At 37.5% G+C, this 225,953-nt stretch carries 220 protein-coding genes, 1 rRNA gene, 1 pseudogene, 1 riboswitch and 1 other annotated feature; of the genes and pseudogenes, 52 read left to right on the forward strand and 170 right to left on the reverse strand.

Annotated elements, in window-relative coordinates:
- Positions 1–496: reverse transcriptase domain-containing protein (locus NXS11_RS05735; protein WP_259200055.1), on the reverse strand; the 496-nt coding region annotated here is incomplete at its 3' end.
- Between the two features lie 543 nt (positions 497–1,039).
- Positions 1,040–2,110, reverse strand: a complete 1,071-nt coding sequence (gene gdpS, locus NXS11_RS05740; RefSeq protein WP_259199722.1) for a GGDEF domain-containing protein GdpS — start codon at positions 2,108–2,110, stop codon at positions 1,040–1,042.
- Between the two features lie 334 nt (positions 2,111–2,444).
- Here gdpS and NXS11_RS05745 point away from each other — a divergent pair, with 334 nt between their 5' ends.
- Positions 2,445–3,485, forward strand: a complete 1,041-nt coding sequence (locus NXS11_RS05745; RefSeq protein WP_259199723.1) for a glycosyltransferase family 4 protein — start codon at positions 2,445–2,447, stop codon at positions 3,483–3,485.
- A 59-nt stretch (positions 3,486–3,544) separates the two neighbouring features.
- Here NXS11_RS05745 and NXS11_RS05750 read toward each other — a convergent pair whose 3' ends face one another.
- The 4 genes from NXS11_RS05750 to NXS11_RS05765 all read right to left on the reverse strand — a co-directional run bounded on the left by NXS11_RS05750 (position 3,545) and on the right by NXS11_RS05765 (position 7,767).
- Entirely contained in the window at positions 3,545–4,786 is a 1,242-nt protein-coding gene (locus NXS11_RS05750) for an aminoacyltransferase (RefSeq protein WP_259199724.1), read from the reverse strand.
- 319 nt (positions 4,787–5,105) lie between these two features.
- A complete protein-coding gene (locus NXS11_RS05755; RefSeq protein ID WP_259199725.1) occupies positions 5,106–6,224 on the reverse strand; it encodes a glycerate kinase in 1,119 nt (372 codons plus the stop codon).
- A gap of 117 nt (positions 6,225–6,341) precedes the next feature.
- On the reverse strand, positions 6,342–6,662 hold the full coding sequence (gene ytxJ / locus NXS11_RS05760) for a bacillithiol system redox-active protein YtxJ (protein ID WP_259199726.1): 321 nt from the start codon (positions 6,660–6,662) through the stop codon (positions 6,342–6,344).
- A gap of 229 nt (positions 6,663–6,891) precedes the next feature.
- The gene (locus NXS11_RS05765; protein ID WP_259199727.1) at positions 6,892–7,767 is read right to left on the reverse strand and encodes an EMYY motif lipoprotein; all 876 of its coding nucleotides are present in this window, start codon (positions 7,765–7,767) and stop codon (positions 6,892–6,894) included.
- A 120-nt stretch (positions 7,768–7,887) separates the two neighbouring features.
- Here NXS11_RS05765 and NXS11_RS05770 point away from each other — a divergent pair, with 120 nt between their 5' ends.
- The 3 genes from NXS11_RS05770 to NXS11_RS05780 all read left to right on the forward strand — a co-directional run bounded on the left by NXS11_RS05770 (position 7,888) and on the right by NXS11_RS05780 (position 9,754).
- A complete protein-coding gene (locus tag NXS11_RS05770; RefSeq protein WP_259199729.1) occupies positions 7,888–8,403 on the forward strand; it encodes a GrpB family protein in 516 nt (171 codons plus the stop codon).
- Between the two features lie 92 nt (positions 8,404–8,495).
- A complete protein-coding gene (murB, locus tag NXS11_RS05775) occupies positions 8,496–9,431 on the forward strand; it encodes a UDP-N-acetylmuramate dehydrogenase (RefSeq protein ID WP_373319382.1) in 936 nt (311 codons plus the stop codon).
- Positions 9,432–9,436: 5 nt separating this feature from the next.
- The gene (locus NXS11_RS05780) at positions 9,437–9,754 is read left to right on the forward strand and encodes a CHY zinc finger protein (protein WP_259199731.1); all 318 of its coding nucleotides are present in this window, start codon (positions 9,437–9,439) and stop codon (positions 9,752–9,754) included.
- 269 nt (positions 9,755–10,023) lie between these two features.
- On the opposite strand, the gene nrdF is transcribed toward NXS11_RS05780, so the two are convergent.
- The 3 genes from nrdF to nrdI all read right to left on the reverse strand — a co-directional run bounded on the left by nrdF (position 10,024) and on the right by nrdI (position 13,826).
- Positions 10,024–10,986: a class 1b ribonucleoside-diphosphate reductase subunit beta gene (gene nrdF, locus NXS11_RS05785; protein WP_259200056.1), complete on the reverse strand. Its 963-nt coding sequence runs from the start codon at positions 10,984–10,986 to the stop codon at positions 10,024–10,026.
- 373 nt (positions 10,987–11,359) lie between these two features.
- On the reverse strand, positions 11,360–13,465 hold the full coding sequence (gene nrdE, locus NXS11_RS05790; protein WP_259199732.1) for a class 1b ribonucleoside-diphosphate reductase subunit alpha: 2,106 nt from the start codon (positions 13,463–13,465) through the stop codon (positions 11,360–11,362).
- A complete protein-coding gene (gene nrdI, locus NXS11_RS05795; RefSeq protein ID WP_259199734.1) occupies positions 13,419–13,826 on the reverse strand; it encodes a class Ib ribonucleoside-diphosphate reductase assembly flavoprotein NrdI in 408 nt (135 codons plus the stop codon). Before nrdI ends, nrdE begins: the two co-directional genes overlap by 47 nt.
- Positions 13,827–14,463: 637 nt before the next feature.
- On the opposite strand from nrdI, the gene NXS11_RS05800 reads away from it, so the two are divergent.
- From NXS11_RS05800 to NXS11_RS05810, 3 genes are all read left to right on the forward strand, one after another.
- Positions 14,464–15,345 carry a DMT family transporter gene (locus NXS11_RS05800; protein ID WP_259199735.1) on the forward strand — a complete coding sequence of 294 codons (882 nt, stop codon included), beginning with the start codon at positions 14,464–14,466 and terminating at the stop codon, positions 15,343–15,345.
- A 20-nt stretch (positions 15,346–15,365) separates the two neighbouring features.
- The gene (queF, locus tag NXS11_RS05805) at positions 15,366–15,866 is read left to right on the forward strand and encodes a preQ(1) synthase (protein ID WP_259199736.1); all 501 of its coding nucleotides are present in this window, start codon (positions 15,366–15,368) and stop codon (positions 15,864–15,866) included.
- A 164-nt stretch (positions 15,867–16,030) separates the two neighbouring features.
- Positions 16,031–17,542: a peptide MFS transporter gene (locus tag NXS11_RS05810; protein WP_259199737.1), complete on the forward strand. Its 1,512-nt coding sequence runs from the start codon at positions 16,031–16,033 to the stop codon at positions 17,540–17,542.
- A 226-nt stretch (positions 17,543–17,768) separates the two neighbouring features.
- Here NXS11_RS05810 and NXS11_RS05815 read toward each other — a convergent pair whose 3' ends face one another.
- The 13 genes from NXS11_RS05815 to NXS11_RS05875 all read right to left on the reverse strand — a co-directional run bounded on the left by NXS11_RS05815 (position 17,769) and on the right by NXS11_RS05875 (position 33,229).
- Complete coding sequence (locus NXS11_RS05815; RefSeq protein WP_259199738.1) at positions 17,769–18,296, reverse strand: 5' nucleotidase, NT5C type; 528 nt, start codon at positions 18,294–18,296, stop codon at positions 17,769–17,771.
- 79 nt (positions 18,297–18,375) lie between these two features.
- On the reverse strand, positions 18,376–19,425 hold the full coding sequence (hisC, locus tag NXS11_RS05820) for a histidinol-phosphate transaminase (protein ID WP_259199739.1): 1,050 nt from the start codon (positions 19,423–19,425) through the stop codon (positions 18,376–18,378).
- Positions 19,426–19,688: 263 nt separating this feature from the next.
- Entirely contained in the window at positions 19,689–21,203 is a 1,515-nt protein-coding gene (locus tag NXS11_RS05825; protein ID WP_259199740.1) for an ABC transporter permease/substrate-binding protein, read from the reverse strand.
- A complete protein-coding gene (locus NXS11_RS05830; RefSeq protein ID WP_259199742.1) occupies positions 21,203–22,159 on the reverse strand; it encodes an ABC transporter ATP-binding protein in 957 nt (318 codons plus the stop codon). The genes NXS11_RS05825 and NXS11_RS05830 overlap by 1 nt, the downstream gene beginning before the upstream one ends.
- 292 nt (positions 22,160–22,451) lie before the next feature.
- A complete protein-coding gene (gene recQ / locus NXS11_RS05835; RefSeq protein ID WP_259199744.1) occupies positions 22,452–24,230 on the reverse strand; it encodes a DNA helicase RecQ in 1,779 nt (592 codons plus the stop codon).
- Between the two features lie 10 nt (positions 24,231–24,240).
- Positions 24,241–26,118: an ABC-F family ATP-binding cassette domain-containing protein gene (locus tag NXS11_RS05840; protein WP_259199746.1), complete on the reverse strand. Its 1,878-nt coding sequence runs from the start codon at positions 26,116–26,118 to the stop codon at positions 24,241–24,243.
- A gap of 251 nt (positions 26,119–26,369) precedes the next feature.
- Positions 26,370–28,304, reverse strand: a complete 1,935-nt coding sequence (gene ltaS, locus NXS11_RS05845; protein ID WP_259199748.1) for a polyglycerol-phosphate lipoteichoic acid synthase LtaS — start codon at positions 28,302–28,304, stop codon at positions 26,370–26,372.
- Positions 28,305–28,965: 661 nt separating this feature from the next.
- Positions 28,966–29,970: a 5-oxoprolinase subunit C family protein gene (locus NXS11_RS05850; protein WP_259199749.1), complete on the reverse strand. Its 1,005-nt coding sequence runs from the start codon at positions 29,968–29,970 to the stop codon at positions 28,966–28,968.
- Positions 29,970–30,650 (reverse strand): 5-oxoprolinase subunit B family protein, encoded by a 681-nt coding sequence (locus tag NXS11_RS05855; protein WP_259199752.1) that lies wholly within the window; start codon positions 30,648–30,650, stop codon positions 29,970–29,972. Before NXS11_RS05855 ends, NXS11_RS05850 begins: the two co-directional genes overlap by 1 nt.
- 14 nt (positions 30,651–30,664) lie before the next feature.
- Entirely contained in the window at positions 30,665–30,805 is a 141-nt protein-coding gene (locus tag NXS11_RS05860) for a hypothetical protein (protein WP_259199754.1), read from the reverse strand.
- A 93-nt stretch (positions 30,806–30,898) separates the two neighbouring features.
- The gene (locus tag NXS11_RS05865) at positions 30,899–31,501 is read right to left on the reverse strand and encodes an aminotransferase class IV (RefSeq protein WP_259199756.1); all 603 of its coding nucleotides are present in this window, start codon (positions 31,499–31,501) and stop codon (positions 30,899–30,901) included.
- Between the two features lie 5 nt (positions 31,502–31,506).
- The gene (locus tag NXS11_RS05870; protein WP_259199758.1) at positions 31,507–32,652 is read right to left on the reverse strand and encodes a chorismate-binding protein; all 1,146 of its coding nucleotides are present in this window, start codon (positions 32,650–32,652) and stop codon (positions 31,507–31,509) included.
- Positions 32,636–33,229 carry an anthranilate synthase component II gene (locus NXS11_RS05875; RefSeq protein ID WP_259199759.1) on the reverse strand — a complete coding sequence of 198 codons (594 nt, stop codon included), beginning with the start codon at positions 33,227–33,229 and terminating at the stop codon, positions 32,636–32,638. Before NXS11_RS05875 ends, NXS11_RS05870 begins: the two co-directional genes overlap by 17 nt.
- A 378-nt stretch (positions 33,230–33,607) precedes the next feature.
- Between NXS11_RS05875 and queC the strand changes: the two genes are divergently transcribed.
- The 4 genes from queC to tssO all read left to right on the forward strand — a co-directional run bounded on the left by queC (position 33,608) and on the right by tssO (position 36,197).
- Positions 33,608–34,273, forward strand: a complete 666-nt coding sequence (gene queC / locus NXS11_RS05880; protein ID WP_259199761.1) for a 7-cyano-7-deazaguanine synthase QueC — start codon at positions 33,608–33,610, stop codon at positions 34,271–34,273.
- Positions 34,273–34,701 carry a 6-carboxytetrahydropterin synthase QueD gene (gene queD, locus NXS11_RS05885; protein WP_259199763.1) on the forward strand — a complete coding sequence of 143 codons (429 nt, stop codon included), beginning with the start codon at positions 34,273–34,275 and terminating at the stop codon, positions 34,699–34,701. Before queC ends, queD begins: the two co-directional genes overlap by 1 nt.
- On the forward strand, positions 34,702–35,418 hold the full coding sequence (gene queE, locus NXS11_RS05890; RefSeq protein WP_259199765.1) for a 7-carboxy-7-deazaguanine synthase QueE: 717 nt from the start codon (positions 34,702–34,704) through the stop codon (positions 35,416–35,418).
- Between the two features lie 80 nt (positions 35,419–35,498).
- A complete protein-coding gene (gene tssO, locus NXS11_RS05895) occupies positions 35,499–36,197 on the forward strand; it encodes a type VI secretion system TssO (RefSeq protein WP_259199766.1) in 699 nt (232 codons plus the stop codon).
- A 331-nt stretch (positions 36,198–36,528) separates the two neighbouring features.
- Here the strand turns inward: tssO and NXS11_RS05900 are convergent, their stop codons facing one another.
- The 10 genes from NXS11_RS05900 to norA form a co-directional block, all read right to left on the reverse strand.
- Positions 36,529–36,786, reverse strand: coding sequence for a GlsB/YeaQ/YmgE family stress response membrane protein (locus tag NXS11_RS05900; protein WP_259200057.1), 258 nt, complete (start codon positions 36,784–36,786; stop codon positions 36,529–36,531).
- A gap of 60 nt (positions 36,787–36,846) precedes the next feature.
- Positions 36,847–37,446, reverse strand: coding sequence for a hypothetical protein (locus tag NXS11_RS05905; protein WP_259199767.1), 600 nt, complete (start codon positions 37,444–37,446; stop codon positions 36,847–36,849).
- 197 nt (positions 37,447–37,643) lie between these two features.
- Positions 37,644–38,645 (reverse strand): glycosyltransferase family 2 protein, encoded by a 1,002-nt coding sequence (locus NXS11_RS05910; protein WP_259199768.1) that lies wholly within the window; start codon positions 38,643–38,645, stop codon positions 37,644–37,646.
- Positions 38,646–38,905: 260 nt separating this feature from the next.
- On the reverse strand, positions 38,906–40,252 hold the full coding sequence (locus NXS11_RS05915) for a hemolysin family protein (protein WP_259199769.1): 1,347 nt from the start codon (positions 40,250–40,252) through the stop codon (positions 38,906–38,908).
- 308 nt (positions 40,253–40,560) lie between these two features.
- Positions 40,561–42,468, reverse strand: a complete 1,908-nt coding sequence (locus tag NXS11_RS05920; RefSeq protein ID WP_259199770.1) for a PTS fructose transporter subunit IIABC — start codon at positions 42,466–42,468, stop codon at positions 40,561–40,563.
- Position 42,469: 1 nt separating this feature from the next.
- The gene (gene pfkB / locus NXS11_RS05925; RefSeq protein WP_259199771.1) at positions 42,470–43,393 is read right to left on the reverse strand and encodes a 1-phosphofructokinase; all 924 of its coding nucleotides are present in this window, start codon (positions 43,391–43,393) and stop codon (positions 42,470–42,472) included.
- A gap of 2 nt (positions 43,394–43,395) precedes the next feature.
- Complete coding sequence (locus tag NXS11_RS05930; RefSeq protein WP_259199772.1) at positions 43,396–44,145, reverse strand: DeoR/GlpR family DNA-binding transcription regulator; 750 nt, start codon at positions 44,143–44,145, stop codon at positions 43,396–43,398.
- A 237-nt stretch (positions 44,146–44,382) separates the two neighbouring features.
- Positions 44,383–44,862 carry a Cys-tRNA(Pro) deacylase gene (gene ybaK, locus NXS11_RS05935; protein ID WP_259199773.1) on the reverse strand — a complete coding sequence of 160 codons (480 nt, stop codon included), beginning with the start codon at positions 44,860–44,862 and terminating at the stop codon, positions 44,383–44,385.
- Between the two features lie 22 nt (positions 44,863–44,884).
- Positions 44,885–47,197 (reverse strand): CDP-glycerol glycerophosphotransferase family protein, encoded by a 2,313-nt coding sequence (locus tag NXS11_RS05940; RefSeq protein WP_259199774.1) that lies wholly within the window; start codon positions 47,195–47,197, stop codon positions 44,885–44,887.
- A gap of 118 nt (positions 47,198–47,315) precedes the next feature.
- Positions 47,316–48,473, reverse strand: a complete 1,158-nt coding sequence (gene norA / locus NXS11_RS05945; RefSeq protein ID WP_259199776.1) for a multidrug efflux MFS transporter NorA — start codon at positions 48,471–48,473, stop codon at positions 47,316–47,318.
- A gap of 175 nt (positions 48,474–48,648) precedes the next feature.
- On the opposite strand from norA, the gene NXS11_RS05950 reads away from it, so the two are divergent.
- On the forward strand, positions 48,649–49,356 hold the full coding sequence (locus NXS11_RS05950) for a CPBP family intramembrane glutamic endopeptidase (protein ID WP_259199778.1): 708 nt from the start codon (positions 48,649–48,651) through the stop codon (positions 49,354–49,356).
- 57 nt (positions 49,357–49,413) lie between these two features.
- On the opposite strand, the gene mdh is transcribed toward NXS11_RS05950, so the two are convergent.
- The 4 genes from mdh to NXS11_RS05970 form a co-directional block, all read right to left on the reverse strand.
- Entirely contained in the window at positions 49,414–50,352 is a 939-nt protein-coding gene (mdh, locus tag NXS11_RS05955; protein ID WP_259199780.1) for a malate dehydrogenase, read from the reverse strand.
- Positions 50,353–50,497: 145 nt separating this feature from the next.
- Positions 50,498–50,779, reverse strand: coding sequence for a hypothetical protein (locus NXS11_RS05960; RefSeq protein ID WP_259199781.1), 282 nt, complete (start codon positions 50,777–50,779; stop codon positions 50,498–50,500).
- Between the two features lie 37 nt (positions 50,780–50,816).
- Positions 50,817–51,725 carry an aldo/keto reductase gene (locus NXS11_RS05965; protein ID WP_259199783.1) on the reverse strand — a complete coding sequence of 303 codons (909 nt, stop codon included), beginning with the start codon at positions 51,723–51,725 and terminating at the stop codon, positions 50,817–50,819.
- A 77-nt stretch (positions 51,726–51,802) separates the two neighbouring features.
- Positions 51,803–52,726 (reverse strand): CobW family GTP-binding protein, encoded by a 924-nt coding sequence (locus tag NXS11_RS05970; RefSeq protein WP_259199785.1) that lies wholly within the window; start codon positions 52,724–52,726, stop codon positions 51,803–51,805.
- 225 nt (positions 52,727–52,951) lie between these two features.
- Between NXS11_RS05970 and NXS11_RS05975 the strand changes: the two genes are divergently transcribed.
- From NXS11_RS05975 to NXS11_RS05995, 5 genes are all read left to right on the forward strand, one after another.
- The gene (locus NXS11_RS05975) at positions 52,952–53,398 is read left to right on the forward strand and encodes a MarR family winged helix-turn-helix transcriptional regulator (RefSeq protein ID WP_259199787.1); all 447 of its coding nucleotides are present in this window, start codon (positions 52,952–52,954) and stop codon (positions 53,396–53,398) included.
- Positions 53,399–53,589: 191 nt separating this feature from the next.
- The gene (locus tag NXS11_RS05980) at positions 53,590–54,441 is read left to right on the forward strand and encodes an undecaprenyl-diphosphate phosphatase (RefSeq protein ID WP_259199788.1); all 852 of its coding nucleotides are present in this window, start codon (positions 53,590–53,592) and stop codon (positions 54,439–54,441) included.
- A 143-nt stretch (positions 54,442–54,584) separates the two neighbouring features.
- On the forward strand, positions 54,585–55,295 hold the full coding sequence (locus NXS11_RS05985; protein ID WP_259199790.1) for a hypothetical protein: 711 nt from the start codon (positions 54,585–54,587) through the stop codon (positions 55,293–55,295).
- A gap of 2 nt (positions 55,296–55,297) precedes the next feature.
- A complete protein-coding gene (locus NXS11_RS05990) occupies positions 55,298–55,780 on the forward strand; it encodes a YaiI/YqxD family protein (RefSeq protein ID WP_259199791.1) in 483 nt (160 codons plus the stop codon).
- A 148-nt stretch (positions 55,781–55,928) separates the two neighbouring features.
- On the forward strand, positions 55,929–56,495 hold the full coding sequence (locus NXS11_RS05995) for an LOG family protein (protein WP_259200058.1): 567 nt from the start codon (positions 55,929–55,931) through the stop codon (positions 56,493–56,495).
- Between the two features lie 250 nt (positions 56,496–56,745).
- Here NXS11_RS05995 and NXS11_RS06000 read toward each other — a convergent pair whose 3' ends face one another.
- Positions 56,746–57,045: a hypothetical protein gene (locus NXS11_RS06000; RefSeq protein WP_259199792.1), complete on the reverse strand. Its 300-nt coding sequence runs from the start codon at positions 57,043–57,045 to the stop codon at positions 56,746–56,748.
- A gap of 88 nt (positions 57,046–57,133) precedes the next feature.
- Complete coding sequence (locus tag NXS11_RS06005) at positions 57,134–57,433, reverse strand: SA0632 family lipoprotein (protein ID WP_259199793.1); 300 nt, start codon at positions 57,431–57,433, stop codon at positions 57,134–57,136.
- A 192-nt stretch (positions 57,434–57,625) separates the two neighbouring features.
- Between NXS11_RS06005 and NXS11_RS06010 the strand changes: the two genes are divergently transcribed.
- Positions 57,626–58,309, forward strand: coding sequence for a DUF1129 family protein (locus NXS11_RS06010; protein WP_259199794.1), 684 nt, complete (start codon positions 57,626–57,628; stop codon positions 58,307–58,309).
- A gap of 67 nt (positions 58,310–58,376) precedes the next feature.
- Here NXS11_RS06010 and NXS11_RS06015 read toward each other — a convergent pair whose 3' ends face one another.
- The 11 genes from NXS11_RS06015 to NXS11_RS06065 form a co-directional block, all read right to left on the reverse strand.
- Positions 58,377–58,871, reverse strand: a complete 495-nt coding sequence (locus NXS11_RS06015) for a DUF456 domain-containing protein (RefSeq protein WP_259199795.1) — start codon at positions 58,869–58,871, stop codon at positions 58,377–58,379.
- A gap of 27 nt (positions 58,872–58,898) precedes the next feature.
- Positions 58,899–60,104, reverse strand: a complete 1,206-nt coding sequence (locus NXS11_RS06020) for a sugar efflux transporter (RefSeq protein WP_259199796.1) — start codon at positions 60,102–60,104, stop codon at positions 58,899–58,901.
- A 63-nt stretch (positions 60,105–60,167) separates the two neighbouring features.
- A complete protein-coding gene (locus NXS11_RS06025; RefSeq protein ID WP_259199797.1) occupies positions 60,168–61,055 on the reverse strand; it encodes a LysR family transcriptional regulator in 888 nt (295 codons plus the stop codon).
- A 130-nt stretch (positions 61,056–61,185) separates the two neighbouring features.
- The gene (locus NXS11_RS06030; RefSeq protein ID WP_259199799.1) at positions 61,186–61,761 is read right to left on the reverse strand and encodes a ribonuclease FAU-1 family protein; all 576 of its coding nucleotides are present in this window, start codon (positions 61,759–61,761) and stop codon (positions 61,186–61,188) included.
- Positions 61,762–61,892: 131 nt separating this feature from the next.
- Positions 61,893–62,366: a cupin domain-containing protein gene (locus NXS11_RS06035; protein ID WP_259199800.1), complete on the reverse strand. Its 474-nt coding sequence runs from the start codon at positions 62,364–62,366 to the stop codon at positions 61,893–61,895.
- Between the two features lie 18 nt (positions 62,367–62,384).
- On the reverse strand, positions 62,385–63,098 hold the full coding sequence (locus NXS11_RS06040) for a YebC/PmpR family DNA-binding transcriptional regulator (RefSeq protein WP_259199802.1): 714 nt from the start codon (positions 63,096–63,098) through the stop codon (positions 62,385–62,387).
- A gap of 76 nt (positions 63,099–63,174) precedes the next feature.
- A complete protein-coding gene (locus tag NXS11_RS06045) occupies positions 63,175–64,176 on the reverse strand; it encodes a HesA/MoeB/ThiF family protein (protein ID WP_259199803.1) in 1,002 nt (333 codons plus the stop codon).
- The gene (locus tag NXS11_RS06050; protein ID WP_259199804.1) at positions 64,176–64,943 is read right to left on the reverse strand and encodes a thiazole synthase; all 768 of its coding nucleotides are present in this window, start codon (positions 64,941–64,943) and stop codon (positions 64,176–64,178) included. Before NXS11_RS06050 ends, NXS11_RS06045 begins: the two co-directional genes overlap by 1 nt.
- 1 nt (position 64,944) lies before the next feature.
- Positions 64,945–65,148 carry a sulfur carrier protein ThiS gene (gene thiS, locus NXS11_RS06055; RefSeq protein ID WP_259199805.1) on the reverse strand — a complete coding sequence of 68 codons (204 nt, stop codon included), beginning with the start codon at positions 65,146–65,148 and terminating at the stop codon, positions 64,945–64,947.
- A gap of 1 nt (position 65,149) precedes the next feature.
- A complete protein-coding gene (locus NXS11_RS06060) occupies positions 65,150–65,746 on the reverse strand; it encodes a thiamine phosphate synthase (RefSeq protein WP_259199806.1) in 597 nt (198 codons plus the stop codon).
- Positions 65,747–65,828: 82 nt separating this feature from the next.
- Positions 65,829–65,939, reverse strand: a riboswitch (TPP riboswitch).
- 80 nt (positions 65,940–66,019) lie between these two features.
- Positions 66,020–66,646 carry a Bax inhibitor-1/YccA family protein gene (locus NXS11_RS06065; protein WP_259199807.1) on the reverse strand — a complete coding sequence of 209 codons (627 nt, stop codon included), beginning with the start codon at positions 66,644–66,646 and terminating at the stop codon, positions 66,020–66,022.
- A 263-nt stretch (positions 66,647–66,909) separates the two neighbouring features.
- On the opposite strand from NXS11_RS06065, the gene NXS11_RS06070 reads away from it, so the two are divergent.
- Complete coding sequence (locus NXS11_RS06070) at positions 66,910–67,755, forward strand: LysM peptidoglycan-binding domain-containing protein (protein WP_259199808.1); 846 nt, start codon at positions 66,910–66,912, stop codon at positions 67,753–67,755.
- A 299-nt stretch (positions 67,756–68,054) separates the two neighbouring features.
- Here NXS11_RS06070 and NXS11_RS06075 read toward each other — a convergent pair whose 3' ends face one another.
- The 14 genes from NXS11_RS06075 to NXS11_RS06140 form a co-directional block, all read right to left on the reverse strand.
- Complete coding sequence (locus tag NXS11_RS06075) at positions 68,055–69,053, reverse strand: inorganic phosphate transporter (protein WP_259199809.1); 999 nt, start codon at positions 69,051–69,053, stop codon at positions 68,055–68,057.
- Positions 69,054–69,066: 13 nt separating this feature from the next.
- Positions 69,067–69,684: a DUF47 domain-containing protein gene (locus tag NXS11_RS06080; RefSeq protein WP_259199810.1), complete on the reverse strand. Its 618-nt coding sequence runs from the start codon at positions 69,682–69,684 to the stop codon at positions 69,067–69,069.
- A 307-nt stretch (positions 69,685–69,991) separates the two neighbouring features.
- Complete coding sequence (locus tag NXS11_RS06085) at positions 69,992–71,893, reverse strand: FtsX-like permease family protein (RefSeq protein WP_259199811.1); 1,902 nt, start codon at positions 71,891–71,893, stop codon at positions 69,992–69,994.
- Positions 71,883–72,644, reverse strand: coding sequence for an ABC transporter ATP-binding protein (locus NXS11_RS06090; protein WP_259199812.1), 762 nt, complete (start codon positions 72,642–72,644; stop codon positions 71,883–71,885). Before NXS11_RS06090 ends, NXS11_RS06085 begins: the two co-directional genes overlap by 11 nt.
- Positions 72,645–72,748: 104 nt before the next feature.
- Positions 72,749–73,771, reverse strand: a complete 1,023-nt coding sequence (locus tag NXS11_RS06095; protein WP_259199815.1) for a sensor histidine kinase — start codon at positions 73,769–73,771, stop codon at positions 72,749–72,751.
- On the reverse strand, positions 73,758–74,438 hold the full coding sequence (locus NXS11_RS06100; RefSeq protein ID WP_259199817.1) for a response regulator transcription factor: 681 nt from the start codon (positions 74,436–74,438) through the stop codon (positions 73,758–73,760). The genes NXS11_RS06095 and NXS11_RS06100 overlap by 14 nt, the downstream gene beginning before the upstream one ends.
- A 559-nt stretch (positions 74,439–74,997) precedes the next feature.
- Complete coding sequence (locus tag NXS11_RS06105) at positions 74,998–76,065, reverse strand: YkvI family membrane protein (RefSeq protein WP_259199818.1); 1,068 nt, start codon at positions 76,063–76,065, stop codon at positions 74,998–75,000.
- 376 nt (positions 76,066–76,441) lie between these two features.
- The gene (locus NXS11_RS06110; RefSeq protein ID WP_259199819.1) at positions 76,442–77,875 is read right to left on the reverse strand and encodes an MDR family MFS transporter; all 1,434 of its coding nucleotides are present in this window, start codon (positions 77,873–77,875) and stop codon (positions 76,442–76,444) included.
- Positions 77,876–78,062: 187 nt separating this feature from the next.
- Positions 78,063–78,563, reverse strand: coding sequence for a hypothetical protein (locus tag NXS11_RS06115; RefSeq protein ID WP_259199821.1), 501 nt, complete (start codon positions 78,561–78,563; stop codon positions 78,063–78,065).
- Positions 78,564–78,673: 110 nt separating this feature from the next.
- Positions 78,674–79,690 (reverse strand): FecCD family ABC transporter permease, encoded by a 1,017-nt coding sequence (locus tag NXS11_RS06120; RefSeq protein ID WP_259199822.1) that lies wholly within the window; start codon positions 79,688–79,690, stop codon positions 78,674–78,676.
- Entirely contained in the window at positions 79,687–80,688 is a 1,002-nt protein-coding gene (locus tag NXS11_RS06125) for a FecCD family ABC transporter permease (protein ID WP_259199824.1), read from the reverse strand. Before NXS11_RS06125 ends, NXS11_RS06120 begins: the two co-directional genes overlap by 4 nt.
- 24 nt (positions 80,689–80,712) lie before the next feature.
- Positions 80,713–81,516: an ABC transporter ATP-binding protein gene (locus NXS11_RS06130; RefSeq protein ID WP_259199825.1), complete on the reverse strand. Its 804-nt coding sequence runs from the start codon at positions 81,514–81,516 to the stop codon at positions 80,713–80,715.
- Positions 81,517–81,735: 219 nt separating this feature from the next.
- Positions 81,736–82,569: a YitT family protein gene (locus NXS11_RS06135; protein WP_259199826.1), complete on the reverse strand. Its 834-nt coding sequence runs from the start codon at positions 82,567–82,569 to the stop codon at positions 81,736–81,738.
- A gap of 538 nt (positions 82,570–83,107) precedes the next feature.
- On the reverse strand, positions 83,108–84,337 hold the full coding sequence (locus NXS11_RS06140; protein WP_259199827.1) for a NupC/NupG family nucleoside CNT transporter: 1,230 nt from the start codon (positions 84,335–84,337) through the stop codon (positions 83,108–83,110).
- Between the two features lie 360 nt (positions 84,338–84,697).
- Here NXS11_RS06140 and NXS11_RS06145 point away from each other — a divergent pair, with 360 nt between their 5' ends.
- Genes NXS11_RS06145 through NXS11_RS06155 form a run of 3 tightly spaced genes read left to right on the forward strand, consistent with a single transcriptional unit; the run spans position 84,698 to position 87,093 of the window.
- The gene (locus NXS11_RS06145) at positions 84,698–84,934 is read left to right on the forward strand and encodes a FeoA family protein (RefSeq protein ID WP_259199828.1); all 237 of its coding nucleotides are present in this window, start codon (positions 84,698–84,700) and stop codon (positions 84,932–84,934) included.
- A complete protein-coding gene (feoB, locus tag NXS11_RS06150; protein WP_259199829.1) occupies positions 84,927–86,921 on the forward strand; it encodes a ferrous iron transport protein B in 1,995 nt (664 codons plus the stop codon). Before NXS11_RS06145 ends, feoB begins: the two co-directional genes overlap by 8 nt.
- A 13-nt stretch (positions 86,922–86,934) precedes the next feature.
- Complete coding sequence (locus NXS11_RS06155; RefSeq protein ID WP_259199833.1) at positions 86,935–87,093, forward strand: FeoB-associated Cys-rich membrane protein; 159 nt, start codon at positions 86,935–86,937, stop codon at positions 87,091–87,093.
- A gap of 160 nt (positions 87,094–87,253) precedes the next feature.
- On the opposite strand, the gene NXS11_RS06160 is transcribed toward NXS11_RS06155, so the two are convergent.
- Complete coding sequence (locus NXS11_RS06160) at positions 87,254–88,984, reverse strand: ABC transporter ATP-binding protein (RefSeq protein WP_259199834.1); 1,731 nt, start codon at positions 88,982–88,984, stop codon at positions 87,254–87,256.
- Positions 88,985–89,175: 191 nt separating this feature from the next.
- Here NXS11_RS06160 and pbp4 point away from each other — a divergent pair, with 191 nt between their 5' ends.
- The gene (gene pbp4, locus NXS11_RS06165) at positions 89,176–90,447 is read left to right on the forward strand and encodes a penicillin-binding protein PBP4 (RefSeq protein WP_259199837.1); all 1,272 of its coding nucleotides are present in this window, start codon (positions 89,176–89,178) and stop codon (positions 90,445–90,447) included.
- 53 nt (positions 90,448–90,500) lie between these two features.
- Here pbp4 and tagD read toward each other — a convergent pair whose 3' ends face one another.
- The 3 genes from tagD to NXS11_RS06180 all read right to left on the reverse strand — a co-directional run bounded on the left by tagD (position 90,501) and on the right by NXS11_RS06180 (position 92,969).
- Positions 90,501–90,899 (reverse strand): glycerol-3-phosphate cytidylyltransferase, encoded by a 399-nt coding sequence (gene tagD, locus NXS11_RS06170; protein WP_259199840.1) that lies wholly within the window; start codon positions 90,897–90,899, stop codon positions 90,501–90,503.
- 85 nt (positions 90,900–90,984) lie between these two features.
- Positions 90,985–92,082: a teichoic acid glycerol-phosphate primase TarB gene (gene tarB / locus NXS11_RS06175; RefSeq protein WP_259199841.1), complete on the reverse strand. Its 1,098-nt coding sequence runs from the start codon at positions 92,080–92,082 to the stop codon at positions 90,985–90,987.
- Positions 92,083–92,165: 83 nt separating this feature from the next.
- Positions 92,166–92,969 carry an ABC transporter permease gene (locus NXS11_RS06180; protein ID WP_259199843.1) on the reverse strand — a complete coding sequence of 268 codons (804 nt, stop codon included), beginning with the start codon at positions 92,967–92,969 and terminating at the stop codon, positions 92,166–92,168.
- A gap of 274 nt (positions 92,970–93,243) precedes the next feature.
- Here NXS11_RS06180 and tagH point away from each other — a divergent pair, with 274 nt between their 5' ends.
- Positions 93,244–94,038, forward strand: a complete 795-nt coding sequence (tagH, locus tag NXS11_RS06185; protein WP_259199844.1) for a teichoic acids export ABC transporter ATP-binding subunit TagH — start codon at positions 93,244–93,246, stop codon at positions 94,036–94,038.
- Between the two features lie 64 nt (positions 94,039–94,102).
- Positions 94,103–94,519 carry a VOC family protein gene (locus tag NXS11_RS06190; protein WP_259199846.1) on the forward strand — a complete coding sequence of 139 codons (417 nt, stop codon included), beginning with the start codon at positions 94,103–94,105 and terminating at the stop codon, positions 94,517–94,519.
- A gap of 64 nt (positions 94,520–94,583) precedes the next feature.
- Here the strand turns inward: NXS11_RS06190 and tarA are convergent, their stop codons facing one another.
- Positions 94,584–95,360, reverse strand: coding sequence for an N-acetylglucosaminyldiphosphoundecaprenol N-acetyl-beta-D-mannosaminyltransferase TarA (tarA, locus tag NXS11_RS06195; RefSeq protein WP_259199848.1), 777 nt, complete (start codon positions 95,358–95,360; stop codon positions 94,584–94,586).
- A 187-nt stretch (positions 95,361–95,547) separates the two neighbouring features.
- On the opposite strand from tarA, the gene NXS11_RS06200 reads away from it, so the two are divergent.
- Positions 95,548–96,291, forward strand: coding sequence for a M50 family metallopeptidase (locus NXS11_RS06200; RefSeq protein WP_259199849.1), 744 nt, complete (start codon positions 95,548–95,550; stop codon positions 96,289–96,291).
- A 64-nt stretch (positions 96,292–96,355) separates the two neighbouring features.
- Here NXS11_RS06200 and NXS11_RS06205 read toward each other — a convergent pair whose 3' ends face one another.
- Positions 96,356–97,009 carry a metal-dependent transcriptional regulator gene (locus NXS11_RS06205; protein ID WP_259199850.1) on the reverse strand — a complete coding sequence of 218 codons (654 nt, stop codon included), beginning with the start codon at positions 97,007–97,009 and terminating at the stop codon, positions 96,356–96,358.
- A gap of 120 nt (positions 97,010–97,129) precedes the next feature.
- Between NXS11_RS06205 and NXS11_RS06210 the strand changes: the two genes are divergently transcribed.
- Genes NXS11_RS06210 through mntC form a run of 3 tightly spaced genes read left to right on the forward strand, consistent with a single transcriptional unit; the run spans position 97,130 to position 99,649 of the window.
- The gene (locus NXS11_RS06210; protein WP_259199851.1) at positions 97,130–97,909 is read left to right on the forward strand and encodes a metal ABC transporter ATP-binding protein; all 780 of its coding nucleotides are present in this window, start codon (positions 97,130–97,132) and stop codon (positions 97,907–97,909) included.
- Positions 97,851–98,723, forward strand: a complete 873-nt coding sequence (locus NXS11_RS06215) for a metal ABC transporter permease (RefSeq protein WP_259199853.1) — start codon at positions 97,851–97,853, stop codon at positions 98,721–98,723. Before NXS11_RS06210 ends, NXS11_RS06215 begins: the two co-directional genes overlap by 59 nt.
- The gene (gene mntC, locus NXS11_RS06220; protein WP_259200059.1) at positions 98,723–99,649 is read left to right on the forward strand and encodes a manganese ABC transporter substrate-binding lipoprotein MntC; all 927 of its coding nucleotides are present in this window, start codon (positions 98,723–98,725) and stop codon (positions 99,647–99,649) included. The genes NXS11_RS06215 and mntC overlap by 1 nt, the downstream gene beginning before the upstream one ends.
- A gap of 63 nt (positions 99,650–99,712) precedes the next feature.
- Here the strand turns inward: mntC and NXS11_RS06225 are convergent, their stop codons facing one another.
- From NXS11_RS06225 to NXS11_RS06260, 8 genes are read right to left on the reverse strand one after another with little or no spacing between them, the layout of a single operon-like run.
- Positions 99,713–100,147 (reverse strand): Na+/H+ antiporter subunit G, encoded by a 435-nt coding sequence (locus tag NXS11_RS06225; protein ID WP_259199855.1) that lies wholly within the window; start codon positions 100,145–100,147, stop codon positions 99,713–99,715.
- The gene (locus NXS11_RS06230) at positions 100,122–100,424 is read right to left on the reverse strand and encodes a monovalent cation/H+ antiporter complex subunit F (protein WP_259199856.1); all 303 of its coding nucleotides are present in this window, start codon (positions 100,422–100,424) and stop codon (positions 100,122–100,124) included. Before NXS11_RS06230 ends, NXS11_RS06225 begins: the two co-directional genes overlap by 26 nt.
- Positions 100,421–100,903: a Na+/H+ antiporter subunit E gene (locus tag NXS11_RS06235; protein ID WP_259199857.1), complete on the reverse strand. Its 483-nt coding sequence runs from the start codon at positions 100,901–100,903 to the stop codon at positions 100,421–100,423. Before NXS11_RS06235 ends, NXS11_RS06230 begins: the two co-directional genes overlap by 4 nt.
- Positions 100,904–102,403: a Na+/H+ antiporter subunit D gene (locus tag NXS11_RS06240; RefSeq protein ID WP_259200060.1), complete on the reverse strand. Its 1,500-nt coding sequence runs from the start codon at positions 102,401–102,403 to the stop codon at positions 100,904–100,906.
- Positions 102,393–102,740 carry a Na+/H+ antiporter Mnh2 subunit C gene (gene mnhC2, locus NXS11_RS06245; protein WP_259199860.1) on the reverse strand — a complete coding sequence of 116 codons (348 nt, stop codon included), beginning with the start codon at positions 102,738–102,740 and terminating at the stop codon, positions 102,393–102,395. Before mnhC2 ends, NXS11_RS06240 begins: the two co-directional genes overlap by 11 nt.
- The gene (locus tag NXS11_RS06250) at positions 102,737–103,162 is read right to left on the reverse strand and encodes a monovalent cation/H+ antiporter subunit B (RefSeq protein ID WP_259199861.1); all 426 of its coding nucleotides are present in this window, start codon (positions 103,160–103,162) and stop codon (positions 102,737–102,739) included. The genes mnhC2 and NXS11_RS06250 overlap by 4 nt, the downstream gene beginning before the upstream one ends.
- Positions 103,149–105,530, reverse strand: a complete 2,382-nt coding sequence (locus NXS11_RS06255; RefSeq protein ID WP_259199862.1) for a DUF4040 family protein — start codon at positions 105,528–105,530, stop codon at positions 103,149–103,151. The genes NXS11_RS06250 and NXS11_RS06255 overlap by 14 nt, the downstream gene beginning before the upstream one ends.
- A gap of 22 nt (positions 105,531–105,552) precedes the next feature.
- Positions 105,553–106,107: a tyrosine-type recombinase/integrase gene (locus tag NXS11_RS06260; RefSeq protein WP_259199863.1), complete on the reverse strand. Its 555-nt coding sequence runs from the start codon at positions 106,105–106,107 to the stop codon at positions 105,553–105,555.
- Between the two features lie 235 nt (positions 106,108–106,342).
- Here NXS11_RS06260 and NXS11_RS06265 point away from each other — a divergent pair, with 235 nt between their 5' ends.
- The gene (locus NXS11_RS06265; RefSeq protein WP_259199864.1) at positions 106,343–106,549 is read left to right on the forward strand and encodes a DUF1659 domain-containing protein; all 207 of its coding nucleotides are present in this window, start codon (positions 106,343–106,345) and stop codon (positions 106,547–106,549) included.
- A gap of 14 nt (positions 106,550–106,563) precedes the next feature.
- Positions 106,564–106,779: a DUF2922 family protein gene (locus NXS11_RS06270; RefSeq protein ID WP_259199865.1), complete on the forward strand. Its 216-nt coding sequence runs from the start codon at positions 106,564–106,566 to the stop codon at positions 106,777–106,779.
- A gap of 49 nt (positions 106,780–106,828) precedes the next feature.
- Here NXS11_RS06270 and NXS11_RS06275 read toward each other — a convergent pair whose 3' ends face one another.
- Positions 106,829–107,035: a hypothetical protein gene (locus NXS11_RS06275; RefSeq protein WP_373319385.1), complete on the reverse strand. Its 207-nt coding sequence runs from the start codon at positions 107,033–107,035 to the stop codon at positions 106,829–106,831.
- Positions 107,036–107,255: 220 nt separating this feature from the next.
- Here NXS11_RS06275 and NXS11_RS06280 point away from each other — a divergent pair, with 220 nt between their 5' ends.
- The 3 genes from NXS11_RS06280 to sarA all read left to right on the forward strand — a co-directional run bounded on the left by NXS11_RS06280 (position 107,256) and on the right by sarA (position 110,239).
- On the forward strand, positions 107,256–108,191 hold the full coding sequence (locus NXS11_RS06280; RefSeq protein WP_259199870.1) for a DMT family transporter: 936 nt from the start codon (positions 107,256–107,258) through the stop codon (positions 108,189–108,191).
- A 228-nt stretch (positions 108,192–108,419) separates the two neighbouring features.
- Positions 108,420–109,328 (forward strand): efflux RND transporter periplasmic adaptor subunit, encoded by a 909-nt coding sequence (locus tag NXS11_RS06285; RefSeq protein WP_259199873.1) that lies wholly within the window; start codon positions 108,420–108,422, stop codon positions 109,326–109,328.
- Between the two features lie 539 nt (positions 109,329–109,867).
- On the forward strand, positions 109,868–110,239 hold the full coding sequence (gene sarA, locus NXS11_RS06290) for a global transcriptional regulator SarA (RefSeq protein ID WP_259199875.1): 372 nt from the start codon (positions 109,868–109,870) through the stop codon (positions 110,237–110,239).
- 53 nt (positions 110,240–110,292) lie between these two features.
- Here the strand turns inward: sarA and NXS11_RS06295 are convergent, their stop codons facing one another.
- From NXS11_RS06295 to hemQ, 18 genes are all read right to left on the reverse strand, one after another.
- A complete protein-coding gene (locus tag NXS11_RS06295) occupies positions 110,293–111,012 on the reverse strand; it encodes a hypothetical protein (protein WP_259199876.1) in 720 nt (239 codons plus the stop codon).
- 232 nt (positions 111,013–111,244) lie between these two features.
- Complete coding sequence (locus NXS11_RS06300) at positions 111,245–111,751, reverse strand: SA0570 family protein (protein ID WP_259199879.1); 507 nt, start codon at positions 111,749–111,751, stop codon at positions 111,245–111,247.
- A 93-nt stretch (positions 111,752–111,844) separates the two neighbouring features.
- Positions 111,845–112,645 carry an alpha/beta fold hydrolase gene (locus NXS11_RS06305; protein ID WP_259199881.1) on the reverse strand — a complete coding sequence of 267 codons (801 nt, stop codon included), beginning with the start codon at positions 112,643–112,645 and terminating at the stop codon, positions 111,845–111,847.
- On the reverse strand, positions 112,632–113,348 hold the full coding sequence (locus NXS11_RS06310; RefSeq protein WP_259199882.1) for an HAD family hydrolase: 717 nt from the start codon (positions 113,346–113,348) through the stop codon (positions 112,632–112,634). Before NXS11_RS06310 ends, NXS11_RS06305 begins: the two co-directional genes overlap by 14 nt.
- A 44-nt stretch (positions 113,349–113,392) precedes the next feature.
- Positions 113,393–114,355, reverse strand: coding sequence for a FecCD family ABC transporter permease (locus NXS11_RS06315; RefSeq protein WP_259199883.1), 963 nt, complete (start codon positions 114,353–114,355; stop codon positions 113,393–113,395).
- Positions 114,348–115,223 carry an ABC transporter substrate-binding protein gene (locus NXS11_RS06320; protein WP_259199884.1) on the reverse strand — a complete coding sequence of 292 codons (876 nt, stop codon included), beginning with the start codon at positions 115,221–115,223 and terminating at the stop codon, positions 114,348–114,350. The genes NXS11_RS06315 and NXS11_RS06320 overlap by 8 nt, the downstream gene beginning before the upstream one ends.
- A gap of 30 nt (positions 115,224–115,253) precedes the next feature.
- Positions 115,254–116,912: an arginine--tRNA ligase gene (gene argS, locus NXS11_RS06325; protein ID WP_259199886.1), complete on the reverse strand. Its 1,659-nt coding sequence runs from the start codon at positions 116,910–116,912 to the stop codon at positions 115,254–115,256.
- Position 116,913: 1 nt separating this feature from the next.
- A complete protein-coding gene (locus tag NXS11_RS06330; protein WP_259199887.1) occupies positions 116,914–117,324 on the reverse strand; it encodes a YwiB family protein in 411 nt (136 codons plus the stop codon).
- Between the two features lie 128 nt (positions 117,325–117,452).
- Complete coding sequence (locus tag NXS11_RS06335; RefSeq protein WP_259199888.1) at positions 117,453–117,980, reverse strand: YwhD family protein; 528 nt, start codon at positions 117,978–117,980, stop codon at positions 117,453–117,455.
- A gap of 11 nt (positions 117,981–117,991) precedes the next feature.
- Positions 117,992–119,290, reverse strand: coding sequence for an HD domain-containing protein (locus tag NXS11_RS06340; RefSeq protein ID WP_259199889.1), 1,299 nt, complete (start codon positions 119,288–119,290; stop codon positions 117,992–117,994).
- Between the two features lie 24 nt (positions 119,291–119,314).
- A complete protein-coding gene (locus NXS11_RS06345; RefSeq protein WP_259199890.1) occupies positions 119,315–119,797 on the reverse strand; it encodes a GNAT family N-acetyltransferase in 483 nt (160 codons plus the stop codon).
- Positions 119,798–119,863: 66 nt separating this feature from the next.
- Positions 119,864–120,412, reverse strand: a complete 549-nt coding sequence (locus NXS11_RS06350) for an NAD(P)H-dependent oxidoreductase (RefSeq protein ID WP_259199892.1) — start codon at positions 120,410–120,412, stop codon at positions 119,864–119,866.
- 166 nt (positions 120,413–120,578) lie between these two features.
- Positions 120,579–120,917 carry a YuzB family protein gene (locus NXS11_RS06355; protein ID WP_259199895.1) on the reverse strand — a complete coding sequence of 113 codons (339 nt, stop codon included), beginning with the start codon at positions 120,915–120,917 and terminating at the stop codon, positions 120,579–120,581.
- A gap of 117 nt (positions 120,918–121,034) precedes the next feature.
- Positions 121,035–122,579 (reverse strand): SLC13 family permease, encoded by a 1,545-nt coding sequence (locus NXS11_RS06360; RefSeq protein ID WP_259199897.1) that lies wholly within the window; start codon positions 122,577–122,579, stop codon positions 121,035–121,037.
- A 172-nt stretch (positions 122,580–122,751) separates the two neighbouring features.
- Positions 122,752–123,222 (reverse strand): threonine/serine exporter family protein, encoded by a 471-nt coding sequence (locus NXS11_RS06365; protein WP_259199899.1) that lies wholly within the window; start codon positions 123,220–123,222, stop codon positions 122,752–122,754.
- Between the two features lie 16 nt (positions 123,223–123,238).
- On the reverse strand, positions 123,239–123,961 hold the full coding sequence (locus NXS11_RS06370) for a threonine/serine exporter family protein (protein WP_259200061.1): 723 nt from the start codon (positions 123,959–123,961) through the stop codon (positions 123,239–123,241).
- A gap of 48 nt (positions 123,962–124,009) precedes the next feature.
- On the reverse strand, positions 124,010–125,368 hold the full coding sequence (locus NXS11_RS06375; RefSeq protein ID WP_259199900.1) for an APC family permease: 1,359 nt from the start codon (positions 125,366–125,368) through the stop codon (positions 124,010–124,012).
- Positions 125,369–125,632: 264 nt separating this feature from the next.
- Positions 125,633–126,394, reverse strand: a complete 762-nt coding sequence (gene hemQ, locus NXS11_RS06380) for a hydrogen peroxide-dependent heme synthase (RefSeq protein WP_259199903.1) — start codon at positions 126,392–126,394, stop codon at positions 125,633–125,635.
- A gap of 161 nt (positions 126,395–126,555) precedes the next feature.
- Between hemQ and pta the strand changes: the two genes are divergently transcribed.
- Both pta and NXS11_RS06390 read left to right on the forward strand, forming a co-directional pair.
- A complete protein-coding gene (gene pta, locus NXS11_RS06385; protein WP_259199905.1) occupies positions 126,556–127,545 on the forward strand; it encodes a phosphate acetyltransferase in 990 nt (329 codons plus the stop codon).
- Positions 127,545–128,387, forward strand: coding sequence for a lipoate--protein ligase family protein (locus NXS11_RS06390; protein WP_259199906.1), 843 nt, complete (start codon positions 127,545–127,547; stop codon positions 128,385–128,387). Before pta ends, NXS11_RS06390 begins: the two co-directional genes overlap by 1 nt.
- Before the next feature lie 334 nt (positions 128,388–128,721).
- On the opposite strand, the gene NXS11_RS06395 is transcribed toward NXS11_RS06390, so the two are convergent.
- The 3 genes from NXS11_RS06395 to NXS11_RS06405 all read right to left on the reverse strand — a co-directional run bounded on the left by NXS11_RS06395 (position 128,722) and on the right by NXS11_RS06405 (position 132,469).
- On the reverse strand, positions 128,722–129,894 hold the full coding sequence (locus NXS11_RS06395) for an MFS transporter (RefSeq protein WP_259199907.1): 1,173 nt from the start codon (positions 129,892–129,894) through the stop codon (positions 128,722–128,724).
- Between the two features lie 180 nt (positions 129,895–130,074).
- Positions 130,075–131,805, reverse strand: coding sequence for a DHA2 family efflux MFS transporter permease subunit (locus NXS11_RS06400; RefSeq protein WP_259199908.1), 1,731 nt, complete (start codon positions 131,803–131,805; stop codon positions 130,075–130,077).
- 16 nt (positions 131,806–131,821) lie between these two features.
- Positions 131,822–132,469 (reverse strand): HlyD family secretion protein, encoded by a 648-nt coding sequence (locus NXS11_RS06405; RefSeq protein WP_259199909.1) that lies wholly within the window; start codon positions 132,467–132,469, stop codon positions 131,822–131,824.
- 120 nt (positions 132,470–132,589) lie between these two features.
- On the opposite strand from NXS11_RS06405, the gene NXS11_RS06410 reads away from it, so the two are divergent.
- Positions 132,590–133,147: a TetR/AcrR family transcriptional regulator gene (locus tag NXS11_RS06410; RefSeq protein WP_259199910.1), complete on the forward strand. Its 558-nt coding sequence runs from the start codon at positions 132,590–132,592 to the stop codon at positions 133,145–133,147.
- 359 nt (positions 133,148–133,506) lie between these two features.
- On the opposite strand, the gene NXS11_RS10950 is transcribed toward NXS11_RS06410, so the two are convergent.
- From NXS11_RS10950 to NXS11_RS06440, 6 genes are all read right to left on the reverse strand, one after another.
- Entirely contained in the window at positions 133,507–134,502 is a 996-nt protein-coding gene (locus NXS11_RS10950; RefSeq protein ID WP_259199912.1) for an ATP-binding cassette domain-containing protein, read from the reverse strand.
- Positions 134,503–134,511: 9 nt separating this feature from the next.
- A complete protein-coding gene (locus NXS11_RS06420; RefSeq protein ID WP_259199913.1) occupies positions 134,512–135,114 on the reverse strand; it encodes an ABC transporter ATP-binding protein in 603 nt (200 codons plus the stop codon).
- A gap of 197 nt (positions 135,115–135,311) precedes the next feature.
- Complete coding sequence (locus NXS11_RS06425; protein WP_259199914.1) at positions 135,312–136,763, reverse strand: APC family permease; 1,452 nt, start codon at positions 136,761–136,763, stop codon at positions 135,312–135,314.
- Positions 136,764–137,112: 349 nt separating this feature from the next.
- Complete coding sequence (locus tag NXS11_RS06430) at positions 137,113–137,475, reverse strand: DUF423 domain-containing protein (protein ID WP_259199915.1); 363 nt, start codon at positions 137,473–137,475, stop codon at positions 137,113–137,115.
- A gap of 14 nt (positions 137,476–137,489) precedes the next feature.
- A complete protein-coding gene (locus NXS11_RS06435; protein WP_259199916.1) occupies positions 137,490–137,801 on the reverse strand; it encodes a DUF5327 family protein in 312 nt (103 codons plus the stop codon).
- A gap of 4 nt (positions 137,802–137,805) precedes the next feature.
- Positions 137,806–138,462, reverse strand: a complete 657-nt coding sequence (locus tag NXS11_RS06440) for a uracil-DNA glycosylase (RefSeq protein WP_259199917.1) — start codon at positions 138,460–138,462, stop codon at positions 137,806–137,808.
- Positions 138,463–138,618: 156 nt separating this feature from the next.
- On the opposite strand from NXS11_RS06440, the gene thiD reads away from it, so the two are divergent.
- The gene (thiD, locus tag NXS11_RS06445) at positions 138,619–139,449 is read left to right on the forward strand and encodes a bifunctional hydroxymethylpyrimidine kinase/phosphomethylpyrimidine kinase (RefSeq protein ID WP_259199919.1); all 831 of its coding nucleotides are present in this window, start codon (positions 138,619–138,621) and stop codon (positions 139,447–139,449) included.
- 48 nt (positions 139,450–139,497) lie between these two features.
- Here the strand turns inward: thiD and NXS11_RS06450 are convergent, their stop codons facing one another.
- The 9 genes from NXS11_RS06450 to NXS11_RS06490 form a co-directional block, all read right to left on the reverse strand.
- The gene (locus tag NXS11_RS06450; protein WP_259199920.1) at positions 139,498–140,694 is read right to left on the reverse strand and encodes an MFS transporter; all 1,197 of its coding nucleotides are present in this window, start codon (positions 140,692–140,694) and stop codon (positions 139,498–139,500) included.
- 222 nt (positions 140,695–140,916) lie between these two features.
- The gene (locus tag NXS11_RS06455; RefSeq protein WP_259199921.1) at positions 140,917–141,210 is read right to left on the reverse strand and encodes a DUF1958 domain-containing protein; all 294 of its coding nucleotides are present in this window, start codon (positions 141,208–141,210) and stop codon (positions 140,917–140,919) included.
- 393 nt (positions 141,211–141,603) lie between these two features.
- Positions 141,604–142,308 carry an HAD family hydrolase gene (locus NXS11_RS06460; protein WP_259199922.1) on the reverse strand — a complete coding sequence of 235 codons (705 nt, stop codon included), beginning with the start codon at positions 142,306–142,308 and terminating at the stop codon, positions 141,604–141,606.
- 112 nt (positions 142,309–142,420) lie between these two features.
- Entirely contained in the window at positions 142,421–142,678 is a 258-nt protein-coding gene (locus NXS11_RS06465) for a hypothetical protein (RefSeq protein ID WP_259199923.1), read from the reverse strand.
- Positions 142,678–143,034, reverse strand: a complete 357-nt coding sequence (locus NXS11_RS06470; protein WP_259199925.1) for a VraC family protein — start codon at positions 143,032–143,034, stop codon at positions 142,678–142,680. The genes NXS11_RS06465 and NXS11_RS06470 overlap by 1 nt, the downstream gene beginning before the upstream one ends.
- Positions 142,988–144,148, reverse strand: a complete 1,161-nt coding sequence (locus NXS11_RS06475; protein ID WP_259199926.1) for a thiolase family protein — start codon at positions 144,146–144,148, stop codon at positions 142,988–142,990. Before NXS11_RS06475 ends, NXS11_RS06470 begins: the two co-directional genes overlap by 47 nt.
- Complete coding sequence (locus NXS11_RS06480) at positions 144,145–145,503, reverse strand: AMP-binding protein (RefSeq protein ID WP_259199927.1); 1,359 nt, start codon at positions 145,501–145,503, stop codon at positions 144,145–144,147. Before NXS11_RS06480 ends, NXS11_RS06475 begins: the two co-directional genes overlap by 4 nt.
- Before the next feature lie 692 nt (positions 145,504–146,195).
- On the reverse strand, positions 146,196–147,662 hold the full coding sequence (gene abc-f, locus NXS11_RS06485; RefSeq protein ID WP_259199928.1) for a ribosomal protection-like ABC-F family protein: 1,467 nt from the start codon (positions 147,660–147,662) through the stop codon (positions 146,196–146,198).
- A 39-nt stretch (positions 147,663–147,701) separates the two neighbouring features.
- A complete protein-coding gene (locus NXS11_RS06490; RefSeq protein ID WP_259199929.1) occupies positions 147,702–149,282 on the reverse strand; it encodes an ATP-binding cassette domain-containing protein in 1,581 nt (526 codons plus the stop codon).
- Between the two features lie 692 nt (positions 149,283–149,974).
- On the opposite strand from NXS11_RS06490, the gene NXS11_RS06495 reads away from it, so the two are divergent.
- The gene (locus tag NXS11_RS06495) at positions 149,975–150,256 is read left to right on the forward strand and encodes a hypothetical protein (RefSeq protein ID WP_259199931.1); all 282 of its coding nucleotides are present in this window, start codon (positions 149,975–149,977) and stop codon (positions 150,254–150,256) included.
- A 257-nt stretch (positions 150,257–150,513) separates the two neighbouring features.
- Here NXS11_RS06495 and nagB read toward each other — a convergent pair whose 3' ends face one another.
- From nagB to NXS11_RS06510, 3 genes are read right to left on the reverse strand one after another with little or no spacing between them, the layout of a single operon-like run.
- Complete coding sequence (gene nagB, locus NXS11_RS06500; RefSeq protein WP_259199933.1) at positions 150,514–151,245, reverse strand: glucosamine-6-phosphate deaminase; 732 nt, start codon at positions 151,243–151,245, stop codon at positions 150,514–150,516.
- 10 nt (positions 151,246–151,255) lie between these two features.
- Complete coding sequence (locus tag NXS11_RS06505; RefSeq protein WP_259199935.1) at positions 151,256–151,924, reverse strand: N-acetylmannosamine-6-phosphate 2-epimerase; 669 nt, start codon at positions 151,922–151,924, stop codon at positions 151,256–151,258.
- Between the two features lie 15 nt (positions 151,925–151,939).
- Entirely contained in the window at positions 151,940–153,466 is a 1,527-nt protein-coding gene (locus tag NXS11_RS06510) for a maltose/glucose-specific PTS transporter subunit IIC (RefSeq protein ID WP_259199936.1), read from the reverse strand.
- A gap of 123 nt (positions 153,467–153,589) precedes the next feature.
- On the opposite strand from NXS11_RS06510, the gene NXS11_RS06515 reads away from it, so the two are divergent.
- The 4 genes from NXS11_RS06515 (at position 153,590) to folE2 (ending at position 156,497) form a co-directional block, all read left to right on the forward strand.
- The gene (locus tag NXS11_RS06515; RefSeq protein ID WP_259199937.1) at positions 153,590–154,399 is read left to right on the forward strand and encodes a MurR/RpiR family transcriptional regulator; all 810 of its coding nucleotides are present in this window, start codon (positions 153,590–153,592) and stop codon (positions 154,397–154,399) included.
- Positions 154,400–154,491: 92 nt separating this feature from the next.
- Positions 154,492–154,872: a YojF family protein gene (locus NXS11_RS06520; protein ID WP_373319383.1), complete on the forward strand. Its 381-nt coding sequence runs from the start codon at positions 154,492–154,494 to the stop codon at positions 154,870–154,872.
- 18 nt (positions 154,873–154,890) lie between these two features.
- Positions 154,891–155,568: a bacillithiol biosynthesis deacetylase BshB2 gene (gene bshB2, locus NXS11_RS06525; RefSeq protein WP_259199938.1), complete on the forward strand. Its 678-nt coding sequence runs from the start codon at positions 154,891–154,893 to the stop codon at positions 155,566–155,568.
- A gap of 47 nt (positions 155,569–155,615) precedes the next feature.
- The gene (folE2, locus tag NXS11_RS06530) at positions 155,616–156,497 is read left to right on the forward strand and encodes a GTP cyclohydrolase FolE2 (RefSeq protein ID WP_259199939.1); all 882 of its coding nucleotides are present in this window, start codon (positions 155,616–155,618) and stop codon (positions 156,495–156,497) included.
- A gap of 196 nt (positions 156,498–156,693) precedes the next feature.
- On the opposite strand, the gene NXS11_RS06535 is transcribed toward folE2, so the two are convergent.
- From NXS11_RS06535 to NXS11_RS06575, 9 genes are all read right to left on the reverse strand, one after another.
- A complete protein-coding gene (locus NXS11_RS06535; protein WP_259199940.1) occupies positions 156,694–156,786 on the reverse strand; it encodes a type I toxin-antitoxin system Fst family toxin in 93 nt (30 codons plus the stop codon).
- A 596-nt stretch (positions 156,787–157,382) separates the two neighbouring features.
- On the reverse strand, positions 157,383–159,197 hold the full coding sequence (uidA, locus tag NXS11_RS06540) for a beta-glucuronidase (protein ID WP_259199941.1): 1,815 nt from the start codon (positions 159,195–159,197) through the stop codon (positions 157,383–157,385).
- 19 nt (positions 159,198–159,216) lie between these two features.
- A complete protein-coding gene (locus NXS11_RS06545) occupies positions 159,217–160,059 on the reverse strand; it encodes an SDR family oxidoreductase (protein ID WP_259199942.1) in 843 nt (280 codons plus the stop codon).
- 12 nt (positions 160,060–160,071) lie between these two features.
- Complete coding sequence (gene uxuA, locus NXS11_RS06550) at positions 160,072–161,118, reverse strand: mannonate dehydratase (RefSeq protein ID WP_259199943.1); 1,047 nt, start codon at positions 161,116–161,118, stop codon at positions 160,072–160,074.
- Between the two features lie 2 nt (positions 161,119–161,120).
- Positions 161,121–162,533, reverse strand: a complete 1,413-nt coding sequence (gene uxaC, locus NXS11_RS06555; RefSeq protein WP_259199945.1) for a glucuronate isomerase — start codon at positions 162,531–162,533, stop codon at positions 161,121–161,123.
- 14 nt (positions 162,534–162,547) lie between these two features.
- Complete coding sequence (locus NXS11_RS06560; RefSeq protein ID WP_259199946.1) at positions 162,548–163,951, reverse strand: glycoside-pentoside-hexuronide (GPH):cation symporter; 1,404 nt, start codon at positions 163,949–163,951, stop codon at positions 162,548–162,550.
- Between the two features lie 17 nt (positions 163,952–163,968).
- Positions 163,969–164,979: a sugar kinase gene (locus NXS11_RS06565; RefSeq protein WP_259199947.1), complete on the reverse strand. Its 1,011-nt coding sequence runs from the start codon at positions 164,977–164,979 to the stop codon at positions 163,969–163,971.
- Between the two features lie 4 nt (positions 164,980–164,983).
- Positions 164,984–165,625, reverse strand: a complete 642-nt coding sequence (locus tag NXS11_RS06570; RefSeq protein WP_259199949.1) for a bifunctional 2-keto-4-hydroxyglutarate aldolase/2-keto-3-deoxy-6-phosphogluconate aldolase — start codon at positions 165,623–165,625, stop codon at positions 164,984–164,986.
- 386 nt (positions 165,626–166,011) lie between these two features.
- The gene (locus NXS11_RS06575) at positions 166,012–167,229 is read right to left on the reverse strand and encodes a helix-turn-helix domain-containing protein (RefSeq protein WP_259199951.1); all 1,218 of its coding nucleotides are present in this window, start codon (positions 167,227–167,229) and stop codon (positions 166,012–166,014) included.
- A 47-nt stretch (positions 167,230–167,276) separates the two neighbouring features.
- On the opposite strand from NXS11_RS06575, the gene NXS11_RS06580 reads away from it, so the two are divergent.
- The 3 genes from NXS11_RS06580 to lepB all read left to right on the forward strand — a co-directional run bounded on the left by NXS11_RS06580 (position 167,277) and on the right by lepB (position 171,049).
- Positions 167,277–168,113 (forward strand): HAD family hydrolase, encoded by an 837-nt coding sequence (locus NXS11_RS06580; protein WP_259199952.1) that lies wholly within the window; start codon positions 167,277–167,279, stop codon positions 168,111–168,113.
- A 13-nt stretch (positions 168,114–168,126) separates the two neighbouring features.
- On the forward strand, positions 168,127–169,851 hold the full coding sequence (locus tag NXS11_RS06585; protein WP_259199953.1) for a glycoside hydrolase family 3 protein: 1,725 nt from the start codon (positions 168,127–168,129) through the stop codon (positions 169,849–169,851).
- A gap of 631 nt (positions 169,852–170,482) precedes the next feature.
- Positions 170,483–171,049, forward strand: coding sequence for a signal peptidase I (lepB, locus tag NXS11_RS06590; RefSeq protein WP_259200064.1), 567 nt, complete (start codon positions 170,483–170,485; stop codon positions 171,047–171,049).
- Positions 171,050–171,152: 103 nt separating this feature from the next.
- Here the strand turns inward: lepB and NXS11_RS06595 are convergent, their stop codons facing one another.
- The 3 genes from NXS11_RS06595 to tadA all read right to left on the reverse strand — a co-directional run bounded on the left by NXS11_RS06595 (position 171,153) and on the right by tadA (position 173,219).
- Positions 171,153–171,719, reverse strand: a complete 567-nt coding sequence (locus NXS11_RS06595) for an NADPH-dependent FMN reductase (protein WP_259199954.1) — start codon at positions 171,717–171,719, stop codon at positions 171,153–171,155.
- A gap of 17 nt (positions 171,720–171,736) precedes the next feature.
- Positions 171,737–172,606 (reverse strand): Cof-type HAD-IIB family hydrolase, encoded by an 870-nt coding sequence (locus NXS11_RS06600; protein WP_259199956.1) that lies wholly within the window; start codon positions 172,604–172,606, stop codon positions 171,737–171,739.
- A 136-nt stretch (positions 172,607–172,742) separates the two neighbouring features.
- A complete protein-coding gene (gene tadA, locus NXS11_RS06605; protein ID WP_259199957.1) occupies positions 172,743–173,219 on the reverse strand; it encodes a tRNA adenosine(34) deaminase TadA in 477 nt (158 codons plus the stop codon).
- Between the two features lie 65 nt (positions 173,220–173,284).
- Here tadA and NXS11_RS06610 point away from each other — a divergent pair, with 65 nt between their 5' ends.
- Both NXS11_RS06610 and NXS11_RS06615 read left to right on the forward strand, forming a co-directional pair.
- Complete coding sequence (locus NXS11_RS06610; protein ID WP_259199958.1) at positions 173,285–173,908, forward strand: deoxynucleoside kinase; 624 nt, start codon at positions 173,285–173,287, stop codon at positions 173,906–173,908.
- Complete coding sequence (locus NXS11_RS06615) at positions 173,895–174,557, forward strand: deoxynucleoside kinase (protein ID WP_259199960.1); 663 nt, start codon at positions 173,895–173,897, stop codon at positions 174,555–174,557. Before NXS11_RS06610 ends, NXS11_RS06615 begins: the two co-directional genes overlap by 14 nt.
- A gap of 58 nt (positions 174,558–174,615) precedes the next feature.
- Here NXS11_RS06615 and NXS11_RS06620 read toward each other — a convergent pair whose 3' ends face one another.
- The 8 genes from NXS11_RS06620 to NXS11_RS06655 all read right to left on the reverse strand — a co-directional run bounded on the left by NXS11_RS06620 (position 174,616) and on the right by NXS11_RS06655 (position 186,725).
- A complete protein-coding gene (locus NXS11_RS06620; RefSeq protein WP_259199962.1) occupies positions 174,616–177,192 on the reverse strand; it encodes a YfhO family protein in 2,577 nt (858 codons plus the stop codon).
- A 281-nt stretch (positions 177,193–177,473) separates the two neighbouring features.
- Positions 177,474–180,053: a YfhO family protein gene (locus tag NXS11_RS06625; RefSeq protein ID WP_259199964.1), complete on the reverse strand. Its 2,580-nt coding sequence runs from the start codon at positions 180,051–180,053 to the stop codon at positions 177,474–177,476.
- 247 nt (positions 180,054–180,300) lie between these two features.
- Positions 180,301–180,984: an HAD family hydrolase gene (locus NXS11_RS06630; RefSeq protein WP_259199965.1), complete on the reverse strand. Its 684-nt coding sequence runs from the start codon at positions 180,982–180,984 to the stop codon at positions 180,301–180,303.
- 228 nt (positions 180,985–181,212) lie between these two features.
- Positions 181,213–181,404, reverse strand: coding sequence for a hypothetical protein (locus tag NXS11_RS06635; protein ID WP_259199966.1), 192 nt, complete (start codon positions 181,402–181,404; stop codon positions 181,213–181,215).
- A 244-nt stretch (positions 181,405–181,648) separates the two neighbouring features.
- Complete coding sequence (locus NXS11_RS06640; RefSeq protein WP_259199967.1) at positions 181,649–182,704, reverse strand: DUF2325 domain-containing protein; 1,056 nt, start codon at positions 182,702–182,704, stop codon at positions 181,649–181,651.
- A 243-nt stretch (positions 182,705–182,947) separates the two neighbouring features.
- Positions 182,948–184,030: a branched-chain amino acid aminotransferase gene (locus NXS11_RS06645; protein WP_259199968.1), complete on the reverse strand. Its 1,083-nt coding sequence runs from the start codon at positions 184,028–184,030 to the stop codon at positions 182,948–182,950.
- Positions 184,031–184,208: 178 nt separating this feature from the next.
- The gene (locus NXS11_RS06650) at positions 184,209–185,159 is read right to left on the reverse strand and encodes an NAD-dependent epimerase/dehydratase family protein (RefSeq protein WP_259199969.1); all 951 of its coding nucleotides are present in this window, start codon (positions 185,157–185,159) and stop codon (positions 184,209–184,211) included.
- 375 nt (positions 185,160–185,534) lie between these two features.
- Positions 185,535–186,725, reverse strand: coding sequence for a glycine C-acetyltransferase (locus NXS11_RS06655; RefSeq protein ID WP_259199970.1), 1,191 nt, complete (start codon positions 186,723–186,725; stop codon positions 185,535–185,537).
- 112 nt (positions 186,726–186,837) lie between these two features.
- Here NXS11_RS06655 and NXS11_RS06660 point away from each other — a divergent pair, with 112 nt between their 5' ends.
- Both NXS11_RS06660 and NXS11_RS06665 read left to right on the forward strand, forming a co-directional pair.
- Entirely contained in the window at positions 186,838–188,004 is a 1,167-nt protein-coding gene (locus tag NXS11_RS06660; protein ID WP_259199971.1) for an amidohydrolase, read from the forward strand.
- Positions 188,005–188,236: 232 nt separating this feature from the next.
- Positions 188,237–188,353, forward strand: coding sequence for a putative holin-like toxin (locus NXS11_RS06665; RefSeq protein WP_259199972.1), 117 nt, complete (start codon positions 188,237–188,239; stop codon positions 188,351–188,353).
- Positions 188,354–188,582: 229 nt separating this feature from the next.
- On the opposite strand, the gene tuf is transcribed toward NXS11_RS06665, so the two are convergent.
- The 29 genes and pseudogenes from tuf to NXS11_RS06810 all read right to left on the reverse strand — a co-directional run bounded on the left by tuf (position 188,583) and on the right by NXS11_RS06810 (position 219,176).
- Positions 188,583–189,770 carry an elongation factor Tu gene (tuf, locus tag NXS11_RS06670; RefSeq protein ID WP_259199974.1) on the reverse strand — a complete coding sequence of 396 codons (1,188 nt, stop codon included), beginning with the start codon at positions 189,768–189,770 and terminating at the stop codon, positions 188,583–188,585.
- Between the two features lie 153 nt (positions 189,771–189,923).
- The gene (fusA, locus tag NXS11_RS06675; protein WP_259199975.1) at positions 189,924–192,005 is read right to left on the reverse strand and encodes an elongation factor G; all 2,082 of its coding nucleotides are present in this window, start codon (positions 192,003–192,005) and stop codon (positions 189,924–189,926) included.
- A 141-nt stretch (positions 192,006–192,146) separates the two neighbouring features.
- Positions 192,147–192,617 (reverse strand): 30S ribosomal protein S7, encoded by a 471-nt coding sequence (rpsG, locus tag NXS11_RS06680; RefSeq protein ID WP_014614746.1) that lies wholly within the window; start codon positions 192,615–192,617, stop codon positions 192,147–192,149.
- 69 nt (positions 192,618–192,686) lie between these two features.
- On the reverse strand, positions 192,687–193,100 hold the full coding sequence (gene rpsL / locus NXS11_RS06685; protein ID WP_259200005.1) for a 30S ribosomal protein S12: 414 nt from the start codon (positions 193,098–193,100) through the stop codon (positions 192,687–192,689).
- A gap of 94 nt (positions 193,101–193,194) precedes the next feature.
- Positions 193,195–193,449 carry a ribosomal L7Ae/L30e/S12e/Gadd45 family protein gene (locus tag NXS11_RS06690; RefSeq protein ID WP_259200006.1) on the reverse strand — a complete coding sequence of 85 codons (255 nt, stop codon included), beginning with the start codon at positions 193,447–193,449 and terminating at the stop codon, positions 193,195–193,197.
- Positions 193,450–193,637: 188 nt separating this feature from the next.
- Positions 193,638–197,255, reverse strand: a complete 3,618-nt coding sequence (rpoC, locus tag NXS11_RS06695) for a DNA-directed RNA polymerase subunit beta' (protein ID WP_373319384.1) — start codon at positions 197,253–197,255, stop codon at positions 193,638–193,640.
- A 135-nt stretch (positions 197,256–197,390) separates the two neighbouring features.
- Positions 197,391–200,945: a DNA-directed RNA polymerase subunit beta gene (gene rpoB / locus NXS11_RS06700; RefSeq protein WP_259200009.1), complete on the reverse strand. Its 3,555-nt coding sequence runs from the start codon at positions 200,943–200,945 to the stop codon at positions 197,391–197,393.
- Positions 200,946–201,154: 209 nt separating this feature from the next.
- Positions 201,155–201,763: a class I SAM-dependent methyltransferase gene (locus NXS11_RS06705; RefSeq protein ID WP_259200010.1), complete on the reverse strand. Its 609-nt coding sequence runs from the start codon at positions 201,761–201,763 to the stop codon at positions 201,155–201,157.
- A gap of 209 nt (positions 201,764–201,972) precedes the next feature.
- On the reverse strand, positions 201,973–202,338 hold the full coding sequence (gene rplL / locus NXS11_RS06710; RefSeq protein ID WP_259200012.1) for a 50S ribosomal protein L7/L12: 366 nt from the start codon (positions 202,336–202,338) through the stop codon (positions 201,973–201,975).
- Between the two features lie 46 nt (positions 202,339–202,384).
- A complete protein-coding gene (rplJ, locus tag NXS11_RS06715) occupies positions 202,385–202,885 on the reverse strand; it encodes a 50S ribosomal protein L10 (protein ID WP_044359252.1) in 501 nt (166 codons plus the stop codon).
- A 49-nt stretch (positions 202,886–202,934) separates the two neighbouring features.
- Positions 202,935–203,073: a sequence feature (ribosomal protein L10 leader region), on the reverse strand.
- Between the two features lie 102 nt (positions 203,074–203,175).
- Positions 203,176–203,871, reverse strand: a complete 696-nt coding sequence (gene rplA / locus NXS11_RS06720; protein WP_259200016.1) for a 50S ribosomal protein L1 — start codon at positions 203,869–203,871, stop codon at positions 203,176–203,178.
- A gap of 190 nt (positions 203,872–204,061) precedes the next feature.
- Positions 204,062–204,484 carry a 50S ribosomal protein L11 gene (gene rplK / locus NXS11_RS06725; protein ID WP_044359250.1) on the reverse strand — a complete coding sequence of 141 codons (423 nt, stop codon included), beginning with the start codon at positions 204,482–204,484 and terminating at the stop codon, positions 204,062–204,064.
- A gap of 165 nt (positions 204,485–204,649) precedes the next feature.
- Complete coding sequence (nusG, locus tag NXS11_RS06730) at positions 204,650–205,198, reverse strand: transcription termination/antitermination protein NusG (RefSeq protein WP_103358663.1); 549 nt, start codon at positions 205,196–205,198, stop codon at positions 204,650–204,652.
- Between the two features lie 19 nt (positions 205,199–205,217).
- A complete protein-coding gene (gene secE / locus NXS11_RS06735; protein ID WP_259200018.1) occupies positions 205,218–205,397 on the reverse strand; it encodes a preprotein translocase subunit SecE in 180 nt (59 codons plus the stop codon).
- 18 nt (positions 205,398–205,415) lie between these two features.
- Complete coding sequence (gene rpmG / locus NXS11_RS06740; protein ID WP_259200019.1) at positions 205,416–205,559, reverse strand: 50S ribosomal protein L33; 144 nt, start codon at positions 205,557–205,559, stop codon at positions 205,416–205,418.
- Between the two features lie 58 nt (positions 205,560–205,617).
- Positions 205,618–206,199, reverse strand: coding sequence for a sigma-70 family RNA polymerase sigma factor (locus tag NXS11_RS06745; RefSeq protein WP_259200020.1), 582 nt, complete (start codon positions 206,197–206,199; stop codon positions 205,618–205,620).
- Between the two features lie 79 nt (positions 206,200–206,278).
- A complete protein-coding gene (locus NXS11_RS06750; protein WP_259200021.1) occupies positions 206,279–206,800 on the reverse strand; it encodes an NYN domain-containing protein in 522 nt (173 codons plus the stop codon).
- Positions 206,801–206,803: 3 nt separating this feature from the next.
- A complete protein-coding gene (gene rlmB, locus NXS11_RS06755; RefSeq protein ID WP_259200023.1) occupies positions 206,804–207,553 on the reverse strand; it encodes a 23S rRNA (guanosine(2251)-2'-O)-methyltransferase RlmB in 750 nt (249 codons plus the stop codon).
- Between the two features lie 3 nt (positions 207,554–207,556).
- On the reverse strand, positions 207,557–207,934 hold the full coding sequence (locus NXS11_RS06760) for a Mini-ribonuclease 3 (RefSeq protein WP_259200068.1): 378 nt from the start codon (positions 207,932–207,934) through the stop codon (positions 207,557–207,559).
- A gap of 16 nt (positions 207,935–207,950) precedes the next feature.
- Complete coding sequence (cysS, locus tag NXS11_RS06765; RefSeq protein WP_259200025.1) at positions 207,951–209,351, reverse strand: cysteine--tRNA ligase; 1,401 nt, start codon at positions 209,349–209,351, stop codon at positions 207,951–207,953.
- Positions 209,335–209,976, reverse strand: coding sequence for a serine O-acetyltransferase (gene cysE, locus NXS11_RS06770; RefSeq protein WP_259200026.1), 642 nt, complete (start codon positions 209,974–209,976; stop codon positions 209,335–209,337). The genes cysS and cysE overlap by 17 nt, the downstream gene beginning before the upstream one ends.
- 306 nt (positions 209,977–210,282) lie before the next feature.
- Positions 210,283–211,737: a glutamate--tRNA ligase gene (gene gltX / locus NXS11_RS06775; protein ID WP_259200027.1), complete on the reverse strand. Its 1,455-nt coding sequence runs from the start codon at positions 211,735–211,737 to the stop codon at positions 210,283–210,285.
- A 158-nt stretch (positions 211,738–211,895) separates the two neighbouring features.
- Positions 211,896–212,378 carry a 2-C-methyl-D-erythritol 2,4-cyclodiphosphate synthase gene (ispF, locus tag NXS11_RS06780; RefSeq protein WP_259200028.1) on the reverse strand — a complete coding sequence of 161 codons (483 nt, stop codon included), beginning with the start codon at positions 212,376–212,378 and terminating at the stop codon, positions 211,896–211,898.
- A 3-nt stretch (positions 212,379–212,381) separates the two neighbouring features.
- The gene (ispD, locus tag NXS11_RS06785; protein WP_259200030.1) at positions 212,382–213,068 is read right to left on the reverse strand and encodes a 2-C-methyl-D-erythritol 4-phosphate cytidylyltransferase; all 687 of its coding nucleotides are present in this window, start codon (positions 213,066–213,068) and stop codon (positions 212,382–212,384) included.
- A 115-nt stretch (positions 213,069–213,183) separates the two neighbouring features.
- Positions 213,184–214,548, reverse strand: a complete 1,365-nt coding sequence (gene radA / locus NXS11_RS06790; protein ID WP_259200032.1) for a DNA repair protein RadA — start codon at positions 214,546–214,548, stop codon at positions 213,184–213,186.
- A 155-nt stretch (positions 214,549–214,703) separates the two neighbouring features.
- Positions 214,704–217,151, reverse strand: coding sequence for an ATP-dependent Clp protease ATP-binding subunit (locus tag NXS11_RS06795; RefSeq protein WP_259200033.1), 2,448 nt, complete (start codon positions 217,149–217,151; stop codon positions 214,704–214,706).
- 15 nt (positions 217,152–217,166) lie between these two features.
- Positions 217,167–218,168, reverse strand: a complete 1,002-nt coding sequence (locus NXS11_RS06800; RefSeq protein ID WP_373319386.1) for a protein arginine kinase — start codon at positions 218,166–218,168, stop codon at positions 217,167–217,169.
- Positions 218,161–218,583, reverse strand: a pseudogene (locus NXS11_RS06805) (UvrB/UvrC motif-containing protein); the annotation flags it as partial. The gene NXS11_RS06800 and the pseudogene NXS11_RS06805, both read right to left, overlap by 8 nt.
- Before the next feature lie 131 nt (positions 218,584–218,714).
- Positions 218,715–219,176 (reverse strand): CtsR family transcriptional regulator, encoded by a 462-nt coding sequence (locus NXS11_RS06810; protein ID WP_259200038.1) that lies wholly within the window; start codon positions 219,174–219,176, stop codon positions 218,715–218,717.
- A gap of 166 nt (positions 219,177–219,342) precedes the next feature.
- Between NXS11_RS06810 and NXS11_RS06815 the strand changes: the two genes are divergently transcribed.
- On the forward strand, positions 219,343–220,548 hold the full coding sequence (locus NXS11_RS06815; RefSeq protein WP_259200041.1) for a NupC/NupG family nucleoside CNT transporter: 1,206 nt from the start codon (positions 219,343–219,345) through the stop codon (positions 220,546–220,548).
- A gap of 229 nt (positions 220,549–220,777) precedes the next feature.
- Here NXS11_RS06815 and pdxT read toward each other — a convergent pair whose 3' ends face one another.
- Together pdxT and pdxS are read right to left on the reverse strand one after the other, a co-directional pair.
- Positions 220,778–221,335: a pyridoxal 5'-phosphate synthase glutaminase subunit PdxT gene (gene pdxT / locus NXS11_RS06820; RefSeq protein ID WP_259200044.1), complete on the reverse strand. Its 558-nt coding sequence runs from the start codon at positions 221,333–221,335 to the stop codon at positions 220,778–220,780.
- A 1-nt stretch (position 221,336) separates the two neighbouring features.
- Positions 221,337–222,224, reverse strand: a complete 888-nt coding sequence (gene pdxS, locus NXS11_RS06825; RefSeq protein WP_044361168.1) for a pyridoxal 5'-phosphate synthase lyase subunit PdxS — start codon at positions 222,222–222,224, stop codon at positions 221,337–221,339.
- A 98-nt stretch (positions 222,225–222,322) separates the two neighbouring features.
- Between pdxS and pdxR the strand changes: the two genes are divergently transcribed.
- Positions 222,323–223,720 (forward strand): MocR-like pyridoxine biosynthesis transcription factor PdxR, encoded by a 1,398-nt coding sequence (gene pdxR, locus NXS11_RS06830; protein WP_259200053.1) that lies wholly within the window; start codon positions 222,323–222,325, stop codon positions 223,718–223,720.
- 53 nt (positions 223,721–223,773) lie between these two features.
- On the opposite strand, the gene NXS11_RS06835 is transcribed toward pdxR, so the two are convergent.
- Both NXS11_RS06835 and rrf read right to left on the reverse strand, forming a co-directional pair.
- Positions 223,774–225,702, reverse strand: coding sequence for an FUSC family protein (locus NXS11_RS06835; protein ID WP_259200054.1), 1,929 nt, complete (start codon positions 225,700–225,702; stop codon positions 223,774–223,776).
- Between the two features lie 61 nt (positions 225,703–225,763).
- Positions 225,764–225,878: ribosomal RNA gene (rrf, locus tag NXS11_RS06840) — 5S ribosomal RNA — on the reverse strand.
- Positions 225,879–225,953: the final 75 nt, after the last annotated feature.

The following is a 225,953-nucleotide window of genomic DNA, read 5'->3' on the forward strand; positions in this document are numbered from 1 at the left end:
CTTGAACATGTCGTTCAAATAGATACATGAGCTTGTCATGGTTCAACATATCGAAACACTGTTTTAAATCACAATCAACTGCGACTGAATAACCATCTTCATAGTACGTTGCACATTCTTTGAGTGCGGTTCCTGTACTGCGGTTCGGTCTAAAGCCATGACTGTGTTTTGAGAATGTACGGTCAATGCTTGGTTCAATCACTTGTTTAATGGCTTGTTGGATAACTCTGTCTCTCGCGACAGGGATTCCAAGCACACGCTTTTTCCCATTTGATTTCGGGATTTCAACTTTCCTTACTGCTTGTGGCTTATAAGTGCCATCAAGTAGTTTCTTTCTGATTTGTGGAAAGTATAGCGCAAAATGTCCATTCAGTTCACTGACCTTCATACCATCAATACCTGGTGCTCCTTTGTTTTTCTTGACTCTCTTGATTGCTTTTTCAATGTTACTTGGTCTTACAACAAGCTCCATTAATGTTGGAGACTCACGATACATTTCTTTCATTTCACCTAAGATTTACTGTACACACTTATATATCCTTTTTCGTTCCACTACTTATCTTTCTATAAGTTGCCGGGTATACCCGTTTTCTGTACATCGTAAATCTATAACCTCCATTCTTTACTTTGTATGAATATTGTTCAGTCCTTCAGTATTTCTACCTACTATGACCTCTGCTGACTTCTCATCATTCGTTGTTACTACGATTTCCATCGCTGATGAGACCTCCCCGGGTAAGCGTAATCACTTTCCACTCATATCACTGCATCATTTACTATATAGAACTCGGGTAGTATCGGACTTTATCTTGTTTCGCAGATTCGTCCATTCTACATAGCCTTGTATGATATTTCTGTTCGTCAGTGCGAGTGTTTGCGTCCGACTTCCTTCAGATTCCACTTCGCAATGGACACCCTTGCCTTTCGCTAACAGTTCCTACTACCAAGCCTGTAACGGACTTTCACCGTCAAGTTATTACCCATGCCGGGCGCACGAAAAAGCCCTTAAAACTTTTCTCACGTTTTAAGGGCTTTCCTACTATTGTAATTTAATGATTGGGTTAAACATCACCTTGTTACGACCTTCATTTTTCGCCACATGTAGCATATCATCAGCATCTTTGAAAACTTTGCGTTGCGACTTATAAGCATCATCTGTTAAATACCCAACACCAATCGACACGGATAATTTAATAACTGTTTTATCTGGTAAATGAAAACTTGATTTTGATACTGCCATACGGATACTTTCTGCCAACTTCACGCATTCATCTAATGAATAATTACGCAACACAACAGAAAATTCTTCTCCACCATTGCGGAAGATTTTTGTTTGTTTCGGCACATAGTTCTCCAACAAATGCGCCATTTGTTTGAGCACAGCATCTCCAGCACTGTGCGTATATGCGTCATTAACGTCTTTGAAACCATCAATATCAATCAACAACAAACCCAAACTTTGTGATTGTTGTTGTGCTTCATTGGATACTGCATTGAGATGACGATCGAATTCTTTTACATTACCAAGACCCGTTAAATAATCAATCGTATCTTCGTTTTCATAGCGCTCAATCAAGCTAAAAAAATGATAAAGATCAACATAAAACACTGCAGTTACTAATGTCGCAACGATAGACAACGGCACCAGATATAACACTTCAAGAACATCATAACTTGGTGCTAACCATGCAATGAATAGTAAGATTACAATGCTGATAACATTTAAAATTTGAATCGCAATAATATGATTATATTTAATAAATGGTCCAATCGTACTCGCAACACCTGCGATAATAATAAGTGCAATAGAAAATAAAAGTGGCATTGAAAGTACAAAGTAACCAACAAGTGCAATAATAATTGCTGAGATAAATGTATAAAAACCATTTGTATAACGTCCTAAAAATAACAATGGCACAAATGACAGCTGAATCGCATAGCCAGCGATAGGCACTGGATAAAAAGTCAGCAGTAAGCCAACAATCGTCATTAAGACCGTAATATAACTTTTAGAAAAGCGAAAATCGTGTGATTCCGCATACTGTAAACGATGGAACAAATAAATACCTGCGATTGTGACTGAAATATTGTAAATGATTGCTTCAATCATAAAGATCGTCTCCTTTACATCATCATCTATTGTATGGGAAAAATTATTTTTTGTCATTAGCAATGCTAGTAAAAAGACATAAAGAAATGCTAATATTTTAGGAGCCTTATAGGGCTAAGATGTGATAAGATAAATAAGATTAGAAAATTAAATAATACCTTATAGTTCTCATTTAAAATATAGAATAGAAATCTTATTTTTCAAACATGCTACCAAGGTTGAGCAGTAATGAAAAAATTGCTCCCTTGAAGGTTCAATTTTATAATCATGTTTTTATTCAGACATAGCATCTAATATTTCAAAGGTAATTTAACTTAGTTATGGGGTTGACCTTATGTATACATTAACACTCATTACAGTCTCAATGATTGTCAGCTTAATCGCAACACCCATTGTGATTGCAGTATCAAAAAAATTAGATATTGTTGATAAACCAAACTTTCGTAAAGTCCACACACAACCGATATCGATGATGGGTGGTGCGGTCATCTTAATCGCTTTTTTCATTGGTATTTGGTTAGGTCATCCGATTGAACGCGAAACCAAACCATTACTGCTCGGTGCAATTGTTATCTATATAGTCGGTCTCATCGATGATCTGTATGATATCAAACCCGTATTGAAGTTGCTCGGCCAAGTTGTAGCATCATCAATCGTGGTAATGTATGGTGTCACCATTGATTTTATCTCATTACCCATGGGACCCATTATTCACTTTGGTTGGTTAAGCATTCCTATCACCATTATTTGGTTTGTTGCGATTATCAATGCAATTAACCTGATTGATGGTTTAGATGGCTTAGCAGCTGGTGTGTCAACGATTGCCTATGTCACAATTGCATTTATTGCGATTTTACAAGGTAATATTTTTATTATTATGATATGTAGCGTTCAAATTGGCGCATTGCTAGGATTTTTAGTATTTAACTTCCACCCAGCCAAAATCTTTTTAGGCGATAATGGTGCACTATTACTCGGCTTTATCATTGGCTTTGTATCGCTTTTAGGATTCAAAAATATTACATTGATTTCTTTATTTTTCCCAGTCGTGATTTTAGCCGTGCCATTCATCGATACTTTATTCGCAATGGTACGCCGCGTAAAAAAAGGGCAACATATTATGCAAGCCGATAAATCTCACCTGCACCACAGATTGCTAGACTTAGGCTATACACACCGTCAAACTGTTATTTTAATTTATTCTATCGCAATTATGTTCAGTGTTGTAAGTGTAATTCTGTACTTGTCACAACCTTGGGGCGTTTTTTTAATGATTCTCTTAATTATTATTACGATTGAATTGATTGTTGAGTTCACTGGTTTAATAGACAATAACTATCGCCCATTACTAAATATGATTACACGTCGCCGTTAACATAGAATTAGCCGTAATTTTAAAGGTATCTCTAAACCTTTTAAAATTACGGCTATTTTTTAACGATTAAGCAACTGATAGATTTTATAGAAAAGAGGTTTTACCGGTTTAATGAAATCACCGATATATTCTTCTACATGTGCATTAAAGCCTTCCTTAAAGCGTTGCACACCTTTATCCTCTGCGTCGTCACTGAAGTCCCCTGTGATACCATAAAAATTATAGCGCTTAATATTGTGTTCTTTCGCAAACTTAATCATATCCCATTGCAGTCGATATGCACCCATGTACGCATTATATTTAGGATTAGACCCACTCGATAAATAGTACATTTCATGTTCATTGTAGATGTATAATGCAGCTGCTAAGTCTAGAACCTTACCATCTGTTTCGATAAGTGCTTCCGTTTGCGCAATTTTCTTCTCTTGTTTTTCAAATTGTTGTGTTACTTGTTGATGTTTTGTTTTACTTTTTTTAGAATTTGGATTTTCTTGTAGTTTTTGTTCCGCTTCCTCGAGTTCTTTACGTAACGTTTTGTGCTGTGCTTTTTGCTTTTCTAACAAGTTCTCTAAATCAATATATGCTAACTTTAACATGCTATTGTTCGGATACGTGCGCTGCATCTTTTCAAAGTAGTCTTTGTCACGAAACTTGAAACCATGCTTTTCTTCTGCCATTCTGAATAATTTAAAGAAGCGATCTGTTTCGTCTATTGATAATGTTCGTACTTGTACGTCCATTTCATATGTTTTTTTAATGTTACGTCTCGTTTGATAATCCATTTCTTTTAATAATTGATCTTCTGTTTTGTCTGCCAAGTCTAAGACAGACAACCAACGAATCTGACTCATTTGTGAATAGCCTACTGTATAACCTTGGTGTTGGTAACCGAGCTGTTCCATTTGCTTGATAAATAAATGATTGTCGTAATTCTCTACAATATTCCCTTTAGCATCACGTAAATTTTCTAATAAATATGGATCCGTTAAGACATATAAACATTGATGCTTTTTCAAATATTTTGTCAGATTACTATAGAAAAACTTCACGAGATTCAAATCACTGTAATCCATGACAGGGCCTCTATGTGTATAAAAATATTTAAAAAACTTTAAACTTCTTGCTTCCGTAAGCAAACACGCTGCTAAAACCGCACCATTTTCATCCTTCACACCTAATAGATGCACATCCTGTTGATTCGCATCACGAAAAGCAAAATGCTCAGCACTTTGTGTATAGTGCGAAAAATGTTCTTGTACAAATGTTTGATACTCCTTTTGATTCAAACGACCAAATTCCATCAATCAAACAGCTCCTTTTATTAACAGTTAACATATCGTCATTTTACCATAAATATAGAAAAAACCAGACATCATAACAATGCCTGGTATCAAAAGTTTACGGAGGGAGAAGGATTCGAACCAACGCAAGCATAAAGCTCCTAACTAGATATAAAATCTAGTCCCCTTAAGCCAGACTTGGGTATCCCTCCAAAAAACGAATTGCTTTCATTCTACTATTTTCAAATAAAACTGTCAAACAAATACACTTTGTATTTAATAAAAAAGTCTATTATATACTGAAAATAATAAACGTATTGAGATGAGTCATGAAACTATCTTAGTATGACAACTCAGCTTCCAACAACTTAATCGCTTGAATTGTATAGTTACGCAATTGAATGCCTACCTTAAAGCTTGGATAACTCTCTGGCATTTCTATAAAAGTATTAAACATACCTGTGACACCTAATGCTTCAAAACGACTAAACTTATCAGATGTTCCACAAATGGCAATACATGTTTTTTGATACTGTTGTGCGAGCTCTGCAATACGCAACGATGACGTTTCTACGTGCTGTTCTTGTTCGTTGATACCTTCTCCAAATATAATTAAGTCCGCATGTTTAACCAATTCATCTAGTCCCATAATCTGGTCTACTAACACATGGCTTGTGACAATTTCTCCACCTAATAATGCTTGTGCAACAGCTGCAATACCGCCTCCCGCACCACCACGTGTGACAGCTCCCAATGCGATGCGCAAGTTATTTTTAAACAACTCACTGAAATACCATAATAAGTTATCGATTTCCACCGCTGCTTCACATGGCATTCCAAGTGCTTCATAGCGTTGAATAACTTCACTTTTTTTACCATACAGATGGCTATCAAAATCACTCAGAATTTGAATGCGCGCTTGATAAATATCCTCTCGAAGCCCAGATACATCAATACGACGGATATATTTTATCTGTCTAGCACCTTGACGCATATCTACTTGTTCACCTTCATCATTATAAAAACGCACACCAAGCGCTTGAAGCATCCCTGCACCACCATCAAATACTTGTGTGCCACCTACCGCAATAACAAAATGACGCGCATTGTTGTCTAAAGCATGATTGATTACCTCACCTAGACCATAACTCGTTTGCTGAATAGCTGGTACTTCTGCTTGTAAGAATTGACCCGCTTCAATAACAGTTAACCCATCATCCGTTTGACCGTATACTGCTGTAACTGGACACATCTGTGCATCATGTATATCTATGTGATACTGTGTACCTGAACGCCACAAAAATACAGCTTCTAATAGTTCATGACGTCCGTTAAACAACGGTACTTGCACAATGTCTGCATGCTCGATATGACTTGCAACTGCCTCTTCGACAAATCGATTCGCATCATAACTCGAAATGATACCATGATATGCATCCATGGCTACTAGTACTTTCATAATGTCACCTCATTCATTCAATCATCTTTTCATTTTACCATAAAACGCCAACAAAAAAGAGCACATAGGCTTTTCTGTCATCCTGTGACTACCTATACGCTCTTGTCTATTTTCATATTAACCTTCTGCTTGGGCAAGTGAAGATACATTGATATTTTGATGACTATCATGCCATGTCACTTCACCTTCAACAAAATAAAAGGCTTGCGGCGTTTCGTGCTTGATACCTGTTTTGTCCACAATATAATCTGATAATTCTCGTGCTTGTTGCACAATAAGATAGTAACCATCCATATCTCGTTCATATAAAAATTTGTTAAATTGATCTAATGCATTTTCTGAAATAGGACATGTATTACTATGTTTAAAAATAAAAATATCATGATTGTTTGTAATCACTTGTTCGAATTGTTCTATTGAAGTTAGCTTTATAGCCATGACGTTATTCACCTCTAAGTAAAATTTCAATTCGTCTCTCTAGCAAACCATCATTTATATAAAATTTGTAATGTTTACCATTATACACATTATAACTACTAATGTTAACCTTTAATTTTATTTTGACATATGACAATCAAGTAATATAGCCGTTCTACATCTGCGCCACTTCTGTCGTGAGCAACATCTATATTTATATGTATACCCATATCTTATAGATTACAATCATTTATAATGCTTCATATTTTTGCTGATAGTCTTCATCATAGTGTGCGAGTTGTTCAGAGGATGTTATTAGCGTATTCGTATCAATTTTTGATAATGCCTCACTATATTGAATCGCCTTCACACGCGCTTGATAGTAACTCTCAAGGCTATAATACATTTCAATGGCACTCTGTCTCGCTTGATGTACAGAATTGTTATGTAGCTGCTTTTGATTCAATTCTTTAATTTGTTGGTGAATCAGTGGCAGTGTTTCTGCTTGATAGATTTGTGCTTCTTGTTCATCATTATGTTGAGATGCTTCTTCAGCACTTGTTTTAATCTTCTCATTAGATGTTTCTAATATTTTTTCTAACACGCCACTCTCTTCAGCACCATCTAACTTTGCTTGCGCGATATAAGTTTCAACATTTGCCCTATGAGACTCGAATGCCTGTGTCTCATTTAAAATATGCTCATTCGCATCAATGGAAGCCATATATTGTGTAATAAAATCTTTAAGGCGCTGGACTTCTTGTTTTTTTCCATTCATGCCTTTCAAATAGGCCATTTTAATTTCTTTTAACTGTTGATTCTCATCAGGCAATTGTTGGACTGCCTTATAATATGCTTGAAATTGCGGCTCTAACTGTTTCTTTATTTGCTTGTCAAGCTGTTTAATATATTTTTTATTTTTATCCGTCGTATCGCTTTGTCTTAGCCCTTTCAGCTTGTCTAAAGGCATAGCATTCAATGTTTGATTGAATGTTTTTTCTTTATCTGCCACACGTTTAAGCTGTGCATCAAAGACTACTTTATCGTGATGCGTCTGTCCACCGCATGCCGACAATACAAACATGATAATGGTACACAATGTTATAACGCTTAAAAGTTTATTCATAAATGCACCCCTCTTCATATTACGTATTATACCGAAACGTATTCACCTTGAAAATAATATGTGTTATAGTAATGCAGAATTATAGACCTGTTGATACTGAAACTACAAGGAGGACACTGCATGTATCCACATGTTCAACCTTTCATCACACAGCCATCAAAAAAATTTTATACGCAACAATATTTACATTACCGTACACTGTTGTATGAACTCTTAGACTCACCCGTCAAATCTACCCAGCATATCGGTGGTACGCAACATTTTAACTATCCAACTGAACCCATTCTTGATATTTTAGTTGGTGTTGACAATTTACATGATATCACATCGCTCGATGAAAAGCGGCTGAACTACGCAGGTTTTTATCGTTTGCATCATCCATATCATAAAAAAGTGATGATGGCTCGCTTTAACAACCTAACCGAGTTAAAACAACAAGTACGACTTCATATTTTACAACGGAACACGCCTTTGTTTGAACACTATCTTGCATTAAACCAACTATTGACTGAGTCAGCTGACGCGATTGCTTTTTTCGCTGATCAAAAACAAGCATTGCTCGCATCCAGTCAGACTATTCGAGATTATGAAGCAGGTAAAACACAACTTTTTACGCAGTTGAACAAGTTTCTGTAAAGTTCTTCATATTTTGTTAGTTGATACATGACTTTCAGTGCGCTGAACAGTTAAAATAGAGTTAATGATAAACAGAAAGGATGTTACATAGAATGAGCAAGAACATCTTACAGGATCTTGAACAAATAATCCCAAAAGAGATTATCAAAGTCAATGAGCCACTCAAAAAATATACTTATACTGAAACAGGTGGAATTGCAGACTTTTATATTTCACCTAAACGCTATGAAGATGTTCAACAAGTGGTTAAGTATGCCTATACACACAATATTCCTGTGACCTATTTAGGCAATGGTTCTAACATCATTATCCGTGACGGTGGCATTCGTGGCATTGTACTCAGCTTACTTGAACTGAACCATATTCAAGCAGCTGATGCCACAATCGTTGCAGGAAGCGGTGCGTCAATTATTGATGTATCCCGTAAAGCCCGTGATTTGTCTTTAACTGGATTGGAGTTTGCATGTGGTATTCCAGGTTCCATTGGAGGCGCCGTCTATATGAACGCCGGTGCCTATGGCGGTGAAGTGAAAGACATCATTGATTATGCACGTGTTATCAACGAAAAAGGTGACATGTTGCAACTCACACACAATGAATTGGCTCTAGATTACCGCAATAGTGTTATACAAAGTGAACATTATGTCGTATTAGAAGCTGCATTCACATTGACACCTGGTAACAAGGAGGACATCCAAACAGTGATGGATGATTTAACAGAGCGTCGCGAATCCAAGCAACCACTCGAATATCCTTCATGTGGTAGCGTCTTCCGTCGTCCACCTGGCCACTTTGCTGGCAAGTTGATTCAAGATGCCGAACTACAAGGGCATCGCATTGGCGGCGTAGAAGTATCGACAAAACATGCAGGCTTTATGGTTAATGTCGATAATGGAACAGCGACCGACTATGAGAAGCTCATCAAGCATGTTCAATATGTTGTTAAAGAAAAGTTTGATGTTACATTAGAACGAGAAGTTCGTATTATCGGTGAACCTTTAGATAATACAACCTCAAAAGAAAGCTAAGCGCAATGGTACATGTTTATGGCGCTACAGTAGATAACGAAACTCGTTGCAAACATTACCATACAGAAGTTGATATTATTGCAATTAAGTTCAAATGCTGTAACAAATATTATCCATGCATTCATTGCCATAACGAAGCAGAAAGCCACAGTGCTGAACAATGGCCAACAAAGACTTTTGACAATGAGAAAGCCGTATTGTGCGGTGTCTGTCAACATGAAATGACCATTCATACTTACATGCAAGTGACGAGTTGTCCTCATTGCCACTCACTCTTCAATAGCCGATGTCAAGCACACTACCCTTATTATTTTGAAGTCTAAAAATACTAATTGTTTAGCTTCTATGGTGGAAAGATAATGAAACGTGCCTAGTTTTGTTGATATTGTAATTCCAGCTAAGTTGAAATAGCGGTCTTCATTTAGGGCGTGTGTCCCAGTTGCTTTTGCATTTCGTATACTAAAAAACAAAAGACAGAATGGCTCATTCATGCCTTCCCAACACCAAAAATGTAGATCTAAAATATATAAAAACATTTAAAAAGCGGTACGAACATATATCAAAATATGTTCATACCGCTTCTTATATTACTTTAAAATAAAAAGTCTTCGTCACGCAATGCTTCAACATTCAATGCTAGCGTGTAACCATCACCTTTTACTGAGAAGAAATCATGGTTTTTAGTCGTTGTATCCAATGCATTCTCAATAATTGGATTAAACTCACGCTCTTCAAAGTATGGTTCAAAGCCTAAGTTAGCCAAAGCTTTATTGCCGTTATAACGCACATAATTCAATACATCTTCAGCCAAGCCAATCGGTTCATACAAGCTGCGCGTATACGACACTTCATTGGCATATAACTCTTCTAATAACTTGTACATTTCACGGTCAGCACGTTGCTTTTCACTTTCTGATAACTCATTGCGTAAACTTTGTGCATCTAGCCCTGTGAAAACACCGTGAATAGATTCGTCCAGCAAGATTTTCCGGATAATCTCACCAGAAGTAGTCATGCGTCCTTGACCAGCTAAATATAACGGATAATAAAAACCTGAATAAAATAAGAATGTCTCTAAGAAAACACTTGAAACACGTGCCATATATTGATCATAAATTGATGCTTCTGGCTTCCACAACTTATGATAATTACCTACAATTTTTTCAGATTTAAACTTTAAATGTGGTTCTTCCAATACCCATTTATCTAACAATTCATTCGTCTCTCTAGATGGCAACAAAGTCGTAAAGATATGAGAATAACTTTTAGCATGGATTTGTTCCATCATACCCATAAAAGAATACACCGCTTTTTTTCTCAAATCTTTCGTATGCATCATAATCAATGGCATTCCATCGTCCGCTTGATGTGTATCCAATCCTGTCAAACCAGCTAACGCTTTCTTGAATGCATCTTGTTCTGCTTCTGTTAATGTCTTCCAACTTGCAATATCTTTTGATACCTTAAATTCTGTCTCTACCCACATCTGCGAAATGTTTTGACGCCAAAACATGTTTGTCATGTCTTCTTGTGTATTCCAATTTACAGCAATCATTGACATAAAAATCTCCTATCTATCATTTTTCCAACACTCATTGTTACTAAAAGGTAGCGCGTAAGGTTGGGACAAACAAATCCGTTAATGCTATCTCAGCCCTACACGCTTCATTGCATTACGACGCTCTGATAAAAAGTCTGCTTCTTGAACAGTGACAAGCGGTTTCCCTGCACAAAAAAGAATGATACCTAACCCTTAATCAGCTACTGCCTTATACATTCATTTTGATGGTCTTACTGTTGTTCTATATTTGACAACGACACTCATTAAAACACTGCCATCTTCAATATTGTCATGTTATCTCTCAATAATAAACATGCGTGCAGCTATAAAAGACAATGACTTGTTCGTTACCTTCTACCCTTCGCTTTTATATCGCACAACTTGTACACTCTTCTACACTTAATAGCTTGTTACGTGTATAGTACAGTGACTTGAGCCCTTTGTGATGTGCATACACGTATAGACGTGCTAATTCACGTGTTGAAATATCAGAGTTAACATATAAAATCGTTGAAATTCCTTGATCAATATGTGATTGAATTGTTGCTATCAAATCAATCAGCTTCATTTGGTCTGTATTAAATGCTGACTTGTAATACCACATTGTTTGCGGTGATAAAAATGGCATTGGGTAGAACGTCTCCGCATTACCATATGTACGACGTTCAATCTGGTCAACAATCGGCATCACAGAACTTGTTGCATTTTGCACATAAGAGATACTTTGAGTTGGTGCAATAGCTAAACGATATGCATGATATAAACCATACGTCTTAACATCTGCTGCCAATGCGTGCCAATCTTCTTTTGTCGGAATTTCATGTGGGGCAAACAATGCTTTCACTTTGTCATATTCTGGTAAAAAGTTCTCTGTTGTATAGCGTTCAAAATAACGACCGCTTGCGTAATCAGATAACTCAAAGCCCTCAAAAGCTTCCCCGCGTTCTTTCGCAATTTGCATTGAACGTTCAATTGAATAATAGTTCATCATCATGAAGAATACATTCGCAAAATCTTTCGCTTCTTCAGATTCGTAGTTGATTTGATTTTTAGCTAAATAGCCATGTAAGTTCATGACACCCAGTCCAACTGAATGCAGCTCACTATTCGCTTTTCTTACACCTGGCGCATTTTGAATATTGGCTTCATCACTCACAACTGTCAATGCGTCCATACCCGTATGCACAGAATCTCTAAATTTATCAGATTCCATCACATTCACAATGTTCAATGAACCAAGGTTACATGAGATGTCTCGTTTAATCTCGTCTTCAATACCGTAATCATTAATAATAGATGTTTCTTGAAGTTGGAAAATCTCCGTACATAAATTACTCATTTTAATCTGACCGATATTACTGTTCGCATGTACACGGTTCGCATTATCTTTAAACATCAAATATGGATAACCGGATTGCAATTGTGTCTGTGCAATCATATTCAACATCTCACGTGCATCTTTACGCTTCTTCATAATGTTTGGATTTTCAACAAGACGATCATAGTATTCATCAATATTGATATCATCAAGTGTCACACCGTACTCTTGTTCTACCGTGTGTGGCGCAAACATATAGAAATCTTTGCCTTCTTTGGCCAAATCAAAAAACTTAGAAGGTACAATTAAGCCTGTTGAAATTGTCGACAAACGCAAATCTTCATCAGCATTTACTTTTTTCGTATCTAGAAATTCTTCCACGTCATAATGGAAAATGTTTAAATAAACTGCACCAGCACCTGGGCGTTGACCGAGTTGATCAGCATAACTAAAACCACCCTCGAGCGCTTTGGCTACAGGTAACACGCCTTTCGCAACACCTTTAATCCCTTTAATCGCTTCACCACGTGCACGCAGCTTAGACAAGTTGATGGCCACACCGCCACCAATCTTACTCAATTGTTTCGCCGTAGAATCGATAAAGTTGATTGAGTTCAAGCTATCATCTACTTCTAATAAGAAACAAGAAACCAATTCACCACGTCTTGCACGGCCAGCATTTAAAAATGTCGGTGTTGCCGGTTGATAGCGTTGATCAATCATTGCTCGGATAAAACGCTTAGCAAGCGAAACATCTCCTTTGGCTAGATACAATGACACGATTGTGACATGTTGGTGATAATTCTCAAGATATTGTGATTTATCATTTGTTTTGAGCGCGTAATCTTTATAAAACTTACTCGCTGACATATAACTTGCAAAATGGAATGACAATCCATTCGCAAAATCAATAATATCTGTTAACTGCGCTTCAGTATAATCGTTGAAAACATTGTAATAGAACTGATTCTCTACTAAAAAGTGAAGGCGTGCTAGTTCATTATCAAAGCGAACTGTCTTATCACGAATCTCTTCTAAATAAACATTTAACGCTTCTTGATCTTTTTCTAATTTAAAAAAACCATTTTCATTTCGCTTAGTTACTTCATTATTTAACTCTATGTGATTGTAATACTTCTCTTTCATAGATTTCATCAAAATTAACCACCTTCTCTTTAAACTCCATTGTATCTTTCAAAGTGCCATGTAATTCGAACTTCATCAGTAACGGAACATCATACGCTTGTGAAATGATCACACCCGCTTTGGCAAAATTATTCCCCCAATTGCGATTGCCACTTGCTGCGACACCTTTTAGCCCTGCTTGATTTGTTTTTAAAAATTGTTCTACAGGCGCTGGCACTTCTCCAAAACCAATCGTTCCGGTTACCAAAATAAATGGTTCCTCAACTTTGTCTGACGCATTGGCTTCTGTAATCTCGTATAAATCCTCTAACTCTGTTCGTTTAAGAAAGCGTCTAACATTGCCTGTAAAAGAATAAAAAACAACTTTCATAAAAAGACCGCCCTTCATATTCTTCACTTAACAGCGCATTGTGCTTTAAAGTGCGCACATTATTTGACATCGCTAAACTTATCATGCCAAATAAAAAAGCGAACATATATTCCTTTCGCTCGTGTGCTCTAATCGACTCATCATGAAATATTTCGTGTCCATACCTATTACTTGTTAAGTAGTTTCATATTCGACACTACTTCCACAATGCCATTATCGTATGTAAAAATCCTTTCCACCTCGTACATCTCGTATTCAACTTGTACAAAACACAATATATAGTGTATTTATCGTCTGTCAAACACTATATTCTGTGTTATATTATACATAACAACTTCTCTAAATAAAAGAGGAAATATTGCAGTATTGTATCTGAAAACAGTCAAATTCAATGGTATCAACATGTACAACATTTAAGAAATTTATTTGAACAGATTTCGAGCTTTTTTACTTGACTTTTCAAAACACTCTCTAAAGAACATAAGTTCGCTTTAATTATATACTTTCTAATGTAAAATCAACGTTCTTACTGTATACCATTCAGATAACAAAATCAAAAATTTGAAATGTAGCACATCCCCCGCTTTTATGCTACGATAGATATGTTGAAAATTTAGATATTGATAGAGGCGATTGCATGAATTCTAAAATGAAAGGCATTATCGCTATCTTAATTTCTGCTATTGGTTTTAGCTTTATGGCAGTTTTTTTTCGTCTTGCTGGCGACTTACCTGTCTTTCAAAAATCATTGGCACGAAATTTCGTCGCGATGTTTATCCCCTTGTTTTTCATCTTAAAATATAAACAACCCTTTTTTGGCAAATTGAGTAGTCAACCTTTACTCATCACACGTTCACTACTCGGTCTAACAGGTGTTTTGTTGAATATCTATGCCATTGATCATATGGTATTAAGCGATGCAGACATCTTGATGAAACTCAATCCATTTTGGACTATTTTACTGAGCTTGATTATTTTAAAAGAAAAAATTGAACGCTATCAATTAGTCGCAATGATTGTTGCTATCATTGGTATGTTTTTTGTCGTTCAGCCTGAATTTTCGTCTGCTACAATACCTGCTGTGATTGGTTTATTATCTGGTATTTTTGCTGCTAGTGCTTATACAGCTGTTCGGGCATTAAGCACACGAGAAGCACCTTATACCATTGTTTTTTATTTTTCATTCTTTTCAGTTGTTGCACTCTTACCGTTTGTGATTTTCACCTATGAGCCGATGACATCCATGCAAATTATTTATTTAGTGTTTGCCGGTTTATCTGCTGCAGTAGGACAGATTGGCATAACAATCGCATATAGTTATGCCCCTGCAAAAGACATTTCTATTTTCACCTATGCGTCTATTCTGTTCACTGCCTTGATTGGCTTTATACTCTTTGGCGAATCACCGAACTTCTATGCTGTGATTGGATATGTCATTATTCTAACTGCAAGCTATTATATGTTCGAAGTAGCCAGACGCACAACGTCACCAAAGCGACATAAGCAATCAAAAACTTAATTTATAGAGGAGGTCTTAAAATGTCTAAAGGACGTTCAAAAAAAGACTTACAAGATATTACACTACTCGGCAATCAAGACAATGTGTACAACTTTGATTATCGCCCCGATGTCTTAGAAACTTTTGATAATAAGCATCAAGGTCGCGACTATTTTGTCAAATTTAATTGCCCAGAATTCACATCACTTTGTCCTATTACAGGGCAGCCAGATTTTGCGACAATCTATATTTCGTATATCCCACATATTAAAATGGTAGAATCGAAATCCCTTAAATTGTACTTATTTAGTTTTCGCAATCATGGTGATTTTCATGAGGATTGTATGAATATTATTATGAATGATCTCATCGAATTAATGAATCCTCATTATATTGAAGTTTGGGGTAAATTCACTCCGCGTGGTGGCATTTCAATAGACCCATATACCAATTACGGTCGTCCAAATAGTAAATATGAAAAAATGGCAGAATATCGCATGATGAATCATGACCTCTACCCTGAGAATATCGATAACCGCTAATATTGAAGTTTAAAGACGTGAAGTATGGCACACTACTATGCTTCACGTCTTTAGTTGTTAATACAGACAAATTGTTATATATGACTTTTTCAGAATTTTCTTGTTAAAAATAGTTAATAGGTTTAAAATAGTTTTAACTCTTTAAAAAGGAAAGGGGAAGTATTATGAGCAAACATTACACAAAGGAAGAAATTCTGAATAGTACACCACGTACGGGTTTCTTCGGGCATCCCAAAGGGTTAAGCACCCTATTCTTTACAGAGTTTTGGGAGAGGTTTAGCTATTACGGCATGAAAGCCATATTAGCTTACTACATTTATTACTCTGTAGCAAAAGGTGGCTTTGGCCTTGATCAGGGTGTTGCACTACAAATCGTCTCTATGTATGGGGCGTTAATCTATATGAGTGGGGTTATCGGTGGATGGATAGCCGATCGCATCATCGGTACACGTCATGCATTATTTTATGGCGGTATCTTAATTATGATAGGGCATATTTTATTATCATTACCTAATAACTTTGCCCTTTTATTAGCCGCGTTATTCTTTTTGATTATCGGTACAGGACTATTGAAACCAAACATTTCATCAACAGTTGGTTTGTTGTATGAAAAAAATGATCCACGTATGGACTCTGCATTCACAATCTTCTATATGTCTATTAACCTTGGTGGTTTATTATCACCATTGATTATTGGTTGGACACAAATCAATATCGGATTCCATGCAGGTTTTGCTATTGCTGCAGTCGGTATGTTCTTCGGCTTACTTACTTATTTCATTACCAACAAAAAATATTTAGGTTTAGCAGGATTAGAAGTACCTGATCCATTACTGAAAGAAGAAAAAGCCAAATTCATTAAAATTACATCTATTGTCGTTGTTTTAATTGCTGTTGTTTGTGTTGGTCTATACATGATTGATCAACTTACAATTGGTAACCTTGCAACCTTTGTCACATTATTAGGTATCGGCTTGCCATTGTTCTACTTTATTAAAATGATTGCAAGTAAGAAAACAGCAGATTATGAACGCAAGCGTGTTTTTGCTTACATACCACTTTTTATTGCATCTGTTGCATTCTGGATGATTCAAGAACAAGGTTCAACAGTATTGGCACAATTTGCTGATACAAAAACACAGTTAGACTTAGCAAAAGTAACAGGGGGTTTAATTGATTTCCATATTCCACCAGCGTGGTTCCAATCACTTAATCCTCTATTCATCGTTGTACTTGCACCTATTTTCTCAATTTTATGGGTAAAACTCGGTCGTTTTAATCCACCGACAGTTGTTAAGTTTGCAATTGGTGTATTACTTGCCGGCGTGTCTTACTTAATCATGGTAATTCCATTATCAAGTGGCACAGAATTGATTAACCCATTCTGGTTAGTAGCAAGCTTCTTAATTGTTACATTAGGTGAGCTGTGCTTATCACCAATCGGCTTATCTACAACAACAAAGTTAGCGCCAGAAGCATTTACAGCTCAGATGATGAGTGTGTGGTTCTTGTCTAATGCAATGGCTCAAGGTATCAATGCACAGATGGTTACAATTTATACATCTATTAGTTCTAATCAATACTTCTTGTACTCAGGAAGCATTGCACTTGTAATTGGTATCTTATTATTCATTGCAACACCTTTTATTAAAAACTTAATGCAAGGTGTTAAATAACATCACATATAAACAAGCACTTTCCCTTTTTTGCAGAGAAAGTGCTTGTTTATATCTATGGTAGAAAGATAATGATAAGTACCTAGTTTTTATATTGTACTCCACCTAAATTGAATGCGCTGGTTTCATTTAGCGTACAGTCTTTATGATTGTGCGCTTTTTGCATACTAAAAGGCGGAATAGCTCATCATGCCATCCCACCACAAAAATGTTGAACCTGATATGATTATTTTAAAAAGTATGCTTCAACTTCACGCCAATTGTTGAGACGTTCAAAGTCTGTATTGCCATGATTATGTGGCGCACTAAACATTAATGGTTTACCTTTGAATATGCTCAACTGTTTAGGATTATCATCGATTAAATAATCTGTTGCTGCGATATTCTTACGCCCACAAAAAACAAAATGTTGTGGATCTAAAAATGGAAAATATGTACGTAACCATTCGTACTTGTCGTGGAATGAAGTCGGAACATCCATAGCTGCTGTGACGATATATACATCATAGTGTTCATTCAACTTTTTAACGACTTCTTGTGCGTCTTGTATCACGTCTAAACGTCCAAAAAAGCCATCTTCTAATAAAATTTCACGAATCACTTTCGCATGTTCAGGCATCACATCATAAATCTTCTTACCTGCTATATCTTCTGGCGTCACATTCGAACCTGTTCGCTGATTGAATTCTACTAAAATCGCACTTAACGTATCCGCTAACACTTCATCCATATCTATACCTATTGACTGTCTCATGCTATCGCTCCTTGTGCCATTCATAACTACCGCTATTTATTATAGCAAATTATACCTACCACTTCCTAACACACAACATCTAAAATTGTTCTAACACTTGTCGGACGGTTTCATTTTGTTCTGGAAAACCAAACGTAATACGCACACCATTTGGAAACGCACGTGCAATAATCCCAGCTTTAAGTAATGCTTCATCTAGTTCAGAAACACGTTCCGTCTCTACAAAGACAAAGTTCGTTTGTGTCGGATACAATTTCAGTGTTGTCTTTACATCATTGAACTTCTCACGTTCTTTCTGGTTCAGTGCCACTGTTTGCTTCAAGTAATCTTGATCTTGGAATGCGGCTAATGCGGCTTGTTCTGATAAACACGTTGTATTAAATGGTGGGCGAATAACATTAAGTTGTTGTGCTAATGGTAGTGGTGCAATGATATATCCGATACGTATGCCTGCAAGTCCATATGCTTTAGAAAATGTGCGCAACATTGCGATATTATCATATTTTCTCATTAAGGCAATCGTATCAGGATAATCGTCTACCGTTACGTATTCTGCATAAGCTTCATCAAATAAAATCGTCACATGACTTGGCACTTTTTGGATAAATGCTTCAATTGCTTCAGCTGAATGATACGTCCCAGTTGGATTATTAGGATTACAAATCCATACGAGTGCCGTCTCATCATCAATTGCATCGGCAATCGCATCCAAGTCATAAGCCCCCTCTTTTAAAGGAACTTGAACAATATTAGCATCTTCAACGACGGCATTATGGAAATATTGACCGAATGTCCCCTCACTTGTAACAATCTTATCTCCCGCACAAATCAAAGTACGTGAAATAATAACAATCATTTCATCTAAGCCTGCACCAAAAACAACCTGTTCTGGCGTGACCTGATAATATTCTGCAATAGCAGCCTGCAAGCGTGGTGCATTCGGTTCAGGATACAAATACAAGTTATCTACATGTGCTTTAATCGCCTCTTTCGCTTTAGGCGAGGGACCATAAACATTCTCATTCGATGCAAGCTTATGTAATTCTATCGTAAGTCCTAGTTTTTTCTTCAACGCTTCAGGCGACAAGCCAGGTGTATAAGCACGTAATTGTGCAATTTGTGACTTCATAACTACTCCTCCATTTGTTTCTGAAAATTTAAAATATGTTAATTATTATAACTATTAAAATAGAAAATAGCTAGTATTGGAAGTGAAACAGAAAACTTATTTTCTAAAAAGTTTATGTAATTCTCACCAAAACTGAAAACTCTACTCTTAAACACTAATAAAAACAGGCGTGAAAATGTATTTTCACGCCCTTAATCACTTTGGAATAGGCGCTCTATAAGAGTCCTCATCCCAATGATGTAAACCACCATCTATTTAAAACTTTAATCAATGATATGATGTTTTTTCAAATAATCTTTAGCAACGTCATACGGACGCTCCCCTTTTTCCGCCACACGATAGTTCATATCTTGCATCTCTTCATCAGTTATTTTTCCTTCTAACTTATTCAAAGCTTTTACGATGTCAGGGTGTTCCTTTAAAAATTCTTGTTTGAATATCGGTGCACCTTGGTAAGGTGGAAAAATGTGCTGATCGTCTTCTAACACAACCATATCATATTGTTTCAATTCTGCATCTGTTGCGTATGCATCAATTAAGTTAATTTCACCTTTTTCAATAGCCTGATATCTCAACTTAGGCTCCATTGTTTTCACATTCTTAAAATTCAAATCATAAGCCGATTGTACTTTTGGGTAACCATCACTACGATCATTAAATTCGAGCGTAAAACCTGGCTTAATTAGACTTTCTACTTGTTTTAAATCACTGATTGTTTTCAAATCATGTGCTTCTGCAAACGTTCGTTTCACTGCTAACGTATACGTATTGTTATATTGCATTGGTTTTAACAGTGTCATATCGTATTTTGACTCTAAACTCGTACGTGCTTGATGATAGACTTCCTGGGCATCATTTGACTTCGGTGTTTCTTTAGTCAGTTCTCCTAATACAGTCCCTGTAAACTCCAAATAGCCATCGATTTCATCTGCTTTTAACGCATTGAAGAGAAAAGAAGTTTTGCCCATGCCATCTTTGACATCAACATTATAATCCGTCTCTTGCTCAATAATTAATTTATACATATTTGTAATAATGGACGGTTCCGTACCTAACTTACCTGCAATGGTTATTTCATTGTCTTTGTGCGCCAACATAGGGACAATTGTCACACTTAACATAATGAATAATACAACCGCTAAAGTCACGAACATTTTACGATATGATACATGGCTAAGTATACGTAATAAAATATCAAATAAAATAGCAAGCAATGCAGCTGGAATGGCACCAATTAAAATAAGTGATGTATTATTGCGATCGATTCCTAATAGTATAAGATCACCTAATCCACCCGCACCAATCAAGGCAGCAAGTGTCGCTGTTCCAATAATCAAAACCATCGCTGTACGAATACCAGCCATAATAACAGGCATTGCTAACGGCAACTCCACACGTATCAGCCGACGTGCAGGCTTCATACCTATTCCTTTCGCTGCCTCAATTAATGAACTATCGACACCTACAATCCCCGTATAAGTGTTGCGTAAAATAGGTAACAATGCGTATATAACAAGTGCAATGACAGCTGGTACCGTACCAATACCAAACAATGGTATCATTAAACCAAGTAATGCCAATGAAGGAATTGTTTGTAATACAGCTGCAATATTAATAATTGGTTCAGATAATTTGGGTGTTTTCGTCAATAAAATACCTAATGGCATACCGATTAAAACAGCAATCAACAACGCAATAAATGACATTTCGATATGCTCCAGTAAGGCACCTAACAGCTCGCCTTTTCGTTCAGCAAATGTTGATAACAATGTATTCATCATGCATCACCTGCTTTGCTTTGAGATAAGAAGCGAAAAATATCTTCCCGTGCCAAACGCCAATACTCTGTGTCAACTTCCACGATGACCGCTTCATGCGTTGCCAATTCACGATATACATCACTTACAGCATCGGCATGATGCACAACAGGTAAATGCATGGCTTCTTCAGCAGATATCTGCTCGCCTGCCAATTCAGCAATTTTGCCTAATGAACAATGATTGAGCACAACACCCGTTAAATTACCAATAAATTCGCGCACAAAATCATTTTTCGGATTTTTTACAAAGTCATTGGGTGTGCCAATCTGTTCCACACGACCTTGATTCAATAGACAAATGCGATCTCCCAATTTGAATGCTTCTTCAATATCATGGGTCACAAAGACAATTGTCTTATTAATTTTGCTTTGTAACGCTAAAAGATCATCTTGTAGTTTCTCTCGTGTAATCGGATCTAATGCACTGAAAGGTTCGTCCATCAATACGACAGGCGGATCCGCTGCCAGCGCACGTACAACACCCACACGTTGCCGTTGTCCACCTGATAATTCACTTGGCATGCGATGACGAAATTGCTGTGGTTCAAGACCTACCATCTCTAATAATTCATCTACACGTGCATCTATGGTTTGTTTATCCCAATGTTTCATCAATGGGACTTGCGCAATATTGTCCCGAATGGATAAGTGTGGAAATAAAGCAATTTGTTGTAATACATAACCCATATCCCAGCGCATCTCATAGACAGAGTAGTCACTAATAGGCTTGTCCTTAAAGTAAATATAGCCTTCAGACAAGTCAATCAATCGATTAATCATCTTCATCGTGGTTGTTTTGCCTGAGCCTGATGGTCCAATAAGGACAAAAAACTCCCCTTCTTTCACTTCTATATTCACGCTATCAACAACTGTTTTGTTGCCATAGCGTTTGGATACATTTTCAAACTTTATCATCGTCTCACTACTTTTCATTTTTTACAGTTTATACGTATCAATTACCCTACATATACAACTATTATCATTATTTAAGCACATTTTCTAAAAAAAATAATCTTTTTTGTTTGATAACAGTGTAATATTTAATTAGAAACAATTTGACATAAAATAACTGGTAGACATTGTGGCTAAGAAGTATTAAAGATTGCGCGCTCTGTGAAGCGTTATACTTCTTGAATGCTGACATACCATTGCGCCATAGATGTACAAATGGTATCTCCCCACTGTTTTCTACCAGTATCTCGTAATATTATGATATTGTTTTATAGTCTTGAATTGCTTCTAAAAAAGCAGGACAGTAATGTTTTAGTTTATAACTACCAACACCTTCAATTTGAATCATTTCTTGCTTCGTTGTCGGTTTACGCTTGGCAAATGCTTCCAGTGTATAATCTGAAAAAATGTTCACTGGTGGCACGTTGATTTGCTCACTTAATTGTTGACGCGTTGATACTAGGCGTTCAAACAACTTGCGATCGACACCCTCAACTGTATTAATATTAACCGCTTCTTTTGATTTACGACGAAATGGTGTTGTATACACACGCATATCTTCTTTCAATATTTGTTTCACCGTATCATCACACAACAAAATATCATCTTGTGCATTTAAATAACCTTTAAAGCGTAATTCATCAATCAAATGATGTAATTCTCCTGTTGTATAGTCTTTCATAATGCCATATGTAGAAAGCTCTGCATACTTTTGATGTTGAATATAGTCTGACCGTTCCCCACGCAATACTTGAATAACCGTTTGATACGATTCATTTTGGGCTAAACGGGCAACACAACTAATAATTTTTTTCGCCTCTTGTGTCATATCATATGTTTTATTTTTAGCGATACAGTTGTTACATTGTCCGCATTCTTCAAGACGCTCATTCGGTTCAAAATAATGTATCAGTGTCGCCTCCAAGCATTGTTTCGTCTTCGTATACTGAATCATCTTCGTTAGTTTTTCGCCCATCTTCTCTTGATAATCGCCGTCTGCCTTGGAAGCTGTAATAAAATATTCCTGCAAACCAATATCACGGTCACTAAACAATAATATACAATCGCTTTCTAAACCATCGCGTCCAGCACGTCCAGCTTCTTGGTAATACGACTCCAAGTCTCCAGGCATATTATAATGAATCACAAAACGCACATTAGACTTATCAATACCCATACCAAATGCATTCGTTGCCACTACAACACGTGTACGATCATATAAAAAATCATTTTGTGCAGTTTCTCTTTCTTTTGCTGAACGTCCCGCATGATAATAAGTAGCCAAAATCCCTGCCTCTTCCAATGCATGGTATAAGGTCTCCACTTGTTTGCGAGTTGCACAATAAACGATGCCAGATGCTTGTGCATGACGTTTGATATAGTCAATAACAAACTTTTCTCGTTGATACGTTGGATTTACTTCAAATAACAAATTACGTCGCTTGATACTCGTTTTAACTACATGTTGTGCTTGAATATGCAAACGCTGCATAATATCTTGTTGTACTTCTGCAGTAGCTGTCGCCGTTAATGCAAGAATCGCAAACTTCTGAGGCAATGCCAATATGGTATGAATCACTTCCTGATAACTCGGACGAAAATCATGCCCCCATTTAGAGATACAATGTGCTTCATCAAATGCAACGAGTGCAATTGGAAGTCGGCGTAACAATGCTACAAAACGCTGTTGCTGTAAACGCTCAGGTGCAATATACAAGAACTTTATCTGACCTTTGCACAGTTCAGCCTCAATCTCTTGCTGTTCACGAACACTTTGACTGCTGTTCAAAAAAGCTGCGGAAATACCCATTGTTCTAAGTTGATCTACTTGATCCTTCATCAAAGCAATCAGTGGGCTAATAACTAAGGTAGTCCCTTCTAACTTAAGCCCAGGAACTTGGTAACAAAGAGACTTCCCGCCACCTGTTGGTAAAACACCCAAAGTATGATGTTCTGCCAAGACATGCGAAATTATTTCTCGCTGTCCTGGTCTAAAATGTTGGTATCCGAAATAGTACGATAGTATCTCTTCCATGCTACCCCTCTTATTGTTCTATAATTTCTTCTAACTCACTCCAACGTGAAATATCTTGTTCATACTGCACTTCTAACGCTGTACGCTCTTCGTTTAATGTATGAATCGTAGCATAATCTGCCTGTGCAGCTATCATTTCTTCATCTATTTCTGACAAGCGTGTTTCAGCTTCATCAATTCTCGTCAGTAACAGTTCATACTCACGTTTTTCTTTGTAAGATAAACCACGTTTTTTTGGCTTTTTAACAACCGGCGCACTTGCTTTCTCTTGGATAACTGCAGCGGATGCCTCCAACTCTTTTTTGTAAGCAAGATAATCTTCAAAGCGCCCTAAAATCATATCGACTTGACCATCATGTATATACCAGTAACAATCGACAATCTTATCTAAGAAGTAGCGGTCATGGCTCACTGTAATGACTGTCCCACCAAACGTCTGAATATAGTCTTCAAGAATTGTTAACGTCTCAGTATCTAAGTCATTTGTAGGCTCATCCAATAACAATACATTCGGCTGATGTACAAGTAAACGCAACAAATATAGGCGTTTTTGTTCACCACCTGATAGCTTATATACCTTTTTCCCATGTGTTTGTGTTGGAAATAAGAACTGCTCTAATAATTGTGTAACAGAGACTGTCGTCCCATCTTTTTGTTTCGCCACTTCTTGTTCTTCACGTAAAAAGTCAATCATACGAATATCTTGATTCAAACGCTCATCTGTTTGTTTAAAATATGCGACCTTCACCGTCTGTCCAACTTTCAACACACCTGTATAATCGGTTTCTTCACCGGCTAATATATTCAACAAAGTCGTTTTTCCTGCACCATTCATTCCAACAATGCCTATCTGTACACCTTTTTGAATAATCGTTGTTAGATGCTCAAACAGTGTACGTCCATTGATGGCTTTACCGATATCTTCAAGCTCAAATACCTGTTTGCCAAGTCGTGAATGCGCCAGATTTAACGCCCCTTTTTCTTGTGTGTGATGTGATTTCACTTCTTGTTCTAATGCTTTAAAGCGCTCTTGTCGTGCTTGTTGTTTCGTCGTTCGCGCTTTAACACCCGCACGCATCCATGCTAACTCTTGTTTAAATAACGCACGCTGTTTCGTTTGTTGACGTGCCACAACCGCCTCTTGTTCAGCACGCATCGCAATATATGCTTCATAGTTACCAGGATAAGATGCTAACTTACCGTGTTGTAACTCTACGATACGTGTCGCTACTTCATTTAAAAAATAACGATCATGCGTCACAAATACTACCGTTTTAGGATAAGCCTTTACAAAGTTAATCAGCCAGTGAATGGATTCAAAGTCCAAATGATTGGTCGGCTCATCCAGCAACAATAAATCCGGTTGCTCAATCAATGTACGCGCCAATACAACACGCTTTTGTTGTCCACCCGATAATTCACCGATACGCTTCGTTGTGTCATGAATTCCCAGCTTGGACAAAATCGTCTTAATCTCTGCACTATAATCCCATGCTTCTAACATATCCATCGCTGACTGTGCCGACATCATCTCTTCTAATGCTTTGTCTGTTTGGTGTTCAGCATACATTGCCGTCGCAAGTTCGTATCGTTTGATGGCACGTAATGTTTCGGTATCCGCACTATACACAACATCATAGACTGTCATCGCATCGTCCATAAATTGTTGTTGTGAGGCATAACGAATGCGATACTGTTTTGGGTGTGTCACATCGCCATCAAAATCTTCATCTATTCCTGCAATCACTTTAAGTAATGAACTTTTTCCTGTACCATTTATCCCTACTAAACCAATGCGTTCTTTATCAGAAACTGTAAATTCTAAGTCATCAAATATCACTTTATCCGCAAATGATTTGTTCAAGTGTTCAATTTTATAAGATGCCATCAAACATACTTCCTTTTATCCCATAGATTTACTCAACTATCTCTGTTGATCTTATATCAGTTCTAACTATTATACATTCTTTTCTATCCAAATGATACAAGGAGACCTGTTCTGTAATAGATTACATCGTCACATTCCTGAAGGTGGTATTTTATCATTATCTATTCACCACAAAAGCTGCACATCCCTTTAAAAAGCGACTGGCTTTGCACATCACACTATGCAATAACCAGTCGCTTTTCTATGTGACTCTATTTTTGACCTTTAGAGCCCGCTTCATATTTATATTTTGTTGGATCAATTTTTTTGAAGTCTGGATTTTTATAGAATCTGAATAAGTCGCCATTCAAAATTTTATCAGAAACTTCAAGGTCTGTTTCAACCTGTTGCTTCATTTCTTCTAAGTTAGATGGTGGTGTCTCCATTGGTTCATTATCTTCGTTGCTGTACACCTTGCCATTCACATATTTATAATTTTTCGTCACGAAGTCACCATTACGGAATGGTACAACTTCTTGGTGATCTTTAGACAACATATCTGTACCTAACATCAAGTAGTTTGATGTATCTATACCAAGTAAATGAAGTAATGTTGGCATGACATCAACCTGACCTGCGTATGTTTCATCTACTTTTGGTTCCACACCTGGCGCTTTAATCCAGAAACCTGTTTTATTCAAGTCATTAAACTTCGCTGCCGTGATTGGCTCACCTAACAACTCGCTCATCGCTTTGTTATGATTTTCTGAAATACCGTAGTGGTCACCGTATAAAATAATCACGGAATCTTCATACAAACCACGTTCTTTCAAATCATTAATAAATGCTTCAACCGCTTCGTCTAAATAGCGTGCCGTTTGGATATAACCATCTACCGTATTATTACCTGTATCGCTTTTCGCAATCGTCGCATCTTCTTCACTCAATGTGAATGGATAGTGATTCGTCAATGTGATTAAGTGTGAATAAAACGGTTGTTTTTCTTTGGCTAAATATGATACTGATTCTTTGAAGAACTCTTTATCTTTTAACCCTAAATTCTCCAAATTCTCAGGTGACATATCAAAGTATGTCGCATCATAAAACTTATCAATACCAAAATGTCTGTATACTTGGTCTCGATTCCAGAATGTCTTGTAATCCCCGTGCATGACATTCGTTGTATAACCTTGCTGTTGATGTAAAATCGCTGGCAATGATTGGAAAGTGTTATCTCCCTTTAACGAAAAGGCAGAGCCCTGCGGCAGACCATACAAGCTGTTATCCATTGTAAATTCTGCATCAGAAGTCTTCCCTTGACCTGTTTGATGATAGAAATTCGGATAGTATCGGAAGTCATCTTGACCTGATGACAATTTGTTTAAAAATGGCGTCACTTCTTCACCATTGATTTTTTTATTGATTAAGAAAGTTTGAAAGCTTTCCAAGTGAATTTTAATGACGTTTTTTCCTTTGGCTTTACCATAGTATGCTGGATTCGGTGTTGTATTTTTTTGTTTTGAGTAGTTCAACACTTCTGTTAAATCATCTTCAGAAGCAAGTGCTTTTTGCTGATTATTTTCAATCGTTTTGACCCCATCATATACAGTAAAATTATAAGGTCCCAAATATTTCACTAAATATTTATGGTCAAAGGTACGAGTTAATAACTGCGGACGATCTGTTTCTGCAAATGCTAAATTCAAAAAGAACAGTGCAATTGCAGTTGCCATAACAACCGGCACAAACTTCTTATGGAAAACTTGTTTACTCAACCATTTTTGTTTGAAAATCAACACAAATAAGTAAACAAATGTATCTAAGAAGTACACGAAGTCATACCATTGAAACGATGCACTGACCGCACTCCCCATGGAATCCACATTGCTCACTTGGTTTAACGTACTAAATGTAATAAAGTCTGAGAAGAAGCGGAAGTACACAACATTGGCATAGAGTAAAAATGTCAATAAAAAGCCACCAATGAACATGAACCAATATGCTTTTCTACCTTTAAAAAATAGAAAGACACTCAGTATCAACGCTACCAAGCTATATGGATTCATCAATAATATTAAGTTTTGCACAAGTCCTTTAACACCAAGCGACAAGTCCACGTAATAAGCAAAGTACGTCTTCAATGAAATAGTGACTATTGTCAGTAAGAAAAACGCAAAAATCCCTATCTTTTTATTTTCTTTTTCCATGTGTGTTCCCCCGTTATTTATTTCAGTTCGTACTCGATTTCTAGTTATCCATTAAATTCAAACAATAAGTTAATTGTTTTGTAATCTTTTTGTAACATTCAATATAAGTTCAGTACAACAATATATACGAATTGGTGACAAATTTCAAGTAATAACCGCTAAATTGGTGTGTATATACCATGAACTATTTATTTTTGCAATTATGTTGTGGAAAACCACTCATAATATCTACTATATAAAATTTTTGCACGCTTGTATTCAGCCTTGAGTTGTACATCGTCCATTAGGTTCTACATCTTTTATGGTGGCGTGACATGAATAAGTCATTCTGCCTTTTTCTTTTAGTATGCCAAAAGCGCACAATCACTATGGACTGTACGCTAAACGAAGACATCTATTCAACTTAACTGAAATTACATTATAAATAAAACTAGGTACTTATTATTATCTTTTTACCATAGAAGCAGAACAGACCTTTTTTGATATTGTCGAAACACTATTATTATAGTTGGTGTAAACTGATATATAGTTTCCTAAGGGCTGGGATATTAACAGAAAACGCTATCCAAAGTAAGAAAATGTTGTAAAAGGCAGTAGCTGAACGGAACGAAAAATATACTTTCCCCATCTTTTTTCGCCCACGCTCCCTCTCTTTCCTTTACTACTTCATTATTTCTGCTTGCATGCGATATTCAATACCGGCAAAAAACTGGCGACACCATTGATGATAATTCACTAAATTACGTTCTGCTTGTTCAATATCGATCATTTGGAACTTCACCTTAGATCCTTGACGTTTTTGTGCTAATTTTGATAAGTGATATGTTGCGATAGTTCCAACTTGTGGATAGCTCCCCAGTGTATAATGGTCGTTTAACAACACAACCGGTGAACCATCTTTTTTGACTTGGATCGTTCCTCGCTTCACTGAACGGTGTGGTGGCATGCCTTCAAAATGTGCTTTAATAGGTAATCCTTCCAATACAATGCCCATACGGTTTGCTTTACTCGTCACACTATATTCTTGTTGCGTAAAGTCTCTCAAACACGCCACATCAAAGTCTTCTGTTCCTTTGCTCGGTATCACATGAACAACATCAGATAAATAATTGAATGACAGCGTATAACCATCTACACCCCATCGTGTTGTACGCGTTTCTCGTAAATGTTCGAATAGCTTTCGATGTCTCTTAGTATATGCACGTTTTAGATTAATTTCATCTCCGGCTTTGACAGCACGACCTTGCAATCCTCCCATTTTCGAGATGATGTCCGTCGACACAGATCCTAGCCACTCATCAAGCTCATAACCCCCTGCCACGGCAAGATATACACGAGCCCCTCTTCTTAACTCATCAAAACTAAGAACATCTCCCTTATTCATCAAATAAAGCTTATTAATCTTAATCTGCATATCGTCTGTATGCGCAATAGCTTGTGCTCCAGATAGTGCAATCAACGTTGGTTCTGTAAAGCGAATCCGCGCCATACGATTAGTCATTTCCAATGTTGCTTCATTCGGATCATTACCTACCAGGCGGTTCGCAATTTCGTGTGCAAAAACATCTAGTGCCCCACTGCGAATAACTCCCTTATGTTCATAACCAGAGCGTCCAAAATCTTGAAAGCTAGAGAAAAGCCCACTTTCTTCAATAATAATACTCATCATGCACCACCCCCTTCTCGTAATACATCAAACTTCACATGATCGCCCAGTGAGATAAGTGCAAAGTCTTTTTTGGTCGGATCAAATAATTTAAGGGGTGTCCAACCAATTACTAGCCAATCTTCATATGTATCTGTCGTTGTAATACCACATTTGTTATTTTCTAAGATGACAGATCCTGCTGGAATAAAACGTTTTTCGGCTGCGGTATGATTCACAACAATACTTGTATCTACTCCTGATAAATATGGAAAGCCCGGAGAATATCCCATCATTGACACAAAATAATCAGCTGCTGTGTGGCGCTTAATAAAGTCCGTATCAGTCATCTGAAGTTCTTCCAATAAATCATCAAAATGAGGTCCATATGTCCCACCATAATACATTGGCACTTTGACACAGCGACGTTGCTTTTTCCACTTTTCTTCAGATAAATCAATCTCTGCAATCAATTTCTTCATATATAAAAATGGCGATGCAATATCAAATTGTTTCAGCATCATTTGTGCATCATATGAAATCAACATATCCGTCTCCGTTGGTACAATTTCGGTTATAAAAGGATAATTTTGTTCATTTAAATAGTGTCTTAACACAAGCAAACGTTGCGTTGCTTTCTGCGTCACTTGACCACGTAAAGAAACAACGATTGCCTGATCGCCTTGACTATAGACTTTCATTCATTTCACCTCATTTACGATTCATTATAAAACATTTTTAATACTAAGGTCATCTGCTCTACCAAATCACCTACAAAATAATAAATGATAATCGCTTGTACAACAATCACAACGACCATCCAAAGATACGCTAAAATTCGCTGTTGCCGTTTCAAACACCTAAGACAGACAAATCTTCCCAACCATAATAAAAAAACAAATAATGCTATTTCAATCATGATTACCATCACTTAACGCTCACAACCTTCTTATTGGAAGTACACTGGAACCCACTCTCGTAAACTATTAATCATCCATATTTTATCATGCTTTTCAATAGCTTGTGTAAACATCTCTATTGTTATATCCGCCTCAATAATCTCTCCATTTTCTAATAATGATTGACGCATGCAGCCACGTAAAAAATCATCATTATAGTGTGGTGTACAAAGCTGATTGTTGCACTTAATCACTAAATTACCAATATCAAATTCTAATAACTTACCATGCTGATCATGAAATAACACAGTATCCGTTTGATGATTGTGTTGCAAAAAATCGCGCTCAGAAGTTTTATTAACTCGTTGCCATTGTGGTGTATCATCAGCAATTTGTACAAGGCGTGCTGTCATCCATGCCTTATCCGCTAAAGTGCCAACTTCAGCCGTTAATGTGCCTGAAGCTGATAGTATCACTTTTAAACGATGTACTCCGTTCACCTGCGTCTTCTTTGCCTCATCTATTAACTGTTGCCATTTCATTGGTGAAAAAACAAACCCTAACGCTTGTGCAGAACGCGCCATACGTTGGTAATGGTATGTTTCACGTGGAATCTCTCCCGCTTCTAGGCGCATTGTTTCGAATAATTGCACGTTTATCACCCCTTTAAAATTAGCGTTTTGTCCTGAAATTCATTGTATTCTTGTTCAGGATCCGAATCAATCGTAATACCCGCACCGACACCGTAAACTAAGCGTGAGTCTAATTGTTGTATGGTTCGAATGGGTACATTGAACACTGCATTACCTTCTGGGTGCAACAGGCCAATCGTCCCACAGTAACAATGACGTGGCGTTGATTCCAAACGTTGAATGATGGACATCGTATTCACTTTTGGTGCCCCAGTAATCGAACCACATGGGAATAACGCCCCTAACAAGTCATTCAACGTCGTCTCTTGTGCATCGATTGTTCCGAGAACCATCGTCGTCATCTGATACACCGTCGGATATGTCTCAATTGCACACAATGCCCCTACACGTACCGTGCCTTGTTGCGCCACACGTGCAATATCGTTGCGCAATAAATCGACAATCATAATATTCTCCGCACGATCTTTGGCAGATTGTCGCAATGTTTCATAATTTGCTTGATCTTCTGCTGCTGTCTTTCCTCGTGGCATTGTCCCTTTCATCGGCTTGCTCATCACTGTACATTCGTCTCCATCGAAAACTCCGACTTGGAAAAACAATTCTGGTGAAATAGACGCAATTTGTAAATCTTCCGTATCTATGAGTGCCGTATAACTACCGTTTGCTTGTTGTGTCAGGCGTTCGTACAATGTACCAATCGATGTTGTTGCAGGTGCTTCAAGCCTTGTCGTATAGTTCACTTGATACGTCCAACCATCTACAATTTGACGTTGTATCTCCCGAATGCTCTCTGTAATTGCCTCTTGCGTCTCTATAAACGTGAATGCTGGCATCTCGACCTGTTCTATTAACTTATCATCGTCCAATGTATCTGTATCTACAGGCGCTTCAAATGCATAACATGCTGCATAAATGCCATCAATCGGTGTATATGTCTGAAACTGCGCATTATAGTATGGCGCTGCTTCATACGGCAAATACAGCGCCACATAGTAGCCAGCTGATTGGAGCTTTTCTGCCTGCGCAACAACTTGCCCTACCTTTTCTAATGTATGCGCCACATGTGACACACATGGTTGATCAAACGTATAGCGATACTGTGTCGTATTTTGTTCATCTGTATAATAGGTATAATTAAACTTCACAACCATTTACTGTACCTACCTCACTTAAAAAATTCCATATTTGTGCATGTCCATATTCTGACAAAATGGACTCTGGATGGTATTGTACTGCATAAATTGGCAAACTTTCATGTGCTACTGCCATAACGATATGGTCAGTGTTCATTGCAGTTACTGTTAAAGGGGCTTGAATACTCGTTGGTTCCGCCATTAACGAGTGATAACGCATGACATTGAATGACGTAGGTAAGCCTTTGAAAAGTTGTGACCCATCGTGTGTAATGCGTGTCGTATGTCCATGTACTGGAAACGGAGCATGCACAATCTCTCCACCATAATACGTCACGATTAATTGAAACCCTAAACATACACCTAATATCGGTATACGTTGTTCAAAATGATGTAGTACATCTTGTAGTATCGGATAGTCTGCCGGCGCACCAGGTCCTGGAGAAATGACAATCGCAGCTGGTTGCAGTGCCTCTAACCTAGCTATCGTCACCTCATCCACGTCAATCACCTCAACGTGATGCACACTTTCCGTTTTCAAATAATCCACGATATTATAAGTAAATGAATCTTTATTATCAATCATTATAATCATCTGTTTTGCCTCATTTGTACTGTAATATCTCTATTATCACAAATGTCTCTTCAATTGACAAAAATGAGCCATACATCTCACTTTTGCCATTCTAAAAATTGACTTTTCCACGCATTACACACAGCGAACAGTTGATTTCTCACGCTAGATACGTTACATTAATCAACGTAAAACAATCATGCAGAGGTTCCTAGCGTATATTAACCCTCTATAAAAAACTAGACTGTCTGTATCCGTCTATGTTTATGGGGACGGACTTTTTTTATTTTTGTACGTCAGCTGTTCATCATATGATATTTTGAATTTATATGAAATAGCACCTTAAGCCCCCTTTCCAAAACCGCTCGGAACGCTCACAATTCAAAGGAGCGACACATTATGTCCAAGGCACTCATGCAAGAAAAAGCACTTGTTGTCTTTAGTGGTGGGCAAGATAGTACCACTTGCTTATTCTATGCAAAACAGCATTTTAAAGAAGTTGAATTGGTCACGTTTGAATATGGACAACGCCATGCTAAAGAAATTGACGTAGCTAAAACAATCGCACATGACCAAGGTTTGAAACATCATATTTTAGATATGTCATTATTATCACAACTTTCCCCTAACGCACTGACATCAGATATTGATATTGATACAACAGATAGTATCCCGAACACTTTCGTACCAGCACGCAACCTACTCTTTTTATCTTTTGCTGGTGCACTCGCTTATCAAATCAATGCGAAACATATCATTACAGGTGTATGTGAAACGGACTTCTCAGGCTACCCAGACTGTCGTGATCAATTCATCAAATCAATGAACGTGACAATGAGCCTAGCAATGGATCGTGACTTTACTATCCATACACCTCTCATGTGGCTTGATAAAAAAGAAACATGGGCACTCAGCGACGAACTCGGCGTATTAGATTATATTCGTACACAAACACTGACATGTTATAACGGGATTATTGCTGAAGGTTGCGGCACATGTCCTGCCTGTCAACTCCGCCAACGTGGCTTAGAACAATATCTCAATGAAAAAGGAGCGTCTAAATAATGATGCAACAAATTTATCCAAGCGTTGCGCACCCCTATACATTTGAATTAAACAAAGATTTTAATTTCTCAGCAGCACATTTTATTGCAGCGCCAGAAGCAGGAAAATGTATGCGCACGCATGGTCATACTTATTTCGTCAATTTGACAATCTGTGGCGACGCACTTGATGACACAGGGTTTTTGATTAACTTCAGTCACCTAAAAGCTTTAATTCATGATCAATTCGACCATTATTTATTAAATGACCTGCCACTATTTGAAGGTAAAAGCCCTTCAACTGAAGTGGTTGCACAAACCATTTACGAGATTGTTGCCGACCATTTGGCAGATCTACCTCACGCACCAAAATGTTTGCAAGTCTTTTTACGTGAAACACCCTCCAGCTATGTGGTTTATCGTCCAAAATATGTTAAGGAGCAAATGTAAATGACTGCGAAAATACCTGTCCTCGAAATTTTTGGCCCGACAATTCAAGGAGAGGGTCAAGTTATTGGTCGTAAAACCATGTTCGTACGTACAGCAGGCTGTGACTTCCGTTGTAGCTGGTGCGATTCAAAATTCACATGGGATGGTTCCATGCGTGATGAAATTGAGTTGCTAAGCGCAGAAGAGATTTGGCAACGCTTGAAAAACATAGGTGGTGATTGTTTCGATCACGTCACTATCTCAGGGGGTAACCCAGCATTACTCAAAAACTTACAGTCGTTTGTTGACCTGTGTGACACTCGAGGGATTCAGCTCGCACTCGAAACACAAGGAACCAAATTTCAACCATGGATGTATCAAATACACAATTTAACAATTTCACCTAAACCACCAAGCTCTGGTATGGATCAAGACTTAGCACAATTGGATACCGTCATTGCACAATGTCGCCCGTCATCACTCAGTCTCAAAGTTGTTGTATTCGATGAAGCAGATTTAACTTTTGCACAAACTATTCACAAGCGCTATTCCGACTTGCCATTCTACTTACAAGTAGGCAATCCTTTTTTAGAGGATGAAGTCGAAAATCATACAGAGCGCCTATTGAATCGCTATGAATGGTTAATCAACCACGTAATGACTAACACTGAATTAAACCGTGTTCATGTTTTGCCACAATTGCATACTTTGTTGTGGAGTAACCTAAAAGGGGTGTAAAATAGGAGCAGGACAGATGCTAAATTTTTGATGTGCTTTCTGTTTCTTTCTTGACAATCTCAATAACTAGGAGTGATATGATGCGACGTACGCAGCATTCTGAAGTTTACCCAAGAGTCGAAAAGATTTTAGATGATGGTACAATTATCGCCTATGATAAGTACAATCAGCTCAATACAGATCTTAATGTCAATACATTAACAGATCAACAACAACATGAAGTTTTTGGCGGCATCCTTATCCAAAATTCTAGGCAATCACAGTCGCATGATTATGAATATCTGCGTCAAAAAGATGCCGAAATTCAAAAAACTAACCGCAAAAACAAATGGTTGCTTGTCGGTTTGATTATTGCGCTATTGGTCATTGGTCTGTTTGTATTCAAATCATGCAACCAAAATGATGTAGATGATACAACAAATCAAGAAACGCAAACAGCTAACAACGAAAACAATACACAAGAAGAAGCATTGCAACAAAAAGATGCAGCATTACAGCAACAGATTAAGGATACACAAGATAGCATTGCATCTAATAACAACGAATCACAAAGCAAAATAGATCAGCTCAAACAACAAATTCAAGACTTACGAAATAGTATCGATACCAAACAAGCTGATAAGGTTGCTAATCAATATGAAGATACTATCGATAAGTTGCAAGAAGCTGAAAACGAACGACAAAATGGCAACCTAGATAAAATGCAAGAACAGTTAGATAAAGTAAATTCTAAGCTTGATGAAATTACACAAAAAATTAATGACTGGTTGAACAACTAACTGTAAAAAATGTTGTTCAACTTCTGTGGTGAAAAAATAATGATACTTATCTTGTAATTCCAGATAAGACGAAATAGCCACTTTTATTTAGCGTACAGTCCGTTGTGATTGTGCGCTTTTTAAATATCATCGTTTCTTAATTGCTCACTTACCAAGACGCATTATGTCTCCTTTAATTTGAGTTTCGGCATTTAAAGTAATAGAGGCATTAGCACTTGGCATACTAAAAAAGGCAGAATGACGCATCATGTCATCCCACCACAAAAGATGTAACACCGAAAAAAACACGCCTATACCCATGCATAGCGCGTGTTCTCATCTATAGTAACCTTTATTTTTTACCGCGAAGTTTACCTAAAACAAGTGAAACAACTGCGATGAAAATAATTGAGCCAAGTAATGCTGGGAATACATCTACACCACCGAATGATGGGCCCCAGTCACCAAAAATCATACCGCCGACCCAAGAACCGAGTAAACCAGCGATAATATTACCTAAAATACCACCAGGGATATCTTTACCTAAAATTGCTCCGGCAGCCCAACCAATGAGACCACCTACTATTAACATGACAATAAAGCCCATTATAATAGCCTCCTCTTTATATTAAATCATTTGATAATACAGTAATACCCGTTATTCTAACTTCTAATCATATAAATTTAAAATAAATATTTTTTCGATAAACAACAGTATCCAAAAACCACCATAGAGAAATACAAATAAGTACCACAAAGGCGTCAGTGCTACCATAATAATAAATGATAACATCACTAATGATGTGCCCACCCATAAAGGGTATTTAATTTTTAGCCTATTATATAGACCTTGAAACCAATCGGAGTCAAACGTACTAGAAAACAGCAGAATTGCACCAACTGCAAAAATAGCAGGGGCAAGATAAGGAACAGACATATAATATGACTGGTCAGCTGTCTGATCCACGACAACCAGTGAAATGCTTAACATAATTGTAAGTATCACTGTCAAAAACTTTTGTTGCCTAATCATAAAAGGCTGAAAATGATGATTTAAATAATATTGTAATATCGTCCAAATACAGTACATCAGTACAGTAAAAATGGATATAAACATTAATTTCCCAAGCAAGATTAAGTTGATAAAGCCATTCGTTGTAATCACAAGCAATACACTGCTTAGATTTAGAGATTGAAATCTATGGCGGTACATGTCGAATGTGAGTATAACGATAGCAACAATGCTATTAATAATAACAAAAGAAGCCATGAAGTTTCTCCTAACTATTACATTTCATCTTATTATACCAATGTCGTAATTGGATAGCATTCAAAAAGTCACAATTATTTTACAAAACTGAATTAATCACTCAAACGCTATGCCAAACAATACATATCTACTTACAAACAGCCTAAAAAAGCATCCTACAGCCGTATTTTCAGTCGACTTGTAGGATGTCTATCATACTATTCTTTGTCATCCAATTGGATATGATTTGTATAAGGTATATCTAAAGGCTCTTTTTTAGGTTGTGCAACATTCGCTGCACGTACAATGTACTTCGGTCGCTGTTTCACTTCATAATAAATCCTACCAATATATTCACCAACAATACCGATAGATATCAATTGGATACCTCCCATGAGCAATATGGACGCAATCATTGTTAAGTATCCTGGAACAGCAATACCGTGTAAAAGTGTGTCTATTAACAAATAAATGAGATATAACAAGCTCAAACCAAAGATAGAAACCCCTAAATAAATCATCATACGCAATGGTTTATTATTGAAAGAAATCAACCCATCAATCGCATAGTTCAACAAACTTTTAAATGACCATTTAGATTCTCCTGCATCACGCAATACATTGTCATAACTCATAATTTTGGTATTATAACCAATCCATGCAAATAGACCTTTAGAGAAACGATTGTATTCGCCCATACTAACAAGCGAACGTACTGCACGTTGACTCAGCAAACGGAAATCACCTATTCCGTCAATCAATTCAATATCTTCCACCCAATAATTAATCATCTTATAATACAATCGCGTCATCCATTTACGCGCTGCAGATTCCCCATCACGGTTGCGCTTAGCAATGACTTGATCGTAACCTTCAACATATGCCTTAATCATCTCTGGAATTAACTCTGGTGGATGCTGTAAATCCGCATCAATCATCACTACTGCATCACAATCAACACTGTGTTCAAAACCAGCAATCATCGCGGATTCTTTACCAAAGTTACGACTGAACGAAAGAAACTTGACAACTGATGATTGCGCAGCCGCCTGTTGTAAAATATCAATCGTTGTATCTTTGCTGCCGTCATCAATAAACAACAAATCATATGTGTAACCTTGTTTTTGCGCATCAATATCTAATATCTCTTGCAGCTTATCAATCGTTCGTTGTAAGATAGCTGTTTCATTATAACAAGGCACAATTACTCTTACTTTCACTCTAAGTACACCTACTTCATTCATTTAATTTCAATTTGAGACTTGCTCTATTATTATTTAAAAGTGAGAATTGTAGATTTCAATATTATTCTCTCAATAATAATATACGTATTATCCCACGTCTATATCATTATTAGTACCCATTCCCTTTTTCATTATAACTTGTTTTTAAAAAAATTACATATATAAATTGATACTAAAGTAAAAGAACAACATTTTTGAATCGTTTATCCAAAAATGCTGCCCTTTATCTCTATTTATTAATCTTCCTCTTGTTCATCTTCATCCATATTACTTGGACGTTCTGCATTATATTCGTAATGCAACAATACGTGAATGATTTGGTGGTTTTCAATCTCTGAAATCACCCATCTATCGAAAACTGTATCGATATAATCATCTTGCTCAAGATCCGTGTTTTGCGCTTGTAGCCATCCACCGATTGTATCGATGTCATCTGAGTCTTCAAATTCAATATCAAACTGTTCTTCAAGATCGCTTAATAATACACGTCCGTTAATTTGATACGTTTTTTCGTCTAATTGTACAATGTCATTCACTTCATCATCATCGAATTCATCTCGAATCTCACCGACAATCTCTTCCAAGATGTCTTCCATCGTTAAAATACCTGCTGTTCCACCATACTCATCAATAATTAAACTGATATGTACATGTTCACGCTGCATGCGAACCAATGCGTCACTAATGCGTGTCGTTTCAGAAATCATCGGTAGTTCATGGATATAGTCGCTTGTCTTGATAGGCACACCTGAAGCGTACTCTGTTAAGAATTCTTTAACATTAATAAATCCTTTGATATGGTCTTTATCACCATCTTCAGTGATTGGATAACGTGTGAACTGGTGTTCTTTTACCGTCTCCAACAAGTCATCTACATTGAATGGTTCGTTCAAAGTAATCATCTGTGTTCTTGGTACCATAATGTCTTTGGCATGGCGCTCATCAAACGAAAATATATTCTGCATATACGCCAATTCTGTCTGGTTAATTTCGCCACCATGATAACTGTTGTTCATAATAATCTTCAGTTCTTCTTCAGACATTGCTTCGTTGTTGACATTCGGATCAACACCGAACATACGAATAATCAAACGCGCTGAACCATTCATCAACCAAATCAATGGCTTCATAATGAATCCGAAATAATATAGTGGACGCGCATACAATAATGCAATACGTTCAGTATATTGAATGGCTAATGTTTTAGGGGCTAGCTCCCCGATAACGACATGAATATATGTTACAATCGTGAAAGCTGTGACAACTGAAATTGTTGTTACCAGTGGCCCCGGTATATGCAATAATTCAATAATCGGATGTAAAAGACGTTCAAACAGGGGTTCACCTAACCAACCTAGTCCAAGTGATGTCACGGTGATACCTAGCTGACAAGCAGACAAATAATAGTCTAGATTGGAAATCATTTTTTTGACAACACGTGCATTGCCATTTCCCTCGCCAATCAATTGTTCGATGCGCGTCGCACGCACTTTTACTAATGCGAACTCAGAGCCTACAAAGACTGTTGTCAACGCGATTAATATAAAAAATATAATTAAATAAATAATGGTCGTACTCTCCAATTAGTTCCCTAATATCTAGGGATTCACCTCCGTAATTTTAGCACCACTCAATAGAAAGTGATGTCGTCATGTTTTTGTTTGTTATTATTCTTGAATACAATATACATACTAAATCCTTCCCATTGAGTTACCTCCAGACATAAAAATATTAATTTTATCATACCACAACTTTTTGTCGTTTTATAGACAAGAATCCTTATGACGAGTCAAAATAAGTCTTGAGTTGTATATAACAATAAAATATACCCGCAATCGTAAAAATAAAACGAGGCCCACCCATTGGTGACTCGCCTCGTAAGTTAAAATTATTAAATTGTTGGAGCGTCTGTTGGTTTTTTCTTCAATAAACCGTACATTACAGCACCGACAAGTGCACCGATAACGATTGCAAGCATTGTAAGGAACGCTTGACCAACACTATTACCGATAAAGAATACGAAAATACCGCCGTGTGGGGCTTGGATATGAGAACCGAACAGTAACGCTAAACCACCCGCAATACCTGAACCGACCATCATTGACGGAATAACACGTAATGGGTCTGCTGCTGCAAATGGAATTGCACCTTCTGTAATAAAGCTTGCACCCATAATAAAGTTTGGTACGATAGAACCTTTTTGTGCTTTTGTAAACTTACTACCGAAAATCAACATCGCAATAGCTAATGCGATTGGTGGTACCATACCACCGACCATTGCTGCTGTAATAGGTTCTGCATTACCTGCTGTTAACGCTGCTGTACTGAATACATATGCCGCTTTATTGAATGGCCCACCCATATCAATCGCCATCATCGCACCAATAACGATACCAAGAATCACTACATTGGCGCCTGATAAGCTATCTAAACCTGAAATTAATGCATTGTTCAACCATGATGCTGGTGTGTTGAAGATATACACCATTGCTAAACCAGTGATTGTCACTGAGAAAATCGGGAAAATCAATGTTGGTTTTAAACCTTCAAGCACTTGTGGGAAGTTCTTTGTCAATGCTTTAATACCTTGTGTTACATAACCTGCTAAGAAACCGGCAATAATACCACCGATGAAACCTGAACCACCCGTTACCGCTAACATACCACCGACAAGACCTGCTGCGAAACCTGGTTTATCTGCAATACTACGTGCAATATAACCTGCTAAAATTGGCACGATTAATTTAAAAGCACTTTCACTACCAATTTGCCATAGTGTTGCCGCGAATTCATTGTAATGACTGCTTTCTGGATCAAAAGCATTTGGATGAATCATAAAAACAATTGCCATTAAAATACCACCAGCAATTACAAGTGGTAACATGTTAGATACACCATTCATCAAGTGTTTATAAATCGTTTTACCGATACCTAACTTTTCATCGCTACTTTCTGAAGAACTGCCACCTTTTTCAGCAACGAAAGGTTTTCTACTTTTATCTAGCGCTGTATTAATCAATGCTTCTGGACGTTTAATCCCATCTGCTACTGGTACTTGTACGACATTTTTACCGTCAAAGCGATTCGTTTCAACATGTACATCTGCCGCAACAATAATACCGTCTGCTTTTTCAATATCTTCCGCTGTCAAATGGTTTTTAATACCACCTGCACCGTTTGTTTCAACTTTAATTTGAACACCCATCTCTTCCGCTTGTTTTTTCAAAGCGTCACGTGCCATAAATGTGTGCGCAATACCTGTTGGACAAGCCGTTACCGCTAACACATATGGTTCATTAGCGTCTAGGTCAGCTGGTGCGACCACTTCATCTTCATCTGCTACTTCATCATCTGCTTTGTTAATAATCGCTAACACTTCTTCAGGTGATTCAGCGTGTAACAATGCCTCACGCACTTTATCATCCATTAAAATCCCAGATAATTTCGCAAGCGCATCTAAGTGCGTTTGTGCGCCTGATGCCGGTGCAGCGATCATAAAAAATAAGTGTGCTGGTTGCATATCTAAGCTTTGATAATCAATACCTGCTTTGGATTTACCGAAAGCAATGGCTGGTGTATTGACCGCTTCTACTTTCGCATGTGGAATGGCAATCCCTTCACCAATACCTGTTGAACTTTGCGCTTCACGTGCATGAATTGCTGTCACAAAATCATCTAAGTTATTTAGTTTACCTGCTTGGTTTAATTGTTGAGCTAACTCTAAAATGGCTGCGTCTTTTGATGTTGCTTCAAGATCCATTGCAACCGTGTCTTTTGTTAATAATTCTGTAATTCTCATATTATCCCTCCTCATGTAACTGTGTCATACGGATGTTTTTCAATAATGTATCAATCATCGTACGTTCTGCTAAATCATCATTAAATGCTGTTGCTGACCCCGATGCAATCGCTAATGCTAATGTATCTTGTTGCGACAAACCTTGTGTGAAACCAGCGACCATTCCTGCCACGGTGCTATCACCTGCACCAACCGTATTAATAACGTCTCCTTTAGGTGCTGCTACCTTATATGCTTGTGTGCGATCAACATAAATTGCTCCCGCTCCACCTAGTGACACCAATACAGCTTGTGCACCTTTATCTAACAACTTACGACCATACTGAAGGACATCTGAATCAGAAGTTAATGTTGTATCGAACATTTCTTCCAACTCCACCTTGTTCGGTTTAATTAAACGTGGACCATACGGTAAAATTCCTTCAACTAGTGACTTTTCAGCATCAACCACAAACTGTGCCCCTGTTTCTTTCACAATCTTCGCCATATCTGAATAAATCGTATTTGGTACACTGCTTGGCACACTACCTGCTATCACGACAATATCTTCCGACGTTGTTTGACGTAACTGTGCGAATAACGCTTCAATATGGTTCTCAGTGATGGTTGGGCCTGCCGCATTAATTTCCGTTTCAGTCCCACTTTTCAGCTTCACATTGATACGTGTATCTTCATCAACTTGAGTAAATGCTGTTGCAATCCCAGCAGTTGTTAAAGTCTCTTCAATAAACTTTCCAGGAAATCCACCGACAAAGCCAAGTGCTATTGATGGCACATCCAATGTTTGTAACACACGTGAAACGTTGATACCTTTACCGCCCGCAAACTTTGCAGTCGCAGTTGTTCGATTTAACGCACCCGCTTCAAAACCATCAACAAACATTATATAGTCAATCGATGGATTTAACGTTACTGTATAAATCATAATTATCCTCCTAGTAGTTCCAGATTTACTGTTTCTAAAATATCTTTACCGAGCTTACGCCCTTGTTCTGATGTAATAACAATCGGTGGTTCTACCGCCTTTACAGTAGCAAAATGTGTCTGATTAAACTTAGAAGCATCAGCAAGGACATATGTTTGTTGACTCTGTTGAATCGCTACTTCCTTCATCAGTGCTTCACGTTCATCTGGTGTCGTTAATCCCATCGTAGCGTCAATGCCATTAATGCCAAGAAACACTTTATTGAAACAATAATTTCTTAAAAAGTTCACCGCACGTGTTCCAACAACCGCCATCGTCGTTGGTTTCATCTCACCGCCAACAATATATGTGCGAATCCCTTGCTTCAACAATGCTTCAACATGTGTTAAACCATTCGTCACAACTGTAATATCTGTTGCACTCATGTACGGAATCATCTCTAACGTTGTTGATCCTGCATCAAGATACAAGCAATCTCCATCATTAATTAGGCTCGCTGCTTGTTTTGCAATCTCAATCTTTTCTTCAATATGTTGTGTACGCTTCATTGCTAGTTCTGGCTCTGTGGTCAAAGCTACTAACTTCGCCCCCCCATGTACACGTGTAAGCAATCCTTCCGCTTGAAGTTTCGTCAAATCTCGACGAATTGTTGATGCACTTGAACCCGTATAGTCTATCAACTGCTGTAAACTTAAAAAGTTATGTTGCTCCAACACATCAATAATTAACGCATGTCGTTTATCCGTTAACATCTAACCACCTCAATTCTCTTACAGTATATTGTATTCGCTTTCAAAAATCAATCATATGCAATCATATTCATTCAATTTCAGTCATATAAAGTCACAAAAAAGACACATAACAATCATAATCAATCATCATGTGTCTGTCTTTTACAATGTTTTTCTTACTGCTCAGCCTACTCAACCACAACATGCTAAATATTCATGAAAAAAACACGAAGCGCGCCATCATGTGATTGATTCGCCTTATTGTGTTGCAACTGTGGCTACTTTAGCCTCTGCCACCTGAATTAGATCGTTGGGTGCGACACCCATTTGTACCCCACGTTGACCTGCGCTAACAAATACTTGATCAATATGTTCAACTGCTGCATCAATAACAGTCATAAATTTCGTTTTCATACCAATGGGCGAACACCCACCACGAACATAACCTGTTACTTTTTTCAAATCATCTAATGGCATCAAATTTAATTTTTTCTCATTGACACTTGCTGCGGCTGCTTTCATATCAAGGTGCCCCGATACTGGAATGACGAACACAAAATACTCACGCTTACCATTCGTTAGCACCAATGTTTTAAAAACTTGTGCCTCTGCAACACCTATACGTTCTGCCACTTCTGAACCCTCTATATGTTCGTCTCCAACAGTAAATGTACGCATTTCATAATCGATTTTAGCACGATCTAATATGCGCATTGCATTTGTTTTCTTCGCTTTCATAACGCTCACCTTTCCTATAACTTTAACATTGCCATATTTTCCTTGCGACAGTCTCATCTGATGTGGCGGTATCATAAGTCATAAAGCGTTCAATTATATCACTATGATTAACGTTCAATGCCTCTTTAATAGCGGATGAGATAGCAGTCACATCCGTTCTTACCCGTTGTATCGATGTTAGCTCTGCCATATCAAAATAAAAACCGATTTCCTGTCGATACGCTTCCGTGTCTTCAGCCAAAATTAGAATCGGACGTTGCAAATGCGCATAATCAAACATTGCTGAAGAGTAATCCGTTATGAGCACATCTGCTAGCAAATACAATTCTTGAATATCAACAAGTTCATTTGCAAAACAATGAATTCGTTGATGCATCGCTTGATATGTTCGCTGTAAATGCCCCTCGTTCGGGTGCAATTTGACAATAATCTCATAATTCGACGGCAATGTTTTTATCAATTCTACTAAATCTACATCAGACACATTGTTACGTGTCCCCTTACGCCATGTTGGACAAAATAGTATGTAACATTTTGTAGCATCCTTAGTGAACAAATACTTTTCTTGAATCATCGCGCGTTCTTGCTCATCTTGTTGATAGCGAATTAAATAACTATTACGTGGTGCGCCATATGGGAAAATACGCAATGATGGATGTGCATCCAAGTCAAAAGCTGACGTGACATAGCGTTCATATTGTCTTGATGACGTCAATAACACATCCCATTTCAGCATGCGCGGTTTAAACTGCGCAGCTTGACGTCGACGTTCTTCTAAATCCATTAAATCATTGACCATGCGCTTTAATGGAAATCCATGCCATGTTTGAATAACGCACTGTTCCTTTTGTTTCGTCAGCTTATCCCATAGATTGCCATTAATGATGACATAACGACATTGGTCAAAAGCTTGAATATAATCTCTAGAACCAAAGCGTACGGGTATCATGCCATATGAACGAATTTCCATATCAACGAATTCATTTGCTGCACTGACATAAAAAATCGCTTCAGGATGCAAGTATTGTAGTGCCAATGCGATGTATTTTGGATCTCCTGAAAAATTCTTACCATGAAATGATTCGACAAAAATATGGTTTTCTCGCACACTTTGTTGACGTTGCATTCGTTTCAAACGTGCTTCTCCTAATAACACAGCGCGACTGATACGTTGCGACCATACATTGTGTGTCAGTTTTTTAGGTAACTTTATCGAGCGTTTAAGCTTTCCAACCAAACGTCTACGCTGACCTTCCCAATACTGTTGTTTGGCTGTTATCTTTGGCTTTTGTACATTTGTCACTTGAATAGCATGTTCAGTCGCACATCGAATAGTCTGTGTAATTAAACATTTTGCATAATCTTCTTGCACAAACTGCCGCTCATACCTTTGTTGATCTTCTTGTTGTTGTGCCAATGCATATAGCTTTTCAAAAGCAGTCATCATAGTCTTATAGTCCGTTGCTAAGTCTTTCTGTATAAAATCTACCGCATTATATGACTTGTAGATATGCGCTAACACTTTATCATCACCTGGATAAATCAATGCACGTTGCCCACTTGCAATCGATTCGAGTATTGAATAGCCCAATGTTTCATAAGGTGACGCCGATATATACACATACGCTTCTGGCGTCTCTTCGTTAATATGCACATAATTGGTCAAAGCATAGTAATCAATCAATCGCTTATACAATTCTAATGACGGACCATAACCTTGTAAATATAAGTGTACATCGTGCTGACCTTTTTCATGAATCGCATAGCGCATTAATTTCAAGACATAAGACACATCTTTAACCTCATCTTCAAAACGCGCTTTCACCAGCAAATTTCTATTGGTGATAGGGGGTGCTATTTGCCAATTAATATGTGCTGTATTGACATACATAGGGAAAACATAAGGATATGCATAATGTTGTGCAAATGATTCAGCAATCTCTGCCGTACTAACACGTACTGCATCAATCGCATCCAGAGCAAGCGTCGTTTGTTCAGGCAAATAAGCAAGTGGACCGTGAATTTCACCTAAAACAATTATATTGGCATCATGTTGCTTCACTTCACGAGCCATATTAAAAAAGTTCTCTCTCGTGATAATGAGCATATCTGTATCCAATAATGATTGGATACCACGAAATGCGACAACCTGTGCGCCTGCCAGTGCAGCTTCTTTTGATTGTTTCAGCTCTTGGACGTGACGTTTCTGAAATCCCACAAAGTTCACATATGTTACATCATGTCCACCTGCAACTAACGCACGAACAAGATTCAAGTTACTTTGTGAAGTCCCACCAACTTGAAAAATATTGTATCCTAGTACTTTAATGCGCATCGCCCACTCACCCCTCTTGAATTATGTTCTTATTATAACATGTGCAATGATCCGCCAAACAAAAAAAGCGAGACTGAAAGCATGGGCATCCCCTCTTCATTATCTCACTTCTATTAGGTTAAACAATCTCACGTTTACGCAATATTTTTTCCACTACGATGACACCACACCCTAGCAACATAAATAGAATAGACATCAATAAAGGATATTCAATATTAACATCATATAACCCACCAGCAATAAGTGGTCCTATAAAGTTCCCCATACTTGTAAATGTTGAGTTCAAACCACCTGCAAAGCCCTGTCGATTACCAGCAATATTTGAGAAATAATTCGTCAATGCCGGACGTATTAAGTCAAAACCGATAAATACAATGAAACAAATAAACATCACATGCCAATAAGTATTCGCAAATATTAAGAAAACTAAAATAATGGCAGAGTAAATCAACGAATACGTAATAAGCATCAACTCATCTAAAAAGCGCATCATTTTATCGAATAAGAAAATTTGGAAGATGGCACCAAAAATTCCACCACCTGTGATTGCAATGGAAATATCTGCTGGTTGAAAATGCATTTTATCTGCTGTATAAAGTGGGAAAAGTGTCTCAAAAGCTGATAAACCAAATGCTAATAAGAGCGTCAAAACAGCAGGTGTGATAAAGCGTTTAACCTGTATTTTTTCAAGTGCTTCTTTTTCAAATTGCGCAAATCCTTGTCCCGTTTTTTCTTTTGGCGATTGGACGAACGCAACTGTTCCGAAAAACGATAGAACTCCGAGTGCACCTGCAAAATAAAATGGCATACGATGCGAAATCTCCGCAAGAAAGCCACCTGCACCAGGGCCAAGAATAAAGCCAGCAGAAATAATCGCTGACATATAACCAAAGTTACGCGCTTTGTCTTGCATAGGTGACAAATCGGCAATCAGTCCAGTAACGCCAGGCATTACCATCCCGGCACTAAAACCACCAAGCACACGAGAAACAAGAAGTAATGAAAAAGCATGACTTGAGGCAAATAAAAACTCTGAAATACTAAATAGAATTAATCCTATACAAATAATGAGTTTTTTACCGAGCTTATCTGCCAAGGCACCTCCGAATGGTGAAATAATCATTTGTGCTAATGCGAATGCAGCTACCATGACACCAAGATCTGCACCGGTCAATCCTAAATCTTTCAAGTAAATAGGTAACACTGGAATAATCAATCCTATCCCTAGAAAGACTAGAAAAATATTCATGTATAAAATAATAAATTGCTTGTTCATACTGCACTCCCTTCATTATCAAAATTTTAGCGTTAGATTATTATATACTACCATGATTATATAAAAAAGTTAATCCATGTTGTTTCCGCATATATCAGCCATATATTTTAGCACTAAACATACAATTGTGTTTTAATAGTCTATAAGGATATAACCATTATTTGGAGGTACGAATATGTTTTATACATCCCGAAAAGTTGCATGGCTTGATTTATGTATTATTCCTATTTATGTTTTAGGTCAAATCATTTTGCCTATTGGCTTACTCGCAATATTGACTCTTCTACATATTGAGATCCCCGTTACTGTTACGATTATGTTAAGCAGTGTTATAACGTCTCTACTCATCGTCTTATTTGTCCTATTATCACATCGTCATCATCTTTGGTCGAAGTTACGCCATCATCTCAGTGACTTGCGACGACATGTTAAGCTTATCGCCCTAACGTATTTAGGCTATTTAATCTCAAATGGTGTTTTTCTCGCACTCATGTCACATCTCCCTGAAAAATGGCAATTCAAAGAAACAGGCAATCAAGACGCCCTCAAGATTTTCTTTGAACAAACACAATGGTTACCCATCATGTTTATTGGGATTGTGATAGCCGCACCGATTATGGAAGAGTTATTATTTCGCCATCTCTTAATTGGTGAACTCGGTAAAAAATTCAACATTCGCTTTATGAGTATCCTATCAGTCATACTCTTTGCGCTCTTACATATGCAAGCGGCACAAACACTATTAGAAATAGTTCCTTATCTTTTATTAGGTAGCATGTTCGTCATTACTTATGTCAAAAGTAACGGTAATATTGCCGTTTCCATTGTAACACATATGTTTAATAACCTTGTTGCCTTCATCGCCATTTTGTTCCAAATGTAAAAAGTACGCTAAGAGACCAACAACAATCATCTATGCTATTGCTGTTGGTCTCTTTTGTTATGCGTGACGCAATGATGATTTCACTCTTGCAACAGAAGCAGCAGAATGTGACAGTTGCGCACGCTCATCATCGTTAAGCGCGACTTCGACAATACGTTCAACACCATTCGCCCCTAGAATCGTTGGAACACCAATATACAAGTCATTCAAGCCAAATTGTCCCGTACAATATGCAATAGCTGGAACAAGGCGTTTTTGATCAAATAAAATTGCCTCAACCATCTCATATATTGCTGCTGATGGCGCATAATACGCTGAGCCATCACCAAGTAACTTGACAATTTCTGCGCCTCCATTACGTGTACGCTCTACAATTGCGTCAATTTCATCTTGTGGCATAAGTTCTGTTAATGGTACTCCATTCACTTGACTGTGGCGTACTAATGGTACCATTGTATCTCCATGTCCCCCCAATACAAGTCCTGTCACATCATTGACAGCCACATCCAATGCTTCTGCGACAAATGTACTGAAACGTGCTGTATCTAATACACCTGATTGCCCGATAACACGTTCGCTTGGAAAACCAGATGCTTTGTAAACTGAATACGTCATCGCATCAACAGGGTTTGTTAATACAATAATGGTACAATTCGGTGAGTAACGAACAACTTTTTGCGTAACCTCTACCATAATCTCTTCATTCGTTTGAACGAGATCATCTCGACTCATACCTGGTTGACGCGGTATTCCAGCTGTGATGACTACAATATCTGAGTCTTTCGTATCAGCATAATCAACAGTTGACGTAACATGTGTATCAAAGCCAAGGATTCCGCCACTTTGCAAAATATCTAACGCTTTCCCTTTCATCGGCTGTTCATTTTTGTCCCGATCAACAAGCAAAACATCTGCAATCCCCTGTGTTGCAATAATAAATGCTAATGTTGCACCTGTATGTCCCGAACCGATAATAGATACCTTTTTACGTTTCATAAAGATTCCCCCTTAATATTCCTACAAGCTTATTATACCACTGTCTTTTGTGAGATTTAACAATTATTTGTAACCGCTTACAGAGAATGGCTAAAAATTAGGCATATAAGCTTTAAAACACAGCCTACATGCCATAAATTACGACTTAATGATATTTGAAAAGCATGTTTACAAAATAGGCAAATGCCCCAATCATACATAGCGTCAAAAATAATAAATAGAGTGTTTCTTTACCATATTTGAATAAAAAAGCTGTAAACATCGCTAAGACATTATAAATCATAAACACACCAAAAACAGTCACAAGCCAAATTGTTTTAGGATCAAATATAAAGATGAGTGCCACAATTAGTCCAAATATCAGATAAGGTAACGCAACAACATATAGTCTAAAACGATTGCGTTGTTGGTGTTCTTTTTCCTTCATAGTCTATGCCTCTTTCCTTCACATAATCAATCATCTCTTATGGTATATCATATCCTTGTGCCGCTGTATAGATATCAAACCATTCTTGATCATGCAATTCAATGTCCAAGCCTTCAAGTGCTGCATCAATCCGATCTAATCGTTGTGTGCCTAAAATCGGCATAATTGTCGCTGGATGTTTCGCTAACCAAGCAATCACGACCGCTTCTACTGTTGTATCATGCGTCTCAGCAACACGTTGCAACACAGGCATCACACGTTGTGCCGTGGCGTCATTTTGGTCAAACAGGCGCCCACCAGCAAAAGGTCCCCAAGCCATAATCTTCACTTTATCTTTATACATATCATCTAATGTACCATCGTGAAATGACTGTAACATGTATGGGGATACTTCCAGTTGATTGACTGCAATATGAAAACGGTCATCTTTCAAACAATCATTCAACAATTCATATTGCGAACGTCTAAAGTTTGAGACGCCAAATGAACGAACCTTCCCTTCATCGACAAGTGACTTCAAGGCATCCGTAATTTGACAAGGTTTCATCAATGGAGATGGCCGATGAATCAATAATGTATCAACATAATCTACTTGTAACTGTTGTAATGAACGCTCCACAGAACGTTTGATATGCGACTCGCTCAAATCATAGCGATGACCTTTATGATCGGGATAAATGTCATTGGGCAAAACGATACCACATTTTGTAACAAGCTGTATTTGATTGCGCAGTTCAGGTGACAACGCCAGTGCTTCACCAAAGCGCTGTTCCACTGCATACTTGCCATAAATATCTGCATGATCCATAGTTGTAATACCACGTTCTACAAGTTCATGTAAGAAGCGGTTCATCTCTTGTGCCGTCATTTGCCACTCATGTGCACGAAAAAAACCATGTATCAGATTAGAATAGGAAACATGTTGATTGATTTTAATCTTTTTCATTTTTATTCACCTCAATGTTAAAGTTCTTAACTAGATTGTAACGAATCAAGTCATATTATGCATATTTCATGCTAAGCTCAACCGAATTGTAACAGTTCTAATTTATTTTTTAATGCTGGTTTGTCCAAACGTTCACCTATTATAACAACTGTCGTTGGCAACGCTAGATTCCCCACACTTTCTAATGAAGGTAACCCCCCTGCATATTGCACTAAGAACAACTCATTGGGCACATCGCGAAATTGCACATACCCTTTCATTCTTAACACGCTTTCTGGCACATTTAAAATAAACTGAATAAATTGTTCTCGAGAGATAGGGTAGGTAAAGTGGTAACTAATCGTGTCATAGTGTGCGTGCAATTGTTTTCTCTGCATGTGTTCTATTTGATTCATATGTGTCGCTGTTTTGACAGTTTTTTGCACAACACCGTGTTTTGCCCATTCAATCGTGCTATGCGGGGCAAACTGTGTCACATCTTGTACAACTTTCTCTTGCATCTCTGATGTATCTAACAAATCAATTTTATTCAGCAAGATATACTGGCTCGCACGAATTTGATCAATCATCAAAGTACGTGTAGCTTCAGATAATGTCTCTCGCTGTGCAAAACGAACACTATCTACAATAGTTATTATAGTTGGATATGTATACTGACGCGCAATAAGCGGATCTTGACAAGCCGCAATCATCTCAATAGGATTCGCAATACCTGTTGCTTCAATAACAACGTGTGTTACATTTTGTTGCGCCAATTGCTGTAATTGCATAACTAAATCATCTTGTAAGTCACAACAAATACACCCTTGCAACATAGTCAAAGACAACGGCGTCTTTTCTAACAAATGGCCGTCGACATCAAAATCACCGAATTCATTAACAATAAGTGCTACTTTGTTGTTTTCATCTAATACTTCATTCATATACTGATTGAGAAATGTTGTCTTTCCACTACCTAAGAAACCTGTTACCAATGTCACCTCGATTTTTTCATTTTTCACAAATATACCTCCATTAAAAATTTTATAAATCTGTTATAATATATCTGTTGTTTTAACCTTTCAGCTTGCTTGAGTACGAACTATCTTCTAAAATAACCGCATGCTATAATTTACCATAGCACAAATTTAGCACTAATGATTAACAAACTACTCACTGCTGTGAGCGGATCATGCTCCGTTGAAAAAGAGAAAAAACGGATAAAATGTCTGGAGGAGAAAAAAAAGATGTCTAATAATCCAATAAAGGAACAACTATGCTTCAACTTATATAATGCACAGAGACAGGTGAACCGCTACTATTTAAATAATATTTTCAGGGAACACAATATAACGTATCCACAATATTTGGTGCTAAATATTTTATGGGATAAGTCCCCTGTGAATGTCAAAAAAGTTGTTACTGACCTATCACTTGACACAGGAACAATATCTCCATTGCTTAAACGTATGGAGCATATGGACTTGATTACAAGAGAGCGTTCCGAAATAGATCAGCGCGAAGTTTTCATACACCTTACCCAAAAGAGTAAAGCTATGGAAATGGACTTACGTGATGCTTCGACTATTGTAGCGAAGGCTTCCTCTTTAACACGCGATGAAATTCATGAATTGAACCATCTGCTCGAAAAAGTTATTAGTGGCTTTAACGAGTCTAATAGTAATAAACACTAACCTTTTATCATAACAAATGACAAATCAAGTATCTGATATTATATTGACGTATGCGCCGGTTAAAACTCACTTTTTTAGTCGGTGCATATTTTTTCATACTTTGGTCTGAACTTTTTAGCTACAACAGACATAACACAATATGGTATGCTATGATGTGCAGTGACATTAAAATAGAATGAAGAGGATTTTTTATGCTATTTTTTGAACTTATTAAAGCACTTATCTTAGGTATTGTTGAGGGACTCACAGAATTTGCACCTGTATCCTCAACAGGACATATGATTTTAGTAGATGATATGTGGTTAAAATCTACTGAGTTTTTAGGCAAAGAGTCTGCTTTCACATTCAAGGTGGTTATCCAACTCGGCTCTGTTTTTGCTGCTGCTTGGATTTTCCGTCACAAATACTATGAAATGCTACATATCGGGAAATATGCACCGAAACATCAGGAAGGACGTCGTTCACAACCACGCCGTTTGAAATTAACACATATCTTAGTCGGGATGATTCCTGCTGGTGTGCTTGGTCTACTATTTGATGATTTGATTGAGAAATATTTATTCAGCTTACCAACTGTACTGATTGGTCTATTTTTAGGCGCAATCTATATGATTATTGCTGATAAATACAGTCGCAATGTTAGAAACCCAGTCAGTCTAGATGAGATTTCATATTTCCAAGCATTCGTTATCGGATTATCTCAAGCTGTCGCGATGTGGCCTGGATTTTCTCGTTCAGGTTCAACCATTTCAACAGGTGTTCTTATGAAGTTAGACCATAAGTCTGCATCGGATTTTACGTTCATCATGGCTGTTCCTGTTATGTTAGCAGCAAGTGGCTTATCTATCGTTAAACATTACAACTACATTGATTTGTCGCATATTCCGTTCTATATCATCGGTTTCTTAGCGGCATTCATCGTAGGCTTTATTTCAATCAAGTTATTCTTGAGATTAATTCAAAATGTGAAGTTACTTCCATTTGCTATCTACCGTATCGTACTTGTAGTTGTTATTGCGGTTGTCTACTTTGTCATCCTTTAACCACAAGATTCGAATCAAAAATACCTACGCCTCAATATAGAGTTGTAGGTATTTTTTTGACCATACATCATACAAGCATCGCGTTTCATATTGTGTTACATTGGGTATACAGTTAACAATCAAATAAATTGGAGGCAAATTGGATGAATAAAACAATTAGAATGCTTATCAATGTACTCCCTGTTCTTCTCGTACCACTTATTTTAGAACGTCAAAAGTTTAAAAAACACCCTGAAGTTCAAAAAACTGTCGCAACATCAAAAGCTGTTGCGCGCCAAACTAGTCGTGCTATCACTCACGTAAAAACATATGTTAAAGCTAAACAGGCTGAAGCTGAGCAACGTGCGCTACATCCTGACAATATGCACGCTCGTGGTAAAAAATTAGCTAAGAAAAATAGCAAAAACATTCATAAACTCGATAAAAAGCTTCAAAAAGTAATCGATAAAAGACAAAAAGATGAAGAAAAAGTGCGCGTCCGTCGTCAAAAAGCAATGAAAAAAGACATGGCGCGCATGCAAAAATATGCGAAACACGTAGGCTTTGTTCCTAACTCTATTGATTCTGATATCGAAGCACATGGTAAGCAACTCGCCAAACGCAATAAAAAAGATATTCATAAAATGGATAAAAAGCTTCAAAAATCAATTGGAAAACGTCATAAAGCAGAAGACAAAATTCGTGAAAAACGCCAAAAAGTCATGAAAAAACAGCTTCAAGCTTTGCAGCAATATAATGTAAAACAAGCTCATCATCGAAACGTACCTCGCATTAAAACATTATCTGATCGCCATAATACTAAGGATACGAAATACCGAAGTGATCAAATACACAACCTATCCCCTGATTTATAAAGATGATAACACGTATATTAGTTGATGGAGATGCCTGCCCTGTTGTCGATACAATTGTTGAAGTATCGGCACAAGTAGCTATCTCTGTTTTATTATTCCGTAGTTATGATCACTTCACTTATAAAATGTATCCGGAACATGTGCACATAAAATATATCGATGGCGGTCGAGATGCTGTTGACTTTGCACTTTTACACGAAGTACAACATACCGATATCGTTGTGACACAAGATTATGGTTTAGCAAGCCTCGTGCTCAACAAGGCTACTACTGTCCTTCACCATACTGGCTATCAATATACGACTCAAAATATCGAACAGTTACTGTTACAACGCTTCTATAATCAGCAAGAGCGTCAAGCGACGAAACGTTACGGTAAAGGACCTAAACCTTTTACACACGCACAGCGTCAGACCTTTAAAGCAAGCTTGCTTCAGATATTAAAACAACAGACACTTGATAAGTCAGCGCATCATGATACATGATAAATGTCATATACGCGAAAAATAAGTGATGACGATCGACTCATATCAAAGCCAGGTGGCATCACTTTATAAGAAATCATAAAATGTGATACGTTATAGTCGTGTAACAAAAGCATATACAATCTAAAGAGGAGATGGTATGATGACGATTAAACGAATTGCAGTATATTGTGGCGCAAGCAAAGGTAAAAATCCAAAATATGTTGAAGCTGCCTATGAACTTGGTAAGTATTTTGCTGAACAAGACATTGATTTAGTCTTTGGTGCTGGCTCTGTAGGCATTATGGGCGCCATTCAAGATGGTGTCCTTGATCATGGAGGCAAAGCAATTGGTGTTATGCCCAAGCTACTCGATGAACGTGAAATTACAAGTCAAAAAGTATCCGAGTTAATTCTCGTTGATTCGATGCATGAACGCAAACAAAAAATGGCTGAATTAGCTGATGCGTTTGTTATTGCACCCGGGGGCGCTGGCTCTCTAGAAGAGTTTTTTGAAGTGTATAGTTGGGCGCAAATTGGGCTACATCAGAAACCAATTGGTATTTATAACATCAATCATTTTTATGATCCCCTCCAACGACTTTTCCAGCATATGATTGATGAAGGATTTATTGATGCCAAATATCAAAATCTTGCACAGTTATTTGATTCTCCAGAGGCATTATTAACAGGATTGCAACAAGCAAAACCTATCTCAACGCGTACATATGATTAATCAGCAATCGATAAAGTAGACTGTTCAGCTTCTGTAATGAAAAGATAATGATAAGTAGCTCGTTTTGTTTATATTATAGTTCTAGTTAAGTTGGATTTAGCGTACAGTCCATGGTGATTGTGCGCTTTTTGCATACTAAAAAGCAAAAGGCAGAATGGCTAATTCATGCCATTCACCACAAAAGATGTAGAATCTAAATAAAAGCGTTCCAGCCTATTGTTTGCTGTAGAACGCTTAAGATACCTATTCATTATGCTTTTGAAATATAGCTAATAAGTTGAATTTTCACCGGAACTTCTTTCAAACGCGCTTTGTTATAGTTTTTAACCACTGTAAAAACTGCATCAATATAGTCATTACGGTGTTTCAAGCGATACGTCGCTCTATACGTTTCCCAATCATGAGAGAAGTTCGGCTTTAATGCAATCATGCGATCAAGTTCTCCTGTTGAGTCATAAAATTCATAGCCTGTAATATTCTCTAGCTCTCTCCCCAGTGTGATGAGTGACATTTCACGACCTTCTAAAAGTGCAAATTCTTTTTCATACATAGCCTGTTCCTCTTTTCTGTTCATTCAATTCCTAGTTATTCCATAATACCCTACATATTGTATCAACAAACCCTATGTAATATGTAGCTTATGATGACTTACTATTTTGTGATTTGTCGTCTTTGTTCGTCTTTGAATGCGCCTTCGATGATGATTCATCTTTTGCTGTATCGCTTTGGTTTGATGATTGTTGAATTTTTTCTTCTGCTGCACGGATTTGATCATCGAGCTTGCTGCTTTGTTCTTTGAGTTTTTTGTTTTCTTCTTTTAATGTTTTTTGTTCTTTTTCCAATGATTGAATTTGATCTTGTAGTTTTGCTTTTTCGCTGTTGCCACATCCTGACAGAACCAGCATTCCCATCAGCAGCATAACGATGAATTTTTTCATTATTTTCTCTCCAATATTTACATTGCTATTGTTTTATTTTAACATGACTTTCACATTCAAGTATAGAAATACAGGACATCAAAATCTTATGTTTCTCATATGCGTTAAAGGCAATATATTGATTTATTGCTTTAAAGTCGTCATAATAGAATCTGTTTAGAGTAGCTCTATCAGCAAAGGGATGTGCCCAATATGAAAACAACGAATGAATTGATGAAAGAAAATAATGTTAAGTCATTGCGCTTAAACAACACAGACCGTCAAATTTTTGAGAGTTATATGACTTATGTCCGCGCTGATATGCGTGTCAATGCATATGATTCTGAAAAAGTACTACAGAATATCCTGACACATCTACTGAAAGCAGAGAATAAAGGAATGCATGCGATGGACTTTTTCAATCACGATCCTAAACGTCATGCCAATGAGACGATAAAATCTCTACCCAATCATACACTGATTAACATATGTCATTATATCTATGAACATATTATTTTTTTACTTGGCTTATTTTGCTTCTTAAAAGGATTTCTTGGTTTCTTTATTAATGATACACGTGTTTTCATTTACACATTTCCATTAATATTGATTACCGGTCTATTGGTTATTTTTCTTTTTGTCTGGACCTGCTTTAAAATGGTGCAACTACAAGCTTTTCAATATTCTAGACTCGCTTGGCTCGCCGGTTATTTGGTGCTTATCAGTTTGCTCGTTCTCATGTTTCAAATTTTCTTTTTTCCACAGCACATGTTTCAATTCGGTCCGTATATTCATATCAGCAACTGGACCTTTATTTTGATGTCTTTTGTTATATTGCCAATCGGTCTCTATATCAATAGCAGGCTTCAACAAAACAATCGTGCCTCATGGCGTTAAATAGTAAATGGGATAGCCAAGACTACCAAATGTCTTGTTGCTATCCCATTTTTTATTCTTTATACAGTTACATCAACAATGCATCTATTAAAAACCAACTTATCATCAATGTCATAATGACAGCTTGTACTACTGAACTTGTCAAAATGGCAGCCAATGCACCGACACTCGCTTTCATTGCAGACCGTACGTCAATGCCTTGCAAAAGCTCAATCACTAAAACTGCCACAAACGGGACAATAATTATACCAAATGGTGGCAAAACAAACGCACCAACAATGACACCTATTAAAGCCGCCCATTCACCTTTTTTAGATCCACCAAAACGCGTCACAAAGTAACGGCTGAGCAGCAAATCTGAAACAAAAATCAACAATGTCCATACAATTGCTGCACTCCAGAACCACCATGACAGCGTGTCACTGTTAATCCCAAATTGATAAATAAAAAAGCCAATCCATAACATGAATACACCCGGTATCACTGGCTTAATCAAGCTGATAAAACCTAAAGTAAACGCCAATACAATCAATAACCACAGCATCATTTGTAAGCCATCCATCTCTCTATCTCCTTTCTATCAAAGCATTTACGCTTGAACACGTGCTGTTACCTCTTTTTTCGTAAATAAAATCAAAATAAATCCACACGCGAGTGAGAAAGCAGAGACATAAAAGACATTTCCTAAGCCAACCCAGTTACTCATCGCACCACCAAGCAAGTTACCAAGCAATTGACCTATTACCATTGCATTCGCAAACAAGGTTGACGCATAACCTGGAAATTGAGGCAAAATATCTTGGAAGTAACTAATTCCAATACCTAATAATACCGCTAAAAATGATGCTAATAAAACTTGTCCTACCAACATCATATGGACACTTTCAAACAGACCGATGCTCGCAAAGAACAAACTTCCACAGATAGCAGCAATTGCGAGTAATGTACGTGTCGATACTTTGCTCGCCACAATACCTAAAACAATCATAAATGGGACTTCTAAGCCAGCACATAAACTCGCTAAATGCCCAACATATTTTTCATCTTCATGTAAATACTTCGTCACGTACAATGGCATATTCAACGTATACATCCATTGACCAATATGCAGCAAAATAAATGCTAAAAATGGCACAATTAAATAGGTATGCGTTAACATAGATGGCGCATTTTGTTCGGTATGTGGACTGTTACTAACAGGTTTGGCTGCTTTAACGTCTTTGAAGAAGAACACTTGTAGGACAAGGGTTGTCAAAATAATCGCAACTGTCCCACCGAATAAGCCATCGTATCCCATTGATTGATTTAAAATATTCCCGACTAACGGTCCAAATAGAAAGCCGAATGAGAACATAGATCGCAATACGGAATTGGCGAAAACCGCACGACTGCTGGAGGTAGATTGATTAATGGATTCACGCGCTGAAGCGTATAGTTGAGGCATTGCTGGTGCAAATAATCCTTGAAATAGTGCATATAAAATAATAAATAGTATAATATTGTCCACATAAAATGGTAAAGAAAAGCTAATAGCGCCCATCAATAATGCACCGATGATGATCGCTTTTCGATTGATCGCATGTGTATCTGAAAAACGTGCAACAATCGTATTCATTGTAAATTGACTAATCGCCGCCAATGCTAATAATAGACCGAATTGGTTCGTCGTCATTCCTAACTGATTCGTTGCAAATAAGACGAAAAATGGTACAGTCACTGCAATACCCATACCGATTAACATCATATTGACGACAAATAATTTATAGTTTTTAATCGTTAATAATTCACGAAACATTATATTCTCCTTTTCTAATATGTCCTGATTACCAACAACATCTGACTGTTCAAAGTGGGCACACTATGCATCAATCATGCTGTGTCGTCCTTTTGTTTCTTTAATGTAGCTTTTTAACACGCCAATAAACGCACTGACTTGTGGCAACTGCATCATGCTCATATCATAACTCAAATACGTAGCACGCACGAGCGGACGCTCTTCAATATCAACCTTAATCATTATAAATTGATCAGGGTCTAAATCTTTCGTCATAATCTCTGGAAGTATCGTCACACCTACACCGCTCAATAATAATGCCTTACATGTCGCAACTTGATCTACCTTGATTCGTGCATGATAATCCTGCGACATATGCTGATAATACCAAGTTTTGATTTGATTAATGTATACCGGATCTGCTTGAAATTCAATAAACGGCAATTTATGCAACTCAGCTTTTTTATTTTTCGGGTAAATAAAATAATGTTGATCGTCCATCAAATGATCATTATGTTTGTTTAACAATTGATTCCCACGCACAATCATAATGTGGTAATCATTATAATGTTTTTTAATATGGTCACTTGAACCAACATGCAACTTGACTTCAACATTTGGATATTCAGAAGTATAGCGACTCAATACCTCAGGCAGTAATGTTTGTCCTACTAACGATGAGCAACCGATTGAAAGATTTCCATTAATAGCACCAATATGAGCTTTGATCTGATCTTTAAACAAATGCTCTTGATTTAACATCTCTTTGGCATGTGCAATCACCATTGCACCTTCCGTAGTTGTAATTAGCTGTTTCTTCGTGCGAATAAATATCTCCACACCAAAGTAACGCTCAATCGACTTTAAGCGCTGTGTTACTGCGGGTTGTGAAATATATAATTGTTCAGCAGCCTTACGCAAAGTTCTGGTTTCATCTAATGTGATGAGTAAACGATAATCATCCATCTTCATCACGGTTCCTCCTCTACAAGTTCACGTTAAATTTTAGTCTATCGTCGCATAAAGAAACACTAGACGACACACTACGCGCCCAGCGTACAAAAGCATTGCGCATGTCAAATACGACTTCGATACGCATCCATCAACGAATCTTCGTATATCCATGCCTACGATGTTTCTTATGGCGAATTTTGTTAAAACAATACATCACTTTTTCCTGAATACCCTCAAAATCTTCATCAATTTGTATCATCAATTGATGGGCAATAATATACGCCTCATGATACTGCTTGCGTGTGATTTTCTTAGCGTGTAACGCACGCTCCAAGTCATCTTGATCAACAAGTTCATAGCGACCATCTGGCAAAGCTAACACATCCAAACATAAATCTACCGTGCGTGCTTTTCCTTTTTGTGTGATGTTCTTCAAATTAATATCAAAATAATACTGTAAAGGACGACCTTGAGGATTAAACATCACCGTTAAACTATAACGCTTTTTCTCCGGCACAATTTGCAGCCATTGGTATTGTTCATCTGCTACAACCATCTGCTTGCCCAACACCGTCACTTCTAACGGTTCTCTCACTTTATTAATTGTAATCAAACCAATGATTCCTTTGAACTTATTGTTATTTACCTTCACTTCTATATAATCACGGTCTAAGAGGCGACGCCAGTGACGCTTATCTATATATTTTACTTTCACCGCAACCATCCTCCTTTCGTTTATTATATAAAATTAAAAGAACCCTGTCACTCGTTCAAGCAGATACTTCGACAGTTGCCCAAAGAAACACCCTGTTCTTACCAATTGTCTACTGATAAGAAAGGGTGTTTCTACTTCATTTATGATTCTTTGGCATAGCGTCGAATAACATCTTCATGTTCAGGATATTCCGCTAACAATTCCGCTTGTGTATAGAGCTTGAAATGTTCAAATTGAAATGCAGGTTGTACCATGCAACCTACCACTGCAAACGCATTAGATTCCTCAATCGAAGAGGCAAAAATAGTGTGTTTCGGTACAACATATTGCAATACCTCACCTTGATCAACATTCAATCCTAACTTCATAGTTTCATAGGTATGATCCGGATGAATCATATGAATCGTCAATGTTACTCCTGCATGAAAATACCATATCTCATCAGCATCTATTTGATGAAAATGAGAGATATTCGTATCTTCTAAAAGAAAATAAATACTAGAATAATTCGGACGTTCTCCTTGTGTATCGGAGCTTAAGATTGTTTGACGATAATAACCACCCTCAGGATGTGGCGTTAATGCTAAATTTTCAATCCAATCCTTCACTTCCATAGATGAACCTCCCTGTTATTATAATGCTACGTTGTGGTATACATGTTGTACATCTTCAAGATCTTCTAATACATCGATTAGTTTTTCAAACGTTGCTAAATCATCACCCGATAACTGAACTTCAGATTGTGGCAACATTTCTAATTCAGCCACTTCAAAGTCTTGAACACCCAACGCACGTAATGCTTGTTGTACCGCTGCAAATTGATCTGGCTCAGCATAGACGATTGTTAGCCCACCTTCTTCAATAACATCACGGACATCGATATCTTGTTCCATCAATTGTTCTAAAACTGTATCTGCATCATAACCTTCAAATGCAAATGTTGCTGTGTGATCAAACATATATGCAACTGAGCCTGACACACCCATGTTACCGCCATTCTTACCAAAAGCAGCACGTACATCAGAAGCTGTACGGTTAACATTATTCGTTAAAGCATCAACGATTAACATAGAACCACTTGGACCAAAGCCTTCATAGCGTAACGCATCAAAGTTCTCCTCGCCGCCACCTTTTGCTTTATCAATTGCTCTATCTATAATATGGTTCGGTACAGAATATGTTTTTGCACGCTCTAAGACAAACTTTAATGCTTGGTTAGATTCCGGATCTGGTTCACCTGACTTCGCCGCTACATAAATTTCTTTACCAAACTTTGCATAAATACGGCTTGTGTTCTTATCCTTTTGTGCTTTTTTCTCCTTAATGTTATTCCATTTACGTCCCATTCTTCCATCTCGCTTTCAATTGCTTTTTAGATTACCCCTTATTATACATGGTATTTTTAACTGAAAGCAACACGTGTCAATCAGGAACGACTATGAATAACTGCTGACACAAACTTTCTGCTTCATCAACAGTAGCAGCACCATAGATGAGTATCCGACCATCCTGATATAAGGTCATCTCATATCCTTGATACATTAAGCGTTTCACATAAGCATTTGCAACTGTCACCGTCACTTGTGGCTGTAATGGTGCTTGAAAATAGTGTGGGGCTAAACGGAATTGAAATGCTCCCCCACAGAGTGCACGGACACGATCAACATGCATGTGTCCAAGTCGTTGATACTGTTGGCGTGCACAAACCATACAGTCCTCTTCTTTCAACGCCGAGATATCTACCGTACGCATTTTGCCACGATATATATCGATGGACATCATTTGACTTGTCAATGTCCCATGCATTATATATCGGAATACTTCTGCAACCATTAAGCTACACGCTATATGGACAGCTGGTGGTAATACGCCATTGATTTCACAACGCTCCATTGTTTCCGGGACTTCTGGCAAGATACATTGTAAACAAGGACCATCGTTATGAATGGGTAAAATACTTACTTGGCTCCCAACGACTGCACCGTAAATATACGGAATGCTGAGCTTCCTTGTCGCTTCATTCAATAAATAGCGCATATCAAATGTATCCATACCGTCTAATACGATATCTGGCTTAGCTTCTTCCAATATCGCTAAAATATTTTGTGGTGTTATCTCTTGATTACGTGCAATTACTTCTACCTCTTGATTCATTGCTTGTAGATGACGCTGTAACGCTATAACTTTCGGAAGCATTGCCTCTGCGTCTTTCTCTATATAACCACTTTGTCGATGCAAATTGGACAATGTCACAATATCTTTATCAACAAGAGTAATATGCCCAACACCACTGCGTACAAGTTGTTCTGCGACACCACTACCAAGTGCACCAACGCCCATGACGATCACACGTAGCTGTTGTAATTGTCGCTGACCGTCCATACCAAAATGAGGATATTGGATCTGTCTATCATAGCGCGTCATTACAAAAAGCCGAGTCCTTCTGATGGGCTAGACTGCACCGCATTGTATTTAATTGGAATACGACCTGCTTCATAGCTCAATCGTCCCGCTTCAATCCCTTTTTTCATCGCTTCTGCCATTTTAACTGGGTCTTTAGCACGTGACACTGCTGAATTCAATAAAATGGCATCTGCTCCGAGTTCCATTGCTTCAGCACAGTCTTTAGCCGAACCAATTCCCGCATCAACAATAACAGGAACATTACTTTTTTCAATAATATAACGCAAATTAAGTGGATTGCTAATACCACGACCTGTCCCTATTGGTGACGCCAATGGCATAATCGCATGTACACCTAATGCTTCTAAACGACGTGCCAACACAACGTCATCTGAAATATATGGACAGACAATATAACCTTTAGCTAACAACATCTCACATGCTTTATACGTTTCAAATGGATCTGGTAATAACGTATCGTCATCGCCTATAACTTCTACCTTAATCATATCGCATACGCCCGCTTCATTTGCCAACTCCGCAATGCGCACTGCTTCTTCTGCCGTTTTTGCACCTGCTGTATTAGGAAATGTCACAAACTGCTCTAAGTCGACATTCGCAAGTGGGTTCGGTAAATCACGATCATACAAATGCATACGGCGCACCGCAAACGTTAATACTTCTGTTCCTGAAGCCGCAATCGCTGCACTTTGAACGTGCTCGTCATCAAACTTTCCTGTCCCTAAAAATAGTCTTGATTGAAATTTTAAATTACCAATATTAAACATGCTATCCGCCTCCTACAAATTCTAATAACTCTAAACGATCATCTGGACGTAAATACGTTGTCGCCCATAATGAACGTTTCACAACCGCTTCATTATGTTCTACTGCCATGCGTTTCGCTTCAATACCAAAGTGATTCAACACATCTTGAATGGTCGTCTCAGACTCAAATTGCTGGCGCTCACCATTCACATAAATAGCTATCATGTCATTTCCTCCCTCTTTTGATTATCTGCCACTGTTGTACCATCACATCAAACGTCTCCTTTGATGTCTCGAATGCGCTTCGAATACAAGCAATCCCTGCAAAATGTGATGTTACGTCTGATACAGTCGCCATATCTATGCCACCAATTGCGATTAATGGCCACTGTACCGATAATGCCTGTCTCTGTTCTTCAATTGTGCGTGGCGCTTGCCCCGGTTTTGAAGCCGACGAAAAAATATGACCGTAGATACCAAAATCTAAATAATGCTTACGCGCTTCTATAATACTTGCCATACAATGGACAGACATGCTAACAGAATAAGATGGGTTTTGATCTTTCAATCGATATGCTGTTGTATCGCCTTCTCTAAAGTGCAAGCGTCGAATGCCTAAGCGTTTTGCCAACGTAATATCTGTATGCACAATCACTTTAGACTTTGGAAAGCCTGTATCTAACAACATCACAATCCAATGCGCCAACATTTCTTGCCCCATCGGTGTGCGTAATATGACACCAGATATTCGTGGCGCAATACACAACAAACGCTCAATATGCTTCATCGTTAGATTTTCGTACGGTGTCACTACAATAATCATGTGACGCCTCCTTATTTAAAATGAATGCCAAATAAAAAAACCACCTTTCTACACAACAGTAGAAAAGTAGCTTTACATCTATGCTTAAGCAAAACCACTTTCCTACGCCAGTACTAACTGGATCAGGTTCAGGAATTTTGAATGAAGTATTCAATCTCAGCCGACACATCTCGCGGCACTTCCAGTGGATCATTTTGTATTCAATTGATAATTACTGTATGTCTTTCTATTATTATCATAGTAAAAAGTTGTCTATGAATCAATGAAAATTCATTATTGTCGTCGCATCGTTTGTGCTAAGTTTAGAGCATGACGAATAATACGGAATAAGTTTAGAAATAAGTTGAAACCCATTTCTCTTGGCGCAAAGGCACCACGCTTTAATCTGTTGAAGTCATACAATGTATACAGTAGGAAAAGTAATAGTCCCACGACTGAGATTACTGTGTATAGCATTGGAATATGAAAAATCCATGCGACAATACTCATACAAATCAAAGCAATTAACGTTACAAACAAGTATCTTCCCATACTTGAGGCATCACGTATTACGAAAAAGCCGAGCACACCGAATACGACAAAACCTGTAATCGCTAATAAAACCACCATTAAAAATGTCTGTGCCCCGAGATCTGCCAGCGAATATATAAACGTCGCATATGACAGCAGCCCTACGACAATCGTGTATATATGCGAAATAATAGGCCCACTAAAGCGCGCACGTTGTACGACCATTGTGACAAGTATAAGTAATGCTAGGGCGATAGACATCGGTTGACGCCATGCTGCCGGCAAATATTGTCCAAAATATACAGATATCCCAAATATCAGCCAATAGTACATAAAAAATAACCAAACTTGACCATATCTAGACGATCTTGTTTCTGTTCTTGCGTTCATAAAAATCTCCTTTTGTTAAGCATTTGCAAAGTAAAAATGTTACAAAAATATTGAATGATACTAAAGGTGAATACAGACGTAATATACCACATGTTAACAGGTTTAATCGTTTTCTAACAAAATGAATGTGACACCTAAACATTTTAAATTCATTACAGATTCGTAACATCTCCCACAAATGAATAGATATTTGATAATATATACAAGAATAACAGAATAAGCGTACAAAATATACGGATATAGATATATAAGGAGGCAATACATTGAAAAAGTTCGCATTTGCACTTACGGTAACATCCGGAGCGGCAGCGGTTCTTGCACATCAAGACGCACAAGCTTCAACACAACACGCAGTACAAGCAGGTGATTCGTTATGGACAGTTGCAGCACAGTACGGAACAACAGTTGATGCCATCAAGCAAGCGAATGGCCTAACAAGCAATATGATTTTCCCTGGACAAACGTTATCAATCGGTGGCGATAACGCCGTTCAAGACACAACACAATATAATGGTGTGTCAACAATGAGCACGTCAGGTAGTGGTCATACAGTTATAGCTGGCGAATCTTTAAATATTATTGCTGCACAATATGGCGTATCTGTTCAAGATTTGATGAATGCAAATGGCTTAAGTGGCTATTTGATTCATCCGAACCAAACATTACAAATTCCTGGACAATCAGGTTATGCGGCAACAACGACTGCTAATACAGCAAGTGCGGGTGGCGCAACTGGCACAACACAAGCTAACGGTGGTTATAGTTCTCCAACATTCAACCATCAAAACTTATATACTTGGGGTCAGTGTACTTGGCATGCTTTCAATCGTCGCGCTGAAACAGGACAAGCTATTAGCACATACTGGTGGAATGCAGATCACTGGGCAAACCGCGCAATCGCTGACGGTTACACTGTAAACAATATTCCTCAAGCAGGTGCTATCATGCAATCATACGAAGGTCCAGTTGGTCACGTGGCATATGTTGAACGCGTCAATCCAGACGGTAGTGTGTTAGTGTCAGAAATGAACTACAACACACCTCCAGGTCAAGTGGGTTACCGTACAGTTCCAGCTTCACTTACAAGCTCATATAATTACATTCATTAATAGTAAAAGCGGACGTGTGTACACATTCATTGGCATGCGTCCGTTTTTTATATTCGATTCTACAACCATTATTCAATATGTGAAGTACTTATGATGAACTCAAAAAGGAACATCATTCGATTAAAGACTAGAACATTAACGGAAAATATTACCCAGAGTGGGAAGAATGTTTAAAAAGCAGTAACTGACTGGCGTAAATATACTGGCAAACCTGTGAACGTGATGCCACACATATTTGAAAGGATTAGTAATACAACAAAGGATTGAGACTTTTATGTGCCTCAATCCTTTGTTTTATACTATAAAAATAGACTTAATATGAAATAAATCAATCCTGCAAGTACCGCAGAAATTGGTAATGTAATCACCCATGTTACTATCATACGTTTCGCAGTATTCCAATGAACACCTTTAATACGATTCGCAGATCCTACCCCAAGGATAGAAGATGATACAACATGTGTTGTAGAGAGTGGAAAATGCAAAGATGACGCAACAAAAATGGTTAACGCTGATGATAAATCAGCCGCCGCACCATTTGCTGGACGAATTTTCATGATATTACCACCCACGGTTTTAATGATTTTCCAACCACCGACTGCTGTACCTAAGCCCATCGCTGCCGCACAAGATACTTTGACCCACAATGCAGGTTCAACACTCGTTTGCATACCCGATACAATGAGGGCCATCGTAATAATCCCCATTGACTTTTGTGCATCGTTTGTACCATGAGAAAACGATTGTAACGACGCTGTAAAAATTTGGAAATAGCGGAAGTTACGATTCGTACGCGCCAAGTTTGCATTTTTAAACACACGCTTCACAATTGAATACATAATATAACCGACTGTAAATGCAATGACTGGTGACAACAATAATACAAGAACAATTCTTGTGAAACCTTGATAATGTAATACGCCAAAACCTGCTGATGCGATAGCTGCACCTGCAATTGCGCCGATTAAAGCATGTGATGACGAGCTTGGAATACCATAATACCATGTTACTAAGTTCCAAATAATGGCCGCCAAAATCGCTGCAAGTACAACGGCCAAACCATTATCAAGATGGAAAGGATTAACGATTTCTTTCGTGATTGTCGATGCAACACCCGTGAATGTTAACGCACCGATAAAGTTCATAATCGCCGCTAAAAAGATGGCATGTCGCGGTGACAGTGCACGTGTTGAAACGGCTGTAGCTACTGCATTCGCTGTGTCATGAAATCCATTGATGAAGTCAAAAACTAGCGAGAATATAATAATAGCTACTGTTATAAACATCAAATACTCCATAAGTGAGGACTCCTTAGCTATTTTTCATGATAATTGTTTCAAAGTTGTTTGCGACTGTTTGACAACGATCCGCGATATTTTCCAAGTTTTCATAGATATCTTTAATTTTAATTAAAGTAATCGGATCCGTTTCGCTATTAAAGATGTGTTTAATTGATTGACGCAAAATGCCGTCACAATTTGTTTCATATTCTTTAATATTAATAGAATGTACACGCATATGTGACAATTTTTTCTCAGTCATCAAACCAATAGCTAATTTCATTTCCCCAATGGCTTTTTGGATGTTTTCCACAAATTCCAACATGTACTCATCTGAATATTCAATTGAGTACATTTCAAACATTGCCGACGTCTCCTCCATCGCATCAAGTACGTCATCAATCGCATTACATAATGACATAATATCTTCACGCTCGATTGGTGTAATAAATGTTTGGTTCAAGTCTGTAATAACTTGATGCATCAAATCGTCTCCGTGAGATTCGTACGTCTTAATGTTTTCGGCATAAGTTCTCAAATCTAGATGTGTTTTAAAATCCATCTTGCCGAACTCAACTGCAGCTCGATCCAAGTTGAAAATCATATCCTCTAGACGTTCCATGAACTTATCCTTTTTTTTCCTAATCATGTTAAATCCTCCGATCAGCGATTGGTACAATCACTTTGATAGTTGTTTTGTTAACTTTATTATAAAACAGTGTGAATTCATTGTTAACCTATAAACATATAGATTGTCCCAAATTGCCGTTTGTTTATTCAAATGACTTGACGTCACTTGTTTTCATTAAGATTTCATAATACCTATTTGAAAGTATCACATATTCTGGCAACCGACAATTACATTTACAAAACCTTAACATTTTTTTTACTTATCACTATAGGATAAACAGACACCCCAAACATTGTTCTTGATTGTTTGGGGTGTTCACTATTTATTAAATTGTAAACTTGACTGTTCTTTTAGCATGAATAAATGCGATAATCGCAAACACTGCGTAGATAACCGAATAAATACCCATCATGATAAATGCAGGTATCAAGGTTGGACTATCATTGATCACATTGAATGCCTTCGATGCAAAATAAGCATGGCACAGTCCAACAACTAACGGTAAACCAAAGTTAAAGATTGTTTTCAACGCTAATCCTTTTGTCATATCTTGATGCGTATAGCCGATTTTACGTAATATTTGATAATTGTGCATCTCGTCTTCTGTTTCATCCATTTGTTTAATATAGATAACACAACCGGCTGCAACAAGGAATGCCACACCTAGGAAACTGCTGACGAATAAGAACATACCTGTAAATTTCAGTGTTTCTTTTTCAACTTCTGAACGTGGGTCTGGATTGGATTTGTTGATTTTTTTATTCAATGAATCTGCAACTTTATGAGCTTTGTCAGATTTCAATTCAAAACCAATCTGTGTTGCTTGTGGATGCTCATCATCATTAACATTCGCTAGCTGTAATTGTTCAAATGTCTTATCATTGACAACTGCAACTGGACTACCAACTACAAGATTATTTGCGATAAGATTCTCCTTGCTAACCTTACTCACTTTGAGTGTTTTTTGGTACGCACCTTTCCCTAATTGAAGCATCATACCTTCATCAATTTTTGTTGCTGTCTGCGTTATACTAAACATATTGATGAATTGCACTTCATCTTGTTTGACATGAAAGCCTTCTAATTCTGAATCGCGCACAATATCTACCGCTTCAAAATATCTTACTGATTTATTATTTATTTTAATCGGTACGCTAACAAGATGCTGCATATACTTTTTATATGGTATATCTTGTTCTTTCAACGCTGTTTCAAACGCATTTGCATCTTGTTGATTAAAGTATGTGTACTCATACGGTGATGTTAAATTCACATTTTTTTGTGCACTCGTATAACCAAGTCCAGCCCATGACAAAATACTAATGGTAATAGCAGAAATAATTCCAATCATCGTTAATGAAAATGCATTCTTCTTCATGCGGTGCATAATTGATGATGTAAATACGACATCCGTCACAGTCACGTTCCCTTTTTTATTCTTTTTCAATGTTTTGAAGATAAGTGACACGGAACTTCTGAAGAAAAAGTATGCTCCTACAACTGTAAGAAACAAGATAGCAAGTGCAATAAAAAAGAGAGCACCGATTAAATATTCATTTTTAAACATGATTGTTGATAAATAGTAGCCTGAACCAATCATGAAAATACCTAGTACGCCAAAAATCACTTCTATTAATGTAATACGAGGGACAGTTGCTTCTGATTGTTGTGCGTCATTCATTAATTGCACGATAGAACGTCGTTTCACAAAAGTAAGACTTTGTAACATGATTAATAGCCATGCTGCAAGAACAAGAATCAACGTCACACTAACTGCTTCAAACTGAAAACCCATCTTAATATTGATTGGAATATCGAGTGCTTTTTTGACGATTAATTGTAATAAGCGTGAACCGAGAGCACCTATCACGACACCTATGATTGTCGTCGATAGAAAAATAGCCATTTGTTCAATCGCTAGCATACGCATAAGATCTCGACGTGACAAACCAACTAATTGGAATAAAGCAAAACTTTTGGCACGTCTTTTAATAAAGAGACGATTGGCATACATGAGAAAGAAGAGAATAATTACAAATAAAAACTTTTCACCGATGCTCGCACCTTTTGTTAACATTACATCGCCTGTTGACGCAACTTCATCTGTATATTTCAAGGTAACGAAACTAAAATACATTGTAATGCTAATAATTAATGAAATAAGATAGATAACATAGTGCTTCATATTTTGTAATAAATTTTTGATGACGATTTGATTAAAGTTCATACGTCACACCACCTAAAACACTTTGATTATGAATAATTTCTTGATAAAAGTGTGAAGTCGGCTTGTCTCCTTGGAAGAGTTCCGTGTGAATTTCACCATCTTTAAGCATAATCACACGATCTGAATAACTTGCTGCCACTGGATCATGTGTCACCATCACAATTGTTGTTCCCATGTCACGATTGATTTGTTCCAGACGTGTTAGCAAGTCTTGTGCACTTTTTGAATCAAGCGCACCTGTTGGTTCATCTGCAAAAATAATAGCTGGCTTAGCAATCAATGCGCGTGCCGCTGCTGTTCTTTGCTTTTGACCACCAGAAATTTCATTCGGATACTTGTTACTAAGATCTCGAATACCTAATGCTGTCGTCACTTCTTCATAACGACGTTCTTTTTCCGCTTTACTTAACTTCATAATAGAGAGTGGTAACATAATGTTTTCACGTACAGTTAATGTATGCAATACGTTGTAGTCTTGGAAAATAAACCCAACTTCTTGTTTACGGAAGTTCGATAATTGTTTATTAGACATCCGTGTAATATCTTGACCATTCACTTCAATCTGACCATTCGTCACATAATCAATCGAACTTAACACGTTGAGTAATGTTGTTTTACCAGAACCTGAAGGCCCCATAATCGATACGAAACCACCTCGTTTCACTTCAAAGTTAATATCTTTTAACACTTCAAAAGTATTCTTGCGGTTTCCATATACTTTTGTCACATGTTTCGCATTTAAAATGGACATATTATGCCACTTCCTTTGTTTTTTGTTACATTTATCATAACGTTTTCTTTCGCCGATTGCGTTTGAATCATATAACAAAACGCATCCCTCATGTGACAATGTTGTCACTTCGACATGCGTTGCGTATGCTTGTTCTGTTTTGAAAAATACAATGTCACTGTGGTTCCATGTCCAACTTCTGACTGCACGTCAATCGTAAGTCCCAGTGCCTCTTTAATACTGTCAACTAAGTATAATCCCATACCTGATGCATTTACTTCTGACTCCGGTGCCGTTCCTGTAAAACCACGCAAAAAGATTCTTGGCAAGTCATGTGCAGGAATGCCACACCCTTCATCTTTTATTGAGAGCGATACATGTTCACAATCAACCGCCCCTGTAATTACAATATCTCCTGTATTTGAATACTTTACCGCATTGGAGATAATTTGACGTAACACCATTTTGAGCCAACGTTTATCCGTATACACTTCTATCTCCGGTGTGACTTGTATCTCAAACCCAATTTTTTTACGCATGCTAATGTGTTGCGTTTTACGTACTTCTTCAACGACTAATTGGCGTAATGACGTCACTTCAAAAAACATATCGTGTGCTCGATGATTCAATCGAGATAAAAACAATTGTTGATCTAACATATAAGCAATGCGCGACCATTCATACATCAACTGTTGACGTCTCGTAAAGTCGGGCTCCTGTTCAATCAATAGCTTCAGCGCTGTGACAGGCGTTTTAATATCATGTACGAATTCCGTTACAGACTGTTCATTCTTATTCAACCAATGTCGTTGTTCTTCTAAAATGTGTTGTTGACTCATTAATTTTCCTTCAAGATAATCAAGTGTTAGCTTCTCAAATGGACTTTCTGCATAATCTCGATGACGTATTTCACGAATGCTAGCCCCTTTCGCTAACTTAATATAAAATTTCATTTCTTTATAATAACTAAAAATCAAATAAAAGAAGATAATGACAACTTGTAAGCCAACAACGAACCAAACACTGTCTATTGCCATGCGGTCATCTAAATAACCAACACCTACTAATATTGCATCTAATAGTACCATTAGCAGCAACCATGAACGGCGCTCTAAAATCCATAATGTCCACCACTCAAAGTGTTTCATGTGCCATATAACCCTTTCCAATTTTTGTTTCAATCGCCATCTGCATATCAAATACACGCAACTTTTTACGCAAGCGATTAATATTAACCGTCAATGTATTATCACTTACGAATGCTTCATCGTCCCATAAAGCTGTCATTAATTCATCACGTGATACAATCTGATTCTTTTTCGCTAAAAGCACTTCTAAAATCAACATCTCTGTTTTAGACAGCATAATATTTTCACCATCACGTTCAATACAATCTTTCGCCAAATCAACAACACACCCTTGCCACATCAATGTTCGCTTTGCTTCTTGATTATATTGATATACACGTCGATAGATTGCTTGTAATTTTGCGACGAGTACAGGCATATGAAACGGCTTCTGCATATAGTCATCTGCTCCTAACTCCATACTCATTACTTGATCCATCGGGTTATCACGTGAAGATAGAAACACGATTGGTACATTGGATTGGTTTCTAATTTGGCGTGTCCAATAAAAACCATCATATTTGGGTAATGTCACATCCATAATGACAATTTGTGGCGCGACTTGTATATATGTTTGTAATATAGCACTGAAATCTGTTACTGCTGTCACTTCAAAATCCCATTGTGCAAGTGAATCTGTAATTTGTTGACACAATGTTTGATCATCTTCAACTAAGAGTATCTTCATTGCTTATCACCCTCATCCGTCTATCTTAATCCTTTATATCTAATATAGCGATTTTTATACCAGTTGTCGCTTGCTAAGATATATCACACTTATTTTACACCTCAACAATCAAAAACTGAGAAAATATTCACCACAATATCTTTATCACTTTGATCTCCTAAACACCAAAAATCACTTACAAATACATTTGCATCCCCTAAGTGTGATTTCGAATGGTCTTATTTTCATTTTTATAGGAGTGGGTGTGAAAAAATCTTGGAAAAGTCTATTTTCATGCCTACCCAGCGACCGCTTTTTTTTACAACATTTTCTTACTTTGGATATCGTTTTCTGTTAATATCCCATTCCTTTTTTATTCAAGTATTAAAAAAGCGCACAATCACTATGGACTGTACGCTAAATGAAGACAGCTATTTCAACTTAACTGGAAACCACACTAGGTATTTATCACTATCTTTCCATCCTAGAAGTAGAATAGCCAAAGAATCAAAAACCATCTTTTATTGAAGTAGCGCTTAACAAATTTTCCTTTCTCGGGAATTGTCACATACCTCAACGATTAAGCAATAAATTTCTTATCTTGTGATTTTCTATAAATATATTTTACGATAACACCTACAACGATGATTAAACCAATCGCTCCCATGATTGGGTATACATACTGAATTAACACTTCGAAACCTGCGAAACTTAATCCGTATGCAAGTGGTACAATGATTGAAATCATAATATAGTACTTTTTAGAATAAGGGGTTGTGAAACGTGCAGCGAATGAATATGATAACCCTAAAATGGTATTATACATAACTGCAAGCATAACGATAGATAAAACAAATGTTAAAATAGGCGAAATGCTATTTGCTAATACAAGCGTTGGAATGGCTGAGTCTTGAATACTTGGATATTCTGATTGTAATGCAAAGTTAATCAATCCTAATAATACTAAGTAGACGATACCACCCATTAATCCTCCCATACCTGATACCATTCGTTTAGATGCATCACCGCCGATTGCAACAAGCGTACTAAATCCTACAGCAAAGGCTAGTCCACCGTAGTTGAATCCTTTCCAAATACCCATTAATAAATTAGGTTCTTCCACAACACTATTAATTTGTGAGAAAGAGATAGAACCTTTAAATAGGTATGTTGCTGCAATAATCACAACTAAGACGATTAACACCGGTGTTACTACACCAAGTGCCCCGACAATTTTGTTGAAATCCATCAATAATGTTAAATAGACAAGCGCACACATAATTAGTGCACCTAGCCATACTGGAATATTAAAACTCTCTTGGAATGTAGAGCCTGCACCAGCAATCATCGTAATAGTCACTGCAAAGAGTGATAAGATGAGAATATAGTCAATGATTAAACCAAACTTCTTACCAAATAAATACTCAAGTGTCGTTTCATGATTATCTGCGTCAAATGCTGTACCGATTTTCGCAACTTGACGACCAATAAATGTTAAAATCAATCCTGAAATAATAACACCAATGTATGAATAAATACCATATTTACTGAAGAATTGTAGTACTTCTTGACCTGTTGAAAATCCAGCCCCCACTACAACTCCGACATAAGCAAAAGCAATTTTGATTGCTTCTCTATATTTTTGCATCTGTTTTGACCTCCTCAACTTGCAAAACACGTTAAACATTAAACCATAATATACGATTTATTTCAAACTTAGCTCCAAGAACAAAATCCTCAAACCCATTGGTATTAAAGGGGTTAATGTCATATACTATAAATTTTAAGCGATTTATTCATACACTAATTTGTATATCAATACATATAATTACAGTTAAAACGTATGAATATACAACAAAATTGGCAATCTAACTGATATTGCATTAAATTTCTTAATTATTTATTGAAACAAATGATAAAAAAAGTATTTTTAGAGTTTTAAATAGTAAATCAACACCGAAAATAAAAAGTACGCCGACAATCAATGATTCACACCATCATTTTGTCATACGTACTAATGTTGTTTACGATACTGCTGAGTCGTTCTCCGCTTCACGTGATGCATTTGTTAAAGTCGCTGCAATCACAATACCAATAACAATAAGTGCAATCGCAAACAAATATGCTGCATGCATCCCTGTTGTCATCGCTTGATTTGTTACAGTTTCTGTCACCTGTGCATGCTTGCTCATCTCATTGTTCTGTACACCAGTTAAAATGCCTACAAATACAGAAATGCCTGCTGCACCGGCAAGTGGTTGTAATACATTAAAAATTGCTGTACCATGTGGATATTTATCTTTTGGCAAGGCGTTCAAACCATTCGTACTTGCAGGCATCATAATCGCTGCAACAGCAACCATCAATAGCATATAAGCTACGATAAATTGCCATACCGGTACGCCAGGGTGAATCGTTGTGTAAAAGATTAACACGACTAATAAGGTAATCAAGCCTGGTAAAATCATCTTACGCGGACCAACGCGATCAAACAAACGCCCCATCACCGGTGAAAGCAAACCATTCAATAACGCACCTGGCAATAAGATAAGACCTGCTAATTTTGCAGAGAAGCCCATAGGTCCTTGGAGATACATCGGCATCACGATTTCAGATGCAAACAAACTCATCACAACTATAATAAAAATCAACATACCACGTCTGTAATTACGAATACCTAAAACACGAAAATCTAAAATTGGTATCTCCAATGTAAGTTGTCGCCGGATAAAACCAACAATACAAAGAAGACCAATTATGAATGGAAGCAAAATTTGTACAGACATTATGCCCGCTTCAACTGAGCTAACTGTTGAAACGCTATATACCACACCTGTAATACCAACTGTCGAAAGCATCACGGACAACACATCAATTTTAGGTCGCGTCACTTCTCCAACGTTTTGTAGATAACGCATTGCAAATATAAATGTAAATATCATAAACGGAATAACACTAAAAAATAACCAACGCCACCCCAAATAATCTACAATCACACCGGATAATGTTGGCCCGATGGCTGGTGCGAACATGATAATTAAACCGAATAATCCCATGATACGACCACGCACTGATACATCAAACATCAATAGCATTGCATTCATAATTAACGGCAACATCAAGCCTGTTCCAAGCGCTTGAATCATACGTCCTGTTAAGAGCATAGGAAAGCTCACTGCCATACCTGAGACGAACGCTCCTAAAGTAAATATAGCAACTATTGCTAAAAACAAACGACGCGTTGTAAACCACTGAATAATCAAGGCGGACAACGGCGATACGATAGCTGTTACCATCATAAAACCACTCGCCATCCATTGCACTGTTGTTCTAGATATATTGAATTGCATCATCAACTCTTGTAAAGCGATATTGAGCAAAGTTTCATTCAAAATCATAAAAAAAGCACCAATCAAAAAGACTGTCATAATGATTTTGGTGTGTTGCTGTTCTGCCATCTTATCTAACTCCTTTAATTAAAGTAACTTTGCTATTATAACGACTTATCATAGCAATGGGAAAAGTTTTGCTCAATTTAATTTGACGCTAATAAAAAAGCTAAGTAAGCACTAAACTCATATCGTTGTATGAGTAATAGGCTACTTAGCTTATATCATTATTCATAGTTTTTTCATGCTTTGGTATTTATTTAGCATCTTTAAAAGCATTTAACTGATCAAAGTCTACTACCACTTGATCCATGCGCTTAGCTGTTTCTTTCAGTACATTGCGTGCTACCTTGTTATTTGGATCTAACTTCAATATGCGCTTTGCAGTATTGAAAGCTTGTTTGTCTGAAATGACCGGTTCAGGAATCGCATGTAATAATAACATCTGCAATAAACTCTTAACTTCTTGTCCATCTGTTAAAGCAATAGAGGCCTCAGCATGATAGTAAGCGGCATCCATTGCACCTGGTACATCACTGAGTGGATACACGAGTAACAGAAAGGCAAGGTCATGAATTTCAGATGTTTCATTGCCTTTAATCATATCGAGAAGACACGTATAATACATCACACTTTCTTGTTCATGTGCGCTTGAGATGAATGCTTCTTCAAATGCTAGAAAATCCGTTGCAGCCATTAAATGTTTAACTGATTCAAATTCACCGTTCAATACATGGTTTTTGATTAAATCCTTCATGGCTCTCCTCCCGAACAATATCCTATCTTAATGTCAGTACTCCTAGTGTAACACAAAATGAATCCAAACGCTTACAGATATATCAAGAATTTAACAGTTTTCTTAATTATTTATACAGCACGCGTACGATACATAAGATAAAGGAAATAAGGTGCACCGATAATGGCTACTATTACACCTGCTGGCACGCCAGTTGGCTGTAAGACAATTTTGCCAATCGTATCTGATATAACGAGTAACACTGCACCTACAATCAATGCAATCGGCAAAAATAATTGATGACGTGGTCCGACAATAGATTTGGCAATATGTGGTCCCATCAAACCGATAAATCCAATAGCACCTGTCACAGATACAGCTGCCGATGATAACATGACGGCGATAAACACAAGTATTAAACGTTCTCTATTCAATGGTACACCTAAACCGACAGCAATATTTTCATGTGTATTCAATATGTTGAGCGCTTCTGCTCTATAAAATACATATGGAATAAGGACAATCAGCCATGGTAAGAAAACCCATACGAATGGCCAACTATCTCCCCAGATGTTACCTGCTAGCCATGTGGCAATAAACTCTGATTGATCACGATCAAATGTCGACATAATCGTTAACGCACCACCTGACAATGCCGTAGACACACCAATACCTACAAGCACCATACTCGCTGGAGACAATCCTTTCTCGCCACTGTAACTAAACGTAAAAATAAAGAGTGCTGTTAATAAACCACCTACCATACTAATAAATGGTAATACGTATACAAAAGTGTCAGCACTAATATGACCGATAGCGATAAACAATGCGATAGCAAAACCGCTTCCTGCATTAATTCCCAGTATACCAGGTTCCGCTAGCGGGTTTTTCGTCACACTTTGTAAGACCGCACCGCTCATACTTAACGCCATACCTGCAAGAAACGTAATCAATACACGTGGCAGACGGAAATCAATCAGAACCAACTGATCAGCATATTCTCCATTGCCTATTAATGTTTGTACAATTTGAGTGAAAGACATGGCATATTCGCCTGTTGTCATGCTCCAAATAACACTTGCAATGAGCAATAGCATTGAAACGCATAATGTAATACGCTGTTTAAGCTTGTGCTGAGGATGAATCATATCGTGCGTCCCCCTTTTCTAATTAGATATAAAAAGTATGGAACACCAATAAATGAAATAATGGCACTCATAGGCGCTTCCCCTAGCATACGAGCCAACAAATCTGCTAATAATACGAGACTACCACCGAGAACTGCAGACATAGGCAATACTTTCACATAATCTGTTCCAACTAGAAATCGTACAATATGCGGTACAATTAGACCGACAAAGGCAATTTGCCCAACCATTGCTACTGAAATCCCGGCAAGTAGCATTGTCAAAAGTAAACTAGCAAGTCGAATCTTTTTGACATTCTGCCCGAGACCCGCAGCCAGAGCATCCCCCAAGCTTAGTATCGTAAGCTGTCTGCTCATCAATATCAGTAATATAATGGTTAAGAGTACAATAGGCGCACTTATCATTACTTGTCGCCAGTTCGTTCCTGACACACCACCTGCACTCCAAAAGTTAATGGATTGATTCAGGCGAAAAATCAAAGCAATCCCTTGACTTAAAGCAGTTAGCAATGCACTTACCGCTGCTCCGGCAAGAATCAAACGCATTGGATTAAAGCCATCGCGTCTCGATGAACCAATCATGAGTACCATGATGCCACCAAATATAGCTCCTACAAAACCAGCACCTATCAGTATTAAAAATGGTGCACTAGGAAAAAAGGCAAAGGTCGTCGCTAACGCAAAAGCTGCACCCGAATTTAGACCGATTAAACTAGGATCCGCTAATCCATTCTTCGTCACACCTTGAATCACTGCACCCGCTGTAGCTAGAGACATACCAACTAACACCGCACCAATATTTCGTGGTATACGAATTTCTGAGATAACATTGTGCGCTTGGTTCGTTGGATCGTAATGAAGAACTGCTTCCATAATAGTAGCAACATGTACATGCGCCTCACCCACAACTACCGATACAATGAATAAGATGCCTAATAAGCACAGGCCAACCAGAAATTGCAATGTGAAGTTAAGATTACTAATTTGTTTTCTTTTCATTCATGACTTCCTCTATATTTCTCGTTATATTTTTTCATAGTGTTTACATAATAGGTTGTATGTGACTAACATAGGTTTCCCTGTTTTTGGATCCGTACTTAATTCTGCATCGATGTTAAACACTTCTTCCAATATTTCGTTATTCAATACCTCATGCGTTGTACCTTGCTTAATAATCTTCCCATTTTTCATGGCTATCAAATGATCAGAAAAACGAATCGCTTGGTTGATATCATGTAAGACCATAATAATAGTTGCCCCATGTTCAGAATTTAATTGTTGTACGAGTTCTAAAATCTCTAACTGATGAGAAATATCTAAATAAGTAGTAGGTTCATCTAAAAAGATAATGTCTGTTTTTTGTGCTAAAGCCATCGCTATCCACACACGTTGTCGTTGTCCACCGCTTAGATCATTAACTGCACGATGTTTAAAATCAATCGTTCCCGTAACACGCATGGCCCAATCAATTTCTTCTTTATCTTGTTCACTCAACCGACCAAATCCTTTTTGATGCGGAAAACGACCATATGAAACCAATTCACCTGCTGTTAAGCCATCTGCTACGTCAGGTGATTGCGGCAGAATCGCAATCTTTTTGGCAACTTCTTTAGTAGGCTGTGATTGAATATTTTTGCCATCCAAACAAATCTCTCCATGCTTAGTATTCAACAAACGTGATAGTGCCTTTAGTAATGTTGATTTGCCGCAACCATTCGGTCCGATAATTGACGTAATCTGACCATCAGGTATGGCAACATCTAAATTATTCACAATCACACGCTCACCATAACCTATCGTTACATTTTTCCCCGTTAATCTGCTCATTTGACTCCCTCTTTTCTCTATATAGTAACGCTCGTTTACGTAAATTATCACAAGCTTATTGAGAATGATTATCATACTCGCGTATTATACCACTTTTTCACCTCAATGACTAACTGTTTTTATTATGTTTACATTACTTTTCAGCACTCAAAAATGGCATGCATGTTGTCACATACATACCATTTGATTACGCTTTATTCAATGACAAAGTTTTATCTGTCAATCTTCTACCCAGAATCCATTTCCATACACATCACGCACATCGTGAACAACAACAAAGGCATGAGCGTCAATTTTGCGTATCATGCGTTTCGTTCGAGATAATTGCGTTTTACTAATAACTGCATACAACACATCTGTCTCTCTTTTAGAAAAGTAGCCGCGACCATTTAAAATGGTAATACCACGACCGATATCTTCATCAATCATTTTAGCGATACGATCAGGTGATTTTGAGATAATGGTCACAGCTTTTTTAGGATTCAAACCTTCTATTACAAAATCCATCACTTTAGTTCCAATATATAAACTAATTACTGTCACTAATGCTCGATCTAATGGGATAACACTAAGTGAAATAACAACTACGATTAAATCGAAAAACAGCAATGCATATGGCGTACTAACATCTAGATATTTATTAGCAATACGCGCTAAAATCGTCGTTCCTGCTGTTGTTCCACCTGCTAAAACAATAACACCTATACCTAAACCGACAAATATCCCACCAAACACTGCATTAATCATAATGTTATCGGTGTGTACTTGCCATGTTTTTGTCACGCTCAAGAATAGCGAGATAAGTACTGTCGCTACAATTGTCAAATACATACTACGCTTGCTCAAAAATTTGTATCCGATGACAATTAGAATAGCATTAACGACAAAGTTTGTGACTGCCGGCGAAACATGAAAAGCATAATACAAAATAATGGCTAGCCCCGTAACGCCACCTTCACCCAAATCTCCTGCGATGATAAACGCATTAACGCCTACCGCAAATATTAATGAACCGATAAGGACAAGTATTAAATCTCTAACTGTTCGTTTCACCCAATCACACCCCTCATTCAAATTATATTTATCATAAGTCATACTATCACAAAATTGTCACAAAACGAACCATCCACCTGCACTTTCAATAAGATTTTAAATAATTTATCAATTTTCAGATTTTTTAGTTTACTTATCGCTAATCCTTATGTATAATTAAAATTACCTTATTGGTTGTTTAATGCAACAATAGGATATCTCCTTTGTGTTGTTTATAGTGAGAATAGTTTTGCTCATAGGTAGGTATTGGCTCGAGTACCTACCTACTATGATTTATTTCCCGTAAAGGATGAGAAGCTAGTCATTGTACTACATCTCATCCTTTTCTTTTTGGCTTTTCAGCTTTTGTGGTGGAAAAATAATGATAAGTACCTAGTTTTATTTATCGTGTAGTTCTGGTTATAAGTTGAAATAGCTATCTGCCTTTAGCGCTTGTCATTGTGATTATGCGCTCTTTTTGCATACTAAAAAGCAAAAGGCAGGATAGCTAACCCACGCCATCCCACCACAAAAAATGATATAGAACCTTCTTATTATCTTACCATGCAAATAAACCTACGAAACCTGCTGTTAATAGCGATACTAAAATTCCCGCCAACAACATCATCGGTACATATTTAGATACAAAGTCTGATGTTTTCTCATTAACAATCCCTTTCAATGTACCAATAATCATTCCAATTGTTGAGAAGTTAGCAAATGAAATTAAGAATGTTGAAATAACGGCACGATGATGTGGATCATAGCTATTCACTTCACCATCGATTTCTCCCATCACAACGAATTCGTTCGTCACAATCTTTTTCGCCATTTGTTGCGCGACAGGCCATGCTTCATCAACAGGTAACCCTAATAATAATGCGAATGGATACATAAACACACCTAAAATTTGGTTCAAGCCAAAACCGCCTTTAAGATGCATTAATGAGGCAATACCAGCTGTAATTAAGTGGATTAAGCGATCCGCTAACTCCGCCAAAGCAACAAAACTGATAACAAATGCAATAATGATTAACACCAATTTACCCGCATTCAACACAGAATCGCCTAAGAACGAGAAGAATGGTTGGCGTACCTCACTTGTTGAACGTAAGTCATAAACTACGTCTTCAGTTGCCTCAATCTTCACTGGGTTCAAGATAGACGCAACAATCATCGCATTGACAATATTTAATGGAATCGCTGTCAACACAAGTTCACCAGGAATCATTGTGACATATGCGCCAACGATGGCACCTGATACAGAACTCATCGACATCATAGCAATTGTTAACACACGTGCTTCATTCATGCGCTTTAACTGTTCACTTGAAACAGCTAATGCTTCGGTATTTCCCAAGAACATCATTTCGATGCCAAAGAACGCTTCGAACTTCGGCTGACGTGTTATTTTGGCAAGTACCCAACCAATCCCACGAATCACTTTTGGTAAAATACCTAGATACATTAAAATATCAAAAAGCGGTACAACTAATAAAATCGGCATTAATGCTGCAACTGCCATATCCATTTCTTTGCCGACTGTAAAACTTTTAAATGCAAAGCTAATACCTGAGAATGCGGCATCTATCACCCAAGAAATCCCCGCTGCTGCCTTTTCGACAACAAATGTTCCTGCTGGGAAATAGACAAAAAACCATGCTAGAATTAAGTTAAGTGCAACTAAGATACCTATGGAACCCCACTGAATGTTTTTACGATCACGAGAAAAAATAACGGCTACACCTAAAAACACTAGTAAACCAATAATATTGATTAATAAGAACATAACCCTACCTCTAACCTTTCAAATTAGTTTATACAAAATCAAATTTATTATAACACGCCCTATAAATTGTGAAAATCCAATTTGTAAGTGTTGCAATAATTTCACAGTTAGCAGTAAAACCCCTATTTCGTACATCATATTTTTCTGCAAAAGTCTCTTCACCAATAATGCATATGCACACAGGCTTAAAGTAGCGATATTACCACTTTCCTCATGTTTCTAAGATAATATCATGAATTTCCTTTTATTTTTTGATAATTTTACACATTTAACGTTAAAAAGCTATTGCACCAACCTTTAAATAAGAGTACTCTATAAATGAAATTGATTATCATTAATGATTAAAAAGCAGGTGATTGTATGATTCATGTAGCAAATGCCGAAGTAGGCATGCCATACCGTATCAAATCTTTAACTACTAACAATATGCAACTAAAGCACCGCTTACGTGCACTAGGCTGTGTTGAAGGTTGTGAGGTCTCAATCCATCAGAAAGGTCTTTTTAAAGGACCGTGTACGCTCAATGTCAATGGACAACAAATATGTATACGCAACTGTGATGCTTGCGATATTCGTTTGGAGCATTACTATGAGTAGCACATATTGTATCTTAGGAAACCCTAACGTTGGTAAGACATCTTTATTTAATGCCCTCACTGGCTCGTATGAATACGTGGGCAACTGGAGTGGTGTTACAGTAGAAAAGAAAGTAGGTCAACTTAAACAGAAGTCTGGTCAATTAGTCGACCTTCCGGGTATTTATGACCTCATTCCTATTTCTCGAGATGAAACCGTTGTAACGAATTATTTATTGAACGAACATTTTGATGGTATGGTCAATATTATTGACGCCGCACAAATAGAGCGTAACTTCAACTTAACCATTCAGTTGATGGAATTTGGTGCACCACTGCTTATCGGTCTGAACATGGTTGATGTCGCAAGCAAGCGCGGAATTCGTATAGACCATCAAAAGTTAATGACACGTCTACGCACACCGATTATTCCAGTTATTGCACGTACAGGAAAAGGAAGTAGTGATGTATTAAATGCATTGACAGATCATCATGTCTCATCCAGACGCCCACTTGTTATCGATTATGGTCAAAATGTTGAATCACTTATCACAACTCTGGTTAATCAATTACCTGAAACGCTCTCACTAGCTACGAAACATTACCGCTTCTTAGCTATTCAATATTTATTAGGCAATCCTTCTGTCCAAACTTATCTTGGAGCAGAACTTTACCAGCAGTTAGATGAAACCGTCAAGTCTGTATCAACACTCGCTGACACGGACATCTCACAACACATTCAGCAATGTCGTCAAGCATATATTAATACGTTGCTTTCAGATACGGTTACTTATCCAGATGCACGTAAACAACACGTAACTGAGCGAATCGATGCATTATTAACACATAAAATATTAGGTATCCCAATCTTTCTTGGTATTATGTGGCTAATCTTCCAAACGACATTCACATGGATTGGGACACCATTGTCCGACCGGCTTGATGAATTTTTTGGCGGACCATTAACTGACTTTGCCAAACAAACGATGACTTCAATAGGCATTTATCCAGCCTTACAAGACCTTGTAACTGATGGCATTATCGCAGGTGTGGGCGGCGTACTTGTATTCGTTCCACAAATCCTTGTGTTATTCTTCTTTATTTCATTATTAGAAGATTCCGGCTACATGGCACGTATTGCTGTGATTATGGATCGTATTATGGAAGGCTTTGGTCTTAACGGTAAATCATTTATTCCAATGATTATTGGCTTTGGTTGTAACGTACCAGGTATTATGGCAGCACGTAGTATCGAAGAAGAAAAAGAGCGCCTTACAACGATTTTGATTGCACCATTCATGTCGTGTTCAGCACGTTTGCCTGTGTATGCATTATTCGTCGGTCTTTTCTTTGCGCAAAATCAAGCTTTGATTGTTTTAAGCTTATATGTGCTAGGCATTATCGTCGCTTTAATCGTAAGTTGGATTTTATCGAAAACTGTTCTAAAAAAGGATACTTCAATCTTTATTGTAGAACTACCACCTTATCGTCTACCATCTATTAAAACATTGTGGCGTAGTACTTGGGAAAAAGGAAAAGGCTTTGTTAAAAAAGCAGGTACGTTTATCTTTGCCGGTTCTGTTATTATTTGGTTGCTCAATTATGCTGGACCAAATGGTATTGATGTTCCAATCGATCAAAGCTTCTTGCACATAATTGGCGCAGCGATTGCACCAATATTGGTACCGCTTGGATTTAGTTCATGGCAAGCAGCTGCAACCTTAATTCCGGGATTTTTAGCAAAAGAAGTAGTTGTGAGTGCAATGGCTATTATCTATGCAGTTAATGATGATGCACTTGTATCAATGGTATCTACACATTTCACAGCACTCTCTGCATATTCGTTTATGGTCTTTATTCTATTATACGTCCCATGTTTAGCAACAGTTGCCGCAATTCGTAAAGAGACGACATCATGGAAATGGACGCTGTTCGCTAGCACATACCCATTTGTCGTTGCATATGTTATCTCTATGGCAATCTACCAAATTGGATCCCTATTCGTTTAAGGAGGTCATGACAATGACATTAGTCATCAACTTATTGCTCATCATACTGATTGGCGGCTACTCCACATATGTCTTAACACGTTATTATAAGCGTTCTAAACAAGGAAAATGTAGCTCATGCGGTAGCAACAAACAGTGCCCAACAGAGAAGCTACCCAAACATTTACAATAATCCATGTAAAAAGTCCCTTATGCCGAAATTGTGGCATAAGGGACTTTTGCTATCCATCTTACAATTCCTGATGAGAGTACGCTTTTTGCATATTAAAGGCGGAATGACGCATCATGCCATTCCACCACAAAAGAGGTAACGCCTAAACTTTAAACGTTATTTACGTGTGACGTTGTGTTAAGCTTTGTGTTTCTACAAATTGTTGATATTTTGCATGCGTATCCATCAACTCTTCGTGACGTCCTACTCCCGTCACTTTACCTTGGTCTAAGAAGATAATCTGACTTGCTTTTTTGATCGTTGATAATCGATGGGCAATTACGATCGTTGTTCGATTTGTCATTAACGTATCCAATGCTTCTTGAATTTTGCGTTCGCTTTCACTATCTAGATTCGCAGTCGCCTCATCCAATAGCAAGATATCTGGGTTTTTCACAAAACTGCGCGCAATATCAATGCGTTGTCTCTGCCCTCCAGATAACTTCAAACCACGTTCACCGACAATCGTGTCATATCCTTGTTCAAGCGCCATAATAAAATCATGACAATGTGCTAATCGGGCATAGTGTATCAATTCGTCATCAGATACTTCTCGATCAATACCATATAAAATATTATCTCGTATCGTACCATTCATCATGGCATTACTTTGCATCACATAACCAATTTTACGACGCCAATCGCTTAATGATAGTTGATAAATAGAAGTATCATGGTATGTAATATTTCCTGCTGTTACATCGTACATACGCTCAATTAAGCTGAATATCGTACTTTTCCCTGAACCAGAAGGACCCACAAAAGCCGTTACCTCTCCCGGTGTAATGCAGAATGATACATCTTGTAATACTGGTTTTGACTCATAACCGAATGTAACATGATCAAAACACAGGTCACCAGAAGGAATGCTTTGTAGCTTATCAGGTGTTTGAATCTCTTCCAAAGGTTCGTGTAATATTTCATCAATTCGACTACTTGCTCCGACTGCTTTTTTATAATCTGTCACAAGTGTCGATAGGTTAATCAATGGCATAGATAGACTTAATACATAGAAAATCATGGCAACCAACGTACCAGCTGAAATAGCCCCTGAGGCAATACGCAAGCCACCAAAGCCCAAAATAATACCGATTGTTGCCAACATAATAATCCCTGATATCGGCTGAATGACTGCTGCTATCTTCGCTTGTTTTAGTCCAAGTCGATAAATCTCAGATAGGTTTTGATGCGCTCTATCCATTTCTAACTTCTCAGTGTTTGATACTTTTACAAGGCGCATCTCTGTTAATACACGTCCCAATAAACCACTGAACTCGGCTATTTCATTTTGTGTGTTTTTCGATATTTTTTGCATAATTTTCCCAAGTGGCGTTATCACGATAGCAAATAGCGGAATCGTAATAAAAGTCATCAATGTCATCTGCCAATCCAAGACAAACAACATGATGAAAGAACCGATTAATGTAATCACTGATGGGAACAAAATAGGAAGTTTTTGAGAGATGAAGTCATTAATCACTTTCGTATCATCAGTTAAGCGACTCATCAATTGTCCACTTTCATTCTTATCGAAAAAAGACATTTTCAAATGGATAATATGTTGCCATAAAACAGAGCGAATCGCATAAATCATCTTTTCACCAATCTTTTTGAGTAAGTAGTATCCTACACCACTCAAAATGGCATTCAATAAAAAAACGGCAATCAATGCACTGATAAACCATGAATTAATAGAAGACAGCGTAAACTTATCGACCATTTGTCCGGTAAAAAGTGGAACTAATAGACCACTCAAACTCCCTAGAGAGGAGATAATGACCGCTACAATAATCAATCCGACTGGCCAATTAATCTTCTTCAGTAAATAAAATAGGGGGTTGTTCGATTTCATAATTAACATACCTCATTTAATTTATTTCTATATCTAAGACGTCCGGCATGCTCATAGCACTGTCCGGTCAGTCTAACCTATCATTTTATATCTCCTACAATGTCATACAATATCTCATTTTAAATTATGTTTCATTTGTGCTAAAATGAGTGTATTATTTCGCATTTTTGATGCGCATTAAGGAGTTCTTTATGAAAAAAATAATATATGCCATTGTCATTGTATTCTTCGCTACAACTATTATAACACCTTTTGCAGAAGCATACACACAGACACCTGTTGAAATCGCACAGCAAGCTGGCTATAGTGTAGACGAACGTTATCAGCCAGAGGGAATGGTGAGCATCAGTCATACTGGACAAGTGCTCTATCATTATCAAGAGCACCAACAATGGAATCCAGCTTCAATGACAAAGCTGATGACCATGTATTTGACCTTGAAAGCCGTAGACGAAGGAAAACTTTCATTGAATGATACAGTTAACATTACAGATGAACATTATCGAATGTCAACATTACCTGAGTTAAGTAATACGAAACTGTACCCTGGAGAAACTTATACAATTGCAGAATTATTACAAATTACTGTATCAGCTTCAAGTAATGCCGCATCACTTATTTTGGCTAACAAAGTCGCTAACAATACATCTGACTTTGTTGACTTAATGAACAAAACAGCTAAGCAACTTGGTATGACTGATACACATTATGTTAATCCAGCAGGTGCTGAGAACAGTCTGTTACAGGACTTTGCACCTGAACGTTACAAATCAGACGATTCTAATGTCACATCTGCACACGACTATGCCATTCTAGCGCAACATGTTGTAGCTGAAACGCCTGATATTTTGAATTTTACTAAACAAGTAGCTCCTACACAACACGCTGTAACCTATTATACATTTAATCACTTATTAGAAGGTGGCAATATGAGCTTAGAGGGAACTGATGGGTTAAAAACAGGCTCTAGTGATATTGCCGATTATAATAGTACAGTCACAACGAAGCGCGATAATTTCCGCATTTATAGCGTGATTATGGGTGCCGGTGACTATATAAATCTCGGTGGTGAACACCAGCGTGATATGATGAGTGCAAGCCTTATCAATCTGATGTTCGATCAATACGAATATCGTAAAATTTTATCTAAAGGAGCGCATACAATTAATGGAAAACAGTATTACGTCACTGAAGATCTTTATGACGTAGTGCCACGCAGTATGAAGGCTTATCAATTTGTTATTGAAGATGGAAAGGTCCATATCAACTATAATCGAACATTCATATCTAAAGCGTACAGTCCGCCATCTGTAAAAGTTGAAAATCCGTTAATTCATAGTTCAAAATCTGCTGTGAAATCAAGTTGGGACGCACACCCCTTGTTGACGATAATCGGTTTATTCTTTTTAGTTATGTTCTTTACTATTATTATCTATCACTTATTGTTACGATTCCGTAAATAACATTAAAACCAAGCATACTTCTCTATTTACTAGAAAAGCATGCTTGGTTTTATTTATCTAGCATCTTTACCGTATAATTCTTGTTTAATTTGTGTTGTAGAGATACCTTCTGTACGTTTTAAATATATCACTTCACATTTATCTTTTAAGAAGTCAAACTCGCCTTCCCAATCGTGCCCCATGACAAATGTATCAATATCATACTTCTCAACATCACTTATCTTTTGTTCCCAATCATGCTCAGGAATGACTAGATCGACATAGCGGATGGACTCTAACATCATCTTACGTTGTTCGTAATCATAATATGATTTTTTGTTCTTAACCTGGTTAAACTCATCACTCGATAATGCCACAACTAAATAGTCTCCTAATTCACGTGCACGACGTAACAATTCAATGTGGCCATAGTGTAAAAGATCATACGTTCCATAGGTAATTACACGTTTCATCTCTATAGCTCCTTCAATCCATTCATTTTTATGTTATCGATAAAATTATAACACAATTATCGTAGACCACTCAAACCTCGAATGGCTATATCTTGACAAGCTTGTTTACATAGTTCATAAGTTGGTGGACACTCTCTTGCGTGTTGTAAGTATGCCAATCTTCAAATAACGGTACCAATTTCCCTTGTGCAATACGTTGATGTAAATCTGCTTCCGTATAGACTTTATAATCATTCGGAATCTCATCAAAAAACTGATTTAATCCTCTCATGCACTTGTAGTCTTGGACATCATAAACATAGAAAATAGCAGGCTTTCCAATGAGACTTGCCTCAATAGCCAGTGAACTGTAATCCGTTATAATCACATCTGCAATCATTAACAACTCTGTCGTGCTTAAAGCTGCTTGTTGGATCATACTCGGAGCTTTTACAGCTGGATGATATTTGCATAATAATGTGAACTCAGGTAATGCTTGCTCAAATGCCTGGTGATTTAGCACTTTGTTCATTTCCCCTGCTTCACGATAAGTTGGCAAGTATACAGCGACTTTTCCTTTAATGTCTAATTGTTGTTTAAGACGACGTTGCTGCTCAGAAATATCTGACTTTAAATAATGTGTTAAACGTGGTATACCGAAGTTCAACAATTGCTCTTCTCGCACTCCGAATGATTGCTTAAAACAATATGCCATCTGAGAACAGCCCACTAAATACTTATCCGTCGCATCATAAACCGCTTGATACTGCGCAATACTTTTAGCACTTTGCTTATTTAGTGCATGATCCTCCAAGCCAAAGTTCTTCAAAGCCCCTGCTGCATGCCAAGTTTGTATAATGGTTTGATTCGGTTTCTTTTTAAATGCGCCAAAAAGATGATAGTACGTATCAATGAAAATGACTTTAGCTGTTGACAACGCCTTTAACTGACGATACAAATTGCGCTGTGACAGCATATCATACGTCACACAGTCTTTATGTTCCAAAAATTTAAAATTCTTTTGTTGTGTAAAGACTGTTACTTCATAGCCATGGCTCACTAATCCATCAATCACCGGCAACAAATCCTCTTTAAACGTCATCATAATCACTATATCCTTATTCTGAACAGTACGCCCCTGAAATAATAACTGTATTAAGGAAACAGCAATTAAATAGAATTCTTTTATTATCAAACGCATCATACGTCTCACCTCATTATATTTAGTACACATGATATGAAAAGCGCCTCCAACACAGAACGCTGTATTGAAGGCGTTTCTCATCATTACATAAAGTCAGCAAAGTAGTCTCTGTAACGTACGTGTACCATTGAACCTACTACAAAAAAGAACAGCACAACAAACACGTTATAAAGTGCTAATTCCCAATGTGTAATAAAATACCACTCTTTAAAGAGAATCGCCGAACGATAGCTTTCTGCAATAAAGTAAATAGGATTTAACATCATAATTTTTTCAGGAAGTGATCCTGGCTCAGGTGGCCATAAGATCGGTGATGCATAAAAAAGGACTCGAAGTAGCGCTTGCATAGCCATCTGGGTATCTCGTACTATCACACCTAGCGTAGATGTTAAAAGAGATACAGATATTGTAAATAAGTATGCAAATGGAATATAAATAAACAATTGCACAATATAAATAGATGGTGTAATACCTGCAAATGCACACAAAATCACAATTGATATTACTAAAGCTAAGTGCCCATATAGCTTACTTGTAATAATGTAAGTGGGGATAATCGATAATGGAAAGTTCATCTTTGCCACTTGTCCGTATTTCATTGTAATCGACTTTGTTCCTTCTAAAATACCTTGATTCATAAAGAACCACATACTAATCCCCACGAGGAGCCAATAAATAAAAGGAATGCCATCGATTGCGCTATTACTTCGGATTCCAAATCCAAATACAAACCAGTATACCAAAATTTGAATAGCTGGATTAATCATTTCCCAAGCTAATCCTAAATAGTTACTATGATTTGAAAGTTTCAATTGGAACTGCGCTAATCTTTGAATTAAATAAAAGCTTTTTATATGCTCTTTTAACACTATCGCTACAGACTTCATTGTTTACCACGCTTTCGTACCCACGACATTGCATATATCACGTTGCTAGCAACTTACTCAAACCAAAACAACTGTACAAACATCGCACCGTCATGTATTCTTATATTGAAAATCAAACGATTAGTTAAGTTGTTTCCAATTGAAAAGGTATCACATCACAATAACTTTTCAATTTAACAACTACTTAGTAATATATTATAATCTATATACATAGACAAACGAAAGTAAAAGTCATGAAATTTTATATAATTTTAAGGGTAAGGACTGTAAAGATATGAAACCAACTGTTACGATCGATCATGTTACAAAAGAATATCGCATATACCGTAACAATAAAGAACGCATTAAAGATGCTTTGTGGCCTAAAAATAAAAACAAAACTTTCTATGCGTTGAATGACATTTCATTTAATGCGTACCCTGGTGATGTTATTGGTCTTGTAGGGATTAATGGCTCAGGTAAATCAACACTCAGCAATATTATCGGCGGCTCCCTTTCCGCAACTAAAGGACAAATCACACGCAATGGAGATGTTAATGTCATCGCAATTAATGCTGGACTGAATGGCAACTTAACCGGTATTGAAAATATTGAATTCAAAATGTTGTGTATGGGCTTCACAAAAAAACAAATCAAAGAACTCACACCTAAAATTATTGAATTCAGTGAGTTAGGCGAGTTCATCTATCAACCTGTTAAAAAATATTCTAGTGGGATGCGCTCAAAACTCGGCTTCTCTATTAGTGTCACAGTAAACCCAGAAATACTTGTTATCGATGAAGCATTATCTGTCGGGGATCAGACATTCACACAGAAAAGCTTGAATAAAATATACGAATTCAAAGAAGCTAACAAAACCATTTTCTTTGTTAGTCACAATTTACGTCAAGTTCGTGATTTCTGTACTAAAATTGCTTGGATTGAGGCTGGTCGCCTCAAAGCCATTGGTACAGTAAATGAAGTTATGCCACAATATGAAGCCTTTCTTCAAAACTTCAAAAAGAAATCTGCTAAAGAACAAAAAGCATTCAGAAAGCAACTTGATGAAAATCGCTTTGTCATAAAATAAAAGATATGCGCAGTTATGGTCTCTTCACTTTAATTGTGCTTTATTTGGAAGGAGCAAAATTGAGATGGAATTTTATCCAATGCCCATGTTCACTAAAATATTGGTACAGCATATTGAGAAATCAGCAAAATGGTATGAAAAGACACTCGGGTTTAAAAGTGTATTCAAATTTAGAGATGCAAACAATAACGTGCTCATGGATCATTTAAGATTAGAAAAATATCAAGACATTATGTTAATTGCGGCTGATGATTTCGAGGTTGGAAACAGTCTGTATCTCAATATTGCGATAAAAGATATTGAAGAAAAGGCACAAAGTATATCGCCAAAATTTATCGTAACTGATCTTGAAGAACAGCCTTGGAATGCCAAAGAGATGACTATCAAAGATCCCGATGGTCATTTGATTACACTCACACAATCTAATATTACTGACGCTGAGTTTGAAAAATTGATGCAACAAGTGTCTAAAAAATATTAATCATGAAGAGGGTTGGGGCAACGACAGCTTTGTAGAAAAACAAAATTTCTGCCCCTCCCTTCTACTATTTGCGTTGAAATTTCTGTTTTATAACTGCCCACACAAACTTAGGGATACTTTGAAGACGAGAGATACGTTTCACGTCCTTCAAACTACGATAAAGCCATTCTAAATTCATCTTGCGCCAAATACGAGGCGCGCGTTTTACTTCGCCACTAAAGACATCTATAGAACCCCCAACGCCCATCATACAAGTATGCTCAAAATGATGCATATTGCGTTGAATCCACAGTTCCTGTTTCGGATAACCCATACCCACAAAAATAAAGTCAGGATTGAATGTACGTATTTCGCTTACAACATCCATATCATCTACTTTCGCAAAGCCATGATGCCCTGCAACAACACTATTGGGATATTGGTGTTGAATATTGCGAACCGCTTTATCTACTACTTTATCCGTCGCTCCTAATAAAAATACACGCTTCTCTTCTTGATCCGCAATCTGCAGACATCTCTCCATCACCTCGATACCTGGGACACGTTCTTGTAATGGCGTTCCAAGTAATCTAGCAGCTTTCACGATACCTGTGCCATCAGGTATGATATAGTCCGCTTGTTTGATCAAACTGCGATATGTTGGTGTTTTAAAGGCATAATAAACAATTTCGGGATTGGCTGTGACAATAAATAAATTTTGTGATGTCTTGGTTCTACTGTATGTCAAAATTGCTTGATGCATATCACGCAACGTCACATCATCAAACCAAACCCCTAAGACATTCACTTGCCCATTTGGTTTATACGCCCGATATGTATATGAAGGTGTTGTGTTCGTCATCAACAAGCCTCCTCTGTCATATTTTTATTACTTTTACTTTACCATGTAATACAACAAAATTCACCTCAGCATGTCAATGTAACCGTGCCCTTTCCAAATTATCTAATAGGTCCTAAGTCTGTAGCGCTTAACATTTATTAACGTTATAATTTGTTTAATTATGTCTTTATAGAAAGGATTACAGTCTATGAATGAACACACATGGCTCATTTCGCCAATTCCTATTTCAACATTATTGTTATTGGTGATTACTGCTACTTATTTGTTAAGTTATTACTATCGTAGCCATCCCACCCTATCCATGCTCAGTATTGCGTTCAATTATTTACCCGTTCTGACTCATGAGTTTGGTCACGTTCTATTTAATCGCTTAAGTGGGGGGCGTGTCGTTGATTTTGTCGTTGTTATGACTCGTAAAGAACGTCAAGCAACTGGACAACAAGGTTATGCAGTCACTCAAAGTAAAAGTCGTATTGGACAAACCTTCACGACACTTGGCGGCTACATCATGCCACCTCTTATGCTCAGTATCGGCTTAATTATGCAGAGCAAAGGACAAGGTGTTATCTTTATTCTATTGTATATCGGAATCTTTCTATATTTCACAATTGTGACCTCTAGAAAGATGGCACCTTTCATCATTATCATTTTATTATGCAGCATTGTCTATCTCGGCTTACAATCAGAAAATCTTCAAAATTATTCATTCATCTATATGCTCGTTTACCATTGGTTACTCGGCACTTTATTGGGCGAAACCATTCAATCGTCTATTACAATCGCACAACTCACATTTACACGCCCACAACCGAATTGGGACGGAACTGCATTGCGTGATTTAACGCATGTACCGACATTATGTTTCTCAACCTTATGGATTTTACTCAATGCAGCGAGTATTTACTTTTTATGTAAACAGCTTTTTTTATAAAATATGTATACTTAAAATGCGTACATAACAATGAATTCAACTCACTGTTTATGTACGCATTTTGTTAATCTTCTTGTCTCTCACCAAAAATCACCGCAGCATTACTATAACTTAGAATCACTGTGTCTTGTTTGTTTTGAATCTCTAACACCTTGTTAATCTCATCTTTTCGTTTAATCGTTACGACATCGCCTATAGACATCGCTTTACTTGATAAATAAACGAGTAATTCCGTTTTGTCACGAACACGACGAATTGTCACTGTATCCCCTTCGTTAAATGCCAATAGCGATGTACGATATAATTCTTCGTATACCCCATCTCTAGGAATAATTCCACCATGTGGACATGTCTCCGGATAATGTAATAGCGCATCTAAACGATCAACAAATAATGGCGATACACGATGCTCTAATACTTCAGCTTCTGCATGTACTTCTTCCCACGTATAACCTAAAACCTCTATCAGAAACAATTCAATTAACCGATGACGCTTAATGATATCCAAAGTATAACGAAACCCGACCGATGACAACTTCACACCTTTATAAGGTTTAGTTTCTACATATCCTTCTTTTTCTAATCGACCAAGCATTTCGGTCACAGAGGGGGGTTTAATATTTAAAAACTGAGAGATTGCTTTATTAGACACATAAGTATTGATACCATCATGACTCAAAATCGCTTTGAGATAGTCTTCTTTTTCTTCCGTTAACATACCTTCACCTCTTGTACAGATTATTTTTATTGTATCACGAAATGCATTGACATTAGTAATTTTCAGTATATAATATGATATAGTTAGGTTTACCTAAACAATAAGTAAGAAGGTGTTAAAATGCTCTCCATCACAGATTTAGAGTTATATTTAGGTCGCAAACATGTCCTCAAAGACATCAATTTGCAACTACCACTTCATGGTGAAATGATTGGCATTATGGGTCCCAATGGTAGCGGTAAGTCATCACTCATTAAGTCAATTATTGGAGAACTACCTGCTCAAGGGACTGTCACACTCAATCAACAACCGATTAAACAATGCTTGACAGATATCACATATATCCCACAGAAGTCACTACTCGACTTAGAATTTCCGATTGATGTAGCGGATTTGGTTCTATCAGGATGCTATCAAGATGCCGGCTGGTTCAAACGCATTCCTAAACATTTGAAACACAAAAGGGATCAATTGTTACACGAGTTATCTCTCTATGACATACGTAAGCGTCCTCTCAATTCTTTAAGTGGTGGACAACTACAACGTGTCTTTATCGCACGTGCACTCATGTCTGATAGCCAAATGTATCTACTCGATGAACCATTCGTTGGTATTGATTTCAAGAGTGAAGCCATCATTCTTAACAAATTAGAAGAACTGAAGGCAAATGGCAAGCTCATCTTAATTGTACATCATGACTTGGCAACTGCTGATCAATATTTTGATCGCATCTTACTGCTCAACCAATCTGTACAATTTTTTGGCGATAGTGCTGAGGCTTTAAAACCTGAACATATTGAATCCGTCTTTTTAAGCAATCATAAATTGCCACAATCTGAAGATGGTAATTCTCAAAGAAAGGGGGCTGTTCAGCGTGCCGTTCATTCAACATCTCTTTGAGTACCAATTCTTGTCACGTGCTATGTTAACAGCTGTTCTAGTGGGCATTGTCTGCGGTATTGTTGGATGTATTATCATTCTGCGTGGCTTATCACTAATGGGTGATGCCATGAGTCATGCCGTATTACCAGGCGTCGCACTTTCGTTTTTGTTTCACATACCGATGTTTATTGGTGCAATGATTACTGGGATGTTAAGTAGTATTTTGATTGGGTATATTTCAGATGCATCTAAGACTAAAAAAGATGCAGCAATTGGTATTACATTCACTGCTTTCTTAGCATCAGGGATTATTCTCATCAGTGTGATACATAGTGCAACAGATTTATACCATATTCTATTTGGTAACATTCTGGCAATTACACAATCTGCCTTTTACACAACTTTAATCGTGAGTGTCATTGTCGTTACACTCATCATTATCTTGTATCGTCCACTCAAAATCTCAACGCTTGACCCAGTATTCAGTCGAATGAGCGGACTCAATACAACGGTAATTCATTATTTTGTAATGCTGTTATTAGCACTTGTTATTGTAGCGAGTGTGCAAACTGTTGGCGTCATCTTAGTTGTTGCCTTACTCATTACACCTGCATCAACGGCATATCTCATCACGAATAAGTTATCAACTATGATGCTAACGTCTTGCCTTTACAGTGTTATCAGTGCAACCTTTGGCATCTATCTCAGCTATAAGTTTAATTTGCCAAGTGGTGCTGTGATTGTTCTTATCGCAACATTGTTATACGCAGTCACTTTCATCTTTGCAAAAGTCATTCATTCTAATCATAAAGGAGCGTATCAAACAACATGATCAAACGATTACTTACATTATGTATCTTAATGCTTGTATTAACAGCATGTAGTTTTGGCAACGATCAGTCACATGACAAAGTCAAGGTGGTCACAACGAACTCAATTCTTGCAGACATGGTTAAAAATATCGCAGGTGACAAAGCAGAAGTTCATAGCATCGTACCTGTCGGACAAGACCCTCATGAATACGAAATCAAACCGAAAGATATCCAAGCGCTTACGGACGCAGATGTTGTCGTTTACAACGGCTTCAACTTAGAAAGTGGGAATGGTTGGTTTGAAAAAGCATTGAAACAAGCAGACAAATCACTTGATGACAAATCTGTTGTACGTGCAACAGAATCTGTAAAACCAATCTATCTTGAAGAAGGTGGAAAATCAGAAGACATGATTGACCCACATGCTTGGTTAAGTATTAAAAATGGTATTCAATATGCCAAAAACATTCAGGCTGCATTGATTAAAGCAGATGATGCACATAAAAAAGATTATGAAAAACAAGGTAATGCTTACATTGAAAAATTAGAACAATTAAGCGAAAAGAGTCAAAATAAATTCCAAGATATTCCTAAAGAACAGCGTGCCATGATTACAAGTGAAGGTGCTTTCAAATATTTCGCACAACAATACGACATTACACCTGGCTATATTTGGGAAATCAATACAGAAAACCAAGGAACACCACAACAAATGAAACAAGCGATTGACTTTGTGAAACAACATCACATAAAAAATCTACTCCTTGAAACAAGTGTTAGCGACAAGAGTATGAAAAGTCTTGGTGAAGAAACAGGTGCCAAAATCTATGGTACTGTTTACACAGATTCCATTGGTAAAAAAGGTAGCAATGGTGACTCATACTACAAAATGATGGAAAGCAATATCGATACAATCCATCAAAGTATGGTTAAAAATCATCAATAACAATCACAAAAGCAGTACCCTTCACGAGATTATGAAGGGCACTGCTTTTTGTTTATCTTAGTCTTAATCTAAGCGTGAATATATTTTTTTACGTCGTTTGGCACGCTTTTCAATACGCATCTGACGTTTTTGTTCTTCATCTATATCATCTTTATTCAAGTCTGTATCATCTGTATTGGCTTCTTTTTGGTACATATAAGCACCTGTTCGATATGCAGCACGCGATACAAGATGACCTCCGACAGGGGAAGTAATATTGATAAACACCAGTGCTAACAATGTACGAACGCTCACATAGCCTTGTGAAAAGATAAAGTAGATAAATACACCTACAAGTGTTAGCATCACTGCAGCCGTTGATGCTTTAGTTGCTGCATGGATACGTAAGAAGACGTCCTTAAATCTTACAACCCCTATTGCACTGATTAATGCGATAATCCCCCCTGCAAACACCATAATTGCAGCGAAAAGTTTAATGATTTCGTTTACTGTTGCCATTAAACACATTCCCTCCTTCAATAAAGCGAGAAATCGTAATAGAACTCAAAAACGAAATAATCGCAATTAAGAGTACAGAATCCAAGAAAGAGAATGTTCCAAGCAATAAACTCAGCACACCTACAATAGACATGACGATTGCACTAATGGCATCAAATGCTACAACTCTGTCAGCAGTGGTAGGTCCTTTGATTAGACGAAACAAAGCAACAACAAGTGACACAGCAAATAATACAAGCGCGGCTGATAAAAAGAATTGTGTCCATACTGAAATCATTTCGTCACCTCCAATATAAGTGCTTCATATTGTTTAATACTCTTCAATAAATTTTTGCGTTCTTTTTCTGTCAAATCAATCGCATGAATTAAAAATATATTCGGATCTCTATCGACTCTGATAACTGTTGAACCTGGTGTAATAATAACCATGATAGTGAGGAAAGTAATCGCCCAATCCGTTTGTAACTTTGTCTCATAGCGCACAAGCCCAGGTGCCATCTGTTTCTCTCGGAATAATACATAGTTCGCAATCGAAAAAGTCGACGTCATCAACTGATAGAGATATATTAATAAAAACTTAATAGATACCCATAGTTTTTTAGGATAGAACTCCTGATCAAAAAACCTATGTAGCAAATAGATAATGATAAGTCCAATCAAGTAACCTGCGACAAATGTTGGAAAACGAAAAGCATCTTCATCTTGAAACAACACCCATAAAATAGCGATCATCATATTCAAACCAATTTGTCTCATCTAATGACCCCCTCGCAAGTCTGGATTAACCATTTCTTCATATATTTGTACATCCATATTCATCTTGGTAGCAAGCTCTGTTACTTGAATAATCATTGGTGCCATTAAACCAATTAATAAGACAACAGTTGTTAGAAACATAATAATATGTTTGCGTACGGGTTTAATCGGTTTGTAGTCAATAACAGCCCCTCTTGCTTCATTCCCTGCATACATATAAAAGAAAATACGGAATAAGCTAAACATTCCTATCAGACTTGTCATAATCATCAATATCAAACCGACATAATGTTGGTGTTCTACTGCACCAAGGAAAATTAATAATTTCCCAGGAAAACCACTGAATGGCGGAACACCACCGATTGCTAGTGTCACTACAATAAACGCAACACCCAACCATGGTTCTTTTTTCGCTAAACCTTTCAGATAACGATATTGACGATAACCAGTAGTATACACAATGATACCAATAACTAGAAACAGCAATGCTTTGACGATCATATCATTCATCAAATAAAAGATTGCACCATTAATTCCTTCAACTGTATTCGTACCTAATCCAAACACAACAAAACCAATAGATAAGATAACTTGGTATGCTGCTATTTTTTTAATATCTTTATAGGCGATGGTACCGATCGCTCCGATAACCATTGTCACACATGCCATAACTACAAGCAGTGGTTCTACCACATCTCCACTTTGATTGAAAATAAGTGTGAAGAAACGAATCAAAGCATATGCTCCAACCTTCGTCATCAATGAAGCGAATAACGCAGCAAGTTCAGTATTCAATACAGCATAAGCTTTAGGCAGCCACATAAATAGCACCAGTGCCGCTTTGGAACCAAACGCAACAACAAACGACATAGCAACAAGATGTATTGCTGTTGGATCATCCATCTCTTGGATGCGAATAGCGATATGCGTATAGTTCAATGTCCCAACTTGGCGATAAAGCATGCTAATACCTACAAGAAAAATCCATGAGCCAATAACATTTAGAACAACATAGACAATGCTCGCACGCAATTGTTCTACTGATTGCCCGAGTGTCACTAATACGAATGACGCCAATAGCATAATCTCGAACATAACATAAAGGTTAAAGAGATCGGATGTTAAAAACGACCCAATGACACCAGTTGTTAGAAAGAGAATAAATGATGGTAGATAATAGCGACTCGCACGTTTCTCACCACGTCCAAATCCAAACATGACGATTGACCATACGACAAAGAAAGTAGTTGTCACAAGCAGTAAGCTCAAAGCATCACCGACATATTGTATGCCAAATGGCGCTGGCCAGCCTGAAAAGTCTAGTACAATCGCATGATGCCTCATGACATAGACTAACATGTACAGAGACGTAACAAATCCAATAAATAATATAAATAGAGATAGACGACGCGCAAGCTTTACCTGTCTATTGAATATCCCGACCAACAATGCACCGACAAGTGGTAATAAGAGAGGCAGTGCTAGTAAGTTAACATTCATCTTCTTCACCTCTCGTTAAAACATCAATTTCATGTTCTTTAGTTACTTTAAATGTACGGTAAATAAGTACGAGTAAAAAGGCTGTAATCGCAAATCCAATAACAATTGCGGTTAATACAATGGCTTGTAACAATGGATCAACATAATTCTCGTACCCTGATACAATCAATGGTTCCTTCTTATCTAATGTATACTCACCCATGCTCATAATGATTAAGTTACCCGCATATGTGTATATAGCGATACCGATAACAATACGTATCAAGTTGCGAGAGAGCACCATATACGTTCCAATGAATACTAAAAAGCCGATAACAATTAGTAAGATAATATTCATGATCGCCCTCCACTCAATGATAGGATTGTTGTAACAACCACACCGACAACGACAAGTAAAATACCAAATTCAAACAATGTAATCGTCGACAAGTGAACTTCTCCAAAGTATGGAAACGCCACATACCAATCTGTTTGATATAAAATATTTTTATCGAAAAACACAGGTGCAACGGCAGTCCCTAACGAGAACAATGCACCGATAAGCATCAATTGACGAAAATCGATTGGCAAAGCTTCTAAAACTTTCCCAACATCATAGGCTAAAAACATCAGTATAAATGCCGAACTGATAACCAATCCAGCGATAAAGCCACCACCTGGGTTATTATGCCCTGCAAAGAATAGGTAGAAGCCAAACGTTAAAATGATAAACATAACCACACGTGTGACTGTTTTTAATACTAAATCATTCTCTTTCATCTTGACCTCTCCTATCTTTAAAGTTTAACAATGTGTAAATACCGAATCCGGCAATTATGAGCACAAGTCCTTCTGCCATCGTATCCAGTGCTCGGAAGTCACCTAGAATAGCATTGACAATATTCTTGCCTCCTGATTTCTCATAAGCATCATGATAGAAGACAGAAATCGTTTCCAGTGCATCAGCTTGTTGGATCATAAAGACTAACCCAACCACTGTAATAGCAGTCATCAGAGACACGATAATTTTAACTGACTCGCGCTTTAAATTAAACTGACCACGCGGAATGTTCGGTAAGCGTGAAAAACTCACGATAAATAGCACAGTTGTAATTGTTTCTGTAACCAATTGTGTCAATGCCAAGTCAGGTGCACGCATCAAGATGAAAAATAAGGCTATCGCATAACCAATTCCTCCAGTTAAAATAACCATTGTCAAACGTTGACGAATAAAAATTAATGCCAAACCAATCAAGACAATCGTCACAAGTAACAATACATGGAAGATGTGGTAGTCTGTCACTTCAATACGATAGAGTTCTGGAATACCTACACGCCACAAACCATATATATTAATCACGAAGTAAAAAGCAAAAGTCACAATAATATAATAGTTGAGACGGTTATTCATAAGTGCACGTAAGCCCCAACCTGAATATGTTTCTAAAGAATGTCCTGAGTAATCCAACATTTTCGGAATTGACCATTTTTCCTCTTTTTGAATCACATACTTCATCAAATCTAGACGCCATACAATCACAGTCCCAATGGCTATCACTGCTAAACTCATTACCAGTGGCATATTGAAACCGTGCCAAGCTGCCAGATGTGGCGCGTATTCTGCTTTTTCAGTATTCGACACAACACTTAAGAACGCTGGCTCAATAATATACGTACCAATTGTATTTGGAATAACAAAAATGACTGGCAATAAAGTCGCTAAAATCATTGCTGGTACAATAAAAAATTTAGGCTCATGTAGATGTTTTTTGATGCGTGTTTCACCAAAGAACGTTACTTTGATCATATTTAACGCATAAACAAATGTGAAAATACTTGCTACAAATCCTACTGTTGCAACTACAACCGTAAGTACTTGATTAAACGCACTCAATTTATAGGCATGTATAAGCCCTTCAAAGAACATCTCTTTACTAATAAAACCATTGAATAAAGGGAACCCCGCCATAGATAGCGACGCCGCAAACATCGCAAGCATCGTTAATGGTAAATAACGACGCAAGCCACCCAAGTAACGGATATCACGTGTCCCCACCTCATGATCAATCAACCCAACACCCATAAAGAGTGTCGCTTTAAACAATGCATGGTTAAATAAGTGAAAAATTGCTGCGAACAGTACATATGCATAAGCTTCAACCATCACAGTATCTGTCGCTTTAGCAATACCTCCACCGAGTCCGACCATTGACATAATCATCCCTAGTTGACTAATTGTAGAATAGGCAAGAATACCTTTTAAGTCACTTTGACGTATCGCAGTAAATGAACCATAAATCATCGTTAATAATCCAACAAATGTCACACTATAAGCGTAAAAGTCACTATACCCTAGTATCGGTGTGAAACGCAGTAAGAGAAAGATGCCCGCTTTAACCATTGTAGCGGAATGTAGATAAGCACTAACTGGTGTAGGGGCTGCCATTGCTTTAGGTAGCCAAAAATGGAATGGCCATTGTGCCGACTTGGTAAATGCACCGAGCAGCAACATCACAATCATTGGTATAAAGAGAGGATGCATCGCAATCTCTTCACGCATAGCAATCTGTTTGGTAATGGTATTGGTTCCTGTCATGACGTACAGCATGATGAAACCGACAAACATCGCCAGTCCCCCAAAGACTGTTACCATAAACGATGTCATTGCACCTTTTTGACTCTCCGAACGGTCGTACCAATAACTAATCAATAAAAATGATGAGACACTTGTTAGCTCCCAGAAAACGTACAATATAATCGTATTATTTGATAGTACGATTCCGATCATACTGAACATAAATAAAACAAGATAGGTGAAAAATCGTGGCAAGTCATCGTGTTTATAAGATAGATATTGTGTTGCATAAAAAAACACAGCCACACCAATAAGAGAAATAAGTAGCGCAAAGAATAGACTTAAACCATCCAAACGCAATACTAAATTGATATCATAGCTTGGTAACCATTGATATATTTCAATAAGATAATGATGATTTAAAACTTTTGGGATTTGAGATATAAAAACACCTGAAGCAATTAATGGTGCGAGCAAGGCGATATAACCTGGCAATTGCTTTGTATGCCATTTCTTCATCATTATCAAAATTGCCATCACGATTAATAATGTAATGAGCAAACCAACTAACATCTCTATGCCTCCTTCGACTTTTTTATAAATTAAGCGCAATCATCGTATGATAGGTACCTTTTTTAGGAACGCCAATAAATTTCAATGTTTCTTGCGCAGTTTGATGTCCCAAATACTTTTGAATAATCGAAATGGATACACCTGAACGATATGTATGGTAAGCAAACGTTTTACGCAATGTCGTAAGTCCTACGCGAGGTATCCCTACTTCTTTCGCTGCTGCATGAACAATGCGATATGCTTGTTGACGGCTCAAGCCCTTTTTAGTTTTCTTCGACTGAAATAACAAGTCATGAAGAACTAGCTTTTCTGCCACAATATATGCCTGCAATTCTTCTCTCAGTGTGTCTGGTAGAACGACTTGCACATCCTGAAGCAGATATCCTGTCCAATATGCAATCACTTCACCATGCTTAGGCATAATATCTGCCACTGTTAAATTGAGTAATTCACTTAACTTTATACCCGTATGAATTGCAAACTTGAATAATAAATAGTCTCGTTCAGATTGTGTTTTTAACCATTGATACATTTTCTGTATATCATTATGACACTTAATAGGATCTACACAATTCATTCTACTCACCTCAATCATATGTTCCTTATATAATAATAAATGATGTTTAAGTAACATGAAAGACATTTTACTTAATGACTTTTTTGAATACGCTAATATTTAAAGTTACAAAATACTACGATATCATACCTACCAATAACGTATACGCTTACATGTTATACAGAAAAATTTTTGTATTACATTGTCCCTTTTATGCATTTCTTTTCGATATATATTATGAAAGGAGGCATAAGCCATGAATACAAAAAACATCTCAATTATCTTGACGCAATCACATACGGCCCCAAACGGTAAAACGACTAACACATCACGTAAGATCAACAACTTAAATCCAGAAGCTACAACCAATGACTTACGCAAGTTTGCCGAAACGATTGCAACTTTAACTGGTGAACACTACGATCAGATTGAAGTTGTAAAGACATTTATAATCAAAGGATAAAGGAGTGCATAATGATGAATACGAAAACGCTAGATATTATTTTTGACACAGTAGAACAAAAACCTGTTCGTCTATCATTACCAAAGATTGAACATAACGTAACAAAAGAACTCGTAGTCACTGAAGCAGATAAGATGATTAAATCCAATGTGTTATCTTTACTAGGTGCACAAGTCATTCAAGTCAAAACAGCTCAATTGACAGACAAAACAGTCACAGTCCTTTTCTAGTTACAAAAACAGCGGTGCACAATCAGATGCATCGCTGTTTTTCGTTGTTTCAATTATATCTTGGTCTAAAGCGTACTTCATCACCATAAAATACTTTATGTTTCCCTAGTTTCTCGCAAATTGCGTATTTGTCATACACTTCTATCACTCTTGACAATGTCTTATACGACTTTGCAGGATTAAGCACTTCGACATATTGCCCTACACATAGTTCTGTCACACTCTTAACATTCACAAAAAACATCTGGTCATTCATTACACGGACGATTTCATATTGTGCCAATGACTATCACCATACCTTTACTTCTGTCTCATTTATTGACCATCCACAGTCGTTTTATATATTCATTAATGTTTATCTATACCCTAACATTCATTGGATTTCACTTTGTTCCAAAAGTTTTCTACCCCACAAATTGCAAATAAACTGTATAATAATCTTAACTGATTACTATACTAAAAGGAAGTATTGTTTTATGTTAATCGCATTTATAATTTTAGGACTCATTGCTGGTGGGGTTATTCCTTTTCAAACATCTATTAATACCCGACTCAGTCATTATACACAATCTGCTTTTTACGCTTCGACGATTTCTTTTTTCGTCGGGACGATATGTTTAGTACTCATAACACTTATTTTACATCCCAATTATTTATCACTACATGCTTTGACTGCTTACCAGCTAGATTATACATGGTTCGTTGGAGGTATCATGGGCGTTCTTTTTTTAACTGGCAATTTATTACTATTGCCAAAAGTAGGTGCCTCTTTAACTGTTGTCACAACCATCACTGGCCAGTTAATCATGGGTTGTCTTATCGATGCATTCGGTTGGTTTAATGTGACACCTCAACCTTTTACATTAATTAAAGGCATTGGCTTAACATTACTTATCCTTGGCATTACATTGATGAATATTCAACGACGTCACCCTAGGATTAAGCAATCTACACAAAATGTCGTCCTTTGGCTGATACTGGGGCTCATCTTTGGTTGTGCACCCCCTATCCAAGCGGCCATTAATAGTTCACTAGGACAATCGCTCAATTCACCTTTTTTTGCGGCACTCATCTCATTTGCAGTGGGCACACTCACACTCTTTGTAATCACTGCGCTTGTACATCGTCGTTATCAAATACAGCATGAACATGCACAATTCGGTCCACTTCGCTGGTGGTACTTTATTGGTGGGCTCCTCGGTGTACTCTTTGTTACAACGACAATCATATTAACCGCTCAGATAGGTGTCACATATACACTGATTACTGTTATGTTAGGGCAAATTATCACAAGCTTGTTAATAGATCACTTTGGCTTACTTGGTATTACGCCACGAAAGATAAGTAAACAACGTATTCTGGGACTTATCATTATATTGTTTGCCATCAGTTTAATTCAATTCATCCACTAATCAAGCGATCAGGTGTGAACGTATCTACTTCTAAGTTTTCGCACCTGATATTTGTTTTGATTATCGTAACAGTTCTCCGATAAATCATGATGATATGAAGTACCCAAAACATAGCCCAAAATATTAAAAATACGCATCAAAAATCATTGGAAAGATGATATTCCTCGTGTTGCTTCTTAATATATCATTTGTATAATGAATATATTCCCGATGAAAGAGGTGTCTATAATGACTAAAAAGACCAAATTATTACTGAACTTCTCCGCTATTTTCCTCTTCTTAACACTCATTAGTACCATCACGTATTATGCCTATTACCTCTCGAAACTCACTGATATTCAAACGATTGAAGCACGCTTGACCTTCCCTTATCACACAACAGGGATTGTGCAATCAGACTATAACTATTCAGTCATTTTTCAGCCTCAATATGGTCAAATACATGAAATACATGTCAAAGACGGTCAGTATATCTCCAAAGAAACGCCTCTTCTCACCTATTATAATCCACTTAAAATCCCCGAAATCAGCGCATTAACAGCGCTTTCTAAGCAAATTACAACGCCGAAACAAGCCTATGAGTGTATGCGCGAATTAGTCAAACTGAAGACAGAACTCTATACAACTATACAAACTCCTGTTCAAGGAATCGTGCGTTTGCATGAACTTGTACCTTCAAAAAAAGATTCAATAATATTAGAAATACAATCAAAAACACAACATATTTTAACTAATTTACCTGAGCCCATTTATCTTCAATTACAGCAGCAAAAAAATGTTTCATTAGTTCAAAAAACAACGCAAAAAAGCGTTACAGGGCACATCGTTACTATATTGCCGCCATCTTCCACTCCTGATTCTAACACCCAAAATTCTTATTATCCAACCATTATTAAGACTAATAAGAATTACCCCATTGGCTCACATTTTACAATTAATTTAGGAGAACCAAAAATGATGTTACCATCAGATATTTTATTAGAAAAAAATTATGTTGTGATTCATAAAAACGGGAAATATGTTAAACGTATAATAAATTATGATAAAATAAATGAGCAACTTATAATAAAAAGCGGGATATTTGCTGGTGAGAAAATTGTCCGAAATCCTAATGAAACAGCATTAAAAATCAAGTAACTTCGAACCCGTTTAACTTGGTCTTTTTTCATGTATGTTTCTTATTGTTATTACTACCACATACTAAATATGCTTGAATGGATATGACCATTTGATTGCATACAAATGCGTCATAGAGACCAACCATCTATTACTCTTAGAAATGACACCTCCTTTGTAATAAGCACATTTCTACATCCATATACAATACGCAAAAATAACATATTCATTACCGGACATCATCAATCATAAAAACATATTAGATCTAAGATTTATTTATATTCGTATTCAAAAATTTACTAATATATCAATGATATTTTAAGTTCTTTATGATTTTATGAAATGTGCAAAATAAATTTGCTATAATGTGTGGACTGGGATATGACGGTTACTGTTGCATGGTAACTGTTTTAACTTCTAGTCATCTTTGTAAGGAAAGGGCTGGGACATTAATAGAAAAATGAGATGTCTGTCCCACTCCACCAATCTGCATATTATAGATGTGCTCGATTGTATAAGTGAAGCATTTTTACCGATGTATTATCTAGGAGGTATTGCAAATGACTGTATCAAAAATCAAAAATTGTTTCGAACTTTTATCAATGGTAACATATGCTGACAAATTAAAAAGTATGATAAAAAAAGAATTTCATATGACTTTTGAAGAATTTGCCGTTTTAACGCATTTAAGCCATAAAATTGAGTCTGAATATTTCTTAAAAGATATTATTAACAACTTGAATTACAAACAACCACAAGTTGTCAAAGCTGTAAAGAACCTTTCTCAAGACGGTTACTTTAATAAACGTCGTAATGAACATGATGAAAGAACCGTTCTTATCTTGGTTGATGATGAACAGCGTCAAAAAATTAATGCGCTATTAGAACAAATCAACTTAAAAATCAAAGAGTCTAATATTAGACCAAACTAATAAAAATCCTTTATTGAAAGCGCGATATGTACTTTCAATAAAGGGTTTTTTGACTACTCCATATCTTTATTCGATGACAGGTTAATCGTATAAATAATAATCATCACGAGTAACATAATCCATAGTGCAATTGAAATATATTGTGCGAGTTGCGTATCCGGCACAATAATGTCAATCGTTTTTTGCAATAATAACAGACCGATACCAGTGTTTTCAAAATGTCTATGATAGATACCATAAATAGTTATAAACACACCTATCACAGCAACACCTATATGCGCATATTGCGTTACAATGTGTATACCTAATGTGATATCGAACGTGTGCATCAAGATAAGAACTAGCGCACCGAATGCCAAAACTAATCCCAAGTATCGTTCTGATTTATTCTGATACAAATAACTTTTGTGCTTTATGCGTAAATATACCAATATTGACATAGGTAGTACAGCGACCACATATACGATAAACAATCCTGTAACCGCACCAAATGGAACAAGTTGTTTACTGTAAAGGTAAGCAATCAAAATAAAGTTAATCATGAAAAAAACAACCGGATTAAAATTCATAATAAACAAGTTCTTTTGAATCGTCAGCACAATTTCAGCCGTTGATTTTTGACGATATGCAATGTAATCCATGTTTTGTTGTTCAGACTTTTGAATATCTTTCCGCAAATTTTCCTTCACATCACCAATCACACGAGGTGTAATGCCCTTGGCTATCAAATATTGTTCTACACGTTCTAGTAGTTCACGATCATTTTCTCTCATCATGTCCTCTTGTCAGAAACTTATAAACATATTATGCATTGCAACTAAACGCCAGTATTTAGTGCGATGCTTTTATTTTTGACAATTTAGCTATCCTCCTTACGCAACATCAGATACTGTCGTCACTATATTTATTTCTATCTTAATATTGACACACTCTAATTGCTAAAGAGACAGCAAGTCATTGAATATCGACTTCTGTCTCTTTAATATGAAATCTCACATCACAAAACTAAGCTTCCAAATCAATACGATATAACTTCAATTGCTTATCTTTTGGGTGTGTTGTTGTAAATTGATATGACACCTTACCATCTGCAATATAGCCAGTATTTCCCGTTACATTATTATAATGTGCACGTTGAATTGCTGTGTCGTGCACTTGCTTTTGCACCTCTTGATAGGTTGGTCCAGTCACTTCATTGTAACTCATTGACACACGGATGACCTTTGCTGTTGCTTTATTATTATTGGCTGTAATACGCAATAGCCCTTCATCTGTGCGGTATTCATAATATTGTTCATCACTATATGCTGACATCGTGTGAATGCCTTTACCTTTTGTGCGTATCACATCTTTCATACGCTGACCAATTTTCACACTTTCTAATACTTGATCACCTGTTTGTAACGCCTTCACCGACTGTATCGTATTGCCAGTAGCTGCTTGTGCTGGTGTAACACCCAAACATGCTATCATCATACCTAATACCATTAAGACACATAAGTATTTCTTCATCAAACATACACTCCTTTTTTAGTGCTGTTTATTTACTTACTATATTCAGTATAACTTAAATATCTAAACAATAACAGTCAGATTACAAAAACGTTACAATTCCATATGATGTGTCGTCTGATGCATAAAGTCTTTAACTACTTTGAGGAAATTTTCTTTTTCTTCTACAAATGGATAAACACCCGAGCGTTTAAATAATGAAAATGTTGCGTTTGGCAATGACTCAGCAACTTCTTTTGCTTCCAATGGTGTAACGCGCTTATTCGCCTGACAGCCTATCACCAATGTACGCACTTGTATATTAGGCAATAACAACTTAACATTTGTATTTAGAAATGCGTTATCAACAGCTGCCGATTCATAGTCAGTCAGCAATGATACAGAGTCATTGACATTCTTCAAAAACTTGCGGACTTTTCTATTTGAGTAGTACAAATGCTTATCTAAAAATGTATTTTGTTCGCTCTTATCCCATGTACGAATTTTAGCAGCATACTTTCTAAAAAGTCGATCGTGTGGTAACATATCGTCTTCTATCGTCGGGTTGATTAAAATCAATTCTTTGACCATTTGTGGATGACGTGCAGCAAGATCTAGGGCAACAGAGCTACCTAGTTCATTAGCAATAATAGTTGCACTCTCAATATATAAATAGTCCATGATTTCTTTAATGTCTTGGCCAAATTGATTAAAGTCAATTTTTAATGGCTTGTCTGAATAACCATGCCCACGCAAATCAATCATAATCACTTGAAAATATCTTGCTAAACGTTGGGCTATGCCTTCAAATACTGTATGATTCATATAAACAGAATGAATCATAACAATTGGATATCCTTTTCCCATTGAGCGATAGTTAATCGCTGTTCCATCAGATGTTCTAAATAGTTCCATTTGATAGTCCCTCCTTAGGTATGTTTAATATATCTAATAATTGTTCCAATGATGTAATCTCATAATCCATTTCTGACTCAAGCGGTGCCAGTTCAGGTTCATGTGATTCATGACGATACCATACGCTGATCATCTCCATTGCATGTGCGGGTGCTACATCGTTCAATGCATCATCACCGACATACATAACCTCTTGTGGTGTCACTTCTAACTTCTCCAAGATGTCTTCATAAATGCTTGGATGTGGCTTACGAAATCCCACTGTTTCTGAAGTCGAAAGGTAATTAACATAATCCTCAATACCTAATGCATAAATACGATATTGCTTGATTTTTGATTTTCCATTTGCGATGACACCTATTTTATACCCAGCTTGTTGCAACTTTTTCAATGTATAATGCGTGTCGTGAAACGGAAAAACATAACGATAAAAATGCATTTCAAAGTCTCGAAACAAATCTTTCCAGTTAAGACGATCGATGTTAAATTGCTTAATGATTTCTTTATAAACATCTGGTTTGTCATGATCTTCATCATCATCTAACTCAATAAACTTTTTGTGAAAATCCGAAGCTTGTACACGCACAAAGTAATCGTGAAAACGCTCATACTGCTCTTCAATAAACTTCTCACGCGATTTTTCACGATCTAGTAAAGTACCTTCCAGATCAAATATAATTGCTTTAATATGTGATACGTTCATTTATTAACCTCAACGCTTTCTATTTATAATCCCTATCTTCTATACTAATGAATCCCTCGACGTCCTTCAACTATCATCAAATAGAACATCAAAGGTATACCTAACAATGCCAGAATGATGCTTGCGGGTAATTGTATCGGGGCAAACAATTGCGTGCCCAGAATATCCGCCAATACCATAACCGCTCCACCAATAATAAGGTTCATTGTCATTTTGTAGTAGAGTGATCCAGATACTGATCGATGCACAAACTGTGGAATCACCATGCCGATGAAACCAATCACCCCTACGTAACCTACAATAACCGTTGCCAGTACAGTTGCCAGCCCCAAAACACTTAGAGACAAGCGCTGCACATGTAATCCTAAAGCTGCACTCGACAAGATGTTTAGCTGTAAAAGTTGAATGTGTGGTACTAACAAAAATAAACTTACTACAACCACTATAAGTACGACAAAAATGTACAGCACTTCGCGATACTCAGCAGATGAAAAGCCACCAAATAAATATCCCAAAACATTTTGTAAGCGCATGGGATTTAATTGTACTAGTAAATATAATACCGCATTCAACAATGCACCTATCATAATGCCTGACAATATTAAAGACTTGGTCGGATACCCTGACGTTAACAATTGTGCAACACCCATTACGCCAATAAGTGTAAGCAATCCTAGCAGTATAGAAAAAGGTGCAATCCAAAAGAAAGGAAGCCCTAGAAAAATTGCTAGTGCCGCCCCGACTGTTGCCCCGTTTGCTAACCCCAATGTAAAGCTATCTGCCAAAGGATTATTGAGTATAAGTTGATACATTTGTCCTGCAACCGTTAATCCCATACCAGCAAAAAGTGCCAATAGAATTCGCGGTAGCCTTACTTGCCATATCAAGGTACTTGTCAATGGATCTTGCCAGTCAAGGTGATGCCATAATGCATAACAGACAACCGCTATCAAAAAAAGACTCCATATACTCAAAGTTATGAAGCCTTTTCCACTATGTTTACTCATAAATGGCATCTCTCAATTTTTGCATACCATCGTCCAAACGTGGACCTGGGCGAGACAACAAATCATCGTTTAATGCTTTAATACGGTCTTTTTTCACGGCTGTCACATTATCAAAGCCACCGCGATGTGCAACGATTTGTTGATATTCTTTCGTTGTCACGCCTGACATTGCAAGCATGATATCGGGATTCTTTTTAATAATCTGCTCTTTGTCTACTTTTGGCCAGTCAGACTGATCTGCAAAGACATTCTCTGCCTTTAATTTGCTCAACATATCATTCATGAATGTGCCATGTCCTGCTGTATAAATCTCTGGTTCTGATGCAATCTCAATAAATACTTTTGGGCTGCTTTTCTGTTTAGGAATACTGTCAATGACCTTTTGAATATTGGCTTTTGTTTCTTTAACGAGTGCTTGCGCTTCTTGTTCTTTACCAGTCACTTCACCCACTTGCATGAAAGTTTCATACATTTGATCAATTGATTTGGCATCTGTAATATAAACAACTTTAATCCCACTTTTTTTCAAACTTTCGAGCACCTTCCCCTGTGATGCACGTTGTGACTCATGTGCAACAATCAAGTCAGGTTGTGCTTTAATCAATGCCTCTTTATTTAAGTTCATGGCATCAAATTGTTCTTTCTCTTTCACCACTTCAGGATAGTCATCTACCGTCGATACGCCCACAACCCTATCTCCTAAACCCAGTTCATATAAAATCTCTGTATTACTCGGCATCAATGAAATGATACGCTTTGGTACTTTCCCCGATGATTTTCCACCTTCGTCGGATTGGCTTGCTTGGAAATTACACCCAGCTAAAACTAACGCCATAGCTATCAATAACACAACATACTTTAGCTTCATCTTCACACCTCAATTCAACATCATCAACTACTACATGCTTTCAGGCGCCGATACACCTACTAAGCTCAACGCATTGCGTAATGTAATACGTACAGCATCGATTAATGCTAAATGCGCTTGTGTTTTAATCGTGTCTTCTGTCAAAACTTTTTCCGCATTGTAGAACTTATGGAAGTGTGCTGCCAAATCTTGAATATAGTTCGTAATGCGGTGCGGTGCTCTCGCTTCCGCAGCCCCTTCAATAACCGTCTCAAATTCTGCTACTTTCTTCAACAGTTCAATTGCCTTGTCATGTGTAATAACACTATAATCACGCCCTGCTGTTACTTCATGACCTTGTTCCGCTGCTTGACGCAAGATAGAACAAATACGTGCATGTGCATATTGTGCATAATACACAGGATTGTCTTGTGATTGTGTTTTTGCAAGCTCCATATCAAAGTCAAAATGTGTATCTGGGCTACGCATTGTTAAGAAGTAACGTGCCGCATCCACACCCACTTCATCCATAATTTCACGCAATGTAATCGCATTACCTGTACGTTTACTCATCTTCACTTCAACGCCATCTTGCATAAGGCGAACAAGCTGCATAATTTGAATTTCTAAACGATCACTATCCACACCAAATGTCTCAAGTGATGCTTTCAAACGATTGATATAACCGTGGTGATCTGCACCAAATAAGTTAATTAATTTATCATTGCCACGTTGAATTTTGTCATAATGATACGCAATATCCGGTAAGAAATACGTATAAGTCCCATCTTGCTTGATTAACACACGGTCTTTATCATCTTTAAAGTCCGTTGTACGCAACCATGTCGCTCCATCTTTTTCATATGTGTAACCAAGCTCTGTCATTTTCTCAAGAACAGCTTGAATATCACCTTTTTCATATAAGCTGGTCTCACTGAACCAATTGTCGAAATGTGTGTTGAAATCCACTAAATCTTGACGTAACTTACGCATTTCATAGTCTACACCTAACTTGCGGAAGACTTCGATACGTTCACTGTCAGACATCTCTTGCAATTCAGGACGTGTCTTTGCCAAGTCTTCCCCAATACCAACAATGTCTTTACCATGATAGCCATCTTCAGGCATTGCCATATCTTTACCTAAGCTTTGCCAATAGCGCGCTTCAATTGACTTAGCTAAGTTTGTAATCTGATTACCTGCATCATTAATATAATACTCACGTGTAACATCATAACCAGCTGCATCCATAATGTTACTCATGGTATCGCCAACTGCTGCATTACGTGCATGCCCAATATGTAAATCGCCTGTTGGGTTAGCTGATACGTATTCAATTAAGACTTTTTCATTTTTCGGTTCTGCCACACGTCCATATTGCGCATCTTTGTTCAAAACATCATCAATAACGACATGTAAATAACTTGGATCTAAATAAAAGTTAATAAATCCAGGCCCTGCAATATCTACTTTTTGGACATGTGCTGCTTCTGCATCCAAGTTTTCTACGATTAATTGCGCGATATCTCGTGGATTACGCTTCGCAATTTTTGTTAAAACCATCGCAATATTGGATGAATAATCACCATTTTGTGCATCTTTGGGAATTTCAATTTTAATATTTGGAACATTATCTGTCAGTTCCGCTTTTTTTATGCTTTTCTTAATTTCTTCAATCAATGTTTGTTTCACTTGATCAATAATATTCATCTTAACACTCCTCGTATGTCAGTTCGTATTGATAGGTGCCGATTGGGTCATCACCTTGATATAGTTTGTAGTGTACTTTGAGCTTACCGCCTGTCGCAGTTAGAAAATGTAATATGCGCAATGTCTCCACTGTAAACACTAGCTTGCCTTCTGGGATATGATAATAAGACGTTGTCTGCTGCCCTTCTAACAAATGCAGTGTCATATGTACATCGCCTTTACGAATAATTTTAACACTGTCATCTGTTACTTTGACTGTCACGTTAACGTCAGTACCTTCAATCGTTTCATCATAACGAATAAACTCCGCATTCTTTTGCACACGTACACCTTGCGTCTGATACGAATATTGCTGTTTCGTATCGCCTTGCTTTACAACTTGATGTGTTTGAATTTTTACCTGTTGTTCCACAGAGGTTGTCACCTTACTTTGCTAAATAATACAAGCCATTATAACATACAATTACTATAAAAAAGCGTGAATCTGCAAAGCTGGCACATCATTGCCTGTTTGCGGTCAACACACGCTTTCAACTGTTTTTATACTTCTAATGCTTGACGTAGTTCATCACTTGAATTGCGCCACATTTCTTCATTATGTTGCTGTAAAAATGTAGCGAGTACACGTTTATTCTCATCACCGATTTGTTCAATAATCACTTTATGTTTCATAGATTTATCCATCATATTGACATGTTCTGGCATGCTTTTGTAGCCACGACGAATTTGCTTATTGACTAAGAGATATGCCGCTGTGAGCCCTGCATAATATGGTCCTTGTGCACCACGTTCAGTTGTTACCCAACACAACCAATATGCCTTCGTACCTTCAACATCAACCGTTTCCTTATCAGTAATCCATTTCACACCTTTTTCAACATCTGCACGTGCATGCATAGCACCAATATCTATGAATGCTTCTTGTGCCTCAATATCAATAAAAACTGGCGCAATATTATCGAGACTAATCGCACCAATATTCGTGCCTTTATGACCATCTAATGGGTCATTCTTAATAATGTTAAAGTTAAATCCTTTTTTCTCTGCCACTGAGAAACCTCCATTCATTCTTGTTGCGTTTATTCAAGTTCATTGAGTAGATTAATAATCGAACCTTTTAATGAGGGATCATCTATCGTCAAGACAAGTTCTTTTGGATAGTATAGTTTATAATCTTGTCTTTTAATACCTGTGACACTGGAAATAATACGTGATTGACTGCTGATTTCTCGAATATCACCATTAGGCTTCAGCAGATGAATCGACTTACGGTCAGAACCAGGTCTGTCATAATCATATGGCAAATCAGAAATCGAATCATTTACAAAATAATACGTTGGGTCAATGCCTGCACTTTCAAAGAGTGCGATTAATTCCGTTTGCGTGATATAACTGCCATCAAACGGTAAGTGTTTAAATAAATCCCTTTGAATAAAGCGTCTTGCTAAATCACTCAGAATTGGATCTGTTTCGTGCATCCACTCTTTTAAGTAAAACATAACATCCGTTTCATCTAATTTGAGATACGCTTCTACAGTTACATTATTTTCAAAAAATGGCACAAAATCACGCGGTGCAGTTTGGAATTCATAGCCTTGCTCATATAAATATTTTGCTCGTTTGAAACAATTGTTCAGCAATACTTCACCACCACGACTGACTGGATGGAAATAGACTTGCCAATACATCTGATAACGACTCATAATAAAGCTTTCTACCGCATGCATACCACTTTCCTTAATCAACACCTCATCAGCAGATGGGCGCATCAAACGCAGAATACGCTCCATATCAAACGTTCCATAAGATACACCCGTAAAATATGCATCACGCTGCAAATAATCCATACGATCTGCATCGATTTGTGATGAAATCATAGAAATCACTAACTTGTTGTCATGCGTTTTATTGATGACTTCCGCTACTTCATTAGGAAATGACGGCGAGACTCTAGATAAGACCTCGTTGACCTCTGTATCACCTGTTATAATTGCTTGCGTATATACTTCATGATCTGTCCCAAATATCTTCTCAAAACTATGCGAAAACGGGCCATGCCCCAAATCATGCAATAACGCCGCACACATGGCAAGCGGGCGATCTGCATCATTCCATGCCGAACGCCCTCTGAATGTTTCATCAATCATACGTCTGACAATTTCATAAACACCCAGTGAATGACCAAAACGACTGTGTTCCGCAGTATGAAACGCAAGGTTTAATGTCCCCAATTGTTTGATACGTCTTAAACGTTGGAATTCTTTTGTTTTAATCAAATCCCAAATCAGTTGGTCTTGCACATGAATATATCGATGAATCGGATCTTTGAATACCTTCTCTTCTGGCAACTTGCGACTGACATAAGCAGTTTGCGTCAACGGACATTCCTCCTTCATGAGACACTAAGTCAATTGTTTTTTCATCAATGCGAGTGTCATTGTCTCTCCAAACATCACATGCTCATATGTTCGTATCACTTCAAAACCTTCTCTTTCATAAAACGCCACAGCTTTTTCATTATGCGTATCAACTTCTAAGTAGACGGCAGCATATTGTCCTTTGTAATGTGCTAAACCTTGGTCTAACAATAGGCGACCATAACCTTTGTTCTGTGAGTATGGGCGCACATAATGTGCAGATAGATACAATTCACTGCCTTCGATAAAGTTTGCAAAACCAACGACTGTATCGTCCTCCATCGCTACTAAAAACAATTGTTCCTCTAATCTTTTAAGCAAGTGTGTCTCGTTATATGAAGCTGCTAGTAGTTCATTTACGGTACGCGCAGCATATATATTCAAGTACGTGTTATACCATGCTTTAGTTGCAACATCGCGAATACCAATGATATCATCTGGTGTCGCTCTTCTCACTTCATACGTCATATTCCTCGCTCCTTATACGCTATAGAATAACTTTCATTATACCACAACTTCTGTTACGTATAAGGCTTATTTCGCACCTGCAGTCATCCCTGTTGTATATTGTCGATTCCAACGCGCTGCTTCGTTCATCGCATACGTATCCTTGAAAATCTCACCCGGTTGTGTAGCATATCCAATCAAGTAATCTTGCAAATGTGCACCTAAAAATTGCAAGCTATAGTCCACTTGTTTCACGCAAGGCAAAGCCTTCACACGCGGACTATCACCGCCAATCAAAATAAGACGAAAGTTGATATCAGATAGCTTCTCTTTGAAGTCATCATATTGAGATATTGCTAGTGCTTCAGACCACTGTTCAATAAAATGTTGTAATGTCGCACTGATACTATACCAATTGACAGGTGATACTAATATAACATCTTCACTCGCCAATATCTGATCTGTCACTTGCTCATAGTCTCGCTGTTCTTTTGAATCTTCAGCAATTGTTGAATTTGCTGAGTTCACAACATCCTCTAAGTTAATCCATCTATAGTCTTGTCCTTCTAATACATGCTCTGTCAATGTAGTCGTATTCCCTTTTTCATAACCGCCACTAAATAATACTGTAATCATCGCACACATCCCTTTTATTTCTCACTTAATTGTTATTGTATTCAATCTATTCCCATTTCATACCAATATTATTCATAGTTATAACGATTCGTTGCAATATACAATTATTTTCCACGCAAAAAAACCCGCATTCCAAATGAAAACGGGTCTTGTTATATATCAGTCTTTATTGTTGATTTCGCTTTGCTAGCTTCTCTTTCAACTTACGGTCTTGTTCTTCTTTGCGGCGCTTTCTTTCTTCGTTACGCTTTCTCAAACGCTCCTCTTCCTCAGGATCACGTGGTTTTTGCAGTTGTTTCTTGACCTTCTCCATCAATTCATCTTCTGTGAGTGCGGCAAGTGGGCGGTTATTAACGAATGCAAAAGTTTTACGTCTTCCTGGTCCGCAATATGATTGGCAACCAATCTCTATTTCAGCATCAGGATCAAGTTTTTTTAACTTTCTCATGACACTTTTAAGATTTACAGCCTGACAATCATCACAAACCATGAATTTATTCTTCACCTAACTCCACCTCTCTTAGCATGATACCGCTACTCATTTTACACGTCTTTTTAATATTTTCAAGATTTATGTCCACAATCTTTCACGGAATCTTCACTAACAGAACGTCTTTATACTTTATGACTTATTTAATGGAATACTTTGTGTCACATCAATCCCCAATACAGGTGGTAATACAAAATATATATTGACAATAATAACAACAATGCTGATTAAGTTCATGACAAAACCTTTTGATGCCATTTCTTTAATCTCAATCTTACCTGTACCAAACACAATGGCATTCGGTGGCGTTCCTACTGGTAACATATACGCACAGTTAGCTGCCATTGCTGCAGGTGCCATAAGCAATAATGGGTGGACATTGATTGCTACAGATAATGTTGCCAAAATCGGCAAAATCATTGTCGCAGTTGCTGTATTTGATGTAATCTCTGTTAAGAATAAGATAAATACTGTGATGACAACAACGATAATGATTGGACTAACACCTTTGAGTAGGGTCATTTGTAAGCCTAACCATGTTGCTAAGCCACTTTCCTGAATCCCTTTCGCCAATGCTAAGCCACCTCCGAATAGTAAGAGAACACCCCAAGGTAATTCTTTGGCAACAGACCAATCCAAAATACGCTTATGATGATCTTTGGCTGGAATTAAGAATAGTAAGATTGAAACGAACATCGCAATCGTACCGTCTGCAATCATCTCTGTAAAATACCAGTTAGATAACAAGAATTCACGTGAAATCCATAGTGACGATGCTAAGATAAAGATGCAGAATACAATTTTCTCTTCATATTTAACCTTACCAAGCGCATCCAACTTATCCTTGATAACACGTTGACCACCTGGTAATTCCTTCATATCATGACGAAATGCAACAAACTTAAAATAGAGCCACGCTAAGAAAACCAAAGTAATAACAGTTGGCACACCAATAATCATCCATTTCGCAAAACTCAATTCTTGCCCAAAATTTGTCGCATATTGTCCTTTTAAAATAATCAAAGGTGGTGTACCAATCAATGTGCCTAAACCACCAATCGTACCTGCATAACCAATACCTAGGACGAGCGAACGCTCAAACTTCGCAATACTTGTATCATCTTCATTGCTTTCCTTTAATACATGTGCCTCTTTGATAATCGCTAATCCAATTGGTATCATAATCATCACGGCTGCAGTATTAGACACAAACATCGATAACCCACTTGTTGCGACCATAAAACCTAGCAAGATACGACCCGTACTAGTACCAATAAGATTGATAATCGTCAAAGCAATACGCGTATGCAAATCCCAACGCTCCATCGCAATCGCTAAAATAAAGCCACCTAAAAACAAATAAATAATGTCGTTACCGTATTGTGCAGATACTGTTGCACTATCCATGACGTGTCCTAATGGCATCAAAATAAGTGGTAATAAACTTGTTGCTGGAATAGGAATCGCTTCTGTAATCCACCAAATTGCAATCCATACCGTAATCGCTAATACATATAGACCTTTAAAATCCAAACCATCTGGTCGTACAAATAATAAAATTAACACAAAACATAGTGGTCCCGTAATTAAACCAATCAACTGTGCCAATGTGTACGATGGATCCTTCTTCTTGTCTGTGAAAAATGTTAACAATCGAGATTCTTTTGGATTTGTCATAATATCCCCCCTGCTGACTTCTCTTCATTCCCCTTAATGATATAACATATTTTCAAATAGTATAGCACAATAAAGTGTGGCTATGATAGCGCTTTTTTACACTCCCAATACTTCATGTAAAATAAAAAGCTTACAACATATGTACACCACATGTCATAAACTTTCAATTCAACTATTCACTTTTTTTCTGATGTTTCGGTCGAATAATCGCAATCGGTTTTTTAATAAATGACTTTGCAAATTGATCAGACATTAACAATCCGACGGCAATCGCACCAGCAATAAGTGTTGCACGCATAAAAATGTCACTCGCTTCATTAAATTCCAGCGTCAACAATTTCTGTGTCGCTTTGAAGAAAATACTCCCGGGAACAAGCGGAATAATACCTGGCACCATAAAAAGAATCACTGGTGACTTGTATTGGCGTGCCATCATATGACTCATCAAACCGAGTACAAAACTCCCACATAAACTAGCATAAATACTGTCTATACCGAATGCGATATGTACAAGATGATACGTCAAGTAACCAAAACCCCCACACAAACCAGCGGGTAAAAACAAGCGTCTTGGTGCATCGTAAATATATGAAAAACAGAATGAGGTTAAAAAGCTACATATAAAGATTATTGGAATGACCATCGCTTATCCCCCCTAGCTATAACAATAAGAATGCAGTCGTAATACCTGCACCAATTGCGAATGAAGTTACAATTGCTTCCAAAAACTTTGCGGTAAACATCAACATATGCCGTTCAAATAAATCTTGAATGGCCGTTGTAATCAGTACACCCGGAACGATTGGCATCACGCCTGCTGTAATCGTTGCGCCAAGGTTCGGACTGCCTATCCAGTGATTAATTGGAATCGCCACTAAGCCAATAACAATCGCGCCTAAAAAATCCGGAATAAAGAGCGTCAGTTGTTTGCCTTTCATATATTCCGTCACAAAATAACCAAATGCACCTGCAAGCACAGCAGGTAACAAGTCTTGCCAACTGCCACCTTGCAAGTATAAAAACCCCATAGAGATCAGACCTGCAAATAGCATCTTATGCCACAAATCATAGCGATGTTGCGTGTTATCAATACTTTTCAATGTTTGATAGGCTTCATCAAATGATAGCTTTTGTTGTGCAATTTGACGCGAGATATGATTCACTAAAAAAACTTTTCGCAAGTTGGTATCACTCTTCTGGATCTTAACCATACGTGTATCATGATCTGGTGATAACGAGAAGTTAATAAAAATATTGAGCGCATAGCCTTGTGTCTCTTCATAACCATATGACATGGCTATACGCTGCATCGTATCTTCTACACGTTTTGCCTCTGCGCCACTTTCCAGCAAAATACGTCCCGCAAGCATTACAATATTCATCACGTCTTGATCTGACGGTTTGGATTGAATCAACACTGTCACCTTCTTTTACTTACAATCTTTATGTCTCTTAATAGTATAGAGATAAAGTGGTATTCCTAGTACTAAGCCTATAATTGCAATACCCGAACCCAATGGATCCGAAATCAATGTATTCACAATGATGAACAAACCGCCTGACATTGCCAGTACAGGTAGAAATGGATACAGCGGTACTGAAAAGGCTCGTGGTTGTCCTTTGTTCCTACGTCTTAAAATAAACAAACCAACAAAAGATGCCATATAGAAAAAGTAAATAATAAAAATCGTGATTTCTGATAAATAATCTGCATCAAAAATAGATGGGAAACAAATACTTAAGGTTAAGATTAAGAGTGTCAAAGCGCTCATAACAAGGTGTGCACCAATTGGCGAACCCAAGCGTTTACTGACATATTGAACTTTTTGCGAATACGGTAATAAATTATCTTGTGCCATCGCAAATGGAATCCGTGGGAACGTAATCAACTTACCGTTTAATGTCCCAATAATAGAAATAATCAATCCAATATTGACAATCTTTGCACCGACACTTCCGAATAAAACAACGGCCGCTTCCGCACTCACACTATTACCAAATAAGTACACTTCTGATGCAGGTAACGTCTTAAATATGGCAACATTAATTGTTATATAAACAAGCGTCACAATCAAAATACCAATCAACATCGCTAATGGTAAATGCTTCTGTGGGTTTTTCATTTCGCCTGACATCGTCGTTAACATAATCCAACCATCATATGCAAAAAGCGTGGCTAGAACTGCACGTCCAAAGTTCACAGTACCATCATTGTTCATAATCAATTGGGTGACATCACTTCCGAATACGCCTTCTTGCCCATAAAACAACCCAAAAATCACAATCGCGAAAATTGGAATCAACTTTGCAAGCGTCGTGATGTTTTGCATAGCATTCGCATAATACGTCCCCAGAATATTCAATAACAGTAAGAACAAAAAAATACTTGTGCCCACTGGAATTGTCCAAAAACTGCTCATCTCAAAAAACTTTGTAATTAAAATCCCTAAAAAGAGAATGAGTGATACAATAATCGCCGGTCCATACAGTACCGTCAATGTATAACCTGTTAAGAAGCCCCAGAATGCCCCATAAATATCTTTAATATACGCATACAAACCACCTGTACGCGTGATTTGCGCACCAACTTCGGCAATCGTCAAACCAGATGCCAACGTAAGAACCCCTCCAAGCAACCATGCCCAAAGCGCTAAATTACTTGTTCCAGCATATTCAAGTACAGAACTTGGTTTCACGAAAACCCCTGATCCTATAATCGTACCGACAATAATCGTGACAGCTGTAAATAAACCAATCGTTGGCTTCAAAGTTTGCTTATTCGAACCCATTGTCACGCCTCCCCTTCAATTCTTTTTCTTTTATTTCTATTACTATAACATGTGACTAGACATAAATCTTACATTTATAAAAAGAATTCGCCGACATACGACTGCAGAAAACATTAAAGCGCTAAAATATTTAAAAAATACACTATTCAAAATACGGAGGCTATCCTATTATTCGTAATGTACGTTTATTTCCCAGGAAGTGTTTTAAACACGCAAATAAAAACTGGCTCACATTATACTGCAAGCCAGTTTTCTCGCTCTTATTTATTTTGTTTCAGGAAGTGCCATCATAGTATGAAGTGCTTCACTGTCTAATTTATTACCGATAAAGAAACTACCAAACTCGCCATAGCGTGCGGTTGTTTCATCAAAACGCATTTCATAAACAATTTTTTTGAACTGTAATACATCATCTGAGAACAGTGTCACGCCCCATTCAAAATCATCAAAACCAACAGAACCTGTAATAAACTGTTTAATCTTACCAGCATATTTACGACCAATCATGCCATGGTCATACATTAGCTTCTTACGCTCTTCCATCGACAACATATACCAGTTATACGTTTCGTTACGACGCTTATTCATTGGATAGAAACAAATATAATCTGTTTCAGGTAATTGTGGATATAGACGTGCGCGCACATGTGGGTTTTCATATGGATCTTCATCTGATTGACCAGCAAGGTAATTACTCAACTCTACTACTGAAACATATGAATATGTCGGAATGAAATGATCTGCAATTGGTAACTTGTTGATTGCCGTTTCAATTGCTGTGAGTTCTTTCATTTCAGGACGTAAGAACCATAATAAAATATCTGCTTTTTGACCTGCAACATTATATGCTACATGATCGCCTTGCCCCACATCCTTAACGCCTTTCAATTCCGTTAATAGTCCCTCAAATTCATCAAGCATTTGTGTACGTTCTGCTTCTGATACTAAACGCCATGATGCCCAATCAATCGCATAAAACAAATGCAAACTATACCATCCATCTAAAGTTTCTGCTGCATGACTCATTCGGAACACTCCTTAATTATCAATTTACATGTAAATATTAGCACAATCTCATATTAAAAACGAAAGAAACGCTACAAAAGACAACTCTTGGAAATCTCCTACCAAATAGGTATAATGAAAAAAGAGAGCATTGATATAAGAACGAAAAAGGAGGACTTTTTATGTCTAGCTTATTAAATGTATTACAAGACAAATTATCAGGTAAAAATGTGCGCATCGTACTTCCTGAGGGAGAAGATGCACGCGTATTAGCAGCTGCAGTAAAATTACAAGCAACTGACTACGTTGCGCCAATTGTCCTAGGTAACCAAGACAACATCCAAAAATTAGCAGAAGATGAAGGTTTAAATATTGAAGGTATTGAAGTGATTCAACCTGATACAAGTGACCTCAAAGCAGAATTAGTAGAAAAATTTGTAGAACGCCGTAAAGGAAAAGCAACTGAAGAACAAGCACAAGAGTTACTCAACAATGTCAACTACTTCGGTACAATGCTTGTATACGCAGGCAAAGCAGATGGACTTGTAAGTGGTGCGGCACACTCAACAGCAGATACTGTACGTCCAGCATTACAAATCATTAAAACAAAACCAGGTGTTTCAAGAACATCAGGTGTTTTCTTCATGATTAAAGAAGACAAACAATATTTATTCGGTGACTGTGCTATCAATCCAGAACTTGGTGCATCAGACTTAGCTGAAATTGCAATCGAAAGTGCGAAAACAGCGAAAAGCTTCGGTATGGAACCAAAAGTTGCGATGTTAAGCTTCTCAACAAAAGGTTCAGCAAAATCAGACGACACTGAAAAAGTCGTTCAAGCTGTAGAACTTGCACAAGAAAAAATTGACAGCGAAAACTTAACAGATGTTGTAGTAGACGGTGAATTCCAATTCGACGCAGCGATCGTTCCAGAAGTTGCGAAGAAAAAAGCACCTGGCGCGAAAATCCAAGGTGACGCCAATGTATTTATCTTCCCAAGCTTAGAAGCTGGTAACATTGGCTACAAAATTGCACAACGTTTAGGTGGTTTTGACGCAGTAGGTCCGGTACTACAAGGTCTTAACTCACCAGTTAACGACTTATCACGTGGCTGCTCTTCAGAAGACGTTTATAGCTTATCTATCATCACAGCAGCGCAATCATTACAATAATGGATCTCGCTTCTAAATATTTCAATGGCATTGCATGGCGTTACATCGACCATACAACAGGTCTTGAACCCATGCAATCCTTTGCTTTTGACGATACGTTTTCCGAAAGTGTCGGCAAAGACTTATCACCAAATGTTGTTAGAACGTGGATTCATCAACACGTTGTTATCCTAGGTATTCATGACGCACGCCTACCTTATCTACAAGACGGCATTTCGTACTTAACAGATGAACAAGGTTATAATGCGATCGTTCGCAATTCTGGTGGGTTAGGTGTCGTTCTAGATCAAGGTGTACTCAACATCTCACTGATTTTCAAAGGCAAGACTGAGATCACCATTGATGAAGCGTTCTCTGTCATGTATCTCCTCATTTGCAAGATGTTTGAGGATGACAATGTAGATATCGACACATATGAAATTACGCATTCTTATTGTCCAGGTAAGTTCGATTTGAGTATCGACGGCAAAAAATTTGCAGGCATCTCTCAACGTCGTGTTCGTGGCGGTGTTGCCGTTCAAATATATTTGTGTGTGGAAGGCTCTGGTGCTGAACGCGCGCAACTTATGCATGACTTTTACGAACGCGCACTCAAAGGCGAAATCACAAAGTTCCATTATCCGGATGTCGATCCAGCGTGTATGGCCTCATTAGCAACACTGCTCAATCACGACATTACGGTACAAGATGTGATGTTCAAACTGCTCTACGCCATCAAGGACTTAGGTGGGACGCTTAATACAGATTCCATCACACCTGAAGAATGGACACGCTATGAGTATTACTATGATCGCATGCTTGCACGCAACGCGAAGATTAATCACCAAATTGAAAACGAATAGCGTCCTTCCCCAATCGATAGAAGTTGATTGGGGATTTTTTGGGAGCACTACAGAAATCTCATACGCTAGCAAAGATTTCGTTGTAGTGCCCCGGCAAGGCTGACTAGATGGCGGACAAGCAACGGCGTAGTCAGACATCAGTCAGCTACTACCTCTAATATAGATGAACCAGTCAATGCAATAAGGAAAGTATAAAAGTAAGATCTATTAAAGAGCAGAAATCTCATGCGCTAGCAAAAATTTCGTTTTAGTGCCAAAATCATTTGTGAAAGATAAGCAATAGAACAGATTAAAATAGGTCATCATGGTAGCAATAACCACCTTGATGACCTATTTATGTTTCTAATAAATCTTTATCATCTTTGACACCAATCATAAATAATGCATTGGATACAATAAAAATAATCACAACGATGATATATAGCGTATGTAAAGATATGTAGTTTAATAAGATAGAAGCTACATACCCTGCTATAGGTATCGTTCCCCACGTAAAAAGATAAATCGTTGAATTTACTTTCCCTCTTATCTTTTCTGGAATAATTTGATGTTGCACCGTTGTTCTTAGTACACTCCCAAAACTTCTACATAAATATCCTGCAAATACACCAATAAAAAATAAATAGCTATGACTAATTAATAATACAAATGGGATACTTAAGACAAAATTCACTATGCCAATCGATCTTTCAAATGAATATTTTTTAACTAAGTATTTCGGCAAAAGCGCACCAATAATTGCACCAAAAGACAATAAACCAATCAAAACACCGGTAAGCGTATGTTCAACTTTTAAATATCTAACTAAATAAATAACGAGTGTATTCGTTAATATTGTAAGTGAAAAATTGATGCCCATCGTCACCAATACAACGAGCACCAGCTTACAATTACTGAAAATATATTTTAATGCACGAACACGCACTGTATTCGTATTAAAATCTTGAGACGTATTATCCCTATGATTCCTATTAAGCGGCTTTATATACATATATAAGTTGACGAGTTGTAATATCAAAATAACGATAAACGCCATCATGATATTATTTGATAATGTAAATGCAATGATTGGTGAAAAGAAATTAACTAATGACCGCATCAATTGTACTTGACCATTAACAGCTGTTAATTGATTTAAAAAATGATCTGGAATGTAGACACTTGTATTAATTTCCAATACACATGACACAAAGCTCAATAAACAAATCATAACAAATATTAACAGCTCATTTTGTACATTTTGATGTAGCATCCAAGCAAATAACAAAATCAGCCCGATGTAACAAAAATATGTAAATATCGGTACAATATGACTATTATATCTATCAATCAGAGCACCTGATAACTTACTGAATAAGATAAAGCCAATTGAATAAGTGGACGTTAGAAATACAATTTTAGAGTCACTAAAGTCCCAAACTATCACACCAATTAATGGTATCAAATAGATGAATATATCATTAATGAGTAGCCGATTGAATTCAGTCATAATAAAATAGCGATGCATCATAAGCACCACCGGCAAATGTCAGTAGACGCTCTCGTTGTATGTAGCATAAAAATCCCTCCCCTTTCACTAAGTATATAAATAATAAATTTCTTAATCAATGCGCTTTGAACATTCCAAAGTTATATACATCGAAAAAAATCACGACTTCCCCACTCAAATGAAGAAGTCGTGATTTTTCTATTGTTCTTTTGACATATAGTAAGATTTATCACGCAAGAAAAAGCTGAGTATAAGTGCAAGTGCGCTGAACGCTGTCGCAACCCAAAATGCACTGTTAACGCCATCTACTGCTGAAAGTTGATTGACAAACTTTAATATCGCAGCTGTCGCTTGCTGTTCGCCACCTAATTGTTGTGCGAGTGCTTGCAACTGATCTTGAATAAATGGCTGTGTTTTATCTAAATCTTGCTGAAATGTCGCAAGGTGCGTTTCACTTTGTTGTGTCATAACGGTTACTAAGATCGCTGTACCGATAGATCCTGCCAATTGGCGCATTGTGTTAATCAACGCATTCCCATGAGATATGAGTCTCGAAGGTAACGAGTTCATACCAGCTGTCATAATTGGCATCATAATAAAACTCATACCGAATGAACGCACAATATAAATCCATAAAATCGATGAATAAGGCGTATCCATCGTCAATTGTGTTAATTCCCATGTCCCGTACGTGGTAATGGTCAAACCGATAATGGCTAATGGTTTAATACCAATCGTATCCAATAGTTTTCCAGCAATAGGTCCCATAAAGCCCATAATCAAGGCACCTGGTAACAGCAACAATCCTGAATCAATTGCTGAGAAACCACGTAAGTTTTGTAAATACAATGGTAGTAAAATCATGCCACCGAATAAACTCATCGTCACAATCATATTAATGGCTGCTGTTAGCGTGTAACCCGGATACTTCAGCACTTCAAAATTCAACATTGGCGCTTTCATCGTCATTTCACGTATCACAAACGCTGTTGTAAAAATAACACCTACAATCATCATGACAATAATCTTGGTTGATGTCCAACCATCGTTACCTGCTTCACTAAAGCCATACAGTAACGAACCAAAGCCGATTGTACTAAAAATAACGCCCGGAATATCTGCTTTAGGTTGTGATGTACGTTGATACATACCGAACCAAAAATAAGCTATAGCTAATGCAACAATCGCCACAACAAACATACCGATAAACATCGTATGCCAATCAAAATGATCCACGATATAACCAGAGAGTGTTGGTCCAATTGCTGGTGCTAAAATCATTGCGATACCAAGTGTTCCCATTGCCATCCCACGTTTTTCTGGTGGGAAAATCGTCATAAAGACATTTGTACCAAGGGGCATTAAAATACCTGCACCCACGGCTTGAAGTACACGTCCTGTCATCATAACTGGAAAGTTCCAAGCAAACCCACAAACGAGTGAGCCGATTGCGAAGATTAACATTGAGAATAAGAATAAACGGCGATATGAATATTTCTCAAATAAGAAAGCACTAATTGGAATTAAAATCCCATTGACTAACATAAATCCAGTCATCAACCATTGCCCTGTTGATGCAGTAATATTGAAGTCCGTATTAATTTTAGGCAACGCTGTATTTAACAATGTCTGATTTAATATGGCTATAAACATCCCGAACAACATGGCTGCTAATACTTTATTACGTGTAATACCTGGTTTGAATCGATAATTTTCTGCAGCATCTTTCACCTGGTCACTTACTGCCTCTGATATTTCTTGTGACTCGTATGCGTCAACTGTACTTGTCTTATTCACACTTTGATGCGACGCCGTCATCTCTGTAGATGTCATACTTCTACGTTGTTTCGTCTTATTACGTCGAAGTAGTAAGAGGTTCATCAACACAATCACAATGAGTGAAACGATGCTATATATCATCACAAACATCTGATGACCTCCTATATTAGTTTTTGTGAATACTTACTTCTGCGTTCATACCTGGTAACACACGATTTGATGGTTGACTATCAAACTCAATTTTCACTGGTACGACTTGTGTCACTTTTGTATAGTTACCATCACTGTTTGATGAAGGCATTAAAGAAAAACTAGATGCTGTCGCTTGACCGATATGAACCACTTTCCCTTTCACTTTAGAATCTTGCCCATCAATCGCAATATCAACTGTTTGGCCTTCTTCTACATTTTTAATTTTTGTTTCATCAATATTGGCTGTTACATAACGCTTATCTAAGTTATACGCATATGCTAAAGGTTGTCCAGCTTGTGCAACACTTCCTTTTTGTGCTGCTAATTTTACAATTGTACCTTCTGTCGGCATCGGAATGTCCATTGTTTGCACATCACCTGTTTCTGATTTCACTTGTACTTTTGCAAATGTATCCCCTGCATTTAATTTGTCGCCCTCTTCCACATCAAGAGACGCAATCTGTCCTGAAGCCGGAGCAACAATTTTAATCTGGTCTCCATCTACTTGTGCATTTTCTGTTTTGATGTAATTGGCTGATTGATTATAAAAATAAAAGCCTCCTATCCCGATAATGACTAATAATACAATTGTCGCGATGTTAATCATAACTAACTTCTTCACAGTGACTACTTCCTTTCCATTAATTTCAATATCATGTATTATAGAACCATCATTTCACACATGCTACAGACAATTTTCTAAAATGTGTCGGATACAGAAATTAAAATAAACGGTGATCTTATGGTAAAAACAAAAACTTATTACGAAATATGTAAAGCACTCATTACACTGCTTGAGCATAATGACTTTGAAGCAATTACAATTAAAGAAATTTGTGCCGAAAGCGGCGTGCATCGCTCAACCTTTTATGCTTACTTTGAAGATAAATACCAGTTATTAGAAGTTATAAAGCAATATCATATGAAACGTTATCAACGCATCATGACATCCGCAACACATATCATTGAAAACTGTACCTTAAAAGAAACCAAATCTGGTATTTTAAAAGTTTTTCGTCTAATATTTCAATATTTATTACGTTACAAATCTTTTTTTAAAACAATCTTAGTTAGCAATCCCCAGCCAGATATCATAAGAGATTATATGCGTTACACATACCATATGTATTCTGCTATGTTAGAAACCTTACCCAACATGCGACACCCAGACTATTTTATTTACTATACGATTGGCGGAGAGCTCTCAATTGTATACAAATGGTTAGCATCTGATTGCCCAGAAACACCTGAAGAAATGGCACATATTTTATATCACAATTTAATCAAAATGAATCGATAGGGACATATTTTCACACCAATCAGCTATTACTTATACAATATTCCCCTCATTTTATATAAGGTGCTCTATTCATTTCCCTGTCCTCCGTTCAACGCTCATTTCACATTGATTACACTCTTAAAAAATTAAATATCATTTGTACATTTAATTATTATTCGTCAATAGTTCATAATAAATTAATAATTTATTAATATTTGTGTACCCAAACACGCAAAAACGTGGTACATTAGTTTTAAGCAAATATATGGATAGGGATCCATATCACTTTGTGCTTTCATTTTCAAAAAGTTCTCCAATTAAAAAGCCTGTTTCCCATGATAGCGTAGCGACTATCACGAGAAACAGGCCTATCTTTGGTTTTACGAGTTCACTTCTATTATTCTTTCATTATCTATTTTATAAATATCTGTATATAAATTTTGATTCACATGTTCGTCATGTGTAATCTCAATAACCGTCTCTACTTCTTGATGAATCACCTCTCTAATGAATATTGCATTCTCTTTATCAAGTCCAGCCGAGAACTCATCAAGTAAGATAAATTTCGGCGCTCTTATTAAAATACGCGCTAAAGCGATACGCATCTTTTGACCACCTGACAGACGCTCGCCATTTGCACCTACATGATAGTCCCATCCATGTGTTTGAATCAATTCTGTTAAATTACATTGGCGAATGACATAGCGTAATTGTTTATCGTTAAAATCATCATCCAATGCGATATTAAATAAAATCGAGTCGTTAAATATCAATGGCTGTTGTTCAAAATAATAGAGATGTTGCGTCAACATAGCAAACGACATTTTATCGTCCTGAATATTGTTGTACCAAACCGTACCTTCTTGTGGCGTCTCCAACCGTAACAATAACTTAAAAAATATTGACTTCCCGCTTCCAGAGGGTCCTTTCAATAAGATATGATTGCCTTTATTAATCGTTAAATGAATATCCTTGAAAATCATACGTTCTCCATATTGATGAGAAACATGTTGAAATTGCACGGGTAAAATTGTATGTGTTAATTGATGCGTCATTGTGTTCTGCGCATCTTCTAACGACAAACTATCCATTAAATCATCATATTTTTTCACAATTGTATGAGAAGACCTTAATTTATTAAAATGATCAATCGCATTAACTGCAGGAATCACAATTCGATCACTTGCCAAATAGACTGCCATCAATGCAGCTAATGATAGATTGCCATGAATCACAAAAATCCCACCTATAAATAAAGGGACAAATGCGCTAATACCTGATAAGAGATTGGTAATCCAGTTAGATTGATAGAGATTTTTCTGCACACTGTAATTGCTCTCTTCTACATGATTCAATTCTTTTGTTAACTGTGACACAAAAAATGGTTACTTATTAAAGACCCTCACCGTTGTCAGTGCACTAAAGTATTCGTTAAGATGATCGACAAATTTTGAAGAATCGTGCGACCATGTATCTGTAGATTTCTTAATTTTATTTTTATACATCTTAGGTGTCACAACAGGAATAATGGAAAATACGATAAACAATAAGCCAAGTTGATAGTCGATCACCAGAACATATATCGCAGAAACAATCGAAAAGGTCATACAATATATAAACAGAAATAACGACTTAATATAATTCGTCTCCAAAAATTTAAAATCATTGACCATAAAACTTAATAAATTTGAACGTTGCGTCGTATTATTCCCACTAAAGTACTTTCTAATAAGTTGTTCTTTATAATGATTGTTAAAATCTCTTATAAATTTCTGCTGATAAAGATTCCATAAATATAAGCCTGTTCGAATAATACCATAACCGACCAGTCCAAAGATAAAATAATTAATAAGCGAAGAAAGGCTTTTCGTCTCGACAGAACGAATAACACCCGCAATAAGCGTTGGTATCACCAGTCCATCTAAAGCTGTTATAAACATAAAAACATATAATAAAATCAATTGAGGTGTAAGCAAATTAATCTTCATTCTTGACCTCCTATCAACATAGCTAATTGGACAAATATAATTTATAACACATTTAATGAAATATAAATTTAAAATTCTAGTTACACATTTATTGTAGCAAAACTCACTCACAATAATAAACAGAAAATTCAAATATTTGTAGAAAAATAGCCTCCATTAACTGAATACAACAATATCCAATCAATGGAGGCTATAATCTATTCGTCTAACATTTTTTCAACATCTTTTTTACGTGTATCCAAAATAAGTTGTGATAATTCATCTTTATCCATATGACGTAGTTTCGGCAAACGAATAAAGAAGAAAATCAAGCCGAGCAACGTCCAAAAACCTAACGCAATATGCGATGGTAATGATAATGACGCTGGTGATATTGGTAATAACAGTAACGCTAAGAAAACAAATGAAATCACTGCACCAATAATCGCAAATGTTTTATAAACAGGACCGTATGTTTTACTTTGTTTGTCGTAACTAAACAATTTCGCAGCTGCCAAACATGTAACAAAGTATGCGATAGACACCCCTGTTGATGACATATCTACAATCCATGTTAGTGCTGTACGTCCTAGCCAAGGTGCAACCAATGTTAATGCCACTAAGAAAATAATCGCAACATATGGTGTCTTGTAACGTGGGTGCAATTTGCTAAAAACGGTTGGCATAATACCAGAACGCCCCATTGAGAATAACAAGCGACTTGCACTCAATAAGAAACCGTTCAAGCCTGTAAAAATACCCATGATAATCGCAACCGCCAGTGCCCCTAAGCCGATATTGCCAAATGCTTCACGTGTCACAGCCCCTGTTGCCCAAAGATCATTATCAGGTGCCGTTAACCAACCTGTATATAAAATCATTAAAATATACGTGAATGCAGCAGCTAACAAGCTATATACGATTAACTTAAACGTTTTATCTGGTGAAAAGTTAAATTCTTCTGCTGTCTGTGGAATATTATCAAACCCAACATATGCCCATGGTGCGACCGCTACAATCATAATAATTGCTTGAAACCAGCCATATTGCGTACCTTGGTATGGTTGCAGATGCTCTAATGAGAAGTTTGATCCGAAAAATGAGCTGACAAACATTAAGATGACAACAATCACCATTGCAATACAGAAATAAAACTGCAACGAGCCTGAGACGCTTGCACCATAAATAGTAATAACCATAAAGATTAATAATAATGCGGATGCAATAATAATCTCCGTGATATAGACATCCCAACCTGCAATCGTATAAAGTTTACCCACTTCAATCGCATCAGGAATTAAAAACTTGATAAGTAGACTAAACGCCGTCGCATTCAATGCTACGACACAAATATAACCAAATGTTAAGAACCATGATGAAAAGAAGCTGACATAACGTCCAAATCCTAAAAAGCTAAATGCAAATGCACCACCGGAAACTGGAAAGCGCTCAACTAACGCACCATAACTTACAGCAATAATCATCATCAGTAATGCCCCAATAAATATACCGATGGATGCTGCAATTGGTCCAGATGTTTGAATCCAATCCCCCGGCAGAATAAAAGAACCCCAGCCGATACAAGAGCCATATGCGATTGCCCATACAAATTTTTCAGACAAATTTTGCTGCAAATCGCCCCTATCCGGCTTTTTATTATGTTTTGCCATAAATATATTTCACCTCTAATATACTTTATACCCGTATTTAAGTATTAATAACTAATTTATAGTATCCGATCTATCAATCATACAGCAAATATTTATTCATAGCAAAAGTTTTCATATTTTCACAAAGGATTGACAGAAAAAATTCAAAAAAAAGAGTGAAACAGAAATCTCACGTTCTCATGAAATTTCGTTGTCTCACTCCGACAAAGATGACTTAGATTTTACTGATCTTTACTTCCCTGATTTTCTTCGTTGCTTTTCCACAATACAGATGCTAATGCGCTAAAAATATGACTCAAAAACTAAAGATAGCTTCCATCATCGTCACTACTTGCTTGTTTAATGATTGCTATATTTTAAAAGATGCAACAATCAACATAATCCAACCGGCAATAAAGAGTACACCACCGATTGGCGTAATCGCACCTAGTACACTGATTTGGGTTGTTGATAAGATGTACAATGAACCACTAAAGAACACAATGCCAAAGAACATTAACCAACCTGCCCAACTTACATTTAAGTCAAAGGCACCGCCAATAATACCAATTAAAATCAAACCAAGCCCATGATACATTTGATACATCGTTGCCTTTTCCCAAACCGACATATAATGTTCGGAAAGCTTACCATCTAAGATATGTGCGCCAAATGCACCTGTCCCAACTGCCATCATCGCATTAAGTGCACCTAAAATAATAAATATTTTCATGCTATGTCTCTCCTTTAAAAATCAAAAATAGATTCACCATTACCAATCGCATCATCTGTCACTAAGCGATTATCTGCCGTTGTCAATGCAGTGTTCGATTCTGTCACACGACCACCCATTAAGCGTATTTCTTCTTCTGATACTTTCTTTGACGTTGTTGAAGCCGGAAGACTCACCGTTGCTTGTGGTATCGCTTCTTGATCTGTATATAAAGCTGTTAACGTATGAATAGCATATATATGCTTGTCAAATATTGCATCCGTCGCTGCTTGATCTGCTTGCATTAACTCATGTTCTAACAATTGAATTAACTTCTCTTTCTGCATACTGTTATTCCTTTCTTTCACACCACTGAATCGGTTCTAATCCTTGTGCTGTCAAATAAGCATTGGCTTTGGAATACGGCTTAGAGCCAAAAAAGCCACGATATGCCGATAAAGGACTTGGATGTGGTGACTTAATAATGTAATGTTTGGATGTATCAATTAGACGTTCCTTTTGTTGTGCTGGTTTTCCCCACAGGATAAATACAACGCCTGATTTATGTGTCGAAATCGCCTGAATAATTTCGTTTGTAAATAGTTCCCAACCAATGTCACGATGCGAGTGCGCCTGTCCTTGTCGCACCGTCAAAACTGTGTTTAACAACAGCACACCTTTTCTTGCCCAGTCTTGTAAATGCGGTGACGTTCTACGACAGCCAATATCATCTTCCAACTCCTGATACATATTGCTCAAAGATGGTGGAAACTTAGCATTCGGCTGTACCGAAAATGCGAGACCATGCGCTTGATTGGGACCATGATATGGATCTTGACCTAAAATCACAACCTTCACCTGCTCAAATGGCGTTAACTCAAACGCTTGATAAATATTTTCGCGTGCTGGATACACTACTTTCGTTGCATATTCTTTTTCTAAAAAATCATGCATCTCTTGAAAATTATGTTTAGATGTGATGTCATGAAAAATTGTTGACCACTCCATCGCGCTCACCTCATCCTACATTTTACCACAAATTCTATACAATAATATGCAGACACAGTGTAGAAATGTTTTCAGCAATGTACTCTCGTGATATGATAATGCATAAGTAAGATTTTACATTTAATGAGATGCTATATATAAGGGAGTGGATGTCACATGGCATTAAAGAAAGTATTAACAATCGCAGGTTCAGATACAAGTGCAGGTGCAGGTATGCAAGCTGACCTTAAAACATTCCAAGAGCTTGATACATATGGGATGGTCGCACTTGCAGCCATCGTTACAATGGATAAGGAAACGTGGTCTCATGATGTTACACCAATTCCATTCGATGTATTCAACAAACAACTTGCGACAGCGATCAGCATTGGTCCAGATGCTGTCAAAACAGGGATGTTAGGTACTGAAGAAGTGATCAAACGTGCAGGAGAAGCGTTCGTTGAGTCAGGTGCACAATTTTTCGTAGTAGACCCTGTCATGGTATGTAAAGGGGAAGATGAAGTTTTAAATCCTGGCAATACAGAAGCTATGATTGAATACTTATTACCAAAAGCAACAGTTGTGACACCAAACCTTTTTGAAGCAGGTCAGCTATCAAAATTAGGAACATTGAAGTCAATGGACGATATGAAAAAAGCAGCTGAAATTATTCATCAGCAAGGTGCACAACACGTTGTTATCAAAGGTGGTAAAGCATTAGATCAAGATAAATCATATGACTTATACTACGATGGCAACACATTCTATCAATTAACAACAGATATGTTCCAACAAAGCTATAACCACGGTGCAGGCTGTACATTCGCAGCGGCAACAACAGCTAACCTTGCGAATGGTCAATCACCAAAAGAAGCTGTCATTAATGCAAAAGCTTTCGTCGCTTCAGCAATCAAAAATGGCTGGAAAATGAATGACTTTGTTGGCCCTGTTGACCACGGTGCATACAATCGTATCGAAAAAATCGACGTTGAAGTCGCTGAAATTTAATAACCATTCAAAACGCCATGCGGTTTTCGTAACCCATGGCGTTAATTGCTATACTTCAGCAATATCTTGATATGAACGTGACAATATTGAAAATACGACAAGGACGTCAAACGTGGCGATACCCGTTAGTAAAAAGACCATACCTTCATGTTGATTTAAAATGATGCCGTAAAAAAACATCGATAATGGCATTAGTGCTTGTACGACAGATTGGTTAATTGAAAAAACACGGCCTTTATAGGCATCGTTAATCGTTTTTTGTAAATAAATACTATATGGAATATTAAAATATGGCATCGCAAAACCGATACCAGCATACACACCGATTAAAAAGATGAATGCAACGGTATGTGATACATCAAAAAATAAAAAGATGCCAAGTCCACTTAAAATGACACTATACAATAAAATAGATACTTTGATATTTCTAAATAAATGTGACTGAATTGGAAAAACGGAAAACAATAAAGATGTCAAAAAAATCGAGATTGTTAATGACGCTTCTATAACGCCGAACTGTTGAGAATTAAGTCCCAGCGTTTGAATGGCGATAATCGGTATCCCTACGACAATCGAATTGACCAAGAAGTTAATACTAAGCCCTATAGCAATACACAGCAAAATAATTCTATCTCGCTTCAAATAACCAAAGCCTTCTTTAAAATTCGTTATAAAACTGGTACGCTCTGTTTTTTCCAAGTATGTCTTTAATGGCAACATCAACAACAATACGAGTGAAAGACTCTCCGTCACAAGCGTTAGTGTCGCCAATGTTTGTATCGACACGAATGCGATGAGTACGCCCCCTGCCATTGGTGCTAAAAACGTCACGATTGTGATAATCGTTTGTCTAAGCGATACGATACGTTCCAAATGATTTTCAGCAATATTTTGTAGGTTCGATTGGATAATTAACATATTGACACTATCCGTAATTGTTAGCACCATACCGGTAACAATAATTAATTGAACTCCCACATTATCATATAAGAAGAAAAAGACCATCAATATCGTAATCGTTGCCATTTGCGCCGTGATAACAAGCCACTTGTTGTTCATGCTATCCGTAAATACCCCTATGATTGGACTAGTCATAATACCACATAAAACAATGAGCGCTAAATACACACTATACATATAGCTGGTATCTGTGTATTGCAGTATGTAAAACGCACAAGCAAAACTAAAAATCCGCGATCCAAAGTTGGAAATAATATCAAATAATACAAGAATAACTGATTTCATCATTACATCCCCCCTTTGTTTTGTAACGATTCCAACATGCGTATAAATTTATGATATAGTTATTTTCTGAAAATTACAATAAATAATCAACTAAGTTTCTTTAAAATATAAAAAGTTCACTTCCATAATTGTCTTAGAAAGTAAACTTTTATTGTACATACGTTTTATGACTCAACCATAATGCAAGACTCATTAATGAGATAGTTAAAAGTAATACTCCCGTTATGCTGAACGGTGACCATAAACCTTTACCAAATAGTGCAATCCTTTCGTCTCAATAGCCACACTTGATGCTTGATGGCCCATTAAAAATTGTCGTTGATAGTTTAGCATAACACGTTGGTGCTCATTATCTATTTTAAAATCTTTATACGTAATCTTCATATATTTTGGGAAAACATCGTATAAATCATGTTTGACATCGTATTTCTTACCTTGAGTATGATGTTCTCCTTTTGACAATACTTTCTTATATGCATAGTGATTGAACATTTCTTTTGTAACGCCATTCGCCACAATATGTCGTGGATGTTTAGCATTATCATCACTGAAAGGAGCAACAGTTAATACAGCCGTTTGTAGTCTTAATCTTCACTTTATCAGCAAGCTTTAAGTCCCCTCTATACTAAATAAAACGTCATCATCTTGGTTATCATTAATAGCTTCAGTAATAATGTCATCTATTTCTTTGACATCAATATCATAAATAACTTGCTTATACTACCCTGTCTTTTCTTCATCTAACTTAGCCAAACTTTGAGCAAACACACAACCATTTTGCCCCTTTGAATGCCAATATTGATGAATATGTTTTATCAACTTCTCATCATTAAAAACTTCTTCTCCGTGAGTGCCTATGATATCTTTTCTATCAGCAAATTTTCTTTTTTTATTACTTTTGATTTTGTTCTAGGGTTTATTTCCATTGGTATCCTCCTTATTACTCGTAATAGCCTGCCATATATCTCTTAAATCTTGAAATGATTCAAAATTTAAGTCACTGTTTTTCTTTTTCCCATCATAATCCCAACTCAATTTTCGCTCAATATGATACGCATTCCAACCACTTTCTATAGAAGGAACGACGTCATGATTAATAGAATTACCAATCATGATATCCTTGCCTGAAGATAATTGGTGATATGTATTAGTATCCTTATGATCCACTATCCATATATCATCAAAAAGTTCCTGTAAGTTTAAGTCTTCAATCCGTTTCATTTGAATCGCTTTATCACCATGCGTTAACACATTCAACTTTACATCGGTATATCTATGAGATTTGATATCGCTCAAAACATCTTTGGCATCGCTATGCAAAGGGATATCCATTGTAAAAATAGAGCTTGCAAGCTTGAAAACCTCTTTTTCATTGTATGACCCCGATGGCATTAATTTATGGAATGTCTCGACCCAACTATTACAATACCTGTCTGGTGAAAATGACAATGTTGAGATTTTTCCAATATCAATCTTATTCATGACATGCATCACTTCAGTAGGACTATATTCAGTCTCTGCTGAAACTATTTGGGATAATTGTTCATTAACATATGCATATGCTTCTTGTGTTTGAATCAATGTATCATCTAAATCAAAATAAATATTTTTCATATTCCCCCCCAATTATTATCAGTTTATTTTATTACTTATTTCCTCGTATACTTAGTATAAAACAAATTTTTTACCCTTCAATTACCTTCTCTACAATTCAAGTTTGTTAATGTCACATCACTACGATGTTCAATTTCACTATCCCTTGCTCGTTTTTCACAACAAATCCTTCACTATCTTGATATACGTTTAATGGTTCATTGATGTACACGGGTTGCTTATAGCGTATGTTACAAGATATGTTTTGCATACCATAGTCCCGTAACACCTTTTGAACAATCATTTGTCCTGGTACAATTTGATTGTGTATCGGATTGTCATCTCTCACTATTTTTAAATATTGTGCCACATCACCTACTGAAAACTTCATTAACTGTTCCTCCATACAAAAGTTTGTTGTATGACATTGCTATCGTTTAACACGAGTTCAAAACGAAATTGTTCAAAGTTTTTAATTTGTTTTGCTGACTTAAATGTTAATGTCGCCTTGATTGACTCGTCGCAATATAAGGGCGTCACATATTTTAAGGTTGTATCTACTAACATGACTTCTGCACCAATAAATGGTTCAAAAAGCGTGAAGCCACGCCAGTAACGCGCAAAAAAGAGCAAGGGGACTTCTTGACTTAGTGGCATGCCAAATAATGTTTGATAGGCATATAATACGGATTCATCTACTTTAACGTATCGTGTTTCTGTGCGACCAACGTTCGAATAATGCGGCATTGCCCATTCCTCCCCCTATACCCATTGTCGCAATCGTTAATGGGCAGTCTGTCATATAAAACAAGCGTGTCACTAGGATTGCACCACTCGCACTATACGGGTGACCAATCGCAATAGCCCCTCCGTAGCGGTTTAACTGTGTCGGCTGAATTTCAAGTGCCCGTTGAGAGGCTAGCACTTGTGATGCAAAAGCCTCGTTCAACTCAACAGCATCTATATCCGACATCTTCAAGTTTTGTTCTTCTAAAATACGCGACACGGCTGGAACAGGCCCAATCCCTAATAGCTTGGGATCAACACCCTTTATCGCATAATCTTTGAACTGTAAGCCTTCCGTAATCCCCAACGATAAGGCATATTGTTTCGACATAACAACCACGAGCGCAGCACCGTCGTTTTTCGCACAACAATTACCAACCGTGACAGTGCCATCGGGATAAATAGGTTTGAGGCGTGCTAATCGGTCTAATCGAATATGTCTACGCATTCCTTCATCTTGTGTCATCCATTCACCATTCACTTTAAGTGACAACATTTCATCTGTTAACTTACCCGAGTCATATGCTCTGACAGTCTTTATGTAACTGTCATAAGCAAATTGGTCTTGAGCCACACGAGAAATATCATATGCATATGCAACATTATCTGCCGCTTCAATCATCGTTGGATCTTGTCCTTCTGGCGCAAATGCAGCACGCTCATAAAACTGTGGTGGTTCGGTTGGATAAAGTGACGTTGGGCGTTTCATCTTCCATGGCGCACGACTTGTACTTTCCACACCACCAGCCAGATAGCAATGACCTGCCCCTGCTTCGACCATGCGACAAGCGAGATGAATGGCTTCAAGTCCTGAGCCACATTGTCGATCCACTGTCACACCCGGTATCGATAAATCCAATCCTGCTGATAACAAGCTTTTCCGTGCAATATTGCCACCATTTCCGACAATATTCCCTAAAATCACATCATCCAATTGTTGCCAATCAATAGGTAATGACTCTTGAAAATGTTGAATTAATGGTTTCAACAAATCTTCAGGTTCCCATTGATGTAACCTGCCACCATATCGGCCAATCGGTGTTCGCTTCGCTGCAACAATGACTGCTTCATTCATTGCCATGCCCCCTGTTCATATAAAAGTTGCGCTGCCCGTCTCGATACTTTTCCACTTGATGTGCGTGGCAGTTTAGGCACACATATCAACTTCGATGGTAATTCATAACGTGATAAGACATCTTCTAATTGTTCACGCACTACACGATACGTTAATTGTGTATCGCCTTCATACAATGCAAGTGCTAACTCCCCAAACTTTTGATGTTGTTGACGTATAACAATGACCTCATCAATCCCTGTTATCGTTTTAAGAGCCTGTTCAATTGTAAATAATGAAATATTTTTCCCACCAATAATCATGCGGTCTTGTATACGACCGTGTAAATAGAGAATATCTCCTTCAACTGAGGCGTAGTCACCCGTTTCAATCCATTCAGGTAACACGTCTCCAACATATCCAGAGAACGTCATTGGACTTTTAACCATTAACATACCTATGCCTTGTGCATTTGGTTGATCAATCTTTACATTCACACTTGGAAACAAATGCCCAACTGATTGAAGTGGTGCCGTTTGATTACGGTTCACACTAATAAAACTTGCTTCAGACGTGCCAAAAAATTCATAAACAGTCGTTGTTGGTAACTTTATTTTTAGCTTTTCGTGCAATTGTGACGACAACTTATCTCCCGTCACAAACATATAGGCAATATACGCATTGCTTGTTAACCCTTGTACCCAGTCATGCACCATCGTCGGCACAAGAAACAGACTACATGGACGTGCCAATCTTTCAATCACATGTTGACATTGTTGGACATCATAATTATTTTGACCAATAAACGTCCTCCCATAAAACAAGGCATATACAAGTACATACAACGTTAAAGAATGGGCATATGGACCGAGCGCCGCCATCGTAGGACATTGCGCAATAACATGTTTTGCTAACAATCGTTCATTTTCTTCAAAAGAGGCAATCCATGAAGCCTCATCCCGATAAAAAGCTTTAGGCAATCCCGTTGTTCCAGATGTAAATCCAATATGTAGTAAATGAGAGCACTCATGAGATACACCTTGATAAGTCGTTACTTGTAACCCTGTATCATCCCAAATATAAGCAATATCATATTTTTTATACAGTGCTTCACAACGTTGTGCTCCCCAATGTGGATCCATCACACACGGTGTGGCACCTTTACGCAATAATGCTAAATACGCTACAACAAAGGTTTCTACTTTCTCAAACGACAAAGCAACATCACAAGCGACACAAGTATCTGGTAACATCACCATTGCTTGATTCACTTTTGTCCATAGTTCATCATAAGTTATTGATATATCGTCAATACATAGTGCGACTGCTTGCGGCTCGTTTTTGGCATACTGTTCAATACGTTTTAATAGTTCCATTCGATACTCACTTCTTTGAATACGTTTTCTACCATTTTATCATATTGAGATATAGAAAAAGCCACTGGCTCTATTAACAACCAATGACTTCTTTATAGTATATTTATTCTAGATTTGCACGATTGACTTGCATTGTTTCTTCACTCACATTCAACTGTGACTGCATATCTCAAATGAAACTGTCTAACAACACTTGGCACCTTGTCCAAATAATCTAATGTTGTTAAGATCTTTCCACAGTTAAAATTAACAGTACTGATTGTCGCTTTATCCACTAGCAATTATAAATGCATTGTCGAACCTAAAGCAGACACAATCACCTTATTAAAGGGTAGACGTTATCTTTTCTTCCACAACATACACTTATTATCTGAGCTAGTTTAAACTTATCGCAAAGCTATTCACAATAAAACTAGCGCATCCTTTTCCTGATATAAAAGCTTGTTGAACAACGTGTTCTGCCAACTCAGCCTCTATCTGCTTGAGTGTTTGCCCAAGTTCATCTAGGATTAGTTGACAGTTATATAAAAACATCAAATCAGTCTTCTATCGCTTCACGACATTGTTTAGCCGCTTCACATGAATCATCTGTATTCGCAATCCCGTCGTTCACAATGAAATAATGATTGTTGTATACTTTTATCCAACAATTTTTTCAGACGTGTTATTTATAAAAAATGGACAACCGACAACTAATATTTTATTTTACCGTCTTCAATCCGCCATACCAATGTCGCAACTTGGTCTATAAATTTTTGATCGTGTGATGTAAAAATAACCGTCCCTTTATAACTTTTTAAAAGCCTTTCCAGTGCTTCAATCGTATGCACATCTAAAAAATTCGTCGGTTCATCTAAAATCAAAATATTCGATGGTTCTACTAACAACTTCGCAATACTTATCTTTGTTGATTCTCCACCACTTAACTCATTTATTTTCTTATGATTTAATGTTCTTTCATCAAACCCTAAATTAATCAAAATATTTCTAATGAATTCTGTATGATAGTATGTGTTTTCTCCTAGGTAAGTCAGAATGCTTTGATTACTTTTGGGGATATAGTCCATTTGGTTATACACTTTAATCTTCGCATTTTGAGAAATGGTAATCCCTGCTTGTTCATTCACAATATAATGTAATAGCGATGTTTTTCCTACACCATTGTCTCCAACTATCGCAAGACGCTCACCTTTTGGTACTTGAAAACGTACACCATCAAATAATGTTTTATCGCCAAGTTTCAGATAAATATCTTGTCCCATAATTGGAAAATTATTATGCATTTCTAAACTTTTGATTGTGGGGAACTCAATGTGTCGTTCTTCCTGTAACGCTGTTTCTTTTCCAATTTTTTTGATACGTTGTTCAATATGCTTCATATTTTTGAACATATTTTTTTGAACCGTATCTTTTTGCTTAGAAGCCGCCAAGCGATTAGGTTTTATATTTTTCTTCTTACTTTTCTGACTCGCTTCACCGACTTTTTCTGCCTTTTTTTGCTTATCTTCAAGTGCTGCCATTAACCGTTCTTTTTCTTTACGCTTTTTATCATTTTCATGTTCAATATACGCAATTTGTTCTTCTTTTTGTTCTATATACGCATCATAATTTCCTGAAAAAACTTCAATTGTATGATCATTAATTTCCCATACTTTCGTTGCTAACGCATTGATAAAAGCTCTGTCATGACTTACAAAAATCAGTAACCCATAATAATATTTAAGATAATCAATCAGCTGTTGAATACCTTGTGCATCCATGTGTGTGGTCGGCTCATCTAACAATAAGCCTTCTGAATAAGATGATAATGTGTGCGTTAAGCTTAATTTACGCTTCTCACCACCACTTAGTTGGTGCCATTCATTTTCAGGAACCTTCAACTCCGACAACATTTTAAAATCCAAATCGTCTGAATTAGATACTGAATTGTTCGTCTCCAATTGCGACATATAATTGAAGTGTACATGTCTTTCAATATGACCTTGGGTAGGGATTATAGCACCATATATTAACTTTAATAATGTACTTTTCCCAACACCATTTCCCCCTACAATCGCAATCCTTTCATCTTTGTACGCTGTTAAATGTTCAAATGAAAAAACATCTTGGGTATCGTATGTTACTTTAATGTGATCCATTCTAATAGCTAAATCACTCATATTATCCCCCCTTGTTTCTATTAAAACCGCATACTGATATCATACTTTTCTTTCAATATATTCAGAAAAATTAAGTTTAAAGTCAAATTCTTCTTGTATACCCACTGGTGTATGATGCGAAATGATAATAATAGTTCTCTGTTCAATTGCCATAAGCATCTGCCAGAACTTTTGACTCGTATGCGCATCTAAATTAGATGTCGGTTCATCAAAGATTAATGTTTTCTTACCAGACATAAGCCCTCTAAGTAATAACACACGCCTTTTTTCACCACTTGATAAATTGCCAATTTGTTGCTCGTTAATAACTTTTTCTGGCAATAACTGCTTCATATACTTATATTCTGCCTCGGTATAGTCTGTTTTAAACAATATGTTATAAACAACTGACGTATTAAATAACGCGTTATCCGTCAAAATGTAAGAAATATCATCAAATACATACGTCTGTTGATTTAAAACTTGATAATCATAGTTAATGGTGCCTGTATAGTTTGAGTTCATCCCTAAAATAGTCTCTAAAAATACAGATTTCCCCGTCCCACTTTCACCAGTAATCAGATACTTTTTATTCGGATAAAAAGACATATCTTTATACATTAAAACATTGTTATCAATCGGAATATGTAGATTTTCAACCACTAATTTTTCATTAAAAGTCGCATGTACTTCTGTTTCATATTCTTCAGATGTACGCTCTTGTTGTATTTGACATCTCAATTTTTTAGTACTATTAATGCTGTTGATACTTCTTGATAGGTTGAGTATTGGCATACTGAGCTGTTCAACTAACCCAAGAAGTGTAATCACCATACCTGGGTTTATGATTTTTTTGTAAATCAAAATGACTGAAATCGTCAATATAATGAAGTGAGATAAATATGAAAATAAAGAGTATAACGCATTTAAAGTCGCTTGGTAATTTTTAGATTCTCCCCAAGCTTCATATTCTTTTTCAACGTTCTTTCTTAACTTTGGGAAAAGTACTGCACTTAAATTAAAAACTTTCATATATTTTAGGTTATCCATTAAGTTTTTATAAAAATCCAAGTTCTTCCCTTTTTTGTTATATAGAAGATCTTCTAAAGTGGATAACCTCTCTTTAAAAACTTTGGTAATGAACAAAGGAATAAACATAAACGCAATAACCACTAGCCCGATATAGACATTAATGTATAATAGTGCAATAGACACAAATAACACCCTGAACGATAAATAAAAGACCGAGAAAAAACTTTGATAATAGGCGTGTTCTAAACTATCTACTACATTGGTTAGGACATTTAACTTTTTCTCTCTGATACTTTCAATATCTTTAAAATCTTTGACATTTAATAACTGTTTACCAATCGAAGCCTTTTGTTTTGAAAATGCTTTTTTAATTAATCGGTTCTCATATAACCATTCCAAATAGTAAAACAGCACTTCTGAAATGACCATCACGCCAAACACGACAATGTAAAACGTGACTTTGCTATAGTTATAGTCAATCGCACTTTGAAACAATTCCCCTTTAACAAACTGCATAAAAGTTGCTATTAAAGTAGATATTAAAAGAATCAGTATCAAGACAGCTAACTTTGAATTTTTAATATCTAATATCAAATCTTTCTTAAACATTTTACAGTCACCTCGATTTTATGAAACCTTCCTCCCAAGCAAAAAATACGCTAAATAAAGTATATTATCCCTTCCTCTTCAGTATCATAACATAAAAAAAGTTTATTGATTGAATTTTCTAAAATTTTTATTTGAGGAAAATTATTAATATACAATTATCTGTCCTAAGGGGCATGAAAATGCAATAACCCTATATGGATAAATGTTGCTGTTCAGCTTCTGTGATGGCAAGATAGTTATAAGTACCTAGTTTTATTTGTCATATAGCTCCAGCTAAATTGAAATAGCTGTTTTCATTTAACGTACAGTTCGTTGTATTTGTGCGTTTTTTTGTATAGAATGACTCATCATACTCCCCTATCACCAAAAGATACAGAACCAAAATATGTTATATTAAATTATGAAAGGGATATATTGAATGTACAAAAGTTTTCACTTGTCTTGAACATCTAGATAAAGCTGACTTAGAATTTATTCTAAACTCAGGGGGTTTAAAAATATTGCCTAAAGAATATGATGTGTATCATATCCAACAATTCGATTACGGTTCAACCATCAATAGAAAATTCTAAAAAAAGACAATCTGAGCCTATCGCTGAACTTATTAAAAGTTTAGCGATAGAAAACAAAATGTCGTTAGAAACCACTAGTTTAATTATAGAAAAATACAAAAGAGAAAGGGGTTTTTAATAATGTCCACCTTAACAACTATATTGACAGTTATGGGCATAGTTGCATTACAGTATTTTATGGCTAGTAGAAAACACTTCCTATGGGGAGCTATCATTCCGATTGCTTATGTGTTTACGATGATATATTTATATCTTTCAAATTATTATAATAGTCTTTTATCTTTTATACTGTTTTTAAGTTTAGGATTGATATTCTTATTTGAAGAGTGGAATCGTGGTCGAAAAGATAGAAGAAAAAAAGAAAATAACGAACTAAATAAAATGAAAAAGAAGGATTTGTAAAAAGTCTAAAGGATATCTCCAAATATTATTGACAGTTATTAGAAACTAACAATGCGCGAATCTTCAAAGAAAAACATTAATGCCATACCCTCAAAAAGTGTATATTCATATTATATCAGTCAGATTCAACGATTAAATAAAGATTAGATTTAAGGTATAAAGTTTCTATAACTAACATACTCTCATACAGTTCAAATTAAACGCCCTTAACACTCACTTTTCTTCTACTGTGAATGTTAAGGGCGTTACTGTTAAGTCTATGATAAATCTGGCATTGCTGCATCATCTACATATACTTCTACGTTTGGGTGTAAATGTAAGATGGTTGCTGGCACGTCTGGTGTGATATTCCCAGTCGCCAGTTGCGTTATAGCTTCTTTTTTCTGTTCTCCAAATGCTAATAAGATGATACGTTTAGCTTTCATAATAGAACGTAAGCCCATGGAAATCGCTTGTTTGGGAACATCTGCTTTATCGTCAAAATAACGACTGTTTGCTTCAATTGTACTCTCTGTTAAGTCTACACAATGTGTCACACTATCAAATGGCGTACCCGGTTCGTTAAAACCGATGTGTCCGTTTTGTCCGATTCCTAAGATTTGAATATCAACCGGCCCTCGTTCATCTAACAAAGACTCATAGCGTGCGGCTTCACACTCTGGATCTTCAGCAGCACCGTTCGGCAAATGGCATTTCAATGGATCAAATCCTTCATATTGATCAAACAGAATGTGATTCATATATTGATGATAACTCGCTGGATGTTCCGCAGTTAAGCCAATATATTCGTCTAAATTGAACGTTTCAACTTGTGAGACATCCAATTGATTTTTATCCAACAATGTCACTAATGATTCATACATGTCTAACATCGTACCACCTGTTGCTAGACCTAACTTGCTTTCTTTTTTGTGCAACATCTGTTTATATAACGCTGTCGCTACATAAAAGGATGCTTGTGTTGATGTACCTAAGTTCGTTATTTTCATGTCATCCCTCCTACTGAATCATACTTACAAAACGTTTAGTAATATCGCGTGGGCGTGTAATCGCACCGCCTACTACAGACGCATATACACCTTTATCAAACACTACTTTTAACATTTCTGGTGTGATGACATTTCCTTCTGCAATCACTTTTTGATTTACATTTTCTAAAACAGCTGTTAAGAAAGCAAAGTCATCCGCATACAATACTTTACCTTGTGTATCTTCTGTATAACCATGCAATGTCGTACCAATATAATCGAAGCCTAAACGATCTGCATTTTTCGCTTCTTCTAACGTCGCAATATCTGCCATTATTTCCACTTCAGGAGCTTGGCTTCTAATATACTGCACCAAGTCTTCTAAAGATTCTGCTGGTCTCTGGCGTAATGTCGCATCTAGTGCAATAACTTCGCAACCACTTTCCAATAATTCATCCACTTCTTTTTTCGTTGCCGTAATAAAAACAGACGAATGATCATAATCACGTTTCACAATACCGATTACCGGTAAATCAACTTCTTGCTTAATCGCGATAATATCCTCTTTTGTGTTTGCTCTAATACCAACAGCACCGCCTTCTTTTGCCGCAAGTGCCATTTTACTCATAATAAATGATGAATGTAATGGTTCATCTTCCAACGCCTGACATGATACGATTAATCCTTGTGGTAATTTCATTTGTTTTCTCTCCTTTTATAACGCTTCTTCTACTTCATTTTTAATAGCTGTGACATGTGGACCGTATACAATTTGAATACCATTCCCTTTTTGAATAATACCTCTTGATTCGGTCGCTTTTATTTTATTTTCATCTACCTGTGTAGCGTCTTTCAATGTTACACGTAATCGTGTGGCGCAACAATCGACAACTTCAATATTGTCCGCACCACCAAGACCTTCAATAATCATCTGTGCACGTTCACTTTTCGCAACCGTCTCCACCGCTGCTTCATCTTCACGTCCGGGTGTTTTAAAGTTAAATTTTGTGATTAAAAATCTGAAAATCACATAGTATAACGCGAACCATACGAGACCAATTGGAATAATCCATAAATAGTTCGTCTTCGCTTGTCCTTGTAACACACCGAATAAGATAAAGTCAATAAATCCACCACTGAACGTTTGTCCAACAGTAATATTAAAAATATCCGCCATCATAAATGCCAATCCATCCAATACTGCGTGTACAACATATAACAATGGCGCAACAAATAAGAAACTGAATTCAAGTGGTTCTGTGATACCTGTTAAAAATGATGTTAATGCGGCAGATAACATCAAACCGCCGACAACCTTTTTCTTTTCAGGTTTTGCAGTATGATAAATCGCTAAAGCTGCCCCCAATAAACCAAACATCATTGTGATAAAACGTCCTGACATATAACGGGAAACACCTTCGTAATAATGTTGAACGTTCGGATCACCCAACTGCGCAAAGAAAATATTTTGCGTGCCTTGTACAAGCTTGCCGTTGATTTCTAATGAACCACCCAATGCTGTTTGCCAGAACGGTAAATAAAAAATATGATGCAAACCAAAAGGCCCCAGCATACGTAAAATAAAACCATAAACCAACGTACCGATAACACCTGTTTTATTGACTAAGCCACCTGCCCCGAAAATAACAGACTGCACTGCTGGCCAAACGAAAAACATCACGACGCCTAAAAAGATGGCAGCAAATGATGTAATAATTGGCACAAAACGTGAACCGCCGAAAAAACCGAGAAACTGTGGCAAACTTACTTTGTTATATTTATTATGCAAGACAGCTGTCAGAATCCCGACGATAATCCCACCAAACACACCTGTTTCAACTGTTTGAATCCCAAGTGCCATCCCTTGTCCAGCTTTGGCTAATTGATCGCTCGCTGCAAGGCTATCGGTAATCGTCAACATTGCATTCATCGTCGCATTCATAATTAAAAAGCCTAGCATAGAGGCAAGACCTGCTGTGCCTTTGTCACTTTTTGCCAAGCCTACTGCTACGCCAATCGCAAATAGCACTGGCAAGTTTTGAAAGACAATATTCCCTGCTGCGCTCATCAACACAAAAATATGTTGCAAGAACGGTATATCTAATACTGGATAAGCTTTGATAGTATTCGGATTGCTTAATGCACCACCGATACCTAATAACAGACCTGCTGCTGGCAAGATTGTGATAGGTAACATAAACGACTTCCCAAATTGTTGTGCTTTGTCGAAAACCTTACTCATACTGCTTCACCAACCTTTTCTCTTAGTTATCATCTTAAATATACCACTCTGCAATTTTTTCTCAATATAATACGTTGAATTGGAATTTCTTTTCAAATATACTGATAAAAAAGGAGAAATCAGATGAAACTTGAAAATCGCATTCAAAAATGTCGTCATACATTGACGAAAGCAGACCAAAAAATTGCCGATTACATATTGAACCTCCAAGACAATACAGATATTGGTGCTATTCATACCATCGCCATGGCTGTCGACGTATCACCGTCCAGCATTACCCGCTTTGTCTACAAGCTGGGGTATGACAGCTTTCAATCATTTCGCTTTGCTGTCCTTCATGAACTGCAAACGGAAAAAATTGATAACAGTCCGTCTATCCAAGTACTACATCAGCATTACATGTCTATTTTGAACCACACAGGGGAGTTTATTGTAGAAGATGATTTGATGTACTTAGTAAAAGCTATTCAGCAAAGTGAAAAAGTGATTTTTATCGGTATTGGCAGCTCTGGTTTAAGCGCACAAGAACTATACTTTCGCACGGCACGGATGGGATTTAATACTATTGCAATTACCGATGCACACCTTATGTCGATTATTGGACAAATGTGCAATGATCAAACAACGATTATTGCGCTGACAAACAGTGGTGCCACGAAAGAAATTATTGCGAGTATTGCGCATGGACGGGCAAGTGGTGCCAAAGTGATTGCATTGTCACACTTTGAAACAAAGGCGTTAACCCGCCACTGCACACGGATTATTACAACCGCTGATAAACGTCACGCACACGATGCTTATTTTATTAATAGTCAACTTTCCAATCAATTTATTATCGACCTCGTCAGCTATCATTTGTTACAGGATCCGACTTGTCTGGAACATTACTCGAGTAGCTATCAAGAGTTACTATCAAAACATAGCGATGCTTGAAGAACTATAAAAATTTTGCTGATTTTACGCAATAAAGTGAGCAGAGGTGTAGGCAATCGAGTGGCTTTTTAGTAAAATAAATAGATAAACATATGAGGAAGGCAGTGAAAGTTTTGCAATCGATTACACAAGAAGCCGTTCAATCGTTACTCAATCAATTTGCAAATACGCCTGTCTACTTACACGTTGAAACAACAAACGGTGCTTATGCGAACCATTTTGACCAACGTGTTTTTAATGCAGGAACGTTTTTGCGCAATATTCAAGTGACTTATCAACACGCGCAACTTAAAGGCGGGGATAAAGACCCTTTTCGTGTTGGTCTCAAATTGGATAATCATGGTTGGGTCTATGTTCAAGGCTTAACACATTATGAAGTGAACGATAATGATGAATTATTACTTGCTGGTTTTAACTATGATGGTCAGTTAGCTGCAGCACTTGAAATTAGCCATCGACCATTTGAAACATAATAAGGGAGTTGAAATTTTATGACATCTGAAAAACATATTTTGGTCATCTTTCCACACCCTGACGACGAGACTTTCTCTTCAGCAGGTACACTGGCACGCTTTGCAGATGAAGGTGTTCCTGTAACTTATGCTTGCTTAACGCTCGGACAAATGGGAAGAAACCTAGGCAATCCCCCTTTTGCGACACGTGAATCACTGCCAACAATACGTGAACGTGAACTGGAACAAGCAGCAAAAGAAATTGGCATTACAGACTTACGTAAAATGGGCTTGCGTGATAAAACGGTAGAGTTTGAACCACATGATGAGATGGATGCGATGGTACAATCACTTATTGAAGAAACGCAACCAACAACGATTATTTCGTTTTATCCCGGATATGCCGTCCATCCAGACCATGAAGCTACAGCAGAAGCAGTCGTGCGTACTGTTGGGCGTATGCCTGAAGTAGAACGTCCGAAACTATGGCTTGTTGCATTCAGTAACGATGCGATTGAAGCGCTCGGCAAACCAGATATTGTGAACGACATTTCTGCATATCGACAACATAAGTTGCGTGCATTTGAGGCACATGCGTCACAAACAGGACCATTCCTCGAACAGTTGGCCAACCCTCAAGCAAATGCACCTGGCGCGCCAAAAGAAGCTGCAACATTTTTAACAACTGAGACTTATTGGACGTATCGTTTTGAATAAATTGCACAGTATTTTAAAGTGCTGTGACATTTTAGTGGAGGAATAACATGACTGAATTTGATTTATCAACCCGTGAAGGTCGTTGGAAACATTTTGGTTCGGTGGATCCAATTGAAGGAACAAAGCCAACAATAAAAGATGAAATGACAGACCTTCAAAGTACCCATAAAAACTTTTTGTTTGAAATTGAACAAGTAGGTATTAAGAATCTCGTTTATCCCGTGTGGATTGATAACTTTCAAACTGCTGGTAATTTCAGCTTCTCAACAAGCTTGAACCAAGACGAAAAAGGCATCAACATGAGTCGTATTTTAGAAGCCGTTGAATCAGAATACGATAACGGGATTCGCTTAGAATTTGATGCGCTTACAAAGCTCTTACATACACTTAAAACACGTATGCATCAACATAGTGCAGCTATTGATGTACAAGGTAAATGGTTTTTCAATCGTCTCAGCCCTGTCACAGGTATCAAAGCTGTTGGACATGCTGATGTTACATATGGTTTGGCTGTTCATGATAATGACCTTACACGAAAAACATTAACATTAACAGCTGCCGTGACAACACTTTGTCCATGTTCAAAAGAAATCAGTGAATATTCTGCTCATAACCAACGTGGTATTATCACTGTAAAAGCTTATATCGACAAAGAGGCAACACTGCCGTCAGACTACAAGGATGTCTTATTGGATGCAATGGAAGCAAATGCAAGTTCTATGCTGTATCCTATTTTAAAAAGACCAGATGAAAAACGTGTGACAGAACGCGCATATGAGAATCCTCGTTTCGTTGAAGATCTCATTCGTTTAATTGCTGCAGATCTTGTTGAAGTGTCATGGATAACAGGATTTGACATTGAATGTCGTAACGAAGAATCCATTCATCAACATGATGCGTTTGCAAAATTAACGTATCGTCAACCGTAATAAAAATAGGCTCACCTCATTCACTTAGTAGTAGTGTACCTCTTGATATTAGAATGATATTTAATTTACTTTTGCACAATATTGATTGTCGTGCTATAATAGACTTACAAGAATTTCTTGCATACGCACACTAAACCCCTCACTATTGGTGGTAGTGAGGGGTTTTTTGACGTGCTGGCTCATGTCACCTACTTGTTTAGTTATTGCGGTTACGTAGCCAGTGCGTAAACAGCGCAATAACGCAGCCACTTACTATCGTAGCCACTACATGTGCAAGAATTTCTTGCATATCGCAACACCTCCTCTATGCCAAATTGACACCTGAGTTAAAGGTGACCCCTTGATAATATCACTCGATCCATTTTATGTCATATCGTGATTCATCAAGTTTTTATGCTGTTTTTTATACCATTTTTGGAATACTGTAAAACTGTATTGATATATTTATATGTGCTTTTCACCTATCGAGATAATACACTATACATAACAAATAACTCAATGTTCTCATGCAGCCCAGGATGGGACATTAACAGAAAACACTATCCAAAATAAGAAAATGTTATGAAAGGCAGTAGCTGACTGGACAGAACAATGGAATCTTTTTAGCAAATGTGATTCCTATCCCACTCCTTTCATTGATAACTTACTTGCCATCATTATTTTGATGGTTACGTAGCCAGAAATGCCCTCACTTATTATGGTATCGCTCATAATGAACTCGATTCCCACCTTTATCAAGTTTTTATAATATTAACTCACCATTTCTTCAGCTTTATCATAATTTCTCTCTAATTATAGCGTTGCAAATTACAATGTATATCATCAATCTAAACGTCAAACACCATCTCCCATAAAATATGAGTAGATGGTGTCATAACGATAGGGTTACTTATTATTATTTTGTGTTTTGTAATTAAAATCCGGAATTGCATGCCAGCGTTCTTTGAAATAATGTGCAATCATTTTAGGTTTACGATCACGCGTGAAAATACCTTTTTTATTACCTTGAGCACGGAAAATACCATTACTTGTTTCAAAATCTGCAAAGTTCCATGTCTGTTCGCCTACAAAGTTAGGATATTGATCAACGACCTCATGGTTAGCTTGGTAATAAGCCAATTGATACTCTTCAGTAAATAGTTGGTTGTCAATCGCATGAAAACCTGCAACTGTGTCTGCACCGTACTCGGTAAACATAATTGGTTTACCTGGCTGACGCTTTGTCCAAGTGTCTAGTTCTTTAGCTAATGCTGCTTTTGCCGCCTCTAAATCACCCGTTTGCGTATACCAACCATAATAACGATTCAAGCAAATAACATCAATAAGGTCTTGAACTTCACATGAATCTGGTTGTGCCGTCAATATTGTTACAATCGTTACTGGGCGATGTTGTGGATCCAAGTCTTTTGCTAATTGTACAAGCGGTGCAAAGTATTCTTTTGCACCTGGTGCATTAGATTCTGGCTCATTAGCAATTGACCACATCACAACGCATGCATGATTTTTATCTCGTTGAATCAATCCTTCAATGACGTCGCGATGCGCTTGATGCGTTTTCAAGCCTTTCCAAGTATCGTTATCACTAACCCCACCTAATGTTGCCATAAAGTTTAAATGTAACCCTACTGCTGTTGTTTCATCAATCACAACGATTCCTTGCTCATCGGCTAAACGCATCATTTCTTCTGAATATGGATAATGTGATGTTCTAAATGAGTTCGCACCAATCCATTTCATCAAGTTGATATCTAACACATTCGATACTTGATTTAGACCACGTCCATTGTAGTATGTATCTTCATGTTTCCCGAAGCCTTTAAAATAAAATGGCTCTCCGTTGATTAAAAACTGCCCATCTTTCACTTCCACAGAACGAATACCAAATCGCTCTGTATAAACGTCTACTAATGTTTCATGATGGTATAATTCAACTTTTAACTGATACAAATAAGCATTCATCGGCTGCCATAAATGTGGCTTATCAATATGAATCTCACCTGATTGTTCTTCTGCCTGTGCTACTATCTGTCCTTCATCATCTAACAATGAAACAACAATGCGATCAATTTGTTGTGCTTGATCTACTACATCTACCTCATAATGTACATCACTTGTACCATCTGCATGAACTTTTGGAACAACACGGATATCTTGTGTGAAACTTTCAGGTGTTGTATAGATTTTCACAGGACGATGTAATCCTGCATAGTTAAAGAAGTCAAAGTTTGGCGTATTTTTTAGCACCGTCTTACCATTACGTTCCACTTCTTCAAAATTTCCTACTGGTAACGTTTCATACGTTAAAATATTGTTAACTCGAACCGTCAGCCGATGCGTGCCGACACATAAATCAGTCATCTCAACTTCAAACGGTAAAAAGCCACCCGTATGCGCCACAACTTCTGTCCCATCAACATAAACTGTTGCATGATGCGTTGCTGAACCAAAACGTAAGACAATACGTTCATCCTTGATATGACGAGGAATAACAAATGTCCTCTCATACCAAACATCACCTACATGTTGACGAATTTCTTGTGTCACACCTTGATCATTAAATGAACCTGGTACTGCCATTACTTGCTCTGTCTCCAAAGGAAGCTTAGGATCTACTACATCGTCTCTCTGTGCAAGCTTAAACTTCCATATCCCCGACAAGTCAATCACTTGTCGGGACTCTGTATTAATTGGATATAACATTGGATAACTCCTCTCTACGTTAAACGCCAGAATAAGCGTTAAATCCACCATCAACAGGTAACACTACGCCATTGATAAAACTTGAACATTTTGAATCAATCAAGAATAATAATGCACCAATCAATTCTTCTGGTTTACCAAAGCGTTCCATTGGTGTCGCTGTTAAGATTTTTTCTGAACGTGCTGTAAAGCTACCGTCTTCATTCAACAATAATTTTTCATTTTGTGCTGTAATCAAAAATCCAGGTGCAATCGCATTTACACGAATATTAGTTTTTGAGAAGTATACACTCAGCCATTGCGTAAAGTTACTCACTGCAGATTTTGCACCGCTATATGCAGGAATTTTAGTAAGTGGCGTAAAAGCGTTCATAGACGAAATATTAATAATTGCTGCGTCTTCTTTATCAACCATATCTGCACCGAAAACCTGTGATGGAATGAATGTACCTAAGAAGTTCAAGTCCATCACAAAGCCAACACTTTTAGCATCTAAGTCGAAAAATGTTTTAGTGTCACTTTTACCATTAACATCATATCGTTCATCATCTGTCGTTCCTCTTGGTGCGTTACCACCCGCACCATTTACTAAGATGTCTACTGTGCCAAATGTATCATGAACTTCTGCTCTCACACGTTCCATTTCATCTTTATTCGTAACATCACCTAAGAAAAAGCTTGCTTGTCCACCAAATGATGTAATCTCATCTATCAGTTCTTTTGAATCATCTTTAATACCAACCATTGCTACCTTGGCACCACATTGTGCAAGTGCTTTTGACATCTCACTACCAATAACACCTGTACCTCCTGTGATAACTGCCACTTTATTTTTTAAATTAATTTGAAAAGGTAAATTCATCATTGCCATCTCCTATTTGTTAGATTTACATACCGCTTCGTATAGACCGTTCAAGTACGTTGCACCGAGTGCACGATCATATAAGCCGTAACCAGGTTTACCTGTTTCGCCCCAAATCATTCGTCCATGATCCGGACGAATTGGACCTTCGTAACCGAATTGATGCATCGCTTTAACAACTTCATACATATCAATAGAGCCTTTTTCAGATAAATGTGCTGACTCTTGGAATGACTTGTCTCCAATCAGTTTGACATTTCGGGCATGAACAAAATGTACGCGACCTTTGTCTCCAAAATATTGCAACATATCTACAAAATCATTGTTACGATCTGCACCTAATGAACCAGAACACATCGTTAAACCATTACTCTTAGAATCATAAAGATTAATGAAACGCTCGAGATTTTCTTTCGATGTGATAATACGTGGTAGACCAAAAATATTCCATGGTGGATCATCCGGATGAATGGCCATTAACACATCTTCTTCTTCAGCAACTGGAATAACCTTTTGAATGAAGTAATTCAAGTTTTCCCATAGTTTTTCTTCATCAATTTTGGCATAATCGTCAAACAATTGTTTCATGTCTTCTTTCGTATAACTAGCATCCCATCCTGGCAATGCTAATTCTCCACTCAACGGGTTCATCTTGGCAATGTCATTCTCATCATAGATTAAACATGTTGAACCATCTTCCAAACGATAATCTAATTGTGAACGCGTCCAGTCAAATACAGGCATGAAGTTATAGCACACTGTTTTGATACCTGCCTGACCGAGGTTGCGCAATGTTTGGCAGTAATTGTCAATTAATTGGTCACGTGATGGTTTACCCAATTTAATATCTTCGTGTACTGGCACACTTTCGATAACTGATAATTCTAATCCTGCCGCTTCAATTTCTTCCTTAAGTGCCGTGATTTTTTCCATCGGCCAAACTTCCCCTACAGGTACATCGTAAATGGCACTTACGATTCCTTTCATACCTGGAATTTGGCGAATATATTCTAGACTGATCGGATCATCCTTACCGTACCATCTAAATGTCATTTTCATTGTTAATTCTCCTCCATCAATTTGAAATAATGAAATGCATTGTTGTAACAAATATTTTCAACAAAGCGTTTTAATAGCGCTGCATCATCTGGTATTTCACCTTTTTCTACTTGTTCTCCTAACCATGTGCATAATATGCGTCTAAAGTAGTCATGACGTGAATATGAGATGAAACTTCTTGAGTCTGTTAACATGCCAACAAAATGCATAATCAAACCTTGGTCAGCCAATGATGACATCTGTCTCAACATACCCTGCTTCGTATCATTGAACCACCATCCCGCACCATGTTGCACTTTACTTTGAATACCAGGTTCTGTTTGGAAATTAGCAATTGTTGAGCCAACAATGTCGTTATATACTGGGTTCAAATTGTATAAAATTGTTTTCGGCAAATGTCCGTCACGCTCCATCATGTCGAGCGTATGATTCAGATGATATGCTAAGTTCTCTTGATCTCTGATTGAATCGAAACCAGCATCTGGTCCTAATTTTTCATAAGCACGTGTGTTATTGTTACGAATAGCACCGAAATGAATTTGCATCACCCATTGACGCGCATGATATGCTTTGCTTAACTCATACAACACAAAAGTTTGAAATTGAAATTTTTCTTCTCGTGTAATCGATTCACCATTTAAACCTTTTTGGAATATCATTTCAATCTGTGACGGTGTATAAGGTGCATAGTGAACTTCTTCTAAACCATGATCTGCAAGACGGCCACCATGTTCATGGAAGTAGTCAATACGTTTAACAACGGCTTCCATCAATGCTTCTGCTGTTTTGACTTCATGTGTTAATTCTGACAATTGTGCCACAAAGTCTTTAAACACTGGTTGATCTACTTTGAATAAATCATCTGGTCTAAAAGCAGGTAACACAGTTGTTTTAAAATCTTGTTGTGCTTTAATTTGCTCATGATATTTCAAGTCATCGTTCGGATGATCTGTCGTACAAATCAATGCTACGTTTGATGCTTGAATTAAAGATTGGGTTGTGACATGATGCGTTTTTAAATAATCATTTGCTTGTGCATAGATTTCATCTGCATTATCTGTTGTCAATAATGTATCAATACCGAAGTACATCTTCAGTTCTAAGTGAGACCAATGATATAACGGATTACCAACAGCATTTTCCAGTGCCTCTGCCCATTTTCTAAACTTTTCTTCTGGTGGTGCATCGCCTGTGATGTAACGTTCGTCTATACCTTGTGCACGCATTGCACGCCATTTATAATGATCGCCACCTAGCCACAATTCTGTAATGTTATCGAAATGCGTATTCTCACTGATTTGTTGTGGGTCTAAATGACAGTGATAGTCAAAGATTGGCATTTTTTTGGCATACGTGTCATATAAATAACGCGCTGTTTCATTACCTAACATAAAATCATTCGTTATAAATTGCATATAAATGCCTCCTATTATAATTCATCTCTTAAAGCGAGTTCTTTAACAATTTTCTTATGTTTCTTATCTGTTAATGGGTAGCCGATTAAGAAAATAATCAACGCTACAAGGCTGGCTACAGCTGGCACTACAAAGAAGAGCACCTTCAAACCATGAATCGTTTCTGCTGACTGTTGCACATTCGGTTTGTAGGCAATCAAAGTTAATGCTAGACCCGGTATGAAACCAGCTAAAGCTTGAGAGACCTTTCTTGTAAAGCTGTAACTTGAATAAATAATTCCTTCCGAACGCAAACCTGACTTCCATTGCCCATACTCTACAACGTCTGCAATAAACGCCCAGGTTACCGTATTTGGTATGACTAAGAAAAATTGTGAAATCGTATTAACAGCTAAGAATGTCACATAGTCGTCTCCAAAGAAGAAGTAGTTCATTGATTCACAAATAATAAAACCAGCCACACCAATCATTGCTGTATTTTTCTTACCACACCATTTACTCAAATATGTCGTTAAAAAGAGTGCAGGTATCAGCACCGCAAAGTTCAAGGCACTTACAAGACCTACTAGATTAGGTACACCCATAACATATTCAAAATAATATAGCTGTGTCGATTGTTTTAAGAACATTGCCATTATTGTGAGTAGTGTGTAAGTTGCAAGAATAGCAAATGCTTTGTTTTTCAATAAGTTTAAAAACGCCTTTTTACCTAGACCTTTTTCGTTACTTCTTTTTACAACATGACGTTCTTTGACACCTTTATAACAAATCAAATGAAGTATTACACCACATGCAGCTAAAGCGGCTACAACAATTGGATAACCAACTGCATGATTGGAAAATAATCCTACTAATGGAATGACCACAATCCCCGTAATAAACATTGCACCTTGTGAACCTAAGTTACGAAATACAGATAACTGCGTACGATCTTCTGCATTTAATGTCATAGATGCTGAAAGTGAACCATATGGAATATTAACAAAAGAATATGCCATATTAAATAACATATACGTTGCAAATGCCCAGATAACCTTACCTGTATAGTCCAAGTTAGGAGAAATAAAGGTCAATACAGTCAACATAGCAAGGGGAACTGTTCCATATAAGATAAAGGGTCTGAATTTCCCTTTAGGTCCTATATTTTTACGTGAATCGACTAAAGTTCCCACACCCGTATCTACAAATGCATCAAATATTTTAGAAACTAAGAATACTAATCCACCATAAAATGCAGAGATACCTAAAATATCTGTAAAAAACTTCAATAAGTAGATTTGACCCATGTCAAACATAAATCCATTACCTAAATCACCAAAACCATATGCTAGTTTTTCTCGAAATGATAGCATCGGTTTATCAATATCTGAAAATGTTTGTTCTTTCTTCGTACTCTCTTTTGTAACTTCTGACGTCATGTCATCGCCTTCTCTCTTTATCGATTAATATCGTGTCCGTCATGTATGGCTTGATCAATTTGATCTTGTGATGCATAGCTATAATCACCAGAAATTGTATGTTTATAACACATATTTTTAATGCCAAAATTAACAACTTCTTGCAACGGCCACTCTTTCATAAGTCCATAAATAATGCCTACACTAAATGCATCACCTGTTCCTACACGATCTAAAATATCAATCTCTATTGGGTTAGTTTGTACAACTTTTTGAGGTGATGACACAAAACCTTGTAAGCGATTTCTTGTAGCGGTAAAAATTTTTCTTTGTGTAAATGCAATGTAAGTAATATCATATTTTTGCTGTATCTCTTGTAGAATAGGTGTCAATACTTTGATGTCTTCGTAACGGGATAAATGATCTTTTTTATCTTGCGTTGAAGTAGCAGGTAATGCGACCGGCTCATAGCCAAACAATACGTCCACGTAAGGAAGTAATTTTGACATATTAGCTCTCGCAGTATGGAAATCCCACAGCAACGCACGATAGTTCAAATCACAACTCACTGTTAAGCCTAGCGCTTTAGCTTCCTTAGCAACTGCGATCATATAATCCAGTAATTTTCTATCTAATCCTGCTGTTATACCAGTTACATGGAACCAATCATAATCTTTGAGATACGCCTTGATATTATATTCACTAATAGCTGTTTGCATAAATACACTATCTTTACGATCATAAATAATTTGCGGTACACGTAAACCATAACCACGTTCAAAATAATAAACGCCTAATCTTCCTGGTCGGCGTAATACATGTGATGTATCAACTCGATGCTGTTCTAATGTCTGAACCACACAATCACCTAATGTATGTGTTGGAATTGCAGAGACTATCGATGTCTCAACACCTAGCCCTGACAAGCCAATGGCAACATTCATTTCTGCACCACCATAATGAACTTCTAGCGCTTTTGTTTGAGTTAGCCGTTCATGTCTTGGTGAAGAAAGACGCATGAGTATTTCACCAAATGTGATGAGTTTCATTTTGTCACCTTCTAATTTCTTCTAACTTTTGAACAAATGCTTGTGTGTTACTTTTTATAATGGCATCCGTACCATCTGTAGCACCTTTGAGTAAGGCACTTCCTACACCGACAGCATAGGCACCTTTTGCAACCCATTCAGCTAAGTTATCAATGGATACGCCACCTGATGGCATCATTTCAACTTGCGGAATAGGAGCATGTACATTTTTGATAAAGTTAGAACCTAACAAGTCTCCTGGGAACAGCTTCACAACATCAACACCTGCTGTCATTGCTTGAACAATTTCTGTCACTGATCCACAGCCTGGTAGATATGGTGTGCTATACATATTACAAACCTCTGCAATTTGTTGATCAAAATGCGGACTCACTACATATGCTGCACCGTTAAGTATCGCAATTCTTGCTGTAATAGCATCCATAACTGTTCCAGCACCAATCACGACATTGGCATCGTTTACTTGTTCAATTAGCGTTGAAATTACAGCTTCTGCTTGTGGTGTTGTAAACGTCACTTCGATATTGTAAATACCACCATCAATAATTTGGTGCACAGCTGCAATCGCATGTTCTTTTGATTCTCCTCTTACAACTGCCACTAAATAATTGTCATGTAACTTCTGAAGTGTTTGCCACTTTTTCATACAATTCCTCCAATCGTTTGTCTGCTTGCCAACTCAACACTCATTATATTTTTTAAATTGAAAGAGTCAATTTTTCACATTTTTAGTTCCACACAATTTAATTTAAAAATAAAATAAAACACCGTTATATCAAACGTCGGAACCCTTGATATAACAGTGTTTTTTTAAAAATCTATTTTTTTCATTGTTATTGAGATAGAAAATAAATCGCTTACAGTTTGCTTGTGAAAATAATAACAAAAACAGGTGATTTTTATTAAATTCTTGATTTTTTTATTATTATTTTTACGTAAATTCAACTTCTGAAGCGGTTTTATGATTTTTTTCTCAAACTTTTGTGGTTATTTTATTTTTAATTTGCTAACTTTAATGTGCACAGCGAAGTATTAGACTTTTACATGATATTGTTTTCGATACTGTAGTGGCGTTTGTCCAAAATAGTCACGAAAGCATTTCGCAAAATAACTTTGCTGTTGAAAGCCAACATAAGATGCAATGTCTTCAATACTCATCGAAGTTGTTTCAAGTAAGTTTTTCCCTTTTTTCAAACGTAAGGACATCATATATTGCGAGACAGACTGCCCTGTTTCTTTATTAAACAACCTTGACAAATAAGCTGGTGCCAACTCAACGTTTTCAGCTAACTCTTTTAATGTAATGGGACGGTCTAGGTTCATCTCAATATACTGAACAACTTTGCTGATTTTAGGACTATAATGTAAAGATTTGGCTTTTATAACCGTTGCTGTATATTCGTATATTAAATTTTTGGCAATTTGCTCTAAATCTTCAACTGAATTTGCTTCATCAATTTGTGTAGCGAACTTTTTAGACAACTGGTCAACCGTCAGTAAGTTCACATGAGCACGTTCAATTGCTTTGCGTGATAATGAATTAATGAGATATACTTTATATTTTTGATTCAATAAAGTATCTCGTGCACGTTGAATGCCTGCGACCGATACCATAATTTGTGTGTGCAGCGCTAAGGCCTCTTCCACATTGCCGTTCTCAATCGCTGTCAGCATACGGTTTTCCAGATTATAACGCTGTTGAATTTGAGCAAGCGTATAGTCATATTGTTCTTTATGTTCGGCATAAGATTCTGGCATTTCATGAAAATTAAAGTCAACAGTCAACACTTCTTCATAGCGGTATTTGTTTTTTAAATAACGCATAGCTAAACGTGTCATTTTAAGCGCTTGGCTATAAGGACAAACTGGCACTTGGAGTAAATATTGCTTTAATGTATACAATCTTGACAACTTGATTTGCACACGTTGTAACATTTCTTGACATTGCTGCTCACGCGGTCGTCGTTGTAGAAATGGCCCTAAAATAATAATTTGATTGATTTTACGATATTTAAACATTAAAAAATTAACATCAAACTGATTCGTATAATGATAAATATGGTGGTTATCCATTGAAGCCAACAGATGGGTTAATTCTTTCTGATACTTTTTTCTCTTAGTATTAGTAAAAGGCGACTTGAGTTGCTGACTTATCCCTTTTATATCAGACAAGTCATACGCATTGATTTCTAGCATTAATAATTCAATTGCGTGGGCTTTAAGCATATTAAATGTCTCTTGATGATACATGATGGCTCACCTCCTCTTTATTATAACCAACGAAAGGAACGAAAACTATGAATACCTCACTCAGCAGCTTTAAACCACAGCATCAATTTTTAATCTGTGTCGATTCGGATGGTTGTGGTATGGATACAATGACCATCAAACATGAGCAAGCGTTTGGCCCCGCTATCCTTGATGTTTGGCCAAGTTTAGAACCACACCGTGACAACATATTAAAGCGTTGGAATGATTTTAACTTATATGAAATCACCCGTGGTATCAACCGCTTCAAAGGATTAAACAAAATGTTAACAGAGCTACATAATAGTGGCATAACCGTTGAAGGATACGAAGACATTAAACATTGGGTTGAAACAACACCCATTTTTTCAAATCCTGAGCTTATGCGTGCTATCTTCAAAAATCCTAATCAACATGGTCTAAAGCTTATGCTTGACTGGTCGAATAAAGTAAATGAGCGCATTGAAGCTTTACCAAGTGTGGGGCCTTTCCCACATGTTCACAGTGCGCTTAACAATGCCAACCAATTTGCAGATATTGCGATTGTATCGTCGGCAAACTTATCTGCTGTCGATAGTGAATGGACAGCTCATGGCTTGACGCAATATGTGACAGGCATGTTCGCTCAAGAAGCTGGAACGAAAGAGCATTGCATTAACACACTAAAAGCACATTATGATAACGGATGTGTACTAATGATTGGTGATGCCAAAGGTGACCTGGACGCGGCCAAACATAACGATGTTTACTTCTATCCTATTCTTGCTGGACATGAAGGCACATCATGGCAAGCATTTAACGAAACTTATGCCCATCATTTCCAACAACAAACATTCAGCAACATTCAGCAACAACTAATCGAACAATTTTATTCAAATTTTAAATGAGAGGATGTTTTCTATGGTACAAGTAGATTTAACAGCTAAACCTTATAACTTGAATGACGAACAAATTGCGTGGGTTGAAGACACGATTCAAAACTTAACAGATGAAGAAAAAATCGGTCAACTCTTTTTCAACTTATTCTTTCTAGAAGATAACGGCAATTTTAACGATCAATCTTTATCAAATGAGGATATTTTAAAGAAATACCATATTGGTGGTGCGCGTTATCAAGGTGGTAATAAACAACAAGTTCAAAACTTACTCAATCAACTACAATCTCATAGTAAGATTCCATTACTTGTAGCTGCTAACTGTGACTCTGGTGGTAATGGGGCTTGTTCTGACGGGACATATATCGCATCAGCCGCACAATGTGAAGCAGCACAAGATCCTACGGTGTCTTACAATGCGGGACTTGTATCAGGTCGTGAATCCAAAGCACTAGGTGTTAACATTAACTTCGACCCATGTGTAGATATTTTGGAAAATTGGCGTAATACAATCGTCAATACGCGTAGTTACGGAACAACTGCTGAAACAGTTATTAAATATACAAATGCTTTTATTGATGGTTTCCGTCAAACAGCTGATATGATTACATGTGTCAAACACTTCCCTGGCGATGGAACAGAAGAACGTGACCAACATCTTGTGTTAGGTGTTAATGAACAATCTGTTGAACAATGGGACAATAGCTTCAGAAAAGTATACGAAAATCATATACAAAATGGTGTCGAGATGATTATGGCTGGTCATATCGCATTGCCATCATACTCTAAAAAATTGAATCCTGAACTTGATGATCGTGATGTTTTACCAGCATCATTGGCAAAAGAATTGTTGACAGATCTTTTAAAAGATGACATGCAGTTCAACGGTCTTGTCATTACAGATGCCAGTCATATGCTTGGTATGACAGCCTCTATGAAACGTGAAGATTACGTGCCATTAGCGATCGCAGCTGGCTGTGATATGTTCTTATTCTTTAACGATATTGAAGAAGACTTCAACTTCATGTTGAACGGTTATAAGAATGGTGTCATTACTGATGAACGCCTTCATGATGCATTGCGTCGTATTCTTGGTCTTAAAGCAAAAATCAACTTACCACAACGCCAATCAAATAACACATTAGAAGTTGCTGAATCTGAATTAGATATCATTGGTTGTGAAGAACATAAAGAGATGCAACGTCAAGCAGCTGATCTTGGGATTACACTTGTCAAAAACACACTTGACCAATTGCCCATCCGACCTGAAACTCATAAAAATATCCGCCTATATGTAATTGAGGGCGAGAAGGATGGTATTTATAAAGCTGATCAATCAGTCACAAAACAACTCGTTGAAATTTTGGAAGCACGTGGCTTTAATGTCACTGTGAATGATGGCTCTACACGTATCAAAGGCAAAACGCTCACTTACCGTGAAGATGTCGATGCAGCCCTTGTTTTTGCTAATATTGTTGGCTATGCTGCTGAAAACAACTATCGTATTCGCTGGTCTACAGCTATGAGTAATGAAATTCCTTGGTATGTTCATGAAGTTCCAACTGTCTTCGTCTCATTGAACTTCACAACACACCTACATGATGCAACAATGGTAAAAGCATATATCAATGCATATCATTCAAACACTACAAACTTAGAAACCGTTGTCGATAAAATTATGGGTAACAGTGAATTCAAAGGCGTGCCGAACGAACTTGTTTGGACGGATAAATGGCAAGCTCGCTTATAACTGATTAACTTTAATAGTTGCTAAAACAGTCCAGTCAACGTTTATGTGTACTCCTACGCTTTGCCGAAATTTATACTTTTGACACACTCATACATCTTGTGAGAGAAGCATATAAGGCATGCACAACATTTCGTGATAATAAGCGTATTTAGCACCTTATTCAGTAAAACCATTTAGCTTCATACTGTTACGTTAATAACATGATAATCATCTTATATCCAATATTTTATACCCCCACACTATCGCTCAAGTAGTTTGGGGGTTCTTTTGTGTGAACTCATCGTCACCTTATATTTATCGTTGTAATGACGTAGCACTACGTAAATAATACAATGACACAGCGACTTATTATTATCGCCAATATGTGAAGTTCAGGAATAAACTTTTCTTTTAGTATCCAATATCAATCACTAACAATTACCTTGCTAACGATGAATATGCTAAATTATAATAGACTAAAACATTAATCACACTATCCAAAGTGAACAAATGTTGTAATGGTAATAGCTGATTGGCATGAAAATGCGCTTTTCCACTCATGCTCAGCCTTGCCAGAGTAAGGCATGGAATCTTTTTAGTAAAACGAGATCCCTGCCTCACTCTCCCATATTCCAAAATAAAGGTGACTCATATGAAAAAAGACTTACTTGAATTGTTATGTGCCGTCGCAATTGCCGTAATTGCCTCACTGCTTATATCACATTTCGTTGCTTCTACTTATAAAGTTAATGGCTTATCTATGTATCCTACTTTTAACGATAGTGACCGTGTAGTAGTCAGTAAAATTTCAAAAACACTAGACACTCTCGATAACGGAGATGTCATTGTATTTCATCGAGATAGCCGTAAAGACTATATTAAACGCTTGATTGGAAAACCTGGGGACATCGTTACTTATAAAAACGATATACTCTATGTTAATGGCAAAAAAATAAATGAACCATACTTAGAAGCAAACAAACGCCACAAAATCGGTCGTCAATTAACAGAAGATTTTTCTTCTATTGACTTGACAGGTGCGTCAGAGCAAGGAACCATTCCCAAAGATAAATACTTAGTTTTAGGAGACAATAGACAAAATAGTATAGATAGTAGACGTCCTGAAGTAGGCTTAATATCAGAAAAGAAGATTGTCGGTAAAGTTGTCCTACGCTATTGGCCTGTAAGCGACTTTAAACTTAATTTTGATAAACCATAAGACATCGTCATACAACATATATGTAAAAAGCACTGGGATCAAGACTGACATCTCATTTTCTTAAAAGATGCCATTGTCCGTACCCAGTGCTTTTGTATTTGATTTATTTCAAATGTTCATAAGGACTGTTGTTCGCAAATGATAATATTTGATCAATGAATAGTTTAGCACGCAGCTGGAATTCATCATTTGATAAGTATAGTGTACCGTCTTCTCGTCTATCATAATCTGAATCGTGCGTAGCAATTTGAGTTGGCACTGCAATACCTAGCAACGAACGAACAATTAAACGTAAATGCGACAGTGGTTCTGCACTCACGATACCGCCACTGTTATTCACCAGTCCAACCGGCTTCATCTTAAAGTCATCCATTGTTAAATGGTCTAATGCATTTTTTAAGATACCTGAATATGAACCATGGTAATTCGGTGTTCCCAAAATAATAAAGTCAGCTTCACGCACTAATGTTTTAAGTTGTTCTGCATTGTTTTGGTAACTATCCGGCACTGGGTTTTGTCCCGTGAAATCTAGTGTATGAATAGGTTGTTCTGCCAAATCAAAAATTGTGACAGATTCATCATGTGATTCAATTTGTTTCTTCAAAAATTGTGCTAGTGCATTCGTATGTGAACCGCGTTGTGCGCTTCCAACAATAATAAGTCCCTTCATTGCTTAAAACACTCCTTTTATGATTCTGATTGTGCTAATACATGGTATATTGCCTTTGCAACGCCACTTTCCTCATTAGAATCCGTTGTAAACGTTGCTATATCTTTAACGGCTGGCACACCATTCGCCATCGCTACTGGGTATCCCACGCGTTCCAACATAGATGTATCATTCATATTGTCACCTACAGCCATAGCGTCTTGCATATCAATATTTAACTGTTCCGCAATTGCTGCCAACGCCATTCCTTTTTGTGCTTCTGCATTTGTAATCTCAATATTACCAACCGAAGAGGATGAGACAGCGAGACCCACATGTTCTGCAAGTTCCTGTTTCACACGTCCAAGTTTCTCTATATCTGTATCAAATGCCAATATTTTCATAATCAATTCACCAGGAACCGATTCAATTTCATCATAACTTGAAACGACTTTCAACGTCCCATTATCAATACGTGACTGAATATGTTGGCGAATGACCGCCACTTTGGCATGTTGGCCTGCTTGTTTCGCAATATCTACATAAATCGCTAAGTCTTTCTCAGGATCTTCCGTATAAATACCTCTATTGGTATACACTTGGTAGTAAATCCCCTCTTGTCTCAACTTATTTTGAATCGTATCGGACATCTCTTTATTCAAGCTCGATGTGTGAATGATATTGAAACTTTCATCCCTCACCTCTGCACCATTCAAACAAATATAAGGTACCTTTAAACCTGCTGTCGTCACTGGTGTACTCGCTTCATAAAAAGCACGCCCAGTCGCGATAACAACCGTTACACCTTTAGATTGTGCATATTGAATCGCCTCAATATTTTCAGGTGTTATTTCGTGTGATGCATTCAATAAGGTGCCATCCATATCTGTTGCGATTAACTTAATCATCACATTCCCTCACTTTATATTTATTCTACTTTCCTTTAATTTATACTGTATGCTACAAATAGAGACATACATATTTTAACAAAATTCATATATATTTTTTCAAAATTTGCTTTTATATAAATATCAGTCACTCAACTTATTTATGAGACTTCTCTTTTTTACGCTGACGTAATGTTTTAAAAAAAGTTTTGAGTTGCTGACCACATGAATAAGCAAGCACACCACGTACAACTTTGGCACGGTGATTCATCTGTGCGTCCTCTATCAAGTTCATTAAGCTCCCACTACACCCACCTTTTGGGTCTTCTGCACCATATACAACTTGCTCAACACGACTCATCACAATCGTTCCAGCACACATGACACACGGCTCTAAAGTGACATACAGCGTACATCCCTCTAATCTCCAAGTTTTAAGCGCTTGTGCTGCTTGTTCGATTGCGAGATGCTCAGCATGCGCAGTCGGCAACTGCAAGGTCTCTCGCAAATTATGTGCGCGAGCAATAACCTGGTCGTCTTTCACAATAACAGCACCAATAGGCACCTCTCCTTTAGTTGCTGCTTGATATGCTTCCTCCAATGCAAGTGACATATAATATTCATGACTTCTCATACAGAAATAGCCTCACTTATGTTAAAATTTGTAGTACTGACTACTAAGAGATGGAGCGAAAATATATGACACAACCATTTATCGTTATTGAAGGACCGATTGGCGTTGGTAAATCCTCACTCACACACAAGTTGAGTCAATCTTACCACTTTTATGAAGCAAAAGAAATCGTCGGGGAAAACCCGTTCCTTTCTGACTTTTACGAAGATATTTCCAAGTGGAGCTTTCAAACAGAAATGTTCTTTCTCTGTAACCGATACAAAGCCTATCAAGATTTGGCAGAACTTAATCAAGGTATTGTGTGTGACTATCACATTTATAAAAACAAAATCTTCGCACGCAACACGCTTTCAGAAGCAGAATACACAAAGTTTTCTCGTATTTATAATATCTTGACGGAAGACTTAATCACACCTGACTATACTATTATATTAGATGCTGATTTATCCGTATTGAAAGAACGCATTGCCAAGCGTGATCGCAGCTTTGAAGCACATATTGAAGACAACTACTTGTTAAAACTCAAAAAAGACTATGCGATGTATTATGAACAACTATCACGTGAAGGTCATAGTGTCCTATGGATTGATACTACAGATATCGACTTCGTAAACAATCCTGAAGACTATGAACACGTCTTATCACGTATTAACGACTTAATCGGAGGACATACATATGACAAACTATAATATTCCATCAGATGCAGTCATTACGATTGCTGGAACAGTAGGTGTTGGTAAATCATCATTAACACGCGCACTTGCTGACAAATTAAACTTTCGGACATCTTATGAAAACGTAGACCATAACCCTTACTTAGACAAATTTTACGATGATTTCAATCGTTGGAGTTTTCACTTGCAGATTTACTTTTTAGCTGAACGCTTTAAAGAACAAAAGCGCATGTTTGAATACGGCGGTGGCTTTATTCAAGACCGTTCGATTTATGAAGACGTTGATATTTTTGCGAAAATGCACCAAGAACAAGGTACGATGACAGAAGAAGACTTTGAAACATACTCAAATCTATTCGACGCTATGGTGATGACGCCATACTTTCCAAAGCCAGACGTACTCATCTATTTAGAATCTGATTATGACAGCGTAATTGATCGTATTAATACGCGTGGTCGTCAAATGGAAATGGATACAGATCCGGAATATTGGCAAATGCTGTTCAAACGCTATGACAATTGGATTAATCAGTTCAATGCATGCCCAGTCGTTCGCGTGAATATTAAAGAATACGACTTATACGGCGATCCAGATTCCATCGATAAAGTCATCGCAAAAATTGCACATATTATCCAAACACATCGCCAAGTTGATACACGTTAAACGTTGAAAAATCCCCTTACTACCGAGATAGCGAGGGGATTTCTGTATGTTATTTAGACTAACTCGTACGACGCAACCATTTGCGATAGACAAACGCACTGATAATACCAACAATTGTCATCACAAGGTATAAACGCCAATATGGCAGCTCATAATAAATGATAACCTCTTTCTCACCCTTATTAACTGGAATCACAGTTTGTAAGCCATTGCCCTTTTCCACATCCCTTGGTTTGCCATCTACTTCAGCTTTCAAACCACCACGATATGGCATTGGCATTACAAGATAAGACTTTTTCGTTGGTTTTATTGCTACATGTATATCTCGTTTATTTTTTGTCACTTTAACCGGTATGACTTCGTCTTTTGCTTTTTCTAATGTTGCATAGTCTTCGCCGTAAATACCTTTAATGTTGACACGATATGTGCCTTTTTTAAGTTTGAGTTGCATGATATCTTTTGCCGATACACGGACTGTTACAGGTGTAACGAAACGTCTATAACGTTGATTAAGTTCTTGACGTGCCTGATAAAATTCATCAACAAGTAAATAATGGTGTGCATTTGGATGTAATAATTCAATATCCATTTCTAAATAATAATCTTTATATCTTCCTGACAATTCAGGAGGCATTTTGATATCAAGACCACCTAAATCTTTGAAGACAGTTAATTGAAAGCCTTGTTGTTTCGCATCTCGTGGTGTAATGCCTGCAAATTTAACAAGATTCGGATTTTCGTAAAATGGCGTATTCGCTTTCTTTCCACCTATGACAACACCTTCAAGCATCGCATGCTCACGGTCTAAAGGTGACTTTAAATCCGCAGCATCGAAAATTTTTGATGTTAGATGCGCTGCAGGATAATCAATCGTGTTATGACTATGCGTCCATGTCACAATTCTATCTTTAAAAGTCTCTCGTCGCTCCATGCCATATGGTAAAGACAGGTCACTTCCTTTTCGAATGCGGTCTGTAACACCCCATAACGATAATAGATTTGCACGATCTCCCAGTGTGCGGTAGTAACTGTTATAATCTAAGCCCATATTAATCTGCATCAACTTGTCATAATATTCTAGTATCTCACCATCAAAAATACTGGAATACAGCGACAAACTATTGAATCGATACAACATACCTGTATTCGCAACCACACCAATATAATCAATACGATCCAACGGTGACTGCTTATCTTTCATCTTATTAATCTTTTTTTGCATGATATCACTATGATAATCTGGTGAATGCAGAAGGTCTAAATTAGGTTCATATTGTGCCAATTGATTTGTGCGATAATTCAATAGCATGACAAATTGCTGGACGACAAACAGGGCAATAATGAGCAAAGCTATTTTCTTATTGAAACCTTTTTGCATAAACACACAATATCCTACAATGCATAAAATTAAGACACTTACGATCATCCATCGCATACGTCCTTCCGACATATTAACAGTGGCTATGGCTAATGGAATAAGTGGTAATAATGATATCAAATAATTATGCCACATCAATTCCTTAAAATACTTCACCCATAATGCCATAAGGACACTTGTTGATAGCACTAACAGGAACCCCCATCGTCTTTCTGGGAATGAAAAGCCATTAAAGAAGCTATCAATATGTGGTGTAAGCGAACCGATAAGTAAAATCCATGTCAATATTGCAAACAATCGATAATAATAGTGACGATATAACTTAAATGAAAAAAGTGCTACTAACACAATAAAAGTAATTGTAAAATCATAGCCATTTGAAAAAATATGATACCTTTGAGAAAAATCAATCAGCAATGGCACATTAAAATCGATCAGTTTACGGTCATTATGCAAGAAGCCATGCACGCCCGTTAAAAAACCAAACGAAGCAATACACAAACTAATCAACACTGCTGGGAATAGCAGCCATAACTTTTTCCAACGTACGACAATATCATCTGGATGTGTGTCAATCATGCGATAAATCAAATAAATAGTTAGCGCAATTACTTCATAATAACTAAAATAAAAGTTAGAAAATAAAGTTAATGAAATAGCAAAAACAAATAATCCGATTTTTCTTTTTTTGAAGAAGCGTTCCATTCCCCAAATAGATAATGGTAAAAAAAGCATAACATCGCCAAAAAATGACCATATAAAATTGAAAAAGTAAAAAATCGTTGACGCACTATAAAGCATCGCACCTAAAAAGCAATAACGCTTCTCCATTTTAAACGTTTTCAACATGCCATATGCCGCTAGAAATGTAATCATACATTTTAAAAAGGCCACAACAATCTGATTCCCCGCCCAGAAATCAATACTTGATGGATCCACCAATCTCAACGTTTGAAACAACTTAATACCCAAAAAGTTGATATACATTAAAGGCGACGTTGTGTAATAATAGGAGAGATCTGTGAAGTAATCTCCACCCAGTCCAAAACCAACATCATAAAAAGATGATAGATTTGACATCCTCTCGTACAAAAACATTTGGAATGGCACTAGTTGTCTAATCCCATCATATTTTCCACTATACACCGTACCGTCTACAAGATAGCGATAAAATACAGGAAAATACACAAGCGTTGCGACTAAAAAGGCCATGCTCAACAATTTAAATGATTTATGATTCAAAAATTCTTTTTTCAATAGTATTCACTCTTTCAATATTGATAAAAATATGACGCTTATTGTACACCTCTTGAAGCTCCATTTATAAGATTATTAGAGATATTACACACGTTGCATCACATCTTTATCTCTTCATCACATGATGTTTAATCCCAGTTATTCATTAATGGTGCGCTTAAAGCCTCCCATCAAAGACAACCTTCAATCATCTAAATGGATATGTAAAAAGGCCCCAAATTATTAGAAATACTGTCTAACAATAGGAACCCGTTTACATAAAGAAACATTCAATTGTCAGACTAACTGTTGCGTCGTAACCACTTACGATAGATAATGGCACCGATAACACCTAAAAGTGTCAGCACGAGATAGACACGCCAATGCGGTAATTCATAATGGAGTATCACTTCTTTTTCTCCTTTGTTAACTGGAATTACCGTCTGTAAGCCATTTCCTTTTTCCACTCCTCTTGCCTCACCATCTACTTCAGCTTTCAAACCATCACGATATGGCATCGGCAATACAAGATATGACTTTTTCGTCGGCTTCATATCAACACGTATATTACGTTTGTTTCTCGTCACTTTCACCGGTTTGACATCATTTTGTGCTTTTTCTAATGTTGTATAATCTTCACCATAAATGCCTTTGATATTCACACGATATGTGCCTTTTTTAAGCTTAAGTTGCATTGGTTCATTTGCAGATACACGAACTGTTACAGGTGTTACAAAACGTCTATAACGCTGCGTAAGTTCCCTACGTTCCTGGTAAAAGTTATCTACAATTAAATAATGCGGTGTATTCGGATATAATAACTCCACATCCATCTCTAAGTAATAGTCTTTATATTTCGCTAATAAATCAGGGGGCATCGAGATATCTAAACCACCTAAATCTTTTGAAACAGTCAATTGAAATCCTTGTTGTTTCGCATCACGCGGTGTAATGTCAGCAAACTTAACTAAGTTCGGATTTGCGTAAAATGGTGTATTTGCTTTCTCACCATCTAATACAACCCCTTCAAGCATCGCATGTTCGCGGTCTAAAGGTGATTTTAAATCGGAAGCATCAAAAACTTTCGATGTCAGATGCGCCGCAGGATAATCAAATGTATTGTGACTACGTATCCATGTTACACCTCTGTCACTGAATTTCTCCTGACGTTCCATACCATAAGGAATTGAATTGTCATCGCCTTTTCTAATACGATCCGTCACACCCCATAAAGCAAACATATTCGCGCGATCTCCAAACGTACGATAATAACTGTTGGAATCATATCCCATATTAACCTGCATGAGTTTGTCATAGTATTCTAAAATAGCACCATCAAAAATACTAGAATACAGCGCGACACCATTAAAATTGTACAGCATACTCGTATTCACCGCGAAATTGCTAATATAATCAATGCGTTCCATTGGTGACTGTTTATCTGTAATCTTATCAATCTTATGTTGTAACACATCACTATGATAATCTGGTGAATGCAATGTCTCCAATGTCGTTTCATATCGCATCATATTATTGGTACGGTAATTCCATACCAACAGAAATTGTTGTGCGATAAAAAGACCAATGATAATATACATCATTTTTTGAGAAAAGCTTTGTCGCGCAACAATACAATACGCTACAAGACATAAAATCAACGCACTAGCAACCATCCACCACATACGACCTGATGATAAGTTAACCGTCGCAATCGCTAATGGGACCAATGGCAATAGCGAAATCAAATAACTGCGCCATGTCAACTCAGCAAGGTGCTTCAACCATAATGCGATGAGCACACTTGTCGACATCACTAACAAAAAGCCCCAACGTCTTTCTGGGAAGGATAACCCATTAAATAAGCTATCCGTATATTGTGAAAGTGAACCAATCAGTAAAATCCATGTAAATATCGCAAATAAACGATAATAGTAATGACGATACAGTTTAAATGTAAAGAGTGCCACAAGCGCAATAAAAGTAATAGTGAAATGAAGTCCATTTGAAAAAATATGATAATCTGGTGAAAAATCAATAAGAAACGGCACTTCAAAATCAACCAGTTTACGATCATTATTAAGAAAGGCGCGGACACCTGTTAGAAAACCCAGTGATGCGACACACAAACTAATGATTACTGCTGGACAAAGCAGCCATAGTTTTTTCCAACGCGTCACAACATCGTCTGGGTGCTTATCAATCATGCGATAAATCAAATAAGCAGCCAAAGCTAGCGCAAGGTAATAACTGAAATAGAAGTTAGAAAATAACGTCAATGCAATCGCAATAATAAATAATCCGATTTTACGTTGTTTAAAGAAACGTTCCATTCCCCAAATAGCCAGCGGTAAATAAAGCATGACATCCCCGAAAAATGACCATGCAAAATTGAAAAAGTAAAAGACCGTTGAAGCACTATAAAGCATCGCACCTACAAAGCGATAGGGCTTCTCTATTTTAAACATTTTCAACATACCATATGTTGCTAAGAAAGTAAGTGCACATTTGAAATAAGCAACAACGAGTTGATTCGTTGCCCAAAAATCAATATTTGTTGGGTCAACCAATCCTAACGTTTCAACCACTTTGATGCTCAAAAAGTTAAGATACATCATAGGAGACGTTGTATAATAATAGGTAAGATCTGTAAAATAGTCGCCACCTAGCCCAAAACCGACATCATAAAAGGACGAAAAGCTCGCCATCCGTTCATACAAGAATTTTTGAAACGGTACCATTTGTTTAATGCCATCATATCTTCCACTATAAACAATGCCATGTTTTAAATAGCGATAAAGAACAGGGAAGTACACCAATGCACCAACAAACAAGGCCATGCCTAATAATTTAAACCATTTAAGATAAGGAAAGTCTTTTTTCAAGCATACTCATCCTTTCTTCATTCATTAATTTAAAATTTTGCTAAATTGTATTAATATGTATTCATCTAGATTATAAATAATTAGTCTCTTAGCGACAAGATAGAATGATACACGCAATACATTGCCACACATAAAACTAATAAATATGTAACATTTCGCTGCCCACATTCACTTTGAACAGCATATCTTTAGTAATTATACCAGAATAACTTATAAAATATAATAACTTATAAAATATAGTGGGAGTTCATAAATATTCTAATACGTATGTGACATCTTCCACCACAACATCCGCTTCTTCAAATGACGCTTCATATCCCAATCCAGTGCGCACACCGATTGTCTTGGCACATTTTGCTTCGCGACCAGTCTGCATATCTAAGTCCGTATCGCCAATCATTACCATTTCTTTTCCAGTTACACCACGCGACCACAGTGGCTCTAAAAGGCGCTTATCTGGCTTTTCATAGTTATCACCATTCGTTGAAATTACACAAGCAAACATATCTTGAAGACCTGTCTGTTTTAAGAAATGTGACACGCCATGAGCATTGTCTCCCGTCACAATCGCCAATAGGTAACCATGCGCTTGGAGTTTAGCCAATGTTTTACGAACGCCTGGATAAAGCTTACTTTCTGGTACGCGTGTATTGATTAATTGCTGACTACGCATACAAACCCATTCATACGTCTCAACATCTGTATAATGCTCAAATATCGCTGCCATCTCTTCAAGCGATCCCGATGCCATCACGCTATTTGGTCGAAAAGCATCTCCTTCAATACCAATCTCATCATAAACAGCATCACGTTGATCAATCTCAAAATGCGCACAAACATCATCTACTAGTTGAATCCCTAACCTCACCCAACTTTGATCAAATTGAATGAGTGTCCCATCTTTATCGAATAATAGCCATTTTATCGTCATTATCATCACCTGTTTCTACATAATGCAATGCAATTACCATAGTAACAATAAACTTACACTACTTCTATAACTCGCTCACTTGTAAATTTTTTTGGATCTTGCTTATTTACTAAAATGATAGATAACACCTCTAATTAATCGACTTATCTAAATTTTTATTGTGCTAATTATTTTATGTAACAAGCCCAATCCCACATTGTGCGCATTTTAGATAGTCATGCTCCACTTTTATCTATCAGTCTTCTTGTTACTTTTACCTTTTTTAAATTTTGGCGGCCCCTTAATCCCCATTACAATAAATGATATCCCTGTTATAAGCATTAATAACGGCACACCATAATGTTCAGGTGTCAATATATATACAAAAATTGCTACTACTATCATCATGATTCCCATTATGACATCAAACTTTGATTTCATTGCTATGCCTCCTTAAATAGTTCTTTATATTGCACTTATCTTAAAAATACAATACATCACATAAATCTTACTATATTCAGATTAACATAATAAGTACCCATAAAATCTTTCAAATCCATTTGAACCCCATTTCATAATACATAATATCCTTCAAATGGACTTAGGCATAGAAAAAGCGTCTGAACACACTCCATGATCAGACGCTTTTTCTTCTTATCAAAAACTCACTCTATTAAAACCCAAATCATTCCGCTTCTTCTTCACGTTTAATCAAATGTAAATGTTCTTTCAACTCATTGACAAAGCTACTTCTACCACTGTTTTTCAAGATAATAAATGGCTTTTCTTCTTTCTTGGCTTTCGCTTTCGCCTGTTCAGCTTTGGCATGGCTTACAGTTAGAATAGGAATCACCACAATATCCGATTTACTCACTAGTGTCTCTACTTGCAACTGTGTATCCGATTCCGTATGATGTACCTTGCCGCCACGTTGTTCCACTTCTTCTATATAGTTATTGATAAACTGACTTGCTCCTATGATCCCCACTTCAATATCTTTAAATACTTCTTTCTCCGCTTCATCCAGCTCTTGAGACTCATGGTCTTCTTTGTAATAAGAAGCTTTTTTCTTCACAGGTGTTGGCATAATCTCATCCGCATCATATTTCCATCTAATACGTGATGTCGTATGATTTGGCGTATGTGCAATACTAACAATATCCTCTTTATTAATATTAAATTTAATAACATCTTTCTCATTCAATAAGCACATTGGGATACTCTTTAATTCACCATGATCAAAATGCTTTTTACAAATATATCTATGAATGCTGTCATCATAGTCCACAATTGCATAGTCATAACACTCAATGTCGATAGCCGCTACAGAGTGATCCTTTTCCGCATTCAACTTGTGATACGCATGTCTGTTATATCCATTGCCATTTTCTTCAAAAATCAACTTATCGCCATGCTCTAATGCTTCATTTCTGACTACCGATTCCGGTACAAAAACAGTTTTTCCTGTCTCTGGGTTAACACCCTCACCGCCTAATAAATGACGTACAAATGTATACGTATCGCTATTCTCTTTTTTATGTTGATGAGTAGGTAGTTGCTCACTTATGTTATCTGCAATCGCTTCTTTATCTTCTGGCTGTAACAATTCAATCTGTCTCAATGCTTTAAGGTAGTGTTTATTACGCTTTTCTAGAACTTCTATATCTTGTGTGTTTAAAATATCATCAATCCATGCGTCCTTAATTAACTGTACAATTTGTGCTTTCATTTCCTTCTTCATAAATAAACTCCATTCTTAAAATTTTTATAGCATATACCATTTATTTTTCTTATTCTATGCTGTCTATTATATTAGATTGCTACTATAAATTCAGTTCTTTTATATCGCTTGCTTTCAAACTGACTCCTCATCCCATATATTCCATCATTATTCAACCTCATAAAATCAAATCCCCACATCCAAGTCTCTTTGCCTAAGATGCGGGGAAATAACATGCTATATGTGATTGTTTAATAAAACAACTTATCTTTCATAATGTGGTACCACTAAGCGCCAGTTATGTGGATCGTCTAACTTGCCACTTTGAATACCTGTATAGTTATCATATAAAGCTTGTGTCACTTTACCAGTTTCGTTGTTGTTAATAACCATTTTCTTATCTTTGAATTGTAATTCACCCACTGGAGAAATAACGGCAGCTGTACCCGTTCCAAATACCTCTTCTAATTCGCCTTTTTCGTAGTGTTCGAATAACTCATCAATTGATACACGACGTTCTTCTACTTCATAGCCTAATGTTTCAGCTAATGCAAGTACCGTTTTACGTGTAATACCTGGTAAAATACTACCGTTCAATGAAGGTGTCACAACTTTACCGTTAATCACGAAGAAGATGTTCATACTACCTACTTCTTCAATATACTTTTGTTCAACACCATCTAACCATAATACTTGGTCAAAACCGAGCTCATTCGCATTCGCTTGTGCTAATAAACTTGCTGCATAGTTACCTGCAACTTTCGCAAAGCCTACACCGCCACGAACAGCACGTACATATTCATCTTCAACATAAATTTTAGTAGTACGTAATGAATCTCCACCATAGTAAGAACCTGATGGCGATAAAATAATTAATAAACGATAATTTTTAGATGGGGCTACTCCTAATATATCTTGTGTCGCAAAAACAACCGGACGAATGTAGAGTGATTGACCTTCACCCTCTGGTACCCAATCGCGGTCTACGTCTACTAATTGTTTTAAACCTTCTAATAATAAATCTTCATCAATTCGTGGCATTTTTAAACGTTCTAATGACACGTTAATACGTTTAAAGTTCTCATCTGGTCGGAATAACACAACTTCTCCGTTATGTTTATACGCCTTCAAGCCTTCAAATACCGATTGACCATAATGTATACTTTGCGCAGCCGGAGAAATTTCAATTGGTGCATACGGTATGATTTTTAGGTCATGCCATCCTTGACCTTCTGTATAGTCAAAGCTTAACATGTAGTCTGTAAATACTTCACCAAACGTTAACGAGGATTGATCTGGCTTCTCTTTTAACGCTTGACGTTGTTCTAACTTCACTAATTCTGTCATAATAATGCCCCCTGTAATGATGTAAATGTAATATATGCATTATACCAATTTGACCATTATAATTCAATGAGTTTTAAGAAAATTAAATATATTCTTAACCGTTTTAGCGCATAAAAATCGAGGCAGTTACACCGTTAATCATAACGCGTACTGCCTCACAATTTATCTATTATACATTTTATTTTTCTTTTGCTTTGATACCTTCTAGCATACGTGTTGTCATCGCTGCTAAGTCATATTGTGGATTAAATCCCCATTCATCACGTGCACAGCTTGTATCAATACTATCTGGCCAGCTTTCCGCAATGCCTTGACGAACTGGATCCACATCGTAATCTACTGTGAAGTTCGGATCGTGTTCTTGGATTGCTTCTTTAACCATCTCAGGCTCGATACTCATCGCACTTAAATTATAAGCGTTACGGTTGATTAACTTGTCACCATCCGCTTCCATCAACTTAATAATCGCGTCAATCGCATCATCCATAAACATCATATCCATATAAGTACCACGATCAATATAGCTTGTGTATTTACCTTCACGAACGGCTTGGAAGTAAATATCTACCGCATAATCTGTTGTACCGCCACCTGGTTCTTTCACATAAGAGATTAAACCTGGGAAGCGCACACTACGCGTATCAACACCAAACTTCGTAAAGTAATAATCACATAATAATTCACCTGATACTTTGTTCACACCGTACATTGTGTTCGGACGTTGAATCGTAACTTGTGGTGTATTTTTCTTAGGGGTATTCGGACCAAATGCACCGATTGAGCTTGGTGTGAAGAATTGTAAATCATATTTACGTGCAGCCTCTAAAGCATTCACTAAGCCACCCATATTCAAATTCCATGCGAGTAATGGCTTTTGTTCTGCAGTCGCTGATAATAAAGCTGCCATATGCATCATTGTGTCTGGTTTGAAGTCAGCAATCAATTGCTCCATTTTTTCTGCGTCTGTCACATCTAAAATCTCAAATGGACCTTCAGCAACAATAGAACCTGCTTCTGGCTCACGAATATCTGTTGCTAATACATTGTCATTTCCATAAATTTCACGACATTTCGCAACAAGTTCTGTACCAATTTGACCTAATGCGCCAGTGATAAATATTCTTTCCATAAATTATGACATCTCCTAACTGTCTCTCTGATAAATACATTTGTTCTTATAGTGTGCTCATAAAATACTTATTTAATTGTATTATAACATTTAAGCGCTTTCTTGTACACGTAGAGCATACACACAAAATAATGTTTACTATACAGACATAGGAATACTTCCCTTCACTGCGCATCGTCCTTCTCTATTGCTACAATAAGGAGTAATACAACCGTTATTAACATCCAAGGTTCCATTAATGAAAAAAATAAAAATATACCTATACATATTAGCCAAAATGTATCAATATTATATTGCCCGAATTTCATCGATATTCTCCTATCTAAAAATGCAGCCACCCTATGCGAGTGACTGCATTCAATTGTTAATATTTAATTATGAAATAACATCTAATTCCTTACCAACACGTTCATACACAGCTAATGCTTCATCTAACATTTCTTTCGTATGTGCTGCAGTTGGCATATTACGTACACGGCCTGTACCACGTGGCACTGTTGGGAATACGATAGATTTAACGTAAACCCCTTCTTCCATCAAGCGTTTACTGAATGTTTGTGTTTTCTTTTCATCACCAATGATAACAGGTGTAATTGGTGTTTCAGATTCTCCAGTGTTAAAACCTAATTTGTTTAATCCTTCTTTTAAGTAATGCGCATTATCCCACAATTTATCATGTAGCTCTGTAGATGCCATTAATTTTTTCACTGCTGTTGTAATCGCTTTGGTATCTGCAGGCGCTAAAGAAGTTGAGAATAAAAATGGGCGTGATTGTACTTTCAACCAGTCAATCAATTGTTGTGAACCAGCAACATATCCGCCAACAACACCAATTGCTTTAGATAATGTACCGATTTGGAAGTCGACTTTATCTTGTAAGCCGAAGTGTTTCACTGTACCAGCACCTTTACCCATCACACCTGAACCATGTGCATCGTCAACATACACCATAATGCCGTATTCTTCACATATTTCCACGATTTCAGGTAACTTCGCAACGTCACCATCCATACTAAAGACACCGTCAGTAATATACATGACTTTATTATACTGACCTGACTCAACAGCTTCTTTCGCTTTTTTGCGTAAGTCATCCATATCTGAGTGGTTGACACGAATGATTTTAGCTTTTGATAAACGACAACCATCAATAATAGACGCATGGTTTAATTCGTCTGATAAAATTGCATCATTCTTGTTCATAACCGCTGAAATAGCTGCCATGTTACAGTTGAAGCCTGATTGATAAGCAATAGCTGCTTCTGTCCCTTTGAATTCAGCTAATGTTTTTTCTAGCTCATCATGTAAATCAAGTGTCCCATTGATTGTACGCACAGCACCTGCCCCCACACCATGTGAGTCAACTGCTTCTTTTGCTGCTGCTTTTAAATCAGCATCTGTCGCAAGCCCTAAATAGTTGTTAGAAGACAAGTTGATGTATTCTTTACCTGCAATTGTAATTTTAGGACCATTCGCTCCTTCGATTATGTCAATCTCATTGTATAAACCGTTGTCTTTCAAATAGCTAATGTTTTCTTCTAGAAAGTCTTGTAGCCTTTGTACCACGATTCATTCCCCTTTCCTATTTGCTAATACACTTTTATCATAACGTATTTTGAACAAACTTAAAAGCAAGTGTATAATATTAGCATAATCTTTACGAAGGAGTAGATGATCCATGACTGATTGGTTCCAATGTGCAGGCGAAAAAGCGCACGAAACGATTGCGATACGCCGTCATTTGCACCAATATCCAGAACGCTCATTTCAAGAAAAACAGACACATGCCTACATTCTTGAAAGGTTAAAACATCTTAATTTTACCATTCGCGAACGTGTCGGTCATAACGGGATTGTCGCAACTATTGGAAATACTGAACAAGGTCCTACAATTGCATTACGTGCAGACTTTGACGCCTTACCAATAGAAGATGTAAAAGACGTACCATATCGCTCAAAAATTCCAGGTGTCATGCATGCCTGTGGTCACGATGGTCATACCGCTATTTTACTAACAGTTGCTGAACTTTTACATGCGCATCAAAATCAACTAAAAGGCGCCGTTGTACTGATCTTCCAATATGGCGAAGAAGAAACGCCAGGTGGTGCGCAAGGTATGATTGCAGACAAGGCACTTGCTGGTGTAGATAAAATATACGGCAATCACTTATGGAGTGGTTATCCAACAGGGACGATTCATACACGCCCCGGTGCAATGATGGCACAAGCAGATGAATTCAACATCACGATTTATGGTAAAGGCGGTCACGGCGCAAAGCCGCACGAGACCATTGATCCCATTGTCATTTTGGCAGAATTTATTTTAAGCACCCAAAAAATTGTGTCACGTACGCTTGACCCTGTGAAACAAGCTGTGATTTCATTCGGTAAAATCGAAGCAGGTGATGCCGACAATGTCATTCCAGATACTGCACAATGTCGTGGAACCGTTCGTACTTTTGATTCAACAGTCCAACAACATATTCGTACAAAATTGGAGAAGCTTTTGCAAGGCTTAGCTGTCGCGAATGATATTACGTATGACTTAGATTATGTGAATGGTTATCCACCTGTCTATAATCATGAAAAATCTGCAGAGGTTGTCAAAACAGCAGCTAATGCTTTAAACTTCCGCTACCATGATTCAGATTTAATGATGATTGGGGAAGACTTCTCATACTATTTACATGCTTTACCTGGTGCCTTTTTCTTTACCGGTTGTGGTAATCCAGAGAAAAAAACCGATTGGCCACATCATAGTCCACACTTTGATATTGATGAAGCGGCAATGAAATATACCGTCAGTACATTTATGAAAATACTAGAACTTGAAGGTGTCCTTTAAAATGCAAAAGACCTTAAATCTCAATAACTGAAGTTTAGGGTCTTTTGGTTTATACACATAAATCACGTGACTTGGTGCAGAATAGTTAGAATTTTATTTAGTTTATATACGAATTAGATTTAGAGTTCGATAGAATATCGGTGAGCAAGTTAAGTGGATGGTGGCTATCTGAGTATAAGGAGGGGGTGCCTATGAATGGCATGTCCCAAATCTTTAGAAAGGAGAAGCCCTAATGGTATTAGTAGCAGAAGCACTGCTCCTTATGATAGGATTCGGCTCATTTGTTGTTTCACTCATAGGTCTCGTGCTTATCATGCTTGATATTTACCTAAAAAATAACCATCACTGACTTTGGCGAAGGTGATGGTTTTTTACATCATACTTTAGTCACCGTCTTTTTAACGGGCTCTTTCGGGACGTGCTCCAACATGTCCCTTTTATATTTTTAATGCAACATAGATGTTGTGTCCTAACAACAAGTTTTAGTTGGAGAAGTTCACAGCTCCCAATCATTACAAGAAATACAAAAAAGCTAGCGCAAATGCGCTAGCTTTTCTATCTCAAAGATATAGTTTATCTTATTCGTGGATTTCAGTTACAACGCCTGATCCTACAGTACGTCCACCTTCACGGATTGAGAAACGAGTACCGTCTTCGATAGCGATTGGAGAAATTAATTCAACTTCCATTTCAACGTTATCGCCAGGCATTACCATTTCAGTACCTTCTGGTAAGTTAACAACACCAGTTACGTCAGTAGTACGGAAATAGAATTGTGGGCGGTAGTTAGAGAAGAAAGGAGTGTGACGTCCACCTTCGTCTTTTGATAATACGTAAACTTCCGCTTTAAATTTTGTATGTGGTGTAATAGAACCTGGAGCTGCTAATACTTGACCACGTTGTACATCTTCACGTGAAACACCACGTAATAATGCACCAATGTTGTCACCAGCTTCAGCATAGTCTAATAACTTACGGAACATTTCTACACCAGTAACAGTTGTTTTAGCTGATTCTTCAGTTAAACCGATGATTTCAACTTCTTCACCAACTTTGATTTGACCACGTTCAACACGGCCAGTAGCTACTGTACCACGACCAGTGATTGAGAATACGTCCTCAACTGGCATCATGAATGGTTTATCAGAGTCACGTTCTGGAGTTGGAATGTACTCGTCAACAGCGTTCATTAATTCTAAGATTTTTTCTTCGTATGCAGCATCGCCTTCTAAAGCTTTTAATGCTGAACCAGCGATTACAGGTACGTCATCGCCTGGGAAGTCGTATTCAGATAATAAGTCACGAACTTCCATTTCTACTAATTCTAATAATTCTTCATCGTCAACCATGTCAACTTTGTTTAAGAATACAACTAATGCTGGTACACCAACGTTACGTGATAATAAGATGTGCTCACGAGTTTGTGGCATTGGACCGTCAGCAGCAGATACTACTAAGATACCACCGTCCATTTGTGCAGCACCAGTGATCATGTTTTTAACGTAGTCAGCGTGTCCTGGGCAGTCAACGTGTGCATAGTGACGTTTGTCAGTTTGGTATTCAATGTGTGAAGTATTGATTGTGATACCACGTTCTTTTTCTTCTGGAGCGTTGTCGATCATGTCGTATGATTGAGCAACACTGTCACCGTGTTTTGCTAATACAGTTGCGATTGCAGCTGTTAATGTAGTTTTACCATGGTCAACGTGACCGATAGTACCAATATTGGCATGTGTTTTTGAGCGATCAAATTTTTCTTTTGCCATTATAAAATCTCTCCTATTCAAATTATGAATTAATTTTTTTAATATATCTCATGAAAGTTACTCACTAACATGAGACATATTTTCTTTATTACCTTTATAAATCATTTTGCTGAAAAAATCAATTTATAAACAAGTGATAACTACTTCAGTGAATTATTCACCTTTGTTCTTTTTGATGATTTCTTCTGAAATTGATTTTGGAACTTCTGAGTAGTGATCGAAGTACATTGTGTAAGTACCGCGACCTTGTGTATTAGAACGTAATGATGTTGCATAACCGAACATTTCTGAAAGTGGTACATAAGCGTTAACAACTTGTGCGTTACCGCGAGCTTCCATACCATCTACACGACCACGGCGTGCTGTTACGTCACCCATGATATCGCCTAAATATTCTTCAGGCATTTCGATTGTAACTTTCATCATTGGTTCTAAGATAACTGGATCACATTTTTTAGCAGCTTCTTTAAGTGCTAAAGATGCAGCAATTTTGAAGGCCATTTCAGATGAATCGACATCATGGTATGAACCGTCAAATAATTTTGCTTTTACATCGATTAATGGATATCCAGCTAAGACACCATTTTCCATTGCGTCTTTAAGACCTTGTTCAACTGATGGGATGTATTCACGAGGAACAACACCACCAACGATAGCATTTTCGAATTCGAAACCTTCACCAGTTTCGTTAGGTGTGAATTCGATATGAACGTCACCGTATTGACCACGACCACCAGATTGACGAGAGAATTTACCTTGTACTGCTGCTGATTGTTTGAACGTTTCACGGTAAGATACCATTGGCGCACCAACATTAGCTTCTACGTTAAATTCTTTCTTCATACGGTCAACAATAATATCAAGATGAAGTTCACCCATACCACCGATGATAACTTGACCAGTTTCATCGTCTGTATGTGCTTTGAATGTTGGGTCTTCTTCTTGTAATTTTTGTAATGCTTGTGACATTTTATCTTGGTCAGCTTTTGATTTTGGCTCAACCGATAAGTGAATAACAGGCTCTGGGAATTCCATTGACTCAAGAATGATGTCATTTTTCTCACCACAAAGCGTGTCACCTGTTGTAGTATCTTTAAGACCTACTGCAGCAGCAATATCACCTGAGTATACTGTGCTGATTTCTTCACGTGAGTTTGCGTGCATTTGTAAAATACGACCTACACGTTCACGTTTATCTTTTGTTGAGTTTTTAACATATGAACCTGAAGTTAATGTTCCAGAGTACACACGGAAGAATGTTAATTTACCAACATAAGGGTCAGTCATAACTTTGAATGCTAACGCTGCGAATTCAGCAGAATCGTCTGCTTTAGCAATCACTTCTTCGTCAGGATCATCAGCACGGTGACCAACGATAGGCTTAACATCTAATGGTGATGGTAAGTAATCAATAACTGCGTCCAACATTAATTGAACACCTTTGTTTTTGAATGCTGTACCACATAATACTGGGTAGAATTCAACATCTGTTGTTGCTTGACGGATTGCGTCTTTAATCTCTTCAACTGTTAATTCTTCTCCACCTAAGTATTTTTCCATTAAGTCATCGTTTGTTTCAGCCACAGCTTCGATTAACGCTTCACGTGCTTCTTCAGCACGATCTTGATAATCCGCTGGAATTTCGATTTCTTCGATTTCTGTACCTAAATCATTGTTATATTTGAAACATTTCATTTGAACTAAGTCAATGATTGCTTCAAATTCATCTTCAGCACCGATTGGTAATTGAATAGGTGCTGCATTTGCTTGTAAACGGTCATGTAAAGTACTTACTGCGTAATCGAAGTTAGCACCAATTTTGTCCATTTTGTTTACAAATACAATACGTGGTACACCGTAAGTTGTTGCTTGACGCCAAACTGTTTCAGTTTGAGGTTCTACACCTGATTGTGCGTCAAGTACTGTTACTGCACCATCAAGTACACGTAATGAACGTTCAACCTCTACAGTGAAGTCTACGTGTCCAGGTGTATCGATGATGTTTACGCGGTGTCCATTCCATGCTGCTGTTGTTGCAGCAGATGTGATTGTAATACCACGGTCTTGCTCTTGTTCCATCCAGTCCATTTGTGAAGCACCTTCATGTGTTTCACCAATTTTATGAATACGGCCAGTGTAATAAAGAATACGTTCAGTAGTCGTCGTTTTACCAGCATCAATGTGAGCCATGATACCGATATTACGCGTGTTCTTCAACGAAAATTCTCTTGCCATAGGTATTCTTTCTCCTTCCAGAATAATTGGATTATATAGTCAGATATAGCTTTACCCTAAGCATGCATAGAACAATCAATCAGCTATCCAGCATGTTGATATACGTCTATACGATATGTGCTCAGGGGATTAGCGTTTATCTTACCAGCGGTAGTGAGCGAATGCTTTATTCGCTTCGGCCATTTTGTGAGTGTCTTCACGTTTCTTAACAGCGCCACCAGTGTTGTTAGCTGCATCTAAGATTTCGTTAGCTAAACGTTCCTCCATAGTTTTTTCACCACGAAGACGCGCATAGTTTACTAACCAACGTAAACCTAAAGTAGTACGTCGCTCTGGACGAACTTCTACAGGTACTTGATAGTTTGAACCACCCACACGGCGTGCTTTAACTTCAAGTACTGGCATAATATTGTTGATTGCTTCATCGAATACTTCCATTGCATCACGACCTGAACGTTCTTGAACTAAGTCGAATGCTGAATAAAGAATGCGTTGAGCAGTCCCACGCTTACCATCTAACATAATTTTGTTGATTAATTTTGTAACTAATTTAGAGTTGTGAATTGGATCTGGTAACACATCTCTTTTAGGTACTGATCCTTTACGAGGCATAATACAAGTCCTCCCTTCCTAATTATATATGATTGTTTTATGCTATGTTTGAGTTAATGACGCTCAAACTTATTTTTTAGGTTTTTTAGTTCCGTATAATGAACGGCTTTGCATACGACCGTCAACACCAGAAGTATCTAACGCACCACGAACGATATGGTAACGCACACCAGGTAAGTCTTTTACACGTCCTCCACGTACAAGTACCACACTGTGTTCTTGTAAGTTATGTCCGATACCAGGAATGTATGCGTTGATTTCAATATTGTTTGATAAACGCACACGTGCATATTTACGTAATGCAGAGTTTGGTTTTTTAGGTGTCATAGTACCCACACGTGTACATACTCCACGTTTTTGTGGTGAATTTAACTTAGTGAATTGTTTTTTCTGACTATTGAAACCTCTATTTAAAGCAGGTGAATCTGATTTTTTAGATTTACTCTGTCTTGGTTTACGTACTAATTGGTTAATAGTAGGCATCGATTGTCCTCCTCTCTTGTTCTCTTAATCCCACACATCCAGGTGGTTCATTTTTTGATTAAATAAAATTTAGTAAGCGTAATACTTACTAATCTCATTTGAGTAATGCAACGACTGTTGCCTTTACCTTTATACCAACATGCTCTCCAAGTGCTTTGCGACTTGTAAAAAATGTCATGGGTATCATATTTTGATTGGCAAAGCTTAACACGCTTGCTAAGAGATGCACATTAACATCTTCAGCAATAATCAATTGTTCGACTTGATCCTTCTTAAGTGCTTTAAGCGTCTCTTTAAGTCCAACAACATAATCGTGTTCATCTAAGCGTGTGACTTTTTCATTAGACATTTGCATATCCTCCAAAGTACTGCTTGCATCAACCTTTACTATATTATCATCTCTATAAACAGTTCGTCAATACTTATCATCAATAAACATCTGATTTTATTGTTATAACAGTACTCACTATTTCTTTGTACATTTTAGAAGAAAAGAGATGGGACACCCCTCGTGCCCCATTCCCTTAGATTTTGTCATTACTCAGTGATTAACTGTGTATCTAATGTTTCTGTCTTTTCTTCTTTTTCGATAGACACATCGCTGTAACGTTTCATACCTGTACCAGCTGGAATCAACTTACCGATAATAACGTTCTCTTTCAGACCGAGTAAGTCATCTCGTTTACCTTTGATTGCAGCGTCTGTAAGTACACGTGTTGTTTCTTGGAATGATGCGGCAGATAAGAAACTTTCTGTCTCAAGTGATGCTTTTGTAATACCAAGTAATACTGGTTTCGCAGTCGCTGGTCGTTTGCGCTCCTTGAATGCATCACGGTTAGCATCTGTAAAGTGATGGATGTCTACTAATGAACCTGGTAATAACTTCGTATCGCCAGCTTCGATGATACGTACTTTACGTAACATTTGACGAACCATAACTTCTACGTGCTTGTCATCAATTTCTACACCTTGCATACGGTATACTTTCTGAACTTCTTTTAGCAAGTAAGCTTCTGTAGCTGTCAAACCTGCAACTGCTAAGTAGTTTTTCGGCTCAATTGAACCTTCAGTTAAGACTTCACCACGTTCAACTGATTGTCCGATTTCTACTTTTAAGCGAGATGTACCTGATGCAAGATAAGAACGTGTTTCGTTCGCACCTTTGATAACAATTTCTTGTTGTCTATCTTTACCAACTGTGATGTTATCAACTACACCTTCAATCTCAGTAATCACAGCTTGACCTTTCGGATTACGTGCTTCAAAGATTTCTTGGATACGAGGTAAACCTTGCGTGATATCGCTACCGGCTACCCCACCAGTATGGAACGTACGCATTGTTAATTGTGTACCAGGTTCACCGATTGATTGAGCGGCAATTGTACCAACTGCTTCACCCACTTCAACTTTTTCACCTGTCGCTAAGTTTTTACCATAACATTTTTCACATACACCATGACGTGTGTTACATGTAAATGCTGAACGGATGTACATTTGTTCAATACCTGCGTCCGTAATCTCTTTCGCAATTTCAGCTGTGATAAGTTCATCTGGACGAATAATAATCTTGTCAGTCTCAGGGTGACGGATTGTCTCTTTAGAGTAACGGCCTTCAATACGTTCAATGAATGGCTCAATCATTTCAGTACCCTCTTTGATATCTGAAACGAGTAAACCTCGATCTGTACCACAGTCTTCTTCACGTACAATAACATCCTGTGCTACGTCAACCAGACGACGCGTTAAGTAACCAGAGTCGGCAGTCTTAAGTGCTGTATCAGCAAGACCTTTACGCGCACCGTGAGTTGAGATGAAGTATTCTAATACTGTTAAACCTTCACGGAATGATGATGTGATTGGAAGTTCGATGATTTTACCAGATGGTGCGGCCATCAAACCACGCATACCGGCAAGTTGTGTAAAGTTAGATGCGTTACCACGGGCACCAGAGTCACTCATCATAAAGATTGGGTTTGTTTTATCAAGAGACTTCATCAGTTTTTCTTGAATCTTGTCTTTTGCTTGTGTCCAAATTTCGATAACCGCATTGTAACGTTCTTCTTCAGTTAATAAACCACGACTGAATTGTTTTTGTACACGTTCAACTAGTTTTTCTGATTCATCTAAGATTTCTTGTTTATCAGGTAATACTACGATATCAGCAACACCAACTGTAATACCTGCTTTAGATGAATATTTGAATCCTAAGTCTTTCATCAAGTCAAGCATCATAGAAGTATCTGTAATACTGAAGCGATTGAACACTTCTGCAATGATGTTTCCTAAGAACTTCTTATTAAACGGTGGAACAAGTTCTGTTTTCTCGAAGTATTCCGCTAATCCACCTTCACCTAATTCAGCCGCATCAACAAAGTATTTGTCTGGCGTGTTCTTCTCTAGGTTTGTAGCTGTTGGTTCATTGATATAGGCAAATGAATCTGGAATAATTTCATTAAAAATCACTTTACCAACAGATGTTGTTAAGATTTTACGGTTTTGTTCTTCTGTAAATGTTGGATTGTTAAATGATCCTGCTTGTACACCGATACGTGTGTGTAAATGCACATAACCATTCGCATATGCTTTTAATACTTCATTCGTATCATTGAACAACATACCTGTATTGACTGCATCTTTGCGCTCTAATGTTAAGTAGTAGTTACCAAGTACCATATCTTGTGATGGCGTAACAACTGGCTTACCATCTTTAGGGTTCAAGATGTTTTGTGCCGCAAGCATTAACATACGTGCTTCTGCTTGTGCTTCTTTAGATAATGGTACGTGAACCGCCATTTGGTCACCATCAAAGTCAGCATTGTACGCCGTTGTAACAAGCGGATGCAAACGGATTGCACGACCTTCTACTAATGTTGGTTCAAACGCTTGGATACCCAATCTGTGAAGTGTTGGGGCACGGTTGAGTAATACTGGATGTTCGATGATAACATCTTCTAAAACATCCCATACTTCGTCATCCATACGTTCAATTTTGCTTTTCGCATTTTTGATGTTTGTCGCAATTTCACGTTGAACTAATTCTTTCATCACGAAAGGTTTGAACAGTTCAAGTGCCATCTCTTTTGGTAGTCCACATTGATACATTTTCAAGTTAGGTCCTACTGCGATAACTGAACGACCAGAGTAATCAACACGTTTACCAAGTAAGTTTTGACGGAAACGTCCTTGCTTACCTTTCAACATATGTGACAATGATTTCAATGGACGGTTACCCGGTCCAGTTACTGGGCGACCACGACGACCGTTGTCAATTAACGCATCAACCGCTTCTTGTAACATACGTTTTTCGTTTTGAACGATGATGCCAGGTGCACCAAGATCCAATAAACGTTTTAAACGGTTGTTACGGTTGATGACACGACGATATAAGTCGTTCAAGTCACTAGTCGCAAAACGTCCACCGTCAAGTTGTACCATTGGACGAATTTCTGGCGGAATGATTGGAAGTACGTCTAAAATCATCCACGCAGGGTTATTACCTGAGTTACGGAATGATTCCACAACTTCTAAACGTTTGATTGCACGTGTTAAGCGTTGACCTGTTGCAGACTCTAACTCATCACGTAACAATTTAAGTTCTTCATCTAAATCAATTTCTTCTAATAAGTCTTTGATACCTTCTGCACCCATCTTAGCAGTGAACTGACCTGGGAACTTGCTGTAATAGTCACGGTATTCAGCTTCAGAAAGTAATGTTTTCTTCTCCAAACCTGTTGGACCTGGATCAACCACAACATATGATGCGAAGTAGATAACTTCTTCTAATGATCGTGGTGACATGTCTAATAATAAGCCCATGCGACTTGGAATGCCTTTGAAGTACCAAATATGCGATACTGGAGCCGCTAACTCGATATGCCCCATGCGTTCACGGCGCACTTTTGATTTTGTTACTTCTACACCACAACGGTCACATACCATACCTTTGTAGCGTACACGTTTGTATTTACCACAACTACATTCCCAGTCTTTTGTTGGTCCGAAGATTCTTTCACAGAACAAACCATCTTTTTCTGGTTTTAGCGTACGATAGTTAATTGTTTCTGGTTTTTTAACTTCACCTTTTGACCAATTGCGGATTTTTTCTGGTGAAGCGAGCCCTATTTTCATGTAATGAAATTTATTTACATCAATCAAGGAGCCTACCTCCTTTAGTTTAAATTAGCTATGCAAATTGATTGATAACAACATCTTACTTTTATCATGATGGCGAGGCTGAGAACACATCCTGTGAACAACTCAACCTCTACCATAACATTTGATAGTTAGTACTTATTCGTTTGTATCTACTGGTGTTTGTTGAACAGCTGCTGGTTGTTGTGCATTCAACTTACGATCAGGTGATTCATCATCTTCCATATCGCTCATGTCAATCTCTTGATCTTGTTCGTCCATCACTTTGACGTCCAAACCTAAACTTTGAAGTTCTTTCATCAATACGCGGAATGACTCAGGAACACTTGGTCTTGCGATGTTTTCACCTTTAACAATTGCTTCATAAGTCTTAACACGACCAACAGTATCATCTGATTTGTAAGTCAAGATTTCTTGCAATGTGTATGCAGCACCATATGCTTCAAGTGCCCATACCTCCATCTCACCAAATCTTTGTCCACCGAATTGCGCTTTACCACCAAGCGGTTGTTGTGTAACAAGTGAGTATGGTCCTGTTGAACGCGCGTGAAGCTTGTCGTCAACCATGTGTGCAAGTTTCAACATGTACATAACACCGACAGAAATACGATTATCGAATGGTTCACCTGTGCGACCATCGTAAAGAACTGTTTTACCGTCACGTGCCATGCCTGCTTCTTCAATTGTTGACCATACGTCATCATCATTGGCACCGTCAAATACTGGTGATGCAACATGAATACCTAAGTTTTTAGCAGCCATACCTAAGTGCAACTCTAAAACTTGTCCGATGTTCATACGTGATGGTACACCAAGTGGGTTCAACATGATGTCGATTGGACGACCATCTGGTAAATATGGCATATCTTCTTCAGGAACAATTTTAGAGATGACACCTTTGTTACCATGACGACCACACATTTTGTCCCCTACATGAATTTTACGTTTTTGAACAATATATACACGAACTAACTGGTTAACACCTGGAGAAAGTGAATCATCGCCATCTTCTCGGTTGAATACTTTAACATCCAGTACGATACCGCCAGCACCATGTGGTACGCGTAATGATGTATCGCGTACTTCACGTGCTTTTTCACCAAAAATTGCGTGTAATAAACGCTCTTCAGCTGTGAGTTCTGTTACACCTTTTGGCGTTACTTTACCAACTAAGATGTCGCCATCTTTAACTTCTGCACCAATATAAACGATACCGCGATCATCTAAGTTTTTAAGCGCATTTTCAGAAACGTTAGGAATATCACGCGTAATCTCTTCAGGTCCAAGCTTCGTATCACGTGCTTCAGACTCATATTCTTCAATGTGAATAGATGTATAAACATCATCTTTCACAAGACGTTCACTCATGATTACGGCATCCTCATAGTTGTAACCATCCCATGTCATAAAGCCTACAACCACGTTGCGTCCAAGCGCCATTTCGCCAAGTTCCATTGAAGGACCATCAGCTAAAATCTCACCTTTTTCAACAACATCACCTGCTTTAATAATTGGACGTTGGTTATAACATGTACCAGAGTTAGAACGTTTGAACTTCGCTAATGGATAGCGATCAAGTTCACCTTCATATTCTTGACCATTTTCTTCAATCAAACGTCTCACTAAGATTTCTTTTGATTGAACATGTTCTACACGACCACGATGTTTAGAAATAACCGCTGCACCAGAGTCACGTGCTGCCACATGCTCCATTCCTGTACCAACAAACGGTGATTCAGGGTTTAACAATGGTACCGCTTGACGTTGCATGTTCGCACCCATCAAGGCACGGTTAGAGTCATCATTTTCTAAGAACGGAATACATGCTGTCGCTGCAGATACAACTTGTTTCGGCGACACATCCATATAGTCCATCTTTTCTTTTGCCATTGTCGTGTTGTTACCACGGAAACGACATACAATCTCATCATCAATGAAACGACCATTTTCATCCAAGCGTGAGTTCGCTTGTGCTACAACATAGCTATCTTCTTCGTCAGCTGTTAAGTAGTCGATTTGGTCTGTAATTGTGTTTGTTTCAATATCAACTTTACGATATGGTGTCTCAATGAAACCAAACTCATTAACACGTGCATAACTAGACAATGAGTTAATCAAACCGATGTTTGGTCCCTCAGGTGTTTCAATCGGACACATACGACCGTAGTGAGAATAGTGTACGTCACGCACTTCCATCTGTGCGCGTTCACGTGTTAAACCACCAGGCCCTAATGCTGACAGACGACGTTTGTGCGTCAACTCAGCAAGTGGGTTCGCTTGGTCCATGAATTGTGATAATTGAGAGCTACCAAAGAATTCTTTGATTGATGCAATTACAGGACGAATGTTAATTAATTGTTGTGGTGTGATAGATTCAGTATCTTGAATAGACATTCTTTCACGTACAACACGCTCCATACGAGATAAACCAATACGGAATTGGTTCTGTAATAATTCACCTACAGAACGTAAGCGACGGTTGCCAAGATGATCGATATCATCTGTGTAGCCAATGCCATGTAATAAGTTGAAGAAATAAGACATTGATGCGACGATATCAGCTGGTGTGATGCATTTCACTTCTGAGTCAGGGAATGCATTACCAATCACTGTTGTCGTACGACCTTCTTCGTCATTCGGCACGTATACTTTGATTGATTGAATCTCAACTGGTTCGTCCACAATGCTATCTGGCAACTCATACACTTGCGCATTTGCATTTGACTCAAGAACATCCATAATTTCGTCTAACTTACGACGGTCAAGCACTGTACCTTCTTCAGCAACAATCTCTCCAGTCTCAGTGTTAACAATTGGTTCTGCTAATTTTTGATTAAATAAACGATGTTTTAAATGTAACTTTTTGTTCGCCTTGTAACGACCAACACTTGCTAAGTCATAGCGTTTTGGATCGAAAAAGCGTGAGTATAATAAGCTCTTCGCATTTTCAAGAGTTGGTGGTTCACCCGGACGTAAGCGCTCATAAATTTCTAATAAGGCTTGATCTGTATTTTCTGTGCTGTCTTTTTCTAAAGTGTTGCGTAAATATTCGTTATCTCCAATCAAGTCGATAATCTCTTGATCAGTTGAATAACCTAGCGCACGTAATAATACTGTTAATGGGAGTTTTCTTGTTCTATCAATACGCACATAAACAATATCTTTCGCGTCTGTTTCATATTCTAACCATGCACCACGGTTTGGAATAACTGTCGCATCATAATTTACGCGACCATTTTTATCTAATTTTTCATTGAAGTATACAGATGGTGAACGGACTAATTGTGATACGATAACACGTTCTGCACCATTGATAACGAAAGTACCTGTTTCAGTCATCAATGGGAAATCACCCATAAAGACTTCTTGGTCTTTCACTTCGCCTGTTTCTTTAATAATTAAACGAACCTTTACACGTAATGGTGCTGCATATGTCGCATCACGGTTTTTAGACTCTTCCAAATCATACTTCGGTTCGCCTAGTCTGTAATCAACAAACTCTAAAGACAAGTTGCCTGTAAAGTCTTCAATTGGTGAGATATCTCTAAACATCTCCAAAAGACCTTCTTTTAAGAACCAATCATATGATTTTGTTTGAATCTCAATTAAGTTTGGTAACTCTAATACTTCTGAGATTCTTGCGTAGTTTCTACGTTTACGATGTCTTCCATATTGGACAAATTGACCTGCCAAACAGATTCACCCCTCAAATATTGTGTCGTACTCTACAATAGCATTGCATATCAAGACAAAAAGAAAACGGTAGCATATACTTGATGACACCATTTTCTGTTCTAATCACACTATTTTTCAATGTTACAATGAAACTTTACACGTAAAAGTACACACTTGTTGAACATAAATTTTTCATCTTATTACTTTACCATATATATCGTCCAAAATCAACATTTAATGCTTTTTAGTATATGGTATCCTTTACTATTTTTGATTGACGATGCATTACCAAAAATAGTCATCATTTTTTTCTTCGCTGATGGCATACCTTGTTTCTTTTGAATAACAACATATAATGCACCATCTTGTATAAGCTTGTCATAAGCATCCTCTAGAATCCCATGTACAACTTGCTTGCCTGCACGGATCGGAGGATTAGTTAAAATATAATGTTGTGATGCATCATTAACTTCCGCCAACCCATCACTTTCTTGAATTGTTACGTTATCAATTTGATTGCGTTTCGCATTTTTGCGCGCTAAATCTAGCGCACGATGGTTCACATCGAGCATTGTTAATTGATCATGTGGTGCAACTTTTGCCAACATTAAACCAATAGGCCCGTAACCACAACCTACATCAGCAATATATTTAGGCTGACCCGACGGATTTTCATTTAAAAATGTACGAATTAGCAGATCCGATCCAAAATCTACTTGATCTTTGGAAAAGACACCGGCATCCGTCGTTAAGGTCAACCGCTGTTGATAACACTCATACACAATTTCTTTTTCATCAGATAGCGCATCAGGATGTGCGTCATAATAATGACTCATAGACTTTCACACCTATCTACAAATAAATTCTTCTTCATTCTTAAATATTAGCAAGCTCAATTTCTAACAAATTCTTTTAAAAGAATATCATACGACAGCTGGGTGTCCTAAAAATTGAAGCGCTAATCAAAAACAATTAGATGCTTTACCATTTACATATTCAAAAACCCGCTATTTATGAAAATAGCGGGTTTTCACTTATCAATGAATTATTTTAGTTCTACTGAAGCGCCAACTTCTTCTAATTGTTCTTTAAGTTTTTCAGCTTCTTCTTTAGGTAACGCTTCTTTGATGATGCTTGGCGCACCGTCAACTAATTCTTTAGCGTCTTTTAAGCCTAAACCAGTTGCTTCTTTAACTGCTTTAACAACTTTGATTTTTGATGATCCAGCTGAAGTTAACTCAACGTCAAATTCAGATTTTTCAGCTGCTGCGTCTCCGCCTGCTGCACCTGCTGCTGCAACTGGTGCTGCTGCAGTTACACCAAATTCTTCTTCGATTGCTTTAACTAAGTCGTTTAATTCTAAAACCGACATTTCTTTAATTGCTTCAATGATTTGCTCTTGATTAGCCATGTTAATATTCCTCCAATTTTTTAAATGTTTAAATTTAATTTATCAATTACTCTGCGTTTTCTTCTTTGTTTTCACCAACAGCTTTAACTGCATAAGCGAAGTTGCGGATTGGCGCTTGTAATACAGAAAGAAGCATTGATACAAGACCGTCGTGTGATGGTAAAGAACCAACTGTCTTAACTTCTTCAGCAGTGATTACGCTACCTTCCATGACACCTGTCTTGATTTCTAAAGCTTCGTGTTCTTTAGCGAATCCAGCGATAACTTTAGCTGGTGCTACAACATCATCAGTTGTGAATGCAACTGCAGTTGGACCAGTAAAGAATTCATCTAAACCTTCAATACCAGCTTGTTCAGCCGCACGACGTAACAATGTGTTTTTGTATACTTTGTATTGTACGCCTGCTTCACGTAATTGCTTACGTAATTCTGTCACTTCCGCTACTGTTAAACCACGGTAGTCAACAACTACTGTAGAAACAGAAGTTTTAAGTTGCTCTGCGATTACGTCAACTTGTTGTTTTTTCGCTTCAATGATTCCAGACATTTAGACACCTCCATAGATAATTTTTATGCTTTTATATATCCAAGATGTCTCTCGAATAAAAAAAGCACTTTTTACCCTGGGCAAAAAGTGCTTGAATGTTTGCACGTTCAAGTCAATTTAGCCTCGGTAGGATGAACTATTAAGCATAACCATGCTCCTACTGTCTTAGGTAAAATATTCAACAAAATTAAATATAACTGTTTTCATCGTATTAGTCAACAGTTATATTAATATTATTTATGACAAAGCGTAAAACAACCTATTGATCATTTTACGCTTCTATCTATAAATTAAAGTTTGAAAGTTGCTGTATCTACTTTGATACCAGGTCCCATAGTAGTCGTTACTGAAACTGATTTAAAGTAAGTACCTTTAGCTGATGCTGGTTTTGCTTTTGTCAAAACATCTAATAATGTTTTGAAGTTATCTACAAGCTTGTCAGTATCGAATGATACTTTACCAATAGAAGCATGTACGATACCTGCTTTTTCAGCACGGTATTCAACTTTACCAGCTTTAATTTCTTCTACAGCTTTTGTAACATCCATTGTTACAGTACCTGTTTTAGGGTTAGGCATTAAACCTTTAGGTCCTAATACACGACCTAATTTACCAACTTCACCCATCATATCAGGTGTTGCAACAACTACATCGAAATCAAACCAACCTTGTTGGATTTTATTAACATACTCAGCGTCGCCTACATAGTCAGCGCCTGCTGCTTCTGCTTCTGCAATTTTATCGCCTTTAGCGAATACTAATACGCGTTGTGATTTACCAGTACCATGTGGTAATACTACTGCGCCACGAATCTGTTGATCGTTTTTACGCGTATCAATTCCTAAACGGAATGCCACTTCAACTGAAGCGTCAAAGTTAGCAACAGAAGTTTCTTGTGCTAATTTAATCGCTTCTTCTACAGCATAATATGCTTGGCGATCAATTTTGCTAACTGCTTCTTGATACTTTTTACCTTTTTTAGCCATTATTATTCGTCCTCCTTTAGTGGTGTTATCGGAATGTCCTCCCACGTTTACTCGCCATAATAGCAAGTTGAGCGCAAATAACCCAATGCATTACCACATCTTCAATGTCATCTATATAACAAAGGGGCTATCTGCGTTCACTACAAAATTTATCATTTGTTCGTATAATTGCGTGTTGATGTTAACTCAATTACTCAACAACAATACCCATACTACGTGCAGTACCTTCAACGATACGCATAGCTGCTTCCTCGTCAGCAGCGTTTAAGTCTGGCATTTTCGTGTTAGCAATTTCACGTACTTGGTCTTTCGTTACAGTAGCAACTTTTGTTTTGTTAGGTTCACCAGAACCTTTTTCAACGCCTGCTGCTTTTTTAAGTAATACTGCTGCAGGTGGTGTTTTTGTGATGAATGTAAATGAACGGTCTTCATATACATAAATCTCTACTGGAATAATTAAACCTACTTGTTCTTGCGTACGTGCGTTAAATTCCTTTGTGAAAGCCATAATGTTCACACCGGCTTGACCTAGTGCAGGACCAACTGGTGGTGCTGGGTTTGCTTTACCTGCTGGAATTTGTAACTTAACTACTTTTTCTACTTTTTTAGCCACGATGTGCACCTCCTTGATATCGTGATGTGGTCACAGGGCTCATTTTTGCCCTCCCACTCTTAACATTTCGTGACGAAATGTAGCGCTATAAATGCGCGACTTCGTCATTATATCATTTAGATTATGAGATTACAACACAAAACTTTATTATCTTTTTACACTCATTTAAAGTTTTTCAATTTGGTCAAACTCAACTTCAACTGGTGTTTCGCGTCCAAACATGTCTACTAATACCGTTAATTTGAACTTGTCCGCTTCGATGCTCTCAACCTCACCTACTTGATTAGCAAATGGACCAGAAGTTACGCGCACTTGTTCTCCAAGCTCAACTTCAACATCAATTGTCTTCTCTTTCATACCCATTTGTTTCAAGATAAAACGTGCCTCTTCCGGCAACAATGGATTTGGCTTTGAACCCGCACCGGCAGATCCAACAAAACCTGTTACACCTGGCGTATTGCGCACAACGTACCATGACTCATCTGTCATGATTAGCTCAACTAACACATAACCAGGGAATGTTTTCTTCATTGATTTTTTTGCTTTGCCGTCTTTTACTTGTGTTTCCTCTTCTTCAGGAATTACAACACGGAAAATTTGTTCAGTCATATTCATAGACTCAACACGTTTTTCTAAGTTTTGTTTGACTTTATTCTCATATCCTGAATAGGTATGAACTGCATACCAATGTTTCGCACCTAAATCTTCAGACATGCTGACATCTCCTCACTCACTATTTTATCATTTTAATTACTTGACCAATTCCAATATCCAAACCGTAGAAAAATAGCATGAAGAATACTACTGTACATACTACGATTGTCGTATATTTCACAAGTTCTGGTCCCGTTGGCCAGCTTGTTTTTTCCATCTCTGACTTAACACCTTGGAAGAAACTTTCCTTTTTAGCCATAATTGTCATTACCTCCAATTATTTGGATTCTTTATGAAGTGTATGTGTTTGACATGCCGCACAAAATTTCTTCAACGTTAACCTATCATTACGGTTAGCAGATTTCGGAACGTGATAATTACGACTGCCACATTTTTCACAACTAAGTGGTACTTTTTTCACTTTAACTCACCTTAATCCTATAATACTCATTAACTATACATAAGGTCGCATTCAGTTGTCAATCAACATTCGCCTGCAATGCTGCTTTCAACTTTTGACGCACACGATAAATCGTATTATAGACTTTTTTGATATCTACCGCCATTGCTCGCGCGATTTCTGCAGGTTTCCATTCCTGATATAAATAGCAACACACTTGCTGTTCCATCGGCGTCATGGATAAAAACACTTCATTGTAAACTTCTAAAAGCATGTCATTGCGAAGTGCTAGATCAATTGTATTACCATGCACTTGATGGTCATATTGCGTTTGACGAAACAACGACTGGACATACGTCTGAAAAATACGCTTACGTATCATTTTTTTACGCCTATAATCCAGCTTACGACAGCGAATTGTCTTGTTGATATAATGCTCTATTGGTACATCGCTATGCACATCTCCTGTACGCAATTTATTGTACAGTGCAAACATCGTCTCCTGTACTAAATCTTCACGTTCATCTTTATGCACACTATAATCGTTGAAACATTGCATCGCACGCTGTTGGATATAGTTGAGCTGTTGTTCCATCAAGCTCGGCTCTATTGCTGCGTGGGGGTGAGAGTGGGGACGTAAATACGGATGCTTCTGACTCATGGTATCGCCTCGCTTCGTTAAAAAGATGCCTTATAAGATTATGAGGTTCCTTGTCAAAAAGCAAATCGGGGCTTTTCAGTTATTTCCGCTCTCCACGTCTTATTTTCTCAAACTCTGTCAATACTTCTTCAGATAATTGCATGCGCGTGCGTGGCTTTTGCTCTTCAAATGACGATATCGTCTTAGAAACTGCCACCTTATTCTCTTTCAAATGACGCCACATCTCACGCGACGAAATGCGATACGCACCCGTACCAAAAATGGCGTGTTGCTCACTCATATCACTTGTTACAACCGTGATATGCGTAATGTGTTTGTTATAAATATTATAGACATAACGTTCAATAAAGCTGTCTGCTGTTTCCCCTTCTTTAGTGAAGATGACATGCACACCGTGATAGACTGTTTCTGATTGTGGTGTACCCTGCTCATATGCATCAAAGACACAAATAATACGACCTTTAACAAGCGCATTGTAGTTTGCAATCTCCATCAGCAGTTGCTCTCTCGCCTCTTCCAAGTTTTCCTTGGCGAGACGCATCAATTCTGATGACTGCCCGATCATGTTATAACCGTCGATAATCACGTAATAGTCTTTCATCACTTACTTGTCACCGCCGATAGGTTGACGTTTTCTGAACACCTCGTACATCATCAAACTCGCTGCTACTGATGCATTCAAACTATTCACGTGACCAACCATAGGAATTTTTATATAAAAATCGCACTTCTCCTTAACACGACGACTCATGCCTTGTCCTTCACTACCAATCACAATAGCAAGTGGCATATCTGCCTGCATTTGACGATAATCTGTCGCGTTGTTCGCTTCTGTACCCGCAACCCAATAACCTTGCTCTTTCAACACATCAATCGTTTGCGATAAGTTAGTTACACGCATTACTGGTACGTGTTGAATTGCGCCTGTTGATGCTTTAGCTACTGTTTGTGTCAATGCAACAGAACGTCGTTTCGGAATAATAACACCATCCACACCTGTAGCATCTGCCGTTCTCAAAATAGAACCTAAGTTATGGGGATCTTCTAAACCATCGAGAATCAATACTGTCGATAACGTATCCTTTGTCTCTTGTTGTTCTAAAAAGTGTTCTAATGTTTCGTATTCATAAGGCGCTATATATGCTGCAACACCTTGATGGGGCGCTTTGGAAATTTGATCTAATTTTGATTTTGGTACTGTCTGAACGACGAGTTTTAGATCTTTTGCATATTTTAAAATATCATCAATCTGTTGCTTTTTAACCCCTTCTTGAATCAATACCTTATTCACTACATGACCGGTCGTAATTGCCTCACGAACAGCATGACGACCAACAATCACTTCTGATTCCATCGCTTAACACCTCTTTTCTACACGTTTTACAATTTCATTCAATAATTCTATGATACGACTTTCTTGCTGTGTTAAATGCAAATAGCCAATAATCGCTTCAAGCCCCGAACTTTTCCGATACGTTTGAACATCTGTATTCTTAGCCTTCGTATGACTTTTTGCATTGCGACCACGCTTCACGATTGCCAACTCACTTTCTGTAAACCAATCATCTGCGAGCAATGCTTCCAACGTCTGGGCTTGACTCTTAGCAGAAACGAACCGTTTGGCTTCCTGATGCAAACGGTTCGGTTTACTTTGGTACTTTACAATAATGTGACCACGTACAAATTGGTCAAGCACCGCATCACCCATATAAGCAAGTGTCAATGGGCTCAACATTTTGAAATCGATCTGCTTAGACACGCTTAAATCTCACACCTTGTGGCGTATCTTCTAAAATAATGTTTTGTGCTTTGAGCTGGTCACGAATCTCATCAGCACGTGCAAAGTCTTTGTTTTTGCGCGCTTCATTGCGTTCTTCAATCAATGCCTCAACGTCCGCATCAAGTAATTCTGCCGCTTGCGCTGATTGTAACGGAACACCTAATACATCACTAAAGATTTGGAATACTTCTTTAAAGTGGTTAATGACTGCTGTTGCTGTATTGTCTTCTAACAAGTATTTATTTGCAAGTTTCGCCAAATCATACCACACAGTAATCGCATTTGCTGTATTAAAATCATCATCCATCACTTTTTCAAACTGCGCTAAAATCGCATCAATTTGATCGATGTATGCCTGTTCGACAACTAAATCCGTCGCTATCGCTTCACGCGCAAGTAATGCTTCGTAACTATTGCGAATACGTGCCAATCCACTTTTTGCCGCTTCAACGAGCTCTAAGTTATAGTTGATTGGGCTGCGATAATGCACACTAATCATAAAGAAACGCAACACATCTGGATCAATTTCTTTAATAATATCATGGACTAAAATAAAGTTTCCGAGTGACTTGCTCATTTTCTCGTTATCTATATTGATGAAACCATTGTGCATCCAGTAGTTTGCAAATGGTGCATGGTTGTGACATTCAGATTGCGCAATTTCATTTTCATGGTGTGGAAACTGTAAGTCACTGCCACCTGCATGAATATCAATTGTTGGTCCCAACTTCTCGAACGCCATAACAGAACATTCAATGTGCCAGCCCGGACGTCCTTCGCCAAATGGACTCTCCCAACTTATTTCACCCGGTTTCGCTTTTTTCCACAAAGTAAAGTCTAACGCATCTTCCTTGTTTTCACCTTGTTCAATACGTGCACCTACTTTTAAATCGTCAAGTGATTGGTGACTGAGCTTGCCATACTTATCAAACTGACGCGTTCTAAAGTAAACATCACCACCACTTTCATACGCATAACCCTCATCAACTAATTTTTTAATAAACGCGATGATTTCATCCATATGATCCATCACACGTGGGTTAGACGTCGCTGGTTTTACATTTAAAGCACCTGTATCTTCATAAAATGCTTTAATATATCGGTCTGCGATTTCCGGAACTGTTTCACCTAATTCTTGTGCACGCTTAATGAGTTTATCGTCCACATCTGTAAAGTTAGATACATAGTTCACTTCAAACCCTTTATATTCTAAATAACGTCTTACCACATCATAGTTAATAGCTGGACGTGCATTCCCGATATGAATGTAGTTGTATACAGTTGGGCCACATACATACATTTTGACCTTGCCGGGTTCAATCGGTTTGAACGGCTCTTTTTGACGCGTTAATGTGTTATATAATGTAATCATCTTTAATCTCCCCGTTTTTCGTTTGTTCGAGTTGCTTTTCAAGTTGCTTAATTTGTTCATAAATTGGGTCTGGTAAGTTCAAGTGATCGAACGTTTTACCAATACGCTTGCCATCTTGCTTAACAATACGTCCAGGAATCCCTACAACCGTTGTGTAACTTGGAACATCTCTTAGTACCACTGAATTCGCCCCAATATTAACATTAGAATGCACTTTAATATTGCCTAGTACTTTTGAACCTGCCGCAATCAGAACATTGTCGCCAATATCTGGATGACGCTTGCCCTTTTCTTTCCCTGTTCCACCTAACGTCACACCTTGATAAATCGTTACGTTATCACCAATCGTACATGTTTCACCGATGACGACACCCATCCCATGATCAATAAATAAGCGCCGCCCTATCTTAGCACCTGGATGTATTTCGATACCTGTGAAAAAGCGTGAAACTTGTGAAATGGCACGCGCTAAAATATAGTGCTTCTTTTGGTATAGTTTATGTGCAATTAAATGACTCCATACTGCATGTAACCCCGCATATGTCGTAATGACTTCAAAAGCTGAACGCGCAGCAGGATCCTGCTCGAATACCATTTTCACATCATCCATCATACGTCTTAACATTTGCGTTCCCCCCTCATTTCTCAAGGTTTTATATTCGTAAAAACAGCACCCCTAACATTCATTGTCAGAGGTGCTGTTGCACGGTTCCACTCTCATTAATATACACCAGCATCACGCTAGGTATATTCACTCATTATTTGCTATAGCATTGTTATCCTAAAGGTGCATTCAGCTATATACATGATGTACTCGCAGCAACCGTACACTCTCTGAGACACGCATTGTAGCTTACTAATCCTTTATTCCAAATCACTTTAATAGTAGTCGATTTATCCATTGATATCAAGTTAAATACTTCGCACACGTTTAGAGTAGCTTTTGGATACGTGTGAGCACTTTATCTTTGCCAAGTACTTCCATTGTGTTTGGCAATTCTGGTCCATGCATTTGTCCAGTAACTGCAACACGAATTGGCATAAAGAGTTGTTTACCTTTAATACCCGTTTCTTTTTGCACTGCTTTAATTTCTTTCTTGATATCTTCTGCTTTGAATGATTCAAGCGCTTCTAACTTACCACTCAATACACGCATCAGTTCTGGCACTTGTTCTCCATTCAATACTTCTTGAGCCGCTTCATCTAATGCTTTTTCGTCACGGAAGAACAATTCAGAAAGCGGTACAATTTCACCTGCATAACTCATTTGTTCTTGGTATAACGCAACCAATTTGCGCCCCCATTCAAGATCCGCTTCAGATGGTGATTCTGGTAATAAACCTGCCTTAATCATATGTGGCAATGTCATTTCGAATACCGCCTCAGCATCTTTCTCCTTCATGTATTGGTTATTAATCCATTCAAGCTTTTGTTTATCGAAAAATGCCGGTGATTTTGATAGACGTTTTTCAGTAAAAATATCGATGAATTCTTGTTTAGAGAAAATCTCTTCTTCGCCTTCTGGAGACCAACCTAACAATGCGATAAAGTTGAAAATCGCTTCAGGAAGGTAACCCAAATCGCGATATTGCTCGATAAATTGTAAAATCTGACCATCACGTTTACTCAATTTCTTACGTTGTTCATTAACGATTAGTGTCATATGACCAAAACGTGGTGGTTCCCAACCAAATGTTTCATAAATCATTAATTGCTTTGGTGTATTAGAAATATGGTCATCACCACGAATAACGTCTGTAATTTCCATATAGTGATCGTCTACCGCAACCGCAAAGTTATAGGTTGGCACACCGTCTTTTTTCACGATAACCCAGTCGCCAAAGTTGTCTGATTCAAATGACACTTCACCTTTAACCATATCATCGAACTTATACGTGCGATCTTGCGGTACACGGAAACGAATCGATGGTTTGCGACCTTCCGCTTCAAATTGTGCACGCTCTTCTTCTGTTAAGTGCGCATGTTTACCGCCATATCTTGGCATTTCGCCGCGTGCAATTTGTTCTTGACGTTCTGCTTCTAACTCTTCTTCCGTCATATAACATTTGTACGCTTTATCTTCGGCTAACAACTGATCAATTAATGGTTGATAAATATGACCTCGTTCAGATTGACGATATGGACCATAACCTTTATCCTTGTCCACTGATTCATCCCAGTCAAGCCCTAACCATTGTAAGTTGTTAAATTGTGATGATTCACCGTCTTCTAAGTTACGTTTTGAATCCGTATCTTCAATACGAATCACAAAGTCGCCACCATAATGTTTAGCGAATAAATAGTTAAATAATGCTGTACGTGCGTTACCGATATGCAAATAACCTGTTGGACTTGGTGCATATCTTACTCTTACTCGTTCACTCATCGTATTCACTCCTGTTTTAATCTTCAATTGTTATATTATAGCATGAGAGTCCTACAGAAATCTCATGTTTTAACAAAGATTTCATTGTATGCCCCGATAAAGGTAACTCGATTTGTGGCTAGCCTCTAAGTACAAACACACTTTAGCCATCAGCTATCCTAACCTTGTTGCTGGATTACGGACACAATCGCTTGCGCGGCAATACCTTCTTGACGACCTGTAAAGCCAAGTTTTTCACTCGTCGTCGCTTTGACATTTACACGTTCGACATCGACTTCAAACAAGTCTGCAATCACTTGTCGCATCGTATCAATGTGCGGACGAAACTTTGGACGTTCTGCAATAATTGTCGCGTCAACGTTATTAATTACATAACCGAGTGCTTTTACTTCTGCATAGGCTTCTTTTAACAACACTTTAGAATCTGCATCTTTAAACTGGCTATCCGTATCTGGGAATAATTTACCAATATCACCTAGTGCACAGGCACCTAAAAATGCGTCTGTAATGGCATGTAATAATACGTCTGCATCACTGTGACCTTTTAAGCCATGCGTATGTGGCACTTCAATACCACCGATAATTAACGGACGTGCTGCATCAAACGCATGAACATCATAACCTAAGCCTACTCTAAACATGATCTATTCGCTCCTTTTTTCAATAATTGCTTGTGCATTTGTTAAATCTTCTTTCGTCGTCACTTTAATGTTATCGTAATTGCCTTCTACCATAAACACCGACTGACCTGCATGTTCAAGTAATGATGCATCATCTGTACCAACGATGCCCTCAGCCTGCGCTGTCTCATAAGCATGTTTCAATACACCGTAAGTTGCTCCTTGTGGCGTTTGTACTTGCCATAAATATTGACGCGCTAATGTTTCAGTAACAAATTGATTATGCACTACTTTAATCGTATCTTTTGCCTTAACACCGATAACCGCTGCACCGTGGGTATTAATCGCATCAGCAAGCGTATGAATCACTGATTGCGTAATAAAAGGACGCGCGCCATCATGAACCAGCACGACATCGTCCTCTGCTACGTCTAGTTGATCAATGACTTTATGAATGCTTTCTTGACGCTCACGACCCCCTGCGACCAATTTTTTCACTTTATCGAAACGCGCCAACAACTTCGTCAATTGTTCACGGTCATCAGGCTGAATTGCAAGGTAAATTCCTTTACACGCCGAATCTTGTTGAAAAACATCGACGGTATGCTCAATGATCGTTTGCTGTGCGATTTTAATCAATAATTTGTTATATGTGTATCCCATACGTGTCCCTTTCCCTGCTGCTGGGATAATCACGTGATAATTCGTCATTTATTTAGCCACCTTTTTACTTTATCGCCTACAAACAAGTACGCTTCCATAGAACAGATAACTTTCGCACACTACTAAATAGTCATACCATCATCCTATAAGTACACCTGTCCTGCTATGTCTTCAATGCGTATTTCAATGCTTCATGTACTGACGTTACACCAATCACTTCAATGCCTTCTGGAAATGTCCAACCACCGATATTTGTTTGTGGAATAATCGCACGCTTAAAACCGAGTTTTGCGGCTTCTTGCACACGTTGTTCAATCCGTGAGACGCGTCGTACCTCTCCTGTCAATCCAACTTCTCCAATAAAACAATCCAAACCATCTACAGCACGGTCTTTAAAGCTCGTTGCCGTCGCAATAATAATACCTAAGTCTACCGCTGGCTCTGTTAATTTCACCCCACCAGCGACTTTAATATACGCATCTTGTTGTTGAAGTAAGTAACCCTCTTTCTTCTCCAATACCGCCATTAACAAGCTCAAACGATTATGGTCAATCCCTGTCGCCATACGCCTTGGATTATTAAACGTCGTCGGTGTCACAAGTGCTTGAACTTCGATAAGTAATGGACGCGTTCCTTCCATCGTTGCGACAATTGTAGAACCTGGTACATTAGAGGAGCGCTCTTCTAAAAACATCTCAGACGGGTTCATAACACTTTTCAAACCAGACTGCTTCATCTCAAAAATACCCATTTCATTCGTGGAACCAAAACGGTTTTTCACCGCACGCAAAATACGATAGGCATGGTGTTCATCGCCTTCAAAATATAAGACCGTATCCACCATATGTTCTAACAGACGAGGCCCTGCAATCTGACCTTCTTTCGTCACATGTCCAACAATAAATGTCGCAATGTTCATCTGTTTGGCGATATGCATCAAACTTTGCGTACTTTCACGCACTTGAGAGACAGAACCTGGCGCCGACGTAATATCCGGATGGAAAATCGTCTGAATCGAGTCAATAACAATCAACTCTGGCTCTATCTTCTTCACCGCTTCATGAATAATTTCCAAGTTCGTCTCCGCAAATACATTCAATGCACTGGCATCTTCTTCCAAACGATCTGCACGCAGCTTCGTTTGATTGAGGGACTCCTCACCTGTAATATATAAAATTTTGCGTTCTTTCGACAATGAAGCACACATTTGTAATAACAATGTCGACTTCCCAATACCTGGGTCGCCCCCAATCAGTACGAGTGAACCTTGCACAATACCGCCACCTAACACGCGATTCAGCTCTCTACTGTTTGTCAAAATACGTGGTGTCTGTTCTTGCCTCACATCATTTAGCTTTTGTACTTTTGCTGTCGATTCGCTACGGACGCCATGTTTCGGACTCGCTGCTTTTTGTTCAATCGTTTCTTCCATGCTGTTCCATGCACCACAGTTCGGACATTTTCCCATCCATTTAGGCGTCTGATAACCACACGCTGTGCATTCAAAAGTTACTTTCTTTCTCGCCATGCCAACACACCTCCATCTCTGTCATCTACCCAATCTATTTTATACTGGCAATCATCACTTGACAATGACGACACCCTTTCATAATCGAACAACTAAAAAATTGAGGCAAGACCCCTTCTTATCAAGGATGTCATTGCCCCAACCTTTATCATGCATTATGCTGTTGTTTCTACTTCTTGACGCTCAGTCACATCGTATTGGAATGTCTCTCCATCGTAATCAACAGTGACTAATTTACCATCCAATTCCTTACCTTCAAGAATAAGCTCACTCAAATTATCTTCTACTGTTTTTTGAATTGCACGAACGAGTGGACGAGCACCATATTCAGGGTCATAACCTTCTGAAGCAATTTTTTCTTTTGCTGCTTCTGTCACACTAACATGAATGTTTTGTTCTGATAAACGTTTTGTTAATTGATTGACCATTTTTGTGACGATTTCTTTCAATTCTTCTTTGTCTAATTTATGGAAGACGATAATATCATCTACACGGTTTAAAAATTCTGGACGGAAAGCATTTTTCAAGCTCTTCATCATTGTGCTGCGAATTGTTTCATAGTCACTGTCTTCTGATTTTCCTCCAAAACCTGCGAAACGTTGGTCTTGTAATTCTTGTGCCCCAACGTTAGACGTCATAATAATAACTGTATTTCTAAAGTCTACACGACGTCCTTTAGTATCCGTTAAATGACCGTCGTCAAGCACTTGTAATAATACATTGAAAATATCTGGATGTGCTTTCTCAATTTCATCGAATAAAATGACTGAGTATGGTTTACGACGTACTTTTTCCGTCAATTGACCACCATCATCGTGACCTACATATCCTGGAGGTGCCCCGACTAAACGACTCACAGCATGTTTTTCCATGTACTCACTCATATCGACACGAATCATTGCATCTTCTTCACCAAACATCGATTCAGCCAATGCACGTGCGAGTTCTGTTTTACCGACACCTGTTGGTCCTAAGAAAATAAAGCTACCAATCGGACGTTTTGGATCTTTAAGACCTGCACGCGCACGACGTACCGCTTTAGAAATGGACGTTACCGCATCTTTTTGACCAATGACACGTTCATGTAAAATCTCTTCAAGCTTGAGCAAACGATCAGATTCTGTTTCATTTAAACGTGTTAATGGAATACCTGTCCAACCTGCGATAACTTCTGAAATGTCCTCTGCCACAAGTGTTGTTTGACGTTCATCTTGGTTGTTTTTCCATTCGCTTTTCGCCTTTTCATATTGTGACTCTAATTTTGTTTGTTTATCACGCAAGTTCGCCGCATTTTCAAACTCTTGCGCATGAACTGCCGCGTCTTTTTCATTTTTCACTTGTTCAATTTGTTGCTCTAATTCTTTCAAACTCGTTGGTGTTGTATGATGTCTCAAACGTACCTTTGAACTCGCTTCATCAATTAAATCAATCGCTTTATCAGGCAAGAAACGATCTTGTACATAACGATCACTTAACTTCGCTGCTACTTCCACTGCTTCATCGGAAATATTGATACGGTGATGCGCTTCATAGCGGTCTCTCAAACCTTTTAAAATCGCAATTGTATCTTCAACACTTGGTTCGTCCACTTGTACCGGTTGGAAACGGCGCTCAAGTGCCGCATCTTTTTCAATATGTTTGCGATATTCATCTAATGTTGTTGCACCGATACATTGTAATTCTCCACGTGCTAACGCTGGTTTCAAGATGTTAGACGCGTCGATTGCACCTTCTGCACCACCCGCACCAATCAACGTATGCAACTCATCAATAAACAGAATCACGTTACCCGCTTGATGAATTTCTTCCATCACTTTTTTCAAGCGTTCTTCAAATTCACCACGATATTTTGTACCTGCAACCACCGTACCCATATCCAATGACATGACACGTTTGCCTTTAAGTGTTTCAGGCACTTCGTTATTGACAATCGCTTGTGCTAAACCTTCTGCAATCGCTGTTTTACCAACACCCGGTTCACCGATAAGTACTGGGTTATTTTTCGTACGGCGACTCAACACTTCGATGACACGTGTAATTTCTTTGCTACGTCCGATAACAGGATCCAATGTTCCATCTTTTGCAATCACAGTTAAGTCACGTGCCAAGCTATCCAACGTTGGTGTATTATCTGATTTGGATACTTGTCCATTGCTCGATGCCATTTCAGGGCTACCCAGTGCTTTGACAACTTGTGCACGAGCCTTTGTAATATTCAAGTCTAAGTTTGCAAATACACGTGCAGCAACACCTTCATTTTCACGAATTAAACCGAGTAAAATGTGTTCTGTCCCCACAAAGTTATGTTGCAATTTACGTGCTTCATCCATTGACAATTCAATGACTTTCTTAGCACGAGGTGTGTAGTGCAACGTCCCGATATGTTCTTGACCGTGACCAATCAATTTTTCAACTTCATTGACTACTTTTTCTTCTGTAATATCAAAGCTTTCTAATACTTTTGCTGCAATACCCTCAGGTTCTTTCATCAAGCCTAGTAATAAATGCTCCGTCCCAATATTTGAATGATTGAAACGAATCGCTTCTTCTTGTGCATGTGCTAACACGCGTTGTGCACGTTCTGTTAATCTACCAAATAACATAACTCAACCTCCAATTTATAAATACTGTCTTAAAATATCTGCACGTTTTGATTCGATTGATTGTGTTGTTTCTTCATCTATTAAAAATGGTGATTGGATGGCAATCATCATGGCATTAAAATCAAAATCTGGCATGTCTAGTACACCTAAATCAACACCCAACTTAATATCGCTTAAACGATAAGACGCCTCTTCTACTGAAATGCGTCGGCTATATTTTAAAATACCGAGTGAACGATAAATACGATCTAGCGTCTCCGTTTCCTTGTGGGCTAACAAGCGTTGACGCACTTCAAGTTCTTCATTGATAATCTGCGTAACTAATTCCGTTAGTGCCTCAATAATTTCTTGTTCCGACTTGCCAAGTGTCAGTTGATTCGACACTTGATACACATGACCATATACTTGAGAACCTTCGCCATAAATACCACGAATTGTAAAACCAAAGCGGTTAATCGACTGTGCGATGCGACTCATGCGTTTCATTATTGATAGCCCTGGAAGATGCAACATCACACTTGCACGCATACCTGTCCCAATATTCGTTGGACATGTTGTTAAATAACCGAGTGTTTCATCATAACTAATCTCAACTTCTGCATCTAATTGATCATCAATATTCGATGCACGTTGATATAAATCGTCTAGTGACAAATCCTGCCCCATCACTTGAATACGTACATGATCTTCTTCATTGACCATTACACTGACTGATTCATCATCATTCAACAACACTGCCGCTGCTGGTTGCTTCGTCAGTTCTGGACTAATTAAATGCTTCGCCACCAACTTATAAGCACTTTGTTGATCCATATCATTCAGGCGTTGCACCTTCAAATCTGTCAATGCGTCCTGCACTTCGTTAACCACTCGATGTCCCTCATCTTCATTCGGAAACATCAATGGATGGACGTAATTTTCAAGATTACGCGCTAAACGAATTCGTGAAGACATTACCACAGGTCGCGTTGGTTCCTGTTGTTGCCCGCTTGATAACGGTGTGTTATGTTCATTCATCATGGCGACTCGACACCTCACTTTGCTGCGTCTGTTCCAACGCCTGAATCTCATCACGTACAACAGCCGCTTCTTCAAAGGCTTGTTGTGCTACTAATGTCTCTAAATACGCACGCTTTTCTTCAATCTGACGTTTTAAAGCGCGTTTAGTATGCGATGATTTTGGATACTTCCCCGAATGTTCGAGATGTCCACCTTGCACACGGCGTACAATATCCGCAACATCCTCACGAAATGTCTCGTAACAATCATGACAACCAAACTTCCCAACATGTGCAATATCTTTCAACGTCATCTGACACGTCGGACATCGCTTCTCTTCACGAAACATCCGTTGATCAACATTGATGCCATGTTTTGCCGCAAGATGCTGGAGGATTTGTTGAATGACAAACGTCCCTTCAACATCATCACCTTCATGCCAATGTTCATCCGATTGCCCATGAACAGGTTCTTGGTATAACTGCGTAGCCATTGCTTTGTTCGCTTTACTATATTGTAATGTTTGTTCTTCTTGACGATACATGACGCATCACCTTCTCATCTCTAGTAATAATTAATCACTGGTAACAAGCGCTTCAATATATTAGCACGAATAATATCTCTCGATGCTACATCCATTTTTAATGTTTCACGATCAACCACCGCTGCAATCATCTTAGCCTCACGTTCAGTGATTAGCTCATTCTCTAACAAACCATCAATGATGTAGTATGCTTGTTGTTGTGATAACGATGTACCAATCAACGACATCAAGTGCTTAATATAGTTTGCATGGTCTTTCGTCTCTATCTTCGTGATGCGTATATAGCCGCCACCACCACGCTTACTTTCTATCTCATAACCATGCTCATTAGTAAAGCGTGTTTTTATGACATAATTAAGCTGAGATGGTACGCAATCAAAACGTTCGGCAATATTCGCACGTTGTATTTCTACAACATCTGCTTGTGCCTCTTCAAAAAGTTTTTTAATGTATTGTTCTATGATATCTGACATATTATGCATCATATCACCCCTTTTGACCATCTTTGACTATATTATATGACCATCTTTGACCTTTTTCAACCAATATGTTTTTTCAATTCTTTAATATTGTTATGTCAATGCTTTCATTTATGTTGTATTATAGAGCTAGTAAAATTTTAAATAATTTAATAAGAGGTGTTACTTCATGCATATTATCATAGGGATTGTCGGCATCATTGTATTCTTAGCCCTCGCACTCCTTGCAAGTTCAGACAAAAAGAATGTGCGTTGGCAATACATTGGCCTTATGCTTGTCATCCAACTCGTCTTAGCCTTTTTCTTACTTAAAACAAACATTGGTATCAAAATCGTTGGAGGCGTCGCATCAGGGTTTGCTTATTTGTTAAAACAAGCATCAGAAGGAATTAACTTTGTATTCGGTGGTCTAATGAATGATGGCGCGTCCACTTTCTTCATTAACGTTTTATTACCAATTGTGTTTATCTCAGCATTAATCGGTATTTTACAATATTTGAAGATTTTGCCGCTTATTATTAACGTTCTTGGTTTCTTAATTTCAAAAGTGAACGGTATGGGGCGTTTAGAATCATACAATGCGGTAGCCTCAGCAATTTTAGGGCAATCAGAAGTATTTATTTCATTGAAGAAACAACTTCCATACATTCCGAAACATCGTTTATACACATTGACAGCTTCTGCTATGTCTACGATTTCAGCATCAATCGTTGGGGCATATTTCACTATGATTAAACCAGAATATGTCGTAACAGCTGTTGTCTTAAACTTATTCGGTGGTTTTATCATTGCATCTATTATCAATCCTTACAAAGTGAACGAAGAAGATGACAAGTTAATCATCGATACAGATCAAAAACAACAATCATTCTTTGAAATGTTAGGGGAATATATTTTAGATGGTTTTAAAGTTGCAGTGATTGTAGGCGCGATGTTAATCGGTTATATCGCTCTTATCTCATTATTAAACGGACTTGTTGGTGGTCTTATCAGCCTCGTATCTGGCGGTTCAGTAGATTGGAACTTCCAAACATTAATCGGCTTCGTCTTCGCACCACTTGCATTCTTAACAGGGATTCCTTGGAGTGATGCCGTTGATGCTGGTTCAATCATGGCAACTAAACTATTATCTAACGAATTCGTCGCAATGACAGAACTTGGCAAAGTACAAGGTTTATCAGACCGTGCAGTTGGTATTGTTTCAGTCTTCCTAGTATCATTTGCCAACTTCAGCTCAATCGGCATTATCTCAGGTGCCATCAAATCATTAAACGATGAAAAAGGCGACATGGTTGCACGCTTCGGATTAAAACTTTTATTCGGTGCAACACTCGTATCATTTATCTCAGCAACAATTACTGGATTCTTCCTTTAATCCATAATAAAAGCCATTAAAATTCTGTATCGAATTTTAATGGCTTTTCTATTAAGTATGCCTTCTTATTTTTTCAAATATGCATAATACCGTAACAGTAAACACAATCATTTTTCTCATTTTGTCAAACCGTGAAGTTCTATTAAAACCCCTGTTTTCCAAACACCGTTTATCATTTCCAAGATGGGTCAACGGAACCTTTTTAGAAAAATGAGATTTCCCACTCACATTACGAGCCAATCACTTGTTCAATAAAGTAACGCATCATTGTTGTATCATCCGTCAATTCTGGATGGAATGACACACCAAGATAACGCCCTTGTCGCACGGCAATCATTTTATCGTCAATCGCTCCCAATACTGTTACACCATCACGGACAGATTGAATGTGTGGTGCGCGAATAAAGACACCTTCTACAGGTTGTTCAATCCCTTCAATATCCAGCATGGCTTCAAAGCTATCGACTTGGCGTCCGAACGAATTACGTGCAACCGTAATATCTAACTTTTGCAAATAACCTTCTTCACCTTCAATATCATGTGCAAGCACGATTAAGCCTGCACATGTCCCATACATCGGCAATGAAGATGTGCGCAATGCGTCTCTAAAACCATATAACGTCATGAGGCGACGTAATGTCGTTGATTCACCACCTGGTATTACTAAACCATCCAACGTCTCTAGTAATGCGACAGTTTTCACTGCGACTGCTTCATGTCCACATGCTTCAATTTGTCGCATATGTTCACGTACGGCGCCTTGTAATGCTAACACACCTATTCTCATCTTACCAACCACGCTCTTGCATACGTTCTTCCAGTGATAGTTGGTTAATATCTAACCCTTTCATTGCCGCACCTAAATCTTTTGCCAAACGACCAATCAACTCATAATCTTGGTAATGTGTCGTTGCTTGTACAATCGCCTTCGCAAACGTTTCAGGATCCTCAGACTTAAAGATACCTGATCCAACAAACACACCATCTGCACCAAGTTCCATCATCAATGCTGCATCTTGTGGTGTCGCAACACCGCCTGCCGCAAAGTTAACCACTGGTAGGCGACCATGCTTTTTAATATCTTGTAAGATGTGATACGGTGCACCTAAGTTTTTCGCTTCTGTCATCAATTCATCGTCACTCATTACCGTAATGCGTGCGACTTCTTGATTCACTTGACGCATATGACGTACCGCTTCAACAATATTCCCTGTTCCCGGCTCGCCTTTCGTACGCAACATCGCTGCACCTTCACCAATACGGCGTGCCGCTTCACCTAAGTTACGACATCCACATACGAATGGTACCGTATAGTCGCTTTTCTTCAGATGAAACACTTCATCTGCTGGCGTTAATACTTCTGATTCATCTATGTAGTCAACACCCATTGCTTCCAATACACGTGCTTCTGTAATATGACCAATACGACACTTCGCCATAACCGGAATGGATACAGCATTCATTACTTCCTCGACAATTTTTGGGTTACATGCACGTGCAACACCACCCGCTGCACGAATATCTGATGGCACACGTTCTAATGCCATAACGGCCACTGCACCTGCTGCCTCCGCAATTTTCGCTTGTTCTGCATTCACGACATCCATAATGACGCCGCCTTTTTGCATTTCTGCCATACCACGTTTTACACGTTCTGATCCGACTTGTTTCGTCATAAAAAATTCCCCCTTTATGTATATTTAGATGTAGCTTATACTAATAACTGAACTGGTTAAAGTATCAAATTAGCAAAATACTAAGGGGTCAGATAACAATGGAAATGCTGATGTTTCATATCGATAAGTCACACAAACAACCGATTTATATGCAATTATACGAAAAAATTCGTAATAGTATTATTAATGGACAACTGCAAGAAGGCGAAAAACTACCATCCAAGCGCCTATTAGGAGACTATCTCTCTATTAGCCAAACAACGATTGAGAACGCCTATGCTCAACTGATGGATGAAGGCTATATTTACAGCAAGCAACGTTCTGGCTTCTTTGTGAGTGACATTGATACTTTGCCTCTCACAACAACACAACGTGAGATTAATATAACACCTATATCCTATACAGAAGCATCTGCACCACGCTATGCTTTTCAATTAGGCGCCATTGACAAAGCCCATTTTCCATTTGAACTATTTCGTAAATATGCCAAAGAAGCGTTTGATACATTGCAACATACATTGATTGAAGCCGGAGACCAGCAAGGTGATTTTACGTTGCGTCAACAAATTAGTCATTATCTTTTTCACAGCCGTGGCGTTCAATCAACACCTGAACAAGTCATTATCGCATCATCCACGGAACAATTATTGTCTATCATTACAGACTTGTTACCAGAACAACACACGTTTATGTTGGAAGATCCCATCTATCCACAAGTACCGCAATTACTGTCACGCAAACATATACCGTATCATTTTATTCCGGTACAACAAGATGGCATTCAGGTTGAACAGATTGCGCAGTATGATGACAATATTGTATATATCACGCCCAGTCATCAATTCCCAACAGGCGTAACGATGAACTTACAGAATCGTATAAAGTTACTCAAATGGGCAAGCGCACACCCAGAACGCTATATTATTGAAGACGACTATGACTCTGAATTTCGATACGAAGGCAAACCGATACCCGCACTTCAAAGTTTGGATAAGGCAGAGCGTGTCATTTACGTCAGCACCTTTTCAAAATCCATCGCACCGAGTATTCGTATTGCTTACGCCGTCTTACCCATTCAGTTGGCAAAGCAATACCAACAAACTATAAATATTGAAGGTGGTACCGTGCCACGCCATACACAATATATGGTTAGTCGTTTTATGGAAAGCAATCAATTTGAACGGCATCTCAATCGCATGCGCAAAATCTACCGTCAAAAACGTGACGTATTGCTCGACTACTTATCACAATATCCAGATCTTTGCCAAATCAGCGGTGCGCAAACGGGTATGCATTTCGTAGTCACCATTGTGAATGGTTTGAGTGAGCAAGAGTGCATACAGCGATTTAAGGCACACGCTATTGATATTCAACCATTGTCACACTATCGTTTTCATGCCGACAACCCAACACCACGCTTTGTATTAGGATTTGGTGGTATCGAGGACAGTCAATTAGCCAATCATGCTGAACAACTCATTCATGCACTACAATAACAAAAACCTCCTTACAGAGCCTTGAAATAAAGCTTTGTAAGGAGGCTTAATATTTAATCCGCTAATAAATGAGGGTTACGCTGATTCCCTTTATCATAAAGTGCAATCTCTTGCAATTGCATCATTGCACGTCTTATTTGTGCATAATTTTGTAAAGTCGGTAACATGACCACATCCTCTTGTGACATACCATACTCTAAATGTTTAGCAATGTTTTCATATACTAACAAATATGCTCCCATCGTTTCTGAATTCAACTTGTCCTTAGGAGGCACTTGAAAACACTGTAGTAATTTAAAATGAATTTGTCTCAATAAAAACATCGCTGGATAATAATACTGTGTTCGCTTTCTATTAGAAGACCATTCACCATAAGCGTGACGATACATCGTCTCCATGTTATCAATTTGTAGCTTCATGCGTAAAACATCATGCTGTGCTGTTTTTGAAATCGTATAGCCAACGTCGGAAAATAAATAATGGAACATTTGGCTTTCTATACGTACAACATTCCCCATCATCTCAGGTAGCCGTTTACTCGCTAAGCGCTGCCCAATCAAAAGTATACCAATCACTGCAATCAAAATGCCCACTGTTGTATCCAGAAATCTAGGCAATGCAATCATGCTTGTCAAATGCCCTTGTGCTAATCCACCTAATAAAATAACTTGTACCGTGATTACACATATAGCCAAAGCATAATTAGCGGCAATCAACATTTCAGTCAATGCGCTACAAATACACATAACCAGTACTACTACCAAAAGGCTTGGTTCAAATAATAAGACAATTACTGAAATACCAATACCTATGAGTGTCCCAACCCAACGAGCACCTGCACGTTCAATACTTGCAACTGTGGTACCACCAAGGAGAATCGTATGCGCACTTAAAGGAATCCAATATGCACGCTCAAAATCAAAGACGAGGGCAATAACAATCGCACAACCAATAATAACTGTATATTTTAATGTTGCAATGAAATTCATCGATTCAGGCGTTAAATTATACTTTAAACGTGCCATATACTGCGGAGATGTCACATGTGTTTGGCGTTTCACTTGGTCTGCTGGCATTTGTAACACTTCTTCAACTTTGAAAATAAGCTGCACTAAAGCATCGTATTGGGGCGGAACATCTATACGTTGTCGCCAAGGTTCATTAGGTTTAACTCCTTTAACGATACTTGATGTCACATATTCCATCATTTCAACTACAACAGGTGGAAGCGGACGATGCCCTTTCGCATTCAACTCCAATAGTTCAGAATAAATCCCTTCTGCCACACCATGTAAGAGAATCAATCGCTGATATCCTACAGACTTTTTCTGTAGCGTAGAACGTGTAGTACTCAAAATATCAGATGACATCATCAAACCATTTACCGCAGATTTAGTCAATTCATTAAAACGTACTTGGTCGTTAAAATGCTGTACAAGTTGATACACATGTTCAAAATCTTGTTGAACTGCCGCTTGCTCAGGTTGTTCTCCTTTCAATTTGCTCTCTATAAACACAAGCGCTATGCCTAATAGACCACCTATCCCAACCATTAAACCCCGATAAAGAAAAGCATCTGGTTGTTGAGGCATAACACTAGACAAACTATAGGCAATAATAAAAAAAGTAGCAGACGGTCCGGGAATATGTAATGTAGTAAAAATATAATGAGGAACCACTGCTACAACTAGCAACCCTATGCCAAATAGCAATGGATAGCTTACAGTTAAAGTACCTAACATCATCGCTACAACTAAGCCACATGTTGCAAAGGTAACAGCTCGCATACGCGATGTAAAAGTTCCACTAAACACATAAATATGAGCAAATGTACCGATAGACATTAACAGTGCTAGAGATATTTGATGCGTGAGCACACCATACAATAACGGTAGCAACATTAAGATTCCCTGACGTATGCCACGATTAACATCAATTTTTTCCACCGCAACATGAGTCACATTTTTCAAATAGGCTTTCATGATAATCCTCCTCCCAAATGCATAAAAAAAGAGAAGTCAAAATGACCTCTCCCATTAAATTACCTGGCACCGTCCTACTCTTGCGGAACGTAAGTCCGACTACCATCGGCGCTAAAGAGCTTAACTTCTGTGTTCGGCATGGGAACAGGTGTGACCTCTTTGCCATAGGCACCAGATAAAGTTGAATGTTATACATTCAAAACTAGATAGTAAGTATTCATGTTACACAAACAAAACCTTGTGAAAAAATT

Source organism: Staphylococcus americanisciuri (genome assembly GCF_024814435.1).
GTDB classification, from domain to species: Bacteria; Bacillota; Bacilli; order Staphylococcales; family Staphylococcaceae; genus Staphylococcus; species Staphylococcus americanisciuri.

Excerpts from the sequence above, each read along its gene's own strand:
- gdpS (WP_259199722.1), bottom strand. The coding sequence starts at position 2,110 with ATGATTGAAGCAATCATTTACAATATTTCAGTCACAATCGCAGGTATT.
- NXS11_RS05745 (WP_259199723.1), top strand. The coding sequence starts at position 2,445 with ATGTATACATTAACACTCATTACAGTCTCAATGATTGTCAGCTTAATC.
- NXS11_RS05750 (WP_259199724.1), bottom strand. The coding sequence starts at position 4,786 with ATGGAATTTGGTCGTTTGAATCAAAAGGAGTATCAAACATTTGTACAA.
- NXS11_RS05755 (WP_259199725.1), bottom strand. The coding sequence starts at position 6,224 with ATGAAAGTACTAGTAGCCATGGATGCATATCATGGTATCATTTCGAGT.
- ytxJ (WP_259199726.1), bottom strand. The coding sequence starts at position 6,662 with ATGGCTATAAAGCTAACTTCAATAGAACAATTCGAACAAGTGATTACA.
- NXS11_RS05765 (WP_259199727.1), bottom strand. The coding sequence starts at position 7,767 with ATGAATAAACTTTTAAGCGTTATAACATTGTGTACCATTATCATGTTT.
- NXS11_RS05770 (WP_259199729.1), top strand. The coding sequence starts at position 7,888 with ATGTATCCACATGTTCAACCTTTCATCACACAGCCATCAAAAAAATTT.
- murB (WP_373319382.1), top strand. The coding sequence starts at position 8,496 with ATGAGCAAGAACATCTTACAGGATCTTGAACAAATAATCCCAAAAGAG.
- NXS11_RS05780 (WP_259199731.1), top strand. The coding sequence starts at position 9,437 with ATGGTACATGTTTATGGCGCTACAGTAGATAACGAAACTCGTTGCAAA.
- nrdF (WP_259200056.1), bottom strand. The coding sequence starts at position 10,986 with ATGATTGCTGTAAATTGGAATACACAAGAAGACATGACAAACATGTTT.
- nrdE (WP_259199732.1), bottom strand. The coding sequence starts at position 13,465 with ATGAAATCTATGAAAGAGAAGTATTACAATCACATAGAGTTAAATAAT.
- nrdI (WP_259199734.1), bottom strand. The coding sequence starts at position 13,826 with ATGAAAGTTGTTTTTTATTCTTTTACAGGCAATGTTAGACGCTTTCTT.
- NXS11_RS05800 (WP_259199735.1), top strand. The coding sequence starts at position 14,464 with ATGAATTCTAAAATGAAAGGCATTATCGCTATCTTAATTTCTGCTATT.
- queF (WP_259199736.1), top strand. The coding sequence starts at position 15,366 with ATGTCTAAAGGACGTTCAAAAAAAGACTTACAAGATATTACACTACTC.
- NXS11_RS05810 (WP_259199737.1), top strand. The coding sequence starts at position 16,031 with ATGAGCAAACATTACACAAAGGAAGAAATTCTGAATAGTACACCACGT.
- NXS11_RS05815 (WP_259199738.1), bottom strand. The coding sequence starts at position 18,296 with ATGAGACAGTCAATAGGTATAGATATGGATGAAGTGTTAGCGGATACG.
- hisC (WP_259199739.1), bottom strand. The coding sequence starts at position 19,425 with ATGAAGTCACAAATTGCACAATTACGTGCTTATACACCTGGCTTGTCG.
- NXS11_RS05825 (WP_259199740.1), bottom strand. The coding sequence starts at position 21,203 with ATGAATACATTGTTATCAACATTTGCTGAACGAAAAGGCGAGCTGTTA.
- NXS11_RS05830 (WP_259199742.1), bottom strand. The coding sequence starts at position 22,159 with ATGATAAAGTTTGAAAATGTATCCAAACGCTATGGCAACAAAACAGTT.
- recQ (WP_259199744.1), bottom strand. The coding sequence starts at position 24,230 with ATGGAAGAGATACTATCGTACTATTTCGGATACCAACATTTTAGACCA.
- NXS11_RS05840 (WP_259199746.1), bottom strand. The coding sequence starts at position 26,118 with ATGGCATCTTATAAAATTGAACACTTGAACAAATCATTTGCGGATAAA.
- ltaS (WP_259199748.1), bottom strand. The coding sequence starts at position 28,304 with ATGGAAAAAGAAAATAAAAAGATAGGGATTTTTGCGTTTTTCTTACTG.
- NXS11_RS05850 (WP_259199749.1), bottom strand. The coding sequence starts at position 29,970 with ATGAGTATTATTATTGAAGAAAGTGGGCTTTTCTCTAGCTTTCAAGAT.
- NXS11_RS05855 (WP_259199752.1), bottom strand. The coding sequence starts at position 30,650 with ATGAAAGTCTATAGTCAAGGCGATCAGGCAATCGTTGTTTCTTTACGT.
- NXS11_RS05870 (WP_259199758.1), bottom strand. The coding sequence starts at position 32,652 with ATGGTTGTGAAGTTTAATTATACCTATTATACAGATGAACAAAATACG.
- NXS11_RS05875 (WP_259199759.1), bottom strand. The coding sequence starts at position 33,229 with ATGATTATAATGATTGATAATAAAGATTCATTTACTTATAATATCGTG.
- queC (WP_259199761.1), top strand. The coding sequence starts at position 33,608 with ATGTCCAAGGCACTCATGCAAGAAAAAGCACTTGTTGTCTTTAGTGGT.
- queD (WP_259199763.1), top strand. The coding sequence starts at position 34,273 with ATGATGCAACAAATTTATCCAAGCGTTGCGCACCCCTATACATTTGAA.
- queE (WP_259199765.1), top strand. The coding sequence starts at position 34,702 with ATGACTGCGAAAATACCTGTCCTCGAAATTTTTGGCCCGACAATTCAA.
- tssO (WP_259199766.1), top strand. The coding sequence starts at position 35,499 with ATGCGACGTACGCAGCATTCTGAAGTTTACCCAAGAGTCGAAAAGATT.
- NXS11_RS05905 (WP_259199767.1), bottom strand. The coding sequence starts at position 37,446 with ATGGCTTCTTTTGTTATTATTAATAGCATTGTTGCTATCGTTATACTC.
- NXS11_RS05920 (WP_259199770.1), bottom strand. The coding sequence starts at position 42,468 with ATGAGAATTACAGAATTATTAACAAAAGACACGGTTGCAATGGATCTT.
- pfkB (WP_259199771.1), bottom strand. The coding sequence starts at position 43,393 with ATGATTTATACAGTAACGTTAAATCCATCGATTGACTATATAATGTTT.
- NXS11_RS05930 (WP_259199772.1), bottom strand. The coding sequence starts at position 44,145 with ATGTTAACGGATAAACGACATGCGTTAATTATTGATGTGTTGGAGCAA.
- ybaK (WP_259199773.1), bottom strand. The coding sequence starts at position 44,862 with ATGAAAGCGAAGAAAACAAATGCAATGCGCATATTAGATCGTGCTAAA.
- NXS11_RS05940 (WP_259199774.1), bottom strand. The coding sequence starts at position 47,197 with ATGCGCATTAAAGTACTAGGATACAATATTTTTCAAGTTGGTGGGACT.
- norA (WP_259199776.1), bottom strand. The coding sequence starts at position 48,473 with ATGAACAAGCAATTTATTATTTTATACATGAATATTTTTCTAGTCTTT.
- NXS11_RS05950 (WP_259199778.1), top strand. The coding sequence starts at position 48,649 with ATGTTTTATACATCCCGAAAAGTTGCATGGCTTGATTTATGTATTATT.
- mdh (WP_259199780.1), bottom strand. The coding sequence starts at position 50,352 with ATGAAACGTAAAAAGGTATCTATTATCGGTTCGGGACATACAGGTGCA.
- NXS11_RS05960 (WP_259199781.1), bottom strand. The coding sequence starts at position 50,779 with ATGAAGGAAAAAGAACACCAACAACGCAATCGTTTTAGACTATATGTT.
- NXS11_RS05965 (WP_259199783.1), bottom strand. The coding sequence starts at position 51,725 with ATGAAAAAGATTAAAATCAATCAACATGTTTCCTATTCTAATCTGATA.
- NXS11_RS05975 (WP_259199787.1), top strand. The coding sequence starts at position 52,952 with ATGTCTAATAATCCAATAAAGGAACAACTATGCTTCAACTTATATAAT.
- NXS11_RS05980 (WP_259199788.1), top strand. The coding sequence starts at position 53,590 with ATGCTATTTTTTGAACTTATTAAAGCACTTATCTTAGGTATTGTTGAG.
- NXS11_RS05985 (WP_259199790.1), top strand. The coding sequence starts at position 54,585 with ATGAATAAAACAATTAGAATGCTTATCAATGTACTCCCTGTTCTTCTC.
- NXS11_RS05990 (WP_259199791.1), top strand. The coding sequence starts at position 55,298 with ATGATAACACGTATATTAGTTGATGGAGATGCCTGCCCTGTTGTCGAT.
- NXS11_RS06000 (WP_259199792.1), bottom strand. The coding sequence starts at position 57,045 with ATGTATGAAAAAGAATTTGCACTTTTAGAAGGTCGTGAAATGTCACTC.
- NXS11_RS06005 (WP_259199793.1), bottom strand. The coding sequence starts at position 57,433 with ATGAAAAAATTCATCGTTATGCTGCTGATGGGAATGCTGGTTCTGTCA.
- NXS11_RS06010 (WP_259199794.1), top strand. The coding sequence starts at position 57,626 with ATGAAAACAACGAATGAATTGATGAAAGAAAATAATGTTAAGTCATTG.
- NXS11_RS06015 (WP_259199795.1), bottom strand. The coding sequence starts at position 58,871 with ATGGATGGCTTACAAATGATGCTGTGGTTATTGATTGTATTGGCGTTT.
- NXS11_RS06020 (WP_259199796.1), bottom strand. The coding sequence starts at position 60,104 with ATGTTTCGTGAATTATTAACGATTAAAAACTATAAATTATTTGTCGTC.
- NXS11_RS06025 (WP_259199797.1), bottom strand. The coding sequence starts at position 61,055 with ATGAAGATGGATGATTATCGTTTACTCATCACATTAGATGAAACCAGA.
- NXS11_RS06030 (WP_259199799.1), bottom strand. The coding sequence starts at position 61,761 with ATGGTTGCGGTGAAAGTAAAATATATAGATAAGCGTCACTGGCGTCGC.
- NXS11_RS06035 (WP_259199800.1), bottom strand. The coding sequence starts at position 62,366 with ATGGAAGTGAAGGATTGGATTGAAAATTTAGCATTAACGCCACATCCT.
- NXS11_RS06040 (WP_259199802.1), bottom strand. The coding sequence starts at position 63,098 with ATGGGACGTAAATGGAATAACATTAAGGAGAAAAAAGCACAAAAGGAT.
- NXS11_RS06045 (WP_259199803.1), bottom strand. The coding sequence starts at position 64,176 with ATGACGCGCTATGATAGACAGATCCAATATCCTCATTTTGGTATGGAC.
- NXS11_RS06050 (WP_259199804.1), bottom strand. The coding sequence starts at position 64,943 with ATGTTTAATATTGGTAATTTAAAATTTCAATCAAGACTATTTTTAGGG.
- thiS (WP_259199805.1), bottom strand. The coding sequence starts at position 65,148 with ATGATAGCTATTTATGTGAATGGTGAGCGCCAGCAATTTGAGTCTGAG.
- NXS11_RS06060 (WP_259199806.1), bottom strand. The coding sequence starts at position 65,746 with ATGATTATTGTAGTGACACCGTACGAAAATCTAACGATGAAGCATATT.
- NXS11_RS06065 (WP_259199807.1), bottom strand. The coding sequence starts at position 66,646 with ATGAACGCAAGAACAGAAACAAGATCGTCTAGATATGGTCAAGTTTGG.
- NXS11_RS06075 (WP_259199809.1), bottom strand. The coding sequence starts at position 69,053 with ATGGAGTATTTGATGTTTATAACAGTAGCTATTATTATATTCTCGCTA.
- NXS11_RS06080 (WP_259199810.1), bottom strand. The coding sequence starts at position 69,684 with ATGATTAGGAAAAAAAAGGATAAGTTCATGGAACGTCTAGAGGATATG.
- NXS11_RS06085 (WP_259199811.1), bottom strand. The coding sequence starts at position 71,893 with ATGAACTTTAATCAAATCGTCATCAAAAATTTATTACAAAATATGAAG.
- NXS11_RS06090 (WP_259199812.1), bottom strand. The coding sequence starts at position 72,644 with ATGTCCATTTTAAATGCGAAACATGTGACAAAAGTATATGGAAACCGC.
- NXS11_RS06095 (WP_259199815.1), bottom strand. The coding sequence starts at position 73,771 with ATGAAACACTTTGAGTGGTGGACATTATGGATTTTAGAGCGCCGTTCA.
- NXS11_RS06100 (WP_259199817.1), bottom strand. The coding sequence starts at position 74,438 with ATGAAGATACTCTTAGTTGAAGATGATCAAACATTGTGTCAACAAATT.
- NXS11_RS06105 (WP_259199818.1), bottom strand. The coding sequence starts at position 76,065 with ATGCAAAAATATAGAGAAGCAATCAAAATTGCTTTTGCTTATGTCGGA.
- NXS11_RS06110 (WP_259199819.1), bottom strand. The coding sequence starts at position 77,875 with ATGGCAGAACAGCAACACACCAAAATCATTATGACAGTCTTTTTGATT.
- NXS11_RS06115 (WP_259199821.1), bottom strand. The coding sequence starts at position 78,563 with ATGAAGGATTTAATCAAAAACCATGTATTGAACGGTGAATTTGAATCA.
- NXS11_RS06120 (WP_259199822.1), bottom strand. The coding sequence starts at position 79,690 with ATGATTCATCCTCAGCACAAGCTTAAACAGCGTATTACATTATGCGTT.
- NXS11_RS06125 (WP_259199824.1), bottom strand. The coding sequence starts at position 80,688 with ATGAAAAGAAAACAAATTAGTAATCTTAACTTCACATTGCAATTTCTG.
- NXS11_RS06130 (WP_259199825.1), bottom strand. The coding sequence starts at position 81,516 with ATGAGCAGATTAACGGGGAAAAATGTAACGATAGGTTATGGTGAGCGT.
- NXS11_RS06140 (WP_259199827.1), bottom strand. The coding sequence starts at position 84,337 with ATGTTCTTATTAATCAATATTATTGGTTTACTAGTGTTTTTAGGTGTA.
- NXS11_RS06145 (WP_259199828.1), top strand. The coding sequence starts at position 84,698 with ATGATTCATGTAGCAAATGCCGAAGTAGGCATGCCATACCGTATCAAA.
- feoB (WP_259199829.1), top strand. The coding sequence starts at position 84,927 with ATGAGTAGCACATATTGTATCTTAGGAAACCCTAACGTTGGTAAGACA.
- NXS11_RS06155 (WP_259199833.1), top strand. The coding sequence starts at position 86,935 with ATGACATTAGTCATCAACTTATTGCTCATCATACTGATTGGCGGCTAC.
- NXS11_RS06160 (WP_259199834.1), bottom strand. The coding sequence starts at position 88,984 with ATGAAATCGAACAACCCCCTATTTTATTTACTGAAGAAGATTAATTGG.
- pbp4 (WP_259199837.1), top strand. The coding sequence starts at position 89,176 with ATGAAAAAAATAATATATGCCATTGTCATTGTATTCTTCGCTACAACT.
- tagD (WP_259199840.1), bottom strand. The coding sequence starts at position 90,899 with ATGAAACGTGTAATTACCTATGGAACGTATGATCTTTTACACTATGGC.
- tarB (WP_259199841.1), bottom strand. The coding sequence starts at position 92,082 with ATGATGCGTTTGATAATAAAAGAATTCTATTTAATTGCTGTTTCCTTA.
- NXS11_RS06180 (WP_259199843.1), bottom strand. The coding sequence starts at position 92,969 with ATGAAGTCTGTAGCGATAGTGTTAAAAGAGCATATAAAAAGCTTTTAT.
- tagH (WP_259199844.1), top strand. The coding sequence starts at position 93,244 with ATGAAACCAACTGTTACGATCGATCATGTTACAAAAGAATATCGCATA.
- NXS11_RS06190 (WP_259199846.1), top strand. The coding sequence starts at position 94,103 with ATGGAATTTTATCCAATGCCCATGTTCACTAAAATATTGGTACAGCAT.
- tarA (WP_259199848.1), bottom strand. The coding sequence starts at position 95,360 with ATGACGAACACAACACCTTCATATACATATCGGGCGTATAAACCAAAT.
- NXS11_RS06200 (WP_259199849.1), top strand. The coding sequence starts at position 95,548 with ATGAATGAACACACATGGCTCATTTCGCCAATTCCTATTTCAACATTA.
- NXS11_RS06205 (WP_259199850.1), bottom strand. The coding sequence starts at position 97,009 with ATGTTAACGGAAGAAAAAGAAGACTATCTCAAAGCGATTTTGAGTCAT.
- NXS11_RS06210 (WP_259199851.1), top strand. The coding sequence starts at position 97,130 with ATGCTCTCCATCACAGATTTAGAGTTATATTTAGGTCGCAAACATGTC.
- NXS11_RS06215 (WP_259199853.1), top strand. The coding sequence starts at position 97,851 with ATGGTAATTCTCAAAGAAAGGGGGCTGTTCAGCGTGCCGTTCATTCAA.
- NXS11_RS06225 (WP_259199855.1), bottom strand. The coding sequence starts at position 100,147 with ATGGCAACAGTAAACGAAATCATTAAACTTTTCGCTGCAATTATGGTG.
- NXS11_RS06230 (WP_259199856.1), bottom strand. The coding sequence starts at position 100,424 with ATGATTTCAGTATGGACACAATTCTTTTTATCAGCCGCGCTTGTATTA.
- NXS11_RS06235 (WP_259199857.1), bottom strand. The coding sequence starts at position 100,903 with ATGAGACAAATTGGTTTGAATATGATGATCGCTATTTTATGGGTGTTG.
- NXS11_RS06240 (WP_259200060.1), bottom strand. The coding sequence starts at position 102,403 with ATGAATGTTAACTTACTAGCACTGCCTCTCTTATTACCACTTGTCGGT.
- mnhC2 (WP_259199860.1), bottom strand. The coding sequence starts at position 102,740 with ATGAATATTATCTTACTAATTGTTATCGGCTTTTTAGTATTCATTGGA.
- NXS11_RS06250 (WP_259199861.1), bottom strand. The coding sequence starts at position 103,162 with ATGAAAGAGAATGATTTAGTATTAAAAACAGTCACACGTGTGGTTATG.
- NXS11_RS06255 (WP_259199862.1), bottom strand. The coding sequence starts at position 105,530 with ATGTTAGTTGGTTTGCTCATTACATTATTAATCGTGATGGCAATTTTG.
- NXS11_RS06260 (WP_259199863.1), bottom strand. The coding sequence starts at position 106,107 with ATGAATTGTGTAGATCCTATTAAGTGTCATAATGATATACAGAAAATG.
- NXS11_RS06265 (WP_259199864.1), top strand. The coding sequence starts at position 106,343 with ATGAATACAAAAAACATCTCAATTATCTTGACGCAATCACATACGGCC.
- NXS11_RS06270 (WP_259199865.1), top strand. The coding sequence starts at position 106,564 with ATGAATACGAAAACGCTAGATATTATTTTTGACACAGTAGAACAAAAA.
- NXS11_RS06275 (WP_373319385.1), bottom strand. The coding sequence starts at position 107,035 with ATGAATGACCAGATGTTTTTTGTGAATGTTAAGAGTGTGACAGAACTA.
- NXS11_RS06280 (WP_259199870.1), top strand. The coding sequence starts at position 107,256 with ATGTTAATCGCATTTATAATTTTAGGACTCATTGCTGGTGGGGTTATT.
- NXS11_RS06285 (WP_259199873.1), top strand. The coding sequence starts at position 108,420 with ATGACTAAAAAGACCAAATTATTACTGAACTTCTCCGCTATTTTCCTC.
- sarA (WP_259199875.1), top strand. The coding sequence starts at position 109,868 with ATGACTGTATCAAAAATCAAAAATTGTTTCGAACTTTTATCAATGGTA.
- NXS11_RS06295 (WP_259199876.1), bottom strand. The coding sequence starts at position 111,012 with ATGAGAGAAAATGATCGTGAACTACTAGAACGTGTAGAACAATATTTG.
- NXS11_RS06300 (WP_259199879.1), bottom strand. The coding sequence starts at position 111,751 with ATGAAGAAATACTTATGTGTCTTAATGGTATTAGGTATGATGATAGCA.
- NXS11_RS06305 (WP_259199881.1), bottom strand. The coding sequence starts at position 112,645 with ATGGAACTATTTAGAACATCTGATGGAACAGCGATTAACTATCGCTCA.
- NXS11_RS06310 (WP_259199882.1), bottom strand. The coding sequence starts at position 113,348 with ATGAACGTATCACATATTAAAGCAATTATATTTGATCTGGAAGGTACT.
- NXS11_RS06315 (WP_259199883.1), bottom strand. The coding sequence starts at position 114,355 with ATGAGTAAACATAGTGGAAAAGGCTTCATAACTTTGAGTATATGGAGT.
- NXS11_RS06320 (WP_259199884.1), bottom strand. The coding sequence starts at position 115,223 with ATGAAGCTAAAGTATGTTGTGTTATTGATAGCTATGGCGTTAGTTTTA.
- argS (WP_259199886.1), bottom strand. The coding sequence starts at position 116,912 with ATGAATATTATTGATCAAGTGAAACAAACATTGATTGAAGAAATTAAG.
- NXS11_RS06335 (WP_259199888.1), bottom strand. The coding sequence starts at position 117,980 with ATGAATGGAGGTTTCTCAGTGGCAGAGAAAAAAGGATTTAACTTTAAC.
- NXS11_RS06345 (WP_259199890.1), bottom strand. The coding sequence starts at position 119,797 with ATGACGTATGAAGTGAGAAGAGCGACACCAGATGATATCATTGGTATT.
- NXS11_RS06350 (WP_259199892.1), bottom strand. The coding sequence starts at position 120,412 with ATGATTACAGTATTATTTAGTGGCGGTTATGAAAAAGGGAATACGACT.
- NXS11_RS06360 (WP_259199897.1), bottom strand. The coding sequence starts at position 122,579 with ATGACAAATCCAAAAGAATCTCGATTGTTAACATTTTTCACAGACAAG.
- NXS11_RS06365 (WP_259199899.1), bottom strand. The coding sequence starts at position 123,222 with ATGGTCATTCCAATAATCTTTATATGTAGCTTTTTAACCTCATTCTGT.
- NXS11_RS06370 (WP_259200061.1), bottom strand. The coding sequence starts at position 123,961 with ATGAATATTGTAATGCTTGCGGGACGTATTTTGCTGGAAAGTGGCGCA.
- NXS11_RS06375 (WP_259199900.1), bottom strand. The coding sequence starts at position 125,368 with ATGGGTTCGAATAAGCAAACTTTGAAGCCAACGATTGGTTTATTTACA.
- hemQ (WP_259199903.1), bottom strand. The coding sequence starts at position 126,394 with ATGAGTCATGCAGCAGAAACTTTAGATGGATGGTATAGTTTGCATTTG.
- pta (WP_259199905.1), top strand. The coding sequence starts at position 126,556 with ATGTCTAGCTTATTAAATGTATTACAAGACAAATTATCAGGTAAAAAT.
- NXS11_RS06390 (WP_259199906.1), top strand. The coding sequence starts at position 127,545 with ATGGATCTCGCTTCTAAATATTTCAATGGCATTGCATGGCGTTACATC.
- NXS11_RS06395 (WP_259199907.1), bottom strand. The coding sequence starts at position 129,894 with ATGCATCGCTATTTTATTATGACTGAATTCAATCGGCTACTCATTAAT.
- NXS11_RS06400 (WP_259199908.1), bottom strand. The coding sequence starts at position 131,805 with ATGTTTGTGATGATATATAGCATCGTTTCACTCATTGTGATTGTGTTG.
- NXS11_RS06410 (WP_259199910.1), top strand. The coding sequence starts at position 132,590 with ATGGTAAAAACAAAAACTTATTACGAAATATGTAAAGCACTCATTACA.
- NXS11_RS06420 (WP_259199913.1), bottom strand. The coding sequence starts at position 135,114 with ATGAAGATTAATTTGCTTACACCTCAATTGATTTTATTATATGTTTTT.
- NXS11_RS06425 (WP_259199914.1), bottom strand. The coding sequence starts at position 136,763 with ATGGCAAAACATAATAAAAAGCCGGATAGGGGCGATTTGCAGCAAAAT.
- NXS11_RS06430 (WP_259199915.1), bottom strand. The coding sequence starts at position 137,475 with ATGAAAATATTTATTATTTTAGGTGCACTTAATGCGATGATGGCAGTT.
- NXS11_RS06435 (WP_259199916.1), bottom strand. The coding sequence starts at position 137,801 with ATGCAGAAAGAGAAGTTAATTCAATTGTTAGAACATGAGTTAATGCAA.
- NXS11_RS06440 (WP_259199917.1), bottom strand. The coding sequence starts at position 138,462 with ATGGAGTGGTCAACAATTTTTCATGACATCACATCTAAACATAATTTT.
- thiD (WP_259199919.1), top strand. The coding sequence starts at position 138,619 with ATGGCATTAAAGAAAGTATTAACAATCGCAGGTTCAGATACAAGTGCA.
- NXS11_RS06450 (WP_259199920.1), bottom strand. The coding sequence starts at position 140,694 with ATGAAATCAGTTATTCTTGTATTATTTGATATTATTTCCAACTTTGGA.
- NXS11_RS06460 (WP_259199922.1), bottom strand. The coding sequence starts at position 142,308 with ATGAAAAATATTTATTTTGATTTAGATGATACATTGATTCAAACACAA.
- NXS11_RS06465 (WP_259199923.1), bottom strand. The coding sequence starts at position 142,678 with ATGAAGTTTTCAGTAGGTGATGTGGCACAATATTTAAAAATAGTGAGA.
- NXS11_RS06470 (WP_259199925.1), bottom strand. The coding sequence starts at position 143,034 with ATGCCGCATTATTCGAACGTTGGTCGCACAGAAACACGATACGTTAAA.
- NXS11_RS06475 (WP_259199926.1), bottom strand. The coding sequence starts at position 144,148 with ATGAATGAAGCAGTCATTGTTGCAGCGAAGCGAACACCGATTGGCCGA.
- NXS11_RS06480 (WP_259199927.1), bottom strand. The coding sequence starts at position 145,503 with ATGGAACTATTAAAACGTATTGAACAGTATGCCAAAAACGAGCCGCAA.
- abc-f (WP_259199928.1), bottom strand. The coding sequence starts at position 147,662 with ATGAGTGATTTAGCTATTAGAATGGATCACATTAAAGTAACATACGAT.
- NXS11_RS06490 (WP_259199929.1), bottom strand. The coding sequence starts at position 149,282 with ATGTTTAAGAAAGATTTGATATTAGATATTAAAAATTCAAAGTTAGCT.
- NXS11_RS06495 (WP_259199931.1), top strand. The coding sequence starts at position 149,975 with ATGTCCACCTTAACAACTATATTGACAGTTATGGGCATAGTTGCATTA.
- nagB (WP_259199933.1), bottom strand. The coding sequence starts at position 151,245 with ATGAAAATAACGAACTTAGGTACATCAACACAAGCATCCTTTTATGTA.
- NXS11_RS06505 (WP_259199935.1), bottom strand. The coding sequence starts at position 151,924 with ATGAAATTACCACAAGGATTAATCGTATCATGTCAGGCGTTGGAAGAT.
- NXS11_RS06510 (WP_259199936.1), bottom strand. The coding sequence starts at position 153,466 with ATGAGTAAGGTTTTCGACAAAGCACAACAATTTGGGAAGTCGTTTATG.
- NXS11_RS06515 (WP_259199937.1), top strand. The coding sequence starts at position 153,590 with ATGAAACTTGAAAATCGCATTCAAAAATGTCGTCATACATTGACGAAA.
- NXS11_RS06520 (WP_373319383.1), top strand. The coding sequence starts at position 154,492 with ATGAGGAAGGCAGTGAAAGTTTTGCAATCGATTACACAAGAAGCCGTT.
- bshB2 (WP_259199938.1), top strand. The coding sequence starts at position 154,891 with ATGACATCTGAAAAACATATTTTGGTCATCTTTCCACACCCTGACGAC.
- folE2 (WP_259199939.1), top strand. The coding sequence starts at position 155,616 with ATGACTGAATTTGATTTATCAACCCGTGAAGGTCGTTGGAAACATTTT.
- NXS11_RS06535 (WP_259199940.1), bottom strand. The coding sequence starts at position 156,786 with ATGCAAGAAATTCTTGCACATGTAGTGGCTACGATAGTAAGTGGCTGC.
- uidA (WP_259199941.1), bottom strand. The coding sequence starts at position 159,197 with ATGTTATATCCAATTAATACAGAGTCCCGACAAGTGATTGACTTGTCG.
- NXS11_RS06545 (WP_259199942.1), bottom strand. The coding sequence starts at position 160,059 with ATGAATTTACCTTTTCAAATTAATTTAAAAAATAAAGTGGCAGTTATC.
- uxuA (WP_259199943.1), bottom strand. The coding sequence starts at position 161,118 with ATGAAAATGACATTTAGATGGTACGGTAAGGATGATCCGATCAGTCTA.
- uxaC (WP_259199945.1), bottom strand. The coding sequence starts at position 162,533 with ATGCAATTTATAACGAATGATTTTATGTTAGGTAATGAAACAGCGCGT.
- NXS11_RS06560 (WP_259199946.1), bottom strand. The coding sequence starts at position 163,951 with ATGACGTCAGAAGTTACAAAAGAGAGTACGAAGAAAGAACAAACATTT.
- NXS11_RS06565 (WP_259199947.1), bottom strand. The coding sequence starts at position 164,979 with ATGAAACTCATCACATTTGGTGAAATACTCATGCGTCTTTCTTCACCA.
- NXS11_RS06570 (WP_259199949.1), bottom strand. The coding sequence starts at position 165,625 with ATGAAAAAGTGGCAAACACTTCAGAAGTTACATGACAATTATTTAGTG.
- NXS11_RS06575 (WP_259199951.1), bottom strand. The coding sequence starts at position 167,229 with ATGTATCATCAAGAGACATTTAATATGCTTAAAGCCCACGCAATTGAA.
- NXS11_RS06580 (WP_259199952.1), top strand. The coding sequence starts at position 167,277 with ATGAATACCTCACTCAGCAGCTTTAAACCACAGCATCAATTTTTAATC.
- NXS11_RS06585 (WP_259199953.1), top strand. The coding sequence starts at position 168,127 with ATGGTACAAGTAGATTTAACAGCTAAACCTTATAACTTGAATGACGAA.
- lepB (WP_259200064.1), top strand. The coding sequence starts at position 170,483 with ATGAAAAAAGACTTACTTGAATTGTTATGTGCCGTCGCAATTGCCGTA.
- NXS11_RS06595 (WP_259199954.1), bottom strand. The coding sequence starts at position 171,719 with ATGAAGGGACTTATTATTGTTGGAAGCGCACAACGCGGTTCACATACG.
- NXS11_RS06600 (WP_259199956.1), bottom strand. The coding sequence starts at position 172,606 with ATGATTAAGTTAATCGCAACAGATATGGATGGCACCTTATTGAATGCA.
- tadA (WP_259199957.1), bottom strand. The coding sequence starts at position 173,219 with ATGAGAAGTCATGAATATTATATGTCACTTGCATTGGAGGAAGCATAT.
- NXS11_RS06610 (WP_259199958.1), top strand. The coding sequence starts at position 173,285 with ATGACACAACCATTTATCGTTATTGAAGGACCGATTGGCGTTGGTAAA.
- NXS11_RS06615 (WP_259199960.1), top strand. The coding sequence starts at position 173,895 with ATGACAAACTATAATATTCCATCAGATGCAGTCATTACGATTGCTGGA.
- NXS11_RS06630 (WP_259199965.1), bottom strand. The coding sequence starts at position 180,984 with ATGACGATAAAATGGCTATTATTCGATAAAGATGGGACACTCATTCAA.
- NXS11_RS06635 (WP_259199966.1), bottom strand. The coding sequence starts at position 181,404 with ATGAAATCAAAGTTTGATGTCATAATGGGAATCATGATGATAGTAGTA.
- NXS11_RS06640 (WP_259199967.1), bottom strand. The coding sequence starts at position 182,704 with ATGAAGAAGGAAATGAAAGCACAAATTGTACAGTTAATTAAGGACGCA.
- NXS11_RS06645 (WP_259199968.1), bottom strand. The coding sequence starts at position 184,030 with ATGACAGAATTAGTGAAGTTAGAACAACGTCAAGCGTTAAAAGAGAAG.
- NXS11_RS06650 (WP_259199969.1), bottom strand. The coding sequence starts at position 185,159 with ATGGAAAGAATATTTATCACTGGCGCATTAGGTCAAATTGGTACAGAA.
- NXS11_RS06660 (WP_259199971.1), top strand. The coding sequence starts at position 186,838 with ATGACTGATTGGTTCCAATGTGCAGGCGAAAAAGCGCACGAAACGATT.
- NXS11_RS06665 (WP_259199972.1), top strand. The coding sequence starts at position 188,237 with ATGGTATTAGTAGCAGAAGCACTGCTCCTTATGATAGGATTCGGCTCA.
- tuf (WP_259199974.1), bottom strand. The coding sequence starts at position 189,770 with ATGGCAAAAGAAAAATTTGATCGCTCAAAAACACATGCCAATATTGGT.
- fusA (WP_259199975.1), bottom strand. The coding sequence starts at position 192,005 with ATGGCAAGAGAATTTTCGTTGAAGAACACGCGTAATATCGGTATCATG.
- rpsG (WP_014614746.1), bottom strand. The coding sequence starts at position 192,617 with ATGCCTCGTAAAGGATCAGTACCTAAAAGAGATGTGTTACCAGATCCA.
- rpsL (WP_259200005.1), bottom strand. The coding sequence starts at position 193,100 with ATGCCTACTATTAACCAATTAGTACGTAAACCAAGACAGAGTAAATCT.
- NXS11_RS06690 (WP_259200006.1), bottom strand. The coding sequence starts at position 193,449 with ATGTCTAATGAAAAAGTCACACGCTTAGATGAACACGATTATGTTGTT.
- NXS11_RS06705 (WP_259200010.1), bottom strand. The coding sequence starts at position 201,763 with ATGAGTCATTATTATGACGCACATCCTGATGCGCTATCTGATGAAAAA.
- rplL (WP_259200012.1), bottom strand. The coding sequence starts at position 202,338 with ATGGCTAATCAAGAGCAAATCATTGAAGCAATTAAAGAAATGTCGGTT.
- rplJ (WP_044359252.1), bottom strand. The coding sequence starts at position 202,885 with ATGTCTGGAATCATTGAAGCGAAAAAACAACAAGTTGACGTAATCGCA.
- rplA (WP_259200016.1), bottom strand. The coding sequence starts at position 203,871 with ATGGCTAAAAAAGGTAAAAAGTATCAAGAAGCAGTTAGCAAAATTGAT.
- nusG (WP_103358663.1), bottom strand. The coding sequence starts at position 205,198 with ATGTCTGAAGATTTAGGTGCGAAACATTGGTATGCAGTTCATACCTAT.
- secE (WP_259200018.1), bottom strand. The coding sequence starts at position 205,397 with ATGGCTAAAAAGGAAAGTTTCTTCCAAGGTGTTAAGTCAGAGATGGAA.
- NXS11_RS06745 (WP_259200020.1), bottom strand. The coding sequence starts at position 206,199 with ATGAGTCAGAAGCATCCGTATTTACGTCCCCACTCTCACCCCCACGCA.
- NXS11_RS06750 (WP_259200021.1), bottom strand. The coding sequence starts at position 206,800 with ATGAAAGACTATTACGTGATTATCGACGGTTATAACATGATCGGGCAG.
- rlmB (WP_259200023.1), bottom strand. The coding sequence starts at position 207,553 with ATGGAATCAGAAGTGATTGTTGGTCGTCATGCTGTTCGTGAGGCAATT.
- NXS11_RS06760 (WP_259200068.1), bottom strand. The coding sequence starts at position 207,934 with ATGTTGAGCCCATTGACACTTGCTTATATGGGTGATGCGGTGCTTGAC.
- cysS (WP_259200025.1), bottom strand. The coding sequence starts at position 209,351 with ATGATTACATTATATAACACATTAACGCGTCAAAAAGAGCCGTTCAAA.
- cysE (WP_259200026.1), bottom strand. The coding sequence starts at position 209,976 with ATGTTAAGACGTATGATGGATGATGTGAAAATGGTATTCGAGCAGGAT.
- gltX (WP_259200027.1), bottom strand. The coding sequence starts at position 211,737 with ATGAGTGAACGAGTAAGAGTAAGATATGCACCAAGTCCAACAGGTTAT.
- ispF (WP_259200028.1), bottom strand. The coding sequence starts at position 212,378 with ATGTTTAGAGTAGGCTTAGGTTATGATGTTCATGCGTTTGATGCAGCA.
- ispD (WP_259200030.1), bottom strand. The coding sequence starts at position 213,068 with ATGACGAATTATCACGTGATTATCCCAGCAGCAGGGAAAGGGACACGT.
- radA (WP_259200032.1), bottom strand. The coding sequence starts at position 214,548 with ATGGCGAGAAAGAAAGTAACTTTTGAATGCACAGCGTGTGGTTATCAG.
- NXS11_RS06795 (WP_259200033.1), bottom strand. The coding sequence starts at position 217,151 with ATGTTATTTGGTAGATTAACAGAACGTGCACAACGCGTGTTAGCACAT.
- NXS11_RS06800 (WP_373319386.1), bottom strand. The coding sequence starts at position 218,168 with ATGAATGAACATAACACACCGTTATCAAGCGGGCAACAACAGGAACCA.
- NXS11_RS06810 (WP_259200038.1), bottom strand. The coding sequence starts at position 219,176 with ATGCATAATATGTCAGATATCATAGAACAATACATTAAAAAACTTTTT.
- NXS11_RS06815 (WP_259200041.1), top strand. The coding sequence starts at position 219,343 with ATGCATATTATCATAGGGATTGTCGGCATCATTGTATTCTTAGCCCTC.
- pdxT (WP_259200044.1), bottom strand. The coding sequence starts at position 221,335 with ATGAGAATAGGTGTGTTAGCATTACAAGGCGCCGTACGTGAACATATG.
- pdxS (WP_044361168.1), bottom strand. The coding sequence starts at position 222,224 with ATGACGAAACAAGTCGGATCAGAACGTGTAAAACGTGGTATGGCAGAA.
- pdxR (WP_259200053.1), top strand. The coding sequence starts at position 222,323 with ATGGAAATGCTGATGTTTCATATCGATAAGTCACACAAACAACCGATT.
- NXS11_RS06835 (WP_259200054.1), bottom strand. The coding sequence starts at position 225,702 with ATGAAAGCCTATTTGAAAAATGTGACTCATGTTGCGGTGGAAAAAATT.